Source organism: Xanthomonas arboricola pv. juglandis (assembly GCF_905367715.1).
Classification (GTDB): Bacteria; Pseudomonadota; Gammaproteobacteria; order Xanthomonadales; family Xanthomonadaceae; genus Xanthomonas; species Xanthomonas arboricola.
Genome location: NZ_HG999362.1, coordinates 2689720 through 2920405, shown reverse-complemented (window position 1 = coordinate 2920405; position 230686 = coordinate 2689720). Strand labels below are relative to the sequence as shown.

The 230686-nt window shown below is 66.5% G+C and carries 184 protein-coding genes, 2 tRNA genes, 1 other RNA gene and 1 pseudogene (2 of these 188 running past the window's edge); 103 read left to right on the top strand and 85 right to left on the bottom strand.

The window, feature by feature from the left end; translation table 11 throughout:
• The 4 genes from KHN93_RS12650 to KHN93_RS12635 all read left to right on the top strand — a co-directional run.
• A protein-coding gene (locus KHN93_RS12650; RefSeq protein WP_047128891.1) for an APC family permease crosses the window boundary here: on the top strand, positions 1–839 show its 3' portion. The gene continues 748 nt to the left of window position 1, outside the view; 839 of the gene's 1587 nt are visible here — the last part of the coding sequence; the start codon falls outside the window, past its left edge; its stop codon occupies positions 837–839.
• Positions 829–3177, top strand: coding sequence for a S9 family peptidase (locus KHN93_RS12645; RefSeq protein ID WP_211920270.1), 2349 nt, complete (start codon positions 829–831; stop codon positions 3175–3177). The genes KHN93_RS12650 and KHN93_RS12645 overlap by 11 nt, the downstream gene beginning before the upstream one ends.
• Positions 3174–4814, top strand: coding sequence for a DUF5597 domain-containing protein (locus tag KHN93_RS12640; RefSeq protein ID WP_211920268.1), 1641 nt, complete (start codon positions 3174–3176; stop codon positions 4812–4814). The genes KHN93_RS12645 and KHN93_RS12640 overlap by 4 nt, the downstream gene beginning before the upstream one ends.
• A 229-nt stretch (positions 4815–5043) precedes the next feature.
• Entirely contained in the window at positions 5044–5340 is a 297-nt protein-coding gene (locus KHN93_RS12635) for a flagellar basal body rod protein FlgC (protein WP_104533668.1), read from the top strand.
• 646 nt (positions 5341–5986) lie between these two features.
• Here the strand turns inward: KHN93_RS12635 and KHN93_RS12630 are convergent.
• Positions 5987–7153, bottom strand: a complete 1167-nt coding sequence (locus tag KHN93_RS12630) for a DUF5694 domain-containing protein (protein WP_244812115.1) — start codon at positions 7151–7153, stop codon at positions 5987–5989.
• A gap of 277 nt (positions 7154–7430) precedes the next feature.
• On the opposite strand from KHN93_RS12630, the gene KHN93_RS12625 reads away from it, so the two are divergent.
• From KHN93_RS12625 to KHN93_RS12610, 4 genes are all read left to right on the top strand, one after another.
• Entirely contained in the window at positions 7431–9788 is a 2358-nt protein-coding gene (locus tag KHN93_RS12625) for a glucosidase family protein (RefSeq protein WP_104559516.1), read from the top strand.
• Positions 9789–9847: 59 nt separating this feature from the next.
• Positions 9848–12217, top strand: coding sequence for a S9 family peptidase (locus KHN93_RS12620; protein WP_104559754.1), 2370 nt, complete (start codon positions 9848–9850; stop codon positions 12215–12217).
• A 585-nt stretch (positions 12218–12802) separates the two neighbouring features.
• Positions 12803–15700, top strand: coding sequence for a TonB-dependent receptor domain-containing protein (locus KHN93_RS12615; protein WP_211920266.1), 2898 nt, complete (start codon positions 12803–12805; stop codon positions 15698–15700).
• A gap of 148 nt (positions 15701–15848) precedes the next feature.
• Positions 15849–18224 carry a glycoside hydrolase family 127 protein gene (locus KHN93_RS12610; RefSeq protein WP_211920264.1) on the top strand — a complete coding sequence of 792 codons (2376 nt, stop codon included), beginning with the start codon at positions 15849–15851 and terminating at the stop codon, positions 18222–18224.
• Between the two features lie 154 nt (positions 18225–18378).
• Here the strand turns inward: KHN93_RS12610 and htpG are convergent, their stop codons facing one another.
• Positions 18379–20283, bottom strand: a complete 1905-nt coding sequence (gene htpG / locus KHN93_RS12605) for a molecular chaperone HtpG (RefSeq protein ID WP_211920262.1) — start codon at positions 20281–20283, stop codon at positions 18379–18381.
• 171 nt (positions 20284–20454) lie between these two features.
• Here htpG and rsmD point away from each other — a divergent pair, with 171 nt between their 5' ends.
• The 7 genes from rsmD to KHN93_RS12570 all read left to right on the top strand — a co-directional run bounded on the left by rsmD (position 20455) and on the right by KHN93_RS12570 (position 26476).
• Complete coding sequence (gene rsmD / locus KHN93_RS12600) at positions 20455–21144, top strand: 16S rRNA (guanine(966)-N(2))-methyltransferase RsmD (RefSeq protein ID WP_211920261.1); 690 nt, start codon at positions 20455–20457, stop codon at positions 21142–21144.
• Positions 21141–21647: a pantetheine-phosphate adenylyltransferase gene (gene coaD / locus KHN93_RS12595; RefSeq protein WP_016903280.1), complete on the top strand. Its 507-nt coding sequence runs from the start codon at positions 21141–21143 to the stop codon at positions 21645–21647. The genes rsmD and coaD overlap by 4 nt, the downstream gene beginning before the upstream one ends.
• Positions 21648–21694: 47 nt before the next feature.
• The gene (locus KHN93_RS12590) at positions 21695–22192 is read left to right on the top strand and encodes a hypothetical protein (RefSeq protein ID WP_039516474.1); all 498 of its coding nucleotides are present in this window, start codon (positions 21695–21697) and stop codon (positions 22190–22192) included.
• A gap of 58 nt (positions 22193–22250) precedes the next feature.
• The gene (locus KHN93_RS12585) at positions 22251–22433 is read left to right on the top strand and encodes a hypothetical protein (protein ID WP_102584908.1); all 183 of its coding nucleotides are present in this window, start codon (positions 22251–22253) and stop codon (positions 22431–22433) included.
• Positions 22424–22708 carry a YfhL family 4Fe-4S dicluster ferredoxin gene (locus KHN93_RS12580; protein WP_003489796.1) on the top strand — a complete coding sequence of 95 codons (285 nt, stop codon included), beginning with the start codon at positions 22424–22426 and terminating at the stop codon, positions 22706–22708. The genes KHN93_RS12585 and KHN93_RS12580 overlap by 10 nt, the downstream gene beginning before the upstream one ends.
• Positions 22705–24483, top strand: coding sequence for a gamma-glutamyltransferase (gene ggt / locus KHN93_RS12575; RefSeq protein ID WP_211920259.1), 1779 nt, complete (start codon positions 22705–22707; stop codon positions 24481–24483). Before KHN93_RS12580 ends, ggt begins: the two co-directional genes overlap by 4 nt.
• A gap of 235 nt (positions 24484–24718) precedes the next feature.
• On the top strand, positions 24719–26476 hold the full coding sequence (locus KHN93_RS12570; RefSeq protein ID WP_211920256.1) for a glycoside hydrolase family 9 protein: 1758 nt from the start codon (positions 24719–24721) through the stop codon (positions 26474–26476).
• Between the two features lie 307 nt (positions 26477–26783).
• Here KHN93_RS12570 and upp read toward each other — a convergent pair whose 3' ends face one another.
• Positions 26784–27416, bottom strand: a complete 633-nt coding sequence (upp, locus tag KHN93_RS12565; RefSeq protein WP_024940024.1) for a uracil phosphoribosyltransferase — start codon at positions 27414–27416, stop codon at positions 26784–26786.
• 151 nt (positions 27417–27567) lie between these two features.
• Here upp and KHN93_RS12560 point away from each other — a divergent pair, with 151 nt between their 5' ends.
• The 4 genes from KHN93_RS12560 (at position 27568) to KHN93_RS12545 (ending at position 33572) form a co-directional block, all read left to right on the top strand.
• A complete protein-coding gene (locus KHN93_RS12560) occupies positions 27568–30129 on the top strand; it encodes a TonB-dependent receptor (RefSeq protein ID WP_167705519.1) in 2562 nt (853 codons plus the stop codon).
• Positions 30126–31247, top strand: coding sequence for a phytase (locus KHN93_RS12555; protein ID WP_181141814.1), 1122 nt, complete (start codon positions 30126–30128; stop codon positions 31245–31247). The genes KHN93_RS12560 and KHN93_RS12555 overlap by 4 nt, the downstream gene beginning before the upstream one ends.
• Positions 31244–32629, top strand: coding sequence for a purple acid phosphatase family protein (locus tag KHN93_RS12550; RefSeq protein WP_104559522.1), 1386 nt, complete (start codon positions 31244–31246; stop codon positions 32627–32629). Before KHN93_RS12555 ends, KHN93_RS12550 begins: the two co-directional genes overlap by 4 nt.
• 235 nt (positions 32630–32864) lie before the next feature.
• Positions 32865–33572, top strand: coding sequence for a glycosyltransferase family 32 protein (locus KHN93_RS12545; protein WP_047125170.1), 708 nt, complete (start codon positions 32865–32867; stop codon positions 33570–33572).
• A gap of 253 nt (positions 33573–33825) precedes the next feature.
• Here KHN93_RS12545 and KHN93_RS12540 read toward each other — a convergent pair whose 3' ends face one another.
• On the bottom strand, positions 33826–35322 hold the full coding sequence (locus KHN93_RS12540) for an aminotransferase class III-fold pyridoxal phosphate-dependent enzyme (RefSeq protein WP_211920254.1): 1497 nt from the start codon (positions 35320–35322) through the stop codon (positions 33826–33828).
• Between the two features lie 121 nt (positions 35323–35443).
• Here KHN93_RS12540 and KHN93_RS12535 point away from each other — a divergent pair, with 121 nt between their 5' ends.
• The 8 genes from KHN93_RS12535 to KHN93_RS12500 all read left to right on the top strand — a co-directional run bounded on the left by KHN93_RS12535 (position 35444) and on the right by KHN93_RS12500 (position 43749).
• Positions 35444–35875, top strand: coding sequence for an Lrp/AsnC family transcriptional regulator (locus tag KHN93_RS12535; protein WP_016903291.1), 432 nt, complete (start codon positions 35444–35446; stop codon positions 35873–35875).
• 217 nt (positions 35876–36092) lie between these two features.
• On the top strand, positions 36093–37163 hold the full coding sequence (gene queA, locus KHN93_RS12530; RefSeq protein ID WP_211920252.1) for a tRNA preQ1(34) S-adenosylmethionine ribosyltransferase-isomerase QueA: 1071 nt from the start codon (positions 36093–36095) through the stop codon (positions 37161–37163).
• A 69-nt stretch (positions 37164–37232) separates the two neighbouring features.
• Positions 37233–38378 carry a tRNA guanosine(34) transglycosylase Tgt gene (gene tgt, locus KHN93_RS12525; protein WP_016903293.1) on the top strand — a complete coding sequence of 382 codons (1146 nt, stop codon included), beginning with the start codon at positions 37233–37235 and terminating at the stop codon, positions 38376–38378.
• A 131-nt stretch (positions 38379–38509) separates the two neighbouring features.
• Positions 38510–38863: a preprotein translocase subunit YajC gene (yajC, locus tag KHN93_RS12520; RefSeq protein WP_016903294.1), complete on the top strand. Its 354-nt coding sequence runs from the start codon at positions 38510–38512 to the stop codon at positions 38861–38863.
• Between the two features lie 168 nt (positions 38864–39031).
• Positions 39032–40876 carry a protein translocase subunit SecD gene (gene secD, locus KHN93_RS12515; protein WP_026064509.1) on the top strand — a complete coding sequence of 615 codons (1845 nt, stop codon included), beginning with the start codon at positions 39032–39034 and terminating at the stop codon, positions 40874–40876.
• 113 nt (positions 40877–40989) lie between these two features.
• The gene (gene secF / locus KHN93_RS12510) at positions 40990–41958 is read left to right on the top strand and encodes a protein translocase subunit SecF (protein ID WP_016903296.1); all 969 of its coding nucleotides are present in this window, start codon (positions 40990–40992) and stop codon (positions 41956–41958) included.
• A gap of 495 nt (positions 41959–42453) precedes the next feature.
• A complete protein-coding gene (locus KHN93_RS12505; RefSeq protein ID WP_146092511.1) occupies positions 42454–43020 on the top strand; it encodes a hypothetical protein in 567 nt (188 codons plus the stop codon).
• Positions 43021–43146: 126 nt separating this feature from the next.
• Positions 43147–43749, top strand: a complete 603-nt coding sequence (locus KHN93_RS12500) for a hypothetical protein (RefSeq protein ID WP_146092512.1) — start codon at positions 43147–43149, stop codon at positions 43747–43749.
• Between the two features lie 336 nt (positions 43750–44085).
• On the opposite strand, the gene KHN93_RS12495 is transcribed toward KHN93_RS12500, so the two are convergent.
• The 4 genes from KHN93_RS12495 to ptsP all read right to left on the bottom strand — a co-directional run bounded on the left by KHN93_RS12495 (position 44086) and on the right by ptsP (position 50871).
• Positions 44086–45363, bottom strand: coding sequence for a carbohydrate porin (locus KHN93_RS12495; protein WP_181141815.1), 1278 nt, complete (start codon positions 45361–45363; stop codon positions 44086–44088).
• A gap of 186 nt (positions 45364–45549) precedes the next feature.
• A complete protein-coding gene (locus KHN93_RS12490) occupies positions 45550–47286 on the bottom strand; it encodes a PTS fructose transporter subunit IIC (protein ID WP_104559525.1) in 1737 nt (578 codons plus the stop codon).
• A gap of 112 nt (positions 47287–47398) precedes the next feature.
• Positions 47399–48355, bottom strand: coding sequence for a 1-phosphofructokinase (pfkB, locus tag KHN93_RS12485; protein WP_104559526.1), 957 nt, complete (start codon positions 48353–48355; stop codon positions 47399–47401).
• Positions 48352–50871 (bottom strand): phosphoenolpyruvate--protein phosphotransferase, encoded by a 2520-nt coding sequence (gene ptsP / locus KHN93_RS12480; RefSeq protein WP_211920250.1) that lies wholly within the window; start codon positions 50869–50871, stop codon positions 48352–48354. Before ptsP ends, pfkB begins: the two co-directional genes overlap by 4 nt.
• A gap of 161 nt (positions 50872–51032) precedes the next feature.
• Here ptsP and KHN93_RS12475 point away from each other — a divergent pair, with 161 nt between their 5' ends.
• The gene (locus KHN93_RS12475; RefSeq protein ID WP_065050189.1) at positions 51033–52022 is read left to right on the top strand and encodes a LacI family DNA-binding transcriptional regulator; all 990 of its coding nucleotides are present in this window, start codon (positions 51033–51035) and stop codon (positions 52020–52022) included.
• 433 nt (positions 52023–52455) lie between these two features.
• Here KHN93_RS12475 and KHN93_RS12470 read toward each other — a convergent pair whose 3' ends face one another.
• Genes KHN93_RS12470 through KHN93_RS12460 form a run of 3 tightly spaced genes read right to left on the bottom strand, consistent with a single transcriptional unit; the run spans position 52456 to position 57620 of the window.
• Complete coding sequence (locus tag KHN93_RS12470) at positions 52456–55626, bottom strand: multidrug efflux RND transporter permease subunit (protein ID WP_016904419.1); 3171 nt, start codon at positions 55624–55626, stop codon at positions 52456–52458.
• Between the two features lie 12 nt (positions 55627–55638).
• Entirely contained in the window at positions 55639–56946 is a 1308-nt protein-coding gene (locus KHN93_RS12465) for an efflux RND transporter periplasmic adaptor subunit (RefSeq protein WP_039522021.1), read from the bottom strand.
• A gap of 14 nt (positions 56947–56960) precedes the next feature.
• Positions 56961–57620, bottom strand: a complete 660-nt coding sequence (locus KHN93_RS12460) for a TetR/AcrR family transcriptional regulator (protein ID WP_039526767.1) — start codon at positions 57618–57620, stop codon at positions 56961–56963.
• Between the two features lie 288 nt (positions 57621–57908).
• On the opposite strand from KHN93_RS12460, the gene KHN93_RS12455 reads away from it, so the two are divergent.
• A complete protein-coding gene (locus tag KHN93_RS12455; protein ID WP_047130326.1) occupies positions 57909–62918 on the top strand; it encodes an NAD-glutamate dehydrogenase in 5010 nt (1669 codons plus the stop codon).
• A 581-nt stretch (positions 62919–63499) separates the two neighbouring features.
• Here KHN93_RS12455 and KHN93_RS12450 read toward each other — a convergent pair.
• From KHN93_RS12450 to KHN93_RS12440, 3 genes are all read right to left on the bottom strand, one after another.
• Positions 63500–64627 (bottom strand): NADP-dependent oxidoreductase, encoded by a 1128-nt coding sequence (locus KHN93_RS12450; protein ID WP_230673826.1) that lies wholly within the window; start codon positions 64625–64627, stop codon positions 63500–63502.
• A 98-nt stretch (positions 64628–64725) separates the two neighbouring features.
• Positions 64726–65514, bottom strand: coding sequence for an SDR family NAD(P)-dependent oxidoreductase (locus tag KHN93_RS12445; RefSeq protein WP_047130328.1), 789 nt, complete (start codon positions 65512–65514; stop codon positions 64726–64728).
• A gap of 48 nt (positions 65515–65562) precedes the next feature.
• Positions 65563–66645 (bottom strand): alkene reductase, encoded by a 1083-nt coding sequence (locus KHN93_RS12440; RefSeq protein WP_047128870.1) that lies wholly within the window; start codon positions 66643–66645, stop codon positions 65563–65565.
• Between the two features lie 131 nt (positions 66646–66776).
• On the opposite strand from KHN93_RS12440, the gene KHN93_RS12435 reads away from it, so the two are divergent.
• From KHN93_RS12435 to KHN93_RS12420, 4 genes are all read left to right on the top strand, one after another.
• Positions 66777–67352, top strand: a complete 576-nt coding sequence (locus KHN93_RS12435) for a TetR/AcrR family transcriptional regulator (RefSeq protein ID WP_016904436.1) — start codon at positions 66777–66779, stop codon at positions 67350–67352.
• Between the two features lie 140 nt (positions 67353–67492).
• On the top strand, positions 67493–68347 hold the full coding sequence (locus KHN93_RS12430; protein ID WP_211920248.1) for an oxidoreductase: 855 nt from the start codon (positions 67493–67495) through the stop codon (positions 68345–68347).
• 180 nt (positions 68348–68527) lie between these two features.
• Positions 68528–68872 (top strand): alcohol dehydrogenase catalytic domain-containing protein, encoded by a 345-nt coding sequence (locus KHN93_RS12425; RefSeq protein ID WP_047130329.1) that lies wholly within the window; start codon positions 68528–68530, stop codon positions 68870–68872.
• A complete protein-coding gene (locus KHN93_RS12420) occupies positions 68869–69291 on the top strand; it encodes a hypothetical protein (RefSeq protein ID WP_047130330.1) in 423 nt (140 codons plus the stop codon). Before KHN93_RS12425 ends, KHN93_RS12420 begins: the two co-directional genes overlap by 4 nt.
• A gap of 203 nt (positions 69292–69494) precedes the next feature.
• On the opposite strand, the gene KHN93_RS12415 is transcribed toward KHN93_RS12420, so the two are convergent.
• The 6 genes from KHN93_RS12415 to aptA form a co-directional block, all read right to left on the bottom strand.
• A complete protein-coding gene (locus tag KHN93_RS12415; RefSeq protein WP_211920246.1) occupies positions 69495–70922 on the bottom strand; it encodes a DHA2 family efflux MFS transporter permease subunit in 1428 nt (475 codons plus the stop codon).
• A gap of 311 nt (positions 70923–71233) precedes the next feature.
• Positions 71234–72226, bottom strand: coding sequence for an HD-GYP domain-containing protein (locus KHN93_RS12410; RefSeq protein ID WP_104554169.1), 993 nt, complete (start codon positions 72224–72226; stop codon positions 71234–71236).
• 31 nt (positions 72227–72257) lie between these two features.
• Positions 72258–76352: a CHASE domain-containing hybrid sensor histidine kinase/response regulator gene (locus KHN93_RS12405; protein WP_211920244.1), complete on the bottom strand. Its 4095-nt coding sequence runs from the start codon at positions 76350–76352 to the stop codon at positions 72258–72260.
• A gap of 152 nt (positions 76353–76504) precedes the next feature.
• The gene (locus KHN93_RS12400; protein WP_039526797.1) at positions 76505–77809 is read right to left on the bottom strand and encodes a DUF445 domain-containing protein; all 1305 of its coding nucleotides are present in this window, start codon (positions 77807–77809) and stop codon (positions 76505–76507) included.
• A 377-nt stretch (positions 77810–78186) separates the two neighbouring features.
• Positions 78187–79044 (bottom strand): plasmid replication/partition related protein, encoded by an 858-nt coding sequence (locus KHN93_RS12395; RefSeq protein WP_104559535.1) that lies wholly within the window; start codon positions 79042–79044, stop codon positions 78187–78189.
• A 111-nt stretch (positions 79045–79155) separates the two neighbouring features.
• Complete coding sequence (gene aptA / locus KHN93_RS12390; RefSeq protein ID WP_104554172.1) at positions 79156–80508, bottom strand: omega-aminotransferase AptA; 1353 nt, start codon at positions 80506–80508, stop codon at positions 79156–79158.
• 410 nt (positions 80509–80918) lie between these two features.
• Here aptA and KHN93_RS12385 point away from each other — a divergent pair, with 410 nt between their 5' ends.
• The 5 genes from KHN93_RS12385 to KHN93_RS12365 all read left to right on the top strand — a co-directional run bounded on the left by KHN93_RS12385 (position 80919) and on the right by KHN93_RS12365 (position 88334).
• Positions 80919–82598, top strand: coding sequence for an OFA family MFS transporter (locus KHN93_RS12385; protein WP_211920242.1), 1680 nt, complete (start codon positions 80919–80921; stop codon positions 82596–82598).
• A 6-nt stretch (positions 82599–82604) separates the two neighbouring features.
• The gene (gene fdhD, locus KHN93_RS12380) at positions 82605–83450 is read left to right on the top strand and encodes a formate dehydrogenase accessory sulfurtransferase FdhD (RefSeq protein WP_047128861.1); all 846 of its coding nucleotides are present in this window, start codon (positions 82605–82607) and stop codon (positions 83448–83450) included.
• The gene (locus tag KHN93_RS12375) at positions 83447–85795 is read left to right on the top strand and encodes an FdhF/YdeP family oxidoreductase (RefSeq protein ID WP_104567410.1); all 2349 of its coding nucleotides are present in this window, start codon (positions 83447–83449) and stop codon (positions 85793–85795) included. Before fdhD ends, KHN93_RS12375 begins: the two co-directional genes overlap by 4 nt.
• Complete coding sequence (locus KHN93_RS12370) at positions 85785–86060, top strand: hypothetical protein (protein WP_211920240.1); 276 nt, start codon at positions 85785–85787, stop codon at positions 86058–86060. The genes KHN93_RS12375 and KHN93_RS12370 overlap by 11 nt, the downstream gene beginning before the upstream one ends.
• Before the next feature lie 981 nt (positions 86061–87041).
• Entirely contained in the window at positions 87042–88334 is a 1293-nt protein-coding gene (locus KHN93_RS12365; RefSeq protein ID WP_104589838.1) for an MFS transporter, read from the top strand.
• 58 nt (positions 88335–88392) lie between these two features.
• Here the strand turns inward: KHN93_RS12365 and KHN93_RS12360 are convergent, their stop codons facing one another.
• From KHN93_RS12360 to KHN93_RS12345, 4 genes are all read right to left on the bottom strand, one after another.
• Positions 88393–88854: a bacteriohemerythrin gene (locus KHN93_RS12360; RefSeq protein WP_039526813.1), complete on the bottom strand. Its 462-nt coding sequence runs from the start codon at positions 88852–88854 to the stop codon at positions 88393–88395.
• 183 nt (positions 88855–89037) lie between these two features.
• Positions 89038–90336, bottom strand: a complete 1299-nt coding sequence (locus tag KHN93_RS12355) for a diguanylate cyclase (protein WP_039512053.1) — start codon at positions 90334–90336, stop codon at positions 89038–89040.
• Positions 90337–90432: 96 nt separating this feature from the next.
• A complete protein-coding gene (locus KHN93_RS12350; protein WP_211920238.1) occupies positions 90433–91749 on the bottom strand; it encodes an NAD(P)/FAD-dependent oxidoreductase in 1317 nt (438 codons plus the stop codon).
• The gene (locus KHN93_RS12345; protein WP_211920236.1) at positions 91749–93128 is read right to left on the bottom strand and encodes a glutamine synthetase family protein; all 1380 of its coding nucleotides are present in this window, start codon (positions 93126–93128) and stop codon (positions 91749–91751) included. The genes KHN93_RS12350 and KHN93_RS12345 overlap by 1 nt, the downstream gene beginning before the upstream one ends.
• 288 nt (positions 93129–93416) lie before the next feature.
• On the opposite strand from KHN93_RS12345, the gene KHN93_RS12340 reads away from it, so the two are divergent.
• The 10 genes from KHN93_RS12340 (at position 93417) to KHN93_RS12295 (ending at position 106070) form a co-directional block, all read left to right on the top strand.
• A complete protein-coding gene (locus KHN93_RS12340) occupies positions 93417–94172 on the top strand; it encodes a gamma-glutamyl-gamma-aminobutyrate hydrolase family protein (RefSeq protein ID WP_211920234.1) in 756 nt (251 codons plus the stop codon).
• Positions 94173–94178: 6 nt separating this feature from the next.
• Entirely contained in the window at positions 94179–95564 is a 1386-nt protein-coding gene (locus tag KHN93_RS12335; protein ID WP_211920232.1) for a glutamine synthetase family protein, read from the top strand.
• A 201-nt stretch (positions 95565–95765) separates the two neighbouring features.
• On the top strand, positions 95766–97142 hold the full coding sequence (locus tag KHN93_RS12330) for an aspartate aminotransferase family protein (protein WP_211920230.1): 1377 nt from the start codon (positions 95766–95768) through the stop codon (positions 97140–97142).
• A gap of 207 nt (positions 97143–97349) precedes the next feature.
• Positions 97350–98465 carry a polyamine ABC transporter substrate-binding protein gene (locus KHN93_RS12325; protein WP_047130335.1) on the top strand — a complete coding sequence of 372 codons (1116 nt, stop codon included), beginning with the start codon at positions 97350–97352 and terminating at the stop codon, positions 98463–98465.
• A gap of 195 nt (positions 98466–98660) precedes the next feature.
• Positions 98661–99863 carry an HlyD family secretion protein gene (locus KHN93_RS12320; protein ID WP_102584755.1) on the top strand — a complete coding sequence of 401 codons (1203 nt, stop codon included), beginning with the start codon at positions 98661–98663 and terminating at the stop codon, positions 99861–99863.
• Positions 99860–101446: an MDR family MFS transporter gene (locus tag KHN93_RS12315; protein WP_211920228.1), complete on the top strand. Its 1587-nt coding sequence runs from the start codon at positions 99860–99862 to the stop codon at positions 101444–101446. Before KHN93_RS12320 ends, KHN93_RS12315 begins: the two co-directional genes overlap by 4 nt.
• Before the next feature lie 4 nt (positions 101447–101450).
• Positions 101451–102941 carry an efflux transporter outer membrane subunit gene (locus KHN93_RS12310; RefSeq protein ID WP_166764475.1) on the top strand — a complete coding sequence of 497 codons (1491 nt, stop codon included), beginning with the start codon at positions 101451–101453 and terminating at the stop codon, positions 102939–102941.
• Positions 102942–103189: 248 nt separating this feature from the next.
• Complete coding sequence (locus KHN93_RS12305; protein ID WP_211920226.1) at positions 103190–104320, top strand: ABC transporter ATP-binding protein; 1131 nt, start codon at positions 103190–103192, stop codon at positions 104318–104320.
• The gene (locus KHN93_RS12300; protein ID WP_211920223.1) at positions 104317–105225 is read left to right on the top strand and encodes an ABC transporter permease subunit; all 909 of its coding nucleotides are present in this window, start codon (positions 104317–104319) and stop codon (positions 105223–105225) included. The genes KHN93_RS12305 and KHN93_RS12300 overlap by 4 nt, the downstream gene beginning before the upstream one ends.
• Positions 105222–106070 carry an ABC transporter permease subunit gene (locus tag KHN93_RS12295; RefSeq protein WP_211920221.1) on the top strand — a complete coding sequence of 283 codons (849 nt, stop codon included), beginning with the start codon at positions 105222–105224 and terminating at the stop codon, positions 106068–106070. Before KHN93_RS12300 ends, KHN93_RS12295 begins: the two co-directional genes overlap by 4 nt.
• 156 nt (positions 106071–106226) lie before the next feature.
• On the opposite strand, the gene KHN93_RS12290 is transcribed toward KHN93_RS12295, so the two are convergent.
• Positions 106227–106649: a hypothetical protein gene (locus tag KHN93_RS12290; RefSeq protein WP_211920219.1), complete on the bottom strand. Its 423-nt coding sequence runs from the start codon at positions 106647–106649 to the stop codon at positions 106227–106229.
• Between the two features lie 271 nt (positions 106650–106920).
• Here KHN93_RS12290 and KHN93_RS12285 point away from each other — a divergent pair, with 271 nt between their 5' ends.
• A complete protein-coding gene (locus KHN93_RS12285; RefSeq protein ID WP_211920217.1) occupies positions 106921–108285 on the top strand; it encodes an NAD-dependent succinate-semialdehyde dehydrogenase in 1365 nt (454 codons plus the stop codon).
• A gap of 178 nt (positions 108286–108463) precedes the next feature.
• On the opposite strand, the gene KHN93_RS12280 is transcribed toward KHN93_RS12285, so the two are convergent.
• From KHN93_RS12280 to KHN93_RS12240, 9 genes and pseudogenes are all read right to left on the bottom strand, one after another.
• Positions 108464–109465, bottom strand: coding sequence for a magnesium and cobalt transport protein CorA (locus KHN93_RS12280; RefSeq protein WP_016901627.1), 1002 nt, complete (start codon positions 109463–109465; stop codon positions 108464–108466).
• Positions 109466–109479: 14 nt separating this feature from the next.
• The gene (locus KHN93_RS12275) at positions 109480–110751 is read right to left on the bottom strand and encodes a lipoprotein N-acyltransferase Lnb domain-containing protein (protein WP_080960646.1); all 1272 of its coding nucleotides are present in this window, start codon (positions 110749–110751) and stop codon (positions 109480–109482) included.
• Positions 110748–111626, bottom strand: a complete 879-nt coding sequence (locus KHN93_RS12270) for a CorC family transporter (RefSeq protein WP_024939270.1) — start codon at positions 111624–111626, stop codon at positions 110748–110750. The genes KHN93_RS12275 and KHN93_RS12270 overlap by 4 nt, the downstream gene beginning before the upstream one ends.
• A gap of 97 nt (positions 111627–111723) precedes the next feature.
• Positions 111724–112242, bottom strand: a complete 519-nt coding sequence (locus KHN93_RS12265; protein ID WP_211920215.1) for a hypothetical protein — start codon at positions 112240–112242, stop codon at positions 111724–111726.
• Entirely contained in the window at positions 112242–112727 is a 486-nt protein-coding gene (ybeY, locus tag KHN93_RS12260; RefSeq protein ID WP_039512024.1) for an rRNA maturation RNase YbeY, read from the bottom strand. Before ybeY ends, KHN93_RS12265 begins: the two co-directional genes overlap by 1 nt.
• Positions 112728–112751: 24 nt before the next feature.
• Positions 112752–113162, bottom strand: a complete 411-nt coding sequence (locus KHN93_RS12255; protein ID WP_244812114.1) for a hypothetical protein — start codon at positions 113160–113162, stop codon at positions 112752–112754.
• Between the two features lie 140 nt (positions 113163–113302).
• Positions 113303–114292 carry a PhoH family protein gene (locus tag KHN93_RS12250; RefSeq protein WP_127159049.1) on the bottom strand — a complete coding sequence of 330 codons (990 nt, stop codon included), beginning with the start codon at positions 114290–114292 and terminating at the stop codon, positions 113303–113305.
• A 756-nt stretch (positions 114293–115048) separates the two neighbouring features.
• On the bottom strand, positions 115049–116503 hold the full coding sequence (miaB, locus tag KHN93_RS12245; protein ID WP_102581543.1) for a tRNA (N6-isopentenyl adenosine(37)-C2)-methylthiotransferase MiaB: 1455 nt from the start codon (positions 116501–116503) through the stop codon (positions 115049–115051).
• A gap of 38 nt (positions 116504–116541) precedes the next feature.
• Positions 116542–117130: pseudogene (locus KHN93_RS12240) on the bottom strand (glutathione S-transferase family protein).
• Positions 117131–117283: 153 nt separating this feature from the next.
• Between KHN93_RS12240 and KHN93_RS12235 the strand changes: the two are divergent.
• The 7 genes from KHN93_RS12235 to KHN93_RS12205 all read left to right on the top strand — a co-directional run bounded on the left by KHN93_RS12235 (position 117284) and on the right by KHN93_RS12205 (position 123860).
• The gene (locus tag KHN93_RS12235; RefSeq protein WP_102584747.1) at positions 117284–118252 is read left to right on the top strand and encodes a helix-turn-helix transcriptional regulator; all 969 of its coding nucleotides are present in this window, start codon (positions 117284–117286) and stop codon (positions 118250–118252) included.
• A 49-nt stretch (positions 118253–118301) separates the two neighbouring features.
• The gene (locus KHN93_RS12230; RefSeq protein ID WP_211920211.1) at positions 118302–119288 is read left to right on the top strand and encodes a lytic transglycosylase domain-containing protein; all 987 of its coding nucleotides are present in this window, start codon (positions 118302–118304) and stop codon (positions 119286–119288) included.
• Between the two features lie 375 nt (positions 119289–119663).
• Complete coding sequence (petA, locus tag KHN93_RS12225) at positions 119664–120308, top strand: ubiquinol-cytochrome c reductase iron-sulfur subunit (RefSeq protein WP_026064126.1); 645 nt, start codon at positions 119664–119666, stop codon at positions 120306–120308.
• The gene (locus tag KHN93_RS12220) at positions 120308–121567 is read left to right on the top strand and encodes a cytochrome b (RefSeq protein WP_024939276.1); all 1260 of its coding nucleotides are present in this window, start codon (positions 120308–120310) and stop codon (positions 121565–121567) included. The genes petA and KHN93_RS12220 overlap by 1 nt, the downstream gene beginning before the upstream one ends.
• Positions 121560–122318, top strand: coding sequence for a cytochrome c1 (locus tag KHN93_RS12215; RefSeq protein WP_166773436.1), 759 nt, complete (start codon positions 121560–121562; stop codon positions 122316–122318). The genes KHN93_RS12220 and KHN93_RS12215 overlap by 8 nt, the downstream gene beginning before the upstream one ends.
• A 387-nt stretch (positions 122319–122705) precedes the next feature.
• The gene (locus tag KHN93_RS12210; protein WP_024939278.1) at positions 122706–123341 is read left to right on the top strand and encodes a glutathione S-transferase N-terminal domain-containing protein; all 636 of its coding nucleotides are present in this window, start codon (positions 122706–122708) and stop codon (positions 123339–123341) included.
• 78 nt (positions 123342–123419) lie between these two features.
• Positions 123420–123860, top strand: coding sequence for a ClpXP protease specificity-enhancing factor (locus KHN93_RS12205; RefSeq protein ID WP_016901612.1), 441 nt, complete (start codon positions 123420–123422; stop codon positions 123858–123860).
• A 214-nt stretch (positions 123861–124074) separates the two neighbouring features.
• On the opposite strand, the gene KHN93_RS12200 is transcribed toward KHN93_RS12205, so the two are convergent.
• Positions 124075–124455 carry a DUF3301 domain-containing protein gene (locus KHN93_RS12200; RefSeq protein ID WP_164739484.1) on the bottom strand — a complete coding sequence of 127 codons (381 nt, stop codon included), beginning with the start codon at positions 124453–124455 and terminating at the stop codon, positions 124075–124077.
• Between the two features lie 359 nt (positions 124456–124814).
• Here KHN93_RS12200 and KHN93_RS12195 point away from each other — a divergent pair, with 359 nt between their 5' ends.
• Positions 124815–129209, top strand: coding sequence for a DEAD/DEAH box helicase (locus KHN93_RS12195; protein ID WP_211920209.1), 4395 nt, complete (start codon positions 124815–124817; stop codon positions 129207–129209).
• Here KHN93_RS12195 and KHN93_RS12190 read toward each other — a convergent pair.
• Entirely contained in the window at positions 129149–129769 is a 621-nt protein-coding gene (locus tag KHN93_RS12190; RefSeq protein WP_104559555.1) for a DNA-3-methyladenine glycosylase, read from the bottom strand. The two genes, KHN93_RS12195 and KHN93_RS12190, sit on opposite strands and share 61 nt — an antisense overlap.
• Positions 129770–130069: 300 nt before the next feature.
• Here KHN93_RS12190 and KHN93_RS12185 point away from each other — a divergent pair, with 300 nt between their 5' ends.
• Both KHN93_RS12185 and KHN93_RS12180 read left to right on the top strand, forming a co-directional pair.
• Positions 130070–131728, top strand: a complete 1659-nt coding sequence (locus KHN93_RS12185) for a methyl-accepting chemotaxis protein (RefSeq protein WP_039813729.1) — start codon at positions 130070–130072, stop codon at positions 131726–131728.
• Between the two features lie 11 nt (positions 131729–131739).
• Entirely contained in the window at positions 131740–132249 is a 510-nt protein-coding gene (locus tag KHN93_RS12180; protein WP_016901606.1) for a chemotaxis protein CheW, read from the top strand.
• A 222-nt stretch (positions 132250–132471) separates the two neighbouring features.
• On the opposite strand, the gene KHN93_RS12175 is transcribed toward KHN93_RS12180, so the two are convergent.
• The 5 genes from KHN93_RS12175 to rnd form a co-directional block, all read right to left on the bottom strand.
• On the bottom strand, positions 132472–133557 hold the full coding sequence (locus KHN93_RS12175; RefSeq protein ID WP_211920207.1) for a sensor domain-containing diguanylate cyclase: 1086 nt from the start codon (positions 133555–133557) through the stop codon (positions 132472–132474).
• A gap of 203 nt (positions 133558–133760) precedes the next feature.
• Positions 133761–133937, bottom strand: a complete 177-nt coding sequence (locus KHN93_RS12170; RefSeq protein WP_162839012.1) for a hypothetical protein — start codon at positions 133935–133937, stop codon at positions 133761–133763.
• Positions 133938–134109: 172 nt separating this feature from the next.
• A tRNA-Ala gene (locus KHN93_RS12165) sits at positions 134110–134185 on the bottom strand.
• Positions 134186–134273: 88 nt separating this feature from the next.
• Positions 134274–134675, bottom strand: coding sequence for an H-NS histone family protein (locus KHN93_RS12160; RefSeq protein ID WP_039516171.1), 402 nt, complete (start codon positions 134673–134675; stop codon positions 134274–134276).
• Positions 134676–135148: 473 nt separating this feature from the next.
• Positions 135149–136243: a ribonuclease D gene (gene rnd, locus KHN93_RS12155; protein ID WP_167705476.1), complete on the bottom strand. Its 1095-nt coding sequence runs from the start codon at positions 136241–136243 to the stop codon at positions 135149–135151.
• Positions 136244–136340: 97 nt separating this feature from the next.
• Here rnd and KHN93_RS12150 point away from each other — a divergent pair, with 97 nt between their 5' ends.
• Positions 136341–138206, top strand: coding sequence for a formylglycine-generating enzyme family protein (locus KHN93_RS12150; RefSeq protein WP_211920205.1), 1866 nt, complete (start codon positions 136341–136343; stop codon positions 138204–138206).
• A 251-nt stretch (positions 138207–138457) separates the two neighbouring features.
• Positions 138458–139705, top strand: a complete 1248-nt coding sequence (locus KHN93_RS12145; RefSeq protein WP_167705475.1) for a virulence factor — start codon at positions 138458–138460, stop codon at positions 139703–139705.
• 234 nt (positions 139706–139939) lie between these two features.
• Here KHN93_RS12145 and xseA read toward each other — a convergent pair whose 3' ends face one another.
• Both xseA and queG read right to left on the bottom strand, forming a co-directional pair.
• Positions 139940–141280 carry an exodeoxyribonuclease VII large subunit gene (gene xseA / locus KHN93_RS12140; RefSeq protein WP_039521945.1) on the bottom strand — a complete coding sequence of 447 codons (1341 nt, stop codon included), beginning with the start codon at positions 141278–141280 and terminating at the stop codon, positions 139940–139942.
• Positions 141281–141334: 54 nt separating this feature from the next.
• Entirely contained in the window at positions 141335–142402 is a 1068-nt protein-coding gene (queG, locus tag KHN93_RS12135) for a tRNA epoxyqueuosine(34) reductase QueG (protein ID WP_102254311.1), read from the bottom strand.
• Between the two features lie 24 nt (positions 142403–142426).
• Between queG and KHN93_RS12130 the strand changes: the two genes are divergently transcribed.
• From KHN93_RS12130 to KHN93_RS12105, 6 genes are all read left to right on the top strand, one after another.
• A complete protein-coding gene (locus KHN93_RS12130) occupies positions 142427–143914 on the top strand; it encodes an NAD(P)H-hydrate dehydratase (protein ID WP_211920203.1) in 1488 nt (495 codons plus the stop codon).
• Positions 143911–144411, top strand: a complete 501-nt coding sequence (gene tsaE / locus KHN93_RS12125; RefSeq protein WP_211920201.1) for a tRNA (adenosine(37)-N6)-threonylcarbamoyltransferase complex ATPase subunit type 1 TsaE — start codon at positions 143911–143913, stop codon at positions 144409–144411. The genes KHN93_RS12130 and tsaE overlap by 4 nt, the downstream gene beginning before the upstream one ends.
• Before the next feature lie 70 nt (positions 144412–144481).
• Entirely contained in the window at positions 144482–146176 is a 1695-nt protein-coding gene (locus tag KHN93_RS12120) for an N-acetylmuramoyl-L-alanine amidase (RefSeq protein WP_211920198.1), read from the top strand.
• Between the two features lie 137 nt (positions 146177–146313).
• A complete protein-coding gene (gene mutL, locus KHN93_RS12115; protein WP_211920196.1) occupies positions 146314–148173 on the top strand; it encodes a DNA mismatch repair endonuclease MutL in 1860 nt (619 codons plus the stop codon).
• Complete coding sequence (locus KHN93_RS12110) at positions 148173–149111, top strand: DUF1684 domain-containing protein (protein ID WP_211920194.1); 939 nt, start codon at positions 148173–148175, stop codon at positions 149109–149111. Before mutL ends, KHN93_RS12110 begins: the two co-directional genes overlap by 1 nt.
• Positions 149112–149139: 28 nt before the next feature.
• A complete protein-coding gene (locus KHN93_RS12105) occupies positions 149140–150090 on the top strand; it encodes a TraB/GumN family protein (protein WP_211920192.1) in 951 nt (316 codons plus the stop codon).
• 46 nt (positions 150091–150136) lie between these two features.
• On the opposite strand, the gene phaR is transcribed toward KHN93_RS12105, so the two are convergent.
• From phaR to gluQRS, 3 genes are all read right to left on the bottom strand, one after another.
• Positions 150137–150706 carry a polyhydroxyalkanoate synthesis repressor PhaR gene (phaR, locus tag KHN93_RS12100; protein ID WP_039521933.1) on the bottom strand — a complete coding sequence of 190 codons (570 nt, stop codon included), beginning with the start codon at positions 150704–150706 and terminating at the stop codon, positions 150137–150139.
• A 158-nt stretch (positions 150707–150864) separates the two neighbouring features.
• A complete protein-coding gene (gene phbB, locus KHN93_RS12095; protein WP_024939297.1) occupies positions 150865–151605 on the bottom strand; it encodes a beta-ketoacyl-ACP reductase in 741 nt (246 codons plus the stop codon).
• Between the two features lie 84 nt (positions 151606–151689).
• Positions 151690–152589, bottom strand: a complete 900-nt coding sequence (gene gluQRS, locus KHN93_RS12090) for a tRNA glutamyl-Q(34) synthetase GluQRS (RefSeq protein ID WP_211920190.1) — start codon at positions 152587–152589, stop codon at positions 151690–151692.
• A gap of 97 nt (positions 152590–152686) precedes the next feature.
• Between gluQRS and htpX the strand changes: the two genes are divergently transcribed.
• Positions 152687–153565, top strand: coding sequence for a protease HtpX (gene htpX / locus KHN93_RS12085; RefSeq protein WP_039516150.1), 879 nt, complete (start codon positions 152687–152689; stop codon positions 153563–153565).
• Between the two features lie 104 nt (positions 153566–153669).
• Here the strand turns inward: htpX and KHN93_RS12080 are convergent, their stop codons facing one another.
• The 4 genes from KHN93_RS12080 to KHN93_RS12065 all read right to left on the bottom strand — a co-directional run bounded on the left by KHN93_RS12080 (position 153670) and on the right by KHN93_RS12065 (position 158126).
• A complete protein-coding gene (locus KHN93_RS12080; RefSeq protein WP_211920188.1) occupies positions 153670–155739 on the bottom strand; it encodes a GGDEF/EAL domain-containing response regulator in 2070 nt (689 codons plus the stop codon).
• Between the two features lie 118 nt (positions 155740–155857).
• Entirely contained in the window at positions 155858–157039 is a 1182-nt protein-coding gene (locus KHN93_RS12075) for a BaiN/RdsA family NAD(P)/FAD-dependent oxidoreductase (RefSeq protein WP_211920186.1), read from the bottom strand.
• Entirely contained in the window at positions 157036–157584 is a 549-nt protein-coding gene (locus KHN93_RS12070) for a YaeQ family protein (protein WP_024939301.1), read from the bottom strand. The genes KHN93_RS12075 and KHN93_RS12070 overlap by 4 nt, the downstream gene beginning before the upstream one ends.
• Positions 157585–157646: 62 nt before the next feature.
• Positions 157647–158126: a YaiI/YqxD family protein gene (locus tag KHN93_RS12065; protein ID WP_047125231.1), complete on the bottom strand. Its 480-nt coding sequence runs from the start codon at positions 158124–158126 to the stop codon at positions 157647–157649.
• A 267-nt stretch (positions 158127–158393) separates the two neighbouring features.
• Here KHN93_RS12065 and KHN93_RS12060 point away from each other — a divergent pair, with 267 nt between their 5' ends.
• Both KHN93_RS12060 and KHN93_RS12055 read left to right on the top strand, forming a co-directional pair.
• Positions 158394–158603: a cold-shock protein gene (locus KHN93_RS12060; RefSeq protein WP_006451993.1), complete on the top strand. Its 210-nt coding sequence runs from the start codon at positions 158394–158396 to the stop codon at positions 158601–158603.
• A 175-nt stretch (positions 158604–158778) separates the two neighbouring features.
• The gene (locus KHN93_RS12055) at positions 158779–159477 is read left to right on the top strand and encodes a glutathione S-transferase (protein ID WP_211920184.1); all 699 of its coding nucleotides are present in this window, start codon (positions 158779–158781) and stop codon (positions 159475–159477) included.
• A gap of 106 nt (positions 159478–159583) precedes the next feature.
• Here KHN93_RS12055 and KHN93_RS12050 read toward each other — a convergent pair whose 3' ends face one another.
• Positions 159584–160459, bottom strand: a complete 876-nt coding sequence (locus KHN93_RS12050; RefSeq protein ID WP_211920182.1) for an alpha/beta hydrolase — start codon at positions 160457–160459, stop codon at positions 159584–159586.
• 169 nt (positions 160460–160628) lie between these two features.
• Here KHN93_RS12050 and KHN93_RS12045 point away from each other — a divergent pair, with 169 nt between their 5' ends.
• A complete protein-coding gene (locus KHN93_RS12045; RefSeq protein WP_211920180.1) occupies positions 160629–162185 on the top strand; it encodes a protein adenylyltransferase SelO in 1557 nt (518 codons plus the stop codon).
• 94 nt (positions 162186–162279) lie between these two features.
• A complete protein-coding gene (locus tag KHN93_RS12040) occupies positions 162280–162840 on the top strand; it encodes an adenine phosphoribosyltransferase (RefSeq protein WP_024939306.1) in 561 nt (186 codons plus the stop codon).
• Positions 162841–162986: 146 nt separating this feature from the next.
• Here the strand turns inward: KHN93_RS12040 and dbpA are convergent, their stop codons facing one another.
• On the bottom strand, positions 162987–164363 hold the full coding sequence (gene dbpA, locus KHN93_RS12035) for an ATP-dependent RNA helicase DbpA (RefSeq protein ID WP_039521915.1): 1377 nt from the start codon (positions 164361–164363) through the stop codon (positions 162987–162989).
• Positions 164364–164451: 88 nt separating this feature from the next.
• Between dbpA and KHN93_RS12030 the strand changes: the two genes are divergently transcribed.
• Positions 164452–166344: an ATP-binding cassette domain-containing protein gene (locus KHN93_RS12030; RefSeq protein WP_039813680.1), complete on the top strand. Its 1893-nt coding sequence runs from the start codon at positions 164452–164454 to the stop codon at positions 166342–166344.
• A 206-nt stretch (positions 166345–166550) separates the two neighbouring features.
• Here the strand turns inward: KHN93_RS12030 and KHN93_RS12025 are convergent, their stop codons facing one another.
• Together KHN93_RS12025 and KHN93_RS12020 are read right to left on the bottom strand one after the other, a co-directional pair.
• On the bottom strand, positions 166551–166976 hold the full coding sequence (locus tag KHN93_RS12025; protein ID WP_047125236.1) for a barstar family protein: 426 nt from the start codon (positions 166974–166976) through the stop codon (positions 166551–166553).
• Positions 166973–167422: a guanyl-specific ribonuclease gene (locus KHN93_RS12020; protein ID WP_016904848.1), complete on the bottom strand. Its 450-nt coding sequence runs from the start codon at positions 167420–167422 to the stop codon at positions 166973–166975. Before KHN93_RS12020 ends, KHN93_RS12025 begins: the two co-directional genes overlap by 4 nt.
• A 257-nt stretch (positions 167423–167679) precedes the next feature.
• Between KHN93_RS12020 and KHN93_RS12015 the strand changes: the two genes are divergently transcribed.
• Positions 167680–168291 (top strand): superoxide dismutase, encoded by a 612-nt coding sequence (locus KHN93_RS12015; protein ID WP_016904847.1) that lies wholly within the window; start codon positions 167680–167682, stop codon positions 168289–168291.
• A 207-nt stretch (positions 168292–168498) separates the two neighbouring features.
• Here KHN93_RS12015 and KHN93_RS12010 read toward each other — a convergent pair whose 3' ends face one another.
• Positions 168499–169332 carry an inositol monophosphatase family protein gene (locus KHN93_RS12010; RefSeq protein ID WP_039521909.1) on the bottom strand — a complete coding sequence of 278 codons (834 nt, stop codon included), beginning with the start codon at positions 169330–169332 and terminating at the stop codon, positions 168499–168501.
• Between the two features lie 116 nt (positions 169333–169448).
• Between KHN93_RS12010 and KHN93_RS12005 the strand changes: the two genes are divergently transcribed.
• Genes KHN93_RS12005 through KHN93_RS11995 form a run of 3 tightly spaced genes read left to right on the top strand, consistent with a single transcriptional unit; the run spans position 169449 to position 173311 of the window.
• Entirely contained in the window at positions 169449–170216 is a 768-nt protein-coding gene (locus KHN93_RS12005; RefSeq protein WP_016905057.1) for an RNA methyltransferase, read from the top strand.
• 51 nt (positions 170217–170267) lie between these two features.
• The gene (locus KHN93_RS12000; RefSeq protein ID WP_039526931.1) at positions 170268–171197 is read left to right on the top strand and encodes a phosphate/phosphite/phosphonate ABC transporter substrate-binding protein; all 930 of its coding nucleotides are present in this window, start codon (positions 170268–170270) and stop codon (positions 171195–171197) included.
• Positions 171194–173311 carry a putative bifunctional diguanylate cyclase/phosphodiesterase gene (locus tag KHN93_RS11995; RefSeq protein ID WP_104622771.1) on the top strand — a complete coding sequence of 706 codons (2118 nt, stop codon included), beginning with the start codon at positions 171194–171196 and terminating at the stop codon, positions 173309–173311. The genes KHN93_RS12000 and KHN93_RS11995 overlap by 4 nt, the downstream gene beginning before the upstream one ends.
• Before the next feature lie 98 nt (positions 173312–173409).
• On the opposite strand, the gene epmB is transcribed toward KHN93_RS11995, so the two are convergent.
• Positions 173410–174438, bottom strand: a complete 1029-nt coding sequence (epmB, locus tag KHN93_RS11990; RefSeq protein WP_047128831.1) for an EF-P beta-lysylation protein EpmB — start codon at positions 174436–174438, stop codon at positions 173410–173412.
• Positions 174439–174541: 103 nt separating this feature from the next.
• Here epmB and efp point away from each other — a divergent pair, with 103 nt between their 5' ends.
• Genes efp through KHN93_RS11960 form a run of 6 tightly spaced genes read left to right on the top strand, consistent with a single transcriptional unit; the run spans position 174542 to position 179562 of the window.
• Positions 174542–175108: an elongation factor P gene (gene efp / locus KHN93_RS11985; protein ID WP_007962665.1), complete on the top strand. Its 567-nt coding sequence runs from the start codon at positions 174542–174544 to the stop codon at positions 175106–175108.
• A 52-nt stretch (positions 175109–175160) separates the two neighbouring features.
• A complete protein-coding gene (locus KHN93_RS11980; protein WP_486684693.1) occupies positions 175161–175961 on the top strand; it encodes a PA3715 family protein in 801 nt (266 codons plus the stop codon).
• 18 nt (positions 175962–175979) lie between these two features.
• Entirely contained in the window at positions 175980–177317 is a 1338-nt protein-coding gene (locus KHN93_RS11975) for a TRZ/ATZ family hydrolase (protein WP_024940415.1), read from the top strand.
• A 29-nt stretch (positions 177318–177346) separates the two neighbouring features.
• A complete protein-coding gene (gene ubiG, locus KHN93_RS11970) occupies positions 177347–178066 on the top strand; it encodes a bifunctional 2-polyprenyl-6-hydroxyphenol methylase/3-demethylubiquinol 3-O-methyltransferase UbiG (RefSeq protein ID WP_102251887.1) in 720 nt (239 codons plus the stop codon).
• Between the two features lie 52 nt (positions 178067–178118).
• Positions 178119–178844 carry a phosphoglycolate phosphatase gene (locus tag KHN93_RS11965; protein ID WP_211920178.1) on the top strand — a complete coding sequence of 242 codons (726 nt, stop codon included), beginning with the start codon at positions 178119–178121 and terminating at the stop codon, positions 178842–178844.
• A gap of 28 nt (positions 178845–178872) precedes the next feature.
• Entirely contained in the window at positions 178873–179562 is a 690-nt protein-coding gene (locus KHN93_RS11960) for a squalene/phytoene synthase family protein (protein WP_024940412.1), read from the top strand.
• 4 nt (positions 179563–179566) lie between these two features.
• Here KHN93_RS11960 and KHN93_RS11955 read toward each other — a convergent pair.
• From KHN93_RS11955 to KHN93_RS11945, 3 genes are all read right to left on the bottom strand, one after another.
• Positions 179567–179642: non-coding RNA, sX9 sRNA (locus KHN93_RS11955), on the bottom strand.
• 1203 nt (positions 179643–180845) lie between these two features.
• A complete protein-coding gene (locus tag KHN93_RS11950) occupies positions 180846–182516 on the bottom strand; it encodes a glycoside hydrolase family 28 protein (RefSeq protein ID WP_211920176.1) in 1671 nt (556 codons plus the stop codon).
• Between the two features lie 358 nt (positions 182517–182874).
• Positions 182875–184014, bottom strand: a complete 1140-nt coding sequence (locus tag KHN93_RS11945; RefSeq protein WP_244812250.1) for a putative acyl-CoA thioester hydrolase — start codon at positions 184012–184014, stop codon at positions 182875–182877.
• A 455-nt stretch (positions 184015–184469) separates the two neighbouring features.
• Between KHN93_RS11945 and KHN93_RS11940 the strand changes: the two genes are divergently transcribed.
• On the top strand, positions 184470–184958 hold the full coding sequence (locus KHN93_RS11940) for a pyridoxamine 5'-phosphate oxidase family protein (protein ID WP_024940409.1): 489 nt from the start codon (positions 184470–184472) through the stop codon (positions 184956–184958).
• A gap of 177 nt (positions 184959–185135) precedes the next feature.
• Complete coding sequence (locus KHN93_RS11935; RefSeq protein WP_104626441.1) at positions 185136–185426, top strand: hypothetical protein; 291 nt, start codon at positions 185136–185138, stop codon at positions 185424–185426.
• 22 nt (positions 185427–185448) lie between these two features.
• Here KHN93_RS11935 and eutC read toward each other — a convergent pair whose 3' ends face one another.
• From eutC to yidD, 6 genes are all read right to left on the bottom strand, one after another.
• Positions 185449–186285: an ethanolamine ammonia-lyase subunit EutC gene (gene eutC / locus KHN93_RS11930; protein WP_211920172.1), complete on the bottom strand. Its 837-nt coding sequence runs from the start codon at positions 186283–186285 to the stop codon at positions 185449–185451.
• The gene (locus KHN93_RS11925; RefSeq protein ID WP_211920170.1) at positions 186282–187691 is read right to left on the bottom strand and encodes an ethanolamine ammonia-lyase subunit EutB; all 1410 of its coding nucleotides are present in this window, start codon (positions 187689–187691) and stop codon (positions 186282–186284) included. The genes eutC and KHN93_RS11925 overlap by 4 nt, the downstream gene beginning before the upstream one ends.
• Complete coding sequence (gene eat / locus KHN93_RS11920; protein WP_211920168.1) at positions 187688–189052, bottom strand: ethanolamine permease; 1365 nt, start codon at positions 189050–189052, stop codon at positions 187688–187690. The genes KHN93_RS11925 and eat overlap by 4 nt, the downstream gene beginning before the upstream one ends.
• Before the next feature lie 209 nt (positions 189053–189261).
• Positions 189262–190101 (bottom strand): M23 family metallopeptidase, encoded by an 840-nt coding sequence (locus KHN93_RS11915; protein ID WP_161961451.1) that lies wholly within the window; start codon positions 190099–190101, stop codon positions 189262–189264.
• A complete protein-coding gene (locus KHN93_RS11910; protein WP_065047289.1) occupies positions 190101–191450 on the bottom strand; it encodes a dihydroorotase in 1350 nt (449 codons plus the stop codon). Before KHN93_RS11910 ends, KHN93_RS11915 begins: the two co-directional genes overlap by 1 nt.
• A complete protein-coding gene (gene yidD, locus KHN93_RS11905; RefSeq protein ID WP_039521874.1) occupies positions 191447–191740 on the bottom strand; it encodes a membrane protein insertion efficiency factor YidD in 294 nt (97 codons plus the stop codon). Before yidD ends, KHN93_RS11910 begins: the two co-directional genes overlap by 4 nt.
• Positions 191741–191830: 90 nt before the next feature.
• Between yidD and dksA the strand changes: the two genes are divergently transcribed.
• On the top strand, positions 191831–192874 hold the full coding sequence (dksA, locus tag KHN93_RS11900; protein ID WP_065047287.1) for an RNA polymerase-binding protein DksA: 1044 nt from the start codon (positions 191831–191833) through the stop codon (positions 192872–192874).
• A gap of 194 nt (positions 192875–193068) precedes the next feature.
• Here dksA and KHN93_RS11895 read toward each other — a convergent pair whose 3' ends face one another.
• From KHN93_RS11895 to cysS, 3 genes are all read right to left on the bottom strand, one after another.
• The gene (locus tag KHN93_RS11895; protein WP_039521872.1) at positions 193069–194319 is read right to left on the bottom strand and encodes an MFS transporter; all 1251 of its coding nucleotides are present in this window, start codon (positions 194317–194319) and stop codon (positions 193069–193071) included.
• Positions 194316–194753 (bottom strand): SufE family protein, encoded by a 438-nt coding sequence (locus tag KHN93_RS11890; RefSeq protein ID WP_016903219.1) that lies wholly within the window; start codon positions 194751–194753, stop codon positions 194316–194318. The genes KHN93_RS11895 and KHN93_RS11890 overlap by 4 nt, the downstream gene beginning before the upstream one ends.
• A 297-nt stretch (positions 194754–195050) precedes the next feature.
• Positions 195051–196478, bottom strand: coding sequence for a cysteine--tRNA ligase (gene cysS, locus KHN93_RS11885; RefSeq protein WP_065047285.1), 1428 nt, complete (start codon positions 196476–196478; stop codon positions 195051–195053).
• A gap of 186 nt (positions 196479–196664) precedes the next feature.
• On the opposite strand from cysS, the gene KHN93_RS11880 reads away from it, so the two are divergent.
• The 13 genes from KHN93_RS11880 (at position 196665) to KHN93_RS11820 (ending at position 210805) form a co-directional block, all read left to right on the top strand.
• The gene (locus tag KHN93_RS11880; RefSeq protein WP_039529889.1) at positions 196665–197162 is read left to right on the top strand and encodes a glycine zipper 2TM domain-containing protein; all 498 of its coding nucleotides are present in this window, start codon (positions 196665–196667) and stop codon (positions 197160–197162) included.
• A gap of 312 nt (positions 197163–197474) precedes the next feature.
• Positions 197475–198506, top strand: coding sequence for an N-acetylornithine carbamoyltransferase (locus KHN93_RS11875; RefSeq protein WP_104622760.1), 1032 nt, complete (start codon positions 197475–197477; stop codon positions 198504–198506).
• A 52-nt stretch (positions 198507–198558) separates the two neighbouring features.
• Positions 198559–199800 carry an argininosuccinate synthase gene (locus tag KHN93_RS11870; RefSeq protein WP_181118564.1) on the top strand — a complete coding sequence of 414 codons (1242 nt, stop codon included), beginning with the start codon at positions 198559–198561 and terminating at the stop codon, positions 199798–199800.
• A 345-nt stretch (positions 199801–200145) separates the two neighbouring features.
• Positions 200146–201246: an acetylornithine deacetylase gene (locus KHN93_RS11865; protein ID WP_211920166.1), complete on the top strand. Its 1101-nt coding sequence runs from the start codon at positions 200146–200148 to the stop codon at positions 201244–201246.
• Between the two features lie 49 nt (positions 201247–201295).
• Positions 201296–202639 (top strand): acetylglutamate kinase, encoded by a 1344-nt coding sequence (locus KHN93_RS11860; protein WP_046343012.1) that lies wholly within the window; start codon positions 201296–201298, stop codon positions 202637–202639.
• A 5-nt stretch (positions 202640–202644) separates the two neighbouring features.
• Positions 202645–203256 (top strand): GNAT family N-acetyltransferase, encoded by a 612-nt coding sequence (locus tag KHN93_RS11855; RefSeq protein WP_211920164.1) that lies wholly within the window; start codon positions 202645–202647, stop codon positions 203254–203256.
• Positions 203253–204203, top strand: a complete 951-nt coding sequence (gene argC, locus KHN93_RS11850) for an N-acetyl-gamma-glutamyl-phosphate reductase (RefSeq protein WP_211920162.1) — start codon at positions 203253–203255, stop codon at positions 204201–204203. Before KHN93_RS11855 ends, argC begins: the two co-directional genes overlap by 4 nt.
• Positions 204204–204330: 127 nt before the next feature.
• Positions 204331–205626, top strand: a complete 1296-nt coding sequence (locus tag KHN93_RS11845; RefSeq protein ID WP_102254280.1) for an argininosuccinate lyase — start codon at positions 204331–204333, stop codon at positions 205624–205626.
• Positions 205626–205979, top strand: a complete 354-nt coding sequence (locus tag KHN93_RS11840; RefSeq protein WP_039521854.1) for a cupin domain-containing protein — start codon at positions 205626–205628, stop codon at positions 205977–205979. The genes KHN93_RS11845 and KHN93_RS11840 overlap by 1 nt, the downstream gene beginning before the upstream one ends.
• Positions 205979–206239 carry a YciI family protein gene (locus KHN93_RS11835; protein ID WP_043087828.1) on the top strand — a complete coding sequence of 87 codons (261 nt, stop codon included), beginning with the start codon at positions 205979–205981 and terminating at the stop codon, positions 206237–206239. The genes KHN93_RS11840 and KHN93_RS11835 overlap by 1 nt, the downstream gene beginning before the upstream one ends.
• Before the next feature lie 13 nt (positions 206240–206252).
• Positions 206253–207407 (top strand): glutamate 5-kinase, encoded by a 1155-nt coding sequence (gene proB / locus KHN93_RS11830; protein ID WP_166768585.1) that lies wholly within the window; start codon positions 206253–206255, stop codon positions 207405–207407.
• 130 nt (positions 207408–207537) lie between these two features.
• On the top strand, positions 207538–208782 hold the full coding sequence (locus KHN93_RS11825) for a glutamate-5-semialdehyde dehydrogenase (RefSeq protein ID WP_211920160.1): 1245 nt from the start codon (positions 207538–207540) through the stop codon (positions 208780–208782).
• A 109-nt stretch (positions 208783–208891) separates the two neighbouring features.
• Positions 208892–210805, top strand: coding sequence for a CocE/NonD family hydrolase (locus KHN93_RS11820; protein WP_211920158.1), 1914 nt, complete (start codon positions 208892–208894; stop codon positions 210803–210805).
• Here KHN93_RS11820 and KHN93_RS11815 read toward each other — a convergent pair.
• The 5 genes from KHN93_RS11815 to KHN93_RS11795 form a co-directional block, all read right to left on the bottom strand.
• Positions 210786–212012, bottom strand: coding sequence for a CynX/NimT family MFS transporter (locus KHN93_RS11815; RefSeq protein WP_184352752.1), 1227 nt, complete (start codon positions 212010–212012; stop codon positions 210786–210788). The two genes, KHN93_RS11820 and KHN93_RS11815, sit on opposite strands and share 20 nt — an antisense overlap.
• Before the next feature lie 123 nt (positions 212013–212135).
• A tRNA-Pro gene (locus KHN93_RS11810) sits at positions 212136–212212 on the bottom strand.
• 60 nt (positions 212213–212272) lie between these two features.
• Entirely contained in the window at positions 212273–212383 is a 111-nt protein-coding gene (gene cydX, locus KHN93_RS11805) for a cytochrome bd-I oxidase subunit CydX (protein ID WP_024939993.1), read from the bottom strand.
• Positions 212384–212475: 92 nt separating this feature from the next.
• Positions 212476–213627: a cytochrome d ubiquinol oxidase subunit II gene (gene cydB / locus KHN93_RS11800; protein WP_184352473.1), complete on the bottom strand. Its 1152-nt coding sequence runs from the start codon at positions 213625–213627 to the stop codon at positions 212476–212478.
• A gap of 16 nt (positions 213628–213643) precedes the next feature.
• On the bottom strand, positions 213644–215266 hold the full coding sequence (locus KHN93_RS11795) for a cytochrome ubiquinol oxidase subunit I (RefSeq protein ID WP_184229284.1): 1623 nt from the start codon (positions 215264–215266) through the stop codon (positions 213644–213646).
• Positions 215267–215414: 148 nt separating this feature from the next.
• Here KHN93_RS11795 and cydD point away from each other — a divergent pair, with 148 nt between their 5' ends.
• Positions 215415–217160 (top strand): thiol reductant ABC exporter subunit CydD, encoded by a 1746-nt coding sequence (cydD, locus tag KHN93_RS11790; protein ID WP_211920156.1) that lies wholly within the window; start codon positions 215415–215417, stop codon positions 217158–217160.
• A complete protein-coding gene (gene cydC, locus KHN93_RS11785) occupies positions 217157–218833 on the top strand; it encodes a thiol reductant ABC exporter subunit CydC (RefSeq protein WP_104559588.1) in 1677 nt (558 codons plus the stop codon). The genes cydD and cydC overlap by 4 nt, the downstream gene beginning before the upstream one ends.
• Positions 218834–218890: 57 nt before the next feature.
• Here cydC and KHN93_RS11780 read toward each other — a convergent pair whose 3' ends face one another.
• The 11 genes from KHN93_RS11780 to ccmA all read right to left on the bottom strand — a co-directional run bounded on the left by KHN93_RS11780 (position 218891) and on the right by ccmA (position 227822).
• Positions 218891–219220, bottom strand: a complete 330-nt coding sequence (locus tag KHN93_RS11780) for a DUF1294 domain-containing protein (RefSeq protein ID WP_244812113.1) — start codon at positions 219218–219220, stop codon at positions 218891–218893.
• Between the two features lie 86 nt (positions 219221–219306).
• Positions 219307–220509 (bottom strand): homoserine O-acetyltransferase MetX, encoded by a 1203-nt coding sequence (metX, locus tag KHN93_RS11775; protein ID WP_104559590.1) that lies wholly within the window; start codon positions 220507–220509, stop codon positions 219307–219309.
• Between the two features lie 347 nt (positions 220510–220856).
• Positions 220857–221870: a tetratricopeptide repeat protein gene (locus KHN93_RS11770; RefSeq protein WP_167705448.1), complete on the bottom strand. Its 1014-nt coding sequence runs from the start codon at positions 221868–221870 to the stop codon at positions 220857–220859.
• A complete protein-coding gene (locus tag KHN93_RS11765) occupies positions 221870–222304 on the bottom strand; it encodes a cytochrome c-type biogenesis protein (protein ID WP_167705447.1) in 435 nt (144 codons plus the stop codon). Before KHN93_RS11765 ends, KHN93_RS11770 begins: the two co-directional genes overlap by 1 nt.
• Entirely contained in the window at positions 222301–222903 is a 603-nt protein-coding gene (locus tag KHN93_RS11760) for a DsbE family thiol:disulfide interchange protein (protein ID WP_024939984.1), read from the bottom strand. The genes KHN93_RS11765 and KHN93_RS11760 overlap by 4 nt, the downstream gene beginning before the upstream one ends.
• Positions 222896–224833: a heme lyase CcmF/NrfE family subunit gene (locus KHN93_RS11755; RefSeq protein ID WP_104559592.1), complete on the bottom strand. Its 1938-nt coding sequence runs from the start codon at positions 224831–224833 to the stop codon at positions 222896–222898. Before KHN93_RS11755 ends, KHN93_RS11760 begins: the two co-directional genes overlap by 8 nt.
• 171 nt (positions 224834–225004) lie before the next feature.
• Entirely contained in the window at positions 225005–225475 is a 471-nt protein-coding gene (gene ccmE, locus KHN93_RS11750) for a cytochrome c maturation protein CcmE (protein WP_039515161.1), read from the bottom strand.
• Positions 225472–225642: a heme exporter protein CcmD gene (locus KHN93_RS11745; RefSeq protein ID WP_024939981.1), complete on the bottom strand. Its 171-nt coding sequence runs from the start codon at positions 225640–225642 to the stop codon at positions 225472–225474. Before KHN93_RS11745 ends, ccmE begins: the two co-directional genes overlap by 4 nt.
• The gene (gene ccmC / locus KHN93_RS11740) at positions 225639–226391 is read right to left on the bottom strand and encodes a heme ABC transporter permease CcmC (protein ID WP_039521825.1); all 753 of its coding nucleotides are present in this window, start codon (positions 226389–226391) and stop codon (positions 225639–225641) included. The genes KHN93_RS11745 and ccmC overlap by 4 nt, the downstream gene beginning before the upstream one ends.
• A gap of 94 nt (positions 226392–226485) precedes the next feature.
• On the bottom strand, positions 226486–227181 hold the full coding sequence (gene ccmB, locus KHN93_RS11735; RefSeq protein WP_006452115.1) for a heme exporter protein CcmB: 696 nt from the start codon (positions 227179–227181) through the stop codon (positions 226486–226488).
• Positions 227178–227822: a heme ABC exporter ATP-binding protein CcmA gene (gene ccmA / locus KHN93_RS11730; protein ID WP_104559593.1), complete on the bottom strand. Its 645-nt coding sequence runs from the start codon at positions 227820–227822 to the stop codon at positions 227178–227180. The genes ccmB and ccmA overlap by 4 nt, the downstream gene beginning before the upstream one ends.
• Before the next feature lie 247 nt (positions 227823–228069).
• Between ccmA and KHN93_RS11725 the strand changes: the two genes are divergently transcribed.
• Together KHN93_RS11725 and KHN93_RS11720 are read left to right on the top strand one after the other, a co-directional pair.
• On the top strand, positions 228070–229218 hold the full coding sequence (locus KHN93_RS11725) for a pyridoxal phosphate-dependent aminotransferase (protein ID WP_104559594.1): 1149 nt from the start codon (positions 228070–228072) through the stop codon (positions 229216–229218).
• 148 nt (positions 229219–229366) lie between these two features.
• The gene (locus tag KHN93_RS11720; RefSeq protein WP_104559595.1) at positions 229367–230167 is read left to right on the top strand and encodes an amidohydrolase; all 801 of its coding nucleotides are present in this window, start codon (positions 229367–229369) and stop codon (positions 230165–230167) included.
• 86 nt (positions 230168–230253) lie between these two features.
• Here the strand turns inward: KHN93_RS11720 and KHN93_RS11715 are convergent, their stop codons facing one another.
• Positions 230254–230686 carry the 3' portion of a glutaminyl-peptide cyclotransferase gene (locus KHN93_RS11715; RefSeq protein ID WP_104559596.1) on the bottom strand. 338 nt of this gene lie beyond the right edge of the window, so only the last 433 of its 771 coding nucleotides appear in the window; its start codon lies beyond the right edge, outside the window; the stop codon is at positions 230254–230256.

Sequence of the window (230686 nt, the reverse complement as noted above, 5' to 3'; positions counted from 1 at the left end):
TGATCTACGTGCTGCTGCAGCTGGCATTCCTTGGCAGCATTCCGGCCGCGCAACTGGCGCCTGGCTGGAGCGGCATCGACAAAGTGTTTGCGCTGCCGTACCACGACATCGCGCTGGCGTTGGGGATGGCGTGGCTGGCTGCGCTGGTGATCTGCGATGCGATGGTCTCGCCCAGCGGTACCGGCAACATCTACATGAATGCCACCCCGCGCGTGGTGTACGGCTGGGCGCGCAGCGGCGGGTTCTTGCCGGTGCTGACGCGGGTGGATCCGCAATCGGGCATCCCGCGTCCAGCATTGTGGTTGAGCCTGGGCTTGTCGATCTTCTGGACGCTGCCGTTCCCCTCGTGGGAGACCCTGATTGGCGTGGTGTCGGCGGCCCTGGTGCTTAGCTATGCGGTGGCGCCGGTCACCGTAGCCGCATTGCGCCGCAGCGCGCCGGACTTGCCGCGGCCGTTCCGCGTCCGTGGCCTTGCCGTGCTGGGGCCGCTGTCGTTCATCGTCGCCGCCTTGATCGTCTACTGGTCGACCTGGCCCACCTTGTCGTGGTTGCTCGGCCTGCAGGTGGTCGCGTTCGTGCTGTATGTGCTGTATCGCCTGCCATCGCGCCAGGGCAGGGCACGCCTGCTGCGCCAGGTGCGCGCATCGCTGTGGTTGATCGTGTTCTTCGTGCTGGTGATGGCGGTGTCCTGGGCCGGCACGTTCGGCGGTCACGGCTGGATCGCGCATCCGTTCGACACCTTGAGCGTGGCGGTGATTGCATTCTTCATCTATCACTGGGGCGCGCGCAGCGGCTTGCGCAGCGATGAGCTGGCGTTGGAGGAGGACGATGGCGAGTGAGTTGCGCCACGGCGTGGGTGCATCGCGCTGGTTGCGTGGCTGCTTGAATGGGGTGGCTGCGTGCATCGTGTTGCTGTCGGCTGCGGCACAGGCCGCGCCCAGTGTGGCCGACTACCAACGCGCGCTGGGCTTGCGCGCGCAATGGAGCACGCTGACCGAGAACGTGGCCTGGCCGGCGCAATGGCAAACCGCCGGCAGCTTCCATTACCGCAAGACGGTGCCGGGCGGATTCGCCTTCGTCCGTATGGATGTCACCACGCTGCAGAAAACGCCGGCGTTCGACCAGCTGCGCGTGGCGCAGGCATTGAGTGCCGCGACCGGCACACCCTACACCGCGTTGCAGTTGCCATTCGAGCGCTTTGCCTATGCGCCGGACGGCGAGCGCAGCGACGGGGCGATTCGCTTCGCGCTTGGCGAAGCGCCCTGGCGTTGCAGCCTGACGGACGACCGCTGCGCCCGCGATGACGCCGCTGCACAGCAGCGTCCACGCGGCTTCGGTGTGGTGCGCGACCCTGCGGTGCCAGCCGACACCACGCCGCGCCGTTCGCCCGATGGCCGCTGGGAAGCGCTCGCCGATGGCTGGAACCTGCTGCTGCGTCGCGTTGCCGATGGCCAGCTGACCCGGCTCAGCGACGATGGCCGCGCAGACGATTACTTCGACCCGGAGAGCATCGCCTGGTCGCCGGATTCGCAGCGACTGGCGGTGTATCGCGTGCGTCCCGGGTTGGCCCGCCGCGTCACCCGTGTGGAAGCGGCGCCTGTAGGCGGCGGCCAGCCGCGCGTGCGCACCCAGCTGTACCCCAAGCCCGGCGATGCGGTGGATGTGGAGCGGCCGGTGTTGTTTGCCGTGGACGGCACACGCCGCGAGGTGGACACCGCCTTGTTCGCCAATCCGTATGCGCTGTCGCCGCTGCAGTGGCGCAGCGATGGCCGCAGCGTGAGCTTCGATTACGTGCAACGCGGCTTTCAGCGCATGCGGGTGATCGCGGTGGATGCGCAGAGCGGTCGTGCGCACGTGGCGGTTGGCGAAAATGCGCGCACCTTCGTCTACGCCGACCGCAGCTTTCGCCATGACGTGGATGGGCGCGGCGACGCGTTGCTGTGGATCTCCGAGCGCGACGGCTGGCGGCACCTGTACCTGGTCGATGGCCGCAGCGGCAGCTTCAAGCGGCAGCTCACGCGCGGGCCGTGGATCGTGCGCGATGTGCTGCGCGTGGACGACGCGCAGCGGCGCATCTGGTTCACCGCCAGCGGCATGGATGCGGGCAAGGACCCGTACTACCGGCAGCTGTACAGCGTGGATTTCGACGGCCGCCGGTTGACCCGGCTGACCCACAGCGATGCCGATCACGATGTGGCGATCGCAGACGACGGCCGGCATTACGTCGATGTCTATTCGCGCCCGGATCTGCCGCCGGTGATGGAACTGCACAGCATCGATGGCCGGCTGCTGCAGCAAGTGGAACAGGGCAAGATCGACAGATTGCTGGCCGCCGGCTGGCGTGCGCCGGAGACCTTCGTGGCCAAGGGCCGCGATGGCCGCACCGACATCTGGGGCATGGTGATGCGCCCGCGTGATTACGACCCGCACAAGAAGTATCCGGTAATCGAGAACATCTACGCCGGCCCGCACGACTCCTTCGTGCCGAAGACGTTCTGGCCGTTTGGCTATCACTCCGGTGGCGACAAGCAGATCGGCATGCAGGCGCAGGCGGATCTGGGCTTTATCGTGGTGATGATCGACGGCATGGGTACCGCCAACCGCTCCAAGGCCTTTCATGATGTGGCGTGGAAGAACCTGGGCGATTCCGGCTTTGCCGATCGCATTGCCTGGCACCGTGCGTTGGCGGCCAGGGACCCTTCCTACGACATCGGCCGGGTCGGCATCTATGGCGCCTCGGCCGGCGGGCAGAGCACGCTGGGCGCGCTCGAACGGCATCCGGACTTCTACAAAGTGGGCGTGGCGTTTGCCGGTTGCTACGACAACCGCATGGACAAGATCAGCTGGAACGAGCAGTGGATGGGCTGGCCGGTGGATGCCGGTTATGCGCAGGCCTCGGGTGTGGTCAATGCGGCCAAGTTGCAGGGCGACCTGCTGCTGATCGTTGGCGAGCAGGACAGCAATGTGGACCCGGCCTCCACCGCGCAGGTGGTCGATGCGCTGATCAAGGCCGGCAAGGACTTCGAGCTGCTCAACGTGCCTGGTGGCGAGCATTCGGTAGGCCGCTCCAGCGGGCCGATCGACTATGTGCAGCGTCGCCAGTACGACTTCTTCGTGCGCCATCTGCGCGACGAACCCACGCCGCATTGGAATTCACTACCGTCGGAGGCGCGATGACGCGTTTGCTTGCCCTGAAGATGCCGCGACCGCGCGGCTGCATCGCAGCCCTGCTGTGGTCGCTGGCGATGTTGGCCGGTTGCGTGCCGGTGCTGGCCAGCGCGGAAGAACTGCCGCGCTTCGTTACCCAGAATGGCCGCCATGCGCTGTTCGTCGATGGCGCGCCGTACACCGTGCTGGCCGCGCAGCTGCACAATTCCAGCGCCTGGCCGGCGGTGCTGCCCAAGGCGCTGGACGAGGTGGTCGCGCTGCACGCCAACACGGTGGAGGCGCCGGTGTACTGGGAGCAGTTCGAGCCGGCGCCCGGGCGCTTCGATACCACCAACGTGGATGCCTTGATTGCCGGCGCGCGCAAGCGCGGCCTGCGCGTGGCCCTGCTGTGGTTCGGCAGCTGGAAGAACGGCCAGATGCATTACGTGCCGGAGTGGATCAAGCGCGACGACGCCACCTACCCGCGCATGCGCGACGCCAATGGCGAGCCGGTGGATGTGCTGTCGCCGCATGTGGCCGCCAACGTGCAGGCCGATGTGCGTGCGTTCACCGCATTAATGCAGCACCTGCACAAGGTCGATGGCGACCGCCACACGGTGATCCTGGTACAGGTGGAAAACGAGCCCGGCGCGATCGGCACGGTGCGCGACCATGGCCCGGCCGGCGAGGCGGCGTTCGCGCAACCGGTGCCCGCAGCGATCGCGCAAAAACTCGGCAAACCGCAGGGCAGCTGGCAGCAGCTGTTCGGTGCCGAAGCGGCCGAAGCCTTCAATGCACATGCGACGGCGGCGTATATCGAACAGGTGGCCGCTGCCGGCAAGCGTGCCTATCCGCTGCCGCTCTACGTCAACACCTGGCTGCGCTACAAGGGCAAGCGTTACCCGGGCATGGATTATCCGTCCGGCGGTGCGACGGTGAATGTGTTCGCGCTGTGGCGCGCGGCCACGCCGTCGGTCGACTTCATCGGCACCGATATCTATACCAACGACTACAACGAGTACACCAAGGTCATCGGCCAGTATGCGCGGCCGGACAACCCGGCCTGGGTTTCGGAGACCGGCTTCGAGGCGGCCACCGCGCCGTATCTGTTCCATGTGCTGGGGCAGGGCGGGATCGGCTTTTCGGTGTTCGGCATGGATGGCAACCAGGACAGCCAGGCCAACCGCGACGCGATCGCTGCGCACGCCGCCAACTTCAAGCTGCTGGCGCCGCTGCAGCGCGTGATCGCCCAGGCCGCCTTCGACGGCCGGCTGCAGGCGTTGGCCGAACAGCCCGGCGCGCCGCAACGCACGCTACGCTTTGGCGACTGGCAGGCCAAGGTGTCGTTCGGTGCGCCGGTGTGGGGCGATGCGCCGGCAATCCTGCCCGGCAACGACGACCACGCCGGCCGGCTGCTGGTGGCGCAGTTGGGTCCGGAGGAGTTCCTGGTCACCGGCATGGCCGCGCGGATTGAATTTTTCCGCGAGGCGGCCGATACCCGTCATGGACAACTGTTGCGGGTGGAGCAGGGGCGGTACGTGGACGGGCGCTGGCAGGTCGAAAGACAGCTCAACGGCGACCAGACCGACTACGGGCTCAACTTCGGACGGGTGGATGCGGCGGGCGAGGTGCCGGTGGTGTTGCGTGTGCGGGTAGGCACCTATTGAGCCGGCGTGAGGCGACTGCGCAGCCGTGAGGTGGGCGTGATCGGAATCGGTGGGTGGGACACGTCATTGCGGCTCCTGTCAGCTGGTTCCACCTCGTGAGACACGCTCGCCACGCGCCTCGGGGGCGTGGGAACGACAGCAGCGCGGCGCAATTGCCGGCAACGATTGTGTTGATTGGTTGGTAAACAAACGTCATTGGTTATTTCTCAGTTTCTGCACCGGAGCCACCATGAGCATCAGCAGTATCGCCAGTTCCGGAATGCAGGTCGCCGCGCTGCGCCAGCAGGTGGCCGCCAGCAACGTGGCGCGTCAGCCGGTGGACGGCAGTCCACGTCAGGCCGTTGCAGCCAGCACGCAGCTCAATGGTGGAGTAGCAGCCAGCGTGGTCGACGCCAACGCCGATCCATCGGCACCGGCCAGCGATCTGGTCGAAGGCCTCTCGGCACGCAACGACTTCCAGGCCAACGCCACTGCGCTGCGGCGCTCCGACGAGATGCTGGGCAGCTTGCTGGATGTGCTGACCTGAGAGCCTGGATTGACGAAGGCCGGTTGTCGATCTAGTGCATTAGGTGCACGGCCTTCGCTTTGATGCCGCATCTGGCTGCACCTGAAACCGGATTTACGTTCTGCATTTTGTGGAGTCAGCGAATTGATGGCTGCTGCTTATGCCGGTATCGATAACTGCAGTTGTCTTGTCTGCGGGTGTTAGGACCGTGCGGGCAGCTCGCAAGCGTAGAGCGGCTGATCTGTTACCTGGCTGCCGGGCCCTTGCCCGCCCACCATCGCGGGACACGCCGTGAATCCGTCCATGGAGGCTCTGACGCGGCATCCATGCCGCGTAAGATCCCGCGACGGTAGGCAGGCAAGGACCAGTCGAGATGGTCGGCGCGCAAGGTCGCGAGCAAAACATGACGTGTGGTGTTTGGATAGCGTCGCTTCCGATCAGCCTTCCAATGCACCCCGAGCAACAAGCAGGTTTTTGCCAAATCACCGACCAACTCTCTGATGCGGTGTCCTCGCCGGTTGCGGGACCGTATGGCGGCATGGATGCCGACACCGATCCCCAGGGAAGGGCTTACGGCGTGTCCGACGAGCGGCGAGGGCACCGCGCCCTCGGCCAATCAGGCTTTTGACTTAGAGCGTCACGCTGAAGCCGTTGTACTCACTGTCGCTCACTTTCCGTCAGCACCCAGCACCTGCGCCGCATCCACGATATCCACGCCCTGCAGCTGTCTCAGCCAGTTGTCGAACCAGGGCTTGTGCATCGCGCCCACCACCGCCAGCACACGTGCACCGGGTTGGTCGGCAAAGCTGGCACGCACGTTGGACACCATGCGCAGGTTGCGGATCTCCCAGCCGGATACGTAGCGATAGCCGTAGTGTTGCGGCGAGCCCTCGCTCAGTGCGGCGCGAAAATCCACCGCGATGGCCAGCTGCTGGCTGGCCGGCAGGTTGATCGCGCGATAGAGCTCCAGCAACTTGCCTTGACTTGCCAGCTGGTCCTCGCGCTCACGCATGGTGCTTGCCCGCGGTGCGGCCTTGTCCCAGGCGGCCTGGATCGCCTTGCCATACGCCGCCGGGTCGCCCAGGTCAATGTTGTCGCCGGTGTGATCGTCGGCCGGGTGGAGGCGTTGCAGGCCAAGGCGTGCCGCCAGTCGCGCGGCGATCTGGTAACTCTCATTGGGGCGCTGTTCCATGCTGCGCAGTCGCGCGACCAGCGCCGCATCCAGGCCATCGCCGCTGCGCTGTTCGGCTGGCGCAAGCTGCAGCCACTGCACCAGCGCAGATGGTGGCTCGCCCGAGGCCAGAAACAGCGCAGCCAAGTGCCGACGCTGTGCCGGTGTGGGCGCACTGGGCAAGCTGCGGAGCGCTGCACGGACCTGGCCGAGAGCGGTGGGAACGTCCAGCCCGGTGGCACGCGCCGCCTCGCTGGTGTCGGGGCAGTAGGTCGTGGTGTCCTCGGGCAGATACACCGCCGGATGGCGCCGCATCAGGTCGCAGGTTTCGCCCGACAGGTTCTCTGTGGTGATGATGGTCGGCGCGTACGCGGCCAGCCGGTCCATCAACGGTTGCAGCCGTGCTGCACCGATATCGCTGCCCTTGGGCAACTGCGACAGGTGCACGCTGCCGAGCACCAGCACCTGGGTGCGTGGGGCGGTCATCTCGGCATCCAGTTGCGACAGATCCACCTGCGCCTGCGCGATGCAGGGCGCGATCAAGGCCAGCCACAGCCAGCGATGCGCCGGACGTTGCAACCGCTTGGCGGACGCGCTGCCGGCATCGAAAAATCGCCCTGCGGCACGGGCATTGTGCGCAATGCGGGGTAGGGATGGCTGCATGACGGTCCTTGTGGGTGGGCTTGGGTTGCGTGGGGCTCTGGCGACGATGTCGCCTGCGTCTGTGCAGCCAGTGTGGCTGCCACCGCAGGTACCGGCGTGGCCAGAAAGTCACGTGGCTAAATGGCAGGGGGGCGGCAACTGGGCGCTGCGCCGTTGCTGCGATGGCAGCGCAGCAACAGCTTGTGTGCGGATTTCCGCATACGTGCCAGACAGCTGCCACAAGACGCAAGCCGCGCCGTCGCGCAGGATGTGGATGAGATCAACCGAGGGCGCGACGATGGACCGCAGGAGCTTTTTGCGTCAGGGCATGGCGGCAACCGCGGCGGTGGGCGCGGGTGCCGCGCTCGCGCTGCCGGGCACGCCGCACACGCCGGCGACGTTGCCGCCACCGGCGTTGCCGCGTCTTGAGGCGCTGCCGTCGGCCGCGCATGTGGGCAGCAAGCTGTGCAGTTTTGAACACCTGCAGCAGCAGTGGACCGTCTACGAGCATCTCGACAACCCGCAGGGCAAGCTGACGCTATGGACCGACAGCGGCATGCTGCGCCTGGACAAACGCACCGAGCCGGCCTATCCGGCCGAGGGCAAGCCGTACTTCGGGATGTCGCTGGCCGAGGTGGCGATGGCCGAGGCAGATCTGCTCGCCGACCGCCTGCTGCGCGATGGCGACCCGGACGAGGCGCAGGTGCGCGATGTCGCGCCGCCGCCTGCCTCGCTGCTCGACCCCAAGGACAATGGCGGGCGCTGGCCGTGGACCACCTTCGTCGGCACGCGCGAAAGCCTGGATACCATGCCGATCCTGCCCAACGGCCGCAGTCGCACCTCGCGGCCGGAACACGCCTTCGCCGAGTTGGGCGAAGAGGCGTTGATCAAACGGCGCGAGGAAGGCCTACTGGGTGGCTGGATGCCGGCGGTACGCAAGGTGATGCGGCGCGAGGGCGAGGCCGATAGCTGGTACGACGTGCTGGTGTTCGCCGATGTGCGTGCCAGTGATCGCTTCGTGGTGCAGACCTGGCATCGCACGATGCAGGTGCGCGGCGGCGAGATCGTCGGCGTGCATTACACCCACAGCTATCCCGCGTTTGCACCGTCGCGCAAGCCGGCCACCGCTGAGCAGTTCTACGCGGGGTTGATCGATTTCGCCGCGTACTGGCAGCAGGCCCTGGATGGCACGGTGCAGGCGCAGCTGCCCGATGCCAGCTGGAACGACATGGCGCAGTTCGCCTTCGCACGCGAGCTGGTGGTGCGCCCCGGTGGCGATTATCCGAAGTACGGCGCGGTGGAGCGCGACTACTACGGCAACGAGTACGACGGTTTCCAGGACACTTTCACCAGCTCGTTCTACGCCAATCTGGAATGGGGTCGCTTTGCGCAGGCCGCTGCGGTACTGGACAACTACTTCGACGACTTCGTGCAGGACGATGGCCTGCCGAACATGCGCGGACCGGAGGTCGGGCAGTTCGGGCTGACCCTGTCGCTGCTGGCGCGCTATCTGCGCTACACCGGCGATGCGGCCCGGCTGCGCCGCCTGCTGCCCAAGATCGCCGCCACCGCCCAGCTGCTGTGCGAGCTGCACGACCAGGCGCTGGCATTACCGGGCAACGCGCATGGCCATGGCCTGCTGCACGGCTGGAACGAATCAGATGCCTGCCTGTTCCCCGACCCGTCGCTGTGGTGGAAACCGTATTACGCCAACAGCGCGCTGACGATACGCGGCTGGGAAGACATCGCCCAGGTCTGGAGCACGCTTGGTGGCGATGCCGGTCTGGCCACGCAATGGCAGCATCGCGCCAGGCAGTTGCGCGCGAGGCTGGAGGCCAGCCTGCGTGCCAACGTGCGCCGCGATCTGTCGCCGCCGTATATCGGCCCGCTGCCGGGCACCAAACTCACGTTTCGCCAGTCGCTGCTGCAGGAAAAGCCCAGCGAGCAGCAATGGCCGCACCGCGCGTATGCGGAATTGCTGCAGGCCGATGTGCTGCCCGACGACTTGGCCAACCTGGTGATCGATTGCCTGCGCGGCCATGGCGGCACCAGCATCGGCGTGGTGGCCAACATCGCGCCGCCGGAGCCGGGCAGCCGCGATCTGCTCGGCTTCATTTCCTACGGCTATGCGCAACAGTTGCTGCGGCTGGACCGCATCGAAGAGTATCTGTTGTTCGTCTATGCGCACCGCTACCAGGTGCATACCCGCGGCAGCTGGACCGCCGGCGAGGTCAGCGGCATCACCGGTGGCATGCCGCTGTTCTGCATCCCCGCGCAGATGACCATCCCGTTGCTGCTGCGCTGGATGCTGGTCAGCGACGACAGCGCAGGCGAGCAGTTGTTCCTTGCGCGTGCGCTGCCGCGCGCATGGCTGGGCAGTGGCGCCGCGATCGGCATCACCGCAGCGCCCACACGCTGGGGCAAGCTCACGCTGACACTGCGCACCGACGTGGCGGCAGGCCGCATCGATGCCGAGGTGCAACTGCCGGAACGGTCACCCAGGCACACCTGGCTGAGCTTGCGCGTGCCCAAGGGCACAACGCTCACCCGCGTGCTCGTCGACGGCAAGCCGGCGCGTGCGCAGGGCCCGCATGCCGATCGTGTGGCATTGCCCGCCAGCACAGCGGCGGTGAAGGTGCAGGCCTGGTACGGGTGATGGCCCATTGGCGCGATGACCGTGCCAGCCATGACCACACCATCTCCGCGGATAAACGCATGAAGCCACTGCTGCATCACACCCAGAACTCCAGGCGGCGTAGCGTCGCAGCATGGTGCCTGAGCATCGCACTCTGGACGCTCTCGGCAAGCGCAGCGGCTGCATCAGCTGTGTCCGTAGCAACCACGCCTGTGCCCACGCCCACACCGGCGCAGTACGCGCAGGCGATCGGTCTGGCCGATCACTATGCGTCGCTGGTCGACAGGCAACCGACGGCGCCGGTATGGATCGATGCAGGGCATTTCCTGTATCGGCGTGCCGTGGCACGTGCCGATCAGGCGCCGGCCATCGAGTACCGCCTGGTGGATGCGGCCAGCGGCCGCAACACGCTGGCCTTCGATCATGCGCGGCTGGCGGCGGCCCTGACGCAGGCCGGTGCGCAAGCCATCGACGCCACGCAACTGCAGCTGGAGGAACCCACCCTGGAGCAGCAGCGCCTGGGCTTTCAGCTGGCGAAGCTGGGCTGGCAGTGCGATCTGGCCCGCTATCGCTGCGCGCATGTGCCCGAACGCGACGTGCAGGCCGAGTCGATGGACATGCGCCTGCCGCTGAAGCAAGGCGAGCGGCAGGCCAAGCTATCGCCGGATGGCCGCTGGCGCGCCTGGGTGGAGCAGGCCAATCTGGTGATCGCGCCGGTCGATGGTGGCGAGCGCAGCGTGCTCAGCCGCGATGGCAGTGCCGACGATTACTACGCACTCGACAGCGTGGTGTGGTCGCCGGACTCGCAGCATCTGGCCGCGTATCGGGTCAAGGCGCCGCCGCCGCGCATGGTCTATTACATCGAGTCGGCGCCGGCCGATCAGCTGCAGCCGAAGTTGCACCAGCAGGTCTATCCCAAGCCCGGCGATGCCTTGCCGGTGATGCAGCCGGTGTTGTTCGACATCGCCACGCGCGCCGCGCATCCGGTGGCGATGACACTGCTGCCCAATGCCTTCAGCTTGAGCGAGATGGTCTGGTGGAAGGACAGTCGCGGGCTCACCTTCGAATACAACGCGCGCGGGCACCAGCTGTATCGGGTCATCGAAGTGGACGCACGCACGGCTGACGCGCGCACCCTGATCGAAGAGACCTCGCCCACCTTCATCGAATACTCCGAACTCAGCGGAACGCACGAGGACGGCGGCAAGCATGCGCGGCGCGATCTGGCCGACGGCGCGCAGATCCTGTGGGCCTCCGAACGCGATGGCTGGGAGCACGTGTATCTGTACGACGGCCACAGCGGTGCGGTGATCCGCCAGGTTACGCAGGGCGACTGGGTGGTGCGCAAGCTCGACTACATCGACGAAGCCGCAGGCCAGCTGTATTTCACCGCCTCCGGCATGCAGCCCGGCGAGGACCCGTATTACCGCCATGCCTATCGCATCGGTCTGGACGGCACCGGGCTCACTGCATTGACGCCGGCGGCCGCCGATCACCAGGTGAGTTATTCGCCGGATGGCAAATGGTATCTGGACCTGTACTCGCGCGTGGACCTGGGGCCGGTGCTGGAGCTGCGGCGCACTGCCGATGGCAGCCTGGCACGCACGGTGGAGCGCACCGACCTGGGCCGTCTGCAGGCTGCCGGCTGGCAGCCACCGTTGCCGTTCCACACCACCGGCCGCGACGGCAAGACCGAGATCTGGGGCGTGATCCAGCGCCCCATGCAGATGCAGCCACAGCAGCGTTATCGCGTGATCGAATACATCTACGCTGGGCCGCAGGGGTCCTTCGTGCCCAAGACGTTCACCACCCGCACATCGGCGCTGACCGCACTGGGATTTGCGGTCGCGCAGATCGATGGCATGGGCACCAACAATCGCTCGCGCGCGTTCCACGATGTGGCCTGGCGCAACCTCAAGGATGCGGGCCTGCCGGATCGCATCGCCTGGCACAAGGCTGCTGCCGCACGGTACCCGTGGTACGCCATCGACGGCGGCGTCGGTGTATACGGCACCTCGGCCGGTGGCCAGAACGCATTGGGTGCGCTGCTGTTCCATCCGGAATTCTATGTGGCAGGCGTGGCCAATTCCGGTTGCCACGACAACCGCATGGACAAGATCTGGTGGAACGAGCAATGGATGGGCTGGCCGGTCGGGCCGTGGTACGCCGAATCCTCGAACGTGGAAAACGCCGCGCGCCTGCAAGGGCATCTGCTGCTGGTCACCGGCGACATGGACATGAATGTCGATCCGGCCAGCACCTTCCAGGTGGCCGATCGGCTGATCAAGGCGGGTAAGGATTTCGACCTGCTGGTGGTTCCCGGCGGCGATCACGGCGCCGGTGGCGATTACGGCAAGCGCCGCCTGCTGGATTTCTTCCTGCGCTGGATGCAGCAAGCGCCAACACCGGACTGGAACCACGACCAGGCCGCGACGACGCAGGCACCGTGATCCGTGTGGCCGGGTCTGCCGGCCGACCATTTGACTGCAGTGCCTAGACCACGGCCGCTGAAACAGGGCGGGCAGGGCAGTGCACGCTGATTGCCGTCATCGCGCTGCTGCATGCATGCGCAGTGCTCGATTTCTAGATCGACTGTCATCGCACATGGTTGCAGGCGATACATCGCCTCGGGTGTATCGCCCATCGTCTTGCGCATCGTGTCCAGCTGGGAACACCGCTGCGCAGCGCAACACCAAGGCAGGCTGGTTCATTTGCGAACCATGCTGTTTTCCGCACGCGCTGTCGCCAAATGCGACAAGACGTAGTGCGTGCGCACAGGCACATTGTGACCAGCTGATGAAGCTGGAGCGCATGGGCGCCTCCGGTGCGGAACCAACACCCTTTTTGACAACACGCGCTGCTGCGTGACCCTGCGTGGTCGTGCGCGTCGCAGGTTGTCTGCGTGTCTGCAGCACAGCGCTGGCGAGAAGTTTCGCTGCGTGCGCGTCTGCCATCCATCTTGCCCTGCGCTGGCGTCCGCCGGCACGGGTGTGTGTTGCCCATCGTTTGTCTGCCATACGAATCAGGAGCCTTGCATGCCGATGCCGCTGTTGCCTTTCTCCCGGACCTCCGGCACACCCACGCGCCCGGTGCCGAGCATGCTCAGCGCCGCGTTGCTGCTGGCGCTGTCTGCAGGCGTCAGCGCACCGGTGTCTGCGCAGCAGGCCGGCAGCAGCGGTGATGCGCCGCAAACGCTGGACAGCGTGGTCGTCACCGGCTCGCGTCTGCGCCGCGTGGATACCGAAACCGCCAACCCGGTGGTCACGGTCAGCCAGGAACAGATTGCCGCGACCGGCAAGGCCACGGTCGGCGATCTGCTGCAGGAGCTGCCATCGATCGCCGGCAACGCCACCAATCCGTATACCAACAACGGCGGTGGCACCGGTGCGTCGGCCATTTCGCTGCGTGGTCTGGGCGACAAGCGCACCTTGGTGCTGGTCAATGGTATTCGTCTGGCCTACAACGACGTCAACGCCATTCCGTCCAGCATGATCGAGCGCATCGAAGTGCTCAGCGACGGTGCCTCTGCGGTGTATGGCTCCGACGCTATCGGCGGCGTGGTCAATTTCATCCTGCGCAGCCAGTTCGATGGCGTGCAGTTCAGCAGCGACTTCGGCACCAGCAGCGAAGGCGACGGCAACCGGCGCAACTTCACCCTGACCACCGGCAAGACCTGGGAGCGTGGCAGCCTGATCGGCGGCCTGTCGTACCACAACATCGATCCAGTCTCGGCAGCGGCGCGCGACTATTCCAAAGACGCGCTTGCGTTGACCAACGGGCAACCGGTGAAGCAGGGCTCGTCCGCAACGCCCACCGGCACCGTGAATTTCAACGATGGCTCGGATCAGTCCACGCAGCTTGCGCAGGCCAACGGCTGCGGGCGTGTCACCCTCAACAGCGGCGTCAGCGGTCGCGCCGGCCCGGGCGATTTCCACTGTTACAACGCCAGCGCCGACTCCTACAACTACCAGCCGTTCAACCTGTTGCAGACCCCACAGAAGCGCACTAACGCGTTTTTGCTGGGCACCTATCGCTTCACCGACAACGTCGAGGGCTACGTCAACACCTGGTTCAGTAAAACCGAATCCGCCTCGATCATTGCGCCGATCCCAATCTTCTCCAACGGCGACAACATCCTGGTGTCGTCGCAGAGTTACTACAACCCATTCGGTGTGAACTTCGGCACCGATCGCAGCACCGGCACCTCGTACAACGACCTCAACACGCGCGCCACCGTGCTGGGCAATCGCAGCTATCAATACAACACCTACAACTTCCAGATCAGCCCCGGCTTGCGCGGCCGCTTCGGCGACAGTTCCTGGCAGTGGGATGCCACCTTCAACTACGGCAAGGTCAAACAGAAGTCGATCAACAACGGCTTTCTCGACTATGCCGCGTTCAATCAGGCCATTGGCCCCTCGTTCCTGGACGGCGATGGCGTGGTCAAGTGCGGCAGTGCAGGCGCGGCGATCGCCGGCTGCACACCGCTGAACTTCTTCAACCTCAACGACAGCGCCAACCTGTCCACCTTGCAGGGCATGGTGGTCAACCCCATCGTGACCAGCGTCTACACGGTCAAGCAATTCGAGGCCAATGCCAACGGCTCGCTGTTTGAACTGCCGGCCGGCACGGTCAGCCTGGCGACCGGCGTCTCCTATCGCAAGGAGCGCTCCACCACCGCCTCCGACCCGCTATGGACCGGCGATGAAGACGGCCTGTGCGGAGTGATCGAATTCTGTTCGTCCACGTTGGCCGGCAGTTTCGACGTCAAGGAGGCCTATGCCGAAGCGTTGTTTCCGCTGCTGAAGGATCTGCCCGGCATCAACGCCTTGAACATCACGCTGGGCACGCGCTTTTCCGACTTCAGCTCGGTCGGCAGCAAGACCAACAGCAAGGTGTCGCTGGAATATCGCCCGATCGAGAACCTGCTGATCCGCGGCACGGTGTCGGAGGTGTTCCGCGCGCCCAACATCAATGAGCTGTACGCCGGCGTGGCCGGCGATGCGGCCACCGTCAACGACCCATGCAATGGCTACACCGGTGGCAATAGCGTGGCCTGCGCCAATGTGCCCACCGATGGCAGCTACCAGCAATCCGATGGCCAGGTGTCGGGCAAGGTGTCCGGCGCAGCAGTGGCCGGGTACCAGCTCAAGCCGGAAACCGGCAAGTCCTACGACGTGGGGCTGGTGTACGACCCGCAGTGGATCGATGGGCTGTCGCTGAGCGCGGACTGGTGGCGCATCGATCTGGAAGACACCATCACCACGGTGTCGGCGCAGACCGTGCTCAATCAATGCTTCGCCAACCCGGCCAGCTCCTTCTGCGCGTTGATCCATCGCAACGGCAACGGCACCATCAATTACATTGCCGAACCCACCGTCAACCTGGGCAAGCTGTGGGCCAAGGGCATGGACTTCAACCTGACCTACCGCGCGCCGCCCACCGCATGGGGCAATCTCAGCGCCGGGCTCAACGGCACCTATCTCACCCGTTACGACGTGCTGCCAGATACCACCGACCCCAGCTCGGTCACCATCCACAACGTCGGCCGCTACACCCAGGCCTACGGCAATTTCCCGCGCTGGCGTGCGCTGGGCACGGTGAACTGGGCGTTGGACGACTGGAGCGCCACCTGGCGCATCCGTTATGTGGGCCATACCGCTATCGGCAATTCGGATCCGGACCAGAGCCTGTCGGCCGATTCCAGCGAGCCGATGGTGGTGCGTAAGATCGGCGCCTACGTCTACAACAACCTGCAGCTCGGCTACAACGTCGAACCGTGGCACACGCGCTTCGAAGTAGGCGTGGACAATATCGCCAACAAGCAGCCGCCGTTGTATTACTCCAACAACGTCGGCAACGCCAATACCGATGTGGCCACCTACGATCTGCTGGGTCGGTTCTATTGGGCGCGTGCCACGGTGAAGTTCTGATCGGGCCGGTGTATCGCGGTGGCGTGCGGCCAGATGCCATCGGTCGCGGGCGTTATGGGTGTGCACGCGCGTGTTGGTGCGACTGCGCAGGCGGTTGTTGCAATGGCGCGCGCGGTCTGTGCGCGCCGACAGGAGTTAAGCTGAGCCCATGATCGAGACGTATTCGAGCGAGTTGCCCAACGACCACACGCCGAGCCTGTCGCGGCGGCGCTTTCTGGCCTGGAGCAGCCTGGCGGTTGCCGCAGGTTTGCTGCGCTTTCCGGCGCAGGCCAGCGCGGCACAACCCGGCAGCGTGCGCGCCGTGCCACTGGCGCAGGTGCGGCTCACGCCGTCGTTGTTCCTGGACGCGCTGCACACCAATCGACGTTATCTGATGCGGCTCGAGCCCGACCGGCTGTTGCACAACTTCGTGCTGTACGCCGGTCTCGATCCCAAGGCGCCTGCATACGGCGGCTGGGAGGCGGACACCATCGCCGGGCATACGCTCGGTCACTATCTCAGCGCGCTGGCACTGATGCATGCGCAGACCGGCGATGCGCAATGCCGCACGCGCGCCGGGTACCTGGTCGCAGAGCTGGCACGCTGCCAGGCGCACGCGGGTGATGGCTACGTCGCCGGGTTCACCCGCAAGACCGCCGCTGGCCAGATCGAAAGCGGCCGCGCGGTGTTCGATGAACTCAGGCGCGGCAAGATCGACCCGGCGCCGTTCTACCTCAACGGTAGCTGGGCACCGCTGTACACCTGGCACAAGTTGTTTGCCGGCCTGCTCGACGTGCACGCGCATTGCGATAACGCGCAGGCGTTGCAGGTGGCGGTGGGCCTGGCCGGCTATCTGCAAGGCATCTTCGCCGCACTCGACGATGCGCAGCTGCAGAAGGTGTTGTCGTGTGAATTCGGTGGCCTCAACGAATCCTTCGTCGAGCTGCATGTGCGGACCGGTGATGCGCAATGGCTGGCACTGGCGCAGCGCCTGCACCATCACGCCGTGCTCGATCCACTGATCGCCCAACGCGACGAGCTGGTGCACCAGCATTCCAATACCAACATCCCCAAGCTGATCGGCCTGGCACGCGAGTACGAGGTCACCGGCGATGCCGCCTCGGGCGCGGCGGCGCGCTTCTTCTGGCACACCGTCACCGACCACCACACCTACGTGATCGGCGGCAATGGCGACCGCGAGTACTTCCAGCAGCCGGACAGCATTTCGAAGTTTGTCACCGAGCAGACCTGCGAGCACTGCGCCAGCTGCAACATGCTCAAGCTCACCCGACATCTGTACCAGTGGGGCCCGCAGGCCGAGTTCTTCGATTACTACGAGCGCACGCTGCTCAACCACGTGATGGCGCAGCAGCATCCGCGCACCGGCATGTTCACCTACATGACACCGATGCTGGCCGGCGAAGCGCGCGCCTGGTCGTCCCCGTTCGACGATTTCTGGTGCTGCGTCGGCAGCGGCATGGAGGCGCATGCCCAGTTCGGCGATTCCATTTACTGGCAGGACGGGCAGGGCGTCTACGTCAATCTGTATGTGCCCTCCAGCGTGCGCGATGCTGCCGGGCTGGACATGACCCTGCGCAGCACGATGCCGGAGCAGGGCAGCGCCTCGCTACGCATCGACGCCGCGCCGGCCGAGCAACGCACGCTCGCACTGCGCGTGCCCGGTTGGGCGCAGTCGCCGAGGCTGCAGCTCAATGGCCAACCGGTCGATGCCACCGTCAACGAGGGCTACCTGCGCCTCGCCCGCGTCTGGCGCGCCGGCGACACGCTCACGCTGTCGTTCGAGATGCCGCTGCGCCTGGAAGCCACGCCGGACGACCCGGCCTGGGTCTCGGTGCTGCGCGGGCCGCTGGTGCTGGCGGCCGACCTGGGCGATGCGGCAAAACCCTGGTCGGGCAAGACCCCGGCATTGATCGGCGGCGTTGAGGTCTTGCAGCGCCTGCAGCCGGTGGCGGGCCAGACCGCGTTCGACTACAGCGACGGCAGCCAGCACTGGCGCTTCTCGCCGTTCTATGCACAGTTCGATCGCCGCAGCGCGCCCTATCTGGAGCATCGCGACGCCGCTGCATGGCAGCAGCATCAAGCCGAGCAGGCCGCAGCAGACGCGAAACAACAGGCGCTGGACACGCGCGCGTTGGACCGGGTCGCCCTGGGTGATGAAGCATCCGAAAAGGCTCATGGCCTGCAAAGCGAAAGCTCCTATGCACTGAGCTACCGCCGCCGCGCCGGTCGTGACGCCCGCACTGGCGGTTTCATCGCCTTCACCCTGCGCAACACCACCCAGGCCAGGATCCTGCGCCTACGCTACTGGGGCGACGAAACCCGCCGCCGCTTCCGCATCCTGGCCGACGGCGAACTCATCGCCAACGAACGCCTGGACGGCAACCGCGGCCTGGACTTCGTCGACGTGGATTACGCCTTGCCTGCAGCAGTGGCAGGCCGCGCCACCTTGCAGATCCGCATCGAGCCGGAGACGGGCTACTCGGCAGGGCCGGCGTTCGGTTGCTGGGTGTTGGAGTCGGCGTGAATGCTGTCGCAGTAGATCGTCGATGACGTTGCCCGCGCCCTGATCGCAGCGCATACGATGCGCGCAGGCACCTGGCGTGCCCGACAGGAGAGAGACGCAAAAAAAGACCGGCGCATGCGCCGGTCTTGGTATGTCACGAAAGGTGTCGCACGGCTTACGCCGACAACTCCAACAACAACTTGTTCAACCGCTTCACATAGCCGGCCGGGTCCTTGAGGCTGTCGCCCGCCGCGAGCGCGGCCTGGTCGAACAGCACCCGGCTCAGATCGCCGAAGCGATCCATGTCGGCTTCCGCATCCAGCTTTTCGATCAGCGGATGGGCCGGGTTGAATTCGAACACCGGCTTGGACTCCGGCACGGCCTGGCCGCTGGCTTCCAGCAGCTGACGCATCTGCAGGCCCAGGTCGCCCTGGCCGATGGCCAGGATTGCCGGGGAATCGGTCAGGCGGTGCGAGACGCGCACTTCGGCCACGTCGTCGCCCAGGGCGTCCTTGATGCGCGAGGCCAGGCCTTCCTTGGATTTGGCGACTTCTTCCTGCGCCTTCTTGTCTTCTTCCGAATCCAGCTTGCCCAGGTCCAGGTCGCCGCGTGCCACATCCACGAACGATTTGCCGTCGAACTCGGTGAGGTAGCTCATCAGCCATTCGTCGATGCGGTCGGTGAGCAGCAGCACTTCGATGCCTTTCTTGCGGAAGACTTCCAGGTGCGGGCTGTCCTTGATCTGCGCGTAGCTCTCGCCGGTGAGGTAGTACAGCTTGTCCTGGCCCTCGGCCAGACGACTCACGTAATCGGCCAGGCCCACGCTCTGCGCGCCGGTGGTGTCATACGTGGAGGAGAAGCGCAGCAGGCCGGCGATCTTTTCGCGGTTGGCATAATCCTCAGCCGGGCCTTCCTTCAGCGCCTGGCCGAAGTTGCGCCAGAACGTTGCATAGTCGTCCGGCTTGTCCTTGGCCAGTTTCTCCAGCATGTCCAGCGAGCGCTTGGTCAGCGCCGACTTCATCGAGTCGACCACCGGGCCGGACTGCAGGATCTCGCGCGAGACATTGAGCGACAGGTCGGACGAATCCACCACGCCCTTGATGAAACGCAGGTACAGCGGCAGGAACTGCTCGGCCTGGTCCATGATGAAAACGCGCTGCACGTACAGCTTCAGGCCCTTGGCCGAATCGCGGTGATACAGGTCGAACGGGGCGCGGCCGGGCACGAACAGCAGCGAGGTGTATTCCAGCTTGCCTTCGACCTTGTTGTGGCTCCACGCCAGCGGGTTGCCGGCATCGTGCGCGACGTGCTTGTAGAACTCCTGATATTCCTCGTCCTTGATCTCGGACTTGGGCCGCGTCCACAGCGCGCTGGCGCGGTTGACCGCTTCCCACTCCGGCTCGGCGGGCGCGTCGGCCTGTTCGCCGTGGTGCTCCTTGCGCATCTCGATCGGCAGGCCGATGTGGTCGGAGTATTTCTTGAGGATGCCACGCAGGGTCCAGCCGTCGGCAAAGCTGTCTTCGCCGTCCTTCAGGTGCAGCACGATGCGGGTGCCGCGCTCGGGCTTGTCGACGCTGGCGACCTCGAACTCGCCTTCGCCACGCGAAGACCAGTGCACGCCCTCGTTGGCGGGCAGGCCGGCGCGACGCGAGTACACGTCGACCTGGTCGGCGACGATGAAGGCGCTGTAGAAGCCCACGCCGAACTGGCCGATCAGGTTGGCGTCCTTCTTCTGGTCGCCGCTGAGGTGCTTGAGGAAGTCGGCAGTGCCGGACTTGGCGATGGTGCCCAGATGCGAGACCGCATCCTCGCGGCTCATGCCGATGCCGTTGTCGTCGATGGTGACGGTGCGCGCGTCCTTGTCGTAGTCCACGCGGATGCGCAGCTCGCCGCCGCCTTCCAGCAGCTCCGGCTTCACCAGTGCCTCGAAACGCAGCTTGTCGGCGGCGTCAGCGGCATTGGAGACCAGCTCGCGCAGGAAGATTTCCTTGTTCGAGTACAACGAGTGGATCATCAGCTGCAGCAGCTGCTTGACCTCGGTCTGGAAGCCAAGCGTCTGCTTGTCGGTATCAACGGTCATTGGGGTCGTGCTCCATGGTGGCCCAGGCCGCAACGCGGCCGATGGCCTGGGGGATGAGGCCGTGTGGGGATTTTTCAAGGCGGGCGTGCGCCAGATCGTCTGCGTCCATGGCGATCGAGGAGGGCGGTTGCGGCGATCGCGGCGGTATCATGACCGGCCAACCCGTCTGCCTTGAGCCATGTCGCCATTTGCGCTGCCGCCGTCCTGCACCCGTTCGTTCGCACCCGGCGCGTGGCGATGAGCCGCCCGGCACGGCCGGCGCCACGCGGCGCGGAAGGCCAGGTGCGCATCGTCGGCGGGCGCTGGCGCAATACCAAGCTGGCGGTGCCGGACCTGCCCGGCCTGCGCCCGAGCAGTGACCGCGTCCGCGAGACGGTGTTCAACTGGCTGATGCCGCGCCTGCCCGGCGCGCGCGTGCTGGACCTGTTCGCCGGGTCGGGCGCGCTGGGCCTGGAGGCGGTGTCGCGCGGCGCCGCGCACGCGACCCTGATCGAACGCGACCCTGGCCTGGTGCAGCGCTTGCGCGCGCATGTGACCAAGCTGGGCGCGGCCGATCAGGTGCAGGTGCTGCAGGAGGATGCGCTGCGCTGGCTGGAGCGTGCGCCGGTGGCGCAGGCCAGCATCGCCTTCGTCGACCCGCCGTTTGCCGCCGGGCTGTGGCCCAGCGTGCTGGAACGCCTGCCCGCGCATCTGAGCGCCGATGCCTGGCTGTACCTGGAAGGCCCGGCCGAGGTCCCGCCGCAGGTGCCGGCCGGCTGGCATCTGCACCGCGAAGGCGCCACCCAGCAGGTGCGCTATGCGCTGTACCGCCGGGCCGCTGCTACACTGAACGGCGATCCGACCCCGGTAGTTTCCGTATGAGCGTGGCCAATAGCCGCACCGCCGTCTATCCCGGTACCTTCGACCCGATCACCAACGGGCATATCGATCTGGTGAACCGCGCCGCGCCGTTGTTCGAGCGCGTGGTGGTCGGTGTGGCCTACAGCCCCTCCAAGGGCCCGGCCTTGCCGCTGGAGCGCCGCGTGGAGCTGGCCCAGGAAGCATTGGCCGCGCACGCCAATGTGGAAGTGCGCGGCTTCGACACGCTGCTGGCCCACTTCGTGCGCGACATGGGCGCCGGGGTGCTGTTGCGCGGCCTGCGCGCGGTATCCGACTTCGAATACGAATTCCAGATGGCCAGCATGAACCGCCATCTGATCCCGGAGGTGGAGACGCTGTTCCTCACCCCGGCCGAGCAGTACAGCTTCATCTCGTCCTCGCTGGTGCGCGAAATCGCGCGGCTGGGCGGGGACGTGTCCGGTTTCGTTCCGGCTTCGGTCGTCGAAGCCTTGCGGCAGGTGCGCGAGTCCCGCGCGCAGGCCTGATTCTCTAGCAGTCACATCACCACATGCTTTTCAAAGGGAGGAGTTTCATGAAACACACAATGCGCGCGCTGGTGCTCGCTTCGGTCGCTGCTCTGGCCGTCACCGCCTGCAAGAAGGAAGAGCCGGCACCGACCGCCGCCGCCGCTCCGGCCGCGCTGACCGCGCCGGCCAAGGACGACAACGCCGGCTGGAAGAAGTACCTGCAGGAAGTGGTCGGCCAGAACCTGGGCACCACCACCAACAGCCCGTTCCTGTATTACTTGCCGCCGGAGTCCGATGCCGAGTTCGCCGGCAGCTACGAGCGTCAGCTGGAAAGCGTCAAGACCGCACTCGCGCGCGGCGTGCAGCCGGGCAACATGCTGGCCTTCGGGTCGTCTGCCTCGACCAAGATGGCCGACCTGATCGACGCCGCGTTCAAGGACGTGCCGGCCGATTCGATGAAGGGCGTGCGCGTGCTGTTCATCGGCAATGCGGCCGAGAATGCGCGGGTGCAGGGCATCGTCCAGCCCAAGGGCGTGGAATACACCTTCGTTGAAGCCAAGTAATGCCGTACCAGGCCGGAGGCGCGGGAGGGCGCGTCCGGCCGCCGTGCGGGATCGCAGCATGCTGCTGATCCCGCATGCCGTCGGCGCCGGTCCGCTCGGACCGGTTGCCGGCCACACGCATGGCGTTGTCCGTGCATCGCGCTACGCCCCGTGCATCCGCTTCCGGCAGTACGTTGCGTTCCAGCGCCTGGCGTTGCATCGCGCCGCGCCGCATCGCATGGTGGTGCCGATATGTCGCTGAAAATCAACGAGCTCTGCGTCAACTGCGATGTCTGCGAGCCGGCGTGCCCGAACCAGGCCATCTCGATGGGCGAAACCATCTACGTGATCGACCCGGCACGTTGCACCGAGTGCGTGGGCCATTTTGACGAAGCGCAATGCGTGGTGGTGTGCCCGGTCGAATGCATCGACCCGGATCCGGCGATACCGGAAACCCACGATCAACTGCTCGCCAAGCTCATGCAGCTGCAGCGCGACCACCCCGAACTGTACGAACAGGAGCCTCCCGCCCCGTGAGCATCTTTTACCGACGTTTCTCTTCGCGCGGCCTGTTGCTGCTGGCCCTGGTGCTGGCACCGCCGGCCTGGGCTGCCGATGGCGCCAAGCCTGCAGCAGCCACGACCTCGCCGGTGGCGGGGCACCCGCCCGGTGCGGCGATTGCCAGCGGTCATGCACTGGCCACCGACGCTGGCCTGCAGATCCTGCGCGAGGGCGGTAATGCGTTCGATGCGGCGATTGCGGTGTCGTCCACGCTGGCGGTGGTCGAGCCGATCAGCTCGGGGCTGGGTGGCGGCGGCTTCTTCCTGCTGCACGATTCCAAGACCGGCAAGGACGTGATGCTGGATGCGCGCGAGACCGCGCCCGAGTCGGCCAGCGAGGCGCAGTTCCTGGACAAACAGGGCGCGCTGGACCGCGACCGCTCGGTCAACGGCCCTTGGTCGGCCGGTATTCCCGGGCTGCCTGCAGCGCTGGTGGAACTGGCCACCAAGCACGGCCGGCTGCCGTTGAAGCAGTCGCTGGCGCCGTCGATCCGCATCGCCAGCGAAGGCTTCCCGGTGTACGCGCGCATGGCCAAGGGCTATGCCTCGCGGCGCGAGGTGATGGAGCGTTACCCCGGGACGCGTGAGGTGTATCTGCGCGGCGGCAAGCCGATTGCCGAAGGCGACATCTTCAAGCAGCCCGAGCTGGCGCATACCCTGCAGCTGCTCGGCGACAAGGGCTTCGATGGCTTCTACAAGGGCGAAACCGCCAAGAAGCTGCTGGCCGGCGTCAAGCAGGCCGGCGGGCAGTGGAAGGCCGCCGAGCTGTCCGGGTATCGGGTCAAGCAGCGCACGCCGATCCAGTTCGATTACCGCGGCTGGAAGATCACCACCGCGCCGCCACCATCCTCCGGCGGGATCGCACTCGCCGCCATGCTGCAGATCCTGGAAGGCTGGGAACTGGACAAGCTCGACGATGCGCACCGCACCCATCTGGTGGTGGAAGCAATGCGCCGCGCCTACCGCGACCGCACCTTCTTCCTGGGCGACCCGGACTTTGTCGCCGTGCCGCAGCGCGTGCTGACCAGCAAGGATTACGCACAAGGCCTGCGTGCCACGATCAACCCGGACAAGGCCACCCCCAGCGATCTGCTGTCGGGCAACCCGACCCCGCTGGAAGACGACGAGACCACGCACTTTTCCATCATCGACGGCGAAGGCAACCGCGTCGGCGCCACCCAGACCGTCAACCTGCTATACGGCTCGGGCCTGATCCCCAAGGGCACCGGCGTGCTGCTCAACGACGAGATGGACGACTTCGCGCTCAAGCCGGGCACGCCCAACGCCTTCGGCGTGATGGGCTACGCGGCCAACGCACCCAAGCCGGGCAAGCGCATGCTCAGCTCGATGACGCCGACCTTCATGGAATCGGCCGACAAGGTCGCGGTGATCGGCACCCCGGGTGGCAGCCGCATCATCACCATGGTGCTGCTCGGCATCCTGGGCTACGACGCCGGCCTGGACGCGCAGCAGGTCAGCGCCTTGCCGCGCTATCACCACCAGTGGCTGCCGGACGTGATCGAGGCCGAGAGCAATGCGTTCTCGCCGCAGACCGCCACGGCGCTGCAGGCGATGGGCCACGCGCTCAAGCTGCCGGGCGATACCGCCGAGGGCGGTCGCGGTTCCAGCCACGTCTGGGGCAACCTGCAGACGGTGGAATGGGACAAGCGCAGCAACGTGCTCACCGGCGGGAGCGACCCGCGCAACCCGGTGGGCAAGGCGCAGGTGCAGCTGGATGCGGCGGCGCGCTGATCGCTGATTGATCGAGATATGCCTGTCCTCGTAGGCGAGGGCAGGCGTGGCCGGATGGCAGCGGGTGTTGCCGATTGCATCTGCCGTGCCATGGCATGGCCTGCGCGATGACCGATTGGCCGCAGGTGCTCGCCACCATCGATGCAGGCACGCGACCGCAGCGATGCATTTCCACGCGGTTGGCTATGCCTGGATTGGACTTGTCGCCCTGCGCCAATGCAGCGACCATCGCGGCATGAACATTTTCCAGACTCTGCTCACCGGCATGGTGATCGCATCGCCCATCGCCGCCTGCGCGGCCGACACCACCGGCAACCAGACCGTAGCGGCAACGGGCGCTGCCGTCCACGTCAATCAGCTCGGCTATCTGCCCGGCTCTGCCAAGCTTGCAGTGCTCGGATTGCCGCAAGGCGCGGCGCCCACCGCGGACCGTTTCACGGTTGAGGATGCGCAGGGCCGCCAGGTACTGGAGGGCAGGCTGCAGGCCGCCGCGCTGTGGACGCCGGCCGGGCAGCAGGCGCGGGTGGCGGATTTTTCCAGCCTGCGCGCGCCGGGCACCTACCGGTTGAAGATCGACGGGCAGCCGGCGTCCGATCCGTTCCCGATCGCGGCCAGCGCGTATCGGCCCGTACTCGACGCATCGCTCAAGGCGTTCTATTTCAATCGCGCCAGCACCGCGCTGCCGGCGCAGTTCGCCGGGCCGTATGCGCGTGCGGCCGGGCATCCGGATACGCAGGTGCGCATCCATCCTTCGGCGGCCTCGGCCACGCGCCCGGCCGACAGCGTGATCAGTGCGCCCAAGGGCTGGTACGACGCCGGCGACTACAACAAGTACATCGTCAATTCCGGCATCAGCACCTACACCTTGCTGGCCGCCTATGAGCAGTACCCGGCGCTGTTCAAGGCGCAGGCCCTGACCATCCCCGACGACGCGCCCGGCGTGCCCGGCATCCTGCAGGAGACCTGGTGGAATCTGGAATGGATGCTGGCCATGCAGGACCCGGCCGATGGCGGCGTGTACCACAAGCTCACCGAGAAGCAGTTCGATGGGTTGGTGATGCCGGACCAGGCTAAACAGCAACGCTACGTGGTGATGAAGGCCACCGCGGCTACGCTGGATTTCGCTGCGGTGATGGCGGCAGCCAGCCGCGTCTATGCGCCGTTCGACAAGCAGTACCCGGGCGCATCGGCGCGCATGTTGAACGCCGCGCGCAGTGCCTGGGCGTGGGCGCAGCAACACCCGGATGTGATCTATCGCCAGCCCGATGACGTGCGCACCGGCGGCTATGACGATGCGCAGGTAGACGACGAATTCGCCTGGGCTGCGGCCGAGCTGTACGTGAGCACGCGCGAGGACGGCTTCTACGACGCAATGATTGCGCGCAACGTACCGGCGAGCGTGCCGGGCTGGAGCAACGTCGGCGGCCTGGCCTGGATGTCGCTGGCCGAACATCGCGACACGCTCACCCCGCATGCCGATCGCGCACGCATTACGCGTGAGATCAGCGGCCTGGCACAGCGTCTTGCCGATGAGTGGCAGGCCTCGCCCTGGCGTCTGGCGATGACCGACACCGACTTCGTGTGGGGCAGCAATGCGGTGGTGCTCAACCGCGCGATGATGTTGATGCAGGGCTATCGGCTGACCCGGCAGCGGCCGTATCTGGATGCCGCGCAGTCGCAGCTGGATTACATCCTGGGGCGCAATCCGTTGGGCTTGTCGTTCGTCACCGGCGTCGGGCTGCGCAGCCCGATGCATATCCACCATCGCCCCTCCGAGGCCGACGGCATCGACGCACCTGTGCCGGGCTGGCTGGCCGGCGGTCCGCAACCGGGCCAGCAGGACGCCAAGGACTGCAAGGTGGCGTATCCCTCCAGGCTGCCGGCACTGTCGTACCTGGACAACACCTGCAGTTATGCCAGCAACGAGGTGGCCATCAACTGGAATGCGCCGCTGGTGTATGTGAGTGCGGCGATCCAGGCGTCGACGCGCTGAGGCGGGCGTTTTTCAATGCGACGCCCGATGCCGCCGCTGTTCCTTCTCCCACCGGGAGAAGGTGGCGCGCAGCGCCGGATGAGGGTGCGCCTCAGGGGGAGCTACCAATGCCGGCAACGACAAACGCGTCGCCACGCGCCGTCAGAAGTGAATCACCGACTGCTTCGCTCGACGGACCTTCACCCCAATCCCCACTGCGCGCCCCCGGCCCGCGCTTGCGGCGCGGGCGCTTGAAGGCACGCGCGCCAATGGCGCGCAAGCGGTGTCTTTTCGCCCCGCAGGCAGAGGGGCTTCAAGCCACCGCAGCTCACTCCACCCGCGTTCCGAAGATCCGGTCGCCTGCATCGCCCAGGCCGGGCAGGATGTAGCCCTTGTCGTTGAGGTGGTCGTCGATCGCGGCGGTGTAGACCTCCACGTCCGGATGCACGGCTTCCAGTGCCTTGAGGCCTTCCGGTGCGGCGACCAGGAAGATGCCCTTGATCCGCCGCGCGCCGGCGCGCTTGAGCATGTCGATGGTGGCGATCAGCGTGCCGCCGGTGGCCAGCATCGGGTCCAGGATCAGTGCATCGCGCTCTTCCAGGCGGCCGGTGAGGCGTTCGAAGTAGGGCACCGGCTGCAAGGTTTCTTCGTCGCGCTGCAGGCCGACCACGCTCACGCGCGCGGCCGGGATCAGCGCCAGTACGCCGGGCAGCATGCCCAACCCGGCGCGCAGGATCGGTACCAGGGTGATTTTTGCGCCGGCAATCCGCTGCACGGTCACCGGGCCGGCCCAGCCGGGTTGCACGTGCGATTCGGTGTCCAGATTGGCGGTGGCCTCGTAGGCCAGCAGGGTGCCCAGCTCGGTGACCAGTTCGCGGAAGCCCTTGGTGCTCAAGGCGGCATCGCGCAGCAGACCGATCTTGTGCTGGACGAGGGGGTGACGCACTTCGACGATTTTCATGGGCAGCGACAGGCGGGAGAGACCCACAGTGTGCCGCAGCCAGCGGCAGCGTCGCCACACATTGCGCGTGATCGCGCTTGCATATGTCATGTCAGTGAAACGTCGTAGACATAGTGTGCCCACCCATTCTTAACCGATTGGGGAAGCACCCGTGTTGAACAAGACTCCGCTGTGCCTGGCGATCACGCTGACGTTGGCGGCGGCCGCGTGGAGCCCGCTTGCGCAGGCGGCCGAGGGTGCGGCAGCTGCAACCGGTGCGTCCGGCGCGGCGGCCATCGATCTGGAGCGCCTGGAAGTGCGCCCGCAGGTGGAATCGCAGGTGCGCGCAGTCGATCTCAAGCGTGGCTCCGATGCGATCCAGGATGCCGTGGCCTCCGATGCGATGGGCCGCTACCCCGACAAGAATGTTGCAGAATCCTTGCAGCGCCTGCCCGGCGTCAGCGTCACCCGCGATCAGGGCGAAGGCCGCTTCGTGGTGATCCGCGGCCTGGATTCGGCGCTCAACAGCGTCACCATCGACGGCATGACCATGGGCACGCCGGAAGACGGCACGCGCTCGGCACCGCTGGACGTGATTCCGTCCGACTCGACCGAACGCCTGAAGGTGGTCAAGTCGCCGACCCCGGACATGCCGGGCGATTCCATCGGCGGTGCGATCCAGGTCGAGTCCACCTCCGCGTTCGATCGCGATGGCCGCACGCTACGCGGCTCGATCGAAGGCAGCCACCAGTCGCTGTCGGGCAAGACCAGCCCCAAGGGCGCGTTCAACTACAGCGATATCTTCGACGGCACCTTCGGCGTCGCAGTGGGTGTGAACTACCAGGACCGCGAATTCGAATCCGACAATACCGAGGTGGCCTACGACAGCTTCGACGGCGGTGCGGCCGACGATCTGTTCGCCGGCGAGGTGCAGCGTCGCAAGTACTTCATCGAGCGCACCCGCATGGGCGCCAACCTCAATCTGGACTGGCGCCCGGACGCGGACAACCGCTATTACCTGCGCACGCTGTACAGCCGCTTCGACGATGCCGAAACGCGCCAGCGCACCATCTTCGGCCTGGCCGATGGGCAGGTCAGCGCCAATGGCGACGGCACCTACGAGGTGGCCGACCTGCCGGCCGATTCCATCTCCAAGCGCGTGCGCTATCGCACCAAGAAGGAAGACACCATGGCCTTGAGCGTGGGCGGTGAAAACCGTCTGAGCGCGGCCACGGTGGATTACAAGCTGGGCTACACCAAGACCACCGAGCGCGTGAACGACGAGATGGAGGCGCGCTTCAACTATGACGGCGACGATCTGTCGGCCACGGTCGACCAGAACAGCGGCATTCCGCGCCTGGGCTTTTCCGACAACGGCTGGCAGAGCAATGACGATTTCGTGTTCGACCGCTTCGTGCTTGCGCCCAAGCGGGTGGACGACAGCGAGCGCAGCGCGCAGATCAACGTGCGCTTCGACGGCGAGCATTCCAGCCTGAAGATGGGGGTACTCGGCCGCTGGCGCGAGCGCGATGTCAATGTGGACGAAAGCGAGCTGCGTCGCGGGCCGGCGATCGATCTGAGCGACTGGACCACCGCCGCGCCGGAACACCGCGGCGGCACCCTGGGCGAAAGCATCGGCTCGGACGGCATGCGCCGTTACTGGAACACCTCCGGCAATCTGTACAGCGCACGCCCGCAGGATGTCGGCGGCAATCTGCAGACCTCGCTGCAGGACGACTACAAGGCCACCGAAGATGTGTTCGCCACCTATGTGATGGGCACCTGGGACATCGGCGCGCTGCGCGCGATTGCCGGTGTACGTGTGGAAAACACCCAGTTCGACGCCACCGGCAACCAGGTCGACGTGGCCGAGAACGGCCGCACCGCCACGGTGACGCCGCGCGAAGCGTCCAGCAGCTACACCAACGTGCTGCCTGGCCTGCATCTGCGCTACGACACCGGCAACGACTGGGTGCTGCGGTTTGCCGCCAACAAGACCTTGTCGCGGCCTGCGTTCGGCGATGTCTCCCCGCGCGTGAGCATCAATCGCGGCGACAACGAGGTGAACGTCGGCAACCCCGATCTCGATCCGTATCGCTCCACCAACCTGGACCTGTCGTTCGAAAAATACATCGGCAGCACCGGCCTGATCTCGCTGGGCGTGTTCAACAAGTCGATCGACGACTACATCGTGCAGACCATCAGCACCAACGATGCCGAGTTCCCCGACCTGCAGGTCACGCGCTCGATCAACGGCGACACCGCCAAGGTGCGCGGCGCCGAATTCAACTGGCAGCAGGCGCTGGACTTCCTGCCCGAAGGCTGGAACGGCCTGCTGGTCGGCGCCAGCGCCACCGTGCTGGACAGCGACTTCGATCCCGGCCTGAGCGATCGCGCCGGCGAGGACTTCACCTTGCCGCGCTCGTCCAAGCGCATCTACAGCGGCCACCTGGGCTACGAAAAATACGGCTTCAGTGCGCGGGTTGCGGCGGTGTACCGCAGCGAGTACCTGGACACCATCGGCGAAAGCCGCGCCTACGATATCTATGTCGCCCCGCATACCCAGCTGGATTTCAGCATGAACTACCAATTCAACAGCCACGTCAGCCTGTATCTGGAAGCGCAGAACCTGCTGGACGAACCGCTGGAGCTGTACCAGGGCGTGCCCTCGCGCACGCTGCAGAACGAAGAATACGGCCGCACCTATGCGCTCGGCCTGAAGGTGGCACTGTGATCGCAACACGCACGCGGCTGCATACCACGCTGCTCGCCAGCGCGCTGGCGCTGACCGCCTGCGCCAGCGCACCGATCGATCGCGAAGCCGACGAAGCATTGCTGAAAGACCCCTTGCTCAGCGAGGCCAAGGTGGCGCACCAGGTGGTGCCGGAGGCCTTCATCACCGCGCTGACCCCGGCCGACAATCTGGATTCGCCGGCCAGCTGGAGTGCGCCCGATGGCAGCCGCTGGTTGATCGCCACCGCCAAGGCCACGCATGCGCTGGTGGTGTTCGATGGCGATAGCGGCAAGCGCCTGCGCGTGGTCGGCGGCAAGGGCAAGGCGCTGGGCAAGCTGGATCGCCCGAACGGGATTTCGGTGGTCGACGATCTGGTGTTCGTGGTCGAGCGCGACAACCGCCGCGTGCAGGTGTTCTCGTTGCCCGACTTCAAGCCGTTGACCAGCTTCGGCCAGGACGAATTGCGCGAACCCTACGGCCTGTGGGTGCGCAAGCACGACGGCGGCTACGAGGTGGTGGTCAGCGACAACTACATGTCGCCGGCCAACAAGGATGTGCCGCCGCCGGTGGCCGAACTCGGTCAACGCTTTCGTCGCTATCAATTGAGCGCTGCGGGGCAGGGCTGGCAGGCGCGCTTGACCCAGAGCTTCGGCGATACCAGCGACGCGGGCGCGATCCGGATCGCCGAGTCGGTGTTCGGCGATGAAGCGCATGCGCGCCTGATGATTGCCGAAGAAGATGTCGCCGTGGGTACGCAGTTGCGCGAATACGGCACGGACGGACGCTACCGCGGCCGCAATGTCGGCAGCGGCCTGTTCAAGGCGCAGGCCGAAGGCATGACGCTGTTTGCGTGCAAGGACGGCAGCGGCTACTGGATCGCCACCGATCAGTTCAAGGACCGCAGCGTGTTCCAGGTATTCGATCGCCAGAGCCTGGCGCATGTCGGTGCCTTCGCTGGCCGGGTGACCGCCAATACCGACGGCGTGTGGCTGGATCAACGCGGCGATGCGCGCTTTCCGGGCGGGGTGTTCTACGCACTGCACGACGACCAGGCGGTGGCGGCATTCGACTGGCGCGATATCGCGCGCACGCTGCGCCTGAAAGAGTGCGCGCCATGAGCGCGGCACGTGCGGCGCTGTCTGCAGCGCTGTTGCTGGTGGCGATGGCGGGCGGTCGATCGCTCGCCGCCGAGAAAGCCCAAACCGCCGAACCCAACACCCAGGTGCCGGCGGGCTCCACCCAATATGTTGCCGATGGCTTCCCGGACCGCATCGTCGCCACGCCCGCGCAGGCGGCGGCGACCGGTTTCGCGGTGGCCTGGCGTACCGATGCCAGCGTCGACCAGCCGTGGCTGGAACTGGTGGTTGCCGGCGACTCGCCCGACGTGGGTACGCCGCGCCGTATCCGTGCCAGCACCGCCACGCTGGCCAGCGAAAACGGCAGCTCGCACCACCACCGCGCCGATATCGACGGGCTGAAGCCGGACACGCTGTACGCCTACCGCGTGCAGGGCAACCGTACCTGGGGCGCGTGGAATCATTTCCGCACCGCCGCCAGCCCCGACACGCCGCTGACGCTGCTGTACTTCGGCGACACCCAGAACAAGAACCTCAGCCTGGTCTCGCGGGTGATCCGCCAGGCCTGGCGCTCGGCACCGGACGCCAGGCTGGCCCTGTTCGCCGGCGATCTGGTCAGCGGCAAGGACGGCCAGGACGACAACGAATGGGCCGAATGGTTCGAAGCCGGGCGCTGGTTGCTGGAAGGCACCGCAGTGGCGCCGGCGCCGGGCAATCACGAATATCACGAGGAGGGCGAAGATACCCCGCAGGCCACGCGCACGCTCGGCAACCACTGGCCGGTGACCTTCGCCCTGCCGCGCAACGGGCCGTCGGCCACGGCGCGCACCAGCTACTGGTTCGACTATCAGGGCGTGCGCATCGCCGTGCTGGACGGCACCTCGGTGCTGGATCTGGGCACCGGCCCGGCACAGGCGCAGTGGCTGGACAAGGTACTGGCCGACAACCCGCACCCGTGGTCGATCGTGCTGATCCACCAGCCGTTCTTTTCCCCGCGCGCCGATCGCGAGAACCAGAAGCTGGTCGAGCAGGTGTTGCCGGTGATCCGCCGCCACAAGGTCGATCTGGTGCTGCAGGGCCACGACCACACCTACGGCCGGCGCGGCGATGACGCAGGGCAGGCGACGCCGGTGTTTGTGGTCTCGGTGGCCGGGCCCAAGCAGTACCGGCTCTCGGACATGGCGCGCAAGACCATGCGTCCGGTCGGCGAAGACACCCAGCTCTATCAAGTGCTTCGCATCGACAACCAGAAGTTGCGTTACGAGTCGCGCACCGCCACCGGACGTCTCTACGATGCGTTCGAGCTGGAGCGCGGCAGCGATGGCGGCAAGCGGTTGGTGGAGCAGGAAGCCGGGCGCATCGCACCGCGCGATTGCCCGCGCAGCGCAACCCTGAAGGGACGCGCGGACCGGTGCTGGGAGTGAAGTGAGACGACAGCAGCGTGGCGAGGCCAGCCGTGCGGGATGAGGAGGCTGTGAGCGAACTTCGGTTCTGGATTGATTCTGCGAATCGGCGGTAGGCGTAACCATTTAAAATTGTGAATTACGTCACACTAATAATGGGACTACTGTTACGGCTGACCGGAGCTCCATCCGGGTAGCCGGCTTCGGTGCGGTGCTTCGGTGGAGGTCTGGTTCCCCCAGCCCCCGAGAGCCCCCCATGATTCCCCACGTGTTCCATCTCACTGCGCCGACCAAGCACCTGCTCTGGGAAGAGCGCAAGATCCGGGCCCGCCTGCAGCGGCTGTTGCCGGGCTGGACCTGCCATGTCTGGGACGACGCCGACAACTCCGCACTGATGCGTCGCGCGTTCCCGGAATTCGCCGACCGCTACGAGGCGATACGCTTCGGTGTGATGAAGGCCGATATCGCGCGCTGCGCCTATATGCACAGCTACGGCGGGTTCTATTTCGACACCGACTACAAGCTGCTGCGCACGCTTGGCGCGGACGTACTGGCACAGCAATGCGTGCTGCCGATCGAAGAGGGCGCGCCCGGCAACGAGCAGTTCAAGATCGGCAATGCCGTGTTCGGCTCGGAGGCAGGGCATCCGTTCTGGCGCGCCTTCATCGAGCACATCTTCACCACGCATGCGCCTGAGACGCTGGAAGACCACCGGCAGATTCCGATGATCTCCGGCCCGCGCGGCTTGACGCGTTTCTACAACGCGCACGCCGGCGAGTTTGCCGGCATCGTGTTCCCGGCGCGCGATGCGTTCCATCCGGATCGCACCTGGTTCGGGCTCGGTCACCGTGGCGGCACCGTCGCGGTGGGCTCGCACCTGTGCTGGGCGTCCTGGCGCGGCAAGTCGCCACGCCGGGCCGTGACCAATTACCTGCGCCGCAAGCTGAGCGCCGTGCCGATCTGACCCGGCCCGGCAGTACATCGCCGCGCGCGACGGCAAGGGCGCGCGGTGAGCTTCGGGGCGGCCGCGCACCTGTCCGAGGCGCGCAAGTACTGCCTGCGCCGCCTTGACTTCAAGCGGCTCACAAAACCGCGGCGCTCACCGATCAGTGAGCGCAGCCGGTACTCGGAATCGGCGTGCACCACTCGGATACCGAAGTTCCTACGCGCCGTCCGCTACAACCTGAGGACGGCTCGCCACGTCCTGTCGCTGGCTCTCAGGCCGCCTCGGCCTGGGCCTGGCGCGTACCTTCCTTCAGTGCACGCGCGATCAACCCGACCAGCAGATCGAGTTCGTCTTCGTCCATCGCAAAGTGCGGGGTGAAGCGCAGCGAATTCTCGCCGCCATGGATGACGTTGACGCCGCGATGGCGCAGCCACTCTTCGGTAGAACCGGCGCCATAGCACTTGAACTGCGGCGCCAGCTCGCAGGAAAACAGCAAGCCGGTGCCCTGCACCTTGGTGATCAAACCGCCCAGCTCGGACTGCAGTGCCTGCAGCTTGGCGATCGCCTGCGCGCCGCGGCTGCGGATGTTCTCGCGCACCTGCGGGGTGAACAACGCCAGCGTGGCGCAGGCGACATCCAGCGCACGCGGATTGGTGGTCATGGTGTTGCCGTAGGTGCCCTTGCGGTACACCTGCGCGGCGTGTTCGGTCACTGCCAGTACCGACAGCGGGTACTGCGCAGCGTTGAGCGCCTTGGAATAGGTCTCCAGGTCCGGCGGGTCGAGCTGCTCGAAGCCGGGGTAATCCACCACCGACAGCACGCCATGCGCGCGCAGGCCGGCCTGGATCGAATCCACCAGCAGCAGGCTGCCATGCAGGCGGGTCAGTTCGCGCGCCGCGGCATAGAACGCGGCCGGCAATGCGCGGCCCGGGTCGCCTTCGCCCATCACCGGCTCCAGGAACACCGCCTCGATGAACCAGTGATTGCGCGCGGCCTCGTCGAAGGCGCGTTGCAGCGCCGCCACGTCGTACGGCGCGATCGCGATCACCGAGTCTTCGTCGCGGTAGCTGGCAAGGTACTTGGTGTAGGTCTTGCGGCTGGAATCGGAATACAGGCCGGGGCGGTCGGTACGGCCATGGAAGCTGCCCTTGACCACCACGCGCTTGATGCTGGCACCGGCGTGACGCGCGCCCGGGTCGGTGTGCAGCTTGGCGTTGGTGTCGACGATGCGCGCGGCCAGGCCGACCGCTTCGGAGCCGGAGTTGAGACACATGAAGCGTGCGAATGGACAGCCGCCGCGGGTATGGCCGATCTCGGCGCGCAGGGCGCGGTCGAGCCGGCGCTGCGCCAGGCTGGGGGTCATCACGTTGGCCATCACCTGCGGACGCGCCATCGCCTCGAGCACCGGCGCGGGGGTATGGCCGAAGCCGAGCATGCCGTAGCCGCCGGCGTCGTACAGCACCGCGCCCTTGAGCGTGATCACCCAGGGGCCGCGCGCGGCCAGCGCCACGTACGGGGTCACCGCATCGTCGGCATAGAAATTGATGAAGCCGTCCTGCACCGCACTGATCTGGGCGTCTTCGTCCAGGTCCAGCAGGTCGGCGGCCTCCGCGCGCACCTGCGCGTACTCGGCGGCCGCCGCGTCGATGGCGCGTGCCAGATCCGGGTGGTTGGCGGCCAGACGCACGATGCTGGCATCGTCCAGGCCATCGGTCAGGCGGCGGCCTGCGTGGGCACGCAGCGGGGCGAGCGGGGCGAGGACGGACATGGCGCATCTCCTGCAAGGTGGCGTTCCCTTCCTATTATCGGCAGAAGATCGGCGTTTGGCAGCGTGAATCCGGGCAGGAAGTCGAGTATTTTCGTCGAATCGACGAACCAATTGGGCAAAAGTGAAAATCACTCCCTCCGACGAACGCCTGCTGTCGCTGCTGCGCGAGGACGCGCGCGCCTCCACCGCGCAGATTGCGCGCCGGCTCGGGCTGTCGCGCACCACCGTGCAGAGCCGGATCGAAAAACTCGAACGCGACGGCGTGATCAGCGGCTACACCGTGCGCACCCACGACGCCTACGAACAGGGCCGTATCCGCGCGCATATCCTGATCACCGTGCTGCCCAAGAAGATGCCGGCCGTGGTCAAGGCGCTGCGCGATATCCCGCAGGTGCGCCTGCTGCACTCGGTCAGTGGCGCCTACGACCTGATCGCCCTGGGCGTGGTCGGCGGCGTCAACGAGATGGACGTTCTCACCGACGCCATCGGCGCGATCGACGGCGTCGAGCGCACGACGACGTCGATCATTTTGTCAACGAAGTTTGAGCGGTGAGGGGCGGGGATTGGGAATTGGGGATTGGGGATTGGGGATTCGTAAAAGCGGGCCGCTTGCGTCCTAAACGTTCCGGTCCGCGGATCCTGCTCTTACGAATCCCCAATCCCGAATCTCCAATCCCCGCCTCACCGCGAATCCCCAATCCCGAATCCCGAATCTCCATTCCCGGCCGCAGTTACACTATCCGGCTCCTCAGCCAACACATCCTGCGGCCTTGAAGAAGTCCGATTTCAACTATTCGCTGCCCGACGAGCTGATTGCCCAGGCGCCGTTGGCCGAGCGGACGGCCAGCCGCTTGCTGGTGGTGCCGCCGTCGCCGCAGGCGCTGGTCGACCGGCAGGTGCGGGATCTGCCCGAGCTGCTGCAGCCGGGCGATCTGCTGATCTTCAACGATACCCGGGTGATCCCGGCGCGGCTGTTCGGGCAGAAGGCCAGCGGCGGGCGGGTGGAAATCCTGATCGAGCGCCTGCTCGGCGAGCGCGAGGCGCGGGTACAGATCGGCGCCAGCAAGTCGCCCAAGGCCGGCAGTTGGATCGCGCTGGATGCCGGCGGCCAGGCCGAGGTGCTGGGCCGCGACGGCGAGTTCTATCTGCTGCGCTTCGAGATCCCCACGCCGCTGGAGCACTGGCTGCTGGAAGCCGGGCGCCTGCCGCTGCCGCCGTACATCCGCCGCGAGCCGGGGGTGGAAGACCGCGAGCGCTACCAGACCGTGTTCGCGCGCGAAGTCGGCGCGGTCGCCGCGCCGACCGCCGGCCTGCATTTCGACGAGGCGTTGCTGGCGCGCCTGCGCGAGCGCGGGGTGGAGTTCGGCCATGTCACCTTGCATGTGGGCGCCGGCACCTTCCAGCCGGTACGCGTGGATGCGCTCGACCAGCACGTGATGCACACCGAGTGGCTCAACGTCGGCGCCGCGCTGGTCGAGCAGGTGCGCCGTACCCGGGCACGCGGCGGCCGGGTGATTGCGGTGGGAACCACCGTGGTGCGCTCGCTGGAAAGCGCCTGGCGCACCACCGATGCCGCGCCCGAGGGCGAACTGCTGCCGTTTGCCGGCGAAACCCAGATCTTCATCCTACCCGGCTACCGCATCCGCAGCGTCGACGCGATGGTCACCAACTTCCATCTGCCCGAAAGCACGCTGCTGATGATGGTCTCGGCCTTCGCCGGCCGCGAGCGCATCTTCGCCGCCTATCAACACGCCATCGAACAGCGCTATCGCTTCTTTTCCTACGGCGATGCGATGTTGCTGTGGAGCAGGGATTGGGGAGTCGGGAGTGGGGATTCGTAACAGCACTCCGCTCGCCGCCTTCTCGCTTTTGCCAATCCCGAATCCCCAATTTCAAATCCCGGCCCCTCAATGTCCCGACTCCAGTTCCAGCTTCAAGCCACCGACGGCCATGCCCGGCGTGGGCGTCTGACCTTTCCGCGTGGCACCGTCGAGACGCCGGCATTCATGCCGGTGGGCACCTATGGCTCGGTCAAAGGCATCCTGCCCGAGCAGATCCGCGCGCTGGGGGCGGAGATCATCCTGGGCAATACCTTCCACCTGTATCTGCGCCCGGGCCTGGATGTGATCGGCGATCACGGCGGCTTGCACGGGTTTGCGCGCTGGGACGGGCCGATCCTCACCGATTCGGGCGGGTTCCAGGTGTTTTCGCTGGCGCATCGCCGCAAGATCACCGAGCAGGGCGTGACCTTCGCCTCGCCCACCGATGGCGCGCGGGTGTTCCTGGGCCCGGAAGAGAGCATGCAGATCCAGAAGGTGCTCGATTCAGACATCGTGATGATCTTCGACGAATGCACGCCATACCCGGCCACCGAAGAGGTGGCGCGGCGCTCGATGGAGCTGAGCCTGCGCTGGGCGCAGCGCTCGCGGCAGGCGCATGACGGGCTGGGCAACGACGCGGCGCTGTTCGGCATCGTGCAGGGCGGGGTGCATCCGGACCTGCGCAGCCGCTCGCTGGACGGGCTGCAGGGCATCGGGTTCGACGGCTACGCCATCGGCGGGCTGGCGGTGGGCGAGCCGGAGCATGAGCGCAACGCGATGCTGGAACACCTGCATCCGCGCCTGCCGGCCGACCGCCCGCGCTATCTGATGGGGGTGGGCCGGCCGGAGGACCTGGTCGAAGGCGTGGCGCGTGGCGTGGACATGTTCGACTGCGTGATGCCCACCCGCAATGCGCGCAACGGGCATTACTTCACCTCCTTCGGCACCGTGCGCATCCGCAACGCCAAGTACGAGCGCGACCTGGACACCATCGAGCCGGGCTGCGGCTGCCATGCCTGCAGCAGCGGCTACACACGTTCCTACCTGCGCCACCTGGACCGTTGCAACGAGATGCTGGCGCCGATGCTGGGCACCCTGCACAACCTCTGGTACTACGAGAAGTTGATGGCCGACCTGCGCGCGGCGATCGCCTCGGGAACCTTTGCCGAGTTCCGGCGGTCCTTCTATGCGGCACGCGGCGCCATCACGCCGCCGTTGCCGGGGGAAACCAGCTGAGACCGGCCGTCCGCGCCTTTGCGCGGACGGTTTGGAACCTGCATGGCATAATTCCCGGCTGTTCCGCTCCGGCGGTACCTGAATAGCGAGCGGCCGGTTGGCGCGCTGGCACCCAAACTAGGATGCACTGAATGAATCTGCTCGATTTCCTGATCCCCGTCGCCCAGGCGCAGGCCACTGGCGGCGCGCCGGCGCCCGGCCCGATGGGAGGCCTGTCCACCTTCGCGTTGCCGATCATCCTGATCGCGGTCATGTACTTCCTGATGATCCGCCCGCAGATGAAGCGCCAGAAGGAGCACAAGTCGCTGCTGGACAAGCTGGCGCGTGGCGACGAAGTCATCACCTCCGGCGGCGTGGCGGGCGTGATCACCGATATCGGCGACAACTTCATCACCGTAGAAGTGGCCGATAACGTGCGCATCCGGGTGCAGAAGAGTGCCGTGGGCCACGTGCTGCCCAAGGGCACGCTGAAGTCTGCCAACTAAGCGGCAACCAACCCGCTGCGCCCACTGTCAGGTGGGCGCAGTTGGTGCCGCGAACCGGCGTTGACCGCCGCATCCACCTGACGACCGCTGGCGCCGTTGTGTTGGCCGCTTGAAGTCGTTCTCACTGCTAGGCGCGCCGCCGGGATGGTGTCGCGCGGGACTGTCGCAATGCTCGAATTTCCTCGCTGGAAGTATTTCCTGATCCTGCTGGTGCTGGCGGTCAGCGCGTTGTACGCGTTGCCCAACATCTACCAGAAGGACCCGTCCGTGCAGATCACCGCCAGCCGCGGTGCCCAGCTCGACGACGCCTTGCGCAGCCGCATCGACGCCGACCTCAAGGCCGCCGGCATCACGCCGAAGGCCGTCACCCGCGAAGGCGACAGCCTGATGGTGCGCCTGCCCAACCTGCAGGCACAGACCCGCGCCAACGACGTGCTGCGCCAGCAACTGGGCGAGAACTACACGGTGGCGCTGAATCTGGCCTCGACCGTGCCGGACTGGCTGGCCAAGCTGGGCGGCCGGCCGATGGTGCTGGGCCTTGACCTGGTCGGCGGCGTGCACTTCGCCATGCAGGTGGACCAGAAGGCTGCGCTGGAAAAGCGCCTGGACGGCTTTGCCGAAGACATCCGCACCACGCTGCGCGATGGCCGTATCGCCTACCGCTCGGTCGAGCGCCGCGGCGACAACAGCATCCAGGTCAGCCTGAGCGAAGGCGCCAGCGTCGACGCCGCGCGCACCGCGCTGGCCAAGTCGCAGCCGACCCTGACCTACGACGTCAGCGGCCAGAACATCTCGGTCAAGGTGCCGGAGGCCGAACTCAAGCAGATCGCCAGCGGCGCGATCGAGCAGAACCTCACCACCTTGCGTAACCGCGTCAACGCGCTGGGCGTGTCCGAACCGACCATCCAGCGCCAGGGCGAGGACCGCATCGTAGTCGAACTGCCCGGCCTGCAGGACACCGCCGAGGCCAAGCGCCTGATCGGCGCCACCGCCTCGCTGGAATTCCGCGCGGTGGTCGAAGGCAATGCCGAAGACGCCGTGCGCAGCGGCAGCATCCCGCCCGAAGCCAAGGTCTACCGCGTGCGCGATACCGGCGCGCCGGTGCTGCTCAACAAGCGCGCGCTGGTGACCGGCGACCAGATGGTCAGCGCCAGCGTCAGCACCGACCAGAACGGCATGCCGGCGGTGGCGGTGACGCTCAACAACGTCGCCGGCCAGCGCATGCTCGACTACACCAGCGCCAACGTCGGCAAGCTGATGTCGGTGGTCTACATCGAGCGCATTCCCACCGTCAGCATGGTCGACGGCAAGGAAGTGCGCAGCGTGCGGGTCAAGGAAGAGGCGCTGTCGCCGACCCGTATCGCCGGCGTGTTCGGCAAGAACTTCCAGACCACCGGTCTGGAAAAGACCGAAGCGGAGAACCTGGCCAAGTTGTTGAAATCCGGCTCGCTGGCCGCACCGATGGATTTCGTCGAGGAATACGTGATCGGCCCGAGCCTGGGCGCGGAGAACGTGGAGCGCGGCGTCACTGCGGTGATCTACTCGTTCCTGTTCACGCTGGTGTTCTTCACCGTCTACTACCGCGTGTTCGGCGCGATCACCTCGGTGGCGCTGCTGTTCAACCTGCTGATCGTGGTGGCGGTGATGTCGCTGTTCGGCGCCACCATGACGCTGCCCGGGTTTGCCGGCCTGGCCTTGTCGGTGGGCCTGTCGGTGGACGCCAACGTGCTGATCAACGAGCGTATCCGCGAGGAACTGCGACTGGGCGTGCCGGCCAAATCGGCGATTGCCGCCGGGTATGAAAAGGCCGGCGGCACCATCCTGGACGCCAACCTCACCGGTCTGATCGTAGCGGTGGCCTTGTACGCGTTCGGCACCGGCCCGCTGAAGGGCTTCGCGCTGACCATGATGATCGGTATCTTCGCCTCGATGTTCACCGCGATCACCGTGTCGCGTGCGCTGGCGGTGCTGATCTACGGCCGCCGCAAGAAGCTGAAGACCGTCGCCATCTGAGATGCGAGTCCGGCCTTGCCCCCTGCAGCGCGCTGCTGGGGGCGGGGGATGAATCCCTTCGCAAGCGTTGCGCATCCTGACGGTGCGCAACGTCTAAACGGAAGATCTTTTCCATGAAATTGTTCCCGCTCCATCTCATTCCCAACGACACCAAGATCGACTTCATGCGCCTGCGCAAGCCGGTGCTGATCCTGATGCTGGTGATCGCGGTGGCCTCGGTCGGCGTCATCGTCGGCAAGGGCTTCAACTACGCACTGGAATTCACCGGCGGCACGCTGGTGCAGACCTCGTTCCAGAAGACCGTGGACGTGGACCAGGTGCGCGAGCAGCTGGCCAAGGCCGGCTTCGAGAACGCCCAGGTGCAGAACGCGCGTGGCGGCAACGAAGTGATGATCCGCCTGCAGGCGCGCGAGCAGCACAACAACCGCGACGATGCCGCAACCACCGTCGCCGAAGAAGTGCGCAAGGCGGTCAGCACCGCGCAGAATCCCGCCACCGTGCAGCCGGGCGAGTTCGTCGGCCCGCAGGTCGGCAAGGACTTGGCCTTGAACGGCGTGTACGCCACCGTGTTCATGCTGGTGGGTTTTCTGATCTACATCGCCTTCCGCTTCGAGTGGAAGTTCGCGGTGGTTGCCAGCCTGACCGCCTTGTTCGACCTGCTGGTCACCGTGGCCTTCGTGTCGCTGACCGGCCGCGAGTTCGACCTGACCGTGCTGGCCGGCCTGTTGTCGGTGATGGGCTTTGCGATCAACGACATCATCGTGGTGTTCGACCGCGTGCGCGAAAACTTCCGCGCATTGCGGGTGGAGCCGCTGGAAGTGCTGAACCGCTCGATCAACCAGACGCTGTCGCGCACGGTGATCACCGCGGTGATGTTCTTCCTGTCGGCGCTGGCCCTATACATCTACGGCGGTGAGTCGATGGAAGGCCTGGCCGAGACGCACATGATCGGCGCGGTGATCGTGGTGATCTCCTCGGTGATCGTGGCAGTGCCGATGCTGAGCATCGGGCCGTTCGCCGTCACCAAGCAGGATCTGCTGCCCAAGGCCAAGGACGTGGAGGCGCTGGCGCGTCGTCCTTGATCGGTTGGCAAAAGGTGTGACGAAAAAACCGCGCATTGCGCGGTTTTTTCGTTTCTGGCGTTGGACGCTTAGTTCACGGTTGTGCACTGTGACGCCATTACTCAAGATCGCGAACGCTAGGGATTTCGTCAGACACGTGATGCTGATCGATACGCAGTACTTTGCGGTAGAGAGCCGCTGGCCAGGATGAAGCGCCGTATCCAGCTGAGATACGCCTGCTCGGTGCGCAGGCTTTAGTGCCGAGCGCGCAAGCGGTCGCGCATTCCATCGAGCAACAGCGTCGGCGGACGTGCTGTTACGCCATTGTTTTTGGGGATGTATTTCATACGCCTGCGTCCTTGCTGGATAAAACTAGAAATCGCGCAAAGGTGGAGTCCGCTTGCCGTCGCGTAATCCCGTGATCGCGGCTAGGATTTCCCCATACACAAAGCGCCAGCGATCGAAGATACTCCGTGCAACACCGCATTTCGGCGGTCCAATAGTAGTTAGGGCGCTATGACATCAAACTCGCCATTCATTGGTGCCACTGCAACGATAATTGCAGCCTTGGTCGCGGGCAGCGTCACGTATCTAGTCGCTGTCTTTACAAAGGAGAGCAAAGTTTCCGACTTCCGCCAGGGCTGGATCGACAACCTTCGTGAGGACACAGCGAAGTTCATCGGGATTTGGTACTACGTCGCCGCGGAACTAGAGCTAGTTCCTTCTCAAGACTTCACAACTAGAGATTTCTGGCGCAGCATGAAGAGCGAGTTCATGGAGCTAGAAATCCTTCAAGCAAAGATTGAGCTTCGTCTAAATCCAAACGAGCATGCCAGTGTCATCGAGCAGCTTAAATCCCTTGCGCAAGGCGAGTCTTTTACCGGACTTACACACGCACAGCGGAAGCAAGAGATCGAATCATTTTCTAATGACGTGCAGGGCATACTTAAGAGCGAGTGGAGACGGGTAAAACGCGGGGAACCAACGTACCGTGCAATCAAATTAGCATCCAAGTTGGCGCTAGCGAGTGGCCTCATTCTCCTACTTATAGTTGGTGCTATTCGTCTTGGAGCATTCGGATAGCGCCCTAACCATTCATTCAAGCCGGCCCACATCAGGGCGGCGCCTAAGTGCGCGCCTTCGGCTATATTTGCACTCAGTCGCCGCCCTGATGTGGGCCGGCTTAATTCAGGCGTTAAGGCTCACATCATGCGATTCACCGTCGAAAACATCTTCACAACACTTCTTTTGATGCTGGCCGAGGCATGGTTTCTGCATGGCCTCTTTGCGGGTCAGCCTAGTTGGGATTCTTCACTCGCTTTGCTTGCTGCGTTGGCCGCATTTTTTGGCAAAGACTACGTGAAGGAAAAACTCAACATCGCACAACCGGCGCGTGAGCATGATAGAGCGCTATATTTGCAGTTTTTAGCAGAGCTTCCGGTTGAGCCCGCTATAACCATGTTGAAAGACTACGACTTCGGGAACGCGTTCAAATACACACACATGAGATCTCTTTTTAACTTCTCAGAGACTTGGGACACTGTTGAAAAAGAATTTCTGGACAAGAAGCTAGAGGAACAACGCAAATCTCTTGTTACTGCAGCTCAAGAACTTAGTATCGAGTTCGCAAAACTTACAGTTCCTGTCGGGAATGGAGATTTTTCATCGGTTTTTCCAGATCGACTCAGAGCAGAGGGTCCACGGCCGGAGTTTGTAATAGAAGATGCAAGACAGCTAAATCGCGCAGCACGCTCCTTCGTTCCGCTATATGAGTCTTTTGTCAGAGCTTGCCGCCAAAAGCTAATGGCGTGAGCCCTAACAATTCATTCAAGCCGAACGCGCTTCGCGCGTCGGCTTAATTCAGGCGTTAGGCTGTGGTGGTTCATTACAGCTTCGGTATCCGCTGTCGCGTGATCTAGCGTGTCCGGCGACTGGCTTGCGCGCGACCAAGTGGGCCGATAACGCCTCATTACGTGCGATTGCGTACCGACGCGGCTCATCAAACTCGTCGGCCACATCCGGCAAATGCCCAGGCCAACCGAGTCGACGCAATGCGTTGCACTGCAGTCAGATGCAACGCACCCGCCACTCACTTCAGGCAGTGGTGCCCGCCAATGATGCGCGCAACGCGCGCAGCTTCTCTACGGGTCACAGATTCCAATCGATCCGCATGCCTGCAATCAGCGCGTTCTTCAGATCGTTGGTGCGGGTCGGTTCGTTGAACTGGTCGGGGTTGATCACGTAATGCAGGTTCGGCGCGATGCGCAGGCGCTTGGTGACCTGGATGCCGTAGCTCAGCTCCATCATGATCTGGTTGTCGGCCGGGGCGCCGGTGCCGCCGGCCGAGGCGCGCGCCAGGCGCAGGTTTTCGATCGCCTCGTCGCTGTACTTCTGCTGGGTGATCACAAACGCAATGTTGTCCTGCGGGCGGCTGGCGAAGGTGCCTTTCTGCACCAGGCCCAGTTGCACGAAATGGTCCTCGATCGCCTGGCCGCCGGTGCTCTTGAGGATGGCGCCGAACACGGTCAGGCCGCGGGCGCCGGACGGATCCGGGTTGGTGACCTGTTGTTCGAAGCGGGCGAACATGCCCGAGCGGCCCTGCTTGTTTTCGTAGCCCAGGCCGCTGAGCACGGCCGGGTTGCCGTTGCGGTCGCGCAGCGGGTCGGTGTAGTCGGAGTTGTCCTGCCAGCCGCCCAGTTCGTACATCGCGGCCATGCTGCCGTCGCCGCCCTTGTTCTTGTAGCCGACCGCGTAAGGCACCACCACGCCGGTGGTGTCGTCGGTGCTCCACTTCAGGCCGTGCTGGCCGTCCTGGGCCTGCACCGGGTTCACCTCGTACGCGCCCACATGCACATAGACCTTGGGCGTGACCCAGGCGGTGGCATGCGCGGCCCAGCTGGACACCGGCCAGTAGGTGAAGTTGCTGGTGCGGAACACGAAGGTGGGGTTGCCGCAGGCCGAGTTGCCCTGGAAGTACTGGCACAGGTCCGAGCCGAGGAAATGGATGTTGGCCACGCTGCGGCCGGCTTCCAGTTCCAGGCGGTCGTCGAACAGTTTCTGCAGCAGGGTGAAGTTGGCCAGCCGCGTGCCCTGGCCGCCGTAGATTTCCTGCACCGAGGTGCTGTTGCCGATGCTGCTGTTGGCCAGGTTGGTGCCGTGGCGGTTGGTGACGTACAGCTTGACCGTGGCGCCGCCCCAGCCGAACAGGCGGTCCATGTCGACATCGGTGCCGACCATCAGCTGGCCGGCATAGGCATCGCCGTTCTTGCGGCCGCCATCGATCATCGAGGCGGCTTCGCCGGTGTAACCCAGCTTGAGCTTGAAAGCATCGGCGGCATCCTGCGCGTGGGCGAGCGGCGTCAGCGCCAGTGCCAGCGACAGGCACAGCAGGCGGGGACGGGCATGGCGGGGGGCGAGGACGGTCATGGCAGGACTCCGAACGAAGGAAGGCGTGGCCGAGGTGGCGAACGCGACAGCTAGGGGATGGGCAAGCCGCCGGCCGCGCACGAAGGTGCGCAGCGCAGCGGTGAAACCAGTCAGGGGTGGAGCGGGGCGGCGATCAGGCGTGGTGCATGCGCGGGCGGCAAGCGCCAGTGGCGGGGTGGCCGAAGGTCAGGCGACCACGTCGGCCACCGGCTTCTTGAGCAGGCGCAGTGCCACGGCGGTGACCACCACGCCGACCACCAGGGCCAGCACGTAATTGAGCAGGTGGGTCACTGCGTTCGGGATCAGCAGCACGAAGATGCCGCCGTGCGGTGCCTTCAACTCGGCACCGGCGGTCATCGAGATCGCACCGGCCACGGCCGAGCCGATCACCAGTGCCGGGATGGTGCGCAGCGGGTCGCGCGCGGCATAAGGAATCGCCCCTTCGGTGACGAAGGCCAGCCCGAGCACGCCGGCGGCCGTGGCCGAGCCGCGCTCTTCCACGGTGAAACGGTTGCGGAACACCCAGGTGGCCAGCGCGATGCCCAGCGGCGGGGTCATGCCGGCCACCATGGCGGCCGCCATCGGGGTGTAGACCTGGCTGGCGATCAGGCCGGTGGAGAACGCATAGGCGGCCTTGTTGACCGGCCCGCCCATGTCGAAGGCCATCATGCCGCCAAGCAACAGGCCCAGCAGTAGCGCGCTGCTGCCCTGCATGCCGCGCAGCCAGGCGGTGAGCCAGGCCAGCAGGTCGGCCACCGGCTGACCGAACACGTACATCATCGCCAGGCCGACCAGCAGCGTGCCCAGCACCGGCAGGATCAGCACCGGCTTGAGCCCTTCCAGGTTGCGCGGCAGGCGGATGTAGCGGTTGAACGCGGCCACGCCATAGCCGGCGATGAAGCCGGCAATGATGCCGCCGAGGAAGCCGGCATTGAGGTTGGCCGCGACCAGGCCGCCGATCATGCCGGGCGCGATGCCGGGGCGGTCGGCGATGGAGTAGGCGATATAGCCGGCCAGCGCGGGCACCATCAGGGTAAAGCCGGCCTTGGCGCCGATCTGGAACAGCGACCAGGCCAGCGTGCCCTGGTGGGCATCGTCGCCGGCATAGATGCCGCCGAGCGCGAATGCCAGCGCGATCAACAAGCCGCCAGCGGTGACGAAAGGCAGCATGAACGACACGCCGGTCATCAGGTGCTTGTAGGCGCCGGTGCGGCCGTTGCCGGTGTTTTCGGCCTTGGCGGCGCCTGCGAGCGGCGCCGCGCCGCCGTGCACGCCGGCTTCGGCCAGCGCTTTCTGGATCAAGGCCGGGCCATCGTTGATGGCCGGCTTGGTGCCACTCTTGAACAGGCGCTTGCCGCCGAAACGGGCCAGGTCGACCTCGCGATCGGCGGCGATCAGCACCAGGTCGGCATCGCGGATTTCCGCGTCGGTCAGGGCGTCCTGTGCGCCGACCGAGCCCTGGGTTTCCACGCGGATCTGGTAGCCGAGTTTCTTCGCGGCCTGCTGCAGGCCTTCGGCGGCCATGAAGGTGTGCGCGATGCCGGTGGGGCAGGAGGTGATCGCAACGATGCGCTTGCTGCCGGTGCCCGCGCTTGCTGCGGCAGCCGATGCATTGGCGGCAGCCGGTGCGGCGAGCTGGTTCACCGCGGCGGCCGGGTCGTCCAGCACCGCGCCCAGGCTCAGGCGCAGCAGCTGCGCGTCGCCGAAGCGGGCGGTGTCGGCATCGGCGTCGCCGATCACCAGCACCTGGCTGGCGGCGCTGACCAGTTCACCCGGCAATGCGCCGAGCACGCCCTGGTCGCTGCGGATTTCGATCGTCACGCTGCGCCCGGCGGCGGTGGCCGCGCGGCGCAGCGCTTCGGCCGCCAGGACGGCTTCGGTGCTGCGGTCGCCAGCGGCGATGACCACGATGGAAGAGGACATGCAAATCTCCTGCGTTGTTCGGTCGCCGGCAAGCGCCGGCGGGATACGTGGTGTCTTGCGCAAACATCGGCGCGCTGCGCTAGCGCGGCCAGCGTTCGCGCCGGCGGTGGTGCTACGAGAGCGGGTCGATGACGATCTCGCCGGCGAGCTTGCGTACCTGCTGCGGGTTCAGCCGGCGCGCATCGCCGCTTTCCAGCCGGCTGAGCGAGAACGCAGTCGCCAGCCGTGCGCAACTTTCCAGATCGGTGGAATCGCCGAGCAGCGCGGCGGCCAGGCCGGCCACCATCGCGTCACCGGCGCCCACGCTGCTGCCCTGCGCCAGACGCGGCGGACGCGCGATCAGGCGCTGGTCGCGCTGCACGAACAGCGCGCCCTCGGTACCCATCGAAATGACCACCAACTGGATACCGCGCGCGATCAGTTCGTGCGCGGCGGCGCTGAGGGCGGCACGGTCGCTCAGCGGGCGACCGGTCCAGGCTTCCAGCTCGTGGCGGTTCGGCTTGACCACGTACGGCAGCGCCTGGCGTTCGGCACCAAGCGCGGCCACCAGCGGCGCGCCGCTGGTGTCCAGCAGCACGCGCGCACCGGCGGCGCTGGCCTGGGCCTGCAACTGCGCCCAGCTGTCGTCCGGCAGGCCGGCCGGCAGGCTGCCCGACAGCACCACCGGCAGGCCGGGGCGCAGCAGCGGGGCGAGGTGATCGGCCACGCCCTGCAGGTGCGGCTGGCCCAGGCGCAGCCCGGGCAGGTTGATGTCGGTGGTGTCGTTGCTGCGCGCTTCGACCAGCTTGAGGTTGGTGCGGGTCTCGCCGGCCACGCGCTGGCAGTGATCGGCAATGCCGCGCTCGCGGAACAGCGCCTCGAACACGCCGGCATTGCCGACCCCGAGCACGCCGAGCGCGGCGACCTGGCTGCCCCAGTCGGCCAGACAGGCGGCCACGTTGATGCCCTTGCCGCCGGCATCGTTGCGCACGCTGCTGGCGCGATGCACCGCGCCCGGCTGCAGGCTGTCGAGCTGGATGGTCTGGTCGATCGCCGGGTTCAGCGTCACCGTGATGGCGTGCAGGTTCATGCCTGGCCCTCGCGCTGCGCTTCCAGTGCGCGCACCTGCTCTGCGGTTTCGCAGTTCAGCGCCTGCTCGGCGAGCTGCTGCAGCGTGCTCAGCGCGGTGCCGCGCAGGCGTGCCTTGACCGCCGGGATGTCGTTGGGCGTCATCGACAGTTCCTGCACGCCCAGGCCGGCCAGCAGGCTGGCGCCGAACGGATCGCCGGCCAGGCCGCCGCATACGCCGACCCAGCGGTCGTGTTTGCGCGCACCTTCAATCGTGCTGCGGATCATGCGCAGCACCGCCGGGTGCAGGCTGTCGGCTTCGGCGGCCAGCTCCGGGTTCTGGCGGTCGATCGCCAGCACGTACTGGGTCAGGTCGTTGGTGCCGATCGAGAAGAAGTCCGCATGGCGCGCCAGCACGTCGGCCTGTGCGGCCGCGGCGGGCACCTCGATCATGATGCCGATCGGCACCTCGGGCGCGTCGAGTTCGGCGCGGATGCGCGCGCAGATGGTGCGCAGGATGATCAGCTCCGGCACCGAGGTGATCATCGGGAACATGATCGACAGCCGCGCGCCGTCCTTGGCGGCGCGGTACAGCGCGCGCAGCTGCGGTTCGAGCAGATCGGGGCGACGCAGCAGCAGACGCGCGCCGCGGACGCCCAGGAACGGGTTTTCCTCGTGCGGTAGCTCCAGATGCGCCACCTGCTTGTCGCCGCCGATGTCCAGTGCGCGCACGATCAGCGGGCGGCCGTCCAGCGCCTGCGCCATCGCCAGGTAGGTTGCGTGCTGCTCGTCCTCGCTGGGCGTGCTGCCGCTTTCCAGGAACAGGAATTCGGTCCGCATCAGGCCGACGCCTTCGGCGCCCTGGGTCAGCGCCATTGCGACCTGGTCGGGCAGGTTGACGTTGGCGCCGATGTCGATGTGGTGGCCGTCGCTGGTTTCGGCTGGCAATGCGCGCTGCGCGGCTTCGCGCTCGCGGATCGCCTGCTGCTCGGCGATATGCGTGCGCGCCGCATCCAGATCCAGCTCGGACGGGTTGATGTACAGCCGCCCGCTGCTGCCGTCGATGATGGCGGTGACGCCGTCTTCGATATCCATGAGTTGGCCGCCGGCCGCGACCAGCGCCGGCAGGCCGAGCGTGCGCGACAGGATCGCGGTATGCGAGGTCGGCCCGCCTTGCGCGGTGGCCAGGCCGAGCACGCGTGCGGTGTCCAGGTTGGCGGTGTCCGACGGCGACAGATCGCCGGCCAGCAGGATGCAGGGCTGCTCGGGCAGGTCGGTCAGGCCGGCGCCGGCGGCAGCCGGGTCGAGCTGTGCCAGCACGCGGCGGCCGACGTCGCGCAGGTCGGCGGCGCGGCCGGCCAGCACCGGGTTGCCGAGTGCGGCGAGTCCCGAGGCGATCTGTTCCACCGCCTGGTGCCACGACCACGCCACGCCGTGGCCTTCGACCATCAGCTGGCAGGTGCGGGTGATCAGGTCGGTGTCGTTGAGCAGCTCGGCCTGGGCCTTGAAGATCGCCGCGTCCGAGGCGCCGAGCCGGCGCTGGGTATCGTCCTGGATCGCCGCCAGCTGCTGGCGGGTGCGGGTCAGCGCGTCGTGCAGCAACGCGCCGCCATCGCCCAGGCCGACCGGTTGATCGGCCACCTCGGTCTGTGCCGCACGCAGCCGGTGCACGATGCCGATCGCCACGCCCGGGCTGGCGCCGATGCCGACGATGGCCGGTTGCGCCTGTGGCGGCGTCCAGCCGACCACCGGGGCGGCGCGGCGTTGCGCGGCACGCTCGGCATCGGCCTTTTCCTGAGCGGTCAGGCTGTCCATTACTGCGCGCAGGCGCTTGAGCAGCGCACCCGCATCAGTGCCTTCAGCCGAAACGGTGATGCTGTCGCCGGCACGCAGGCCCAGCTGTAGCAGGCCGACCAGGCTCTTGGCATCGGCGGCCTGGTCGCCGGCGCGCACCTGGGCGCGCGCCGAGAAACCGCGTGCCGTCTCGGCCCAGCGCGTGGCCGGGCGAGCGTGCAGGCCGCTGGGGTAGGCAATGGTCCACTCGAAGGATTCGGCCAGATCGGTGGCCGGCGCGGCGCTGGTGTCGGGTGCGCGGTCGCCGGTCAAGGCCGCCACGATCACGCCGGGGTCATCGGTGGTGAACAGCGCTTCCAGCTGGGCCGGGTCCTGGATCAGGCGGGTCAGCCGGCGCAGCAGGGTGATGTGGGTGTCTGACTGGGCGGCGATGCCGACCACCAGCCGGGTGGTCTGGCCCGGGTTCCATTCCACACCCTCGGGCAACTGCAGCACCGCGATGCCGTCGCGGCGCACCAGGTGGCGGTCTTCGCCGACGCCGTGCGGGATCGCCAGGCCGTGGCCGAGGAAGGTGTTCGCCAGGCCTTCGCGGCGCCGCATGCTGGCGTCGTAGCCCGGCGCCACGCAGCCGGCGGCGACCAGCAACTGGGCGGCCTGCGCGATGGCGTCGTCCTTGTCGCGGGCATGCGCACGCAGGCGCACGAGTTCGGGAGTGACGGGGGCGGCTGGCGACGGAGAGGACAAGACGGACTCCGGGGTAGGAACGGGCTGGGCAGTATAGTGGGAACGTTCCCATGTTCTAGGTCAATGTGCGCTGCACAAAAACGTTGTAGTGCTTTCGGGTTAGCATCGAAGCAGACACGGCGCCTGGCCCCAGGTGCGCAAATGGAGCGGGAACGGTCCCAGTGAGTATCAGCATCAATGACGTGGCCCGGGTGGCCGGGGTTTCCAAATCGACGGTCTCGCGCGCGCTGGGCACCGGCCCGGTCAGCGAGGAGGTGCGGGCCAAGGTCGAGGCGGCGGTGCGCCAGACCGGCTACCGGCCTAACCTGATGGCGCGGCGCCTGCGATCCCAGCAGTCCGGCATATTGGGGGTGATCGTCGCCGACATCCGCAACCCGTACTTCACCGCGCTGATCCGCGCGGTGGAGGAGGTGGCCTACCGCGCCGGCATGCGCGTGACCCTGTGCAATACAGACGAAGACCCCGAGCGCGAGGCGCTGTACCTGCAGTTGATGCAGGAAGAACGCATTACCGGGCTGATCTTTGCGCCGACCCGCAGCACGGTCGGGCGCATGCACGAGCTGGTGCTGGATTATCCGACCGTGTTGGTGGACCGCGCCGGCCCCGGCAGCCGCTACGACAGCGTGGTGCTGGATAACGCCGCGGCCATGGGCGAGCTGGTCGCACATCTGCAGGCGCAGGGGTATCGGCGCATCGGCGGGCTGTTCGGCACCAGTACCACCGCGACCGAGCGCCGCAACGGCTATCTGGCCGCGATGGCGGCGCCGGGGCTGACGCCGGCCTACCGCGAAGTGGCGCCCACCGCCGAAGCGGCGATCGCCGAAGTCGGTCAATGGCTGGCCGGCGCAGACCGCCCCGACGCCATCGTGACCAGTAACAGCCTGCTGTTGATGGGCGCGCTCAAGGCCGCCCGCACCGCCGGTCTGCGCATCCCCGACGACCTGGCCCTGGCCGGCTTCGACAACGAGCGCTGGACCGACCTGGTCGAGCCGGGCATCACCGTGGTCGAGCAACCGGTCGAGGACATGGGCCGCGCGGCGATGTCGCTGCTGCTGGAACGCCTGAGCAATCCGCAGCTGCCGATCCGCCGCATGGTGATGACCGGCCGCTGCGTGGTCCGCGGCTCCACCGGCACCCGCCCGCGCACCTAGCCGCCCTCGTCGTAGGAGCGCACCCGGGCGCGACGGGCGTTACCGGTACAGCCCATCGCGCCCAGGTGCGCTCCTACAACGGCATGGCGTTTGTCGTGGATCGCGCTGTGCGGGTCTTTTCCAAGCACGCCATGTCACCAATTCCCGCCACCCCGTAGGAGCGCACCCGGGCGCGACGGGCGTTACCGGTAACGCCGGTCGCTCCCAGGTGCGCTCCTACGCCGGCGGGGCGGTTGTCGCGGATCGCGCTGTGCGGGTCTTGCCCAAGCACGCCATGTCACCAATCCCTGCCACCCCGTAGGAGCGCACCCGGGCGCGACGGGCGTTCCCGGTAAGGCCTATCGCGCCCAGATGCGCTCCTACGGGACATCACGGGCGCGCAAAAAAAAGCCCCGGCACTGCCGGGGCTTTTCGTTCTACGCTATGTCCGGGATCAGCGATCCGGACGATGCGGGCCCGAGTCGTTCTGCGCGAGCAGGTATTCCTTTGACTGTTCGTCCAGCTTGTCGCCCAGCATGCGGCGCACCACCACGAAGAACAGCGGGATGAAGATCACGCCGAGCACGGTGGCGAACACCATGCCGCCGATCACGCCGGTACCGATGGAGTGACGCGAGTTGGCGCCGGCACCGGTGGAGATGGCCAGCGGCAGCACGCCCAGGATGAAGGCGAACGAGGTCATCAGGATCGGGCGGAAGCGCAGATGTGCCGCCTCCAGCGTCGCCTCGCGCAGCGTCTTGCCTGCCGCACGCTGCTCCACTGCGAACTCCACGATCAGGATCGCGTTCTTGGCCGCCAGGCCGATCACCGTAATCATGCCGATCTTGAAGTACAGATCGTTCGGCAGGCCGCGCAGCATCGAGAAGGTGATCGCACCCAGCACGCCGATCGGCACCACCATCAGCACCGCCACCGGAATCGACCAGCTCTCGTAGAGGGCGGCCAGGCACAGGAACACCACCACCACAGACAACGCCAGCAACAGCGTGGCTGCATTACCGGCGATGATTTCCTGGTACGACATGCCGCTCCAGTCGAAGCCGAAGCCCGGCGGCAGATCGTTGTTGACGATCTCCTCCATCGCGGTCATCGCCTGGCCGGAGCTGCCGCCCGGGGCCGGGTTGCCGACGATGTTCACCGCCGAATAGCCGTTGTAGCGGTTCAGTGCCGGCGAGGCGTAGGTCCAGTCGGCCTTGACCACATTGCTCAGCGGAATCATCCCCGGCTGACCATCGGCACCGGTGGCCGTGGCGCTGGGGCTGAAGAAGCTGCGCAGCGACTCGGGGCCGGTACGGAACTGGTCGTCGGCACGGATGTTGACGCGCTTGATGCGGCCTTCGGAGAAGTAGTCGTTGACGTAGACAGGCGCCAGCATCAGCTGGATCGAGCTGTAGATGTCGCTGACGTCCAGGCCCATCGACTGCGCCTGCACACGGTCCACGTGCAGCTGCAGCTGCGGCGCGTCTTCCAGCCCGTTCGGGCGCACGCCCACCATGGTGTCCTGCTTTTCCGCCGCCTTGCCCAGCACGATGTTGCGCGCCTGGGTCAAAGCTTGCTGGCCTGCGCCGGAGCGGTCCTGCAGCCACATGTCGAAGCCGCCGAACTGGCCCAGGCCCTGCACGGTGGGCAGGTTGACCACGAAGATCTGCGCGCCCTTGATGCCGTAGAAGGCACCGTTGAGCTGCTGGATCAACTGCTCGGCAGTGACGTCACGCTCTTCCCACGGCTTGAGGCGGATGAAGCCCATGCCGACGTTTTCGCCCGAACCCAGGAAGCTGAAGCCGGCGATCTGCAGCATGCCTTCCACGGCCGGCTGCTTCTCCAGCACCGCACGCATCTGCGCGAACGCCTCGTTGGTGCGGATCTTGGTCGCGCCCGGCGGCAGCTGCACGATGGCCACCGCAAAGCCCTGGTCCTCTTCCGGCAGGAAGCTGCCCGGCATGCGGGTGAACAGGAAGCCGCACAGCACCACCAGCACCACGAACACGATCATCCACGGCGGCGAGCGCTTGAGAGTGTGGCCGACCACGCCGACATAGCGATGCGCCAGCTTGTCGTAGTACTTGTCGAAGGTGCGGTAGACCCAGTTCTTCTTGGTCGAATGGGTCGACTTGAGGAACGCGCCGCACAGCGCCGGGGTGAAGCTCAACGCCAGGAACGCCGAGAACCCCATCGACATGGCGATGGTCAGTGCGAACTGCTTGTAGATCGCGCCCGAAGCGCCCGGTTGCAGCGAGGAGGGGATGAACACCGCCGCCAGCACCACGGTGATGGCTACCACCGCGCCGGTGATCTGGGTCATCGCCTTCTGGGTTGCCGCCTTCGGCTCCAGGTGTTCCTCGCTCATGATGCGTTCGACGTTCTCGATCACCACGATCGCGTCGTCGACCACGATGCCGATCGCCAGCACCATCGCAAACAGCGTCAGCTGGTTGATGGTGAAGCCGATCATGTACATGCCGAAGAACGTGCCCAGCAGCGCGACCGGAATCACCAGCGTGGGAATCACGGTGGCGCGGAAGTTCTGCAGGAACAGCAGCATCACCAGGAACACCAGCACTATGGCTTCCACCAGCGTGTGGATCACTTCCTCGATGGAGATGCGCACGAAGGTGGTCGATTCGTACGGCGCAAACCAGGTCACGCCCTGCGGGAAGGTCGGCTGCAGCTCGTCGAGCTTGGCACCGACCGCCTCGGACACGTTCAGGGCGTTGGCGCCCGGCAGCAACTGGATACCGAAGGCGCCGGTGGGCTTGCCGTTGTACTGGGTGTCGAAGCCGTAGTTGCTCGGCCCCACGGTGACCCGCGCGACATCCTTCAACCGCACCGTGGCACCGTTGTTGTCGGTGCGCAGGATGATGTTCTCGAACTGGTCCGGCGAGCTGAAGCGGCCCTCGGCCGAGACCGTGGCGGTGAAGCTGATGCCTTCCGGGGTCGGGTCGGCGCCCACCGAACCGGCCGCGAACTGCACGTTCTGGTTACGCACCGCGGTCAGCACCTGGGTTGCCGACAGGTTGTAGCCCTGCAGCTTCTCCGGGTTCAACCAGATGTTCATCGCGTACTCGGCGCCGAACTGGTTGGTGCTGCCCACGCCGGGCACGCGCGAGATCTGCTCGAGCACACGCGAGCCGACGATGTCGTTGAGCGCGTCGCGGTTGATCGACGGGTTGTCAGAGCGCAACGCGGCCACCATCAGGAAGCCGGCGTTGGCCTTGGCCACCACCACACCCTGCTGGGTGACTTCCGAGGGCAGGCGCGGCGTGGCCAGCGACACCTTGTTCTGCACCTGCACCTGCGCGATATCCGCGTCGGTGCCGGTTTCGAAGGTCAGCGTGATGGTCACGCGGCCGTTGGCGGCTGAGGACGAATTGAAGTACAGCAGATGGTCGATACCGGTGAGCTGCTGCTCGATGACCTGGGTCACCGCTTTTTCGGCGGTATCGGCGCTGGCGCCGGGGAAGTTGGCGGTAACGGTGACCTGCGGCGGGGCGATCGTGGGGTACGACTCGATACCCAGATTCAGGATCGAGATCACGCCCGCAAGCGAGATCAGGATCGCCACCACCCAGGCAAAGATCGGGTGTTCGATGAAAAACTTAGGCATGTCCGGGTTCCGTTACTGCTGCTTGGACTGGGAGTCGGCCGGCTGCGCCGCAGCGTCCGGCTTGGACTGTTCCTGCGCGGCCGGTGCCGCTGCATCGGCCTTGTCGGCTGCCGGTGCGGCCTGCGCGCCGCCACCCTGGGCGGCGGCCGGAGCCGCGCCCGGTGCGCCCGGCTGGCCGCCCTGCGCCGGCTTGTTAGGATCCCACGGCACGCCCTTGGCCGGCTGGCCTTCCTTCGCCTTCTGCACTCCGTCGACGATCACCTGGTCGCCCGGGGTCATGCCCGCGGTGACGATCCACTGGCCCTTCTGCTGGCCATCGACGGTGAGATTCTTGCGTGCCACCTTGCCGTCCTTGCCCAGCACCAGCGCATAGGCGCCTGTGGCATCGCGCTGCACGGCCTGCTGCGGCAGCAGATAGGCGTTGTTGCGCTGGCCAAGGCTGGCCTTGAAGGTCACGAACGCGCCCGGCAGCAGCGCCTGCTCCGGATTGGGCAGGGTTGCGCGCAGCGACACCGCACCGGTGCTCGGGTCCACCGTCACCGCCGACACATCCAGCGTACCCGGGTGCGGGTACTGCGTGCCGTTGCCCAGTTCCACGTTGATGGTGGACTTGCCGTCGCCGCTGAGCTGCACGTTGCCGCTGCTCTGGGCCTGGCGCAGGGCGGCGAGCTCTTCGCTGCTCATCGCAAAGTTCACATACAGCGGGTCGATCTGGTCGACCGTGGTCAGCAGGGTCGCTTCACCCGAGCCCACCAACGCACCCTCGGTCACGCGCTGGATGCCGGCGCGGCCGGTGATCGGCGAGGTGACGCTGGCAAAGCCGAGCTGGATGCGGGCGGACTGGACCTGGCCGCGTGCCTGCTGCACGTTGGCGCTGGAGGAGCGCTCGGTGGCTTCGGCGTTGTCGATGTCGGCACGCGACACGTACTGCTGCGGGGCCAGGCTGCGCGCGCGCTTGGCGGCGACCTGGGCATTGGCATAGGTCGCCTCGGCGGCGGCCAGCTGGCCTTGCGCCTGCAGCAGCGTGGCCTTCAGCGGCGCCGGGTCGATCTCGAACAGCGGCTGGCCTTCCTTGACGTCGGTGCCTTCGGTGTACAGGCGCTTGAGCAGTACGCCGTCCACGCGCGCGCGCACGTCGGCCGAGCGGAATGCCGACAGCCGGCCGACCAGGTCGCGTTCCAGCGGCAGGGTCTGCGGCTTCATTTCCAGCACCGACACTTCCGGCGGCGGCGGCGCCTGCTGTTGTTCGGGCTTGCTGCAGGCAGCCAGCGCCAGGGTGATGGCACAGGCCAGGCCGAATGTGCGGAGCGGGGCGATCATCAGGAGGAACTCCGTTAGGGTCTTGAAGTGAGAAAGGAAAGCGGGGACAGCGAAGGCGTGGCAGCGACCGCGGCAAATGCGCGCAGGAAGGTGTCGACAGCGAATTGCGCCCACTGCTGCCTGGCGGGAAGGCCGGCGCGGTGGGGAACCTGAAAGCGTTGCCGGTCGAAATCCAGACCGACGATCATGCTCAACAGCAGTTCGGCCATACAGTGCGGATCGTCATGGCGCAGCTGGCCGGCCTGCATCGCCTGCTCAAAGCGCTGCGCCAGGCGCTGCTGCATGCCGACGACCCCGTCCTGGAAGATCTGCTGCGACTGATCGGGGAACCGGTGCGATTCGGCTTCCACCAACCGGCAGGTCTGTAACACATCCGGGCTGTTCAGGCGGTCAAGGTGGGCCAGCGCGAAGGCCAGCAGATCCTCGCGCAACTCGCCCGAGGCGGTGCCCAGCGGCACCGTGGCCAGATGCACATGGTCCTGAAGCACATCGCGCAGCAGGTTTTCTTTACAACCGTAATAACTGTAGAGCGTCTGCTTGGAACAGCCGGCACGCTCGGCCACCGCGTCCATGCTCAGCCGCATGCCGCGCTCGGCAAGCAGCGTATGCACAGCCGCATGGATGCGGCGATCGCAGTCCGAGCGCCGGGCAGCACGGTGGGAACGGGGGGTCATGGCGGTAGACTATACCGTCCAGTTTAGTTTTTAAACAGGCTTGACGGTCGCAGTTCTGTCTGCGCCACGCCTTGTGGCCCAAGCGCCCGGCCGGACTTTGCCGGTTGTGGCGGTCTGGCGGGTGGCCATGCAGGCGGCAATTCGGCGCCGCTGCAGGAATTACAGTCGAGTAGTGCTTCGCGCCGCGCCGGGGGCGGGCGCCCGACCAGGATTTTGCGCTATGCAGCAAGGCGTCTTCATGCGGCGCCGGTACAATTCAGGTTTTCCACCGAGCATCCCAGCGCTCTCATGACAGCCAAGAAAGCTGCTTCGAAATCGTCCACGACGTCGGTCAAACCGGTCGCCGACCATGCCGTCCCCGTGCTTGCCACTGCGCCGCAGGCGGTCACCCTGGAGCCGGTGTTTGCCGCGTTGCGCAAGCGCTACCCGGCCGCCCGCCAGTCCGAGGTGCAGCTGTTCGCAGCCGACTTCTACCGGCGCATGGAAGAGGACGAGTTCCCCAACCACCCGCCCGAGCAGTGGGCGGCCCTGGCGGCGGACATGCTGGAATTTGCGCGTACGCGCAAGGCCGGCACGGTCAATGTGCGGGTGTTCAACCCGACCCTGAAGAGCCACGGCTACGAGTCGCCGCACACGCTGCTGCAGATCGTCAACGACGACATGCCGTTCCTGGTGGACTCGGTGAGCATGACGCTGTCGGACCTGGGCATCGGCGTGCACGTGCTCGGCCACCCGGTGCTGCGCATCGCGCGCGACAAGGCCGGCAAGCTGACCGCGGTGGGCGAGGGCAAGAGCGAGTCGCTGATGGTGCTGGAGATCGACCGCCAGCCCGCCGAGGACATGCCCAAGGTGGAAGCGGCGGTGCGCAAGGTGCTGGGCGAGGTGCGCGCGATCGTGCACGACTGGGCGTCGATGCGCGAAAAGATGGTGATGCTGGCCGACGACCTGGCCACCCGCCGCCTGCCGATGGACGACATCAGTCGCCACGAGGCGCAGGAATTCCTGCGCTGGGCGGCGGCCGATCACTTCACCTTCTTCGGCTATCGCGAGTACCGCGTGGAGAAGCAGGACGGCCAGGACGTGCTGGCGCCGGTGGAAGAAACCGGCCTGGGCCTGATGCGCGGCCGCGATACTTCGCCGGCGCGCCCGGTGACCACGCTGGCGGCGCACGGCCTGAACACTTCGGCCAAGCTCAAGGATGCGCTGATCCTGACCAAGACCAATGCGCGCTCGCGCGTGCATCGGGTCGGCTACATGGATTACATCGGCATCCTGGAATTCGATGCCAAGGGCCGCATCGTCGGCGAGCAGCGTTTCCTGGGCCTGTTCACTTCCAGCGCCTACAACCGCCGCCCGTGGGAAATCCCGCTGGTGCGCCAGCGCCACGAATACGTGATGAGCAAGTCCGGGCTGACCCCGAGCAGCCACAGCGGCAAGGCGTTGCGGCACATTCTCGAGACGCTGCCGCGCGAGGAGCTGTTCCAGTCCAACGAGGAAGAGCTGTATCGCACCGCGATCGGCATCCTCGGCCTGCAGGAGCGCGTGCGCAGCCGCATGTTCCTGCGCCGCGACAAGTACAGCCGCTTCATCTCCGCGCTGGTGTACATCCCGCGCGAGCGCTTCAACACCGATGTGCGGCTGCGCATCGAGGCCTTGCTCAAGGATGCGCTGCACGGCGAATACATCGATTCCAGCGTGGTGCTGGGTGAGTCGCCGCTGGCGCAGCTGCACCTGATCGTGCGGCCCAAGAGTGGCGAGGCGCTGGAATTCAACACCACCGAACTCGAGTCGCGGCTGGCGCATCTGCTGCGCAACTGGCGCGATGCCCTGCGCGAGGCGCTGGTGGCGCGGCATGGCGAGGTCAATGGCCTGCGCATGGCTGCCAACTTCGGGCGTGCGCTGCCGGCCGGCTATATCGAGGACTCGTCGATCGAATCGGCGGTGTCCGACGTCGAGCATCTGGCCGCACTGGACGGCCCGGACGACCTGCACCTGAGCCTGCAGGAGATCCGTCGCGACGACGGCGTGCGGCTGGACGCTGGCGAAGGCCTGCGCCTGAAGCTGTATCGCCAGCTCGACGACATTCCGTTGTCCGATGCGATGCCGATGATGGAGAACATGGGCCTGCGGGTGATCTCCGAGCGGCCGTACCGGCTGCAGGTCGGCGAGACGCCGGTCTACATCCAGGATTTCGAGGTCGAATCGACCTCCGGCAAGATCAACGCAGCCAATGCTGACGCCGGTTTCGGCGAAGCCTTCGAGCGGATCTGGAGCGGCGATGCCGAAAACGACGGCTTCAACCGCCTGATCCTGGCCGCCGGCCTGCACTGGCGGCAGGTCGCGCTGCTGCGCGGCTACTGCAAGTATCTGCTGCAGACCGCGGTGCCGTTCTCGCAGGCCTACGTCGAGACGACGTTTACCCGTTACCCGCTGCTGGCGCGCCTGTTGGTGGAACTGTTCGAAGCGCGCTTCGATCCGGCCACCGGCAGCGAGACCAAGGCGCAGATCTTCGCCGGGCAGGAACGCCTGCGCGAGGAACTGTCGGTGCTGGCCGGTGACGACGAGGCCACGCTCAAGGCGCTGGAGCCGGTACTGCAGGCGCGCGGCAGCGACCGCGATGCGCAGCAGGAAGCCACGCGCGCGACGCTGCTGAAGCTGATGGATCGCGTCTCCAGCCTGGACGAGGACCGCATCCTGCGCAGCTTCATCGGTGTGATCGACGCCACGCTGCGCACCAACTATTACCAGACCGACAAGAGCGGCAAGCACGGCCACTGCATCAGCTTCAAGCTGGATTCTTCGATCGTGCCGGACCTGCCCAAGCCGCGTCCGTACCGCGAGATCTTCGTCTACAGCCCGCGGGTGGAAGGCGTGCACCTGCGCTTCGGCGCGGTGGCGCGCGGCGGCCTGCGCTGGTCGGACCGGCGCGAGGATTTCCGCACCGAGGTGCTGGGCCTGGTCAAGGCGCAGATGGTCAAGAACACCGTCATCGTGCCGGTCGGTGCCAAGGGCGGTTTCTACGTCAAGCGCTCGCCGGTCGGCGGCGATCGTGATGCGATCCAGGCCGAAGGCATCGCCTGCTACAAGCTGTTCATCCAGAGCCTGCTCGACATTACCGACAACATCGTCGGCGGCAAGATCGTGCCGCCGCCGCAGGTGGTGCGTCACGACCAGGATGATCCGTACCTGGTGGTCGCGGCCGACAAGGGCACCGCCACGTTCTCCGACATCGCCAACGGGCTGGCGCTGGACCACGGCTTCTGGCTGGGCGATGCGTTCGCTTCCGGCGGTTCGGTCGGTTACGACCACAAGGGCATGGGCATCACTGCGCGCGGTGCGTGGGAGTCGGTCAAGCGCCATTTCCGCGCGATGGGGCGCGACTGCCAGAGCCAGGATTTCAGCGTGGTCGGCATCGGCGACATGTCCGGCGACGTGTTCGGCAACGGCATGCTGTTGTCGCGGCATATCCGCCTGCTGGCCGCATTCGATCACCGGCATATCTTCCTGGATCCCAATCCGGATGCCGCTGCCTCGTTCGCCGAGCGCGAGCGCCTGTTCAAGCTGCCGCGTTCCAGCTGGGCCGACTACGAGGCCAAGCTGATCAGCGCCGGCGGTGGCATCTATCCGCGCACGCTTAAGTCCATCGACATCAGCGCGCCGGTGCGCGAGGTCCTGGGCTTGGAATCCAGCGTCAAGCAGCTCTCGCCCAACGAGCTGATGAACGCCATCCTCAAGGCCCCGGTGGACCTGTTCTGGAATGGCGGCATCGGCACCTACGTCAAGGCGTCCAGCGAGTCGCACGCCGATGTGGGCGACCGCGCCAACAACGGCCTGCGCGTCAACGGCGGCGAGCTGCGCTGCAAGGTGGTGGGCGAGGGCGGCAACCTGGGCCTGACCCAGCTCGGCCGCATCGAGGCCGCGCAGGCCGGGGTGCTGCTCAACACCGACTTCATCGACAACTCGGCCGGCGTGGACACCTCCGATCACGAGGTGAATATCAAGATCCTGCTCAACGACATGGTGCAGGCCAAGAAGCTCACCTACGACGCGCGCAACACATTGCTCGCCTCGATGACCGACGAAGTGGCCGACCTGGTGTTGTGGGACAACTACCGCCAGAACCAGGCGATCAGCCTGATGGAGCGGATGAGCGTCAAGCGTCTCGGCTCCAAGCAGCACTTCATCCGCACGCTGGAATTGCAGGGCCTGCTCGATCGCCAGATCGAGTTCCTGCCGTCCGATGCCGAACTGTCCGCACGCAAGGCGCGCGGGCAGGGCTTGTCGCGCCCGGAGCTGTCGGTGCTGTTGTCGTACTCCAAGCTGGTGGCGTTCCAGCAGCTGCTGGAATCGGATATTCCCGAAGACCCGTATCTGTCCAAGGAATTGCAGCGCTACTTCCCGCAGCCGCTGCAGAAAAAGTACGCCGATGCGATGGAGCGTCACCGCCTCAAGCGCGAGATCATCGCCACCGCGGTGACCAACACCACCATCAACCGCATGGGCGCCACCTTCCTGATGCGCATGCAGGAAGACACCGGCCGCAGCATCGCCGAGGTCGCCAAGGCCTACACCATCAGCCGCGAAACGCTGGATGCACGCGCGCTGTGGACGCAGATCGACGCGTTGGACGGCAAGGTGCCCGAGTCGGTGCAGATCGACGCGCTGGAAGTGATCTGGCGCCTGCAGCGTTCGTTCGTGCGTTGGCTGCTGTTGCGTCCGGGCCAGATGCCGGGCATCACTGCGGCGGTGGAGCGTTACCACGGCCCATTCAACGACATCCGTATCGCTTCCGGCGTGCTGTCGGATGCGCAGCGCCCGCAGTACGAAGCCAGCGTACAGGAATGGCAGGACAAGGGCCTGCCGCCGCAACTGGCGCAGCAGCTGTGCGAGCTGCGTTACCTGGAACCGGCCTTCGACATCATCGAAACCGCGCGCACCCGCAAGCTCAAGCCGGTGGACGTGTCCAAGGTGCATTTCCGCCTGGGCGAAGCGCTGCGCCTGCCATGGTTGTTCGAGCAGATCGACGCGCTGGAGGTCAACGGCCGCTGGCATGCAGTGGCACGTGGCGTGCTGCGCGACGAGCTGGCCGCACATCAGCGCGCACTGGTGGCGCAGGTGCTGACCCTGCCCGGCAGCAGTGCCGAGGACAAGGTGGCCAACTGGCTGGCACGCGACGATTCCAGCCTGCGCTTCACCCTGGCGATGCTGGCTGATGTGGCCGAGCAGAAGACGCTGGACTACCCGACCGTGTCGGTCGCGGTGCAGCGACTTGGGCAGTTGGCTGCGCACGGGATGTAAGCGTGTGCAGCGAGGTGATGGCGGAGCGTGTGCTTCGTCATCATCCTCGCGGTAGTCGGACGGCAACCTCGTTGTCTTGCATCAAAGTGCCGCCGTTGGGCTTGCTGCTGTGCGCCTCAAACGACGCTTGCTGGTGAGTCGAGCGTGCGGTGCCCTCACCGCACGCGGGACACGTCGTGAATCCGTTTGTGGAGGCTGCGTGGCGGCACCCATGCCGCCACGGGTCACGCAATCGGCGATGACATCGCACCAGATGGTTGATTTGTTGCCTTGTTTAAAACTACGCAAACCTACCATTCTGACGCGTCCTTGCCCGCCCACCGTCGCGGGACCTTACGCGGCATGGATGCCGCGTAAGAGCCTGCATGGACGTACATGCGGCGTGTCCCGCGACGGTGGGCGGGCAAGGGCCTCCAGATAAGCCGCAGATTGGGTGCCCTGCAACCGGATTGCACATTTCCAGTCCGCATCTACAACCATGTACATGTGTTGCGCACTATCGTTGAAACAGTACGACGGCATGGTTCGCGCTGTCGGGCTTCTTGTATCGCAGCCTGGCCCACGGATCTGTATCCGGCTTCTTACTTGATCTTGACGACCACCTTGCCCTTGGCGCGGCCTTGCGCCAGATGCTCCAGCGCCTGCTTTGCCTGGTCGAACGCAAACACCTTGTCGATGACCGGGCGGAGGCGTTCGGCTTCGAGCAATTCGCCGATTTTGGCCAGCTGCGTGCCATTGGGGCGTACGAACAGGAACGAGTAGGCGACGTTGTGCTTGTTCGCTAGACGGATGATCTTGCGGCTCATCATGGCGAAGACGAATTGCAGCACGACATTCAACCGGCGTGCGCGGGCAAAGGCTGCATCCAGCGGCCCGACCAGTGACACGATCCTGCCGCCGGGCTTGAGGATGGCGAGCGATTTTTCGATCGTATCGCCCCGCATCGTGCCAAGCGCGATGTCGTAGCCGCGCAGCACGGTCTCGAAGTCCTGTTGCTTGTAGTCGACTACCTCGTCTGCGCCAAGGCTATTCACCAGCGCGACATTGCCGGTGCTGGTGGTGGTGCCGACGGTGGCGCCGAGATGTTTTGCCAACTGGATCGCGATGGTGCCGATACCGCCGGAACCGGCAGGGATGAACACCTTCTGGCCGGGCTGCAGGTCGGCACGTTCCGTCAGAGCCTGCCAGGACGTGAGCGCGACCATCGGCAGCGATGCCGCCTGCACAAAATCCAGATTGGCCGGCTTCAACGCTGCGGCGCTTTCCGGTACCGCGACATACTCGGCGATGGTGCCGCGGCCAAGATCGAACACGCTGGCAAAAATCGCATCGCCCCGCTTGAAGCGGGTGACGCGGCTGCCGACATCGATGACGATTCCGGCCACGTCGCTGCCCAGCGTGGCGGGCAGCTCGAACTTCACCACGGGTTTGAAGATGCCGGTGGGAATCATGTTGTCGATCGGGTTTACGCCAGCGGCGTGCACCTCGACCAGCAGTTCGTCGGGCTGCAGCGTCGGGCGGGCGCGCTCGCTTAAGCCGATGTCGGGAGATTTGCCATAGCGTTTGAAGGTGAGTGCTTTCATCTGGTTCGGGTCCAATGCTGTCGTTGTCTGGATGCGTGGCCGGGCGCGATGCGATCCCCGGCCGCCTTCACCTGTGCGCTGGCAACTGCTTGCCTGCAGCCTGATCGCCATGTGGGCGGTTTGCATCGACGCATCCATGCAGCAGGGCGAGTGCGCGACGCATCACCCCAGGTCCGCAGCGCTCACCAGGGCAAGCGCTGCGGGCGGTTGCGACGCCGGGCCGGTCAGGCCGCCGGCTGATAGCGCTCGGCGGCGGTGGCCTGGCGGATGTCAGACAGCAGCCCCTGGCGCGCGCCATCCAGTGCGTCCCAACGTTCGGCTACGTGCAGCGGCGGGATGGTGACCAGTTCGCGGCGATCGAAACCAACCAGTGCCGCATCGACCAGTTCGCCCACGTCCATCAGATCGCTGAGCGTGTTGACGTCGATACCGGCACGCCCCCAGATCTCGGTGCGCGTACCGGCCGGCAACACGGCTTGCACATAGACGCCCTTGGCTCCCAGCTCCAGGTGCAGCCCCTGCGACAGGAACAGCACAAAGGCCTTGGTGGCGCCATAGACGCTCATGCCGAATTCGGGAGCGAAGCCCACCACCGAACCAAGATTGACGATCGCGCCGGTGCCGGACTGCGCAAAGCGCGGCGCAACCGCGGCAGACAGGCGCGTCAACGCGGTGACATTGAGCGCGAGCAGGCGGTCGATCGCCTCGGCGTTCTGCTGCAGGATGCCGCCGGACTGCGCCATGCCCGCGTTGTTGATCAGGATGCCGATCTGCGCGTCGTCGCGCAGGCGGGCTTCTACTGCGGTCAGGTCGGCGGGCTGGGTCAGGTCGGCCTGCAGCACGTCGACGCTGACGCCATGTGCAGCGTGCAGACGCGCCGCCAGCGCATCCAGGCGGGCCTTGTCGCGTGCCACCAGCACCAGGTTGTGGCCGCGTTGCGCAAAGCGCTCGGCGTAGACGGCGCCGATACCGGTGGAGGCGCCAGTGATGAGGACAGCGGGAAGTGTGGACATGCAGAGTTCCTTGATGACAGTGGATGAAAGACGCCAGGCGAGACAGCCTCAGCCGGCGAGGGACGGGTAGTCGATATAACCTTCGGCGCCACCGCCGTAGAGCGTGGCCGGATTCAACGGCGCGAGCGCTGCGCCGGTGTGCAGACGTTCGACAAGATCGGGGTTGCTGATGAACGGGCGGCCGAAGGCCACCAGGTCGACGTTGCCTGCGCGCAACTGGGCGTTGGCCAGTTCCAGGTCGTAGCCGTTGTTGGCCAGATAGGTACGGGTGAACTTGCTGCGCAGCGCGGCATAGTCGAACGGGGCCGCGTCGCGCGGGCCGCCGGTCGCACCTTCGACCACGTGCAGGTAGACGATGCCCAGCGCATCGAGCTGTTCGGCGATGTAGTCGTATTGCGGCTGCGGATCGCTGCCGGAAATGCCGCTTGCCGGCGACACCGGCGAGATGCGCACGCCGGTGCGATCGGCGCCGATCTGCTTGCTCACTGCAGCGACCACCTCCAGCAACAGGCGTGCGCGGTTCTCGATCGAGCCGCCGTAGGCATCGGTGCGCTGGTTGGCGCCGTCCTTGATGAACTGCTCCAGCAGGTAGCCGTTGGCGCCGTGGATTTCGACACCATCGAAGCCGGCGGCAATCGCATTGGCCGCTGCCTGGCGGAAGTCGTCGACGATGCCCGGCAGTTCGTGCAGCTCAAGCGCGCGTGGTTCGGAGACATCGGCAAAGCCGTTGTTGACGAACACCTTGGTCGCCGCGCGGATCGCCGACGGCGCGACCGGTGCGGCGCCGCCCGGCTGCAGGTCGACATGCGACACCCGGCCCACATGCCACAACTGCACGAAGATGCGCCCGCCCTTGGCATGCACGGCGTCGGTGACCGCACGCCAGCCGGCGATCTGCTCGGGCGTGTACAGGCCAGGGGTGTCCTGATAGCCCTGGGCCTGCGGCGAGATCTGGGTGGCCTCGGTGATCAGCAGGCCGGCCGAGGCGCGCTGGGCGTAATAGGTGGCCGCCAGTGCGCTCGGCACCAGGCCGGCGCCCGCACGGTTGCGGGTCAGCGGGGCCATCACGATGCGGTTGGCCAGGGTCAGCGCGCCCAGTGCATAGGGTTCGAACAGCGAAGGGTGGGTCATTGGCGGTGCTCGGAATCAGTGGTTGACAAAGATTACGATCAAAATCTAAAGTGTCAACACTTTGATGACGAATGACATCAAAGTAAGCTGCTGCTCTCCCCAGTCCCGCACAAGCACGGAGTGTCCCAACGATGAAAGTGACCAAGGCACAGGCGCAGGCAAACCGGGCGCACGTCGTCGAGACCGCCTCGGTGCTGTTTCGCGAGCGCGGTTACGAAGGGATCGGCATCGCCGATCTGATGGCCGCTGCAGGGTTCACCCACGGCGGCTTCTACAAGCAGTTCCGCTCCAAGGCGGATCTGATGGCCGAATCGGCGGCCTGTGGCCTGGCCAACATCGCCGCGCAGACCGAGCACGTGGACAAGGCAGATTTCGTGAACTTCTATCTGTCGCGCGGACATCGCGACAGCCTTGCCACCGGCTGCACGATGGCTGCGCTGGGCGCCGATGCCGCGCGCCAGCCGGAGGAAGTGCGCGAGGCGTTCGCCGCCGGGGTCGAAAACCTGTTGGCCTCGCTCGACCGCAGCGGCGCTGCGCCCGGCACCGCCGAGGCAGCAGCGGAGCGCGCCAGCAACCTTGACATGATGGCGCATGCCATCGGCGCCATCGTGCTGTCGCGGTCGTGCCCGAACGATTCGCCACTGGCCGACGAAATCATCGCGGTGTGTCGCGACCAGATCCTGTCGTCGTTGCAGGCATCCAACTAATCGACAGGCGTGCATCCGCCACACACGTGGCCGAGGTTTCACCGATAGAACTGCGTTTTTAGCCAAGCCATCGCATCCCAGTCGCGGCGTGATCGTCAATCGGCTGCCGCCCTGTCACTCACTGCACTCAAGGAATTCCAATGACAAGCAAACCCCCTGTTGCGCTGGTGACCGGCGCCTCCTCCGGCATCGGCGAAGCAACTGCCAACGCGTTGGCTGCCGCCGGTTATACGGTGTACGGCACCAGCCGTCGCGGCGCGCAGTCCGGGCAGCGCGCCTTCACGCTGCTGGCGCTGGATGTGACCAGCAACGAATCGGTCGACGCTGCGATCCAGGAGCTGCTGCGACGCGAAGGGCGCATCGACCTGCTGGTCAATAACGCCGGTTTCGGTGTGTCTCCCGCCGCTGCGGAGGAAAGCTCGATCGAACAGGCCAAGGCCATCCTCGACACCAACTTCCTCGGTGTCGTGCGCATGACGCGCGCAGTGGTGCCGCACATGCGGCGCCAGGGTAGTGGCCGCATCATCAACATCGGCTCGATCATCGGGCTGGTGCCCACGCCGTATGCGGCGCTGTACGCGGCCAGCAAGCACGCGGTGGAGGGTTACTCCGAAGCGGTGGACCACGAACTGCGCAGCTACGGAATCCGGGTCACGGTAATCGAGCCGGCCTATACCAGGACCCAATTCGAAGCGAACACTCTCGCCCCGGATGCGCCGCTGGAAAACTACCGGCAGGTGCGTACCCAGGTCGGCCAAGTGGTGGCGCAGGCAATGGCAAGCGCTGACGAGCCCTCCGTCGTGGCCGACGTGGTGGTGAAGGCGGCGCGCGCCCAGCAGCCCAAGGTGCGCTACACCGCGGGCAAGATCGCCGGACAGCTGCAGTTCTTGCGGCGGTTTGCGCCGGCAGGCGTGTTTCAGGCGCTGATTCGCAAGAACCTGCAGCTCGATGCGAAGACGCCGTCCGAGACGACGACGCCATCCCACGCCGGATAAGCAAGGCCGACAAACCACTGCAAGTGCCGGCCCTGGCGGTGAGCGCAACAGGTTTCAGCTGCGCCACGCCGGGTTGCACCGCTGCACAAACGAGCTGCAGCGACTGCAGTGTGCATGCCGTTATCGATGCGTCGGTGGTGACGCGGTCGCGCGCGGCCTTGACCCCAACAGGAGAAGGCAATGACCTTCAATGCAGTGCTTAGCGTTCAGACCCGCGAGCCGGTGGTTACCAGGCTGGCCCAGTTCAACGAAGACGCGTTGATGCCGGGCGAGGTGAGGGTTGCTGTCCAGTATTCGACCGGCAACGACCACCACGCGATGATGGTGAGCGGAGGTGGCCCGATCATTCGCCATCTTCCGCTGATTCCTGGCGTCGATCTTGCCGGTGTGGTCCAAGCGTCCCGCGATGCCGGAATTGTGGTTGCAGACCGGGTGCTGACCAGCGGCCGGGGATTGCATCAGCCCCACTCTGGTGGCGAGGCGCGGAAGGTGCAGGGGCGCACGGTTGTGGAGGTGAACGCATGAGCGCGCCGATTGCATCGCGCGCATTTCGCTACCTGGCCACGCTGTCGGCGTTGTCATTCTTCGCGTTGGGCGCTGCCTGGCTGCTGGCGCCTGCGGCCATGCTGGCCAACTGGGGCGTGGCCTTCGACAGCGACGCGCTGGGCGTGCTCGGCCGACGCGCCGCACCGCTGTATGCGGCCATCGGCGTCATGCTGCTGCTGGTGCGAACGGCGCCACCGTCGCCAGGGCGCCGTGCCGTGATTGCGGGCTTCGTCACCGCGTGTTTGTTGCTGGCAGTGCTGGGCGTGGCGGAGTGGGTGGCCGGGCATGTCAACGCCGGCATCTTCGCGGCAGTCGCGATCGAGATCGGCTTTCCGCTGGCGTTCCTGCTGGTGACGCGTGCCGAGGCCGGGTCGCGGCAAAACGACAAGGCGCGATGATGGCAGGCATGGCGGCGCCTGTGGGGTGCCGTCATGCGAGTTGGCGGACATGACACGCTGCAAGACTGGCCAACCAAGCGGTGCGAGCAGTTGGCAACTGGATGTGGATGTCGCATGGAAACCGCAGTTGCCGGGGCGATGCACGCCGATTCCAGTAACAGCTGTGTAGCTGCTCCGGCTACGCAGCCCTGCTGTCAGCCGCTCTAAGCCCGGTGCCCGCTCATTTCCTGCCCGGCATCCTTGTCGAAACGCACATGCCACCAGGTGGCGCTGAGCGAAATCAGGCTGACCACGCAGAACGCCAGCGAAAAATCGCGTTGCGCCGGTTGGGTGTGATCGCCGGCCAGCATCGCCAGCTTGAGGATCATTGCGCCGGCGCATACGCCCACCGAGAGCATCAGTTGCTGCAAGGTGGTGTACAGGCTGCTGGCGCGGCTCATGCGCGATGCGGGCACGTTTTCGTAGGCGATGGTGTTGTAGGCAGCGAACTGGAACGACATGAAGGCGCCGCAGCACAGCAGCAGGCCGAACATCAGCGCCGGCGGCCAGTCGGGCCGGAACAACGCGCAGACCATGTAGCCCAGGCTGGCGAGCACGCCGTTGCCGATCAGGCTGTTGCGATAGCCGAAGCGGCGCAGCAACTGCGGGGTGATGCTGCGCATCAGCAGTGCGCCGAGCGCGGTGGCCAGGATCAGGCGCCCGCTGTGCGCGGCGCTCATGCCGAAGCCGATCTGGAACAGCAGCGGCAGCAGGAATGGATGCGCGCCCTGGGTGATGCGCATCAGCGCACCGCCGATTACCGACAAGCGGAACGAATCGATCCGCAGCAGGCTCAGGTCCAGCAGCGGAGCGGGGTGGTGGCGTGCATGCCATAGATACCCCAGCGCAGCGCTGCCGCCGATGGCCAGCAGCCAGCTCGCGGTGCCGATGCCGTCCTGCTGGCTGACCATTTCCAGGCCGAACAACAGGCAGCCCAACGCGGTGCCGCACAGCACAAAACCGCGCAGGTCGAAACGTGCCGGTGTGGTTTCGGTGGGAATTTCCGGGATGAAACGGCGTACCAGCAAAAAGCCGGCAATGCCGATCGGCACGTTGATGTAGAAGATCCAGCGCCAGTCCAGATACGAGACGAAAAATCCGCCCAGCGGCGGGCCCAGCATCGGGCCGATGAAGGCCGGCACCAGCGTCCAGGCCATGGCCGACACCAGATGACGGCGCTCCACCGTGCGCAGCAGGATCAGCCGGCCGAGCGGGGCCATCATCGCGCCGCCGGCGCCTTGCAGCACACGCGCGGCGACCATGGTGGGCAGGCTGTCGGCCAGCGAACACAGGATCGAGCCGCCGACGAATACCCAGATCGATGCGCCGAACACCCGGCGCAGGCCGAAGCGGTCTGCGATCGCGCCGCTGGCCGGGATCAGCACCGCCAGCGCCAGCAGATAGCTGGTCATGGCGATGCTCATCGCCGGCGCGGCAACGCCGAAATCGCGCGCCAGGGTCGGCAGCGCGGTCGCCAGCACGGTGGCATCCATCTGCTCCATGAAGATGGCGCAGGCCAGGATCAGCGAGATGATGCGGTAATCGGGATAACGCGGCGGCGTGACGCCGGCCTCGGACACGCTGGAGGACATCGGACTCTCGGTTGCGGGGCCGCATCGGTGGCGCACAGATGGCGATCGGACCGGCCCGCGTCGCACGGTGTTGTGCGGCGCAACATGGCTATTGTCCGCCCGCACGAAGCGGTGTTCAAGCACGCGCCAGGCAACACTGCGTACGCATCACAGAGCCGATAACACTACCAGACCACGTGAGAGAGCCCTACGACCCGCAAGACGGGTGCGAATGCCTCGTGCCAACTCGCCCGATCGGCCCGCAACTGATCAGCCCGCCCCGCGCTCCCCGCTCTTCGATTCCCGATTCCCGATTCCCCAATCCCCGCTCTTCAGGGCCCCGGAGCCGCGCTATCCCAGGCATCCATGATCTGCAGGACCTGCGGCAACGCCTCGCGAAATTGCTGCACCAGGCGTGGCTCCAGTTGCTTGCCGGCCATGCTGTCGAGCTTGCGCATGGCATCGTCAACCGTCCACGGCGCCTTGTAGGCGCGCCGCCCGCACAGCGCATCGAACACGTCGGCCACCGCCACGATGCGCGCCGATTCGGGAATGGCCTCGCCGGCCAGGCCGTTGGGATAGCCGCTGCCGTCCCAGCATTCGTGGTGATGCAGCGCGATTTCCGCAGCCAGCTGAAACACCGGCCCGCGCCCGTGCCGCAGCAGGTCGTGGCCGACCTGCGGGTGCTGGCGCACCACCGAGCGTTCGTGTTCGTCCAGCGCATCGGGCTTGTGCAGGATGTTGCCGGGCACCGCGATCTTGCCGGCGTCGTGCAGGGGCGCGGCATCCTGCAGCAGCTGCGCCCGTTGCGCCGACCAGCCGACCTGCTCGGCCAGCACCTGCGCATAGGCGGCCATGCGCCAGATATGCGCGCCGGTGTCGGCGTCCTGGCCTTGCCCGGCGGTCCCGAGCAGATGGATCGCATCGCGGTAGTGCTGCGCCAGGCGCGCGTTTTCGGCCAGCTTCAACTGGGTGGCGATGCGCGCCTTGAGCAGGGCGGGCGAGTAGGGCTTGCTGACGTAGTCGGCCGCGCCCGCTTCCAGACCGGTGCGTTCGTCGTGCTCGCTGCTGCGCGAGGTCACGAACAGGATCGGGATGGCCGTGCTGGCGGGCTGCTGCTTGAGCGTGCGCGCCACTGCATAGCCGTCCATGTCGGGCAGCTCGACATCCAGCAGGATCAACGCCGGCGTGTGGCGGAGCACCGCCTCCAGTGCTTCGCCGCCGGATTTGGCGAATACCAGCGGGAAATCGTCGCGCAGCAGCTGGCGCAGGGTGGCCAGGTTGCTGGATTCGTCGTCGACACACAGCAGGGGACGATGCGGCATGGAGGCTCCTTGCCACCGGCGTGGTGAGCGGTCAGCGCAGGTGAGTGGCTTGCCAGTCGCGCAAGGTCGCCTCGGCGCGACGGAAATCGAAATCTTCCACCGCACGCTGCAGTGCTTCCTGCAGGTTGCGCGGCAGACGCGGCGCGCAGATCAGCAGCGCGTGGTCGATCTTGTCGGCATCGTCGCTGCCCAGGGCCGCTTCCAGGATCTGCACGCTATCCGCGTCCAGCGCGACATCGTCATCGCCTGCTTCGGCGTCGCTGCCGCCGTGTTGCAGGAAGGCGTGGATCGCCGCGGCGGTGCGCTGCATGGTGTCCTTGAGTGCGAGCAGTGCCGAGGTGATGTCGTGGCCCTGCTCGATGCGGGTTTCCAGGTCGCTGGCGGCGCCGGCCAGGGCCGGCAGCGCCAGCGACCCGGCCGCACCACGCAGCTTGTGCGCAAGTGCGCCGATCGCCGGCAGCTCGTTGCGGCGCAGGTGCTCGGCTGCGGTCTCGGCCGGGTCGGGGTTGTCGCGCAGCAGTTTAAGCAGATAGCGCTCGTACGGTTCGCGCTCTCGCCAAAGGCTGCGTGCACGCGCCGCATCCAGCACTTCCGGGTCGGCGTGTTCCCACTCGGGGCCGCCCTGCACATCGGCCTCGTGCGGCAGCGACGGGATGCGCCGTACACCCGGCTGCAGGAAGTGGCGGATGGCGGTGACCAGTTCCTCCACATTGAATGGCTTGGCGATGAAACCGTTCATGCCCGCTTCCAGCGCTTTCTCCTGTTGCGGGCGAAAAGCGCCGGCAGTCAGCGCGATCACCGGCAGGCTGGCCAGTGCCGGGATCTGCCGCAGCCGCCGCGTGGCTTCATAGCCGTCGACCACCGGCATCTGCACGTCCATCAACACCAGCTGGAACAGCTCCGGCGCGCGCCGGAGCGTGTTGATGGCCTGCTCGCCGTCGTGGGCGACCGTGACCATGGCGCCTTCGCCTTCGAGAATGCGCTGCGCCACTTCGCAATTGATTTCGCTGTCGTCCACCAGCAGCAGATGCGCGCCTTCCAGCCGACGCGCCACGAAGGTGGGCGCCACCGGCCGCGCGCCGGGGCGTTCGTCCACCAGTTGCTCCACCAGCCGGTGCAGCGCCGCGCTGGTGACCGGCTTGGTCATCACCGCATCCAGGTCCTGTTGCTCGGGATGCTGTTCCAGCAGGCGACGCTCGTAGGCGGTGACCATGACGATCACCGGATGCGGGCCGGGCACGGCGCGTGCGCGGATCTGCCGCGCGATCGCCACGCCGTCGATATCGGGCATGCGCCAGTCGAGCAGGAAGATGTCGTAGGGCTCGCTGGCCTGTTCGATCGCCTGCAGGGCGGACTGGCCGCTGGCGACCGCATCCACGCGCCAGCCGAGTTCGGTGGCGATGCGCACCAGGTTGTTGAGCGCCGCATCGTGGTCGTCGGCGATCAACACCCGCGGCATCGCTTCCGGCGGCAGCGCCGGCAGGTCGCGCTGTGCCAGCGGCGGGGCGGATTTTTCCAGCGTCACCACGAAATAGAACTCGCTGCCGCGGCCGGGCACGCTTTCCACCTCCAGCTCGCCGCCCATCAATTCGATCAGGCGCCGGCTGATGGTCAGGCCCAGGCCGCTGCCGCCGTAGCGCCGGCTGGTGGAGGTGTCGGCCTGCAGGAACGGCGAGAAGATCAGGCTCTGCTTTTCCTTGGAAATGCCGATGCCGGTGTCGCGCACCGAGAACAGCAGCTTGAGCTTGTTCGGATCGCCGCTGGGGAAGCGCCGCACCGACAGCACCACTTCGCCCTGCTCGGTGAACTTGATCGCGTTGCCGACCAGGTTGACCAGCACCTGGTTGATGCGCAGGGCATCGCCGAGCAACCAGCGGCAATCGCGCGGCAGCGGTTCGACGATCATTTCCACCGGTTTGGTGCTGAGCGAGGAACGCATCAGGTCGGCGATGTTGTCGAACAGTTGGTTGAGGTCGAACGGTGCGCGTTCCAGATCGATGCGCCCGGCCTCGATCTTGGAGAAGTCCAGGATGTCGTTGATGATCTCCAGCAGCGAGCGCGCGGAGCGGTCGATCTTGGTCACCATGTCCTGCGCCGCACCGGGCAGTTCGCTGCGCTGGAGCAGGTACAGCATGCCCAGGATCGCGTTCATCGGCGTGCGGATCTCGTGGCTCATGTTGGCCAGGAAATCGGACTTGGACTGGTTGGCGCTCTTGGCCGCATCCATCGCCAGGCGCAGTTGTTTCTCGTGCAGTTTCTGCTCGGTCAGGTCCACCGCCATGCCCAGGTAACCGATCACCTGATCGTTATCGTCGCGCAGGGTGCTCAGGGTCAGCAGCACCGGCAGGCGGCGGCCTTCGTGGCTGACGTAGGTCCATTCGCTGGTGTCGCTGCGGCCCAGGCTGGTCAGCGCGGCGATCGCCTCCAGCGTATGCGCAACCGGCGCGCCGGTCTGCTCGGAGAGCAGGTGCGCGCGCTCCTGCAGTTCCTCCTGCTCGATGAACTGGCCGGCCTTGCGGCGGCCGATCACCTCGTCGGCGTTGTAGCCCAGCAGTTTTTCCGCGGCGCGATTGAACAGCGTGACAAAGCCGCTCGAGTCGGTGGCGATGATGGCAAAGCCGGCGTGCGCCAGGATCGCGCGGTGCAACGCGGAGAACTTCATCAGCTCGCTGGTGCGTTCGGCGACCTGATGTTCGAGCGATGCATTCAGCGCGACGATGCGCTGGTGCGCACGCACCCGCTCGGAGATGTCGCGGAAGAAATGCGAGTGTCCGCTCAGGGTGGCATCGCGTTCGATGATCGGGGCCTTGCTGGCCAGCACATGCACCAGATGCCCATCGCGATGGCGCATGCTCAGCGCCGCCGAGGTATCGACCGAATGGCGTTCGTCGGCATGCTCGATGTCGGGGATCGCATACGGCTGCGGCGACAGCAGCATCGTCAGGTTCTGGCCGATCGCCTCGTCCGCGCTGTAGCCGAACATCGCTTCAGCAGCGGGATTCCAGTGGGTGATGTGTCCGTCCGGGGTTTCGGCAACGATGGCTTCGCTGGAATGGCTGACCAGTGCCGCCAATTCCATCTGTTTGCGCAGCACTTCCTCGCGCCGTAGGCCGTTGCTGAAATACAACACCAGCAATGCCGCCAGCAGCACCGACACGCCCAGCACCAGGCCGCCGATCAGCCACGGCGAGGTCTGGTTGAGCGAGGCCAGGAAGCTGTCGGTGGGGTGGGCGGTGATGATCCAGGTGCGCCCGTAGATCTGCAACTGTTGCACCACCGGCGGGCGACGCGCGCTGTCGCTGGATGGCGTGCCGCTGCGGAAGAAGTTGTGGGTCGGCTCGTTCCGGTCGGACAGATCCAGCGCCACGTCGTCGCGCTCGCCCAGGGTGCTTTGCACCATCTGCTCGACGCTGAAGGGCGCATACACCCAGCCACTGGTCGCGGCCATGCGCTGTTGCGGCGTCTGCAGCGGCATGCCTTCGCGATACACCGCCAGCAGCACCAGGAATCCGCTCTCGCTGGGAATGCGATAACCGGACAGCGAGATCGGCGAGGTCATGATCGGCACGCCGCTGCGTGCGGCCTGCAGTGCCGCTGCGCGGCGACGCGGCTCGGAGGCGATGTCCAGGCCGATCGGACGGTTGCCCGAGGACTCCGGTTCGAAATACAGCACGATGTAACGCTCGCCGTCCCAGGGCTCCAGCGGCCGGCGCTTGATGTCCGGTGCGCCGTCGGCGCGCGCGGCCTGCAGGAAGGCATGCTCGTCGGCCGGCGCGACGCGATGGATGTAGCCGTAGCCCAGCACGCCGGGAAACTCGCGCGCGTAATCGCGCGAGCGGCTGTACAAGGTGAAGCGGTCGCGACCGATGACATCCTTGCCGGCGCCGATCACCGCGCCACGCGCGCCGCGCAGCCCGTGTTCGAAGGTATACATGCGCTCGCTGATGTTGCGTGTCAGCGTGCGCACCACATAGTTGAAACGCTGCTCGCGCTCGAGCTCGTTATGTCGCTGTAGCGACAGGCCGGCAGAAATGGCGGCGATCAGACCTGCGGCGAGAATCAGCAGGGCCCCGATCGATGCACGGCGCCCGTATTTTCTGCGCAGATCCCAGCGGCCATTCGGCATTTCTGTTCCCTTGCCTTGCCTGTTGCGTGCCCAGTGTGCTGGCCGACAGCGAAGTCGGTCTCGTGGTGGCGCCTGACGATCATCAGACTACGTGCAGTCTCCCCGGCGTCCGCACGTGCGTCCGGTGGGCGATCAACGTCATTGCCAATGCATCAGAACGCCAGCCAGATCGATAATGCGTGAAGAGCAAGGCCGATCAGTCCGCCCACCAACGTTCCATTGAACCGAATGTATTGCAGATCGCGTCCGACGCCCAATTCCAATTGTTCGACGAGGTGACGTTCGTCCCAACTTTTCATCGTCGACGCGATATGGTCGGTCACTGATGCGCGCAAGCGCGTGGTGAGTTTGTCGGCAGCCTGCAACATGTGCTGGTTAAGCGCTTCCCGCAGCGAGGGATCCTGCGACAAGGCCTGGCCGAGCGATTGCATGGAGCGCTCCATGTGCGCGGCCATCGAAGATTCCTCACGCGCCAGGTCGTTGCGCAGTGCATCGCGAATCTCGCCCCACAGACCTTGCACGTAGTCCTGCAAGGCCGGATGTTCGATCGCGCGCTGCTTGAGTTCTTCCACGCGCTCGGCCATTGCCGGCTCGTCGCGCAGGCGCGCGATGTAGCGTTGCAGCCAGGCTTCATAGTCGAGCCTGATTGGATGCTCGGGCGTCTTGAGGATGTCCTGCAACTCCTCGATCGCCGCGCGCGCCATGCGGTCGGCCAGGCTGTCGCCGATCTCCTCGATCGGCTTGACCCAGTTCACCGTGCCGACCAGCTTGGGCCACTCGCGCCGCGCGTAACGCACGATCAAGGCCGAGGCGCGCGTCTTGACCTGCTCCTGATCCAGCCACTCGCCCAGGCGCAGCAGCACCTCGTCCAGCAATTTCTGATGCCGGCCATCGGTGGTGAGCAGCGCCATCACATCGCCGACGGTGGCGGCGGCATTCCATTTGCGCAGACGGTCGACCACGAAGCGCTGGATCGCGCGGCGCACCGCGGCCTCGTCCAGCAGCTCCAGCGCCTGCAGCATCCAGCTGCGCGCCATCTGCGCGAGCATGCGCGCCTGTTCGGGTTTGGCTAGCCATTCGCCGAGGCGGCTGGCCGGGTCGAACACGCGCAGTTTGTCCATCAACGCCTCGGGGGCGAGGAACTGGTCGCGCACGAACACCGCCAGACCATCGGCCAGACGGTCCTTGCCGCGCGGCAGGATGGCGGTGTGCGGAATCGGCAGGCCCATCGGGCGGCGGAACAAGGCCACCACCGCGAACCAGTCGGCCAGTGCGCCGACCGTGGCCGCTTCGCAGAAGGCCGAGACCCAGGCCCAGACGCCTTGTTCGCCCATCAGGTGGCTGACGACGAAGCCGGCGAACATGGCCAGCAGCAGGGCCACCGCCAACAGCTTCATGCGCTGCAGCTGGGCACGACGGGGATCAACGGGGCGGGGAGTGCTAACGCTTGGTTCCATCTGCGCAGTGTACCCAGTCGCCGGAGCAGGGCATGTCCACGGCCGGGCGTAATGGCCCGGTAGGAGCGCGCCTGAGCGCGCCTGAGCGCGACGGGTCACCGGGAAAGCCACGTCGCGCCCGGGTGCGCTCCTACGGGTGTTTGCGGCGATCGCGGTTGCCGTTCGCGATCGCGTCCGATCGATTCTGTAGGAGCGCGCCTGAGCGCGACGGCGTTACCGGGAAAGCCGCGTCGCGCCCGGGTGCGCTCCTACGGGTGGTTGTAGCGATCGCGGTAGCAGCTGACCGGTTCTGTAGGAGCGCGCCTGAGCGCGATGGCATTACCGGGAACGCCAGGTCGCGCCCGGGTGCGCTCCTACGGTGATGCACCGTCTGGCACTCAGCCGCGCAGGCGCTCCAGCTGCGATTGCAGCGCGGCCACCTTGGCCTGCAGCGCGGCGTTTTCGTTTTCCAGTTCGGTGACGCGGCGTTGCAGGGCTTTCATGTCGCGGCGTTCGGCTTCGCCGCCTTCGGCCTCGTCGGGCTTGGGTTTGCGCTTGGCGTCGCGTACGCGCTTGGCAGCCTGTTTGAGCTCCGCCTTGCCGGCCTGCGCGGCGGCGCGTTGCTCGTCCTCGGACAAGGTGGCCACGGCAGCGGCGGCGCTGATCGAAATCTCGCCGGCCTTGACCGCCTGCACCACTTCCGGGGCGGCCTGCTTGTGGATGCGCTCGATCATCACCACCTGGTTGTTGCTCAGGCGGGCCTCGCGCGCCAGCTCGGCGCGGCTGACCGGGGTGGAGGTTTCTTCCCACGGCGGGCTGTCGCTGGCCGCGGCCGCCGGCATGGCAGCGTGATCGATGCCGGTGGCCGGCTGCTCAGGGTCGGCAACCGCCGGCGCTTCGGCAGCGGCGTCGGCGTCGCGCTGGCTGCGCTGACGCGCGGCCAGGATCTCGCGCTTGCGCAGCGCCAGCACGCCACGCTGGAAGTCCGACACGCTGCGCCGGCCCAGGTGCTGCTCGATCATCCACAGCTGCACATCCTGCATCGACTGGAAGCGCGGGTTCTGCACGGTCTGGAACGGCAGGTCGTGCTTCTGGCAGATGCCGTAGCGGTTGTGGCCATCCACCAGCACGTCACCCCACAGCACCAGCGCATCGCGGCAGCCTTCGGCCAGCAGGCTGCGCTCCAGCGCCTCGTGCTCGTCGGGCGTCAGCGGGTCGATGTAGGCCTTGAGTTCTTCTTTGACAACGATGTTCATGCGGCAACTGCGGGGAAGTGCGGGGCCGGCATTGTAGTGAGCCTGCCCCGGCTTTGCGCGCTTGACCGCGCCGCGTGCCGGCGTTACGCGCGGGCGCCTGTGTCCTGGTCGTCAGGCGGTGCTGCGCAGGATCTTCGCCAGCGTTTCAACCATCTGCCCGATCTGTTCGGGGGTGACGATCAGCGGTGGTGACAGCGCGATGACATCGCCGGTGACGCGCACCAGCAGGCCGCCGTCGTGGAAGCAACGCTCGAACACCTCGTAGCCGCGTGCGCCGGGCGCGCCGTCGCGTGGCGCCAGTTCGATCGCGCCGATCAGGCCGATGTTGCGGATGTCGATGACGTGCGGCAGCCCGCGCAGGCTGTGCAGCGCGTCTTCCCATTGCGGGCCAAGCGTGATCGCGCGGTCGAACAGGTGTTCTTCTGCGTAGGTGTCCAGCGTGGCGATCGCCGCGGCGCAGGCCAGCGGATGGCCGGAATAGGTGTAGCCGTGGAAGAGCTCGATCGCGTTCTGCGGCCCCTGCATGAAGGCCGCGTGGATCGCATCGGCCACCAGGACCGCGCCCATCGGCACGCTGCCGCTGGTCAGCCCCTTGGCGGCGGTGATCAGGTCGGGCGTGACGCCGAAGCGTTGCGCTGCGAATGCCTCGCCGACCCGGCCGAAGCCGGTGATGACCTCGTCGAACACCAGCACGATGCCGTGGCGGTCGCAGATGGCGCGCAGCCGCTGCAGATAGCCTTCCGGCGGCAGGATCACCCCGGCCGAGCCGGATACCGGCTCGACGAAGACCGCCGCAATGGTCGAGGCGTCGTGCAGGGTGATCAGGCGTTCCAGATCGTCGGCCAGCTCGGCGCCGTGCGCCGGCAGCCCGCGCGTGTAGGCATTGCGTTGCAGATCCAGCGTATGCCGAAGATGGTCGGTGCCGGCCAGCAGGGGGCCGAACCATTTGCGGTTGTTGGGCAGCCCGCCGATCGACATGCCGCCGAAGCCGACCCCGTGATAGGCCTTCTCGCGCCCGATGAAGCGGGTGCGCTGGCCCTCGCCGCGCAGGCGGTGGTAGGCCAGCACGATCTTCATCGCGCTATCGACCGCCTCCGAGCCGGAGTTGGTGAAGAACACATGGCCCAGGCCCGGCGGTGCGATCGCGGCCAGCCGCTGCGCCAGCACGAACGGCAGCGGTGAACCCATCTGGAAGGTCGGCGCGAAATCCAGCGTGCCGGCCTGCTCACGGATCGCCGCCACGATGCGTTCGCGGGCGTGGCCGGCATTGCAGCACCACAGCCCGGCGGTGCCGTCCAAAATCTGGCGGCCGTCGACATCGCGGTAGTACATGCCGGCAGCGGAGGCCAGCAGGCGCGGGCGCGCCTTGAACTGGCGGTTGGCGGTGAATGGCATCCAGAACGCGTCCAGGTGCGCCGGTGCCTGCAGCGCGTGCGCGCCATCGCGCGGAGGGTGGTCGTGCATGGCGGACTCCGTCGCTGGGGGAGCGTCCGACTGTACGGCCACCGCGCGTCGGCCGTCACCCTGGCCGAGCGCGACGGCGAGCACGATTTGCGGACCCGCATGCGCCGATCCGCATGGACTAGTCAATTAGTCGCAACGTCGGCCGCTAAGCTGTGGGAACGCCTTGTGGCGCAGGCCATGACGGGTTTTTGACCGGCTACGAGGCGCGCCGAAGCATTGCAAAGATTCAACGATCGCCGATGATGCGCCAGACGAGTGCCAGTTGGGCCTGGTAGTCGCCGCTGCCCTTATCGCAACACGTCAATTGATCGCAGCCATCAATCGTTTTCGGAGCCACTGACACCGCCTGCGCGCAGCCGTCCTGTCGGGCGCTCCGAACACACTTCATCGCACTTTTTAGGGGAACGGGAATGACACAAGGGTCCACCGTGGCGAGCGCCAACGGCGCAGACGCCGGCCTGCTGTCCAAGGAGCGCATCGTCGCGCGTCCGGGCTTCAATCGTTGGTTGGTACCGCCGGCGGCACTGGCGATCCACCTGTGTATCGGCATGGCCTATGGCTTCAGCGTGTTCTGGTTGCCGCTGTCCAAGGCGCTGGGCATCACCGAGGCGATCGCGTGCCCGGCCGACATGGGCCTGTTCGCGCGCATGGTCGCCACCACCTGCGACTGGAAGATCAGCGAGCTGCAGTGGATGTACACGCTGTTCTTCGTGCTGCTGGGCTGCTCGGCGGCGATCTGGGGCGGCTGGCTGGAACGTGCCGGCCCGCGCAAGGCCGGTGTGGTCTCGGCGCTGTGCTGGTGCGGCGGCCTGGTGATTTCGGCGGCCGGCATCCACCTCCATCAGATCTGGATGCTGTGGCTGGGCTCGGGCGTGATCGGCGGCATTGGTCTGGGCCTGGGCTACATCTCGCCGGTGTCGACGCTGATCAAGTGGTTCCCGGACCGTCGCGGCATGGCGACCGGCATGGCGATCATGGGCTTCGGTGGCGGCGCGATGATCGGCAGCCCGCTGGCCGATGCGCTGATGCGCCACTTCGCCACGCCGACCTCGGTGGGCGTGATGGAGACCTTCCTGGTGATGGCAGCGCTGTACTTCGTCTTCATGATGGCCGGCGCGTTCGGCTATCGCGTGCCGCCGAGCGGCTGGACCCCCGCTGGCTGGACCGCGCCGGTGGCCAGCAACAACGCCATGATCACCGCCAACCACGTGCACGTGAGCAAGGTCTGGGGCATCCCGCAGTTCTGGCTGCTGTGGGGCGTGCTGTGCCTGAACGTGTCGGCCGGCATCGGCGTGATCGGCATGTCCTCGCCGATGCTGCAGGAAGTGTTCGGCGGCCGGTTGATCGGGGTGGACGTCGGCTTCGGCAGCCTGGATACGGCGCAGCTGGCCAGCATTGCGGCCATCGCGGCCGGCTTCACCGGCCTGCTCAGCCTGTTCAACATCGGCGGGCGCTTCTTCTGGGCCAGCATGTCCGACAAGCTCGGCCGCAAGAACACCTACACGCTGTTCTTCGTGCTGGGCATCTGCCTGTACGCGGCTGCGCCGTCGGCCGGCGGTGTGGGCGGCATCGCGCTGTTTGCGGGCATCTTCTGCATCATCCTGTCGATGTACGGCGGTGGCTTCGCCACCATCCCGGCATACCTGGCCGACCTGTTCGGCACCCAGATGGTGGGCGCCATCCACGGCCGCCTGCTGACCGCCTGGGCCACCGCCGGCATCCTCGGTCCGGTGGTGGTCGGCTACATGCGCGAGTACCAGCTGGCCCACGGCAGCCCGCCGTCACAGGTCTACAACACCACCATGTACATCCTCGCCGGCATGTTGGTGCTCGGTCTGATCTGCAACCTGTTGGTGCGCCCGGTGGCCGCACGTCATTTCATGACGCCCGAAGAACTGGCGCGCGAGAAGCAGCTGGCGCACGAGAAGGTGGACCGCAGCGGCAAGGCGGTGCTGCCGCCGGAGCAGATGGCGCGCATCGGGCATGGCGGCAACCCCGCCTTGGTCGCGCTGGCCTGGCTGGCGGTGGGCGTGCCGATGTCCTGGGGCATCTGGGTCACGCTGCAGAAAGCCTTCGTGCTGTTTCATTGAGATGAGATGACACTTCCGTCTTCCCGTTCCGTGCGCGCCGGCAGTGTGGTGCGCACGGTTGTCCGCCACCGCGGCGGCCGCAACGCCACGGTGCAGGACATGGTGGCGGCCGAAATGCCGGTTGCCTTCCACTACAACGGCGTGCCGTTCGCGGTGATGATGGCCACGCCGGAAGACCTGGAGGATTTTGCATTCGGGTTCTCGCTGAGCGAGGGCATCGTCGACCAGCCGCAGGATCTGCGGGTGGTGGCGGTGGAGACGTTTCTGGAAGGCGCCTCGCTGCAGATCGAGATCCCGCCCGAACGTGCCGCCGCGCTGGACCGGCGGCGGCGCAATCTGGATGGCCGCAGCGGTTGCGGGGTGTGCGGCAACGAATCGATCGAGGCGGTGCTGCGTGTGCCGCCGGCCCTGCAGTCGGCGTTGCAGATCGATGCGCAGGCATTGGCGCGTGCGCTGGAGGCGCTGCATGCGCAGCAGCCGATCGCCGCGCAGACCGGCGCGGTACATGCCGCCGGTTGGGCCGATGCACACGGTGTGGTGCGCTACGTGCGCGAAGACGTCGGCCGGCATAACGCGCTCGACAAGTTGATCGGTGCCCTGGCGCGAGAACGCGTCGATGCATCGCAAGGGTTTGCGGTGGTGACCAGCCGCGCCAGTTATGAAATGGCCATGAAAGCCGCGCAGGCCCGGATCCCGCTGCTCGCAGCGATTTCGGCACCGACCGCGCTGGCGATCAGCCTGGCCGACAGTGCGGGACTGACCCTCATCGGGTTTGCCCGCGATCACGATTGTGTCGTTTACAGCCATCCGCAGCGCCTGAATCTGGGCGTTGGCGTGGGAGAGCCCGCATGAGCAAGAAGACCATCCAGCAATACGACAATCCCGCCGGCGGCTGGGGCGCATTGCGCTCGGTTGCCAAGCACCTGATGGAACAGGACATCGCGGTGCAGGGCGCCAAGACGCTGTTGCACGCCAACCAGCCGGACGGTTTCGACTGCCCCGGCTGCGCCTGGCCCGACCGCGATCACACCTCCACCTTCGAGTTCTGCGAGAACGGCGCCAAGGCCGTCGCGGCCGAGTCCACGGCGCGCCGCGCCGGACCGGAGCTGTTCGCCTCGCACAGCGTCAGCCTGCTGTCGCAGTACAGCGACTACTGGCTGGAAGGGCAGGGCCGGCTGACCCAGCCGATGCGTTACGACGCGGCCACCGATCACTACGTGCCGGTGAGCTGGGACGAGGCCTTCGCGCAGATCGCCGGGCATCTCAACGGGCTGGCATCGCCGGACGAGGCGATCTTCTACACCTCCGGGCGCACCAGCAACGAGGCGGCCTTCCTGTATCAGTTGTTCGTGCGCGAGTTCGGCACCAACAACTTCCCCGACTGCTCCAACATGTGCCACGAGCCCTCCGGCACCGCGCTGCGTTCGCAGATCGGCGTGGGCAAGGGCACGGTGTCGCTGCACGATTTCGAACTGGCCGATGCGATCTTCATCTTCGGCCAGAACCCGGGCACCAATCACCCGCGCATGCTTGGCGAGTTGCGTCAGGCCTCCAAGCGCGGCGCGGCCATTGCGGCATTCAATCCGCTGCGCGAGCGCGGGCTGGAGAAGTTCGCCGACCCGCAGGACAAGCTGGAGATGCTGCACAACGGCTCCACCCGCATCGCCTCGGATTATTTCCAGCTCAAGATCGGCGGCGATCTGGCCGCGGTCAAGGGCATCATCAAGCACGTGCTCGAGCGCGACGCACAGGCCCAGCGCGAGGGCACGCCACGCCTGCTGGATCTGGAATTCATCGAGGCCCATACCGCCAACTTCGACGCCTTCGCTGCCGAGGTGCATGGCGAATCCTGGGACACCATCGTCGAAGAGTCCGGGCTGGACGAAGCGGCACTGCGCAAGGCCGGTGAAATCTATCTCAATTCCGAGCGCGTGATCGCCTGCTGGGGCATGGGCATCACCCAGCACAAGCATTCGGTGGCCACCATCCACATGATCACCAACCTGCTGTTGCTGCGTGGCCATTTGGGCCGGCCGGGCGCGGGCGTGTGCCCGGTGCGCGGACACAGCAACGTGCAGGGCGACCGCACGATGATGATCTACGAAAAACCGCCGGCCGCGTTCCTGGACAAGTTGCAGACGCTGTTCGGGTTTGCGCCGCCGCGCGAAGACGGTTTCGACACCGTCGGTGCGATCGAGGCGATGCTGGACGGGCGCGGCAAGGTGTTCTTCGCGATGGGCGGCAACTTCGCTGCCGCCACGCCGGATACCGACGCCACGCATCGCGCGCTGCGCAATTGCGAATTGACCGTGCATGTCACCACCAAGCTCAATCGCAGCCACCTGGTGCATGGGCGCGATGCGCTGATCCTGCCATGCCTGGGCCGTACTGAAATCGACATTCAGGACGCCGGCTCGCAGGGCGTGACGGTGGAAGATTCGATGAGCATGGTGCACCTGTCGGCCGGCATCAATCCGCCGGCCTCGCCGGAGCTGTTGTCCGAGCCGGCGATCGTGGCGCGGCTGGCCGAGGCGACGCTGGGTGCGCGCAGCGCGATACGCTGGCGTTGGCTGGTGGGCGACTACGACCGCATTCGCGACCTGATTGCCCAGGTGTTCCCCGATTTTGCCGACTTCAACCAGCGTGTGCGGGTGCCGGGCGGCTTCCGCCTGTCCAACACCGCGCGCGATCGCCAGTGGGTGACACCCGAGAAGCGTGCGGTGTTCAAGCCGCACGCTGTGCCGACCGACAACCCGATCCATCGCGCACGCCGTAGCCACACCGAGCAGATGGTGTTTACGCTGGCCACCACGCGCTCGCACGATCAATACAACACCACCATCTACGGACTGGACGATCGCTACCGTGGCGTGTTCGGCGAGCGCCGCGTGCTCTTCATCAATGGCGCGGATATCGCCGCGTTGAACATGAAGGCCGGCGACTGGGTAGACCTGGAGAGCCTGTGCGAGGACGGCGTGCATCGCGAGGCGCGCCGCTTTCTGCTGGTGGACTACAACATTCCGCGCGGCTGCCTGGCGGCGTACTACCCGGAAACCAACGCGCTGGTGCCGCTGTCGAGCTTCGCCGACGAAGCGCGTACGCCCACCTCCAAGTCGATTCCGGTGATCGTGCTGCCGCATCGCGCCGAAACCGCCGATGCGGCGCCGCGCGACATCGGAGCGGTGCTTGTCCGCTGATCCGCAGCTCACCGCGCTGCTGCTTGCCGCGTTGGCCGACACGCCCGAGGGCGTGTCGCTGGCGCGCCTGTGCAAGCAACTGGGTGTACGCATGAGCGTGCTGCTGCGCACCCTGGCGTGGTTGGGCACTGCCAGCCTGGATGGTCAACCCGGTCCGGGCTGGATCCAGGTAGAAGACCGCGGCGAGCGCCAGTTCGCAGTGCTGACGGATCTCGGGCTGGCGCATGCGCAGCGTGCAATGACGCAAACACAGCAGGGCGACTGAGCAACTTGCTGGTGCTTCCCGGCTGCTTCACTCGCACCTGAAGCTGGTCGGACGCACCGTGATCCAAACAACGCAGGCCATGCTTTGCTTGCAACCAAACACACCGACCACCTCGACAGGTCCTTGTCCGCTCACCGTCGCGGGACCTTACGCGGCATGGATGCCGCGTAAGAGCCTACACGGACGTACTTGCGGCGTGTCCCGCGATGGTGGGCGGGCAAGGGCCCTGCAGCAAAGTCGCAGACCCGACGCTCTGCAAGCGATCTATCAGCACTATCCGACCACTCCAAGACCCACCGAGCTCTTCAATCGTGGCGCCGTTATGGATGCAGTCGAAGACTTGAGTCAAAAGCCTGGTTGATCGAGCGCGCGGTGCCCTCACCGCTTGCGGGACACGCCGTGAATCCGTCCGTGGAGGCTCCTCGGCGGCATCCATGCCGCCGAGGGTCCCGCAACCGGCAAGGACACCGCACCAGAGAGTTGGTTGGCTGCTTTCCTCAAAGCTTATTTCTCGGCTTGCGGTGGGAAGATGAGACGTTTGTAAGTCGCGTGTTGAAAGCCTGTTGCTCGGCCTGCATCGGGAGCTGATCGGGTGCAACGCGATCCGAACAACGCGCATCAAGCACTGCTCTTACCGCGCACACCGACCATCTGGACAGGTCATTGCCCGCCCACCGTCGCTGGACCTTACGCGGCATGGATGCCGCGTAAGAGCCTACAAGGACGTACTTGCGGCGTGTCCTGCGATGGTGGGCGGGCAAGGGCCCTGCAACAAGGCCACAGAGCAGTCGCTCTAACAAGCATCTATCAACACTGCCCGGCGACTCCAACGCAACCGAGATTCCGAAAGACATCAGGCTGCCACTGCCCGAAAGGCAGGCAGTCACGGCTGTAACTTTTTGCACGCAGGTTGGTCTGCGCAAACCGATGCTGCAATCTGCCAGAATCGGCTGACTTGTCTTATCTGGATGCCGATCAACGATGACTGCTGCTGCGCCGCTTGCTGCTCCCATCAATTCGCCTGCGCGCGTGCTGTTCGCCAGTCTGATCGGCACCACCATCGAGTTCTTCGATTTCTATATCTACGCCACCGCCGCGGTGCTGGTGTTCCCGACACTGTTTTTTCCGGCGGGCGATGGCAGTGCGGCGATGCTGCAGTCGCTGGCGACGTTTGCGGTGGCCTTTATCGCGCGGCCGGTGGGCTCGGCGGTGTTCGGCCATTTCGGCGACCGGATCGGTCGCAAGGCTACCCTGGTTGCGGCGCTGCTGACGATGGGCCTGTCCACCGTGGCGATCGGTTTGCTGCCCAGCTATGCCCAGATCGGCGTGTTCGCACCTGCGTTGCTGGCACTGTGCCGCTTTGGCCAGGGCCTGGGTCTGGGCGGCGAGTGGGGCGGGGCCGTGCTGCTTGCCACCGAAAATGCACCGCCCGGCAAGCGCGTGTGGTACGGCATGTTTCCGCAGCTGGGTGCGCCGCTCGGCTTTCTGCTGTCTACCGGCACCTTTCTCGGCATGGGCGCGGTGCTCGACGATGCGCAGTTCATGCAATGGGGCTGGCGGGTGCCGTTTCTGGCCAGCGCATTGCTGGTGCTGACCGGCCTGTGGGTGCGCCTGAGCATTACCGAGACGCCGGACTTCCAGAAGACCCTGGAGCACAAGACGCGCGTGCGCCTGCCCTTGGGGACGGTGATCTCGCAGCACTGGCCGGCCCTGATCATCGGCACGCTGGGCGCATTCGCCACCTTCGTGCTGTTCTATCTGATGACCGTGTTCGCGCTGGGCTACGGGACCAAGACCCTGGGCTACGACAAGGAGCAATTCCTGCTGTTGCAGATGGCCGGGATCGTGTTTTTCGCGATCGGCATCCCGCTGTCGGCCAGGTTCGGCGACCGGCATGGCGCGCCGTTGGCGATGATGCTGGCCAGTGTGGCGATCATCGCGTTCGGGTTGGCGTTTGCGCCACTGTTCCAGGCCAATCACCCGTTGCAGGTACTCGCATTTCTGGCACTGGGATTCTTCTTCATGGGCCTGACCTACGGCCCCTGCGGCACGCTGCTGGCCGAGCTGTATCCCACTGAGGTGCGCTACACCGGAGCCTCGCTGTCGTTCAACCTGGCCAGCATTCTGGGGGCAGCACCGGCGCCGTACGTGGCCACGCAACTGGCCGCACGCTATGGCGTGCAGGCGGTCGGGCAGTACCTGGGCGCGGCGGCGGTGTTGAGCCTGCTGGCGTTGGTCGTGGCCCGCAGATCGCGTCGGCGGGTTGACGTTTGAAGGCGTGCACGGGGCGGGGCATCGCTGAGGCAGATCACGCCCAGATGCAGAGCGGTCGCTAGCGGAACAGGCGCTTGAGTGTGCGTCCCAGCCAGTTGCCGTGCTGGTGGCTGCGCGCGAACTGGTCCAGATGTGCGATCACCTGCGGCGCATAGGCCTGGTCGTCGCCGCGGATATGGTTGAACAACCAGCGCGAGAGCATGCTGCGGAGTTCGTCGCAGACGTCTTCGCCGGCCTGGAACCGCAGCCGGTACTCGCCGACACGTTTGCCGAAGACCTCGTGCACGCGCTTGTGCGCCAGGCTGAAGGGGTAGCCCGCTTCCTCCATCAGTTCTTCCTCAAAGGCAAAATGCGACAGCGTGTAGTCGATCAATTCGTCGATCACCTCGGCCACTGCCAGGCGTTGCAGGCTGGCGTGCGCGGCATGCAGCTGATTGATCATTTCCACGATGCGCCGGTGTTGGTGATCGATGACCTCGATCCCGGTGTTGAGGTCGTCCTGCCAGACCAGCAAAGCCATCATTCGCCCTTGTTCCATACAATGAGGGCACGATAGGCGCGCGTGATTGCCAACGCGTTGATCTGGATCAAATCCGGCTACGGCAAGCGGGCGGCGTGCGTGCTGCGTAGCGATTCTGTGTCGCCGGCGATACCGCCGGATCGGGCGCGCCGCCGGCCGCGCAGCGCAGGAGCCTGCCCCCGCTCAGCTGGCCAGACGCACCTGGTTGCGGCCGCCGGCCTTGGCCAGGTACAGGTACTTGTCCGCCTCGCCCAGCAGATGGTGCAGCGACTGGCCGTCTTCGGTGGCGATGCATACGCCGATGCTCACCGTCATGCTGAGGGTTTCGTCGCCGATCCGCACGCGCAGTGCGCTGATGCGTTCGCGCAGGGTTTCGAAGTAGCTGGTGGCGTTGGCGGCATCCAGCCCCGGGACCAGCAGGCAGAATTCTTCGCCGCCAAAACGCGCTACCAGATCCTGCGGCCGCGCATGACTGGAGACCGATGCGGCCACCGCGCGTAGCGCCTGGTCACCGGCTTCGTGGCCCCAGGTGTCGTTGATGTGCTTGAAGTGGTCGATGTCCAGCATCGCCGCGGTGACCGTCTGCTCCTGCGACAGCAGGGTGGGGATCACCCGCTGACTTTGTTCCAGGAAATAGCGCCGGTTGGGCAGGCCGGTGAGGAAGTCGCGGGTGGCCAGGTCCTGCAGCGTGCCGATCAGTTCCAACTGGTCCACGTTCTGCGACACACGGCAGAAGAACTCTTCGCGCGAGAACGGCTTGCGCAGGAAATCGTTGGCACCGTTCTTGAGGAAACGCGGGATCAGCGACGAGTCGCTGTTGCCGGAGATGCCGATCACCGCAACCTTGTCGCGTGAACGGATCGCGCGCAGCCGGCGGGTGAATTCCACCCCTTCCATGCCGGGCATTTCCTGGTCGACGATGGTCAGGCGGATGCCGGGATCGCGCTCGATCGCCTGCAGGCCGGCCGCACCGTCGGCCGCCAGCACCACGCGGTAGCCGTACATCGACAGCAACGCGGCCGCATAGGTCCGTGCGGACAGGGAATCGTCCACCACCAGCGCGGCGATGCGGCGATTGCGCTCCAGGCGTTGCACCAGCCAGGCCAGATATTCGATGCTGCCGGGCGCGTTCTTGAGCACGTAATCGATGATCTGCTGCTGCAGCACACGCTGGCGCAGATCCTCGTCGTAGACGCCGCTGACCACCACGGTGGGCAGCTTGCGCGAGAGGAAGAATTCCACGACCTTGTCGCGGTCGCCGTCCACCAACACCAGGCCGGTCAGGACCAGAAACCAGCCGTCTTCTTCGTCCAGTACACGGGCGGCTTCCGCCAGCGTCGATACGACCGTGACCGGCAGCTCCACACGTTGCTCGATGGCCTCGCGCAGCATGCTGGTGAAAGTGCGCGAGTTCTCCACCAGCAACACGCGTTGCGGCAGGACTGCGCTTTCACTATTGCGATGTAGGGTACCTGGGGACATCGGCTGGCCGTGCGGATCGAACCGTCATACCAGCTAACGGCCCTGCTCGCCGAAACTTGAGCGCCGCGTCTCAAAGTGCTCAAGACGGCGCCCTATTCACCACAACGCATCGCGTAGCCGGTACCAACTCATCGCCGCCACCAGCAGCGGCGTACGTAGCAGGCGCCCCCCGGGGAAGGGCCGATGCGGAATGCGCGCAAACACATCCAGCCGTCGGCTCTGGCCGGCGATGGCCTCGGCGATGACCTGGCCGGCCAGGCCGGTGGCGGCGACGCCATGCCCGGAGAATCCCTGCGCAAAATACACGTTGGGCCCCAGCCGTCCCCAGTGCGGGGCGCGATTGCGCGAGATGTCCACGTAGCCGCCCCAAAGGGTTTGCAGCGGCACGTCGTGCAGCTGCGGGAAGACCGTGTGCATGCGCCGTGTCATCAGCCGATCCAGGCCGTGCGGCGGGCGCGAGGAGTAGCTGGCGCGTCCGCCGAACAGCAGCCGGTGGTCGGCGCTGAGCCGGTAGTAGTCCAGCGCCCAGTTGGTATCGGCGACCGCCATGTCGTTGGCGATCAACGCGCGCGCGCGGGCCTGGCCCAGCGGCGGCGTCGCACCGACATAGGTGCCCACCGGCATGATGTGGCGCTCCAGCGCTGTGGAAATGCCCTGCAGCAGGGCATTGCCGGCGATCACGCCGAACTCGGCGCTGACGCTGCCCTGGTCGGTATGCATGGTCACGCGCGTGCCGTGCTCCAGCCGGGAGACCGGCGAAGCCTCGTGGATGCGCACGCCGGCCGCCAGCGCCGCGCGCGCCAGGCCCAGCGCATAGGCCAGCGGATGCAGATGGCCGCTGGCCGGGTCGAACATCGCGCCCAGGTAGAGCGGACTGTCCAGCACCTGCCGCGTACGCGCGCGGTCCCACCATTCCAGCGGGTAGTCGTAGCGTTCGGCCATGCGCATGATGCCGTGCTGCAAGGCCTGCACCTGGCGCGGCTTCAGCGGCACGTGGGCGTGGCCGTCGCGCCAGTCGCAGGCGATGGCGTGGCGTTCGATGCGCGCGCGCAGCAGGCGCATGCCGTCGCGCGAGAAGTCGAACAGCAGCCGCGCGTCGGCATCGCCGACCAGCGCTTCCAGGGTTTCCTGCTCGCAGCCGTAGCCGACGATGGCCTGGCCGCCGTTGCGCCCGGAGGCGCCCCAGCCGATGCGCCTGGCTTCCAGCACGATGACCTTGTAGCCGGCCTCGGCCAGGGCGAGCGCGGCGGTGAGGCCGGTGTAGCCGGCGCCGAGGATGCAGACATCGGCACGTTGCACGCCCTGCAGGCATGGTTGCTCCGGCAAGACCGGCGTGCTGCGGGCGTACCAGCTGTCGGGATAGCCGTTACCCGACGGATCGGCAGGCGGCAGCGATGTGGCCGGGCCGTCCATCAGACGATCCGCAGGTACCGGGCGTAATCCAGATCCGGCACCTGCGCCTGGTAGTCGAGCAGCTCGCGCTGTTTCTGCTGGCCGAACACGTGCTGGAACTGGCTGCCGAACTGCGCGCCGACAAAGTCGCTGGCGCCGAATGCATCCACCGCGGCTTGCCAGGTGCGCGGCCGAAAGACCGCTTGCGCATAGGCATTGCCGGTGACTGGCGCGCTGGGCTCGCCGGGATGTTGCAGGCCGTCAAGCACGGCCGCCAGCACGGCGGCGGCGGCCAGGTACGGATTGGCATCGGCGCCGGCGATGCGATGCTCGATGCGGGTGTTGCGTGCATCGCTATGCGGGATGCGCAGCGCCACGGTGCGGTTGTTGAAGCCCCAGCTCGCATCCAGCGGCACGAAGGCATTGCTGACGAACCTGCGGTAGCTATTGGCGTGCGGCGCGAACATCAGCAGCGAGGCATCGGCGTGCCGCTGCAGGCCGGCGATGGCATGGCGCAGGCGGTCGGCGGGTACATCGACGCTGCCGGCAAACACGTTGTGCCCGTCGACGTCGAGCAGGCTCACGTGCAGGTGCAGGCCGCTGCCGGCCTGGCCAGGAAACGGCTTGGCCATGAAGCTGGCGAGCTTGCCCTGCTGTTGCGCAATCGCCTTGATGGTGCGCTTGAGCAGGATCGCCTCGTCGCAGGCGGCCACCGCATCGGCGCGATGCTGCAGGTTGATTTCGAACTGGCCGGGTGCGTATTCGGCCACGGCGGTGTCGGCCGGGATGCCTTGCTGCCGGCAGGCGGCAGTCACCGCGTCGGTGAAGGTGCGCTGGTCGTCCAGGTCCTGCAAGGAATACACCTGGGTGCTGTCGCTGCGCGCACCGGTCTGCGGGTCGCGTGGCGTCTGCGGGCGTCCCTGCGCATCGGGCACCGCATCGAACAGGTAGAACTCCAGTTCCACCGCAATGACCGGGGTCAGGCCGAGCGCAGCAAAACCGTGCAGCACGCGCTGCAAGACCGCGCGCGGCGCGACCTCGAACACGCTGCCGTCCGGCTGATGCATCGCCAGCAGCAGCTGCGCCATCGGCCGCGGTGCCCACGGCACCGGGCGCAGCGAGCCGGCGATGGGCCGGCAGATGCGATCAGCATCGCCGATGGCGTAGCCCAGCCCGGTTTCCTCGACGGTATTGCCGGTGATGTCGGTGGCGATCAGCGACATCGGCAGGCACACGCCATCGCGATAGACCTTGTCCAGGACTTCGGCTGTCACACGTTTGCCACGCAGCACGCCATTGGTGTCGGGCAACAGCAGATCGACCGCTTCGCAGCCATCGATCCGCGCCAGCGTGGCGGCATCGGCGGCGGGCACGCACGCGACGGAGTTCTCGGAAACCATGGGCACCACCTGCAAGGTCGCCGCTCAGACTAGCAAAGCACATGTGATCGTTAGCAACAGTGCGCGTGTGGACCCTGGCAATGCAGGTGGCCGCACGGTAAGTTCGCGGGCATCGGCAACGCATCCCATCAACCCGTGACGAGCATTCGCTGACAAGTCGTCGCGGTCGGAGGGATGCAGGTGATGCGCAAGCCGACAGCTGCGCGCCACATCTGCCCTGTACAGTGCCAGCGCCTGCCTGGTGGCGCGCGCAGACGCGATGCAGCCTCGTTCAACCGGGAGATCCGCATGGCTGTCGTTCCACTGGTCGGGTTGCCGACCGATCGCATCCAGCAAGGGCCGCATCCGTTTCTGGCCACCGGCGAAAAGTACATCCGCGCGGTGGTGGACGCAGCCGGAGCCATGCCGGTGCTGTTGCCGAGCCTGCAGCCCACGCTGGATGCGCGCGCGTGGCTGGATCGCCTGGATGGCCTGTTGCTGACCGGTGCGGTGAGCAATGTCGAGCCGCATCACTACAGCGACGAGCCGAGCTGGGAGGGCAATCCGCACGACCCGGCGCGCGATGCCACCAGCCTGGGGCTGATCCCGCAGGCACTGGCGCGTGGCCTGCCGGTGCTGGCGATCTGCCGCGGGCTGCAGGAGGTCAACGTGGCGCTGGGCGGGCGCCTGCATCAACGCGTGCATGACGTGCCCGGTCTGGCCGATCACCGAGAGGACCGCGCCATGCCGCTGGACACGCAGTACGGTCCGGCGCATCCGGTGCAGCTGCACCCCGGCGGCCTGCTGGCCGGCATGAGCGACAGCGCGCAGGTCACGGTGAACTCGCTGCACGGGCAGGGCATTGCACGCCTGGCCGATGGCCTGCTGATCGAGGCAACCGCGCCGGATGGCCTGATCGAAGCCTTTCGCGGCCCCGGGCCGGGCTTTCTGCTCGCGGTGCAGTGGCATCCGGAGTGGCGTGTCACACAGCATCCGTTCTACCGTGCCATCTTCCAGGCCTTCGGCGAGGCCTGTCGCCAATACGCCGCTCGACGCGGTCAGTGAGGTTGCATGTCGATCCGCACCCGTTCGCGCACATCCACGCCCAAGCAGCCCGAGAGCGCGCTGCGCCGCTGGCTCAAGGACCGTCACATCACCGAGGTCGAGTGCCTGGTGCCGGATATCACCGGCAACGCACGCGGCAAGATCATTCCGGCGGACAAGTTTTCGCACGACTACGGCACCCGGCTGCCGGAAGGCATCTTCGCCACCACCGTCACCGGCGATTTCCCGGACGATTACTACGAGCTGACCTCGCCATCGGATTCGGACATGCATCTGCGCCCGGACGCGTCCACCGTGCGCATGGTGCCGTGGGCGGCCGACCCCACCGCGCAGGTCATCCACGATTGCTACACCAAGGACGGCCAGCCGCATGAGCTTGCCCCGCGCAATGTGCTGCGGCGCGTGCTCGACGCCTATGCCGAAGCCAAGCTGCAACCGATGGTGGCGCCGGAGCTGGAATTCTTCCTGGTGCAGAAGAACACCGACCCGGACTTCCCGTTGTTGCCGCCGGCCGGGCGCTCGGGTCGGCCGGAGACTGCGCGGCAGTCGTATTCGATCGATGCGGTCAACGAGTTCGACCCGATCCTGGACCTGATGTACGACTACTGCGATGCGATGGAACTGGACGTGGATACGCTGATCCACGAATCCGGCGCCGCGCAGCTGGAGGTCAACTTCACCCACGCCGATGCGCTCTCGCGCGCCGATCAGGTGTTCCTGTTCAAGCGCACCATGCGCGAGGCCGCGCTGCGGCATGGCGTGTATGCGACGTTTCTGGCCAAGCCGATGGAGACCGAGCCGGGCAGTGCGATGCATATCCATCAGAGCCTGCTGCATGCCGGCACCGGCAAGAACGTGTTCAGCGGCAAACGCGACGGCGGCTTCAGCGACACCTTTGCGCACTATCTCGGTGGCCTGCAGAAATACATTCCGATGGCGATGGGGCTGCTGGCGCCCAACGTCAATTCCTACCGGCGGCTGATGTTCGGCGAGGTGTCGCCGAGCAATGTGCTGTGGGGTTTCGACAATCGCACCTGCGGGCTGCGGGTGCCGATCGATGTGCCGCAGAACATGCGGGTGGAAAGCCGCTTTGCGGGCTCCGACGCCAATCCGTACCTGGCGATGGCGGCGACCCTGGCCTGCGGGTTGCTCGGCATCCGCGAGAAGCTCGAGCCGACCGCGCCGATCAGCAGCAACGGCAAGGAGCAGGGCTACGATCTGCCGCGCTCGTTGGGCGAGGCGCTGGATGGGCTGGAGGGCTGCGAGGCCTTGCAGGAAATGCTGGGGCGGCGCTTCGTGCGCGCCTACATCTCGGTCAAGCGCAAGGAGTACGAGACGTTCTTCCGCGTGATCAGTTCGTGGGAGCGGGAGTTCCTGTTGTTGAATGTGTGAGGCGTCTGCGCTCGGCACAGCGTGCCGCGCCGCTTCTTTCTCCCCTCGGGAGAAGCTGCCCAAAGGGCGGATGAGGGCAGGTCGTCTGGCCATGGTCCAGGCCCACGTGCATTGCTGGCGTCCCATGCGTTTTGCGCCAGTTGCTTTTTATAACGCCACTGCATTCGCGCCACTGGCGTGAGCCACCTTCCGGAGCAAGCCGTGCACCCCACTGTGTTGGAAACCTTGCAGCAGCTCGATGCCGCCCATCACCTGCATCCGTTCAACGATAACGCGGCATTGGCCGAAAAGGGCACGCGCATCCTGACCCGTGGCGAGGGCGTGTATGTCTGGGACGCGCAGGGCAACAAGTTGCTGGATGCGTTCGGCGGCTTGTGGTGCGTGAATGTCGGCTACGGGCGCAAGGAGCTGGCACAGGCGGCGGCGCGCCAGATGGAACAGCTGGCGTACTACAACAGCTTCTTCCAGTGCACCACCGAGCCCACCATCCATCTGGCCGCCAAGCTGGCGGAGCTGACGCCGGGCGATCTGAACCATGCGTTCTTCGCCAACTCCGGGTCGGAGGCCAACGACACCATCCTGCGGCTGGTGCGGCATTTCTGGGCGGTGCAGGGGCAGCCGGAAAAACGCATCTTCATCGGCCGTCATGATGGTTACCACGGCACCACCATGGCCGGTGCCAGCCTGGGCGGCATGCGCGGCATGCACAGGCAGGGTGGCCTGCCGATTCCGGATATCCACCACATCGCGCCGCCGTATCACTTCGGCGATGGCGGGGAGATGGATCCAGAGGAGTATGGCTTGCTGGCGGCCAAGCGTCTGGAAGCCAAGATTCTGCAACTCGGCGCAGAGAACGTGGCGGCCTTCATCGGCGAGCCGATCATGGGTGCGATCGGTGTATACATCCCGCCGCGCAGCTACTGGCCGGAAATCGAGCGCATCTGCCGGCGCTACGACGTGCTGCTGGTGGCCGACGAGGTGATCTGCGGGTTCGGGCGTACCGGTGCCTGGTTCGGTGCGGATTATTTCGGCTTCCAGCCCGACGTGATGACGCTGGCCAAGGGCATCACCTCCGGCTATATCCCGTTGGCGGCGGCGATGTTCAACGATCGCGTGGCCGGGGTGCTCAAGGCGCAGGGTGGCGAGCTCGCGCACGGCGGCACCTATGCGGGGCATCCGGTCTGCGCGGCGGTGGCGCTGGAGAACCTGCGCCTGCTACAGGACGAAGGCATCGTGGACACCGCGCGTACCCGGATCGCGCCGTACCTGGCGCAACGCTGGGCCGAGCTGGGCGAGCACCGGCTGGTCGGCGAGGCGCGTATCGCCGGCCTGGTCGGGGCACTGGAACTGGTGCCGGACAAACGCCGGCGCGGGGTCTATTCTCCCGAACGCGGTCGGGTCGGTGCGCTGTGCCGCGATTTCGCGCTGCGGCGCGGGCTGATCCTGCGTGCCACCTACGACGCGATGCTGCTGTCGCCGCCATTGATCATCACCCACGAACAGGTGGATGAGCTGTTCGACAAGGCCTGGGCGGCGCTGGACGATACTGCGCAGGCGCTGGGCATCGGTGCGGCGTAAGCCCGCCGGCGCACGTCAAGCTTTGCCGGTCGCGTACCCGCGAGGGCGGCCGGCAGAGGCGGTCGCGGCAACTGCCGCGCCGGCCAGTGGGTGCATACGGTTGGTTTCCGCCACGCCGCGCTGTGCAAACACAACCACCATGGGTAGGCTGGCCCTTCGACCGGCCGCATCCCGGCCCGCCCTGATCGCGCTGCCCTGGAGACCCGCATGACGCTGCGACTGCTCGCCCTGACGCTGTCCACCACCTTGCTGGCCGCCTGCGGTGGCAGCAATGCACCCGGCGGTGCCGAGGCGCAGGCCAAGGTGCTCAATGTCTACAACTATTCGGACTACATCGCCGAAGACACCATTCCCGCGTTCGAGAAGAGCACCGGCATCAAGGTCACCTACGACGTCTTCGACAGCGACGAGATGGTGGAAACCAAGCTGCTTGCCGGTGGCAGCGATTACGACGTGGTAGTGCCCACGCTGAACTTCTTCGGCCGGCAGATCCAGGCCGGCGTGTTCCTGCCGCTGGACAAAGCCAAGATCCCCAATCTGGCCAATCTGGACCCGGACATCATGCGGCGCATTGCCGCGCAGGACCCGGGCAACGCCTATGGCGTGCCGTACATGATCGGCACCACCGGCATCGGCTACAACGTGGACAAGCTCAAGGCGATCTTCGGCAACACCGAGGTTGCCAACAGCTGGGACCTGGTGTTCAAGCCGGAAAACCTGTCCAGGTTGAAGGACTGCGGCGTGACCCTGCTGGACACGCCCTCGGACCTGATTCCGATCGCGCTCAATTACCTGGGCCTGGATCCGCACAGCAGCGTGCCGGCCGAAATCGAGCAGGCCGCCGCGCTGATCAAGACGATCCGCCCGTACGTACAGAACTTTCATTCCAGCCAGTACGTGACCTCGCTGGCCAATGGCAACACTTGCCTGGCGGTGGGCTGGTCGGGTGACATCATCCAGGCGCGCGACCGTGCGGTGGAAGCCGGCAACGGCATCAAGGTGGCCTATGCGATCCCCAGGGAAGGTGCGCCGCAGTGGTTCGACATGCTGGCCATTCCCAAGGACGCCAAGCACCCCGACAACGCCTACGCCTTCATCAATTATCTGTTGAAGCCGGACGTGGCCGCGGCCAACAGCAACTTCATCCACTACGCCAACCCGGTGCGCACCGCCACGCCACTGGTGGACGCGGCGATCCGCAACGACCCCACCATCTATCCGCCGCCGGAGGTGACCGCCAAGATGTTCACCTATGCGATCAATCCGCCGGAGGTGGACCGGCTGTACACGCGGCTGTGGACCGAGATCAAGACCGGTCGCTGACGACGCAGGCATTCCTCCATTCCTGTAACAACGCCTGCCATTCGCGCGTTTGGAAGTCCGAGCGCGCGCTGACTGCGGTCATCACGCAATCTGTACCGGGCGGTTCAAATAATTGTATGGTTGCGCCGCCTTCGCCGGACCGCTGATGCGGCACGTCGTTGCGCGCGCCTCGCCCACGACACAGGACGCCTCATTTTGAGCAACCACGACCAGCAGTCCAACGACGGCCAGCCTTCGGGCACGGATGCGCAAGGCACCGGCGCGCACAACGAGCAGGAGCCGCCCAAGCCCTCGCCGTTGAAGAATCCCAAGGTCAAATGGACGCTGATCGTGGTCGGCGTGCTGGTGGTGGTGCTGCTGGTTATCTGGCTGGCCTATTACCTGATCAAGGGCCGCTACATGCAGGACACCAACAATGCCTACCTGCAGGCCGACTCGGTGGCCGTGGCGCCGCGGGTCAGCGGCTACGTGACCAAGGTGATGGTGGGCGACAACCAGATCGTGGAAGCCGGCCAGCCGCTGTTGCAGATCGACGACCGCACCTACCAGGCGACCCTGCAGCAGGCCGAAGCCGCGATCGCCGCGCGCCAGGCTGATATCGCCGCGGCCACCGCCAATGTGTCCGGGCAGGAGTCGGCGCTGGTGCAGGCGCGTAGCCAGGTGACCTCGGCAGCGGCAAGCCTGACCTTTGCCCAGGCCGAAGTGAAGCGCTTCGCCCCGCTGGCCGCCTCCGGCGCCGACACTCACGAACATCAGGAAAGCCTGCAGCACGAACTGCAACGCGCACGCGCCCAGTACGAGGCCGCGCAGGCGCAGGCCAAGGGCGCGCAGAGCCAGATCCTGGCCAGCAACGCGCAGTTGGAGCAGGCCCAGGCCGGCCTCAAGCAGGCCAGCGCCGATGCCGACCAGGCCCGCGTGGCGGTGGAAGACACCTTGCTGACCAGCCGCATCCACGGCCGAGTCGGCGACAAGACCGTGCAGGTCGGCCAGTTCCTCGGGGCCGGCACCCGCACCATGACCATCGTGCCGCAGGAATCGCTGTACCTGATCGCCAATTTCAAGGAAACCCAGGTCGGCCTGATGCGTCCCGGCCAGCCCGCCGAGATCGAGGTCGATGCCTTGTCGGGCGTCAAGCTGCACGGCAAGGTCGAGAGCCTGTCGCCGGGCACCGGCTCGCAGTTCGCGTTGCTGCCGCCGGAAAACGCCACCGGCAACTTCACCAAGGTGGTGCAGCGCGTGCCGGTGCGCATCCGCGTGCTGGCCGGCGACGAGGCGCGCAAGGTACTGGTGCCGGGCATGTCGGTCGAGGTCACCGTGGACACGCGCTCGGCCAAGGACGCCAAGCAACGGGCCGAGGAGGAATCCGATCGCGTGCAGGCGCAGGAGCGCGCGCGATGAATGCAACGGCAGCCACCGGCCCGCGTGCCGGCGGCAGCGCGCAACGCGAGAAGGCCGAGCCGGGCGCCTGGCTGGCGGTGCTGGCCGGCACCATCGGCTCGTTCATGGCGACGCTGGACATCTCCATCGTCAACGCGGCGCTGCCCACCATCCAGGGCGAGGTCGGCGCCAGCGGCACCGAAGGCACCTGGATCTCCACCGCGTATCTGGTTGCCGAGATCATCATGATCCCGCTGACCGGCTGGTTCGTGCGCACGCTGGGCCTGCGCAACTTCCTGCTGATCTGCGCGGTGATGTTCACCGCGTTTTCGGTGGTGTGCGGGCTGTCGACCTCGTTGACGATGATGATCATCGGCCGTGTGGGGCAGGGCCTGGCCGGTGGTGCGCTGATTCCGACCGCGCTGACCATCGTCGCCACCCGGCTGCCGCCGAGCCAGCAGACCATGGGCACCGCGCTGTTCGGCATGACCGTGATCATGGGCCCGGTGATTGGCCCGCTGCTGGGCGGCTGGCTCACCGAGAACGTCAGCTGGCACTACGCCTTCTTCATCAACGTGCCGATCTGCGTCGGCCTGGTGGCCTTGCTGCTGCTTGGCCTCAAGCATGAAAAAGGCGACTGGGCCGGCCTGCTCAATGCCGACTGGCTGGGCATCTACGGCCTGACCGCCGGCCTGGGCGGGCTCACCGTGGTGCTGGAAGAGGGCCAGCGCGAGCGCTGGTTCGAATCCAGCGAGATCAATACGCTGAGCGTGATCGCGCTGAGCGGGTTCATCGCATTGGTGATTTCGCAATTTCGCCGGCGCGCGCCGGTAATCCGGCTGTCGCTGCTGCTGCATCGCAGTTTCGGTGCGGTGTTCGTCATGATCATGGCGGTGGGCATGATCCTGTTCGGCGTCATGTACATGATTCCGCAGTTCCTGGCGGTGATCTCCGGCTACAACACCGAGCAGGCCGGCTACGTGCTGCTGCTGTCAGGCCTGCCGACCGTGCTGCTGATGCCGATGATGCCCAAGCTGCTGGAGGTGGTGGACGTGCGCATCCTGGTGATCGCCGGGCTGATCTGCTTTGCCGCAGCCTGCTTCGCCAATCTGTCGCTGACCGCCGACACCGTGGGCATGCATTTTGTCGCCGGCCAGTTGTTGCAGGGTTGCGGCCTGGCGCTGGCGATGATGTCGTTGAACCAGGCGGCCATCTCCTCGGTGCCGCCCGAACTGGCCGGCGATGCGTCCGGCCTGTTCAACGCCGGCCGCAACCTGGGCGGCTCGGTGGGGCTTGCGCTGATCTCCACCTTCCAGGAGCGCCGCATGACCTTCCATACCGAAACCATCGGCAGCGCGATCACCGCCAATTCCTCGCGCGCGCAGGATTTTCTTTCCAGGTTGACTGCGCAGATGCAGGGCAGCGCCGGCGGCGAGGCGGCCATTCGCTCGATCGCGCAGCTGGCGCGCCTGGTGCAGCAGCAGGCCCTGGTGATGACCTATAGCGATCTGTTCTGGATCTTCGGCGTGATCGTGGTCTGCACGATTCCGCTGGCCTTTTTGCTCAAGCCGTTACCCAAGGGGGCGCACCTTGCAATGCACTGATTCCATGCGCCTGATCCGCATGCCCCTGGCGGCGGCGTTGAGCGTGGTTTTGCTCGGCGGCTGCATGCTTGGCCCCAACTACACCAAGCCCCCGGCGGTGGCCGACACGGCGGTGCAGGCGCCGGCCCTGCATCGCGCCGCTGGCGCCGACGTGGTCGCTGCCGCGCCGTTGAATCATTGGTGGGAGGAGCTGCAGGACCCGACGCTCACCCAGCTGGTCACCCAGGCCCTGGCCGACAGCCCCAACCTGCGTGCGGCGCAGGCGCGGCTGCGCGCCAACCGCGCACTGGCCAGCCAGCGCCGTGCCGAGCGCCTGCCCAAGCTCAACGCCAGCGCGGTGTATGCGTATGCCGAGCCGCCGCAGACCATCGTCGATACCTTGGGCGGCTTGCAGAATGGCCAGAACGGCCAGCCACCGGCACAGGGCAGCGAGGCGCTGGATCTTGAAAAGACCCAGATCTACAGCGCCGGTTTCGATGCCAGCTGGGAGCTGGATTTCTTCGGCCGCCGCCGTCGCGCCGCCGAAGGCGCGCTGGCACAGGCGCAGGCCTCGGAAGCCGAGCTGGCCGATGCGCAGGTGCAGCTGGCAGCCGAAGTGGGGCAGGTATACCTCAACTACCGCGGCTTGCAGGCGCGGCTGGCGATCGCCGATGCAAACCTGGACAAGATCGGGCAGACCCTGCGCCTGACCCAGCAGCGCCGCGAGCGTGGCGCTGCGTCGGACCTGCAGGTCGAACAGATCGCCACGCAAGTGCAGCAGCAACAGGCGCAGCGCCTGCCGCTGGAGATGCAGTCGCAGGAAGCGCTGGACCAGCTGGCGCTGATGGTGGGGCGCGAGCCCGGCGCGCTGGACGCGCAGTTGAGCGCGCCGCAGCCGTTGCCGATGCTGCCCACGCAGGTGCGCGTGGACGATGCCGGGGCCCTGATCCGTCGCCGCCCCGACGTGCGCAAGGCCGAGCGCGAACTGGCTGCCTCCAGCGCGCAGATCGGCGAGGCCTTGAACGGGTATTTTCCGCAGGTGAGCCTGCTGGGCGGCCTGAGCTGGGTCGCTGGCTCGCCCAGCGATTTCAATTCCGACGCCTTGACCACGCTGGCGGTGCCGATGCTGCGCTGGTCGATCTTCGACTTCGGCCGCACCAAGGCACAGGTGGAGCAGGCACGTGCCGGCAACGCCGGCCGCGAGGCGGCGTACGAGGGCGCGGTGCTGGCTGCGTTGCAGGATGCCAATTCGGCATTGGCGCGCTTCGGCTCGGCACGCAAGCAGCTGGTGGTGGCGCGGCAGGCCGAAGCCTCGGCCACGCGTTCGGCCGGCTTGATGCAGCAACGGCGCGATGCCGGTGCCACCTCGTCGATCGATCTGCTCGACGTGCAGCGCCAGCAGCTGTCCGCGCAGGACGCCGCCGCACAGGCACAGGTGCAGTTGCTGGTGAACTACGTCGCGCTGCAGAAGAGCCTGGGTCTGGGCTGGAGCGCGCCGGTGCCGGAGCCACGCTGATTGATGCCCGTTGCGGCGGGCGTCGGCGCTCCGTTCGCGGTAGGGTGTCGCTCTGGCGCACACGCTGCGCTGCTGCAGCGCCCGCGCCGGCAGGCGGTCACCCGATGTAGCAAGTCGTCGTTGGCTCGCTGCAGACAAGACGCCTGGGCGCAAACGGAAGAGTACCGATGTCGCACCAAGCACTGGCGGCGCCCGCGTCCTGAGGTGCACAGTCGTTGCCGGGCCACGCTTCGCAATCGAGAGGGTTCATGGCAGTTACCGAGGCCGCAGCGGCGCCGCTTTCCCCTGGCGAGAACGCCTATCTGAGCATCAGCGAGGTCCGCAAGGAGTTCGATGGCGTCGTGGCGGTCGACGAGGTCAGCCTGCAGATCCGCAAGGGCGAGATCTTCGCGCTGCTGGGCGGCTCGGGCAGCGGCAAGTCCACCCTGCTGCGCTGCCTGGCCGGCTTCGAGCGGCCGACCAAAGGCCGCATCGTGCTCGATGGCCAGCCGATCGACGCGTTGCCGCCGTACGAGCGGCCGATCAACATGATGTTCCAGTCGTATGCGCTGTTCCCGCACATGAGCGTGGAGCAGAACATCGCCTTTGGACTGAAGCAGGAAGCGCTGTCCAAGCCGGCGATCGCGGCGCGCGTGGGCGAGATGCTGGAGCTGGTGCAGCTTGGCAGCCTGGCCAGGCGCAAGCCGCATCAATTGTCCGGCGGGCAGCAGCAACGCGTGGCGCTGGCGCGCTCGCTGGCCAAGCGGCCCAAGCTGCTGCTGCTGGACGAACCGATGGGCGCACTGGACAAGAAGCTGCGCGCGCAGATGCAGCTGGAGCTGGTCAACATCATCGAGACCTCCGGCGTCACCTGCGTCATGGTCACCCATGATCAGGAAGAGGCCATGAGCATGGCCACCCGCATCGCGTTGATGGACCAGGGCTGGATCCAGCAGGTCGGCACCCCGGACGAAATCTACGAGCAACCGGCCAACCGGTTCGCTGCTGAATTCATCGGCTCGGTCAATTTGATCGACGCGGTGATCGTCGAGGACAAACCGGATTACGTCGGCCTGAAGGCGTCGGCCTTCGACGCCAATATCCGGATTGGCCACGGCATCACCGGTTTCGAAGGGCAGGCGGTGGCGTTCGCGCTGCGCCCGGAAAAACTGGTCATCGGCAAGGACGAACCGGCCCAGGCTTGCAACAAGGCGCAGGGCGTGATCGAGGACATCGGCTATTTCGGTAGCCATTCGGTCTATCACGTGCGCCTGCCCGGCGGTTTCAAGCTGATGGCCAACTTCGCCAACCGTCAGCGTTGGGCCAGCGAAGCGCTGACCTGGGGCGACGCCGTCTGGCTGAGCTGGGGCGAGGACGACGGCGTGGTGCTCACCGCATGAGGCGCCTGATCCGCGCATTGCCGGGCGCGCGCTGGGGCGTGATCGCCGCACCGTATCTGTGGCTGCTGGTGTTCTTCGCCATCCCGTTCCTGATCGTGCTGAAGATCTCCTTCGCCGAGCGCGCCACCGCGATGCCGCCGTACACGCCGTTGTTTGCCGTTGCGGCCGATGGGGCGCTGAGCCTCAAGCTGCATCTGGGCAATTATCTGGTCATGCTGCGCGACAGCCAGTACCTGGCGGCGTATGCGAGTTCGATCAGGATCGCCGCACTGTCGACCGTGTTTGCGCTGTTGATCGGCTACCCGATGGCCTATGTCATTGCGCGTCTGCCGCTGGCCACGCGCAATATGGCGATGATGCTGGTGGTGCTGCCGTCATGGACCTCGTTCCTGATCCGCGTCTACGCCTGGATCGGCATCCTCGACGGCAACGGCCTGCTCAATCAGGCGCTGCTGGCGCTGGGGGTGATCCGGCAGCCCTTGCAGTTGCTGTACACGCCGCTGGCCGCCTACATCGGCATCGTGTACTGCTATCTGCCGTTCATGGTGCTGCCGTTGTACGCCAATCTGGTCAAGCACAACCAGCGATTGCTCGAAGCCGCCTACGACTTGGGCGCACGGCCGTGGCAGGCCTTCGTGCGCATCACCTTGCCGCTGTCGCGCAACGGGATCGTGGCCGGCTGCATGCTGGTGATGATCCCGGCGGTGGGCGAGTTCGTGATTCCGGAAATGCTGGGCGGGCCGGACACCTTGATGATCGGCCGCGTGCTGTGGGGCGAGTTCTTCAATAATCGCGACTGGCCGGTGGCCGCTGCGGTGGCCACGGTGATGTTGCTGCTGTTGCTGGTGCCGATCGTGCTGTTCCACCGTTATCAGCAGCGTGAGCTGGAAGGGCGGCTGACATGATGCGCGCCTCTCCCGGCACGCGCCTGCTGGGCGCTGGCGTGCTCGCGCTGGGGTTCGGCTTTCTGTATCTGCCGATCCTGTTGCTGATGGTCTACTCGTTTAACGCCTCGCGGCTGGCGATGGTGTGGGGCGGCTTTTCCACGCGTTGGTACGGCGAATTGCTGCGCGATCGGCAGTTGCTGGAGGCGGCCTGGGTCAGTCTGCAAGTCGCGTTCTGGACCGCCTGTGCATCGACGGTGCTGGGGACGATGGCGGCGCTGGCAATGGTGCGCATGCGGCGTTTTCCCGGCAAGACCCTGTTCGGTGCATTGATCACCGCACCGCTGGTGATGCCGGAAGTGATCATCGGCCTGTCGATCCTGTTGTTGCTGGTCTCGATGGGCGGTGTCCTCGGGATCGCACCGCGCGGCGCGGTGGCGATCTGGGCGGCGCATGTCACCTTCACCGTCTCGTTCGTGACGGTGGTGATTTCCTCGCGCCTGCAGGAACTGGATCGCTCGCTGGAAGAGGCGGCGATGGATCTGGGCGCGACGCCGCTGAAGGTGTTCTTCCTGATCACCTTGCCGATCATTGCCCCGGCACTCGCATCGGGTTGGCTGCTTGCCTTTACGCTGTCGCTGGACGATGTGGTGATCGCCAGCTTTCTGGCGGGGCCCAGTTCGACCACCTTGCCGATCAAGGTGTTTGCGTCGGTGCGGCTGGGCATCAGCCCCAAGATCAACGCACTTGCCACGCTGATGGTGCTGGCGGTGTCGATCGCCGCAGTGATCGGCTGGTGGCTGCTGGCGCGCGGCGAAAAACGTCGTCAGCGCGATGCGCAACTGGCGCTGCAAGCTGCTTCCTGAGCAGGCACCAACATGGGGGTGGCGAATGCATCGCAACAAGCGGCGGCCAGACGGCTGCGAACGCCGACGCCACCGACATCCACGATGGCTGCAAGCCGATTGCGGACGCCTGCGGCGGCTAGCGGACGCCGGGCACGGCAGTTGGTTGGGCCGCTGTTACCTGGCCGGAGGCGTGTACCCGCTATCCCAGGGCTGCGGCTTGGTCAGGTAGCACTGATACTCGGCGCTGATGTCGTAGCCCTGTTGCTCGACTCTGGGTTGTTCGTCGGCGCGATCCTTGTCCCTGTTCTTGCCGTTCTGGTCGCCGTCGTCCTTGGATTTCTGCTTGCTCGGATAGATCGTGACCATGTTCGGCGACGAGTGCGCGGTGACGAATTGGCGGATGGCAGTGTCCGAGCAGGCACGCAGTGCCTCTTCCTCGCAGGGTTGGCTGGGATTGGGCAGCGTGTTATTGCAGCTCACTGTGACAAATCCGTTCGGGCCGGGTCGCGGGCCGTGCAGCATGTCCTGCAGGACGGCGCATCCCGGCAGGCAGGCGCCGATGCCAAGTACAACTATAACAATCAGATCCCTGCGCATCGTGGTGGTCTTCCGTGAATGGATAAAGCTGCCAAGTGCCGAATGCTAGAGCATTTTTGTGCGGTGGGACGGTCGGGACAGGGTAGGGCCGCTTTCGTTCGCGTGGCTGGGAGCGTTGTTCCGGTTGCCAGTGATCCGCGAGCCGTGCGATGCAGGGTGCGGCATTGCGTCGCGGCGTGGGTAAACACAGCGTTGCAGCGATTTGCTGCGGTTGTGACGCGGCTGCAACTTGCCGGCGACTAGCATGGCGGGCCTGTAACAGGAGACCGTCATGTCCTACGACACCGTCAACCCGGCCAATGGCCAGGTCGAACATACCCAGCACACCCTGGACGCCGCCGCCATCGAGGCGCGTCTGGCTGCTTCCGCCAAGGCATTTCCGCAATGGGCGGCGCTGCCGTTGGCCGAGCGCGGCGCATTGCTGCGCAGGGTCGGCGAAGAGCTGACCCGGCGGCGCGACGACCTGCAGCGCATCATGACTGCCGAAATGGGCAAGCTGCGCCACGAGGCGCTGGCCGAGGTGGACAAGTGCGCGCAGGGCTGCGCCTATTACGCCGAACATGCAGCTGACTACCTGGCACCGCGCGATATCCCGACCGAGGCGCAGTCCAGCTATGTGCGCTACGAGCCACTGGGCTGCGTGTTTGCGGTGATGCCGTGGAATTTTCCGTTGTGGCAGGCGTTCCGTTTCCTCGCCCCGGGTCTGATGGCCGGCAATGTCGCGCTGCTCAAGCACGCCAGCAATGTGCCGCGCTGCGCCGATGCGATGAAGGAGGTGCTGGATGCCGCCGGTATTCCGCCCGGCGTGTTCGATGTGCTGCATATCGACAATGACCAGGCTGCAGACGTGTTGCGTGACGATCGCATTGCCGCAGTGACGCTGACCGGCAGCGAGCGCGCCGGACGTTCGCTGGCTGCAAATGCGGGCGATCAGTTGAAGAAGTGCGTGATGGAACTCGGCGGCAGCGATGCGTTCGTGGTGCTGGAAGACGCCGACCTGGAGCACACCGTCGCCTCCGCCGTGCAGTCGCGGTTCGACAACAGCGGGCAGACCTGCATCGCCGCCAAGCGCTTCATCGTGGTGGACGCCATCGCCGATCAGTTCATTGAACGCTTCGTTGCCGCCGCCTCCCAGCGCGTGCTCGGCGACCCGCAGCAGGAGGGCACCACACTGGCGCCCATGGCCCGCGCGGATCTGCGCGACGAGCTGCACAAGCAGGTGCAACACAGCGTGGAAAAGGGCGCCAAGGTGCTGCTGGGCGGCGAACCGGTACGCGGTTCGCATGCAGGCTATCCGGCCACCATCCTTGATCATGTCGCCCCGGGCATGCCGGCCTACGAGGAGGAGTTTTTCGGCCCGGTCGCGTCGGTCATTCGCGTGCGGGATGAAGCCGAGGCGGTACGCGTGGCCAACGACACCAGCTTCGGCCTGGGCGGCAGTGTGTGGACCTCTGATGCCAAGCGCGGCGAGCGCGTCGCGCAGCAATTGCAGTGCGGTGCGGCGTTCGTCAATTCGGTGGTCAAGAGCGACGTGCGGCTACCGTTCGGTGGCATCAAGCGCTCGGGCTTCGGCCGCGAGTTGGCCGAGCACGGCATCCACGAGTTCATGAACATCAAGACGATCTATGTGGCTTGAGTTCGGGGATTGGGGATTCGGGATTGGGGATTCGTAAAAGCAGGCAGCCTTCCTTTTCCCCCTCGGGAGAAGGTGCCCAAAGGGCAGATGGGGGTAAATGCAACACGCGCGCCACAGTCACGCGTCCAGCTCCAACCAATCCCCACTCCCCACTCCCAAATCCCAGCCGCAAAGCGGCCTAAAGCCACCGCGCTCGCTTGAACAGGCGATACAACACCAGGCACGAGGCGACCACGCCGGCTACCAGCAGCGGGTAGGCGTAAGGTTTGTCCAGTTCGGGCATGTGGGTGAAATTCATGCCGTACCAGCTGGTGATCAGGGTGGGCGCGGCCAGCAGGGCGGCCCAGGCGCCCAGGCGCTTGACGGTTTCGCCCTGGGCCAGGGTCACCATCGACAGGTTGACGCTCAGCGCGGTACCCAGCATTTCGCGCAAGGTGTCGATAGCGTCGTTGATGCGCACGGCATGGTCGAGCACGTCGCGCAGATAGATGCCGACCTCGTCGTGGATCAGCGAGCCAGGGTTGCGCTTGAGGTGCGAGAGCACGTCCTGCAATGGCGCCACGACCAACCGCATCTTGTTGAGTTCGCGCTTGAGCTCGTACAGGCGCACCACGGTTTCGCGCTTGTAGTTGTCGGCGAAGATGTCCTTTTCCAGGCCTTCCAGCGTGTCGCGGAACTCGTCCATGATCGGAAGGTAGTTGTCGACCACGAAGTCGAGCACGCCATACAGGCAGAACGAGGCGCCCATGCGCAGCATCGCCGGTTCGCGTTCGACCCGGTGCCGCACCGGCGTGTACGACAGCGATGCGCCATGGCGCACCGTCAACAGAAAGCGCGCGCCCAGAAACGCGTGCGTCTCGCCGTAGCGGATGCGCTCGTTGACCAGTTGTGCGGTGTTGACCACCACGAACAAGGAGTTGCCGTAGCTCTCGGCCTTGGGCCGTTGGTGCGCCTTGAGCGCATCCTCGATGGCCAGATCGTGCAGGCCGAACTCATCCTGTAGCTTGTGCAGCACCGATTCCTGCGGCTCGTACAGGCCGACCCAGACAAAGCCATCCGGGCGCTGCAGCACGTCGCTGATCTGCTCCAGGCTGATGTCGTGGCGCTCGCCCTGGCCGTCGTAATAGGCGCAGGTGATGACGCAGGAGGGGTTGTCCGGATGGCGGCCGTGGTGGTTCATGGGCGCATCCTGGATCAGCGCGTGCGGACGGACAAGTCACGCCGCCGCAACGCGATGGCGAGCGCGGCATGGATCGGCAACAGCAGCAGCACCCACTGCAGGTTGTCCTGCGCCTGGAACGACAGCCAGTGGATCAGCAGCGCCAGCAGTGCCGCGGCGGCGACCACCCAGCGCAGCACATCGAACCAGCGCCCGGGCCGGCGCCCGCGCAGCACGGCGATGCCGCCGATCAACAGCAGCACGCACAGCGGGTTGACCAGCAACAGGTTGCGATTGGCCCAGGCCGACTGATGCGCGGTGAAGCCCCACAGATATACCAGCAAGCCGCCGCCGATCGCGCACAGCAGCCAGTACGGCATGGCCAGGGCGGCCAGCACGCGTTGCCGGCGACCGAGTGCCAGCACGCCGGCAGCGACGATCAGCCCGGTCAGCAGCCATGGCCACCAGTGGCGCTGCTGTTCGGCCGGCTCCGGTGCGATGCGATGCGGCAGCAGGACCTGGGTGGACTGCACCAACGGGCGGCCGGCGCCGTTGTGCACCTGGGTCAGGCTGTCGGCCAGGCGCATCGGCACGAAGGCTTCTTCCCAGCGCGACAGCGGGCGGTCCGCATACGGCCCCAGGCCCAGGTCGAAGCCCAGCCACATCCACGGGGCAGGGGAGGCCAGGCGCACCGCTTCGCTGCGGAAGGTGTTGCCGCGCGAGCGCCCGGCCAGTTGCGATTTCAAAGCGCCACCCATGGCCCGGTCCAGCGTGTCGCGGACCATGGTGGCGCAGTTGGCCACGAAGTAATCGTAGTGGTAGCGCGCGTTCTCGGGCTGGCTGCGGATGGCCAGCCCGTCAGCCAACGCGCGCGCCTGGTCCGGTGGCAGGTCCAGCCATTGGATGCTGACGCCGCGGCCGACCGCACGGTATTGCTGCAGGTCTTCTTCCAGCGGCAACGCGACCAGGTAATACATCATCTCGCCGCGCGCAAAGCGCGGGACGAAATCCGGCTCGCCGGGGTCGAAGAAGCCGAAGTTGTACGAGGTGGCCTGCCCGGTGACGGGATCGACCACCACGATGGCATCGTGGCCGAAGCGCTCGAAGAACACTTCGCCCGGCTGCATGGTGACCACGCCGACCCGCGGTGCCGGCACATTGGGCTGGGCAGGCGGCGGCTCGGTGGCCTGGGCCATGGCGGCAGGTGCCACCAACCACGCCAGCAACAGCAGCACACACGCTGCCGCCCGGCGCCGGATGCTGCCGCGGCCTGGCGCTGCAGCAGTCACGCGATACCAACGGTTCAAGCGTCGTCCTGCGGGTCTGGCGGCAGAATGGTCACGTGGAAGGCGTGCACGCGCCGCGCATCGGCCTTGGCCACACGGAAGGCAAAGCGCCCCAGCGTCAGCTCTTCGCCGGTTTCCGGCAGGTGGCCGATCGCATCGGTAACCAGGCCGCCGACGGTGTCGTACTCGTCGTCGGGGAAGTCGGCACCAAAGCGCTCGTTGAAGTCTTCGATCGGCGTCAGCGCATCGACCACATAGCGGCCGTCGGCCTGGATCGCGATCAGAGAATTCTCGTCTTCGGCATCGTCGTGCTCGTCGTCGATCTGGCCGACGATCTGCTCCAACACGTCTTCGATGGTGACCAGCCCGGCGACGCCGCCGTACTCGTCCACCACGATCGCCATGTGGTTGCGCGACAGCCGGAACTCCTTCAGCAGCACGTTGAGCTTCTTGGACTCGGGGATCAGCACCGCCGGGCGCAGCAGTTCGCGCACGTTGCCGGGGCCGTTGTCGGCGACCACGCCGCGCAACAAGTCCTTGGCCAGCAGGATGCCGAGCACTTCGTCCTTGTTCTCGCCGTGCACCGGGAAGCGCGAATGGCCTGATTCCACCACCTGCTTCATCAGGTCGATGAAGCGCGCCTCCACCGGCAGCGAGACCATCTGCGAGCGCGAGATCATCACATCGCCCACGGTGAGCTCGGACACGGAGATTGCGCCTTCCATCATGCGCAAGGTGTCTGCAGCGATGAGACCGTCCTGTTCGGCGGTCCGCAGCAGCGCGACCAGTTCGTCGCGGGTATGGGGTTCGCCAGAGAAGGCAGCGCTCAGGCGCTCGAGCCAGCTACGGCGTTTTTCGGGTGTTTCTTGGGATTGGCTACTGTCGTCTTCGGACATCGTGACGTGGGACGGCACCCGGCATACCAGGCGATAGCCGTCAGTCTAACAGGAAGCCGCTAAGGCGCTGTGGACGGGGTGGGGCGGGCGCTACGCTTCAGGGCAGGTCCAGGCTGTAGCCGCAGCCGACTACGGTCTTGCCCGGATGCGACTTCACGTTGGAGACGCTGAGCACGACCGATTCGATCATCGCCTCGCCGGTCTTGGGGTTGGTGGTGTCTTCGCTGACCAGCTCGCGGCCGTACATGACCTTGTCGGCGTTATCCACGCCCAGTTCCAGGTTCAGCTGTTTGGCCAGCGGGCGCGGGTCGGGCAGGTCCAGCAGCGCCATGACGCTGGCCCCGGAGAACGCGATGTGGGTGGTGCTGTGGCCGAACACGCTGATCGGCGTGTTGAGCGTGTACTCGGTCATGAACAGGTTGGCCTGGTCCAGCGGCGTCCAGCCCAGCGCCACCGCCTTGAGCGGGTCGGCCAGCACCGGTGCCAGCGCGTTGAAGTCGCCGATGCGCTGGCGGCATTCGATCAGGGCCGGCAGGTCGGGGCGTGCCGGCGCGGCCTGCGCCCAGGCACTGGAGCAGGCCAGCAACAGCAACGCGGTGGCGAGGCAGGCCCGCATCAGCGCTCTCCCGCGTACGGGTCGTCGATGCCGAGATCGGCCAGGATCTCGCGTTCGAGTTGCTCCATCGCATCGGCTTCCTTGTCGTCTTCGTGGTCCCAGCCGAGCAGATGCAGCGTGCCGTGCACGGTCAGATGGGCGTAATGCGCGGCCAGCGACTTGCCTTGTTCGGCCGCCTCGCGCGCCACCACCGGCGCGCAGATCACCAGATCGCCGAGCAGCGGCATCTTGATGCCCTTGGGCAGTCCTTCGGGTAAATCGGCCGGAAAGCTCAGCACATTGGTGGCGTAATCCTTGCCCCGGTAATGATGGTTGAGCGAGCAGCCTTCCTTCTCGTCGACAATCCGCACCGCCAGGTCGGCCTCGCGGATGCGTCCCTTCAGTGCAGCGGCCACCCACTTGCGAAAACTCACCGCCGATGGCAGACCGGCGCGCGGCAGCGCATAACTGACAGCGACGTCGAGGCGGACAGGTCCACGGGTCATGGCGAGAGTTTCCTGGGCAGAGGGTCAGCGCGTGCAGGTGATCAGTAGTATCACCACAGGCCCGTTGGCCACGCGGTAGCTCGAACTGCCGATCGGGCCGCGCCCGCAGCCCAGATTGTAATCCCGCACCCGCAAGCTTGAAACGAATCCTGGCTGGTCATGCAGCCAGACCGCAGCGATACCGCTTTCCAGGAGTCCGCCGACCAGCGACTGGCTTGAGCGATGCGCGTGCTGGATCGGTGAGCTTTCGCAGCCGCGTGCATCCGTGACCGTTCCCGGTAGATCGAGCAGCCAGCGCGCGCTGCGACCTTGCTGCCAAGCACTGAGTCGTACCCGATCGTTCCCTGCCGGCATATCGCCGCGCCCCTGTTCCGCCAGCCTCTCCAAGTGCGCTGTTGGGATGCTGATGCTGGTTTGTTCGGCGGCCAGCGACACACAGGGGGGCGCCACATGTGTCGCCGTGATCACATCGCGATCTGCGATCGGGATTCCCGGAGGCAGCGGCGCTTCGGTGGCCCCGAGCGATGCCGCCGCGACCAATCCGCTTGCCAACGTCAAGCTGGCAAGGAATAGCCTCACTCAGCGTTGTTCTTGATCGCAGCGTCCTGCTGATCGCGCTTTTCATAGGCCGTGACGATGCGCTGCACCAGCGGGTGGCGCACCACGTCGCGCGCTTCGAAGAAGGTGAAGCTGGCGCCGTCCACATCGCGCAGCACCTCGATCGCGTCGCGCAGGCCAGACTTAACGTGCTTGGGCAGGTCGATCTGGGTCAGGTCGCCGGTGACCACCGCAGTGGAGCCGAAGCCCAGCCGGGTCAGGAACATCTTCATCTGCTCGATGGTGGTGTTCTGTGCCTCGTCCAGGATCACGTAGGCATCGTTGAGCGTGCGGCCGCGCATATAGGCCAGCGGCGCGATCTCGATGACGTTCTTTTCCAGCAGCTTGACCACTTTTTCCACGCCCAGCATTTCGTAGAGCGCGTCGTAGAGCGGGCGCAGATACGGGTCCACCTTCTGGCTGAGATCGCCGGGCAGGAAGCCCAGCTTCTCGCCGGCTTCCACCGCCGGGCGCACCAGGATCAGCCGCTGTACGCGCGACTCGTTCAGCGCCTCGACCGCGCTGGCCACGGCCAGGAAGGTCTTGCCGGTACCGGCGGGGCCGATGCCGAAATTGATGTCGTGCGTGGCGATCGCATGCAGGTACTTGGCCTGGTTGGCACCGCGGCCACGCACGGTGCCGCGTTTGACCTTGATCGCCACGTCCTGGGCCACGTAGGAACGATCGACCACCTGCTCGACGTTGGCATCGTTCAAGCGCAGGTGGATGGCGTGGTTGTCGAAGGTGGTGGAGGCGGCTTCATCGTACAGGGCGGTCAGCAGCGTCTGCGCGGCGGTGATCGCCGGCTCCGGGCCGGTGACGCGGAAGACGTTGCCGCGGTTGGCGATCTCCACGCCGAGCTTGAGCTCGATCTGGCGCAGGTGCGCGTCGAACGGGCCGGCCAGGTTGGCCAGGCGCTCGGTGTCGTCGGGTTCCAGGGTGAAGTCGCGATGTGCAGGTGAATTCATGATCGGATCGGACCGCGCACGCATGCGCTGGTCGGTTGGGCGGCAGACGAGGGTAGCGCGCAGCGCGTGATCCCACCAACACGCCCGGCTGCCGCAAGCGCATGGTCATGGCCGGTCCCCGGTGGTGTGCGCGGGTTTTCCACAATCGCTGTGGAGTCACGCATCACTAACCTGTGGATAAAAATCGTGGCGCCTACTCGCACAAGGTCCGGCAGGGGCGTGGCGAAAAAATCACCACTACGATGGCGGTTGTCCACAAGCGGTGTGGATCGAATCCGGCAAAGCCTGTGGGTAAGTGCTCGCATGCCTTATGCCGCAAGGTGTTGCAGACAGGTGGTGAAATTTTGATCACTTACCTTGTGTGCCGTGTGACCAGGGAGGTCGGTGTCGTTGTTGTGCGCGATCACGACCATGCCCGGCGTATGCGAGCAGTGCGCGCTGTTGTTGACCTAGACCAACCACGGCTTAGTAGCGCGCAGATGCTGGAGCGCCGATCGGCGAATGCAGTGCGGCAAGCAATCAGCTGCGTGCTTGCCGACGATCGAGGTGCGAGGCAGGACGCGCGTGACCTCAACGCAATTGCCAGCGTGTTGCACGCACGCAGCTACGCAAAGCAACGCAACAACGATAGCAGGCAGACGCAGCATCGCGTGTCCGGCCGCTGGATACGAGACCAGTGACCAACCAGCGCGTACCTTCCAGTCAGCACGACGCGATGCATGCCGTGGCGCCCCGCGCCCCGGCACCTATGCGGCATCAGCTTTCGCTGTCGTCCACCTGGATAAGACCGCGCAGCGAATTGCTCATCGCCTCGGTGATCAGCACATCGACGAACTGCCCGATCAGGCGCGGGTTACCGGGGAAATTCACCGGGCGCATGTTCTCGCTCTTGCCGGTCAATTCGTTCGGATCGCGCCGCGACGGGCCTTCCACCAGTACCCGTTGCACGCTGCCGACCATGGACTGCGAAATGCGCGTGGCGTGCGTGTTGATCTGCGCCTGCAAACGCGCAAGCCGTGCCTGTTTGACCGCTTCCGGCGTGTCGTCCTGCAGGTCCGAGGCCGGCGTGCCGGGACGCCGCGAATACACGAACGAGAAACTCTGGTCGAAGCCCACGTCCTCGATCAGCTTCATGGTCTTTTCGAAATCCGCTTCGGTCTCGCCGGGAAAACCGACGATGAAGTCCGAGCTGATCGAAATATCCGGACGCACCGCGCGCAGCTTGCGGATCTTGGACTTGAATTCCAGCGCGGTATAGCCACGCTTCATCGCCGACAGGATGCGGTCGCTGCCGGCCTGCACCGGCAGATGCAGGTAATTGGCCAGCTGCGGCACATCGCGGTACGCATCCACCAGTGAGTCGGAAAATTCCAGCGGATGCGAGGTGGTGAAACGGATACGGCCGATGCCCTCGATCTGCGCGATGGTGCGGATCAACAAGCCCAGATCGGCGTATTGCGCCGCGTCGCCGGCATCGGCGCCGTACGCGCCGCGATACGCATTGACGTTCTGGCCGAGCAGATTGATCTCGCGCACGCCTTGCGCGGCCAGTTGCGCCACCTCCACCAGCACGTCCTCGAACGGCCGGCTGACTTCTTCGCCACGGGTGTAGGGCACCACGCAGAACGAGCAGTACTTGGAGCAGCCTTCCATGATCGACACGAACGCCGACGGGCCCTCGGCGCGCGGCTCGGGCAGGCGATCGAACTTCTCGATTTCCGGAAAGCTGATGTCCACCTGCGACTTGCCCGATTCGCGCCGTGCGCGGATCAGCTCCGGCAGGCGATGCAGGGTCTGCGGGCCGAACACCAGATCCACGTAGGGCGCGCGCTTGACGATGGCCTCGCCTTCCTGCGAGGCCACGCAGCCGCCCACGCCGATGATTACCGGCTTGCCGCCGGCTTTCAGCGCCTTCCAGCGGCCCAGCTGGCTGAACACCTTTTCCTGCGCCTTCTCACGGATGGAGCAGGTGTTGACCAGCACCACGTCGGCGTCTTCGGGGTTGTCGGTCAGCTCCAGGCCTTCGGACGCGGCGAGCACGTCGGCCATCTTGGCCGAGTCGTACTCGTTCATCTGGCACCCGTGGGTCTTGATGTAGAGCTTGCCGCGCACCACGGCAGGCGCCGACGGGCGGGCCACCGGCAGCGGCAACAGGGCGGGTGCGTCCACGGCGGTGGCCGCGGACAGGTCGGAAACGGATGTCCCGGGCATGGCGCTTATTCCAGGCGGGTAGAAGATAGCCGCACAGTTTACCCGCTTGCGCCGGGCCCGTCCGCTTGGTCAGGCCTTGGCGTTGGTGGCCTCGGCACGCGCGAACGCCGGCCTGTCGGCCATGCGGGCGATGTAGGCGCGGGTGCTGGCAGGTGGGTCGATCAGGCCGAAATCGACCATCCAGCCCAGTGCGCCGCCCCACAGCACATCGGCTGCGCTGCAGCGCTGGCCCAATAGATAGTCGCCCTTGGCCAGCTGCGCATCGATCACCTGCAGCACCGTGGCGCAGTCGGCGTAGGGCGAGATCGAGCGCGGCGGCGCATCGCGCTTCATCGCGCGGTCGATGATCGCCGGCTCGAACGCCGAGCCGTAGAAGGCCAGCCAGCGCAGGTAGGCGCCGCGATCGGCATCGCCCGGCGCCGGCGACAGACCGGCTTCCGGATACAGCTCGGCCAGATACTGGTAGATCGCGCCCTGTTCGGTGACCACGCTGTCGCCATGCCGGATCGCCGGAATCTTGCCCATGGGGTTGATCGCCAGGTACGCGGGCGCGAGTTGCTCGCCTTTTTCCAGGTTGACGATCTGCAGGTCGTAACTGGCGCCGAGTTCTTCCAGCAGCACCAGCACGCCGCGCGAACGCGAGCGGGGATTGTGGAACAGGGTGATGTGGCGCTGGTCGGACATTGCGGTTTCCTTGGTGGATGCGGAAGGCAGGGACGAGGTGTCATCACAATCTACGCAGCTATTGCGGACAGTTTCCGTCCGCAATACGGTAATGCAATGGCCTCGACCGCTGCCCGCTTGTTGCGTCTGCTTGCGCTGCTGCAGGGCGGCCGCAGTTGGTCGGGCGTGGCGCTGGCCGAGCGGCTGGAACTGCATCCGCGCAGCGTGCGGCGCGCGATCGAGCGCCTGCGCGAGCTGGGTTACCCGGTGCATGCCGTGCCCGGCGCCGGTGGCGGCTATCGGCTGGGGCAGGGTGCGGCCGCCCTGCCGCTGTTGTTCGAAGAGGACGAGGCGCTGACGGTGGCGATCGCGCTGCGCGCAGCGGCTCCGGCGATACGCGGCATGGATGCGGCGGCGGCGCGGGTGCTGCGCAAGCTCGATCCGCTGTTGCCGCGGCGCAGCGGCCAGCGTGTCAGTGCCGCGCACGCGGCCACCGCCAGTCTGCCGGTCACCGGGGAGGCGGGCGCCCTGGTGGATGCGGCGCTGCTGGCGCAACTGGCCAGCGCCTGCCGCGACCGGGTCACGCTGCGGCTGGACTATCGCCGCCACTCCGGTGCCCCGATCACGCGTTGCGTCGAGCCGGCCCTGCTGGTGAATTACGGGCGGCGCTGGTATCTGCTGGCCTGGGACTGCGAGCGCCAGGACTGGCGCACCTTGCGCGCCGACCGCATTGACCGGGCCGCGACGACCGGTGCGCAATTCGCCGCTCGCGCACTGCCGGAGGAGCCACTGCAACTCCTGCGCAAGGCGATCGGCGAGTCGCCGTTCCCGTGCCGGGCCCGGGTACGCCTGCACGGCACGCTGGAGGTACTCGCCGCGCGCATCCCGCCCTGGCTGGGCGCGCTGGAAGCCGATGGGCCGGCGCATTGCTGGCTGGGCCTGGGCGCGCCGAGCATGCCGGCGCTGGCGGCCAACCTGCTGCTGCTCGACCTGCCGTTCGATGCGATCTGCCCGGACGCCGTGCGCGTGCCCCTGGCCGAGGCGCTGAACGCGTTGCGGACGCGGCTGGAGCCACTGCCCGGATAACCGTGGCGGCCACTTGGCAAGCCCGGGCCAAGCTGGGACACTCCGCCGCATGAAGGGGATGTCAAGATTGCTGGGGCTGTTACTCGTCACGTTGCCGGCAGCGCCGGTCTGCGCCGGCACCTTGTACAAGTGTGTCAGCGGCGACGGAATCACCAGCTACCTGAGCAAGCGCCAGAGCGGCGCGACCTGCAGCGTCATCAGCAGCTACACCCCGGAGCGATCCGCGCGCCGCGCGCCGCCGGCCATGGCTCGCCCGGCGCAGGGCATGGCCGGCGGCCCGGCGCGCGCCAGTACCTCGATTGACAGCGGCGCGCCGGCCACCATCAACAGTCAGCCGGTTGGCCAGGCGCCACGCCGCGCTGCCGAGGTCGCCTCGGCGGTGATGCCGCGCGCGCTGCCGGTGGCGGAGACCTCGGTCGTGCAGGCACCCGCCGCCGCGGTCAATCCGCGCCGGGTGGTCAGCGGGCAGGTCTATTCGTATATGAAGGACGGCGTGCGTCACTACACCAGTGCGCGCCCGCGTCAGGTCGCCAGCATCGAAGGCCTGCGCACCATCCATTACAGCTTCATCGAAACCTGTTACGCCTGCGCGGCCAAGCCCGGCGTCAATTTCGGTGCGATCCGGCTCAACACCAATGCCTATCAGCAGGAAATCACCGCGGCCGCGCGCGAGTTCGGGGTCGAGGAAGCGATCGTGCGCGCGATCATCCACGCCGAGTCGGCCTACAACCCGCTGGCACTGAGTCGGGCCGGCGCGCAGGGGCTGATGCAGTTGATGCCCGGCACCGCGCGCCGCTTCGGCGTCAGCGATGCCTATGATGCAACGCAAAATATTCGCGGTGGCGTGCAATATCTTTCGTGGTTGCTGAAGCGCTTCAACGGCGATCTCACGCTTGCCGCTGCCGGCTACAACGCCGGCGAGGGCGCGGTGGATCGCTATGGCGGCGTGCCGCCTTACAGCGAGACCCAGCGCTACGTCCAACGCGTCGGCGTGCTGGCCGGACGCTATCGTGGGCAGACCACGGCGGCCAACTGAGCCATGTGCTTTGCACGCAGCTGCGCGCGCTGCGGCCTGCTTTGACCGTCACCAGCCGAGACAGATGTCATGCGGCCATCAGGCCGCGCAGGCCGCCATCGCACCGGCGCGATAGTGCAGCCAACGCGCAGCATGTCTGCAGCTGGCGCGGTCTTTTTGTCAGCACTGGGTCACAGCTGTCTGCCTTGTGCAGGGCTGGCGCGTGATGCGATCGACGCGCGCCTGCATCCAGTGTTTGCACTGCGCCGGTTCGACTGCGTACATTGCGTTGTCTGTGCATTAAGCGTTCCGCTACACTGCGGTCGATTCATCGCGGCTGGACCCCCCGCCAGCCGTTGGCAGCCTCACGCTACCTAATCAAGATCGGAGAGCCGGATGGCCAACGATGGGGTTAACGCACCTGCTGATATCGGGCGTCGTCGGTTCTTGACCGCGACAACGGCCGTGGTCGGTGCGGTCGGAGCAGGATTTGTCGCGGTTCCGTTCGTGAAGTCGTGGAATCCCAGCGCACGTGCCAAGTTGGCCGGTGCCCCGGTGACCGCCGACATCAGCGCCTTGCAGGAAGGGCAACGGCTGGTTCTGGAATGGCGCGGTCAGCCCATCTGGATCGTCAAGCGCTCCAAGGCGATGCTCGACGCACTGCCATCGCTGGATGACCGGCTCAAGGATCCCAAGTCCGAGAACAAGGACCAGCAGCCCGACTACGTGCTGAAGAACCCCGAGTACCGCTCGATCAAGTCCGATATCTCGGTGCTGGTCGGGCTGTGCACGCATCTGGGCTGCTCGCCAGAAATGGTCGCCGAGATCCGCCCCGAGCCCTACGACCCGCAGTGGAAGGGCGGCTACTTCTGCCCCTGCCACAAGTCGCGCTTCGACATGTCCGGCCGCGTCTTCGACGGCGTGCCGGCACCGATCAATCTGCTGGTGCCCCCACACCACTATGTGGACGACAACACCCTGGTGATCGGCGTCGATCCCGACGGTGCCGGTACGTCGGCCAACAGCACGGGGGCTGCCTGATGAGCAATATCCTGGTCCGTACCGCCAACGGTGTGTTCGATTGGGTCAACGAACGCGCGCCCGGGCTGATGCCCATGTACCGCAAGCACGTCAGCGAGTACTACGCGCCGAAGAACTTCAACCTCTGGTACTACTTCGGCTCGCTGGCCATCGTGGTGTTGGTTAACCAGATCGTCACCGGCATCTTCCTGACGATGCACTACAAGACCAGCGCCGCCGATGCGTTCGCCTCGATCGAATACATCATGCGCGACGTGGAGTGGGGCTGGCTGATCCGCTACATGCACAGTACCGGCGCCTCGCTGTTCTTCATCGTGGTGTATCTGCACATGTTCCGCGGGCTGATGTACGGCAGCTACCAGAAGCCGCGCGAGCTGGTGTGGATTCTCGGCATGCTGATCTACCTGGTGCTGATGGCCGAAGCCTTCATGGGCTACGTGCTGCCGTGGGGGCAGATGTCGTTCTGGGGCGCGAAGGTGATCATCTCGCTGTTCGGTGCCATCCCGGTGATCGGCAACGGGCTGACCGAATGGATCATGGGCGACTACCTGCCTGGCGATGCCACGCTCAACCGCTTCTTCGCGCTGCACGTGATCGCACTGCCGCTGGTGCTGTTGCTGCTGATCGTGCTGCACATCGGCGCACTGCACGAAGTGGGCTCCAACAATCCCGACGGCGTGGAGATCAAGAAGGGGCCCAAGGGCAACCGCTGGGACGCGCACAAGCCGGCCGACGGCATCCCGTTCCATCCGTATTACACGGTCAAGGACCTGGTCGGGGTCGGCTTCTTGCTGCTGATCGCGGCCTTCATCATCTTCTTCGCGCCGGCGTTCGGCGGCCTGTTCCTGGAGCACGACAATTTCACCGAGGCCAATCGCCTGGTGACCCCGGAGCACATCAAGCCGGTCTGGTACTACACGCCGTACTACGCAATGTTGCGCGTGGTCCCCAACAAGCTCGGTGGTGTGCTGGTGATGTTCTCGGCGATCGCGATCCTGTTCCTGGTGCCGTGGCTGGATCGGGCCAAGGTGCGCTCGATCCGCTACCGCGGCTGGATCTCCAAGGTCGCGCTCGGCGTGCTGGTGGTGTGCTTCGTGTGGCTGGGCGTGATCGGCTCCGGTCCTGGCACCGACGCACACGAAACCTATGTCGGGCGCGTGCTGACCTTCCTGTACTTTGCCTTCTTCATCACCATGCCGGTGTGGACGCGGCTGGACAAGACCAAGCCGGTGCCGGAGCGGGTGACCACCCATGACTAATTCCAACGTGAGGTCATGGACGTCGCGTGTGGTCGCCCTGCTGTGCGGGCTGACCCTGGCCGCAGGGGCGGTTGCAGCCGAAGGCGGGAAGGTGCAGCAGGCCGGCAACGACCTGAGCGACCGTGCCTCGCTGCAGCGTGGCGCGCAGTTGTTCATGAACTACTGCTCCGGCTGCCACTCGCTGAAGTACCTGCGCTATTCGCGCATGGGCAGCGATCTGGGACTGAGCGAGGAAGAGGTCATGACCAACCTCAACTTCACCGGCGCCAAGATCGGCGAACACATCGAAGGCACCATGCCGCACGATGCGGCCACCAAGTGGTTCGGCAAGGCGCCGCCGGATCTGACCTTGATCGCCCGCGTGCGTGGCACCGACTGGGTCTATACCTACCTCAAGTCGTTCTACCTGGATCAGACCCGCCCGCTGGGCTGGAACAACCAGCTGTTTCCGAATGCCTCCATGCCCAACCCGCTGTGGGAGCTGCAGGGCCTGCAGCAGGCGCAGTTCGGCCCGCCCGACAAGGCGACCGGCGACAAGCCGGTGCAGGCGCTCAAACTCGGTCAGCCAGGGCGACAGACGCCGGTCGAGTTTGATCAGACCGTGCGCGATATCGCCAACTTCCTCGAATACGCCGGTGAACCGGCGGCCCTGAAGCGGCAGAGCATGGGCGTGTGGGTGATCCTGTTCCTGGCCTTGCTCACCTTCATTGCCTACCTGCTGAAGAAGGAATACTGGAAGGACGTGCACTGACCGGTTTGCAGGCCGGTCATCGGCTGCAGAGCGCATCGGCCATGCTTGCGCAGACCATGCAACGGCTGCAGCAAACCGACCGCTGAGCCCCTCTCGCCGCGGGAGAGGGCTTGCGGTGAGGGTCGGCAAGCAATCAACGCGTCGGTTGACGACGAATCACCTCTGCCGCATCCGGTGTCGTGCACCGGCAGTCGCGCCGTCGCCATGCGCACACGTGACCGGAAGCTGCATCTCGGCGCAACAAGCGGCCTGTCCGGGCATTAATCGGCCCTATCACTCTTGGCTTTTGCGTGACGTGATTGCACACTCGAAGGACCGTGGTGACGGTCGGCGTTGGGCCGGCCGCGCCGATGCGGCCGGCGGATTCCGGTCGTCGGAGAGCCTTGAATGGCGACGAGTGTGCGTATGCGGAATACCTTGACTTTGTTTTCGTCCAACGACGACGTGTTGTGCCACCGGGTCCGTCTGGTCCTGGCGGCGAAAGGGGTGACCTACGATCTGGTGCCGGTCGACCCGCAAAATCCCCCGGAAGATCTAATCGATCTCAATCCCTACCATTCGGTCCCGACCCTGGTCGAACGCGACCTGGTGCTGTACGCGGCATCGGTGGTCAGCGAATACCTGGACGAGCGCTACCCGCATCCGCCGTTGATGCCGGTCGATCCGCTCTCGCGCGCCCGTCTGCGTCTGGCGATGCTGCGGATCGAGCACGACTGGGTGCCGCAGGTACAGGCCATCCAGCTCGGCAACAAGACCCAGGCCGAGGCCGGCCGCAAGCGCCTGAAGGAACTGCTCACCGCGTCGGTGCCGCTGTTCAAGGCCAGCAAGTTCTTCCTCAATCCGGAAATGAGTCTGGCCGATTGCGCGATGGCGCCGATCATCTGGCGACTGGACGCGTTGGAGATCGGCCTGCCCAAGGACGGCAAGGCGATCGAAGACTACGGCAACCGGATCTTCCGCAATCCCGGCTTCATCCGCAGCCTGACCGATCAGGAAAAGAAACTGCGCGACCTGCCGGGCTGATGCGACGGCTGTATGCCAACAGACCGACGCCCCATCGTGCAGCCGCCGCTGCGGGCCGTGTGCGGGTAAAATGACGCCATGAGCGAAGATTTCCCCCGCATGACCAGCCATCGCCCGTACCTGCTGCGGGCCTTGGTCGAATGGATCAACGACAACGGCATGACCCCGCACGTCCTGGTGGACGCCGGGCTGCCCGGTGTGCAGGTGCCTGCCAGTGCCGTCAAGGACGGCCGTGTGGTGCTGAACATCGCCGAGCGCGCCGTGGTCGGGCTGCAGGTCGACAATGAAAGCGTGCAGTTCACCGCGCGCTTTGGCGGCGTCAGTTATCCGGTGATGGTGCCGATGGCCGCGGTCCTTGCGGTGTATGCACGCGAGACCGGGCAGGGCATGGCCTTGCCGGACGACATCCCCGGCACCAGTACCGAGCCGCCGGATCCGGGTGCACCGCCGCCAAGCGCGCCCACGCCGGACGAGCCGCCGAGCGCGGGCAAGCGTCCGCATCTGCGCGTGGTCAAGTAACTGCACGCACGGACGCGCATCGCGCGTTCGTGCGTTGTTGCGCCATGTACGCGTGCGGTTTGCATCACCCGCGCATTTTTCCAACAAAACCCAGAGCACGCCGTTGCATGTGTGCATCGGCGTTGCGGATAGGCAGCAGCGACACGGATCTTCGGTCGTACGGCGCTGCATGCAGGCCAGGTGCCTGCAGACGCATACATCGACCCAATCGCGGTCAGTTCAGGCGCTGATGGTCCGGGCTCAGCGGCGTCACCGTGGCCACCTGCGGTCCGGTGAAGGCGATCAATTGGTCGCCGCGCAGCACCAGGCGGCCGCTATGACGGTCGATGCCATCGGAGGAATACTCGAACCGGAACGTCCGCTCGAAGCCCAGCCAGCCATTGGGCTTGCGGCAGATGCGGATGTTGGTGGAATGCACGCTCTGGTCCAGCCATTGCACATCGGCGGCGCGGCAGGCATTGCGGCCGAGGATATCGGCACGTTCGGCCGCCGCACGCGAGGAGTTCCAGAACGCGTACAGCGCGGCGCCGGCAATCATGAAGAGAATAAGGCTGGGCATGGCGTCAATGTGCCATGGCCTGCGCCCGATCGACAATCATCGCGCCGGGCCGCAGCGTTGCGTTGATGGCTGGTGACCTGATGCGCCGGCCGGCATACGCCGCTTGTACTGGCATCCCTTCGCTGCACCAGCAACGGCTGTCGTCACGTCGCGCGAATGCTCGGCATCGCGCCCGGTCGAACTGGAGTTGACGGGAAGGCTGCAGCAGGTCGAATCGGTGCAGCGGACGCACCGGGCTTGGCCGCTGCGCAGTCAGGTCGACAGCCGCTTTAACCATTCACCGCCATTCCCGTGGTCGGCTTGTGTCGGGCGCAGCGCAACCCCATCCATTGGACTTCGCCCCGTTGAATCCACACGCCGCTCCTGGCCTGGCATCGCGGCCTGCGGCATCGCCTATGCATCCTGTCCTGCAGCAGTTCCATCCTGTCGTGGCTGCGTGGTTCGCGCAGACCTTCGCTGCGCCCACGCCGGCGCAGATTGCCGCGTGGCCGGCGATCCAGGCCGGACGCCACACGCTGGTGGCCGCGTCGACCGGCTCGGGCAAGACGCTGACCGCGTTCTTCGCGGCCATCGATTCCTTGATCCGCGACGGCCTGGCCAATGGCGGCGCGCTGCCGGACGAAACCCGGGTGGTCTACGTCTCACCGCTGAAGGCGTTGTCCAACGACATCCACCTCAATCTGGATGCGCCGTTACAGGGCATCCGCACGGCGCTGGTCGCGAGCGGCTTGCCGGACGTGGCGGTGCGCACAGCGGTGCGTACCGGCGACACCCCGCAACGCGAGCGCGCACAGGCGCGCCGCACGCCGCCGCATATCCTGGTCACCACGCCGGAGTCGCTGTATGTGCTGTTGGGCTCGGCCTCCGGGCGCACTGCGTTGCGGCATGTGCGCACCGTCATCGTCGATGAGATCCATGCGGTGGCGGCGGACAAGCGCGGCAGTCATCTGGCGCTGACCCTGGAGCGATTGCAGCGGCTGGCCGAGCGCCCGATCACCCGCGTCGGGCTGTCGGCCACGCAGAAGCCAATCGAGACCGTGGCGCAGTTCCTGGTCGGGGCGGGCGATGCCGGCCAGCCGCCGCAGTGCGAGATCGTCGATATCGGCTACACCCGCAGGCGCGATCTGGCCCTGGCCCTGCCGCCGACGCCGCTGAGCGTGGTGATGTCCAACGATCAGTGGCTGCAGGTGTATGCCGATGTCGCCACGCTCGCGCAGCAGCATCGCACCACGCTGGTGTTCGTGAACACGCGGCGCATGGCCGAGCGCGCTGCGCGCCATCTTGGCGATCTGCTCGGCAAGCAGCGCGTCGCCGCGCACCACGGCAGCCTGTCGCGCGAAACGCGTCTGCTGGCAGAGCAGCGACTCAAGGCCGGCGACCTTACCGTGCTGGTGGCCACCGCATCGCTGGAACTCGGCTTGGATATCGGCGATGTGGACCTGGTCTGCCAGCTCGGTTCGCCGCGCTCGATCGCCACCTTCCTGCAGCGTGCCGGACGCTCCGGGCATGCGGTTGGCGGCACGCCGAAGGCGCGCCTGTTTCCGCAGACCCGCGACGAGTTGGTCGAATGCGCCGCGTTGCTGGACAGCGTGCGCCGCGGTGAGCTGGACGCCTTGCGCATTCCGCTGGCGCCGATCGATGTGCTTGCACAACAGATCGTGGCCGAGGCCGCGTGCGAGGACTGGGACGAAGATGCGCTGTTCGCCTTGGTGCGCCGCGCCTGGCCGTTCGCGCAGCTGAGCCGCGCGAGCTTCGATGACGTGGTGCGCATGTTGTGCGACGGCTTCAGTACACGGCTCGGGCCGCGTGCAGGCTACCTGCATCGCGATGCGGTACATCGGCGCCTGCATGCGCGCCGCGGCGCACGCATGACTGCGCTGACCTCCGGCGGCACGATCCCAGAAACCGGCGACTACAGTGTGGTGCTGGAGCCGCAGGCCGAAAAGATCGGCACGGTGAACGAGGATTTCGCGGTCGAAAGTCTTACCGGCGACGTGTTCCAGCTCGGCAATGCCAGCTACCGCATCCTGCGCGTGGATGCCGGGCGCGTCCGGGTGGAAGACGCCAAGGGCGCGCCACCGAATATTCCGTTCTGGCTGGGCGAGGCGCCCGGCCGCAGCGACGAATTGTCGGCGGCGGTGTCGCGTCTGCGCGGTGAGATTGCGCTGCGGCTGGATAGCCCGCCACATCAGGCGGCCTGCGACTGGCTGCACACCGCACTGGATCTCTCGGTGGAAGCGGCACGTCAGCTGGTCGACTATCTCGCCCATGCCTGCACCGCGCTGGGCGCGATGCCCACCCAGCAGTGCCTGGTGATGGAGCGCTTCTTCGATGCCAGCGGCGGCACCCAGCTGGTGATCCACTCGCCGTACGGCAGCCGCATCAATCGTGCCTGGGGGCTGGCGTTGCGCAAGCGCTTCTGCCGCACTTTCAACTTCGAACTACAGGCCGCCGCGACCGAGGATGCGATCGTGTTGTCGCTGTCCACCAGCCATAGTTTTGCCCTGGAGGAGGTGGCGCGCTACCTGCATTCGTCATCGGCCGAGCATGTGTTGATCCAGGCCTTGCTGGATGCGCCGCTGTTCGGCGTGCGCTGGCGCTGGAATGCGACCAATGCGATGGCGCTGCCGCGCTTTGCCGGTGGCAACAAGGTCGCGCCGCAACTGCAACGGATGAAGTCGGAAGATCTGCTGGCGACGGTGTTCCCCGATCAGGTCGCCTGCGCGGAGAATCTGGTCGGCGAGCGCGAGGTGCCGGATCATCCGTTGGTGGCGCAGACACTGGAAGACTGCCTGCATCAGTCCATGGACAGCGAGGGCTGGTTGCAGGTGCTGCGCGGGCTGGAGTCGGGGGCGATCGCGTTGGTGGCGCGCGATCTGGCGGCACCGTCGCCGCTGGCGGCTGAAGCCTTGAATGCGCGGCCGTACGCATTCCTGGATGATGCACCGCTGGAAGAACGCCGCACCCAGGCCGTGCAAAGCCGTCGCTATACCCCGCAGAGCAGCGACGACCTCGGGCAGCTCGATCCCGAGGCGATTGCCTCGGTGCGCGAACAGGCCTGGCCGCAACCGCGCGATGCCGAAGAAATGCACGAAGCATTGGTCGGGCTGGGCGTGCTTCCGGTCGATGAAGCGTGCGATGCGCACTGGCAGGCCTGGCTGGCTGCACTTGCAGGCGATGGGCGTGCCAGCTGTCTTGCGTTCGACGGTGTGCCCGCGCTGTGGATCAGTGCCGAGCGCATCGACTGGTTTGCGCCGCTGTATGCGCACGCCGTTGCGCTACCGCCGCTACAGGCGCCGGCAGATTGTCGCGTTGCCGACTGGCAGCACGACTGGGCGGTGCGCGAGCTGCTGCGCGGCCGCCTGTCTGCGGTCGGCCCGGCGCAGGTGTCGGCCCTGGCCGGCGCATTGCGTTTGCCCGAGTCCGAGATCGTGATTGCCCTGGCCGCCCTGCAGCGCGAGGGCTATGTCATGGCCGGCCACTTCAGCGCGCAGGCGCAGGCGGAAGAATGGTGCGAACGTCATCTGCTGGCGCGCATCCATCGCTATACCCTGGGACGGTTGCGTCGCGAGATCGAGCCGGTGGCGCAACGCGATTACGCGCGGTTCCTGTTCGAGTGGCAGCACCTCGACAGTGCCAGCCGGGTGGCGGGGCCGGACGCATTGGCTGGCGTGGTCGGGCAGCTGGAAGGCTTCGAGGCGCCTGCGGTGCTGTGGGAGAGCGAGCTGCTGCCGGCACGCGTGCGCGACTATCAACCGGCCTGGCTGGACGAGCTGTGCACCGCCGGGCGCACCGTGTGGGCGCGGCTGCGGCCCGGTGGTGGCCGCAGCGGTGCCGCGCTGCGCAGCACGCCGATCGTGTTGCTGCCGCGTCGCGAGGCGCAACGTTGGAGCGGCCTGGCACGCGATGCCGACGACGCGCCGCTGGGCTCGCGCGCGCAACGGGTGGCGGAGGTGCTGCAGCAGCAGGGCGCCTTGTTCTTCGACGAGATTGCCGATGCGGCCCGCCTGATGAGCACCGAGCTGGAAGATGCCCTGAGCGAACTGGTGATGCGCGGGCGTGCGCATTGCGACAGCTATGCCGGGCTGCGCGCGCTGCTGGTGCCGGCCTCCAAGCGGCCCTCGGCGCTGTCGCGCCACCGGCGCCGCGCCAGCGCGCTGGGCATCCGCGATGCCGGCCGCTGGGCGCCGGTACGCGCGTTGCCGGAGCTGCCGCTGGCCGAAGCCGGCGAGCGCCACCAGGACATGCTCGAACATGTGGCGCATACCTTGTTGCGGCGCTACGGCGTGGTCTGCTGGCGGCTGCTGGAGCGCGAGGCGGCGTGGTTGCCGCCGTGGCGCGAGTTGCTGCGCATGTATCAACGGCTGGAAGCGCGTGGCGAAATCCGTGGCGGGCGTTTCATCGCCGGGCTGTCCGGCGAGCAGTTTGCGTTGCCGGATGCGATCGCGGCGCTGCGCCGCGTGCGTGCGCAAGCCTTGCCGCAGCAGTGGGTGTGCGTCAGTGCGAGCGACCCGAGCAATCTGTTGGGCAGCGTCCTGCCGGGCGAGCGCGTGGCGCGCGTGCCGGGCAACCGTGTGGCGTATCTCGATGGCCTGCCGATGGCGGTGTGGGCGGCAGATCGCTTCCAGCCGCTGCAGGACCTAAGCGACGAACAGGCCGAGCAGGCCCTGCGCCTGCTGCAGCGTGGACCGGGTGCCGCCGAGCAGACGCCGATGGAGCAATGGCTGGCTCAGTCGCCCGGCAGCACCGCGCGTGCGCCGGTCGCACGCGGCAGCGGACGCGACAGATAGGGATTGTTTGGGACCACCCAGCGCCACGGCGCATCCATCGCCTTGCGGATGCCGATGCGCGGCGTCGCCAGTGCTGCAGAGGGCGGCGGCAGGCCATCGTCCTCGATCCACAGACGTGCGCCTGCGTCGGTCAGGTCCAGCCCGTTGTCCGTCGCGCTCACCCCAAACGCCTGGGCCAGGCGACCGGGACCGGTGGTCAAGGTCTTGAGCGGGGCGGCGTTGCGCGCGGCCTGCATGGTGGCGATTCCGGCCAGCGGTTCGAGCGCGCGGATCAGCACCGCATGCCCGGGCGCGCCACCGCACACCGCGTTGATCGCCCAGTGCATACCGTAGATGAAATACACATACAGATGCCCCGGTGCGCCGAACATCACCTGCGTGCGCGGGGTCATGCCGCGAAACGAATGCGCGGCCGGATCTTCGCTGCCGCAATACGCCTCGACCTCGGTGATGCGGCCGCGGCGTCCGTCCGCGCTGACCAATACCTTGTTGAGCAAGCGCGGCGCGACCTGGCGGGCATCGTGCGCATAGAAGCTGCGTGGAAGTGCTTGCAATGACATGCGCCAAGCCTAACCGCGCAGTCGTGATGTCCCAGCGGACTGTTCCGGACACGGCAGGAACCAGGGGTAGGAATTTTCCGAACGCGGACCGTACGAGCGCGTGACCGGTCACAAAAGCGCATATCCGATGGTGTGAATACGCGGTTAAGTGCCGTTTGCGTCTCAAGCGCGTTTTGGCCTCGCCGATAGCCATTAGCGATTGGTTAGACAAGCTGCACACAGTGAGCGGCACCCGCGCCAGGCCACCGGGCGACCCTGCAACGCAGGTCGCGCATGCACCACCTTCAAGAGAACTCCCCAATGTTAGGCAACTTCAGAATCGGAACCAGGCTGATCGTGGCGTTCCTGATCGTCTCGGCGATCGGCGCATGCATCGGGTGGGTGGGTTATTCCAACTCCGGTCGGATCAGCGACCTGTCGACCTCGCTTTACGAGCGCGAGCTGCTTGGCTTGTCGAACGTCAAGGAGGCCAATATCAACCTGATCTACGCCGGCCGCGCACGCGCCAACCTGTTGCTGGCCAGCAGCGCCGAAGAGCGCCAGTCGCACGTGCAGAACATCGACAAGTACACCGCCAAGGTGGTCGATTACATGACGCGCGCGCGTTCCAGCTTCCAGACCGAGGAAGGCAGGAACAAGCTGGCGCAGTTCGACCGCGCCTGGCAGAAATACCTGGAAGAGCGCGGCCGCTTCATCGACGCCGCCAACCGCGAGGCCTTGCGCGACGCCAACCCGGAACTTGCCGAACTCTCGCGTGCGGTGCGTGCCAGCTCGGATGAAGTTGATACCTTGATGACCGATCTGAGCGGGCTGCGCGAGCGCAGCGCTGCCTCGGCCAATGCGGAAGCCGGCAGCATCCATGCGCGCAGCTCCAAGCTGCTGATGGCCATCATCTGCGGCGGCGTGCTGCTCGGCGCGGTTCTCGGCGTGGTGATCAGCCGCAGCGTCACCGGCCCGATCCGCCGCGCGGTGACGGTGGCCAACGGGCTGTCCGAAGGCGATCTGACCATGCGCATCGACGTGCATGGCCGCGACGAAACCGCGCAGCTGCTTGAAGCGATGCGCACGATGGTGCAGAAGCTGTCGCAGGTGGTCGGCGAGGTCAACACCAGTGCCGAAACCCTGGCCAGCGCGTCGGAGGAAGTCAGCGCCACCGCGCAGTCGTTGTCGCAGGCCGCCAGCGAACAGGCCGCCGGTGTGGAAGAGACCAGTGCCTCGCTGGAGCAGATGACCGCATCGATCAGCCAGAACACCGAAAACGCCCGCATCACCGATGGCATGGCCACGCAGGCCGCGAAGGAGACCATCGAAGGCGGCGAAGCGGTGGTCGCCACCACCCAGGCGATGAAGCAGATCGCGCAGAAGATCGGCATCATCGACGACATCGCGTATCAGACCAATCTGCTCGCGCTCAATGCCGCGATCGAAGCGGCGCGCGCCGGCGAACACGGCAAGGGCTTTGCCGTGGTGGCCGCCGAGGTGCGCAAGCTGGCCGAACGCAGCCAGGTGGCCGCGCAGGAGATCGGCGAGGTGGCCAGTTCCAGCGTCGAACTGGCCGATCGCGCCGGCCGTCTGCTCGACACCATCGTGCCCAGCATCAAGCGCACCTCGGACCTGGTGCAGGAGATTTCCGCGGCCTCCGAAGAGCAATCCTCCGGCGTCAGCCAGATCAATTCGGCGGTGGTGCAGCTGAGCCAGACCACCCAGCAGAACGCCAGTGCGTCGGAAGAACTGGCCGCCACTGCCGAGGAAATGAGCGCACAGGCCGAGCAGTTGCAGCAGAGCATGGCGTTCTTCCGCCTGGGCGGGCAGGGGCCGGCGAGCACGCCGCCCAAGCGCGGCAAGGTGGCGGCCGCACGCCCGGCACGTGCGCCCGGTGCGCGCGGCTGGCGCAGTGCCGCGGCACCGGCCTATGCGATGTCCGAGGGCCCGGACGAAGGCCAGTTCGCCCGCTTCTGAGAGATCGATCGATGACTGCACAGACCCCCGATGTGATGCCTGGCGACGCCGATGCGGCGGCCCAGTACCTGACCTTCCAGCTGGATGGCGAAACCTTCGCCATCAGCATTCTTGGCATTCGCGAAATCATCCAGTACCGCGCACCCACGCCGGTGCCGTCGATGCCGGCCTGTGTGCGCGGGGTGATCAACCTGCGCGGTGCGGTGGTGCCGGTGGTGGATCTGCAATCGCGGCTGGGGCGTGCCGACAGCGCGATCGGCAAGCGCAGCTGCATCGTGATCCTGGCCACCGAGCAGGCGCAGGGACCGCAGGTGATCGGGGTGCTGGTCGATGCGGTCAACGCGGTGATCGAACTGGCCGATCAGGACATCGAAGCGGCGCCGTCGTTCGGCACGCATATCCGCCGCGACCTGCTGCGCGGCATGGGCAAGGTGGGCGAGCGCTTCGTGGTGCTGCTGGAGATGGAGCAGGTGCTGCAGGTGGACGAAATCGCCGGCAACACCGATGCGCTGGCAGCCTGAGTCTGGCCAAGCGCAGCTGGCGATACGGCTGCCGCCTGGCAGCTGATCGCTACACGCGTTAGCCACGCAAGACAGGCGCGCTGGCGGGTGTGTGTGCACTGCGGTCGTAAGTGGAAAGACTGCAGCCGTACACAGGCATCGACCTAGCGATTCAAGGTTGCGCAGTCGTGTCGATCAGCGCCCTGCTGGCCTACCTCGCCGAGCCCACGCGCGGTCTGCCGCTCAGTCCTGCAGATGCCAGCCATTGAAGCGCTGCACGCGGTTGCGTCCATTGCCGATCGCGCCCTGCAGGGCGTGCCGCGCGCGCGCCAGCAAGGCATTGCTGTCGAGCGAGGCACCCGCTGCCACCTCGACCAGCCCTGCGCTGATCGTCAGTGCGCCGGCTGGCCAGCTGGCCGCTTCGATCGCCTTGCGCACAGCCTCGATCAGCTCCATTGCCTTGGTTGCCGCTGTTTCCGGCAAGGCAATACAGAGTTGATCCCGGCTCAATCGTGCCACCGTGGCGGCATCCGGCAACTGCGCTTCGATCACCCTGGCAGCCTGGATCAGCGTTGCATCCGCCGCCGCGGCGCCCGCCTGCAATCGCAGCCGTTTGAAGCCATCCAGCTCGATCAGCGCCAGCGCCAGCGCGAGCGATGGCGTGGCGGCAGTGGGCGAGCCCTGTGCGTGTGTCTGCAGCGCATGCTCCAGACCGGCGCGGTTCCACATACCGGTGAGTTCGTCGCGCAGCGCGTCCAGCTCGACCAGCTTGGCCGCACGGCGCAGCTCGATGGTGTCGACGACCTGCCGTGCCAGCGCCTGCAGTGCGTCGCGCTCGGCCGCCGACAGGCGCCGGGGTGTGCGATCCAGCACGCACAGCGTGCCCAGCGCGATCCCATCGGAGGTCAGCAGCGGGGCGCCGGCATAGAAGCGGATCTGCGGCTCGCCGGTGACCAGCGCATTGCCCACGAAGCGCGCATCCTGGTGGGTGTCGCCAACCTCCATCACCTGATCGGGTTCGAGGATCGCGTGCGCACAGAACGACAGTTCGCGCGGGGTTTCGCGTGGCGCCATGCCCAGTTTCGACTTGAACCACTGGCGCTGCGTGTCGATCAACGAAATCAGGGCCATAGGCGTCCCGCAGACCTCGGCCGCGCTCGAGGTGAAGGCGTCGTAGACCGGCTCCGGTGCAGTGTCCAGCAGCTGGTAGTCCTGCAATGCGGCCAGACGTTCGTCTTCGTTCGCCGGCAGCTGCGCTGCAACGGCGGCGTTGCGCGGCAGCAGCGTCGCGTGGAAGAGGTGCAACGCGGACGCGTCAGGAATCTGCATGGATAGACCACCGGAACAAGGCGCCGTCAGGCGATGGATGTGCGCATGGCGATACCGTGTCTTGGACCATCGCACGCGTTGGTTGGCGCAGACCTCATCCACCCCAGCGGATGACGCCCGTCACCGATCTTGCCACATCGGGCAGGACAGGGCGGGGCAGCGACGTTACGCTGGCGCGCTGCAGGGCCGCCTTGCCGGGCGCCTCATTCGCCCTGGCCGTCGTTGCCCTTGGGGCGGCGGGTTTGTTCGTCATGGATCTGCATGTCCTTCTGCCCGGGGCGCTGCTTGGCGGCCTCATCCTGTTTGCGATCCTGCTGGCTCTCCGAAACACCGTGCTGATTGTCGGCGGCCTTGTCGGGCTGGCTCTGCTTGTTGCTCATGGCTTGCGTCCGGGATGGTGATGAAACGGACGTTAGCGCGCGCGATGTGATCCTGGCGACATGGCCGTACCGGGGCCTGGCATGCACCAGGCCGACACGCTGCCGGTGCAGGGGCCCAGAACGGAAAAGCCCCGGAAACATGACGTTTCCGAGGCCTTTACGATTGAAGCAATGGTGGAGCGGAAGGGGATCGAACCCTCGACCTTCGCGATGCGAACGCGACGCTCTCCCAGCTGAGCTACCGCCCCACGTGCTTGGATTCTAACCACATGTCGCGCGATTCGCCAAGCAGGCCGGCGGCCCGGATCGCCGCCCGGGGGCGCGATCCTGCGGCAATCACTCGCGAACCAGCGGGAACTTGAGGTCCGGGTTCTTGGCCTTCCATTCCTTGTACGACACCGAGCCTTCCCAGGCGGCAAAGGCCTTGGGCGTGCGGCCGCGGCCGGACCAGGTCTCGCCGGTGTGCGGCAGTTCGTACTTCGGCTTGACTTCGCTGCGGCCGCTCTTGACCACTTCCTTGCGTGCAGCGGTGGTGCCCAGGTAAGCGGCAATATCGTTGCGCTGCTTGGTGTTGAAGTGGCCGGCAAACTGCTCAAGCAGCGAGACGATGGTGGCATGTGCAGAGGATGCCTCACTCGCGCGCTCGGTCTTTTCCTGTTCTTCCAGCTTCTGCAGCTCGTCCAGCAGCTTGGCTTTGGCTTGTGCGATGGAATCCAGTTTGGAAGTGGTATTGCTCACAGAGGTATGGCCTCGGAATAAGGGGGTGGAGACGTTGCCCGATGGGCACGCGTCATTATGGCATGTGGCCCGGGGGCGGCCGTTGCGTGTGCCTGCACCTGCACATGACGCGAGCAGGCTATTCACAGGGTCTGGTCGCGGGTTCGCAGTGTCCTGGCGAGGTCGCCGAGCATGCTTGCGCAGGCTGCGACCCCGGCCGTAACGATACAGCAGCAGGCCAGGCGGGATGACATCTCCGTGCGGCGCCGGCCAGAGATTGACTGCATGATGGCCAACCCTGTCCTGATCGACTGCGCCGGTTTCGATAGCGCGCTGTGCAAGGGCAGATGCGGCAATGAAAGAGGATGCTGCTCGAATTTCTGATCTGATCCACGGCCGGCGATGTGCAGACGCAGCCGGCGTACGGCCGTCTGCGCCTTGCCCGCATCACCACGGCCGCGTGGGATGCGTGGCCTAGCGACCACTACATCACCTCACTGCGCTGCAGCGTCTTCCAGCAACGGCGTCAGCTGCGCTTCCAGCGCGTTGCGGCGCCATTGCCCCAGCGGTGCGGGCCAGCTGCGCTGTTCGATCAGGGTTTCCAGATGCCGGCGCGAGGCCAGGATGCCGTCGGGCAATCCCAGCTCGCGGCTACGCTGGGCCACCGCATCCTGCAGGCGCTTGAGCACGGCCTTGTTACCGTCGGTGGCGGCCTGCGCCAGCGGTGCATGGTCCTCGTCGGGCAGCGGCGTGTTGAGCGCTTCCCACACTGCGGCGGCGAGCTTGCGCGGCGCCTTGGGAAACTTGTCGAACTGGCGCAGCAAGGCATCCAGATCGGCAGGCGGAAACCGCGCCAGCTGGCTGGCCAGTTCGTTGTCCAGGATCCAGCTGCGCGGGCGATCGCTCTGGCGCGCCTGCAGGTCGCGCCAGCGCAGCAGGCGCAGCAGGCGGCGCTGCGCTGCAGGCTCGAGGAACTGCGCGGTGCGCAGGCTCACATGCGGCCAGCGCTCGCCATCGTCATGCTCCACCGTGGCGAGCAGGCGCTCGGCGTCTTCGGCCAGCCAGCCCAGGCGATCCTGCTCGGTCAGGCGGCGGGTGAGTTCGTCGTGGATGGCGAACAGGTAACGCACATCGTCGGCAGCGTATTCCAGCTGCGCCGGCGACAGCGGGCGACGCATCCAGTCCGAGCGTGTCTCGCCCTTGGTCAGCAAGGTGCCGGTCACTTCCTGCACCAGTTTCTGATAGCCCATGCCACCACCCACACCTGCCAGCGCGGCGGCGATCTGGGTATCGAACAATGGCCGCGGCAACACCCCGCACGCACATTTGAAGGTGACCAGATCCTCGCTGGCGCTATGCATCACCTTGACGATGTCGGTGGCGGTCAACCATTCCCTGAGCGCCTCGTTCATGCCCGGGATCAGCGGGTCGATCAGCAGGATCTCCTCGCCGATGGCCATCTGCACCAGCGCCAGTTGCGGCCAGTAGGTGCGTTCGCGAATGAATTCGGTATCCAGGCCAATGCGGGACGGACGCGATGCCTGCAGGCGTTCGCTCAGCTCGGAGGGGTGGGTGATCCAATGGGGCACGTGATTTCCGTCGACAGCAAGGGTTTGCGCAGAACGCGCAGAATAGCCTAACGTCGCGATCGCCTGTCGTGCGGCAGAGCACTGGAAGGAGCAGGTGGTGGGTAAGTGCGGTAACCGGATCGCAGCGTGGGCATTGGTTGCGCTAAGCGTGTGCGCCTGTTCGCGGACACCGACGCCGGCGCCTGCCGCTGCGCCGCAACCTGCCGCCGCCACCGCGGTGCCGAGCAAGCCGAATGTGTCCATCGGTGGCGAAGAATCCGCCGAAACCGTGACGCAATGGCAGCCGCCGCCAGTGGACCTGGGCGATGAGCCGCTGGCGCAGGTGCGCAAGCGCGCCGACCAGGCATTGAAGGACGATCGGCTCTATCGCGACGCCGACGATGCGATTCCGCTGTATCTGGCAATCCAGCAACGCGCCGACGGCAAGGACGCGGCCAGCCGGCGCGGGCTGGAGCAGGCGCGGCGCCGGTTGATCGAGCGCGGCCAGGCGCTGATCGCGCAGACCGACCGTCAGGACAGCGCGCTGGAACAGGCGCGTGAGCTGGCCATCGTGGCGCTGGCGCTCGCTCCGCAGGACCCGAAGGTGCGCGCACTGCAGCGCGCAGTGGAAACCGCACAGCGGGTGCTGAGCTTCAACCGTGCCGGCGAGGAGGATCTGCGTGGCGGCCGCCTGGGCGAAGACGGCAACGGGGCGCTGGTGAACTTTCGCGATGCGGCGCAGCTGGATCCGGACAACCCGCGCACGCGCCAGGGGCTGGCTGCAGTGGAAAGCGGCCTGCTGGCACGCGCCGAGCAGGCGGCCGAGGCGAGCGACTTCATCGGCGCACGCTACTGGTTGCAGATGGCCGGGCAGGTGCGTGAGCGCGCACCGACCATTGCCGATGCACGTGCGCGCATCGAGCGCATGCGTCGTGCCCAGATCGCCGCCCTGCACGACGCCGGCCTGCACGATCTCACCTCGCCCCGCGGCCTCAAGGCGGCTGGCGAAACACTGGCCGAGGTGCTGCGCATCGCCGACCCGGGCGATGCGGTGGCCGGCGATCTGCGGCGGCGGCTGGAACTGGCCACCCATTACGGCAGCTTTCGCCCCGGGCAGGTGTTCACCGACGGGCTCAAGGTTGGCGGGCGCGGTCCGCAGATGATCGTGGTGCCGCATGGCGCATTCCAGATGGGCGCCGGCGATGCCGAGCCCGGCGCCTCCGACAACGAGCGCCCGGCGCATTACGTGCGTTTTGCGCGCGGGTTTGCGTTGTCGATTACCGAAGTGACGGTTGCCGAGTTCCGCCAGTTCGTCGAGGCGACCGGTGCGCGCCCGCGTGCCACCCGGCGCGGGCATTCGGTGGTGTACGACGAGCGCAGCGGCAACTTCATCCGCCGCAGCGGGGTGGATTGGCAGTCCGACTACAACGGCGCGCAGGCTGCGCCCAACAGCCCGGTGATGCACGTCAGCATCCGCGACGCCGAGGCGTATGCGAGCTGGCTGTCGGAACAGACCGGCCGCCACTACCACGTGCCCAGCGAGGCCGAGTTCGAATACGCGGTGCGTGCCGGCACCACCGGGCGCTATCCCTGGGGCAATGCCGGCTCGCCGCCGCTGGATGCGGGCAACTTCACCGGCGGCAACGATGTCTCGCGCAGCGGCCGGCACTGGAACAACGGCTTTGTCGGCTACGGCGACGGTTTCTGGGGCCCGGCGCCGGTCGGCAGCTTTCGCGCCAATGCCTGGGGGCTGCACGACATGGGCGGCAACCTGAGCGAGTGGGTGGCCGACTGCTGGCATGCCAGCTACCGTCGCGCGCCGGCCGACGGTGCCGCCTGGTTCAATCCCGGCTGCCGGCAGCGCATGATCCGCGGCGGCAGCTGGGCCAACTCGCCGCAGCAGACGCGTGCGGCCTGGCGGCAGTCGCAGGATTCGGACAGCACCAGCGCACGGATCGGCTTCCGGGTGGCGCGCGGGATCTAGGGCGCAGCTGCAAGTCAGTGCGCGTGCGTGGTTTGCGGTTGCACGGTGATCGATCGCCGATCGCCATGTTGTCCGGATGCAATGCTCATGTCGAAGTGCTTGTCGTTCCCGATGACCCGAGCAGTTTCTCGGTTGGTCCCGCCGCAAGACCGAGTACGCAGGCTTAACCGCAGCGAACACTGCCCGCAATCGCGGTGGAACCGGTCGGCTTGGCCGCGGTCCAAGCGCCAGCGCTTGCGAGGATTGCGGTGATGGGCTGGGGAATCAAGGTGTTTCGTTGGGTCATCGCGGTACTGCTGATTGGCGGTAGCGGCTACGCCGTGGCGCGTCATCTGCAGGACGGAAATACCGCCGGGCATTACCGCTCGGTGGAGGTGCTGCGTCCGGAAGGCACGCCGAAGGCCATGGTGGTGCTGTTGCCCGACAGCGGCCATGCGCAGGACGGCCAGCGGCTTGCGGAGATGCTGAGCAACGACGGCGCGCTGGTCGCGGTGGTCGATACCGCCAGCTATCGCGAACGGGTGCGCTCACATCACGCAGCCTGCAGTTCCCTGGCCGACGATGCCGAGCGATTGGGCAAGAAGTTGCTGCGCGCCGAGCATGTCGACGCGTTCCTGCCGCCGGTCCTGGTGGGGCAGGGCGATGGCGCGGTGCTGGCGCGGCAGGCGCTGGCCTCGGCCGCGCCCGACGTGCTGGGCGGCGCGGTTGTGGCCGATGGCGACGCCAGCGATGGCGGCCTGGCCTGCTCGCGCGACGTGCCCGATGCCAACCAAGGCTTCCTCGACGACCTGGTCGACGCTGCCAGCCCCCTGCAGATCGCTGCGGCCACCCGGGGCCATTTTCTGACGGCTCAGGCGCAGGGCGTGGGCGATCTGCCGCTGGTCGAACTGCATGCGCCGGGCAGCGACCGCATGGTGGTCATGCTGTCCGGCGACGGCGGCTGGCGCGAACTGGATAAGGGCATTGCCGCGCAATTGCAGCAGCAAGGCGTTTCGGTGGTGGGCTGGAACAGCCTGCGCTACTTCTGGGCCAGCCGCACGCCGCAGCAGGTCGGGGCGGACCTGGATCGGGTGATTGCGACCTATCAGCAGCGTTGGCATATCCACCATGTCGCGCTGGTGGGCTACTCGTTCGGCGCCGATGTGCTGCCGTTTGCCTATCCCGAGCTGTCGCCGCAGCAGCGCGCATCGGTGCAGTTTGTCAGCCTGCTCGGCCTTGCCCACCAAGCCGATTTCAAGGTGCGTGTCGGTGGCTGGCTGGGCTGGCATAACGATGCCGAGCGCGATGTGGAACCGGCGATCCAGTCGCTGGACGCGCATCGCCTGCAATGCATCTATGGCGATCAGGAAAAGGACACGCTGTGCCCGGAGTTGCGCGCGCGTGGCGTGCAGGTGGTGGCGCGTCCGGGCGGGCATCACTTCGACCATGATCCGGTGGTGCTGGCCGGGCTGCTGCTGCAGGGCTGGCAGCAGGCGACGCAGACGCCCAGTCACGGTTAGAGAGCCGTTGACGCCCTCTGATCTGCACGCGGAGCTGTCTGCGTCGGGTTGAAGGGTTGATCCAGGCTTGGTTCGCCGGGGCGAAGCGGATAGCGCCGCCCAGGCGCGCCCTCTGTGCCAATCCACGGCGCTGCTTGGGCGACCGCCCTGGAACTCATCGTCATCGCGGCACTGCGATGCGTGTGCGCTTGCTGATCGCCCGCGGCAACCAGGCAGCAAGCGTGGTTGCCGCCGTCAGTCGTCGTTGCCTGGTTCGACCCGCACTTCGATGCTGCCATCGGCCAACTGCGCACGCAGGCGCTCGCCGGCACTGACCTCGGCGGCGCTGCGCACCACGCTGCCATCGGCGGGGCGGGTCACGATGGCATAGCCACGCGCGACGGTGGCGAGCGGGCTGACCGCTTCCAGCGAGCGTGCCAGGCTGCGCAGCCGCAGTTGGTCATGCTGCAGGCGCCGCTGCATCGCTGCCTGCGGATGCAGTGCGCGCAGTCGTTGCTGCAGCGTGGCCAGATCGCGTTGCGGGTTATGCGCGTGCAGGCGCGCCTGCGTCCGTTGCAGGCGTGCCTGCAGACGCTCCAGCACCTGGGTCATGCGCGCGCGCAGCTGGCGGCCGGCGTCCTGCTGCCGGCGCTGTAGCAATTGCAGCCGCGCCTGCGGGCTGTGCGCACGCAGGCGCAGGGCGAGCCGGTCGGCACGCTGCATCGCATTGCCCAGCGCGTGCTGTTGCAGCTGGGCCATGCGGGCATGCGCACGCCGCACGCGCGCGACCAGCTCGCGCTGATCGGGCACCAGCAGTTCTGCCGCCACCGAGGGCGTGGGCGCGCGCACGTCGGCCACGAAATCGCTGAGGCTGAAGTCGGTCTCGTGCCCGACCGCCGACACCACGGGCGTGTGCGCGGCGGCAATCGCGCGGGCCAGGCGTTCGTCGTTGAAGGCCCACAGGTCTTCCAGCGAGCCGCCGCCGCGGGTGATCAGGATGACGTCATAGCGCCCGGAGGCATCGGCGCGCTGCAGCAACGAGGTGATCTGCGCCGCGGCGCTGTCGCCCTGCACCAGCGAGGGCAGCAGGTCCACTTCCAGCAACGGAAAGCGGCGCGCCAGGACGCTGAGCACGTCGCGCACCGCCGCACCGCTGGGCGAGGTGATCACTGCCAGCCGCCGCACATGCGCCGGCAACGGCTGCTTGCGCTCGGCATCGAACAGGCCCTCGGCGGCCAGGCGCGCACGCAGTTCGTCGAAGGCCCGGCGCAGGGCGCCTTCGCCGGCCTCTTCCATGTGGTCGAGTACCAGCTGGTAGTCGCCGCGCGCTTCGTACAGCGTGAGACGTCCGCGCGCGAGCACGCGCAGCCCTTCGCGCGGCTGGAACTTCAGCCAGGTGCTCTTGGGCTTGAACATCGCGCAACGGATCTGCGCGCGCGCGTCCTTGAGCGTGAAGTACAGATGGCCCGAGGACGGGCGCGTGACGCTGCTCAGCTCTGCCTCCACCCAGACCAGCGGAAAGCTGCCTTCCAGCAGGTCGCGTGCCAGCGTATTGAGCTGGCTGGGGGTGAGGATCTGTTCGTTGCGGTCGGCCATCGCCGCATTATCCCGCAGCGGCGATGCGCATGCGTGAGCGCATCGGGCGGGACCTCACAAGCCGTGTTGCGCCAGCGCCCAACCCACGTGTTCGCGCACCAGCTCCGAGGCGTCGTGGCGGCGCGCCTCCAGCGCCGCCAACACCTCCGGCGTGCCGGGCGCATTGCCCAGGCCGACCGCGATGTTGCGCAGCCAGCGTTGATGGCCGCTGCGACGGATCGGGCTGCCTTCGGTGCGGCGCAGGAACTCGTCTTCGTCCCAGGCAAACAGCCGCGGCAGCGTCGCCACATCCAGCTCGTTGCGGGCGCGGAAATCGGCTTCGTCGGTGCGCTGGGCGAACTTGTTCCAGGGGCAGACCAGCTGGCAGTCGTCGCAACCGAAGATGCGGTTGCCGATCGGCTTGCGCATCTGCTCGGGAATCGCGCCCTCGTGCTCGATGGTGAGATAGGCGATGCAGCGGCGCGCATCCAGCCGGTACGGGGCGATGATGGCCTGGGTCGGGCAGACGTCGATGCAGCGCGTGCAGGTGCCGCAATGCGCGGTGGCCGGGGTGTCGATGGGCAAGGGCAGGTCGAGGTAGATCTCGCCCAGGAAGAACCACGAGCCGCCATTGCGATCGATCAGGCAGGTGTGTTTGCCGATCCAGCCCAGCCCGGCATTGCGCGCCAGTGCGCGCTCCAGCACCGGTGCCGAATCCACGAAGACCCGATAGCCGAACGCGCCGACTTCGCCCTGGATGCGTTCGGCCAGTTTCTGCAGCCGGTTGCGCATCAGCTTGTGGTAATCACGCCCCAGAGCGTAGCGCGCCACGTAGGCGCGGCGGCCGTCGTGCAAGGTGTTCCAGGCCTCAGTGTCGTCCTTGCGGCCGTAGTCCATGCCCACTGACAGCACGCGCAAGGTGCCCGGCACCAGCTCCTGCGGGCGCGAACGCTTGTCGCCGTGCTGGGCCATCCAGTGCATGGTCCCGTACAGGCCTTCTTCCAGCCAGCTGCGCAGATGCGCCTCGTCTTCGCCGAGCTCGATGCCGGTGATGCCGCAGCGCTGGAAGCCGGCCTCGCGTGCGAGCGCACGGATGCGCGCGGCAGCGTCGGTGGGGTCAGGGCGGGCAAGGACGGCAGACATGGCGACAAGTATAGAATTCCCGGCATGTACGCACCGCTCGATCTTTACGACACCGCTGCCGCGCGCAGGCTGGACACGCAGGCCACCACGCTGCTCGGCGGCGACGGCTACATCTTGATGCAGCGCGCCGGGCAGGCCGCCTGGCAGCATCTGCTGGAACGCTGGCCGCAGGCGCGCCGCATCGTGGTGGTCTGCGGCACCGGCAACAACGGCGGCGACGGCTATGTGCTGGCACGCCTGGCGCAGCGGGCCGGGCGCCAGGTGCAGGTGGTGCATCTCCCCGAGCACGGCCCGGCATCGCCGCTGGCGCAACGTGCTTGTACCGACTATCTGGGCGTGGGCGGTGCGATCGAGCTGTTTCCCTCGCCGCTGGCCCAGGCCGATGTGATCGTCGATGCGCTGTTCGGCATCGGCCTCAACCGCGCGCCCGACGCCGAGACCGCCGCCTTGATCGACGCCATCAACGCCGCCGGTGTGCCGGTGCTTGCGCTGGATGTGCCCAGCGGCATCGATGCCGATCATGGCGTGGCCTTCGGTGCCGCGGTGCGCGCAGAGGCTACTTTGCAGTTCATCGTGCCGCACCTGGGGCTCTATACCGGTGATGCGCTGGAACATGCCGGCACGCGTGCAACCGCGTCGCTGGACGTGCCAGATGCCGCATTCGACGGCCTGGCACCGGCCGCGCACAGCTGGGACATCGACGCCCTGGCCGCGCAGTTGCGCCCGCGGCGACGCAATACGCACAAGGGTGAGTCCGGCCGCGTGCTGTGCGTCGGCGGCAACCTCGGCAGCGGCGGCGCGATCATGCTCACCGCCGAAGCGGCCTTGCGCAGCGGGGCAGGGTTGGTGCAGGTCGCCACCCGCGCCGAGCACGTCGCGCCGCTGCTGGCGCGCTGCCCGGAAGCGATGGTGCGTTCTGTGCAGGCTGACGAGGACATCGCCGCATTGGCCGACGCCGCCGACGTGGTCGCGCTGGGTCCGGGCCTGGGGCAGGACGCCTGGGCGCAGCGGTTGTGGCGCGCGGTGCTGGCCTCGGACAGCGCTCTCGTCATCGATGCAGATGGCCTGAATCTGCTGGCCGCCAACCCGGTGCCGGCGCGCGGCCCGCGCGTGTTGACCCCGCATCCCGGCGAAGCCGGACGTCTGCTGGGGATGCCGACCAGGCAGGTTCAGCAGGATCGGCTGGCTGCCGCAGACGCATTGGCCAAACGTTTCGATGCAGTGGTGGTGCTCAAGGGCGCCGGCAGCGTGATCGCCGCGCCGCACGCAGTGCCGCGCATCATCGATGCCGGTAATCCGGGCATGGCGGTCGGCGGCATGGGCGACCTGCTGACTGGCGTGATCGCAGCCTTGCTGGCCCAGGGCTGGTCGCCGTTCGATGCGGCAAGCCTGGGCGCCTTGTTGCATGCCTGTGCCGGCGATGCAGCGGCGCGCGCGGGCGAGCGCGGCCTGCTGCCGACCGATCTGCTGCCCGAACTGCGCCGCCTCGCCAATGCCGGAGCCATTGCATGAGCCAACTCAGCGCACAGCTGGTCGATGCGCAGGCCACCGAAACCCTGGGACAGGCCATGGCCGCGGTGCGGCCCACCCGCGCGATGGTGCAACTGCACGGCGATCTCGGCGCAGGCAAATCCACATTGGCGCGCGCCTTGTTGCGCGCGCTCGGCGTCACCGGGCCGATTCGCAGCCCCACCTACACGCTGGTCGAGCGCTATCCACTCGGCAGTGGCGACGAGGCCTGGCACCTGGATCTGTACCGCATCGGGCAGGCCGGGGAACTGGATTTCCTCGGGCTCGACGAGGGCAGCGCCAGCCTGTGGCTGGTCGAATGGCCGGAACGTGGCGCAGGCGCATTGCCGCCGGTGGATCTGGACGTGGAACTGGCAGTCGACGGCGAGGGGCGCAACGTGACGTTGCTGGGCCGCAGCGAAACCGGCCGCGACTGGCTGAGGCGGCTGTCGGACTTGCCTCAGTTGCAGGCCCTTTGTGCCAGCTCACAGGAAGAATGAACGCCAGGTTGTGGATTATTAAGGGAAATCACCTTGCAATTCCCACGTTTGGGTGATTGAATCCAGCGCCATGACACCGGGGTTCCGCCAGTTCTGTGTTTCCACCGTGACCGCCAGCCTCAGCCTGGCGGTTTTTGCTGCGTGGGCCGGCGAAATCAAGGGCGTGGGCGTCAGCACCGGTGCCACCGGCACGCGTGCGGAGATCCAGCTCGCCGGTAGTGGCGGATTCAAGACGCTGTCGCTGGCCAACCCCAATCGGCTGGTGGTGGACTTTCCCGATTCCTCGGGTGTGCGCGGCCTCAAGCTGCCGCCGGCTGCCGGCCTGGTGACGTCGGTGCGCACCGGTCAACCGGTGCCCGGCACTTTCCGGGTGGTATTCGAGCTGGCAACGCCGGTGACGCCGTTGAAGCCGCAGATGCAGACGCTGGGCAGCGCATCGACGTTGGTGATCGAGTGGCCGGGCGATCCGCCGGCTGCCGGCACGGTGGCCACCACCACAGCACCTGCCGCGCTGCCGCCGCCGCGCCCGGCCAATGCACAATCCGAAGCCGCCCGCGCAACCGCTGCGTTGGCGGCGTCTGCGCAGCGCGCGTCGGTGGTGCCGCCTGCTCCGGCGCCCGCACCGTATGTGCCTGCGTCGGCCATGCCCAGCGTGACTCCGGCACCGGTACCGACCACGGTCGCCACCGGCGTGCCGACACCGCGTCCAGGCACTGCCACGACCGCGGTGACGAGCAGCACGGCCGCGCCAGCCAGCACCGCCAGCACTACCCCGAACCGCGTCGCCGGTGCCTCGCCGGCCTCGGCGCTGCCAGGCAACGCCGCATCGCCGGCTGCGATCTTGAATGGCGGCAACGCGCCGCTGGGTGCTGCTGCCGGTAATGCCATGACCGCTTCGCCGAATGCGACTGCCGGCAGTGTCGTCGCGGCGGACAGCGATGACTTGCCGCCGCGTCCGGTGCTGCCCAGCGAGGCCTCGCGGATCAAGATGGCACCGGGCATGCGGCCGCTGATCGTCGCCATCGATCCGGGGCACGGCGGCCAGGATCCCGGCGCGATGGGCCCGACCGGCAAGCGCGAAAAGGACGTCACCCTGGCGGTCGGCCGCGAACTGGCACGCCAGATCAATGCCACGCCCGGCATGAAGGCCTACCTGACGCGCGATACCGACGTGTTCATTCCGCTGCCGATGCGCGCGCAGAAGGCCCGTGCCGCCAAGGCCGACATCTTCATCTCCATCCATGCCGACGCTGCCGAGAATCGCAGTGCGACCGGCTCGTCGGTCTATGTGCTGTCGACCAAGGGCGCCTCCTCGCAACGCGCGCGCTGGCTGGCCGACAAGGAAAATGCCGCCGACCTGGTCGGCGGCGTGCGTCTGCAGCAGACCGAAAGCACGCTGGCCAATGTGCTGCTGGACCTGGCGCAGAGCGGCCACATGAAGGCCTCCGAAGATGCGGCAGGGCACGTGCTCGGCGGCCTCAAGCGGATCGGCAACAATCACAAGCCGCAGCTGGAACGCGCCAACTTTGCGGTGCTGCGCACCTCCGACATGCCGGCGATGCTGGTGGAAACCGCCTTCATTTCCAATCCGGACGAAGAGCGCCGGCTGATCGACCCGGCCTACCAGCGCAAGATCGCCTCGGCCGTGCTGGATGGCATCGATACCTTCTTCACCCGCCAGCCGCCGCCGGGCACCCTGTTTGCCGCGCGCGCACAGGCCGAAGCCGATGCCAGCGCTGGCACAGTGGCCGGCGGCAGCCGCTGAGCCGCTCGGCTATCATTCCGCACTGATTCCTTGATGACGGCGCCTGCGCGCCGCCGGATTGCCGTGCCGACGTCTGTCTTGCCTGTTACACCCCCGATGCGCTCCGCAGTCTGCGTCCAGCGCGAGCGCCTGTGCTGATGGCGATCCGTCAGCTCCCCGAGATCCTGATCAACCAGATTGCCGCCGGCGAAGTCGTCGAGCGGCCTGCGTCCGTGGTCAAGGAACTGGTCGAAAACGCCCTCGATGCCGGTGCCACCCGCGTGGATATCGAGCTGGAAGAGGGCGGCGTGCGGCTGATCCGTATCCGCGACAACGGTGGCGGCATCACCCCCGACGAACTGCCGCTGGCGGTGTCGCGGCATGCCACCAGCAAGATCGCATCGCTGGACGATCTGGAAACCGTGGCCACGCTCGGATTCCGCGGCGAAGCCCTGCCGTCGATTGCCTCGGTCAGCCGTTTCACGCTGATCTCGCGCCGCCACGATGCCGAACACGGCTCCGCACTGGAGATCGATGGCGGGCGCCTGAGCGAGGTGGTGCCACGCGCCCACGCGCCCGGCACCACGGTCGAAGTACGCGAGCTGTTCTTCAACGTGCCGGCGCGGCGTAAGTTCCTGCGTGCCGAGCGCACCGAGCTGGGGCATATCGAAGAGTGGCTGCGCTCACTCGCGCTGGCGCGCCCGGATGTGGAATTGCGGGTCTCGCACAACGGCAAACCGTCGCGTCGCTACAAGCCGGGCGATCTATATTCGGATGCGCGGCTGGGCGAAACCCTGGGTGAGGATTTTGCGCGGCAGGCCTTGCGCGTCGATCACAGTGGCGCCGGCCTGCGTCTGCATGGCTGGGTCGCACAGCCGCATTACTCGCGCGCCAGTACCGACCAGCAGTATCTCTACGTCAATGGCCGCTCGGTGCGCGATCGCAGCGTCGCGCATGCGGTCAAGATGGCCTATGGCGATGTGCTGTTCCATGGTCGCCAGCCGGCCTACGTGCTGTTCCTGGAACTGGATCCGGCGCGCGTGGACGTCAACGTGCATCCGGCCAAGCACGAGGTGCGTTTCCGTGAGGCGCGGCTGATCCACGACTTCGTCTACCGTACCTTGCAGGACGCGCTGGCGCATACGCGCGCCGGTACGATGCCCAACAGCCTCGGCACGGACGGCGCCAGCGACACGGTTGCGGCGCCAGGCGGCATGCTCGACCGTCCAAGCTACGGTGGCGGAAGCCGTGGCGGCGGTGCCGGCTACGGTCAGTGGACGCCATCGCAGACTCCGCTGGGCCTGCGCGTGGACGAGGCGCGTGCGGCCTACAGCGCGCTGTATGCGCCGCCGTCCAGTGGCGCGCAGCAGCAGTCTGCCGCCTTGCCGGAGGGCGCCGGGATGGGCTTGCCGGCGACTGCCGCAGACAGTGGCGTGCCGCCGCTGGGGTATGCCGTCGCGCAGTTGCACGGCATCTACATCCTGGCCGAGAACGCCGAAGGCCTGATCGTGGTGGACATGCACGCCGCGCACGAACGCATCGGCTACGAGCGGCTCAAGAACGCGCACGACAGCATCGGCCTGCACGCACAACCGCTGCTGGTGCCGATGACGCTGGCGGTGGGCGAGCGCGAGGCCGACACCGCCGAGCGCGAAGCCGACACGCTGGCCAGCCTGGGCTTCGAGATCACCCGCGCCGGCCCGCAGTCGCTGCATGTGCGCAGCATTCCCGCGCTGCTTGCCAATGCCGAACCGGAGGCGTTGCTGCGCGATGTGCTCGGCGATCTGCGCGAGCATGGCCAGAGCCGGCGCATTGCCAGTGCGCGCGACGAACTGCTCTCCACGATGGCGTGCCATGGCGCGGTGCGCGCGAACCGGCGCCTGACCGTGCCGGAAATGAACGCACTGCTGCGCGATATGGAAATCACCGAGCGCTCGGGCCAATGCAACCATGGCCGACCGACCTGGGCACGGTTTACGCTGGGCGAAATCGATCGCTGGTTCCTGAGGGGGCGCTGATGGCTGTATTGCACAAGGGGAACCACTGGCTGCTCGGCATGCTGGTGTGTGCGGCACTGGCCGGCTGCGGCAAAGATGCACCGCCCTCGGCAGCACCGGCCGCACTCGACAAGGCCTTTCTGGCCGACAGCGCGGCCTGGCGCGAAGCGCGCCTGACCGAGTTGCGCGCGCCCGATGGCTGGACCAGCCTGGTCGGCCTGCACTGGCTGTCGCTGAAGGCGCATTACATCGGCAGCAGCGCCGACAGCGGCATCAGGCTGGCGGTCGGGCCGCCCAAGATGGGCATGGTCGCGACCGAGGCCGACACGGTTTGGTTCGTGCCCGAGCGCGGCGCAGCATTGACCGTCGACGGAAAGCCGCTGACCGGCAGGATCCGCTTCCAGTCCGATCGCGACCCGCAGCCGACCTTTATCCATTTCGATGACGGCAAGGGCGTGTTGAGCCTGATCCATCGCGGCGACCGCAACGCGCTGCGGGTCAAGCATGCCGACGCGCCATCGCGCAGCCACTTCGCCGGGCTGGATTACTGGCCGGTCGATCCGTCCTGGCGCATCAGCGCGCGTTATGTGCCCAACGATGTCGGCAAGACCATTCCGATCGTGGACATCGTCGGCATCAGCAGCGAACAGCCCAACGCCGGGGCAATCACCTTCGAGCGCGATGGCAAGGCGTACCGGCTGGAGACCATCGGCGAACCCGGGCGGCCGATGTTCGTGGTGTTCGCCGATCGCACCAGTGGGCACGGCAGCTATCCGGCCGGGCGCTTTCTCGACCTGGACGTGCCCGACGCCTCCGGGCATGTGGTCGTCGATTTCAACCGTGCCTACAACCCGCCGTGCGCGTTCACCCCCTTTGCGACCTGTCCGCTGCCGCCGCCGGAAAACCGCATCGACCTGGCGGTGTCGGCCGGCGAGAAGACCTACAAGGTGCCGCACTGACGTGGAGACCAACGTGGTGAAGGCAAATATGCGCACCCGGCTCGCAGCCTGGAGCAGCAGCGCGGTGATCGCTCTGGCGTTATGGAGCGGGGCGGTCGCGCCGACCTGGGCGCGTGCCGGCAACGAGGCGCCGGCCGGTCCGCCGGTGCCGCTGTTGTGGAAGGTGGATGGCAAGGGCGGCACGCTGTATCTGCTGGGTTCGTTCCATGTGCTCAAGCCCAGTGATTACCCGTTGTCGCCGGATGTGATGCAGGCCTTCGCCAAGGCCGACCGGCTGGTGTTCGAACTGCCGCCCTCCGATGCGCAGTCGCCCGAACTGGCCGGCCGCATGCTGCAGGCGGCGCGGCGCAGCGACGGGCGTCGCCTGCAGGACGCACTGGATCCGAAGACCTGGCAGGCGCTGACCACCTACGCCCGCAAACACGGGATGCCGGTGGACAGCCTGCAGACCCTGGAACCCTGGTTCGTGGCGCTGACGATCAGTCTGGCGGAGATGAGCCGGCAAGGCATGGACCCGAACGCCGGGCTGGACCATTACCTGATGGCGCAGGCACAGGCGAGCGGCAAACCGGCCGATGGGCTGGAGCGGGCCGAAGAGCAGATTGCCTTGCTCGATGGCATGTCGCCGACCGAACAGCATCAGCTGCTGGAGGAATCGCTGGACGATGCCGGCGCCAACGATCAGCTGCGTCAGCTGCACGCGGCCTGGCGCAGTGGCGATGTGCGCACCCTGTCCACGCAGATGGCCGAAGAAATGCGGCAGCACTACCCGGCGCTGTATCAGGACATCAATGTCGAGCGTAATGCGCGCTGGGTGCCGCGGCTGGAGCAGCGGCTGGGCAAGGGCAGCGGGACCACGCTGGTGGTGGTCGGTGCGTTGCACCTGCTGGGAAGCGATGGCGTGGTGGAGCGCTTGCGCGCGCGTGGCTACCACGTGGAGCGGATCTGCTCGGCCTGCGCGGAGCAGGTCGGCCGCTGATTGGCTGCGCCGTGGAGCGGCTCACGCTCCAGGCGCCGCTCCTGTCTTACCCGCGGTTACGGGCCTTGCCGGTGGTGCCGGCGCTACCGGCCGTGCCGTGCGTGCCGGTGCCCATCGGGCCGCTGCCCATGCCGCTGGCACCCGGCGGCGGCGGCGTACCAGGGCCGCCCGGACGGCCGAAGCCGGCGCCGAAGTTGCGCTGGAATTCCTGCCACAACTCCAGGTTGCGCTCGGTCAGCTGGTTCATCATCGCCCACGGGGTCTGCCCGAGCAGGTTGCCCATCTGTTGGCGGAACTGCTGCTGCTGATCCAGGAACACCTGCATGCTGCGCTCCAGGTAGTTGCCCATGAAGCCCTGCAGCGAGTCGCCGTAGAAACGGATGATCTGACTCAGCAACTGGGTCGACAGCATTGGCTCGCCGTCCTGTTCGCGGTCGGCAATGATCTGCAGCAAGACCGCGCGGCTGAGGTCTTCGCCACTCTTGGCGTCGCGTACCTCGAATTCTTCGCCGTCGATGATGAGCTGACGCACATCCTCGATGGTGATGTAGCTGGAAATTTCCGTGTCGTAGAGACGGCGATTGGGATACTTCTTGATGATGCGAAGTCCGGCCATGGAACGTTCACTCACAACGATAGTGCGCGCAGGATGGCGCACCGCAGCAGCCCTTGCAACCGCCACAAGGCCTTATTTTCTTAAGTAGACACCTAAAAAATGTTGCGCAGCATGATTTTCAAGGGTTTTTATGCTGCATCGCAAAGTTGCAGCAAACTTCACCAGCCCATATGGTGGCCGCCGTTGATATCCAGATTGGAGCCGGTGATCCAGGCGGCCTCTTCCGCAACCAGGAATGCCACCGCATAGGCGATTTCTTCCGGCCGGCCCAGGCGGCCGGTGGGGATGTCGGCAACGATCTTGGCGCGCACCTCTTCCGGGACCGCCATCACCATGTCGGTGGCCACATACCCCGGCGACACGGTATTGACGGTCACCCCGAACGCGGCATTTTCCCGCGCCAGCGAGATGGTGAAGCCGTGCATGCCGGCCTTGGCGGCCGCGTAATTGGCCTGCCCGTACTGGCCCTTCAGGCCATTGATCGAACTGATCTGGATCACCCGTCCCCAGCCGCGCTGGCGCATGCCTTCGATCACCGGGCGGGTGACGTTGAACACCGAGTTGAGATTGGTGTTGATGACGTCGTGCCATTGTTCGGCGGTCATGCGATGGAAGGTGGTGTCGCGGGTGATGCCGGCGTTGTTGACCAGTATTTCGATCGGTCCCAGCGCTGCCTGGACATCCTCGACCAGGCTGCGCGCATGTTCGGAGGACGCCACATCGCCGCGGAACAGCGCGATGTCGTAGCCCTGGGTCTGCATGCGTTGCTGCCACGCCTGGGCCTTTTCGGCGTTGCGGAAGTTGCTGGCCACCCGGTGGCCCTGGTCGGCCAGGCGCTTGCAGATGGCGGTGCCGATACCGCCGGTGCCGCCGGTGACCAATACGACGCGAGATGTCATGACGACTCCAATGGACAGGTAAGGCTGAGGGCGGGCGGGGCACAGGCGCGCTGCTTGGCCCGACGCCGGTGCCAGGGCGCAATTCTAGTCACGCCGGGGCTGCGATGCGCGTCCGTTCGCGTCCAGATGCAGGTGCCGGGGCAAGCGCTGTGGCGAAAAATGCTGCACCGCATGTTGCAGCAAGGTGTCCAGCGCCGCCCGGCGCGGCAAGGCTGCCGGCTGCTGTCCCAGCACGGCCCAGGCGGCGTGCAGGGCCGGTTGCGGATCGGCATCGTCCAGCGCAGGCGCAGCGTGCGACTTGGACAGCTTGCGGCCGGTGTGATCCAGGATCAGCGGCAGGTGCAGGTAGCGCGGTTGCGGCAGGCCCAGCGCGCGCTGCAGCAGCAACTGGCGCGGGGTGGAGTCGAGCAGGTCGGCGCCGCGCACGACATCGGTGATGGCCTGCGCAGCGTCGTCGACCACCACGGCCAGCTGGTACGCCCAGTAGCCATCGGCGCGGCGCAGCACCACGTCGCCGACCTCGGCATGCACGTCCTGCACCACATGGCCCTGCAGCGCGTCGTCGAAGCCGACCGGCGGCTGTGGCGGCACCCGCAAGCGCACCGCGCGGCGGGCGCCCAGCGGCGCCACGCAGGCGTGGTGGATGCCGCCCATGCCGGCAAGGTCGGCCCTGCTGCAGCTGCATTCGAACGCCAATCCCGCCTCCAGCAAGGTGGTGACGGCAGCGGCGTACTGCGCGTGGCGATCGGATTGATACAGCACCGGCAGGTCCGAGCGCAGGCCGAAGGCAGCCAACGTGCGCAACTGGCGCGCGGAGGCGCCGGGTTCGGCACGCGGCGGATCGATGTCTTCGATGCGCACGCACCACTGCCCGTCGGCGTGCCGCGCGAGCAGCCAGCTGCCGAACGCCGCCAGCAGGGAGCCGAAGTGCAACGGGCCGGTCGGGGAGGGTGCGAAGCGGCCGCGGTAGGGGAGAGCTGGCATGATCGGCTGAATCGTCGGTCAGGTGATCGCTTGATTTCAAGCGCTGACGGCCGCAGATCCGCTGCAGTTCATCCTGCTCGCGTGGAGTCGTCGCACCATGTTCAACCGCATTTTCCTGTTCCTGCTGACCAATTTTGCGGTGCTGATGCTGGCCGGCATCGTGATGTCGGTGCTGGGCGTCAATCCCGCGCAAATGAGCGGCCTGCTGGTGATGGCGGCCGTGTTCGGGTTCGGTGGCTCGTTCATCTCGTTGCTGCTGTCCAAGTTCATGGCCAAGCGCAGCACCGGCGCGCAGGTGATCAGCGAGCCGCGCACGCCGACCGAGCGCTGGCTGCTGGCGACGGTGCGGCGCCAGGCCGAGGCGGCCGGCATCGGCATGCCGGAAGTGGCGGTCTACGACGGCCCGGAGATCAATGCCTTCGCCACCGGCGCCAACCGCAACAACGCGCTGGTGGCGGTGTCCACCGGGCTGCTGCAGAACATGAGCCAGGACGAGGCCGAGGCGGTGCTGGGCCATGAAATCGCGCATGTCGCCAATGGCGACATGGTCACCATGGCCTTGCTGCAGGGCGTGCTCAATACCTTCGTGATCGTGCTGGCGCGCGTGGTCGGCGGCGTCATCGACAGCGCCATGTCGGGTAATCGCGACGGTGGCCGCGGCTTTGCCTACTACATCATCGTGTTCGTGCTGGAGATGGTGTTCGGCCTGTTCGCGACGATGATCGCGATGTGGTTCTCGCGGCGCCGCGAATTCCGTGCCGATGCCGGTGGCGCGCAACTGGCGGGCCGCGGCAAGATGATCGCCGCGTTGGAGCGCCTGTCGCTCAACCATGGCCAGAACAGCCTGCCTTCGCAGGTGCAGGCTTTCGGCATTTCCGGCGGTGGTGGCGATGGGTTGCGCCGGTTGTTCCTGAGCCACCCGCCGCTGTCCGAGCGCATCGCCGCGCTGCGCGCCGCCAACGGTGCGGCGATGTAAGACGGTAGCGCCAACCGATGCGTGCCGCCAAACAAAAAACCCGCGTCCTGCGGGTTTTTTGTTGGGTGGAGAGAGGCGGCGGTGATGCGGTGTAGCTGCAGGTCTCAGCCGAACTCGTAGTTCATCAACGGCCCGGTCGGGGCGACGAAATCGCCTTGCACATAGTCCACCCCGGCGCTGAAGAAGGTGCTCATCGACTGCGCATCGGCCACGAACTCGGCCACGGTGAGGATGCCGGCCGGCTGCGCGCGCGAGGTGATCTCGCGGATCTTCTCCTGGCTTTCGCGCGCCGAGGCCACCTCGCCGGTGATGCCGCGATCGAGCTTGAGGAAGGCCGGCTGGAAATGCGCCAGCAGCTGGAACGAATCCAGGCCCGAGCCGAACTGTTCCAGCCCGACCTTGCAGCCCATCGCCGACACCGCCGCCAGGAACTGCTGGGCATTGCGCAGATGGGTGAACACCTTCGATTCCGGCGTCTGCAGCCACAGCCGTTCACCCGGCACGCCGTACACGGCCAGCTGCTCGCGGATGATGTCGATCATCTGCGGATCGGAGAACGAGTTGGGCCCGATGCGTACCAGCAGGTGCGTCCTGTGTCCTGCACGTTGCCGCTCGCCGAGCTGGCGGATCGCGCGCGCCACCACCCAGCGGTCGATCTCGGTGATCAGATCGTGTTCTTCGGCGATCGCCATGAAGGCGTTCGGCGACATCATCTCGCCGTTGCGCTCCAGCCGCAGGAAGGCCTGGTACAGCTCCAGCGGCTCGCCCTGCAGGTTGAGCACCGGCTGGTAATGCAGCAGGAAGCCGTCGCCGACCAGCGCCTCGCGCAGTTGCTGCACCCAGCGCTCGATGCGTTCCTCTTCGGCCCGGTCGGCTGCTGCCGGGTCGTAGATGCTGACCGCATTGCCGCCGAGCTCGGCGGTGGTGCGCACCGCCTCGGTGCCGCGGTTGAGCACCTGGCCGATGCTGGCGATCTTCTCGCCGATCTGCACCCCGCCGATGCTCACCGTCACCGTGGCCGAACGCGCGCCGATGCTGAAGACGTGCTGCGCAAAGGTGTCACGTACCAGCTCCGCCAGTGCATGCGTGCGCGCGTAATTGCCGTCCATCAACAATGCAAAGCTGTGCTCGCCGAAACGCGCGGCGACCACGCTGTCGTCGCTCACGCTGGCCACATGTGCGGCCAGCGCGGCGATCAGCGCGTCGGCCGAATCCAGGCCGATCTCGGGCAGCAGGCGCGCGTAGTGGTCGGGCTCGATCAGCAGGAAGCCGGACTGGCCTTCGCTGCGGCCGGCGCGCGCCACCGCCTGTTCCAGCGCCACCATGAAGGTGGGGCGGTTGAGCAGGCCGGTGACCTGGTCGCGCTGGCGCAGGTCCTCGACCTCGCGCGCCAGCTCCGGGTCGAATTCCTCGCGACGGCGGAACACCACCTGGATGCACGGCTCGCCTTCGTAGGTCGCGGTGGCGAACTCCATCGTCGCCGGGAAGGTGTCGCCTTCGAGCCGGCGCGCGTCGACCTTGTACTGCGCCGGCGGCGGCTCGCCCTTGGACATCGCCTTGAGCAGCTGCTTGAAGTCGTCGACGTACTGGGCGGCGATCATGTCCAGCAGCGACACGCCCTCGACATCGTCGAACGACTCGAAGCCGAACATATCCAGATACGCCTCGTTGGCGCGGATGTGCATGCCTTCGTGCACGTAGGCGATCGGGTCGCGCGAGGAGGCGATCAGGGCATCGCAGCGCCGTTCGGTCTCGCGCATCTGTGCCTCGATGCGGCGCAGGCCACGGCGTGCCTGCAGGTCGGCCCATTCCGAGCGCACCAGCGCCAGCAGGTGTTCGGGGCGATGACGCAGCACGATGGCGCGAATGCCATGTGCCGCGGCCTCGACCAGCGCGTTTTCCTCGATCCGCTCGGCCAGCAGGATGATCGGAATATCCTTGCCGCTGCCGGCGATCTGCTGCTGCAACGCGCTCATCGGGATCTGCAGCGCCTGCCCGTGCAGGGCCAGGTCGATCTGCCCCGACAGCATGCTGGCGAGCTCTTCCGGTGTCTGCGGTCGCGACGGACGCACTGCGATGCCGCCGTTGCGCAGCGCGGTCACGATCGCCTCCGCGCTTTCGACGCTGTCGTCGACGATCATCAGGCGGAGGGTGAGATCTTTGCCTTTTTGCATGCGCGTTTCCCTAGCGACGGGCTTTAATACACGAAGGAACTCGGCTGCGTCCATGTCTGTGGACAAGGCCGCATCCGGGGTGAGACTCAGGCCACGTTTCCATGTGTTGGAGCTGACATCAGGCGACGCTTCCGGCGGCATGGCCGGACGCCCACGCCCACTGAAAGTTGTAGCCGCCCAACCAGCCGGTCACGTCCAGCACCTCGCCGACGAAGTACAGGCCGGCCACCAGGCGCGACTCCATGCTCGCACTGGAGACCTGGTTGGTATCGACACCTCCCAGCGTTACTTCAGCGGTGCGATAGCCTTCGGTTCCACTGGCGATCAGCGGGAAGGCGGTCAGCAGGTCGGCTGCGGCCTGCAGCTGCGGTGGGTCGAGCTGGCGGACCGGCTTGTCCGGCAACCACACCTCGCACAGGCGCTGGGCGAACCGCCGCGGCAGCACGTCGGCCAGCACGTTGCGCAGTTCGGTGGCGCCACGCTGATTTTTCTGGTCGCGCAGCCACGCCGCCGCATCCTGGCCGGGCAGCAGGTCCAGGTGCAGGTCGTCGCCGGGCTGCCAGTACGAGGAGATCTGCAGGATGGCCGGGCCGCTGACGCCGCGGTGAGTGACCAGCATGAAGTTGCGGAAGCTGACCCCGTTGCACTGCGCCTGGACCGGTAGCGCCAGCCCGGACAGGTCCTGCAGCCGTTCCTGGTGCTTGCCGCTCAGGGTCAGCGGCACCAGCCCGGCACGCGTCGGCAACAGCGTGTGGCCGAACTGCTGGGCCAGCGCATAGCCGAAGCCGCTGGCGCCCATGCTCGGAATCGACAGCCCGCCGGTCGCCACGATCAGCGACTGCGCCTGCACGCGTCCCTGGCTGGTCTCCACGCTGAAGCCGTCGCTGCCGCGCTGCACCGATTGCACCTTGCAGTCGGTACGCACCTGCACGCCCGCCGCGTCGCACTCGTCCAGCAGCATGCGCACGATCTGCTTGGACGAGATGTCGCAGAACAGCTGGCCCAGTTCTTTCTCGTGATAGGCGATGCCGTGGCGCTCGACCATCTCCACGAAATCCAGCGGGCTGTAGCGGGCGAGGGCGGACTTGCAGAAGTGGCGGTTGGCCGAGAGGAAGTTGCCCGGCGTGGTGCCGGTATTGGTGAAGTTGCAGCGGCCGCCACCGGACATCAGGATCTTCTTGCCGACCTTGTTGGCATGGTCGATCACCAGCACCTGACGGCCGCGCCGGCCTGCAGTGAAGGCGCTCATCAGTCCGGCCGCGCCGGCACCGATGACCAGCACGTCGCAACGCATGTTCATTCGGCCGGAGCTTGCCGCACCATCGGGGTCAGGGTGACGCTGCCGTGGTCGGCAAGCATCTGCACCTCGCCGTCCTGGATGATCACGTCGAAGCGCATGCCGCGCTGGATCAGCGCGCCCAGCGCTTCGGTGGCCTGCGAGTCCAGCTCGATCACGCGCAGGTTGCGCTGGCGGCTAAGCGCGTTGGCCTGCTTCTTCCACCAGGTTTCGGTGGCCTGGCCGCCATAGCCGATCACCACCGCCTCGCGCGACCGATTGCAGGCCTTGCGCACCCGGCTTTCGTCCGGCTGGCCGAGGTCGATCCACAGGTCCGGGTCGCCGGTGTAGTCGCGCCGCCACAGGTCGGGTTCGTCCTCGTTGCTGAGGCCGCGGCCGAATTCCAGGCGGTCGTCGGCGAACAGCGCGAACGCCAGCAGCCGCACCATCAGGCGCTCGTCGGTTTCGGAGGGGTGCTGGGCCAGGGTCAACGAATGGTTGGCGTAGTAGCCACGGTCCATGTCGCTGATCTGGAGTTCCGCCCTGCGGACGGTGGCGGTAAGGGCCATCAGGATGCCGGTTGCAAAGGGCACTTATGATACGCCCCCGTTGCAATGCCGGCGTGTTGCGGTCAGCGCCGCGCCATCTCGGCCAGCCAGCGGTCCAGCTGGGCGGCAAATGCCTGGCGGTCGCGCGGGTGCAGGGCCGCCGGCCCACCGGTGACCACGCCGGCGCCGCGCAGTTCCTCCAGAAAGCCGCGGACCGACAGGCGCTCGTTGATGCTGTCGCGGGTAAACGGCTCGCCACGCGGGCTGACGGCGGCCGCTCCCGCCTCCAGTATGCGAGCGGCCAGCGGAATGTCCTGGGTGACGACCAGGTCGCCTGCGGCCACCCGTGCGGCGATGGCGTCGTCTGCCGCGTCCGCGCCTCCAGGTACCTGCAGCGCACGCACGTGGGCCAGGCGAGGGGTGGGCAGGAAATGATTGGCGACCAGCGTCACCGCGGTGCCGGTACGTGCGGCGGCGCGGAAAAGGATGTCGCGGATGACTGCCGGGCAGGCATCGGCATCGACCCAGATATGCGGGCGGGACGGCAGGGGAGGCGTATTCATGTGTTGAAATCGAGAGGGAAGGGGCCTGACAGGTGGTCGGATTCGGCCTGACAGTAAAAAATTTGACGCAAGGTGTCGCTTTTTGCTGGGAACGCGAGTACTGTGCACGCACTGTGTTTGCAAGGGTCACCGTGAATCGTGGCCTGATGCAGCCGGATCGTTACAGATCTCGCTTCATCGTTCCGCTTTACCAACGCCTGCAACTCAGTCTCAGCTCCGGCTTTTCGGACGCTGCGATTTATCCATCTATAGTTCAGGAGTTTGTAAATGTCAGATCGTCAGAGCGGTACCGTGAAGTGGTTCAACGATGCCAAGGGCTTCGGCTTCATCACCCCGGAAAGCGGCCCGGACCTGTTCGTGCACTTCCGTGCCATCCAGGGCACCGGCTTCAAGTCGCTGCAGGAAGGCCAGAAAGTGACCTTCGTCGCCGTGCAGGGCCAGAAGGGCATGCAGGCTGACCAGGTGCAGGCGGTCTAATCCGTCTGCAACCGTAAGGTTGCCAAAAACGCCGGTCGCGCAAGCGACCGGCGTTTTTTATTGGGCGCGGTTTGATCAGTGCAATAGAGAGTGCGGGCGGTTCGGCCCGCTCAGGTGAGCGCAGCGACGACACGCCAATCGGTAGCATGTGCGCTTTCCGCGTGCAGCCTCTTCCATGATCACTGTCCAGCATCTCAACAATTCCCGTTCCCAGCGCGTGCTGTGGCTGCTGGAGGAACTGGCGCTGCCATACCAGATCGTGCGGCACGAGCGCGATCCCAAGACCATGCTGGCGCCGGCGGCATTGCGTGCCATCCATCCGCTCGGCAAGTCGCCGGTGGTTGTCGACGGCGAGCTGACCGTGGCCGAGTCCGGCGCGATCCTGGAGTTCCTGACCGAACGCTACGACACCGAATGCGCGCTGTCGCCGCCGCCGCGTCCGCTGGAGTCGCCGGAGCGTCTGAAGTTCCGTTACTGGATGCATTACGCCGAAGGCTCGGCAATGCCGCCGCTGCTGATGACGCTGATCTTCGGGCGGATTCGCAGTGCGCCGATGCCGTTCTTCGCCAAGCCGATCGCACGTGCCATCGTGGACAAGGCCATGTCCGGCTTCGTCGGTCCGCAGCTCAAACTGCATCTGGACTGGATGGAGCAGTCGCTGCAGGCAAGCGAATGGTTTGCCGGTGAGCGTTTCACTGCAGCCGACATCCAGATGAGCTTCCCGGTACAGGCCGCCGCCGCACGCGGCGGCGGGCTGGAGAGCTATCCGCGCCTGCGCGCGTTTCTCGCGCGCATTGAGGCGCGTCCGGCATACCAGGCCGCGCTGAAGAAGGGCGGCCCGTTCGAGCTGATGGGACGCAAGCCCGCCGAGTGACGTTGCGGTATGCGCCCAGGAAGCTACAGGCCACCGTGCTTCGACGGTGTCCTGCCAGGGTTTGGCGACTCCCCAATCCCGTACCGCCCAATCCCGTACCGCCCAATCAAGGCGCCCGACATTGCCGCAGGAACTGCAGCGTGTCGCGCAGCACGGGCGAGCGCTCGGGCGGTTTGCGCAGCGCCAGCACGATGCCGAGATGGCCCATGCTCGGGTAGACCTTCAACTCGGCCGTGCCGCCCTTACGTTGCAGGGCGTGCTGCAACGAGGTGCTGTTCTGCAGCTCGACCACGCGATCGGCATCGCCGTGCAGCAGCAGCATCGGCGGTTCGTCGCCGCCGACATAGCGCACCGGCTGCGATTGCTGTTGCGCGGCCGGTGCCTCGCCGAAGATCTCGATCAGCTCCGGGTCGGTCAGCGGCAGGAAGTCGTAGGGCCCGGCCAGACCCACCACCCCGCACAGTTGTCGGGGTTGCAGGCCTTGCACCTGCAGCCAGCGCGCGTCGGTACCCAGCAGCGCGGCCATATGCGCGCCTGCAGAGTGGCCCATCACCGCCAGGCGCGTCGGGTCGCCACCGTAGTCATGCGCATGCCGATAGCCCCAGGCGGTGGCGCCGGCAGCGTCGGACATGAAGCCCTGCAGGCCGACCTGCGGATACTTGCGATAGTCGGCCACCATCGCCACCACGCCCTGGCGCGCGAGCGCGCGTCCGACCCAGCGATAGTTGGCGCGCGTCCCGCGCTTCCAGGTGCCGCCATAGAAGAACACCACCACCGGTGCATCCACCGCGCCGCGCGGCTGGTAGACGTCCAGGGCCAGACCATGCGCCGGATCGAACACCTGGTCGCGGTGCTCGACAATGCCCTCGCGGCTGGAGGCGGCGTTGATGCCGCCAAAGAACACGCTGCTGCAGGCAGTCAGTGTCAGCGAGCCGAGCAGCAGCAGGGCGGGGCGAAACCAGCGGGAAGTGCGCGAGGGCATGGGCGATGTCGTTTGAGGGGCGGGGAGGAATAACGCGGCGGATGTTGCCTGCGTGTGCAGGACGAGCCCGTTTGCTGGCGGCCAGCTGCTCCAAGATACGGTACGTGCGCAACGCCGGATGCGTGGTTGCCCATGCGAAGTTCACTGTCGTTGGCCTACGCTGGCATGCATGACGACTCTGCAGTTTGACAACCGCCTGCGCCAGCAGCTGCCCGGTGATTCCGAACAAGGTCCACGCCGCCGCGAGGTACGCGCTGCATGGTCGACGGTGATGCCGACGCCGGTGGCCGCGCCGCGCCTGCTGGCGTATTCGGCCGATGTCGCCCAACGGCTGGGGCTGGATGAGGCCGAGATCAACAGCGCGCAGTTTGCCGAGGTATTCGCCGGCAATGCGCTGTACCCGGGCATGCAGCCGTGGGCGGTCAATTATGGCGGGCACCAGTTCGGACATTGGGCCGGCCAGTTGGGTGACGGCCGGGCGATTTCGCTGGGCGAGGCAATCGGGGTCGATGGCGGTCGCTACGAGTTGCAGCTCAAGGGTGCCGGCCCGACACCTTATTCACGCGGTGCTGATGGCCGGGCGGTATTGCGCTCGTCCATCCGCGAATTCCTGTGCAGTGAAGCGATGCATCACCTGGGCGTGCCGACCACGCGCGCGCTGAGCCTGGTCACCACCGGCGATGCGGTGGTGCGCGACATGTTCTACGACGGCCGGCCGCAGCGCGAGCCGGGCGCGATCGTATGCCGGGTGGCGCCCTCGTTCATCCGCTTCGGCAACTTCGAGTTGCCCAGTGCGCGCGGCGATCTGGCGCTGCTGCGGCAATGGGTGGACTTCACCATCGCGCGCGATTTCCCGCAGCTGCAAGGTGCTGGCGAGGAGCTGTACGCAGCCTGGTTCGCGCAGGTCTGCGAGCGCACCGCGGTGATGGTGGCGCACTGGATGCGGGTGGGCTTCGTGCATGGGGTGATGAACACCGACAACATGTCGATCCTGGGCCTGACCATCGATTACGGCCCCTACGGATGGGTAGACGACTACGACCCGGACTGGACGCCGAACACCACCGATGCGCAGGGCCGTCGCTACCGCTTCGGCACCCAGCCCCAGGTCGCCTATTGGAACCTGGGGCGCCTGGCGCAGGCGCTGGCACCGCTGTTCGCCGACCAGGCGCAGCTGCAGCTGGGGCTGGACCGCTTCCGCGATACCTACCTGGCCTGCGACCGCCGCGACACTGCCGCCAAGTTGGGTCTGGCCGACTGCCGCGACGAGGATCTGCAGCTGATCGATGCGCTGCGCGCGCTGATGCACAACGCGGAAATGGACATGACGCTGACCTTCCGCGGCCTGATCGCGTTGGTGCCGGAGCATCCGGATCCCGATCTGTTGCGTGAGGCGTTCTATGACGAGGACAAGCGCCTCGCGCATGTCGCGCAGCTGCAGGAATGGTTGCAGCGCTACGCTGAGCGGCTGCAGCAGGACACGCTGTCGCCGCAGGCGCGGCGCGAACGCATGCGCCTGGCCAACCCGCGTTACGTGCTGCGCAATTATCTGGCGCAGCAGGCGATCGACCTGGCCGAGCAGGGCGATCCATCCGGCGTGCAGGAGTTGCTGGAGGTCATGCGTCACCCATACGACGAGCAGCCGGGCCGCGAGGCGTTTGCCGCACGGCGACCGAACTGGGCGCGCGACCGCGCCGGCTGCTCGATGCTGTCCTGCAGTTCCTGACGCGCTCAGATGCAGGTATGTCGTAAACGCGGCGTCGTGAGCGCGCGCAGCCTAGAATAGGGTGGTCCCCACCGGCCTAGACGCCACCACCACCATGACTGACTGCACCCGCTGCGCCGGCACCAATTCTTCCGGACCCAATCAATGGTCCGAACGGATCCGCGACATCGCCGATTTTCCCAAGCCGGGCATCGTCTTCAAGGACATCACGCCGCTGCTGTCGGATGGCCCGGACTTCGCCTCGGCGCTGGATGAAATGGCGCAGCCTTGGCGCACCACGCCGCTGGATGCGGTGCTGGGCATCGAGGCGCGCGGTTTCATCCTGGGGTCGGCGCTGGCGCGCGAACTACGTACCGGCTTTGTGCCGGTGCGCAAGCCCGGCAAACTGCCCGGGCGTACGCTGGTCCAGGAATACGCGCTGGAATACGGTACCGACCGCATCGAAATGCACGAGGACGCGTTGCCACGCGGCGCGCGCGTGTTGATTGTCGACGACGTGCTTGCCACCGGCGGTACGCTGCGCGCGGCCCTGAGTCTGGCTGCACAGCTGGAGCTGGAAGTGGTCGGCGCGGCGGTGCTGGTCGAACTACTGGCGCTGCAGGGCCGCGAGAAGTGGGCCAATGACGTGCCGTTGCTGGCTACCTTGAGCTATTGATCCAGGCAGCTTGCTGATCGAGCAGCTTGCCGATCAGGCTTTCTGAAAACAGGAATGCGCAAGCATGCCCATCCCTGTGGATCGAGCGGCAGACGCTATCGCCGCCGCCCGAGCGGTTGGTCGGCAGGGCCGCTGCCGCGCGTTGATTACAGCTTGCTGACCCGGAACCGGCGTCCCTTGATCTTGCCTGCATGCAGATGCGCCAGCGCCTTGGCGACCTGCGCGCGGGCGATGGCGACGTAGGAGCGGGTGGGGTAGATCGCGATCTTGCCGATCGCCGCGCCCGATAGTCCGGCTTCGCCGGTCAATGCGCCGAGGATGTCGCCGGCACGCAGCTTGTCGGTCTTGCCGCCGTCGATGCGCAGCGTGGTCATGGCCGCCTGCGGCAGCTGCGCCGGGCGGGCGGTGGCCAGGGGCGCGCGCGACCACTTCAGCGGCTGGCCCTGTTCGGCTTCCAGCGCCTGCGCGCGGCCGCTCTCGCGCGGGGCCACCAGGCTGAGCGCCAATCCGCGCTTGCCGGCGCGCGCGGTGCGGCCGATGCGGTGGCGGTAGGTTTCGGTATCGGTGGGCAGCTCGTAATTGACCACTGCCGACAGGTCTTCCACGTCCAGCCCGCGTGCGGCCACATCGCTGGCCACCAGCACGTTGCAGCTGCGGTTGACGAAGCGCACCAACACTTCGTCGCGGTCGCGCTGTTCCATGTCGCCGTGCAGGGCGAGCGCGGAGAAGCCGAACTCCTGCAGCGAGCCGGCCACCTCGTCCACTTCCTTGCGGGTATTGCAGAACACCACGCTGGATTCGGGATTGAAGCGCAGCAGCAGGCCGGCGACGGCCTTTTGCCGGTAGGTCGGGTCGACCTCGAAGAATTGCTGGTCGATTTCCGGCGCGTTGTCGGCGCCCTCAACGGTGATTTCGACCGGGTCCTTGAGGATCTCGCGCGCCAGTGTGCGGATGATGTCCGGGAAGGTGGCCGAGAACAGCAGGCTCTGGCGGTGCTTGTCGCAGCGGCTGGCGATCTCGCGGATGGGTTCTTCGAAGCCCATGTCGAGCATGCGGTCGGCCTCGTCCAGCACCAGCGTGCGCACCCCGCCCAGATGCAGGGCGCGCTTGCGGGCCAGTTCCTGGATGCGGCCGGGTGTGCCGACCACCACTTGCGGGTCGTGCGCCTCCAGCGAGGCCAGTTGCGGGCCGAGCGGCATGCCGCCGGTGAGCACCACCAGCTTCATGTTGGGGATGCCGGTGGCCAGCTTGCGGAGCTGCTTGCCGACCTGATCGGCCAGTTCGCGGGTGGGGCACAGCACCAGCGCCTGCGCGCGGGTCAGCGCCGGGTCGAGCTTCTGCAGCAGGCCCAGCCCGAAGGCGGCGGTCTTGCCGCTGCCGGTCGGCGCCTGGGCGATGACGTCCAGCCCCTGCAGGATCGGCGGCAGGCTCTGCGCCTGGATGGGGGTAAGGACGGTGTAGCCAAGGGCGTCGATGCCGGGGGCCAGGGCCGGCGACAGCGGCAGCGCGGAGAATTCGTTCATGGCGCATTTTAGCCGGGATTGGGCAGTGGGGATTGGGGATTCGCGACGGCGAGGCTTTTTCCATTCCCGATTCCCGTACAATCAGCCGATGCCTTTAATCACTCTGCAAAGCGTCGACTACAGCGTCGGCGGCCCCTTGTTGCTGGAAAAAACCGACCTCACGATCGAGCCGGGCGAGCGTATCGCCCTGATCGGCCGCAACGGCGCCGGCAAATCGACCTTGATGAAACTGATTGCCGGCGAGCTCAAGCCCGACGATGGCGAAGTGCGCGTGCAACAGGGCGTGCGCATCGCGCGGCTGGAGCAGGAAGTGCCGCAGGGCACCGGCGGCAGCGTGTTCGATGTGGTGGCCGACGGCCTGGGCGAGCTGGGTCACTGGCTGGCCGAGTTCCATCAGCTCAGCCATGCCGAGGTGTTCGATGCCGACGCGTTTGGCAAGGTGCAGGCCAAGATCGACGCGGCCGACGGCTGGGCGCTGGATCAGCGCGTCAGCGAGACGCTGACCAAGCTGGAACTGGACGGCGATGCGGAGTTTGCGCGGTTGTCCGGCGGCATGAAGCGGCGCGTGCTGCTGGCGCGCTCGCTGGTGTCCTCGCCGGATGTGCTGCTGCTGGACGAGCCGACCAACCATCTGGACATCGAAGCCATCGACTGGCTGGAGTCGTTCCTGAAGAACTGGAACGGCAGCGTGTTGTTCGTCACCCATGACCGGCGCTTCCTGCGTGCGTTGGCCACCCGCATCGTCGAGATCGATCGTGGCCAGGTCACCAGCTGGCCGGGCGACTGGGCCAATTACGAGCGGCGCCGCGAAGAGCGGCTCAATGCGCAGGCGCAGGAAAACGCGCGTTTCGACAAGATGCTGGCGCAGGAAGAAATCTGGATCCGTCAGGGCATCAAGGCGCGGCGTACCCGCGACGAAGGCCGTGTGCGGCGCCTGGAATCGATGCGCAACGAGCGCGTGCAGCGTCGCGACCTGACCGGCAACGTGCGCATGGAAGTCTCGCAGGGCGAGTCCTCCGGCAAGAAGGTGATCGAGGCCAAGGAAGTCGGCTTTGCGTTCGGCGCACGCACGATGGTCAAGGACTTCTCGACCATCATCCAGCGCGGCGACCGCATCGGGCTCATCGGCCCCAACGGCAGCGGCAAGACCACCTTGCTGAAGTTGCTGCTGGGCGATTTGCAGGCGCAGCAGGGCGAAATCCGCATCGGCACCAATCTGCAGATCGCCTACTTCGATCAGTACCGTTCCACGCTGCGCGAGGACTGGAGCGCGATCGAGAACGTGGCCGAAGGCCGCGACTTCATCGAGATCAACGGCAAGCGCAAGCATGTGCATGCGTATCTGCAGGACTTTTTGTTCACCCCCGAGCGCGCACGTGCGCCGATCACCCGGCTGTCCGGTGGCGAGCGCAATCGGCTGCTGCTGGCCCGCCTGTTCGCGCAGCCGTCCAACCTGCTGGTGATGGACGAACCGACCAACGATCTGGACGTGGAAACGCTGGAGCTGCTGGAAGAGCTGCTGGGCGAGTACACCGGCACCTTGTTGCTGGTCAGCCATGACCGCGACTTCCTCGACAACGTGGTGACCTCCACCCTGGTGATGGAGGGCGAGGGCCTGATCGGCGATTACGTCGGCGGGTACAGCGATTCGTTGCGTCAGCGTCGCACCCCGGCGCCCAACGCGATGGCGGTCGCCAAGGCATCGGCAACGGCGGCGGCGACCACGCCGGTGGCGGCTGCGCTGCCGGCCGATGCCACGCCCAAGCGCAAGCTCAGCTACAAGGACGCGCGTGAGCTGGAGCAATTGCCGGCCTTGATCGAAACCCTGGAGCAGCAGGTCGCGGCACTGACCGAGGCGATGAACGACCCGGCTTTCTATCAGCGCGACAGTGCGGCGATGGCCGCGCATACGGCCGCATTGGGCGATGCGCAGGCTCGGCTGGATGCGGCGTTCGCGCGCTGGAGCGAACTGGATAGCTGATGATCGAGCCGGTGCGCGACTGCGTGCCGGCCTGTTGAGGTGTGGTGCGAATAACTGGCACCACACCTTCACTACAAGATGGCAACTGTGGGGCAGTGCGTCGCGTAAAACGCGCGCTGGATACGCACCAGTGAACACCGATCACCAATACGCTGTGTTGATCGTGCTGTGTCCCGTGATTGCGGGATGCGTCTGGCAGGCAGCGCCTAGTCGCAGGCACTCGCAGGCGCCACGAATGCCGCAAACGTGAGCCCGCGTGCGGCCCAGGCGGTAGCCGCTTCGTCGAGGATGTCCAGCAAGGTGTCGCGGTCGTTCGGCGCAGTGCGGGCCAGCGCATCGGCGCCGTCAATCAGCAACGCATAGCCATGCGACGCCGGCAGCCATGCCAGATCGCGCAAGGCATCGGAGAGCGCGTCCCAGTTGCGGCCGAAGCCGGCCGGGAAGTCCAGTTGGGTGGCCAGACGCATCAGCAACCTGTGCTTGTCGTCGCAGCTGGCCAGGTCCACGCGCAGGATGTGCAGGCCTGCATCGCGTGCGAGGGCGGCCATGGTGTCCAGGTCGTCGGTCTCGGCCTGGTAGACGCCTGATTGCTGCGGGTCGGACAGGTCCAGTGCGAAGTCGCCTGCGCTCATGGTGCCTGCTCCGGGGCCGGGCCCTGGAACGATCTGAAACTCTGGTAATGATCGTCGCTGTAATACCACGCCTGCGGCGGGGTACCGCCGGTGACAATGCGGCGCGCACCGCGATCGGGACTGCCTGGGGTTTCCACGGTGTATTCGTGGTAGTAGCCGCGCGGACGCTCGGGCAGGCGCTGCTCACGATTGCCGAACACGCTGCCGTCCTGCGGATGCGGGAATGGCCCGCCGCGCTGGATCAGCACGATCGTGGCCATGGCCTCAGTCGGCAGAAACCCCGGCAACGCTTGCTGCTGCGGTGAGCGTTCGACCGGTGCTGCCGCGGCGATCGGCGCGCTGAGCTGCGGCGCGAAGTGCGGCTTGGGTGTCTGCATCGCGCGCATGCCCCACAACCCGGCGACGAGCAGCACGATGGCGACGATCAGCAAAGCGGGCTTGCGCATGACGGTTCCAGAAACAGGGGGGTGGGACGGCAGAGCAAGTATGCCGCTGCGCGACTGTGTCGACTTTGAACGCGCCGGGCGGTGGGACGGTTCACGCCAAAGTAACCGGGGCATGGTGCAAGGTGTGCAGCGAACACGACGCGGCATGCGATGGGATGAAGTTTCCCTGCCAATACCCTTGGTAAGCGTCGCCGCCGTCCTTACCATCTACCCCGCAACGCCCGGTCTTCGCCGGGCGGCAAGTCCAGGAGACACGCATGGCCTACACCCTCCCGCAGTTGCCCTACGCCTACGACGCGCTGGAACCCAACATCGATGCGCAGACGATGGAAATCCATCACACCAAGCATCACCAGACCTATATCAACAACGTCAACGCGGCGTTGGAAGGGACTGAGTACGCTGACCTGCCGGTGGAAGAGCTGGTGTCCAAGCTGAAGAGCCTGCCGGAAAACCTGCAGGGCCCGGTGCGCAACAACGGTGGTGGCCACGCCAACCATTCGCTGTTCTGGACCGTGCTGTCGCCCAATGGCGGTGGTGAGCCCAAGGGCGAGGTCGCCAAGGCGATCGACAAGGACATCGGTGGTTTCGAGAAGTTCAAGGAAGCCTTCACGAAGGCCGCCGTCAGCCGTTTCGGCTCGGGCTGGGCCTGGTTGAGCGTGACCCCGGACAAGAAGCTGGTGGTGGAAAGCACCGCCAACCAGGATAGCCCGCTGTTCGAAGGCAACACCCCGATCCTGGGTCTGGACGTGTGGGAACACGCGTACTACCTGAAGTACCAGAACCGTCGCCCGGAATACATCGGCGCGTTTTACAACGCAGTGAACTGGGAAGAAGTCGAGCGCCGCTACCACGCTGCGATCGCCTGAAGTCCTGCATCAGCGCTAGGGTCCACGTAGCGCTGTGACAGCGTCACCCAACACAAAAGGCCGGGAGCGATCCCGGCCTTTTGTGTTTGCTCCGCGCTGTTGTAGGAGCGACCCTGGTCGCGAGGGGCTTTGCTGGGAAAGCCCCGTCGCGCTCTGGCGCGCTCCTACGATGTGCGGGCGTCGACCAGAACTTGGGTCGGGCAGCGATCAGAACTTGGCGTCGAACTCGCGGGCGTAGCCGGTGTTGACGATGACCTTCTGCAGCGCGTCGCTGATCTTGATGTTGCCGGCCACGATCTGCTGCGTTTCCGGGCCCATGTTGTCCATGCGCGGCGGGGTGGCACCCTTGTAGTCGCAGACGCGGCCACCGGCTTCGCGCACCAGCAGCACGCCGGCCGCGATGTCCCAGGCTTTGACGCCGGCTTCGAAATACGCATCGGCGCGGCCGCAGGCCACATAGGCCAGGTCCAGCGCGGCAGAACCGGTACGACGCACATCCTCGGCCTGCACCAGCAACGCATCGACGCACTTCAGCTGCGCACTGGTGCGTGCGCGCTCGCGCGGCGGAAAGCCGGTGTGGACCATCGCGCCTTCCAGGTCCTTGCGTTCGGCGATGCGGATGCGGCGGTCGTTGAGCACCGCACCGGCGCCGCGGCTGGCGGTGAACAGCTCGTTGCGCAGCGGGTCGAAGATCACCGCATCGGTGGGTTCGCCGTTTTCCACCAGCGCGATCGACACGCAGTAATGCGGAAAGCCGCGCAGATAGTTGCTGGTGCCGTCCAGCGGGTCGATGACCCAGGTATAGCGGCCACTCTTGCCACCTTGCACGCCGCCTTCTTCGCCGAACACGGCGTACTCGGGGTAGCCGCGCTTGAGTTCCTTGATGATGACCTTCTCGGCATCGGCATCGACTTCGCTGGCGTAGTCCATGCGGCCTTTCTGCACCACGTTGAGCGCATCGAGCTTGTTGATACCGCGCAACAGCACATTGCCGGCGAGGCGGGCGGCTTTGACCATGACGGTGACGGCGGGTTTCTGCATGGTTAAAGCTCCCGTGAAGGCAGAATCGAAAATGGCGAAGGTAAAAGAGCGGTCCGGCACCAAAGCCGGCCGCGCAGTTTACCATCTACGACCGAATCGCTCCCCAATCTCCGTTCATGTCCGTCAGCCAGCGCATCCGTTTTGTTCTTGTCGGCACCCAGCATCCAGGCAACATCGGCGCCGCCGCGCGCGCGATGAAGACGATGGGGGTGTCGCGCCTGGTGCTGGTGGCGCCGGAGCGTGCGCTCGACGAAGACGCCTATCGGCGTTCGGCCGGTGCCGAGGACGTGCTCGGCGAGGCGCCGATCTTCGCCACCCTGGCCGAGGCGGTGGCCGATTGCACCCTGGTGATCGGCTGCACCGCGCGTGCGCGCCGGGTCGCGCTGGAAGAGCTGCCGCCGGACGAGGGCGCGCGCCGTGCCTGGGCCAAGGCCGGCGAACCGGCCGAGGTGGCGATCGTGTTCGGCCGCGAGCGTACCGGCCTGACCAACGACGAGCTGCAGCTCTGCCATGCGGCGCTGCATATCCCGTCCGACCCGGCGTTCAGCTCGCTCAACCTGGCGGCGGCGGTACAGGTCGTGGCGTACGAGGTGCGGCTGGCGCAGCTGGCGGCCGGCGAAGCGGAGGCTGCGCCCGCCGCGGCGGCCGGCGCGCTGCGCGAGGGCCCGGCCAGCCATGCCCAACTGGAAGGCATGTTCGGCCAGTTGGGCCAGACCCTGGACGAGATCGACTTCCACAAGGGGCGGGCGCCGGAATCGGCGATGCGCAAGCTGCGGCGGCTGCTGTTGCGCGCGGACATGAGCGAGCAGGAAGTGCGTTTGCTGCGCGGCATTCTGTCTGATGCGCAGCGCATGGCCATGCTGGCAAAGCGCAACGGAAACTGACGTCTGTCACATCTCGAAAGATTCGGCTAGGCTGTCGGCGGCTCTAGGGGAGTGTCCGTTTTGCGCGGTCTACGATGGTGTCTGATTGCCTGCGGGCTGTTGGCCGGGGCAGGCTTTGCCGCGACGGCGACAGCGGCGCCTTCCCCGGTATTGGTGCTTGGACGGATCAGCGACGATCCCGCCACGCATTACGCGCAACTCAAGCCCCTGCTGGACTACGTGGTGCCCCGCATGCACGAGGTCGGTATCCGCCGTGGCGAAATCCTGATGGCGCCGGACGCACGGCAGATGTCCAGTTACCTGCGGCGTGGCCGCGTCGACTGGGTCAGTGAAACCACCGGTGCGGCAATGCTGCTGGAACAGCGCGGCAGTGCGCACCCGCTGGTGATGACCGAGCGCGCCGGCCTGCGCGAGTTCCATACGGTGTTCTTCGTCCGCCGCGACAGCCCGATCCAGTCGCTCAAGCAGTTGCGCGGCCACACCCTGGCGTTGCAGAACGCCTCTTCCACCAGCGGCTATCTGCTGCCGATGCTGGAGCTGGTGCGCAACGGCATCGCCTGCGATGTGCTGCTGTCGCCGGATGACAGCCAGGTGCCGGGCTCGGTGGGTTACCTGATGGTCGGCTCGAAATTGAATATCTCCGCCTTCGTGCATCAGCACCTGATCGATGCGGGCGCTTTCAGCAACGCCGACTGGGACGACGAGCGTCATCTGCCGCAGGTGTTCAAGCGCGATTTCCGTATCGTGCATCGCAGTGCGCCGGTGCCGCGCGCGGTGGAGATGGTGCGCACCGGCATGGATCCGGCGGTGGAGCGGCGGCTGCGCGTGGTGCTGCTGCAGGCGGCCTCCGACCCCAAGGCCGGGCCGGCCCTGAAGCGCTTCTTCGGCACCACCGCCTTCCACCCGCTGGATGCTGCCAGCCGCCGCCGCCTGGATGCGCTGAGCGCCGGCTTGCACCGTGTCAGGGACCAAGTGGAATGACTCAGGTGCGCTTCGGGCTGCAGGCACGCTTTCTATTGGTGATGGCGCTGACGCTGCTGCTGGTCGGTGCGATCCTGGCGTCGCTGCTGCAGCGCCAGAGCGCGATGCAGCGCGAGGTGCGCGGGCTCAGCGCGCAGATCCTGCACGAGCTGTTCGATCGCAGCCTGCGCACGCGTGGCGAGACCCTGGCCACCGAGCTGGCGAACGGCCTGGCCAATCCGTTGTACTACTCCGACCTCGGCGCGGTGGGCGCACTGGTGCGCAATGCCTCGCGGCAGCAGGTGGTGAGCTACGTGCTGGTGTTCGATCGACGCGGCCGGCTGGTGCACGACGGCTCGCCCAATCTGCAGCGTTACGGCCAGGCCATGACCGACCCGCTCGCAGCCAGGGCGGTGACCGCGCGGGCCATGCTGTTGCAATCCACGCCGGAAGTGCTGGACGTGACGGTGCCGATCAAGATCGGCGACCAGCGCATCGGCGGGGTGCGGGTGGGCATGTCGCGCGAGCGGGTGCGCAGGATCGAATCCGGCGCCAACCTGACCCTGGTGCAGAACCTCAACGCGATCGGCAAGCGCGATCTGGGCTGGCTGCTGGTGCTGCTGGCCGCGCTGGTGGCGCTGGGGGTGCTGTTGGCCATCTACGTGCAGCGCACCCTGGTGGCGCCGGTGCGGCTGCTGGCGGCGGCCGCGCGCCAGATCGAGCGTGGCGACTATGCGGTGCAGTTGCCGCCGCATCCGCGCAACGACGAGATCGGCGAGTTGATTTCCGCCTTCGGCCGCATGAGCGAGAGCATCGCCCGGCACGATCGCGAGGTGCGCCACATGGCCTACACCGATGCGCTGACCGGGCTGACCAACCGGCTGGGGTTCCGCGAGGGCCTGGACCATCTGCTCAACACCGCCCGCAGCACCGACAGCAAGCTGGCGCTGCTGTTCGCCGATATCGACGACTTCAAGCGCGTCAACGACACGCTGGGCCACGAGGCCGGCGACGAGGCGCTGCTGCAGTTCGCCAGCCGCATCAGCCGCGCGGTCGGTACGTTGGGCGGCGACGATGCGATCCTGGCGCGCTTTGGCGGCGACGAGTTCGTGATCCTGCTGCAAAACGGCGATGTCAGCCTGCTTGCCGCCCAGCTGGCGGACCGGCTGGTGCACGAATTGAGCCGCCCCTTGAACGTGCAGGGCCGGGAGGTGTTCCTGGGCACCTCGATCGGCATCACGCTGTTCCCGGACGATGCCAGCAATGCCACTGCGTTGCTGAAGAACGGCGACATCGCGATGTACCAGGCCAAGGTCGCCGGCAAGAACTGCCATCGCTTCTACAGCCGTGCCGCCGATCATGCGGTGGAGCGGCGCGTGCACATGGAGCACGAGCTGCGCGGGGCCTGGGATCGCGATGAGTTGCGGCTGGTCTATCAGCCGATCTACCGCACCAGCGACCGGGTGCTGGTGGGGGTGGAAGTGCTGCTGCGCTGGCAGCACCCGGCGCTGGGCACGATTGCGCCATCCACCTTTATCGATATCGCCGAGCAGAGCGGCCTGATCGAGGTGATCGGCCCCAAGGTGCTGCGCGCGGCCTGCCTGGAAGCGGCGCAATGGCCGGTGGTGGGCGAGGGCTTGTTCATCTCGGTCAACGTCTCCCCGCGTCAGCTGCGCAGTGGCGACCTGATCGACACCGTGGCCGAGTGCCTGGCCGAGTCCGGCCTGCCGGCCGCGCGATTGCACTTGGAGCTGACCGAAACGGCGGTGATCGGCGACGAAATGATGGCTGCCAGCCTGCTCGATCAATTGCACCGCACCGGCGTGAAGGTGTGGCTGGACGACTTCGGCACCGGTTTCTCCGGCTTGAGCCATCTGCGCCAGGTGCCGGTGGACGGGGTCAAGATCGACAAGAGTTTCATCGCCGACCTGCAGCGCGACCCGGACGATCTGGCGCTGACCACAGCCATCATCGGCATGGCGCATTCGCTGGGCATCACGGTGGTGGCCGAGGGGATCGAGCAGGAAGCGCAGTTCAACCTGCTGCGCGAGCGCGGCTGCGACCTGGGCCAGGGCTACTGGTTCAGCCGCCCGCTGAGCCCGGCTGACATGGTCAAGCTGATCGCCGCAGGCTGAGCAGCGTAGGAGCGCACCCGGGCGCGACGGGCGTTACCGGTCATGCTTCGTCGCGCCCGGGTGCGCTCCTACGATCCGATGTGTTTGAGAGCTGGTGGTTACAGCGGCCGTTTGCCGGTGTCGCCGGGGATTTCGCGCACCAGGCGCGGCACCAGGTAGCCGGACAGGCGCGTGGCCAGTTCGGTGTGCAGGGCGCGCGCGCGCGCATCGTCCACTTCGAAATGTGCCACCCCGGCCACCCGGTCGAGCTGGTGCAGGTAATACGGCAGCACGCCGGCGGCGAAGCTGCGTTCGCTCAGGGCCGCCAGCGCGTCCACGCTGTCGTTGACCCCGCGCAGCAGCACGGCCTGGTTGAGCAACTGCGCGCCGGCCTCGCGCAGGGCGCGCATGGCGGTGTCGACGGCGGTATCGAATTCGTTGGCGTGGTTGGCATGCACCACGAAGGCCACCGGCCACGGCAGGCTGCGCAGCCAGGCCAGCAGCGGCGCGTCAACGCGCTCGGGCAGCACGATCGGCAGCCGGCTGTGGATGCGCAGGCGCTTGATGTGGCCGATGGCGGCCAGCGCATCGGTGAGTTCGGCCAGCTTGCCGGTCGCCAGCGACAGTGGGTCGCCGCCGGACAGCAGCACTTCGTCGATGCCGGGGTCGGCCGCGATCGTGGCGACCGCGTCGCGCCAGCCGTCGCGCGCGGCGGTTTCCTCGGCATACGGGAAGTGGCGGCGGAAGCAGTAGCGGCAGTGCACCGCGCAGCTGCCGGTGGCGATCAGCAGCGCGCGGCCGCGGTATTTCTGGATCACCCCGTCGGCGGTCTTGGCGGCGCCATCGCCGACCGCATCCAGGCCGAAGCCGGGCACCGGCCGCATTTCATCGTCCAGCGGCAGCACCTGGCGCAGCAGCGGGTCGTGCAGGTCGCCACGGCGCATGCGCGCCACGAATGCCTGCGGCACCCGCAGCGGGAACTGGGCGGCAGCCGCGTCGCTGATCCCGGCCGCCTGCGCCTCCAGGCCCAGCAGCGCCAGCAGCGCGCGCGGGTCGCGCACGGCGTCGCGCCACTGCTGCTGCCAGCGCGGCGGTTGCAGGGTGGGCGGCGGAGATGGCTGCAAGGCGAGGGGGGCTGCGGGTATCATGTGCGGTCACAAAACCAATGCCCGCCGGTTGCGGCGGGCGCCCCATTCTAATCCGACCTGCCACGGCCTGTGGCAGGTCGTGGTCTTATCGAGGAGCTGCACCATGGCCACTGTTGGCATGAACGACGTCAAGAACGGCATGAAGATCCTGGTCAACAACGAGCCGGCGGTCATCACCGAGACCGAATACGTCAAGCCGGGCAAGGGCCAGGCCTTCACCCGCATGAAGTACCGCTTCATCAAGTCCGGCCGCGTGGTCGAAATGACCATGAAGGCAACCGACGACGTGGAAGTGGCCGACGTGGTCGATACCGACATGCGCTACCTGTACAGCGATGGCGAGTACTGGCACTTCATGGACCCGGAAACCTTCGAGCAGGTGCAGACCGACAAGGCCGGCATGGGTGGCGCCGACAAGTGGCTCAAGGGCGAGGAAGACTGCATCGTGACGCTGTGGAACGGCACGCCGATCTGGGTGCAGCCGCCGAACTTCGTCGAGCTGAAGATCACCGAGACCGACCCGGGCGTGCGCGGCGATACCTCCGGCGGCGGCGGCAAGCCGGCGACGCTGGAAACCGGTGCGGTGGTGCGCGTGCCGCTGTTCGTCAACCAGGACGAAATCATCAAGGTTGACACCCGCTCGGGCGAATACTCGGCGCGCGTCAAGTAAGACGATGCGTCCGGGACACTGGCCTGATCGAGCGGGACGCAGTGCCAGTGTCGTGTTGGGGCTGTGGGGTGCGCTGCTCGCGTGCCCGGCGTTTGCGCAATCGGCTGCCGCAACCTGCGATGCCCATGACGTGGCCGCCGTTGCGGCCATTGCAACGTCCGGCGTCGTGGGCGGCGCTGCCGCCGCGGTGCCGGTCGACCGTCTGGTGGCCCAGAGCTGCAAGCCGTGGCCGAACGATGCGGCGATCCGGCTGGCGGCAATCGCATTTGCTGGCGATGCGGAGAGCGTGCCTGGCGAGCGCGACCTCGAGTTGCGCGTGGCCATGCTCGATGCCGCCAGCGGCAAGGTGCTGGCGTTCTACGCGCAGGCAATGGGCGAGGACGCCGCCTTTGAACTGGCTGCCGACAGCCTGCGCCTGGACACCGCGCGCTACGACCTGGCCAAGGGCGTGCGTGCGATCGGCGTGGTGGTGCACAGCGCCGCGCGCGGGCCCAGCTGCCCGGATTTTTACAGCAATCAGGCATTGACCCTGCTGGTGCGCGAGGGGCGTAGCCTGCGCCCGGTGCTGCAACGCGATCTCTATGCGTGGCAACGTGTGAAAGGCGAGCCGTGCAGTCTGGGCAAGGGCGACGTGATCACCGAAGTGGCCGATCTGAGCGTGAGCATGGCGCCGCAGGTACATGCCGGCTATGCGGACATCGTGCTGACAGCCAACGTGTCTACCGTGGAGAGCGCCGCTGGCAGCGACACCGATACCGAACGCACCCGTCGCGTGCGCCAGGTGCTGCGCTACAACGGCCAGCGCTATGTGCCTGTGGCCGGTGGCGATCCCAGCTGGCCGTTCGACAACTAACCTTTTATGGATCCGCTCATGACCAATGCCCCTCCCGAAGTCTGCGACCTGTTGATCGAAGCCGGCTACGTCGTGCCGATCGAGCCGCATGCGGTGGTGCTCGACGATCACGCGGTAGCGGTGCACAACGGCGTCATCGTGGCGATCCTGCCCACCGCCGAGGCGCGCCTGCGGTTTGCGCCGACGCAGACCGTCTCGCGCCCGGAGGCGGCCCTGATCCCGGGCCTGGTCAATGCGCACACGCATAACCCGATGACGCTGCTGCGTGGCGTTGCCGACGATCTGCCGCTGATGGTGTGGCTGCAGCAGCACATCTGGCCGGTGGAAGCGGCGGTGATCGGGCCGGAATTCGTCGCCGACGGCACCACGCTGGCGATCGCCGAAATGCTGCGTGGCGGCACCACCTGCGTCAACGAGAACTACTTCTTCGCCGATGTGCAGGCGGCCGTGTACAAGCAGCACGGTTTCCGTGCGCTGGTCGGCGCGGTGATCATTGATTTCCCCACCGCCTGGGCATCGTCGGACGACGAATACTTCGCACGGGCCGGCGAGCTGCACGACCAGTGGCGCGACGATCCGCTGATCAGCACCGCCTTCGCCCCACATGCGCCGTACACGGTCAACGACGCCAACTTCGAACGCGTGCGCATGCTGGCCGACCAGCTGGATCTGCCGGTGCATCTGCACACGCACGAAACCGCGCAGGAAGTGGCCGATTCGGTTGCCCAGTACGGGCAGCGCCCGCTGGCGCGGCTGGATCGCCTGGGGCTGGTCAACGACCGCCTGATCGCCGTGCACATGACCCAGCTCACCGAGGCGGAAATCCACCTGTGTGCCGAGCGCGGCGTCAGCGTGGTGCATTGCCCGGAGTCCAACCTCAAGCTCGCTTCGGGTTTTTGCCCGGCCTGCGCGCTGCAACGTGCCGGCGTGAACCTGGCGATCGGCACCGATGGCTGCGCCAGCAACAACGACCTGGACATGTTCAGCGAGAACCGCACGGCGGCGATCCTGGCCAAGGCAGTGGCTAACGATGCCACTGCACTGGACGCGGCCACCACGCTGCGTGCGGCCACACTGGGCGGCGCGCGCGCGTTGGGCTTTGGCGACAGGATCGGCTCGATCGAAATCGGCAAGCAGGCCGATCTGGTCTGCGTGGATCTGTCCGCACTGGAGACCCAGCCGCTGCATCATGTGCTGTCGCAACTGATCTACGCTGCCGGCCGTCATCAGGTCACCGATGTGTGGATCGCCGGCAAGCCCAAACTGGTGCAGCGCGAGCTCATCGACATGGACACCGCTGCCCTGGTCGCCAATGCGCGGCAGTGGCGCGAGCGCATCCGCACCGTCCGCGCCTGAGCGCGCGTCACCCCATCACGGAGCTCCGCATGAATCCGAATCCCCAACCCAATTCCAGCAACTTCCATCAGAGCGAGCTGGACAAGTTCGCGGCGCTGGCCAACCGCTGGTGGGATGCCGACGGCCCGCAGAAGCCGCTGCATGCGCTCAATCCGGTGCGCCTGGACTATGTGTCCGCGCGGCTGGGCCTGGCCGGCGCGCGCGTGCTCGATGTCGGCTGCGGCGGCGGTCTGCTCAGCGAGTCGATGGCGCGTCTGGGCGCGCAGGTCACCGCGATCGATCTGGCGCCGGAGCTGGTCAAGGTGGCGCGCCTGCACAGCCTGGAATCGGGCGTGCAGGTGGATTACCGCGTGCAGTCGGTGGAAGACCTGGCCGCCGAACAGCCGGGCAGCTTCGATGCGGTGACCTGCATGGAAATGCTCGAACACGTGCCGGACCCGACCGCGATCATCCGCGCCTGCGCCAGCCTGCTCAAGCCGGGCGGCAAGCTGTTTTTGTCCACGCTCAACCGCACCCCGGCCGCGTTTGCGCTGGCGGTGGTCGGCGCCGAATACATCGCGCGGCTACTGCCCAGGGGCACGCATCACTACAAGGATTTCATCAAGCCGGCAGAGCTTGCGGCGTGGTTGCGCAGTGCCGAACTGCAGCTGGAAGACGTCAGCGGCATGGTGTATGAGCCGTGGCGCAATCGTGCGCGCCTGTCGTCGCGGACCGAGGTCAATTACCTGGCTTATGCGGTGAAGCCGTGACGAATCGGGAATCGGGATTCGGGAATCGCAACAACAGAGACCGGCGCTGGTGATGTCCGAGCCATTCCGAGTTCAAGATGACGCCGCTCAGCGGAAAGACACCGTTGCATCGTCGAAGTTTCCGCGTGCGGTGTTGTTCGATCTGGATGGCACCTTGCTCGATAGCGCGCCGGACATGCTGGCGACTGTCAACGCGATGCTGGATGCGCGTGGGCGTGCGCCAATCGCCTTGGCGCAGTTGCGTCCGGTAGTGTCCAAGGGCACGCGCGCGATGCTGGCGGTGGCGTTTGCCGACCTCGATGCGGTCGAGCGCGATGCCTTGGTGCCGGAATTCCTGCGTCGTTACGAGGCCTTGATCGGCACGCAGTCGCAGCTGTTCGACGGTGTCGAAGAACTGCTGCTGCGGATGGAGCGTGCCGGTTGCATCTGGGGCGTGGTCACCAACAAGCCCGAATATCTGGCCCGGCTGATCCTGCCGCAACTGGGGTGGGAGCAACGCTGCGCGGTGCTGATCGGCGGCGATACGCTGGCCGAGCGCAAGCCGCATCCGTTGCCCTTGCTGACCGCGGCCGAGCGCATCGGCGTTGCGCCGGCGCAGTGTGTCTACGTCGGCGACGACGAGCGCGACATCCTGGCCGCGCGCGCGGCGGCGATGCCGTCGGTGGCGGTGTTGTGGGGCTATCGCCTGCATGACGATGAGCCGTCGCGCTGGCAGGCCGACGTCCTCGTCGCGCAGCCGCAGACACTGTGGGATGCCGTGGCGTGGCCGCAGACCTGATCTTCTTTCGCTTTTTTCTGGACCCGCCATGAGCCAATCCAGCGCTCTCGACAGTTTTCTCGACAAGTGGCGCACGCGCTGGCCGGAATGGTCGGTTGCCGAGCCCTTCATTCCCGAGCCGCAGCGACGCCTCACGGCGGCCTGGTTTGCGCTGCTGCAGGAATGGGAAGACATCATGAACATCGCCGGCGACCCGTTGCCGGCCGACGCCAAGCTGGCATGGTGGCAGCAGGAGCTGCGCGACTGGTCGCAGCAGCGTTCGCGCCATCCGCTGGGGCGCGTGCTGGAGCCGGTGCCTGCGCCATGGGCGCAGCTGGCCGACACCTTGCCGGCCATGCAGGACGCCCGTGCGCAGCCGCAATCGTTGCAGCAGGCGTTGGCGAGATTGCGTGCCTTCGCCGAGGCCGTGGTCGGCGTGGAAGCCGCGCTGTTTGCGCGCACCCAGCCTGGCGATGCCACCGCGGTGGCGCTGCAATGGCTGGACGCACGCCAGCGTGTGGCCGGCGACAGCGCCGCACCCGGCGACATGACGCTTGCCGCATGGCGCACGCAATTGCTGCGCGCCTGGCCGCGCAAACCGGCGTTGGCGCGCCCGCACCGGGTATGGTCGCGGCTGGCGCGCCTGCGCCTGCAGCGCGAGCTTGCCGGCAAGGCAGCGTATCCACCGCCCGTGCAGCAGTTGTGGCATAGCTGGCGTGCTGCCAGCGGCGCGGACTAGGAGCGGCTAACAAAACGTCGCGAGCGGTCGTCAGGTGAGTGCGGGTGGCGCGCGGTGAGCGGAGTGTACGGGTGGTACATGCTGATACCGAGCATTGGCTGCGCGGCCTGAAGCTAGCGCGGTAGTTTTGTTGGCGGTTCCAAGTCTCGATTGCTCGACGCGTTGTGCATCAGGGCTTGTGAGGTGCGGTAGATCAGCGGTGGAGCGGTCGATCTGCGGCTTGGCTGCGAGGCCCTTGCCCGCCCACCGTCGCGGGACACGCCGCAAGTACATCCGTGTAGGCTCTTCTGCGGCATCCATGCCGCATAAGGTTCCGCGACGGTAGGCAGGCAAGGACCAGTCGAGAGGGTCGGTGTGCATGGCAAGAGCAGGAACGGCGGCCGGCGGGTCAGATGCAGCGGTGGTTGCATGGGCCTTGTGCGATCTGGCCGACGTGGTCTGATTTCCGAACAACACGTTCCGTCGAAGGCGGGCAGCAAGTTGGTTGGGTTTGCTCCTATCGCTAAATAGCCATGCACCCATGCATGCAAGCGACCAAGCCGCTGCGTAAGTCACCTCGCATAGGTCATCTCGGTTTTGCGGTTGCATAAGCGCACGACCAACTTAGGAGGCGTGATGTCCTTACCGGTTCCGGGACCCTTGGCGGCATGGATGCCGCCACCGAGTCCCCAGGGATGGGTTCACGGCGTGTCCCGGAAGTGGTGAGGGCATCGCGTCCTCGACCCACCGAGCTTTTGATTCAAGCCTCTGATCGAGGCTAAACGACGTCACCGCTCTAAGTCTCGATTGCTTGCTGCGTTGTGTATTGGGGCTTGTAAGGTGCGATAGATCAGCGGTAGAGCGGTATATCTGCTGCTTGGCTGCAGGGCCCTTGCCCGCCCACCGTCGCGGGACACGCCGCAAGTACGTCCATGTAGGCTCTTACGCGGCATCCATGCCGCGTAAGGTCCCACGACGGTAGGCGGGCAAGGACCAGTCCAGATGGTCGGTGTGCAAAGCTTAAGAGCAGTGCGTTGCGCGTTGTCCGAGCATGACGCGCCTTTTCGAGGTCTAACGGACACCGCTACTAGCGGCTTTTTTTTTGCGGCCACCGACCAACTCCCTGGTGCGGTGTCCTTGCCGCTTGCGGGACCGTGTGGCGGCATGGATGCCGCCACCGAGCCCCTAGGGATGGGTTCACGGCGTGTCCCGCAAGCGGTGGGGGCGCCGCGCCCTCGATCAGCCGAGTTTTGATGCATGCTTGAATCGTCTGATCGCAGCATCGCTGCCACTCAAGCGCAAGATCAGATCGGCGAATCGGGCAATACCGAGTGGTAGGCAATGAACGCGTCATTGCACTGCAGTGGTGTGCCCGGTCCGGGCTTGCCTTGCAGTTGCACATCGTTGGGCACCGATTCGGATAGCTGATCGAAGAAGCTCACCGGGCCGCCCTTGAAGCTGAAGTGCGTCGCGCCCGGATTGCTGGCCGGCCCACCGAAGTGCGGTTGCGCGAACGAGATCGGCCCGCCCTCCAGTACCACGTTGTCCAGCGACAGGGTGATGGGCAAGGTCGTGGTCGCATCGCGATACCCGTAGAAGCTCAGCTCGCCGCCGCCAAACGCCTTGGAACCCAGCGAGTGCACATTGGTCAGCGCAATGCCGTTGAAACTCGGCAGTTTGCTGCGCACCGCCGCGTTGGCATAGTTGGCGTCGAACACCAGCGGCCGGGCAACCCCGCGCATGCAGACGTTTTCGAAGCTGATGTCGTAGACCTGGCCGCCGCGCGTGCCATCGGATTTGATGCGCAAGCCGTTGGCCGAATACGGGTCTCTCGCGACATCATTCGCGTCGAAGCCATCGATGCTCAAGCCGCGCACGGCGATGTGGCGCATGCCCGCATCGGTTTCGCTGCCCAGCGAAAAACCATGCGTGTAGTAGAACTGGTTGTATGCGAACAGCATGTTTTCCGAGGCGATGCTGCGCTTGCTGCTGGCATGCGCCTTGATCGCCACGCCGTCATCGCCGGTGCCAATGTAGGAGTACGCCAGCAACACCTTCTTCGACTGGCCCGGATCGAAGCCGTCGGTGTTCTTGGCCGTTTCGGGCGTGAAGCAACTGGCGTGCGCAGTGACGTCGGGCGTTGTGCCGGCCGGGCAGCGATAATCGGGGCGCGAGTAGACCAGGCTGGGTGCAAGAATCTTGATGCCCCACGCGGTCAGGCCGACCACGTTGTCGGTGGTGACATGGAAGTTGGGCGAGTTTTCCAGGGTGATGTCGTACAGGGTGAAGTCGCTGCTGTCGTCGATCTGCAGCAGCCGCGGTACGTGCTGGCTCAGTCCTTTGCTGACATTGAGATAGGCCAGATCCCACCAGCTGGCGGTGCCTGCATTGGGGCCGGCGGTGAGCGTGCTGCCGCCGCGGCCGTCGATCTTGCCGGCACCCACGATCCCGCTGTTGGCGGTATCGGCGACGTGGATCAGCGGGTTGCAGGATTTGGCCTTGTCGCTGGTCGCGGTGCCGCAGGTGCCAAGACCATTGTCGTAATCCTGCGGATTGCGCGAGCCGAACAAGGTGACGCCGCGGTCGATCCACAGCGTGACCTTGCTCTTGATCGTCAGCGGGCCACTCAAGAAGCCGGACTCGCCGGCATCGCCGGGCACCAGGCGCACCGCGCTGCCGGCCGGGCAATCATCGATGGCCGCCTGCAAACGCGCGGTGTCGCGCTTGGACTGCGCGGGATCTGCATCGAGCGCGTCCAGCGAACCGGCAACCGGCGTCAACGCGGCCTTGAGCGTTGCGCAGACCTGCGTCGGCAGTGTCGGTTGCTGGATCACGCCCCAACTGGTGGAAATGCTGTGCGCGGTATCGGGCGCGCCCGCTGTATGCGGCCGCGCGGCGCTGGCCTGGAATGTCGTCAGACCAAGCAGCGCGAGCGTCAACGGCGCAAGCGCTGGAAAGGGGCAATCGGACTGCATGGGATGCTCCGGGAGTGGGATGCGAAAGTCGTTGTCGATCAGTCAAAGGTGCGCCGCCTGGGTGTTGCAGTCGCATGACAGCGATCATCAACACACGTCGTCAGCGCGCCAGCCATCTCGCTTGCCACCGCACTTGGCTGGCGGCGAGCGACGAGCAAGGTTGGCCTCTTGCGTCCAGGTACGCTGCCGGCTGGGCGAATTCAGCACCGCATTGCCGAAGGCGCTGCAGCATTGCCGCAATCGGAGGCAACAAAAACGCCTGCCGGCTCACCGCATCACACGGCGTGCCGACAGGCGAGGGTGGCAACGTCAACGCGTTGCGACGTGGTGCCTCAGGGCAACCTGGCGTGGCGAACCATCAGTCCGCGCTGCCGGCACCGCTATTGCCGTATTCGTAGAACCGGTTGGCCGAATTGGCGCAGTTGCTGCTGCAGTACGGGCGGCTGACGGTGGAGGCATTCCACGGTGCGGTCTTGCGGATGTGGCTGCCCAGGCTGGAATTGCGCACCGTGACCTGGCCATTGGGTGAGGTGCCGTTGACGTAGGCGGACAGGCTGCTGATGCCTTCGTCCCAGGCACGCCCGAGGTAGGTCTGGTTGTCGGGTGATCCGGAGCCGGCGACGAAGCGGCTATTGATCGCCAGGAACCCGTGGGCGCTGCCCGGGCGTGTGCTCGGCGCAAAGATGTAGCCGCCACGGCTGCTGCCCAGGCGCGCGCCGGCCGAGCGGATGGTGGCGTTGTCGAACACGCCCACACCCGAGCCGAAGATGAAGTCGACATCGCCTTCGATCGTGCTGTTCTTGAAATAGGCGCGGATCACATTGGCGGCATTGGTCGCACTGATCAGCAAGGTGTCCTGATTGCCGGTCACCAGCACGTCTTCGAAGCTGGCCTGGTCGCCACGCACCGCCAGCGCGACTGCCGACTGGTTGTTGTCCTGGTAGGTGCCTTCGACGTAGTTGTTGTCCACGCGCAGGTGACGCGCCTGGAAGCCGGCGGCGCGCACGGTCAGTGTCGCGCTGTTGGAGGTGCCCACCGTGGTTGCCGCTGCATTGCTGGCACAGGGGTGACTTGCGGTGCCGGCCGGCTTGGGCGTCGGGTTGGCGTTGTTGAAGCGGATGACGGTGTCGGTGGTGTTGGTGCCCAGGCCGAACACGGTCAGCGGCGGCGCGTTGGTCGGCACGCAAACAAGTTCGGTATAGGTGCCGGCCTTGATGCTGATGTAGCGACGGGTGCTGCCGCCGGCAGCGACAGCGGCATCGATTGCCGACTGCACGGTGCGATAGCGCGTGGAGCCATCGGCGGCGACGGCGAAGTCTGCACTGAGCAGCGCGACCCCTGCAGTGGGATTCCAGTTGTCGGTGACCAGGGCGGTGATCGGGCCGGCCTTGGCCAGGGCCTTGGAGATGGTGTACGTGCTCGCCTCGCTACTGGAGAGTTGTGGGCGGCTGGCCGTGCCGGTCAAGGCGGTGGCATCGGCACTGACAAGGCTCAGCAGGACGGCGGCGATACAGGTCGTGCGCAAGGGCGATGCAGACATGAGTGGCGCTCTCTCGGAAGGGACGCAGACGATTGATGGATACGCTTCAACCGCCGGACGTCGCGTGCATGTGCCGCAACCATGGCGCAGCATGCGATCGGCGGATGCCGGTCACCGCGTCTGGGTGTTCCTGGATGGCGGAGCAATCGGCGGGGCGATCTTACTGACGTGGTCGCTACAGCGGCGCGGCGTTCAGATGCAATGTTCAAGAGCTTTAGTGGCATCACGCTCTACAACGTGACTGCGTCGCAAACAGGCACTTGGGCTGTCGTGATTTATGCAGGTGCACCATTTCACCGGAGGCGATCGCGTTGCCGCCATGTGCAGGCAGGAGTGCGCATCGTCACATGCCGTGGGCGGGGAGACTTCCAGACTGAGTCACCCGCGTAGACACGCGCATGTGAGACATCGAGATGGCAGATCCCAAAGAGCTGCAGGAAAAATTCTGGAAAGCCCTGAAGTCCGATCGCACCGTGATGCTGGGCCTGGATGGCGTGGAAGACGGGCATGCCCGCCCGATGACCGCGCAGATCGAAGGCGACAGCGGTGGTCCGATCTGGTTCTTCACCTCCAAGGACAATGCGCTGATTGCCATGCTGGGGCAGGGCCGCCGCGTCATCGGCGCCTTCAGCAGCAAGGGGCATGACCTGTTCGCCAGCATCAGCGGCTCGTTGCGCGAAGACACTGACCCGGCCGTGGTCGAGCGCCTGTGGAACCCGCATGTGGCTGCCTGGTACGAAGGCGGCAAGGACGATCCCAAGCTGGCGCTGCTGCGTCTGGATACCGATCACGCGCAGATCTGGCTCAACGGTTCCAGTCTGCTGGCCGGTATCAAGGTGTTGTTCGGCGTTGACCCGAAAAAGGATTATCAGGACAAGGTGGCGGACGTTCCGCTGCGCTGAGGCCTGCTGCACGCCTGCACGATCTTCGCGATGGTGCAGGCGTTCTCATTTCACTGCTTTCGCTTGCGCAAGCGCCGATCCAGTTGTGATGCTGGATCGGCGCTGTCAGCCTGGATTGCACACAAGAACGGTCATGGCACTGCGCGTTCACGCGCTGCCTGACAGAGGAGAAACAAGATGCAACAGATCGAAATCGGCCAGATGGTATTTCTGCGCGATGGCGAAGTCGGCGTCGGTGCCGTCCGCGAGGTGCGCAAGGATGGCGCCGAGCTGGTCATCAATATCGAGAACGGGGGCGACTTCGTGCTGCCTGCGTCGGTCGTGCGTGATGTGCATTCCGGCAAGGTGATGCTGGATGTCGAGCAACTGCCGGAAGAGGTACGCAATGCCCTGCGCCATCCGCACGACAACGAGTTGCCGACCAGCACCTATGCGGCCAGCGATCCGCAGGATGGCGCGCTCAGGTAAGTCGGCTAACTACGAACTAGGTTCAAAAGTCAGGCCGCATCCCATCGGGAAGTAAGAATGTCCGCGGCGCAGCATCGGACGGGCCCGCTGACGGCAGCGCCGGTTGCTCGGCCTCGTCCTTGAGCTGCACGCCGGACAGCTTGCGCCGGAACGATTCGCGCAGCAGGTACGCAAGTTTGTGCGTGGCTTCGGCGTAACTCAGTCCTTCGGCGCGGATATTGGAGATGCAATTGCGCGCGGCGTCGGCGAGGCCGACGCGCGGGGTATAGGTCAGATATAGGCCCAGGCTGTCGGGCGAGCTCAGCCCTGGCCGCTCGCCGATCAACACGATCACCAGACGCGCCTTGAGCAGTTCGCCGACCTCGTCGCCGATGGCGACGCGGCCTTGCGCGATCAACGCCACCGGCGCCAATGACCAGCCTTCGTGCGCAGCCAGCGCGTCGATATGCTCCAGCATCTGCGCCGCATGCCGATGCACCGCCAATGCGGAGAGTCCGTCGGCGACCACCACGGCGACATCGTGCCCGCCGCCATGGACCGCGGTCAGGCCACGCAGATGCGCGGCCGCATTCTCGCCCAGGCGCCGGCCCAGATCCGGACGTTGCAGATAGGTGTGCCGGTCCACCGCTGCGCTGTGCAGCAGAATGCTGTTCCGCCCGCGCTGTTGCAGCGCTGCCTGCAGCGGCTGTGGATCGAATGCCAGATGCACTGCATCGCGTGCCTGCGCGTGCGCAAGCTGGAAATCCAGATGCGCTGCGGTCGGCAGGCTGGTGCCGACGCGCCCCAGCGCGACGCGCGCCGGTGTGAGCTGACGCAGCTGCGCCCAGGCATCGCGCGGAGGAGTGGTCGGGCTGCTCATTGCACGCTGCCGGCGTTCAATTGCTCCAGCGCACGCCGGAACGGTGCGGGAAGCTCGCTGCCGAGTTCAAAGCGGCCATCGCGCAGGCGCAGGATGCCTTGCTGTTCCAGCCAGTGTTCGAACTCGGGCGCAGCGCGCAGGCCGAGCGCCTGGCGCGCATACAGCGCATCGTGAAACGAGGTGGTCTGGTAGTTGAGCATCACATCGTCGGAGCCGGGAATGCCCATGATGAAGTTGATGCCGGCGGTGCCGAGCAGGGTCAGCAGCACGTCCATGTCGTCCTGGTCGGCTTCGGCATGATTGGTGTAGCAGATGTCGCAGCCCATCGGCACGCCCAGCAGCTTGCCGCAGAAGTGATCCTCCAGCCCGGCACGGATGATCTGCTTGCCGTCGTAGAGATATTCCGGGCCGATGAAGCCCACCACGGTGTTCACCAGCAGCGGCTTGAACTGCCGCGCCACGGCATAGGCGCGCACCTCGCAGGTCTGCTGATCGACGCCATGATGCGCATTGGCCGACAACGCGCTGCCCTGGCCGGTCTCGAAATACATCACGTTGTCGCCGACGCTGCCGCGTCGCAGCGACACCCCGGCGTCATGGCCTTCCTGCAGCAGCGCCAGATTGATGCCGAAGCTGGCATTGGCCGCTTCGGTGCCGGCGATCGACTGGAACACCAGGTCCACCGGCACACCGCGGTTGATCGCGTCGATGGTGGTGGTGATGTGCGCCAGCACGCAGGACTGCGTGGGGATCTGGTAGCCGGCGATCACCGCATCGAGCATGCGCAGCAACGCGGTGGTGGCGGCCAGGCTGTCGCTGGCAGGATTGATGCCGATCACCGCATCGCCATTGCCGTACAACAGGCCATCGAGCACGCTGGCGGCGATGCCGGTGGCATCGTCAGTAGGGTGGTTGGGCTGTAGGCGCGTGGACAGACGACCACGCAAGCCCAGCGTGTTGCGAAAGCGCGTGACCACCCGCGTCTTCTGCGCGACCAGGATCAGGTCCTGCACGCGCATCAACTTCGAGACTGCTGCCACCATCTCCGGCGTCAGTCCGGGCGCCAACGCGGCCAGTGCCGCTTCGTCGGCCTGCGCACTCAACAGCCAGTCGCGAAAGCCACCGACGGTGAGATGCGCCACCGCGGCAAATGCGGCAGCATCGTGCTGGTCGACGATCAGGCGGGTGACCTCGTCCGATTCGTACGGCACCACCGCTTCATCGAGGAAGTGACGCAGCGGCAGGTCCGCCAGCGCCATCTGCGCAGCCACCCGTTGCAGCCCGGAGTCGGCGGCGAGCCCGGCCAGTTGGTCGCCCGAGCGCGGCGGCGTGGCCTTGGCCAGCAAGGTCTTGAGATCGGCAAACTGGAAGCGCTCGCCGCCGGCGGTAAACGCGAACCCGCTCATCTGGCACTGGCCGCAGGCGTGGCCTGGCTGCGCAAGCTCAGCACGCAACACAGCGCACCGAACAGCAGCAGGCCCACGAAGATCAGCGCCACGATCGGGTTGAACCAGACCATCGCCACCAGACACACCAGCGCCAGCAGCAGCGCGATTGCCGGGACCACCGGATAACCCGGCGCGCGAAAGCTGCGCTCCAGCTTGGGTTCGGCGCGGCGCAGCTTGAACAGGCTGAGCATGCTCATCACATACATCACGATTGCGCCGAACACCGACATGGTGATCATCGCCGCGGTCAGCGACATGCCCTGGATCTTGACCACGCTGTCGCTGCAGATCGCCGCGATGCCGATCGCGCCGCCGGCAAGAATCGCGCGATGCGGCGTACGAAAGCGCGACAGCCTGGCCAGCCCGTGCGGCAGGAACCCGGCACGCGCCAACGCAAAGAACTGCCGCGAATAGCCCAGGATGATGCCGTGGAAGCTGGCCACCAGGCCGAACAGGCCGATCCACACCAGCATATGCAGCCAGGTCGAGCTGTTGCCGACCACCGCCTTCATTGCCTGCGGCAACGGGTCGTTGATGTTGGAGAGCTGACGCCAGTCGCCGACCCCGCCCGCAAACACCATCACGCCCAGCGCCAGCACCACCAGGGTGAGGATGCCGGCGATGTAGGCACGTGGAATCGTGCGCTTGGGGTCCTTGGCCTCTTCGGCCGCCATCGCCGCGCCCTCGATTGCCAGAAAGAACCAGATCGCAAACGGAATCGCGGCAAAGATGCCGGAAATGGCGGCCGGGCCGAATACATCGCTACCGGCCCAGCCATTGGCGGCAAAGCGCGCAACGCTGAAGCCCGGCGCCACTACGCCCATGAACACCAGCAGCTCGATCACCGCCAGCAAGGTCACGATCAGCTCGAAGGTGGCGGCGATCGCCACGCCGACGATGTTCAAGCCCATGAAGATTGCATACGCGCCGATCGCGGCGATGCGCGGGTCCAGGGTCGGGAACTGCACATTGAGATAGGCGCCGATTGCCATCGCGATGGCCGGCGGCGCGAACACGAATTCGATCAGCGTGGCCAGGCCCGCCAGCATGCCGCCGTAGGTCCCGAACGCGCGCAGGCTATAGGCGAACGGCCCGCCCGCATTGGGGATGGCGGTGGTCAGCTCGGTAAAGCTGAAGATGAAGCAGGTGTACATCACCGCGACCAGCAGCGTGGTCACCAGAAAACCCAGCGTGCCGGCGGTGCCCCAGCCGTAGCTCCAGCCGAAATATTCGCCGGAAATCACCAGACCCACGGCGATCCCCCACAGTTGCCAGGTGCCCAGGGTGGGTTTGAGTTGCTCGTTGCGCATGTCGCACATCTCCTGCGGTCGGGGGAGGGGAGATGACGCAGGTCCGGCGGCTAGGCACCGGACCGACGGCCAGTGACCGATCGTCCACCGATGCCTGGCGAGGATCGACGGTCGTTCCGGTTATACCCCAAAGCCCTGCGGCGAACACAAGCGCAACGGGTGGGTCGCAGACACCATGCCGTCGTCCGCCGGCCCTGCCGACACACCGCGCGCGCTAGCTATTCGCTGCGCTCAAGCACCAGCAGCGGATCGATGCGCACATCGAACCAGTTCATCCCCCAATGCAGATGCGGCCCGGTCGCGCGCCCGGTGGCACCGACTGCGGCAATCACCTGGCCTTGCTCCACCCGGTCGCCCACCTTCACGTCGATGCGCGACAGGTGCAGAAAATTCGAGCTCACCCCGAAGCCATGGTCCAGCAGCACGGTGCCGCCGGTCAGATACAGGTCCGGCGCGGCAAAGGTCACCACGCCGGCAGCCGGCGCCTTGACCGGCGTGCCGGTGGGCACGGCGATATCCATGCCCGAGTGGCCGGCACCGGGCTGGCCGTTGTAGACCCGCGCATTGCCGAAGCGCCCGCTGATGCGGCCCTGCACCGGCCAGACGAAGGGCTGGGCGAAATCGGTGCGGGCATCGTCGCGGTCGCGCGCGGCGGTGACCTGCGCCTGCTCGCGCTTGATCCGCTCGGCGATCGCCGCAGGCGGATTGACCGTCTTGGGCGGCACGCCGTTGACGCGCTCCACCGGCCAGTCGCGTGGCGTCACCGCAATGCTGGCGGTCTGTTTGCTGCCATCGGGCCGGGTGATCTGCACCTGCAACGGGCCGCTGGCGTCGCGGCCGATGCCGAACACCACGCTGCCATAGCCACTGACCCGCAAGCTGCGGCCGGCGTACTGCACCTGGCTGCCCGCCGGCACCTTGCCGATCACCAACGCGCCCTGCGAAGCGCTTTGCGGAAATACCACCTCCGTAGCGTCGGCAGACTGCGCAGCGACGCTGCCGACAGCGAGCGAGAGCGGCGCCAGCGCAAGCCAGGCGCCAAACAGAGCTGCGCGCATCAGCGGTCGAAGGTCAGGCGTTGACCGGCGGCACTGCCAATCAATTGTTCGCCATCCCACACCTGCTGGCCGTTGACCCAGGTCGCGGCGATGCGCGAGCGGAACGTGGTGCCCTCGAACGGCGACCAGCCGCACTTGGACAGCACCTGCTCGCGCTTCACGGTGAACGGAGTGTTGTCGATCATCACCAGGTCGGCGAAATAGCCTTCGCGCAGGAAGCCGCGTTCTTCCACATCGAACAGCTGCGCCGGCGCATGCGCGAACTTCTGCACGATGCGGGTGATCGGCAGCTTGCCCTCATGCACCAGCTCCAGCGCGGCGACCAGCGCGTACTGCACCAGCGGCAGGCCGGAGGGCGCCTGTGCGTAGGGCTTCTGCTTTTCTTCCCAGGTATGCGGCGCGTGGTCGGTGGCGAGCACGTCGATGACATCCTCGGCCAGCGCCTGGATCAGTGCCAGGCGGTCGTCGGCGTCCTTGATTGCGGGGTTGCACTTGATCAGGTTGCCCAGCCGCGCGTAATCGCTGCGGTCGAAGCGCAGGAAGTGGATGCAGGTCTCGGCGGTGATGCGCTTGCGCAGCTTGCCCTCGGCATCGACCAGCGGGCCGGCCTCGAACAGCGCCAGCTCGTCGGCGGTGGAGATATGCAGCACGTGCAGGCGGGTGTTGTGCTTGCGCGCCAGCGACACCGCCAGCAGCGAGGACTTCAGGCAGGCCTCGCGCGAGCGGATGTCCGGATGCATCTCCGGGGTCAACGCGTCGCCGTACTTCTCTTTGTACTGCGCCAGCGTCGCATCGATGGTGGGGGTGTCTTCGCAGTGGGTGATGATCGGCGTCGGCGCGTCGCGGAAGATCGCGTCCAGCGTCTCGGGGTTGTCGACCAGCATGTTGCCGGTGGAGGCGCCCATGAACACCTTGATGCCCGGGGCGGTCTTCGGGTCCAGTGTCTGGATCGCGGCCAGATTGTCGTTGCTGGCGCCCATGTAGAAGCCGTAGTTGGCCCAGGCGCGCCCGGCCGCCGCGTCGTACTTGGCCTGCAGTGCGGCCGCGTCCAGGGTCGGCGGATTGGTGTTGGGCATGTCCATGAAGCTGGTCAGGCCACCGGCCACCGCGGCGCCGGATTCGGTCGCGATATCGCCCTTGTGGGTCAGGCCCGGCTCGCGGAAGTGCACCTGGTCGTCGATCATGCCCGGCAGCACCCAGCGTCCGGCCGCGTCCACCACGGTATCGCCTGCGGCTGGGGCGATCTTGCTGGCGATCTTGGCGATGCGGCCGGCTTCGATCAGCAGATCGGCGTCGAATTCCTTGCCTTCATTGACCAGGCGGGCGTTGACGATGAGGGTTCGGCTCATGGATGAGGTCCTTTGCAACTGCAGGAAGGGGAAACGGGCGAGGACCCGGACGCGGGCGCGTCGGGGACGGGATCGAACCCGCCCGGATGAAAGGGATGGCAGCGGCCGAGCCGGCGTGCGGCCAGCCAGCAACCGCGCAGCGGGCCGAAGCGGCCGATCGCGGTCATCGCATATTCCGAGCAACTGGGCGCAAAACGGCAGCGCGGCCCCAGCAGGGGGCTGATGAACCGCTTGTAGAAGCGCAGCAGCGCGATGAGCAGGCGTGAGATCACTTGCCAATGATATGCCACTTGGATTAATACGTGGTTGCCGGGGGTCCGTGGGGTAAGCTATAAAGGCCCGCTTTCCCGGGCCCCGGGGGAACCAAGGATGAGCGTTTCGTGGCTGCTAAAAAACCTGCAAAAAAGGCCGTAGAGGCCGCCAAGAAGTCCGCCAAACCCGTTGCGAAGAAGGCAGCGGCGCCTGCCGCTGCAAAACCGGCCGCCAAGCAGGTCAAGCCGGCTGCCAAGCAAGCGGTTGCCAAGAAGGCAGCTGCGAGCAAGACCGCGGCCAAGCCGGCGCCGGTCGCCAAGACCGCAGCGTCCAAACCCGCGGCCGCCAAACCTGTAAAATCTCCTGTCGCCAAGAGTGCTGCCAAGCCGGCGGCGAACAAGGCAGCTCCGGCTGCCGCCAAACCGGCCGCCAAGCCGGTGGCGCCCAAGTCCGTACCGAAGCCGGCTACCAAGTCGACTCCGGCCAAGTCAGTCCCGGTCAAGGCTGAAAAGTCCGCGCCCGCACCGGCCTCCAAGGCCGTCCCTGCGAAGCCGGCAAAGCCTGCGACCCCGCCACTTAAGAATCCCGTGCCCGTTTCGAAATCTTCAGCAAAAACGCCAACCAAAACCGAAGCCCCCGCCAAGCCCGCCGCGACCCGTCCGGTCGGCAAGGTGGCCGTGGCCGTGACCTCCAAGCCGGCCAGCCCGACTCCCAAGACCAAGTACAAGGTGGTCGAGTACAAGACCGATGAAGCCACCGGTCGTCCGATCCTGCCGCAGGGCTACAAGCCTGCAGCCGATGAGGAGTACATGAGCAAGCTGCAGCAGGAGTACTTCCGTCAGCGTCTGCAGAGCTGGCGCAACGACCTGGTCGAAGAGTCCAAGCAGACCATCGAAAACCTGCGCGAAGAAGTGCGCGACATCGGCGACGAAGCCGAGCGTGCCACGCGCGAGACCGAGAACTCGCTGGAGCTGCGCACCCGCGACCGTCATCGCAAGCTGATCGGCAAGATCGACAGCACGCTCAAGCGTCTGGAAGACGGCGACTACGGCTACTGCGTGGACACCGGCGAAGAGATCGGCATCGACCGTCTGGAAGCGCGTCTGACCGCCGAGCGCACCATCGACGCCCAGGAGCGTTGGGAGCACCTGCAGAAGCAGCAGGGCGACTGATCGTTCGACAGGGTCAGGCCTTGTCCGTCGACTGAAAGACCCCGCCATGTGCGGGGTTTTTTATGCGCATCGCGCGAGCGCAACGGGCGTTGCAGCCATCGACACGCCTGGCGCGTGTCGTGCGGCCAGGCGTGTCGATTGGGTGATGTCGATCAGACCGGCGGGCACCGTCGCAGACCTCACTGCCGCAGACCTCACTGCAGGTCGCGCAGATCCAGCTTGCGCAGCTTCGGCGCCTTCCACGCGGTGGTGGCGACCACGCCCAGGGTCACGCAGCCGCCGATCACCACCGCCGGCACCAGGCCGACCAGGCGTGCCATCACGCCGTCGTAGAACGCACCCAGCTCGTTGGACGAGCCGATGAAGATGCCGTTGATCGACGACACCCTGCCGCGCATCGCATCGGGCGTGGCCAGCTGCAGGATGGTCTGGCGCACCACCACCGACACCCCGTCGCACATGCCGTAGACCAGCAGGATCGCCGCCGACAGCCAGAAGTGCCGCGACAGGCCGAAGGCGATCGTGCACAGCCCGAAGCCGGCCACCGACAGCATCAGGATGCGCCCGGCATTGCGCTGCAGCGGGTGCCGCGCCAGCCACACCCCGACCACGATCGAGCCCAGCGCCGGGGCGCCGCGCAGGATGCCCAGGCCTTCCGGGCCGTAATGCAGGATGTCGTGGATGAAGGCGGGCAGCATCGACACCGCGCCGCCCAGCAACACCGAGAACATGTCCAGCGCCATCGCGCCCAGCATGATCTGGTTGGACAGCACGAACTGCGCGCCTTCGGCGATGCTGCGGAAGATCGGCGCACGCGGGCCTGCGTTGACCGGCTCGCTGACACGCAGCAGCGCCAGCGCCAGGATCGCCACCAGCGCTACGCCGGCGGCCACGCCATAGGCCAGGCCCTTGCCGCCCCAGCCGACCAGTACGCCGCCCAGCGCCGGGCCGATCACCATGCCGGCCTGGAAGGTGACGCTGCCGATGCTGGCGCCGCGGGCGAACGCCTCGCGCGGCAGCGCACGTGCGAACAGCGCGTTATAGACCGGCGACAGGAACGAGCGCGCTGCACCGGTCAGTGCGATGGCCGCGTAGATCGGCCATACGCCCTGCACCGGCAGCCAGCCATGGGTGATGGCCAGCAGCAGCAGTGCGGTGGCGACCAGGCCCAGCACCGCGACCATGCCGAGGCGTCGGCGCGGCAGATGATCGACCAGATAGCCGGCAAACGGCGCGATGCAGAAGAACGGCAGGATCTCCGCCAGGCCGATCAGCCCGAGCGAGAGCGGATTGCGGGTGATCTCGTAGATATGCCAGCCGACCGTGACCGCGACGATCTGGTACGACAGCATCGCTGCCACGCGATACAGCAGCACCAGGCCGAAGCCGGGGTGGGCCAGCAGCGTACGCAGCGAGGCGGCGGGCGAGGGCGTTGGCGTGCTCACTGCTGGGCGCGGGCGGTGTCGCGGATGAAGGCCAGCATTGCCGCCACGCCATTGCTGCGGGTCGGCGACAGGTGCTTGGCCAGCCCGATGCCGGCGATGTAGTCCGGCTCGGTGGCCAGGATCTCCTGCGCGCTACGCCCGGAGTACACGCGCAAGGCCAGATAGATCAGCCCGGAGACGATCGCCGAGTCGCTGACGGCGTGGAAGTCCAGCCGCTCGGCATTGCCCTCGGGCACGATCCACACCATCGACTGGCAGCCATGCAGGCGGTGTTCTTCGGTCTTCCACTGTTCGGGGAAGCTGGGCAGCTTGCGGCCCAGGTCGATCAGGTACTGGTAGCGCTCGGACCAGTCGCCGAAGAAGGAGAACTCCTCGGCAATGGCGGCCTGTGCGTCGACGGCGGTGGGTTCAAGCGGGAAGGGGGTGGTGGTCATCAAACATCCAGAATCGGTCGGTGATAGCGCTGCCCGGCGACACCGCAATGGTGCCCCTCTCCCGCCGGGGCGAGAAGGCGCTGTTTGCGCGCCATGGGCGCGCGTGCCTTGGAGCGCCCGCGCCGCCAGCGCGGGCCGGGGCGCGGAGCAGGGGTTGGGATGAGGGTACGGGCGAAGCCTCGCTGGAATTCGATGCGGGTGGCTTCGCTCTTACCGCAAGGAAGGTGCATGTGGCTGCGCTCGCACCCTGATCCGCCCCTGCGGGGCACCTTCCCCCAAAGGGAGAAGGGAGGAGGGTCATGCGCGCTTCCAGCGCACGCCTTGCGGTGTGTCTTCCAGCACGATGCCTTCGTCGGCCAGCTGCGTGCGGATGGCGTCGGCGCGGGCGAAATCCCTGGTTTTCTTGGCGGCATTGCGTTCTTCGACCAGCGCAGTGATGCGCGCATCGTCGCCGGCGTCGGTGCCGCGCGAGAACCAGGCGGCCGGATCCTGCTGCAGCAATCCCAGTGCCTGGCCTGCGCCGAGTAGCCGCGACTTCAGGCTGGACAGCTCGGCGGTGCCTACCGATGCGTCGTCGCTGCCCTGTGCGAGTTGGGTGCGCAGCGCGCGGGCCTCGGAGGCGATGCTGGCGATGACCGACAGCGCAAGCGGAGTGTTGAGGTCGTCGTCGAGCGCGGCTTCCACCTCGTCAGGAATCGTGGCCGGCTGTGCGGGGGCGATCCCGGCAGCGTGTTCGGCCGCGGCCAGGTCGCGCAAGGTGCCGTAGAGCCGGTCCAGCGTGTTCTTGGCCTGTTCGATCAGGCCATCGGACCAGTCCAGCGGCTGCCGGTAATGCGCGCTCAGTAGCGCGTAACGCAACGCCTCGGGCGGGTGCCGGGCGATCAGGTCGTGCACGGTCTCGATGTTGCCCAGCGACTTGCTCATCTTGGCGCCGCTGAAGTTGAGCATGCCGTTGTGCAGCCAGAACCGCGCGAACGTGGCGCCGCCATGCGCGCATTCGCTCTGCGCGATCTCGTTCTCGTGATGCGGGAACTGCAGGTCCACGCCGCCGGCATGGATGTCGATGGTCGGGCCCAGGTGCGCGGCAGCCATCGCCGAGCATTCGATATGCCAGCCCGGGCGGCCGCGGCCCCAGGGCGAGTCCCAGCCGGGCAACTCGTCGCTGGAGGGCTTCCACAGCACGAAGTCGCCTGGGTCGCGCTTGTACGGCGCCACGTCCACGCGCGCGCCGGCCAGCATCTCGTCCGGATCGCGGCGCGAGAGCTTGCCGTAATGCTCGAAGCTGGCCACCGCGAACAGCACATGGCCTTCGGCGGCATAGGCATGCCCGTTGGCAATCAGCTGCTCGATCATCGCCACGATCTGCGGGATATGCGCGGTCGCTTCCGGTTCGATGTCCGGCGGCTGCACGCCGAGCGCGGCCATGTCCTGGCGGTAGATCGCGGCGAAGCGGTCGGTGATGGTCGAGATCGGCACGCCCTGCGCCTGCGCGGCGGCGTTGATCTTGTCGTCCACGTCGGTGATGTTGCGCGCGTAGCGCAGCGCGCCATAGCGCCGGCGCAGCAGGGCGGCCAGCACATCGAACACGACCGGGCCACGGGCGTTGCCGATATGCGCGTAGTTGTAGACGGTGGGGCCGCACACATACAGGGTGGGGCTGGACGGATCGAGCGGTGCGAACGGCTCGACCCGCCGCGTCAGGTTGTTGTGCAGGCGCAGGCTCATCGGCATCTGAAAAAGGATAACCGGGCGATTCTAGCCGGTCGCGGCGGTGTGGCGAACCAACCGCACGCGCGCAGCAGCACCGGTGACCGGATGGGCTGCGTTCAGCCCAAGGGATCGCAAGCTCCATACACTTACGTATTGCCTGGCTGCGCCCTCCTGGTACTGATGCGACCTTCCCCGTTCTTCCTGCTGCTAAGTGTGTTCGCCTGGCAGGCATCGTCAGCGCACGCGGCAGAAACCGATCCCAAGAACCGGGTGGTGGTGATCGAGAACGTGAAGCTGGATTACGCGCAGGTGCTCAATGTCGAGCCGGTCTACCAGACCCTGCGTGCCACCCGCATGGAAGAACAGTGCGAGGCCGAGCAGGTCGCACCGGTGGTCGTGACACCCGCCGAGGACGAGGGCCGCATCAACCGGATGGTGGATTCGGTCAAGGAGATGTTCTCCCGTCGCCCCGAGCCGGCGTCCGTGCCGATGGCGGTGCCGCCGACCAGCACGCGACGCAACTGCCGGGTGGTGGAGGTACCGCGCGAGTTCCGGCGGCCGATCGCCTTCGACGTGGATTACGTCTACAAGGGCACCAAGTACCGTTCGCGACTGCCGGAAGACCCGGGTAACCGGCTGCGCATCCGCGTCTCGGTCACCCCCTACATCCCCGACGCCATCGTCGCGCCGCCGCGCTGAGCCGCGCGGCGGTTGCGCCGTACCCGCATGCATGCGAGGATTCGCGCCCTATGTACGCAAACGCCTTTCAGCACGACACCAGCGCCGCCCGGATGGCCTCCGGCATGACCTCGCGTGCCCGCCGACCGGAATCCCACATTTTCGCTGGGTGACCGGAGCGTTTTGCTGTTCCGCCGTTGAAAACCCAGCCCGCAGGCTGGGTTTTTTCGTTTTGACGTCACAAAAGTTTCAACCGCAAGAAACGCGCATGTCGCGCACCCCGTCGCTCCTGGCGGACCACGCAGCAGAAGCACGCAGCACAAGGATCGATCGATGTCACTGAAGCACTTCTTGAACACCCAGGACTGGAGCCGCGCCGAACTGGACGCGCTGTTGACCCAGGCCGCGTTGTTCAAACGCAACAAGCTGGGAAGCGAGCTGAAGGGCAAGTCGATCGCGCTGGTGTTCTTCAACCCGTCCATGCGTACCCGCACCAGCTTCGAGCTGGGCGCGTTCCAGCTGGGCGGGCACGCGGTGGTGCTGCAGCCGGGCAAGGACGCCTGGCCGATCGAGTTCAATCTGGGCACGGTGATGGATGGCGACACCGAGGAGCACATCGCCGAAGTGGCGCGGGTGCTGGGCCGCTATGTCGACCTGATCGGCGTGCGCGCGTTCCCGAAGTTCGTCGACTGGTCCAAGGACCGCGAGGACCAGGTGCTCAGGAGCTTTGCCAAGTATTCGCCGGTGCCGGTGATCAACATGGAGACCATCACCCACCCGTGCCAGGAGCTGGCGCACGCGATGGCGTTGCAGGAACACTTCGGCACCCAGGATCTGCGCGGCAAGAAGTACGTGCTGACCTGGACCTATCACCCCAAGCCGTTGAACACCGCGGTGGCCAATTCCGCGCTGACGATCGCCACCCGCATGGGCATGGACGTGACCCTGCTGTGCCCGACGCCGGACTACATCCTGGACCCGCGCTACATGGACTGGGCAGCGCAGAACGTGGCCGAAAGCGGCGGCTCGCTGCAGGTCAGCCACGACATCGACAGTGCCTACGCCGGTGCCGACGTGGTGTATGCCAAGAGCTGGGGCGCTTTGCCGTTCTTCGGCAACTGGGGGCCGGAAAAGCCGATCCGCGACCAGTACCAGCACTTCATCGTCGACGAACGCAAGATGGCGCTGACCAACAACGGCGTGTTCTCGCACTGCCTGCCGCTGCGTCGCAACGTCAAGGCCACCGACGCGGTGATGGATTCGCCCAACTGCATCGCCATCGATGAAGCCGAGAATCGCCTGCATGTGCAGAAGGCGATCATGGCTGCCCTCGCTTCACAAGCGGGAATCGGTAATCGGGAATAGAGAATCGCAACAGCAAGAACGTTGATCCCCACTTTTACGTACCAAGGAAACAATGATGAGCACTGCTTCCACCATTCCCGATTCCCAACTCCCGATTTCCGGCAGCAAGAAGGACATCGTCCTGGCGTTCTCCGGTGGCCTGGATACCAGCTTCTGCATTCCGTATCTGCAGGCGCAGGGCTATGCGGTGCACACCGTGTTTGCCGATACCGGCGGGGTGGATGCCGAGGAGCGTGATTTCATCGAAAAGCGCGCGGCCGAACTCGGTGCCGCCAGCCATGTCACCGTCGATGGCGGTCCGGCCATCTGGCAGGGCTTCGTCAAGCCGTTCGTGTGGGCGGGCGAGGGCTATCAGGGCCAGTACCCGTTGCTGGTGTCCGACCGTTACCTGATCGTCGACGCCGCGCTCAAGCGCGCCGAGGAACTGGGCACGCGCAGCATCGCCCACGGTTGCACCGGCATGGGCAACGACCAGGTGCGTTTCGACCTGGCAGTGAAGGCACTGGGCGATTACCAGATCGTGGCGCCGATCCGCGAGATCCAGAAAGAACACACCCAGACCCGCGCCTACGAGCAGAAGTACCTGGAAGAGCGCGGCTTCGGCGTGCGCGCCAAGCAGCAGGCCTACACCATCAACGAGAACCTGCTCGGGCTGACCATGTCCGGCGGCGAGATCGACCGTTGGGAAGCGCCGGGCGAGGGTGCGCGTGGCTGGTGTGCGCCGCGCAGCGAGTGGCCGGCCGAGCCGCTGACCGTCACCCTGAAGTTCGTCGAAGGCGAGGCCGTTGAACTCAATGGCAAGGCGCTGCCTGGCGAGCAGATCCTGGCCCAGCTCAACAAGTTGTTCGCGCCCTACGGCGTGGGCCGTGGCGTCTACACCGGCGATACCGTGATCGGGTTGAAGGGCCGCATCGTGTTCGAAGCGCCGGGCCTGATCTCGCTGCTGACCGCGCACCGCGCGCTGGAAGATGCGGTGCTGACCAAGCAGCAGAACCGCTTCAAGCCGGATGTGGCGCGCAAGTGGGTGGAGCTGGTGTACGAAGGCTTCTATCACGACCCGCTCAAGACCGACATCGAGGCATTCCTGAAGTCGTCGCAGGCCAAGGTCAATGGCGAGGTCACGCTGGAAACCCGCGGTGGTCGCGTCGATGCGGTGGCGGTGCGTTCGCCGCACCTGCTCAACACCAAGGGCGCGACCTATGCGCAGTCGGCCGACTGGGGCGTGGAGGAAGCGGAAGGCTTCATCAAGCTGTTCGGGATGAGCTCGACGCTGTACGCCCAGGTGAATCGCTGAGGATCTAAAGCCCCTCTCCCCGGGGCGAGAAGGCCCGGCTTGTGCGCCACTGGCGCGCGTGCCTTGGAGCGCCCGCGCCGCAAGCGCGGGCCGGGGCGCGGAGCGGGGGTTGGGGTGAGGGTAGGAGCGAAGCCTCGTGCAGTTAAACAGTGCGAGAGCTTCGCCCGCATTCGCCCGCTGAGATTTTTGGCTTCACCAGGCTTCGCCCGTACCCTCATCCGCCCCTTCGGGGCACCTTCTCCCGAAGGGCGAAGGGGAGCTTGGATGTGTTGTTTGCGCAACCTCGCACCACGGTGCAGTTGTGACCTTTGTTAGCCGCCACTTCGGACCATTGATCAAACCGACATGACCGATCTACTTGCCTCCACCCTCGAACACCTGGAACAGCTGGTGTTCTTCGACACCCGCAATCCGCCGCGGGCGATCGCTGCCGAGGGTGGCATCTTCGATTATCTGCGCGCGCAGCTGCCCGGTTTCCAGGTCGAGGTGATCGACCACGGTGCCGGTGCGGTGAGCCTGTATGCGGTGCGCGGAACGCCGAAGTATCTGTTCAACGTGCATCTGGACACGGTGCCGGATTCGCCGCACTGGAGTGCCGATCCGCACGTGATGCGGCGTACCGACGATCGCGTGATCGGCCTGGGCGTCTGCGACATCAAGGGTGCGGCAGCGGCGCTGGTGGCGGCGGCCAATGCCGGGCAGGGCGATGCGGCCTTCCTGTTTTCTTCCGACGAGGAAGCCAACGACCCGCGCTGCATCGCCGCGTTCCTGGCGCGCGGTGTGCCGTACGAGGCGGTGCTGGTTGCCGAGCCGACCATGAGCGAGGCAGTGCTGGCGCATCGCGGCATCAGCTCGGTGCTGATGCGGTTTGCCGGGCGTGCCGGGCACGCCTCGGGCAAGCAGGATCCATCCGCCAGTGCGCTGCACCAGGCGATGCGCTGGGGCGGCAGGGCGCTGGACCATGTCGAGTCGCTGGCGCATGCGCGCTTCGGCGGCCTGACCGGCCTGCGCTTCAACATCGGTCGGGTCGAGGGCGGCATCAAGGCCAACATGATCGCGCCGGCGGCCGAGCTGCGTTTCGGCTTTCGTCCGCTGCCGTCGATGGACGTGGACGGTTTGCTGGCGACGTTTGCCGGATTTGCCGATCCACACGCGGCGCATTTCGAAGAAACCTTCCGTGGGCCGAGCCTGCCGTCCGGCGATATCGCGCGGGCTGAAGAACGCCGCCTGGCCGCCCGCGATGTGGCCGATGCGCTGGACCTGCCGATCGGCAATGCAGTGGATTTCTGGACCGAGGCCTCGCTGTTTTCGGCCGGCGGTTACACCGCCCTGGTCTATGGCCCCGGCGACATCGCCCAGGCGCACACCGCCGACGAGTTCGTGACGCTTGCGCAGCTGCAGCGTTACGCCGAGTCGGTACATCGCATCATCAACGGCTCAAACTGAAGCCGCGTTCCGCGCCCAGGCGCGGCCATTCCTCTCTTCGATCACGGCAATGTCCCTCTCCGCACAGCCCCACAAACAGACCCGCCAGACCATCGTGCGCCTGCTTTCGAGCATGGCCAGCGCCAAGGAAATCAGCCAGTACCTCAAGCGTTTTTCGCAGCTGGATGCCAAACGCTTTGCGGTGGTCAAGGTGGGCGGCGCGGTGCTGCGCGACGACCTGGACGCGCTGACCTCGTCGCTGTCGTTCCTGCAGGAAGTGGGGCTCACCCCGATCGTGCTGCATGGCGCCGGCCCGCAGCTGGATGCCGAACTGTCGGCGGCCGGTATCGAGAAGCGCACCGTCAACGGCCTGCGGGTGACCTCGCCGGAAGCGCTGGCGATCGTGCGCAAGGTGTTCCAGGCCTCCAACCTCAAGCTGGTCGAGGCGCTGCAGCAGAACGGCGCGCGTGCGACCTCGATCACCGGCGGCGTGTTCGAAGCGCAGTATCTGGACCGCGACACTTACGGCCTGGTCGGTGAGGTCAAGGCGGTCAACCTGGCGCCGATCGAAGCCAGCCTGCAGGCCGGCTCGATCCCGGTGATCACCAGCCTGGGCGAGACGCCGAGCGGGCAGATCCTCAACGTCAACGCGGATTTTGCCGCCAACGAGCTGGTGCAGGAGCTGCAGCCGTACAAGATCATCTTCCTCACCGGCACCGGCGGTCTGCTGGATGCCGATGGCAAGGTCATCGACTCGATCAACCTGTCCACCGAGTTCGACCATCTGATGCAGCAGCCGTGGATCAACGGCGGCATGCGGGTGAAGATCGAACAGATCAAGGATCTGCTCGATCGCCTGCCGCTGGAGTCGTCGGTGTCGATCACCCGGCCTGCCGATCTGGCCAAGGAACTGTTCACCCACAAGGGCTCGGGCACGCTGGTGCGGCGCGGCGAGCGCGTGCTGCGCGCGACCTCCTGGGACGAACTGGACCTGCCGCGGCTCAGGACCCTGATCGAATCCAGCTTCGGCCGCACGCTGGTGCCCGATTACTTCAGCAACACCAAGTTGCTGCGCGCCTATGTCAGCGAGAACTACCGCGCCGCGGTGATCCTCACCGACGAGGGCATGCTGGGTGCAAGCGCGCTGATCTACCTGGACAAGTTCGCCGTGCTCGACGACGCCCAGGGCGAAGGCCTGGGCCGTGCGGTGTGGAACGTGATGCGCGAGGAAACCCCGCAGCTGTTCTGGCGCTCGCGCCACAACAACCAGGTCAACATTTTCTACTACGCCGAGTCCGACGGCTGCATCAAGCAGGAGAAGTGGAAGGTGTTCTGGTACGGGCTGGAGAACTTCGAGCAGATCCAGCACTGCGTGGCGCATTGCGCGACGCGCCAGCCGACGCTGCTAGGCTGAGTACGATGGCGCCCGTCGCATTGCCATCGCTTTGGCGCGAGCTGCCCACGCTACGCGGGCAACACGCAACACTGGAACCGTTGCAGGCTGCGCATGCCGATGGTCTGCGCGCTGCGCTGGGCGATGGGGCCTTGTCGCGGCTGTGGTACACCGGCGTGCCGGCACCGGCGCAGGTGGACGACTACGTGGGCGCGGCCCTGGATGCGCAAGCCGACGGGCGGGTGCTGCCTTACGTGGTGCGCGATGCGGCCGGCGAGGTCGTCGGCTGCACACGCTATTACGGGCTGGATGCGACAGTGCCCAAGCTGTCGATCGGCTACACCTGGTACGCGCCGCGCGTGCAGCGCAGCGGCGTCAATACCGACACCAAGCGGATGCTGCTGCAGTACGCCTTCGAGACGCTGGGCTGCCTGAGCGTGGTGTTCGAGACCAGTTGGTTCAATCACACCTCGCGCGCGGCGATTGCGCGGCTTGGTGCAAAGCAGGACGGCGTGCTGCGCAATTACACCCGTCACCCTGACGGCACGCCGCGCGACACCGTGGTGTTCTCCATCATCGATACGGAATGGGCCGGGGTCAAACGCCACCTGCAGTTCCGCCTGGAAGCAAACGCATGACTGTTCAAACAACGACCATCGGCATCGTCGGGGCCCGCGGGCATACCGGATCGGAATTGATCAAGCTGGTGGTGGCACACCCGCATCTGCAGCTGCTGTTCGTGTCCTCGCGCGAGCTGGCCGGGCAGCCGGTGGCTGAGCACAACGCGGCGTATCGCGGTGAGCTGCGCTACGAGAGCCTGGATGCCGATGCGGTGGCCGCCAAGGCCGCCGACGTGGTGATCCTGGCATTGCCCAACGGCAAGGCCGAGCCCTTCGTCGCGGCGATCGATGCGGCCAGGCCGCAGACGCTGCTGATCGATCTGTCGGCCGATTACCGCTTCGATCCGGCCTGGTATTACGGGCTGCCCGAGCTGACGCGCGGCAGCTACGCCGGGCAGCGACGCATCAGCAATCCGGGCTGCTATGCCACCGCAATGCAGCTGACGATCGCGCCCTTGCTCGACCAACTGGCCGGCCCGCCGCAGTGTTTCGGCGTGTCCGGGTATTCCGGCGCGGGCACCACGCCGTCGGACAAGAACAACCCCGAGTTGCTGGCCGATAACCTGATGCCGTATGCGCTGACCAATCACATGCACGAACGCGAAGTCTCTGCACAGCTCGGCGTGCCGGTAGAGTTCATGCCGCATGTGGCGCCGCATTTCCGTGGCATCACCATGACCGTCAACCTGTGGCTGCAGCAAGCGCTGACGCGCGAGCAGGTCCAGGCGCGCTACACGCAGCGTTACGCCGACGAACCGTTGATCGAGATCGTCGATGAAGCGCCGTGGGTCAGCCGCATCGCCGGCAGGCATGGCGTGCAGATCGGCGGCGTGACGCCGGCGCCGGGCAACAAGCGCGTGGTGGTGGTGGCAACGCTGGACAATCTGCTCAAGGGCGCGGCGACGCAGGCGATGCAGAATCTCAACCTGGCGTTGGGCTGGGACGAATTGACTGCGATTGGCTGATGAGGCGAGTCCCTCGCAAGAGCCCGCACTTCCTTGTGCGGGGATTCAAAGATGCGAGTCCCTAGCAACAGCCCGCACCTCCATGTGCGGGGATTTAAGCTGACAATTTACTTCGAGACGCTTTCCGATGACCAATCTGTTGTGGCAAAAACCCGGCGTGGCGGTGGACGCCAAGATCCAGAGCTTCCTGGCCGGCGACGACGTCATCCTGGACCGCGAGTTCTTCCTGTACGACATTGCTGCCAGCAAGGCGCATGCGCAGGGACTGCAGCACATTGGCATCCTGTCGCTGCAGGAGCTGGGCGGACTGAGCGAGCAGCTCGACCTGCTGGCGGCCGATTTCCGCAGTGGCGCGTTCGTGCTGGACGAGCGCTACGAGGATTGCCACTCGGCGATCGAGGCACGCCTGACCGAACGGCTGGGCGATGCCGGCCGCAAGATCCACACCGGGCGCAGCCGTAACGACCAGATCCTGGTCGCCACCCGTCTGTGGTTGAAGGACAAGCTGCAACGCGTGGCCGAGCTTGGCGCGGAGATCGCCAAGGTGGCGCTGGACCGCGCGCAGGCAGAGGCTGCGCTGCCGGTGCCGGGCTATACGCATATCCAGCGTGCGGTGGTGTCCTCGGCCGGCATGTGGTGGGCGGGCTGGGCCGAGGCCTTCATCGACGACGCGGTGCGTGCGGCCGATACCTTGCGCCTGGTGGACAGCAATCCGCTCGGTACCGCCGCCGGCTACGGCGTCAACCTGCCGCTGGACCGTGCACACACCACTGCCGAGCTGGGCTTTGCACGCCTGCAGGTGTCGCCGATCTATGCCCAGCTCTCGCGTGGCAAGTACGAACTGGCCGCGCTCGAGGCGCTTGGCAGCGCAACACTGGACCTGCGCCGGATTGCCTGGGATCTGTCGTTGTTCACCAGTGGCGAGTTCGCCTTCGTCGCGTTGCCGGCGCAATACACCACCGGCAGCTCGATCATGCCGAACAAGCGCAACCCCGACGTGATCGAACTGATGCGCGCCACCCACGCCAGCGTGGCCGCGGCGCGGACCGAGATCGAACAGCTGCTGTCGCTGCCGTCGGGCTATCACCGCGATCTGCAGAGCAGCAAGGGCGCCATCGTGCACGGCTTCGGGCGCGGCTTGGCGGCACTGGAACTGCTGCCTGCCCTGCTGGCCAATCTGGAATGGCGCCCGGACAAGCTGCGTGCGGCGATCGATTCGGGCATGTACGCCACCGACGTGGCGGTGGAAGCGGCGGTTGCCGGCGTGCCGTTCCGCGAGGCTTACAAGGCGGCCGCGGAATCGGCCGACACCGCAGGGCAGGGGCGCACGCCGGAAGGCAGCCTGGCCGCCCGCGTCTCGCCAGGCGCCGCCGCAGATCTGCAGCTGGACGTCCTGCGTGCCCGCTGGCAGGCGCTGGTCTGATGGCCGTGATCAGCACCGACACCGCCGAGCATTACCCCTGGGGCGAAGCCAGCGACGGCTGGCACCTGTTGCGCGACCCCAACCTGAGCGTGCTCGAAGAGCACATGCCGCCCGGCGCGGCCGAGCTGCGTCACCGGCATAGCCGCGCACGGCATTTTTTCTATGTGCTGGCCGGCGAGGTGATGCTGCAGCTGGATGGCGAGCAGCATGTGCTCGGCGTCGGGCAGGGCCTGCATGTGCCGCCCGGTTCCACCCATCAGATGCACAACCTGTCCGAGATGGAAGCGCGCTTTCTGGTGATTTCCACGCCGTTCGGCCGTAGCGAGGCAACACCCGACAAGGAGGCAGGCTGATGGCCACGCGCTATCTGGTAGTGGCGATGCGCAAGCCGGATTTTCCGGCCGATGTGGTGCAGCCGCATCGCGCATTTCTCGACACGCTGCGGGCGGCCGGGCAGCTGGAACTGACCGGCGGCTTCAGCGATGGCAGCGGTGGCGCGTATGTATTGATCAACGTCGCCAGCCTGGAGGACGCGCAGCAGATCGTCGCGCGCGATCCATTGGCGCTGCGCGATGCCTCCACGCTGACCGTCCATGAGTGGAACACGCACTGAGCAGGTTGTCGCCATGAGCACGCCCATCGCCACTGCTGCGTCATTTACCGAGCAGGCGCTGCCGCCGTGGCGACGCGCGGTGCTCAAGGTCGGCAGCAGCCTGCTCGCCGCCGATGGCGGCGGCCTGTCGCCGCGCTTTGCGCTGGGGCTGGCGCAGTTCGTCTCGGCCAACCTGATGGCCGGGCGCGAGCTGGTGATCGTGTCGTCGGGCGCGGTGGCGGCCGGCCGCGCGATCCTGCCGAAGGCTGCCGAGGCCGGTGCGCCGATCGCCGCGCGCCAGGCGCTGGCTGCGCTGGGGCAGGCACAGTTGATCGCGCTCTGGCAGCGCTTTTTCGAGCGCCCGGTGGCGCAGGTGTTGCTCACCCACGACGACCTGCGTAACCGCCGCCGCTATCTCAACGCACGCGCCACCCTGGGCGAGTTGTTGCGGCTGGGCGCGTTGCCGGTGATCAACGAAAACGACACCGTGTCGGTGGACGAGCTCAAGCTGGGCGACAACGACAACCTGGCCGCGATCGTCGCCGCCCTGGTCGATGCCGATGCCTTGTTCATCGCCACCGATATCGATGGGTTGTACAGCGCCGACCCGCGCAGCAATCCGCTGGCGCGGCCGCTCGACGAGGTGGCCGAACTCACCGCCGAGGTGCTGGCGATGGCCGGCGGCAGCGGCAGCAGCGTGGGCACCGGCGGCATGCGCACCAAGCTGGAAGCCGCCGCAAAGGCCGGCGCGGCCGGCATCGAAACCTATCTGTTCAACGGCCGCAATGGCGATGTGGTGCGGGCACTGGCGCAGGATCGCCTGCACGGCACGCGTATCCACGCCGCACGCACGCGCATCGCCGCCCGCAAGTACTGGCTGCGGCACGCGCCGGTGGAAGCGGGCGCGATCCTGATCGATGCCGGTGCCGCCGCCGCACTGACCGACAAGGGCGCCTCGCTGCTACCGGGCGGCGTGGCCGGTGCGCAGGGCGATTTCCGGCGTGGCGACATGGTGGAGATCTACCTGCGCGATGACGCCGGCGAGCGCTGCCTGGCACGTGGCGTCAGCCAGTACTCGGCGCTGGATATCCGCCGCATCGCCCGCCGCCACTCCCGCGAGATCGAGCCCGTGCTCGGTTACAGCTACGGCGAGAATGTGGTGCATCGCGATGATTTGGTGCTTTTGTAGCGGGGAATCGAGAATCGGGAATGGGGAATCGCAAGAGCGTTTCCAGCCAACTTTCCCGCTGCCGATTCCGTCGCAGTAAAGTGATGGCGCGCGCTTTTACCATTCCCGATTCCCCACTCCCGATTCCACAATGACCATCAAAACCCTAGCCCTGCAATGCCGTGATGCCGCGCAAGTGCTGTCGCAACTGTCCGCGTCTGCCAAGCAGGCCTTGCTGGAGGCGATGGCGGCCGCGCTGGAACAGGATGCGGCGATGATCCTGGCGGCGAATGCGCGCGATCTGGAGGCGGCGCGCGCGAAGGGCGTGGGGACGGCGATGCTGGATCGTCTGGCACTGGACGACAGGCGCCTGGCCGGCATCGCCGCCGCACTGCGCGAGGTGGCGCAACTGCCCGATCCGGTCGGCCAGGTCACGCGCGAGGACGTTCGCCCCAATGGCATTGTCGTGCAGAAGGTGCGCGTGCCGCTGGGGGTGATCGCGATGATCTATGAGGCGCGCCCGAATGTGACCGCCGATGCGGCAGCGCTGTGCATCAAGGCCGGCAATGGCGTGATCCTGCGTGGCGGCTCGGAAGCAATCCATTCCAACACCGCGATTGCGCGCGCCCTGCAGCGCGCCTTGCGCGAGGCCGGCGTGCCGGAAGCGGCGTTGACCCTGGTCGAGGATCTGCGCCGCGAGACCATGCTGGAGCTGCTGCAACTCAGCGACATCGTCGATCTGGCGATTCCGCGTGGCGGCGAAGGGCTGATCCGCTTCGTCGCCGAGCATGCGCGCGTGCCGGTGATCAAGCATTACAAGGGCGTGTGCCATCTGTTCGTGGATGCATCGGCGGACGTGGACCTGGCGGTGCGTCTATTGGTCGATGGCAAGGCCAGCCGGCCCTCGGCCTGCAATGCGCTGGAGACCTTGCTGGTGCATGCCGACATCGCTGCGCGCTTCCTGCCGCTGGCCGCGCAAGCCCTGCGCGAACGTAGCGTGGAGCTGCGTGGCGATGCGGCAACGCGCGCACTGTTGCCCGACGTCGCAGCTGCCAGCGACGACGACTACGCCGCCGAATTCCTCGACCTGATCCTGGCGATCCGCGTGGTGCCGGATCTGGACACCGCGCTGGTGCATATCCGCCAGTACGGCTCGGACCACACCGAAGTGATCGCCACGCAGGATGCCGCCAATGCCGAGCGGTTCGTGCAGTCGCTGCGCTCGGCGGTGGTGATGGTCAACGCCTCCTCGCGTTTCTCCGACGGCGGCGAGCTCGGCCTGGGTGCGGAGATCGGCATCTCCACCACGCGCCTGCATTCCTACGGCCCGATGGGTCTGGAGGCGCTGACCGTGGAGCGCTTCGTGGTGCGGGGCCAGGGCCAGATACGGCACTGATCGGCGATACGCAGGCCAGCCACCCGGCAACCACGACCTTTGACACTCCCCCGGCAGTCCGCGCTCTGCCTACAGTCGACGACTGCCCCCGCACGTTCCGGAGTCGTCGATGCGCCGTTTTGCCGCCTGCCTGCTCGCCACCGCCATTGCCGCCGCCACCGGCAGCGCGCTGGCGCAAACCTCGCCGATGACGCCGGACATCACCGGCAAGCCGTTCGTGGCAGGGGATGCCGCCAACGACTACATCAAGCGCGAGGTGATGATTCCGATGCGCGACGGGGTCAAGCTGCATACGGTGATCGTGCTGCCCAAGGGCGCGCGTAATGCGCCGATGGTGCTGACGCGCACGCCGTACAACGCCAGCGGCCGCACCGAGCGCATGGCCTCGCCGCATATGAAGGACCTGCTCGCGCAGGGCGACGACGTGTTCGTGGAAGGCGGCTATATCCGCGTGATCCAGGACGTGCGCGGCAAGTACGGCTCCGAAGGCGATTACGTGATGACCCGGCCGCTGCGTGGTGCGCTCAATCCCAGCGAGGTCGACCATGCCACCGATGCCTGGGACACCATCGACTGGCTGGTGAAAAACGTCAAGGAATCCAACGGCAAGGTCGGCATGATCGGCTCGTCATACGAAGGCTTCACCGTGGTGATGGCGCTGACCAACCCGCATCCCGCGCTCAAGGTCGCGGTGCCGGAAAGCCCGATGATCGACGGCTGGATGGGCGACGACTGGTTCAACTACGGTGCGTTCCGCCAGGTCAACTTCGACTATTTCACCGGCCAGCTCACCCAGCGCGGCAAGGGCAGCGGCATCGCGCGCCAGGGCCATGACGACTACAGCAACCTGCTGCGCGCCGGCTCGGCCGGCGATTTCGCCAGGGCTGCCGGCCTGGAGCAGCTGCCGTGGTGGCACAAGCTCACCGAACACGCCGCCTACGATGCGTTCTGGCAGGAGCAGGCGCTGGACAAGGTGATGGCGCGCACCCCGCTCAAGGTGCCGACCATGTGGTTGCAGGGGCTATGGGACCAGGAGGACATGTGGGGTGCCATCCATAGCTATGCGGCGATGGAGCCGCGCGACCGCAGCAATACGCTCAACTACCTGGTGATGGGGCCGTGGCGGCACAGCCAGGTCAACTACGACGGCAGCGCGCTGGGCGCATTGAATTTCGACGGCGATACCGCGCGCCAGTTCCGCCACGACGTGCTGCGCCCGTTCTTCGATCAATACCTGGTCGATGGCGCGCCCAAGGCGAGCACGCCGCCGGTGTTCATCTACAACACCGGAGAGAATCACTGGGACCGCCTGCAGGCCTGGCCGCGCAGCTGCGCCAAGGGCTGTGCGTCGGGCAGCAAACCGCTGTACCTGCAGGCCGGCGGCAAGCTGTCGTTCCAGCAGCCGGCGGCGGGGCAGCCGGGTTTCGAGGAATACGTGGCCGACCCGGCCAAGCCGGTACCGTTCGTGCCGCGCCCGGTGGACTTCGGCGATCGCAGCATGTGGACCACCTGGCTGGTGCAGGACCAGCGCTTCGTCGACGGCCGCCCGGACGTGCTGACCTTCGTCACCGAGCCGCTGACCGAACCCCTGCAGATCGCCGGCGCACCGGAAGTGCATCTGCAGGCCTCCACCAGCGGCAGCGACAGCGACTGGGTGGTGAAACTGATCGACGTGTATCCGGACGAGATGGCGTCCAGTCCCAAGATGGGCGGCTATGAGCTGCCGGTGTCGCTGGCGATCTTCCGCGGCCGTTATCGAGAGAGTTTCAGCACGCCCAAGCCGCTGGCGTCCAATCAGCCGCTGGCGTTCCAGTTCGGCCTGCCGACCGCCAACCACACCTTCCAGCCGGGCCACCGGGTGATGGTGCAGGTGCAGTCCAGCCTGTTTCCGCTGTACGACCGCAATCCGCAGACCTACGTGGACAACATCTTCTTCGCCAAGCCCGGCGATTATCGAAAGGCCACCCAGCGCGTCTATGTGAGCCCCGAGCAGCCCAGCTACATCAGTCTGCCGGTACGTTGACCGCGCGGGCGCCGCGTGGCGGCGGCGCCCAGACGTCTTCCAGCAACTGTGGGCGGCAGGCCACCCAGGCGGCGGCCAGCTGCACCAGGATGCAGATCACCAGGAAGACGAACGGCGAGGTCCAGCCGCCGTGGTGTGCGTGCAGCCAGCCGAACAGGAACGGCCCCAGGCAGCTCACCGCATAGCCCATGCCCTGCGAGAACCCGGACAGGGCCGCCGAGCCGGCCGCAGTGCGGCTGCGTTGATTGACCAGCACCAATGCCAGCGGGAACGTGCTCGGCCCCAGGCCGAGCAGGGTCACCCACAGGATCGGCGCGGCCAGCGGCGCCCACCATAGCCCGGCAAACGCGACCAAGTGGCAGGCCGCGCACAGCAGCACGATCGGAAACGGGTTGCGCATGCGGACCGCCAGCGCCGGCATGGTCAAGGCGCCGACCATGCCCAGTGCCGCGAACAGCGCCACCATGGTGCCGCCGAACGCGGGCGAGGCGCCGGCTTCGCGCAGCAGCGTTGGCAACCAGGTGAACATCGAATAGGTGACCAGCGAGGTCATGCCGAAGGTCACCGCCATGCTCCAGCCCAGGGCGGTGCGTGCCACGCGGCCCTCGGCCTCGGGCGTGGGCGTGACCGGTGCCGGCCCGGTCGCGCGGATGCGGCGGTGGCTGGCATGCACCATGGCCCAAGCCGCCAATGCCAGCAGTGCCGGCAACACCCACACCACCATCGAGCTACGCCAGCCCAGCGCATCGGCCACCGGTACCGCTAGCAACGCCGGCAGCAGGGTGCCGACCTGCAGCACGGTGATGTAGAGCGTGCTGACGCCGCCGACGCGATCGCCGAAATAGCGCTTCACCAGCGGCGGCAACACCACGTTGCCCATGCCCATGCCGGCCAGCGCCACCAGCGAACCGATCAGCAGTCCGGCAGTGCCCGGCAGCAGCGGGCGCAACACCAGGCCGACAGTGGCTAATGCCATCGACAGCAGCGCCGTGCGCAGCAGGCCGAAGCGGCGCAGCAAGGCCGGCGTGGCCACACCGGTCAGTGCGAATGCAGCCGTCGGCAACATGCCGAGCGCACCCATGGTGGGCGCGCCGAATGCGTACTCGTCGGCAATGCGTTCCAGCAGCGGCGTCAACGAAGTCACCGCGGTACGCAAGTTGAAGGCGGACAACAAAATGGCAGCCAGCACCAAGCCGCGACCACGCAACCGGGCGGACGGGGAGGCAGCGGCAATGACAACAGACATGACAGACCATCCGCACTGCGCGCATGCATGCGCCAGCGCCTGAAAACACAAAACCGGCACGAGGCCGGTTTTGTGTTTTGAAACTGGTCGGGGAGACAGGATTCGAACCTGCGACCTCTACGTCCCGAACGTAGCGCTCTACCAGACTGAGCTACACCCCGAAGGAGCCGCGTATGTTACATAGGGAATGCGGAATCGGCAAGCATCTAGCGAAAATAATTTTACTGATGCGGTTGGCCACGCTCCGGCTCGCGTGCTTCGAACCACATGCCGTTGAGCACGGCTGCCAGTGCGGCCAGACCGGTGCCGAGGATCCAGGCGAAGTACCACATTGTCGTTCTCCTTGAGTCGTTGAAGCAGGTGCGAGGTTGAGGCCTGCTGCGAGCGCGATGCAGCTGTGCATCGCAACGCGCAACGCGCATGCTCAGTAGGCGTTTGGATTGGCCGCGAGTTCGTCGGCGGTGACCTTGCCCTTGAGCACGCGATAGACCCAGCTTGTGTAGGCCAGCACGATCGGCATGAACAACGTGGTTGCCAGCAGCATGATCCACAGCGTCAGGCGGCTGCTGGAGGCATCCCACAGCGTCAGGCTTGCGCTCGGTGCGGTGGACGAGGGCAACAGGAACGGGAACAACGCAAAGCCGACGGTAAAGACGATGCCGACGATGGCGCAACCCGAGGCGATGAACGCCAGGCCGCCGCGACGCACACGCAACAGCAGCGCATTCATGGCCAGCCCGACCAGGCCAACCAGCGGTGCCATCAGTGTGGCCGGCATGCTGCTGTAGTTGTGCAGCCAGCCGCCGGCTGCGGTGAGTGCGGCGGTCTTGCCGAGCGGATTGGTCGGCGCATCGGTGGCCAGGAGCGAAGTCACTGCATAGCCCGGCAGACCCAGCGCCACCCATGCACCGGCGGCGGCAAACAGCGCCACCGCGCAGAGCGCGGCGATGCTGCCGAAACGCGCCGCACGCTCGGCCACCGGTCCGTCGGTCTTCAGTACCAGCATCGCCGCGCCGTGCGCCATCAACATCGCCACGCTGAGCAGGCCGGCGAGCAGCGCGAACGGCGTCAGCAGCCCGAACAGGTTGCCGGTATAGAACGTGCGCATGCTGGCGTCGAAGTGGAACGGCACGCCGAGCAGCACATTACCGACCGCCACGCCCATGATCAGCGCCGGAATGCAGCCGCCGACGAACAACGCCCAGTCCCAGTTGCTGCGCCAGCGCTGGTCGGCCAGCTTGCCGCGGAACTTGAACCCGACCGGGCGCAGGATCAGTGCGAACAGGATCAGGAACATCGCCAGATAGAACCCGGAAAAACTCACCGCATATAACGGCGGGAATGCGGCGAAGATCGCGCCGCCGCCCAGGATCAACCAGACCTGGCTGCCTTCCCAGACCGGGCCGATGGTGTTGATCACCAGCCGGCGTTCTGCATCGTTGCGAGCAACCAGCGGCAGCAGGGTGCTGACGCCCAGATCGAAGCCGCCCATCACCGCGTAGCCGGACAGCAATACGCCGAGCAACAGCCACCAGATCAAGCGCAATGTGGTGTAGTCGAGCAAGATGAAATCCATGGTTGTGTCTCCTTGCTTACGGTGCGCCGCCGGCCAGTGCGCCGGTGCTCAGTGGGGCGTCGGGTGAGGACGCGTGGGGCGAGCTGCTGTGTGGCGACGGGGTGCGTTGGCTCGGTGGAAACAGCGCATCCGGGCCCTTGCGGATGGTCTTCAGCGACAGCTTGATCGCGATCACCAGCAGCGTGGTGTACAGCGCGGTGAAGCCGACCAGGGTCAACACGATTTCGTACAGATCCAGTCCCGATGCGGCATAGAAGGTCGGCAACACGCCTTCCACCGCCCACGGCTGGCGGCCGTATTCGGCCACGAACCAACCGCATTCGATCGCGATCCACGGCAGCGGCAGGCTCCACAGCGCCAGGGTCAGGAACCAGCGCTTTTCCTGGAAGTTGTGCTTGCAGGCGAACCAGAACGCGATGGCGAAGAAGGCGATCAGGTAGATGCCGATGGCCGCCATGATGCGGAAGGTCCAGAACAGCGGCAGCACCCGCGGCACGGTGTCCATCGCGGCCTGGGCGATCTGCTGCGGCGTGGCATTGCCGATATCGTCGCGATAGCGCTTGAGCAGCAGGCCATGGCCCAGATCCTGCCAATGCGCATCGAAGACCTTGCGCGCTTCGGCATCGTCCTTGTTGGCGCGGATGCGTTCCAGCGCGCCGTAGGCGATCTGGCCGCCGCGGATGCGATGCTCGGCACGGCCGACCAGTTCCAGGATGCCGGGGATCGGCTGGTCCAGCGAACGTGTGGCGATCAAGCCCATCAGGTACGGGATCTTGACCGCGTAGTCGTTGCGATGGGTCTGCTGGTTGGGAATGCCGAACGCGGTGAAGTCGGCCGGCGCGGCTTCGGTCTCCCACATCGCCTCGATCGCCGCCAGCTTCATCTTCTGGTGCTCATTGGCGGCATAGCCGCTCTCGTCGCCGAGCACCACCACCGACAGCGAGGACAACAGGCCGAACGCGGCAGCCACCGCGAACGAGCGCCGCGCCATTTCCACATGGGTGCCGCGCAGCAGATAGAGCGCGCTGATCGCCATCACGAACACCGCGCCGAGCACGTAGCCGGCGCTGACGGTGTGCACGAACTTGGCCTGTGCCACCGGGTTGAACAGCACCGCCATGAAATCGACCACTTCCATGCGCATGGTGTCCGGGTTGAACACCGCGCCGGTCGGGTTCTGCATCCAGCCGTTGGCGATCAGGATCCACAGTGCCGAGAAGTTGCTGCCCAGCGCCACCAGCCAGGTGGTGGCCAGATGCTGCACCTTGCTCAGCCGGTTCCAGCCGAGAAAGAACAGGCCCAGGAAGGTCGCTTCCAGAAAGAACGCCATCAGGCCTTCGATCGCCAGCGGCGCACCGAAGATGTCGCCGACGTAATGGCTGTAGTACGACCAGTTCATGCCGAACTCGAATTCCATCACGATGCCGGTGCCCACGCCCATGGCGAAGTTGATGCCGAACAGCACGCCCCAGAACATGGTCATGCGCCGCCAGATGTCCTTGCCGGTCATCACATAGACGCTCTCCATGATGCCGAGCAGGAACGACAGGCCCATGGTCAGCGGCGGAAAGATGAAGTGGTACATCGCGGTGACTGCGAACTGCAGCCGCGACAGTTCAACAACTGTCGAGTCGATCATGGCGGGTGGGCCTGGTTGGGTGTCGATGAAGGAATGCAGCCGATCATCTGCGCTTGCCGCGACACGCGCGTTGATCCAGATCAATGCCGCGGCGGGCGGGTGCGGCACAATGCGCAGCCCGTAGCGGGAAGTGGCGACTTACAATCGCTTGCAACACGATGTCTTTCTTGAGAGCGATGTGAGCCAGCCCAGCGTGCGAGCCAGCGAAACGCCAGCCCAGCGCCGTCAACGCGGCCAATGGCTGGATGCACTGGCGGCCCCGGCCACGCGTGCGCGGCGCCTGGCCGGCGTGGCGGTGGCGGTGTCGGGCGTGCTGCTGCTGGCGCAGGCGGCGGCGATCGCGTGGTTGCTGCAGGCGGTGCTGGTGCAGCATCTGGCGCTGGCGCAATTGCGCGACGTGGGGGCGGGGCTGGTCTGTGCGCTGGTAGGGCGCGCGCTGCTCAATGCCTGGGCGCAGTCGCTGACCGGCGAGGTGGCCGATGTGGCCAGGCGCGAACTGCGTGCCCGCATCGCGCGCCGCCTGGTGCAGCATGGGCCGGTGTGGCTGCGCCGGCAGCGCAGCGGCGAACTGGGCGAATTGAGCCTGGCGCACACCGATGCGCTGGAGGGCTACTTCGTCGGCTACCAGCTCGCACGCACCGAGATGCTGCTGGTGCCGCCGCTGATCCTGGTCGCGGTGTTTTCGGTCGACTGGGTGGTGGGCCTGGTGCTGCTGCTGACCGCACCGTTGATTCCGTTCTTCATGATGCTGGTGGGCTGGGGCGCCGAAGCCGCCGGGCGCGACCAGCTGAGCGAACTGGCACGCATGGGCGGGCACTTTGCCGATCGCCTCAAGGGCCTGGGCCTGCTGCGTGTGTATGGCCGCGGCGAGGCCGAGTTGAGCGGCATTGCCGCCGCGGCCGAAGGCGTGCGCGAGCGTTCGCTCAAGGTGCTGCGCATCGCCTTCCTGTCGTCCACGGTGCTGGAATTCTTCGCCTCGGTGAGCGTGGCGATCGTGGCGCTGTACTTCGGCCTGACCTATCTGGGCATGCTCGATCTGCACGGCTTGCCGACGCTGGGCGCGGGCATGTTCTGCCTGCTGCTGGCGCCGGAATTCTTTGCGCCGTTGCGGCGGCTGGCGGCGCATTACCACGACCGTGCCAATGCGCTGGCGGCGGTGGCCGAAGCCGAGCGCCTGCTGGAAGGATTCGCGCCGCCATCGGCAACGCCACCGGTGACGGTTCCGCCCTTGCGCGCACTGGAACCGGCCCAGGCACACGCCCCGCTGCTGCAGGCGCGCGATCTCGCGCTACGGCCGCCGGGCGCACCGCACACGGTGGTCGCGCATTTTTCGCTGACCTTGCAGCCCGGGCAGCGCGTGGCGGTGATCGGTGCCAGCGGCAGCGGCAAGAGCACCTTGCTGGAGGGCCTGGCCGGCTGGCTGGCGCCGGAGGCCGGCAGCGTGGTGCTGCGGCCGGGGACTCGCATCGGCTATGCCACGCAGCGGCCGTATCTGTTTCACGGCAGCATCGCCGACAACCTGCGCCTGGCCGATCCGCAAGCCGGCGCTGCGCGCCTGCACGCGGTGGCCGACGCCGCGCAGGTGCTGCGCTTTGCCGCGCAGCTGCCTGCGGGCCTGGACACGCAGATCGGCGAGCGCGGCTTCGGGTTGTCCGGTGGCGAGGCACGGCGCGTGGCCCTGGCGCGGCTGTTGCTGCGCGAGCCGGACCTGTTGCTGCTGGACGAACCCACTGCCTTCCTCGATCCGGACACCGAAGCGGAGTTGCTGCGCACCCTGGGTGTGTTCGCACGCGGTCGCGCGGTGGTGCTGGCCACGCACAGCGCGGCGGTGATGCGCTGGGCCGATACGGTGATCGACCTGCGCGGCGCCACCGTCGCAGCGGAGCTGCCATGAACGGCACCCAGCCCGACTGTCTGCGCGATGTGTTTCGCCGGCATGCCTGGCGCCTGCTGTTGTCGGCGCTGTTGGTCCTTGTCACCATGCTGGCCGGCGTGGGCTTGCTCGGCGTGTCCGGCAGTTTCCTGACCGCCGCCGCCTTGGCCGGTGTCGCCGGCATGGGCAGCGGCTTCAATTTCTTTTCGCCCTCGGCCGGCATTCGCGCGCTGACCTTTGCGCGCATCGTTTCGCGTTATGGCGAAAAATTGATCGGCCACGACGCCACGCTGCGCATCGCCCGCGACCTGCGCGTGTGGTTCTTCCGCCGCGCGTTGCCGCTGGCGCCGGGCCGCCTGTCGGCCACGCGCACCGGCGATCTGCTGGCGCGGTTGATGTCCGACATCGGCGAGGTCGATGGCGTGAGCGTGCGCGCGCTGGCGCCGTTGAGCGCATTGCTCGGCATCTGGGTGGCCGGCGTGGTGGCAGCGGCGCTGATCTATCCGCCGGCTGGCGTGTTGCTGGTGGTGTTGGGCGTGGTCATCGGCGGTGTGGTGCCGTGGCAGGTGGCGCGCGGCGGTGCGCAGCGCGAACAGCTGCGCGCCCGGCAACGCACCGCCTTGCGCACGCAGGCGTTCGAGGGGCTGGAAGGTGCGGCCGATCTCGCTGCGGTGGATGCGCAAGGTGCCTGGCTGCATCAGGTCGATGCAACAGCGGCGGCGGTGGTCGATGGCGATCGCCTGCAACGCCGTCGCCTGATCGGCGGCAATCTGCTGCATGCGGTCTGCGGCGGTATCGGTCTGGCCGGCATGTTGTGGCTTGGGTTGAGCGCGGCAGAACGCGGATTGATTGCTGCGGAAATGGCGGCCGGGCTGGTGTTCCTGACCATGGCACTGCTGGAGGTCTGGGCTGGCGCCGGGCTCGCCTTGCAGGCGCTGCAGAGCGCGCGCGTTGCGGCCAGGCGCTTGCAGTCCATCGTCGACCAGGCGCCGTCGGTCGTCGATCCGTCGCAGCCAGTGGATGCGCCACGCAGCGGCACGCTGCGCCTGCAACATGTCAGTTTTGCGTGGCCGGGCAGCGGACGCCCGCTGCTGCAGGCGCTCGATCTGAGCCTGGCGCCTGGCGAGCGCATCGCTATCAGTGGCGACAGCGGCAGCGGCAAGAGCAGCTTGTCCGCAGTGCTGTTGCGGCTGTGGGACCCGCAGGCCGGGCAGGTGAGCTACGCCGATATCGACCTGCGCCACTTCGCGCAGGCGCAATGGCATCAACGCATCGCCTGGCTGCCGCAGAATGCCCCGGTGTTTGCCGGCACGGTGCGCGACAACCTGCTCATCGGCGATGCCGGCGCAGGCGATGCGGCCATGTGGAACGCGCTGGACCAGGTGCGTCTGCGCGCCTGGGCCAGCGCGCAGAACGGCCTGGACACCTGGGTCGGCGAAAACGGCGCCACGCTCTCGGCCGGCCAAGCGCGCCGGCTGGCGCTGGCGCGCGCCTTGCTGCGCGAGGCGCCGATCCTGCTGCTGGACGAACCCACCGACGGCCTGGACGTGGATACAGCACACGCCTTGCTGCTGGATCTATCGGCCGCGCTGGGCGAACGCAGCCTGGTGATGATCACCCACGACAGCATCCCCGATGGCGTGGTGCAGCGGCGTTATCGCCTGCGGGCCGGTGCGCTGGAGCCGTTGGCCTGAGGATGCTGTTGCCGGTTTGCACTGACCGGTTGTGCGCATGTATCACGCAGGCGCCGCTCACCCCAGCAATGCGTGGAGTGCTGGCATCAGCGCAGGTTGGCGGCATGCCCAATACAAGGCAATGATATTTACCACGACAGTGATCCAGAACCGCGGCTGGAAGGCTGCCTTGCTGGATTTATGCCGGAACAGCGCCTGCGCCAGCAACGCGCCCGGCCAGCCGCCGAGCAGTGCGATGAGGTGCAGGGTGGCTTCTGGTGTGCGTTGCCGGCCGCGTTGGGCCGCGCTCTTGTCGAGCCGGTAGACCAGCATCGCCAGCATGCTTGCAGCCGCGTACCACAGCGCTAGCAGCGCCGGCAGGCGACCTGCAACCACCATCGCGGTCATTCCGATCAGGAACAGCAGCGCCAGCGTCTTGCGCGGCAGGCTCTGCTGCTGGGACGTGCCACGCCGCCGTTGCGCAGGTCTGGAAATCAGCAAGCGTCCAGGAAGTTGCGTACCGCCGGCCCGAAGCGTGCGAAATCGACCAGGAAGGCATCGTGACCTTGTGGCGAATCCAGCCCGATAAAGTGTGCCTCGGCACCGCCAGCGCGCAGGCCTTCGGCGATCTGTTCCTGTTGCTGCACGGGGAACAGGATGTCGGTGTTGGCGCCGATCGCCAGCGCCCGCGCGATGCGGATCTGCGCCAGGCCGGCCAGGACCGTGGCGTCGGTCGAGATGCCTGTATTCGGCCTGGCGGCGACAGCAGTGTCGTCGGCTTGCGTGCCATCGACAGGCGCGTCGATGGCCGGGCTGTTGTCGACATACTCGGCCAGATCGAACCAATCCATCGAGCGGCTCAGATACAGATAGCAGTTGGGATCGAAGAAGCGCACGAAGCGGCGCGCATGGCCTTCCAGATAACTTTCGACCTGGAATTCCAGGCCGAACGGATCGTCGGCGGCCTGTTCGGAATCCAGCCGCACGCGGCCGAAGCGGCCATCCCATTCCAGTGCCGAGCGGTAAGTGATCACGCCGAGCTTGCGCGCCATGCGCATGCCCGATTCCGGGTAACGCGTGTCGTCGTAATGGCCGCCGTTCCAGTGCGGGTCCAGGCGGATGGCTTCGCGCTGCAGCGAGCGGATCGCGATCGAGAACGGCAGCGCCTGCGCACTGCCGGAGATATTGATATGGCTGCGCGCGATGCCGGGGTGGCGCAGCAACAAGGCCAGTGCGGTCATGCCGCCCATCGAGTTGCCGATCAGGCAGGCCAGTTGTTCGATGCCCAACGCGCGCACCACGTCGGCTGCGGCATCGGCCACATCTTCGATCGACAGTTCCGGGAAACCCAGGCGATACAGCGTGCCGGTGGCAGGGTCGATTGACGCCGGGCCGGTCGAGCCCTTGCAGCTGCCCAACGAATTGACGCAGACCACGAACCAGCGTTCGGTATCGATTGGCTTGCCAGCCCCGACCATCGCTTCCCACCAGCCCGGCTCGGGATTGGCCTGATTTGCCGCGGCATGCGCATTCGGCGACAGGCCGGTGACGATCAACACCGCATTGCTGTGATCGGCTGCCAGCGTGCCCCAGGTTTCGTAGGCGACACGCGCCTGCATCAGCACGCCACCGCGCTTCATCGGAAACGGCGAGGGCAGCGCGTGGAACAGCGTGCCGGGAGGAATGAATTCAGTCATGCGGCAATTCTATCTGCCATGGCAGGTGCCGGGGTGCAGGATGGGATTCGGGAATGGGGATTCGGGAATTGGGAATCGGTTTGAGTCGTTGCTCTGTGTGATGCCACTCTGCAGAGCGGCGGATCTGTGGTTTGGTTGCAGGGCCCTTGCCCGCCCACCATCGCAGGACACGCCGCAAGTACGTCCGTGTAGGCTCTTACGCGGCATCCATGCCGCGTAAGGTCCCGCGACGGTAGGCGGACAAGGACCAGTGGAGATGGTCGGTGTGCGTGGTTTTCAAAACCACAGCCGACTCACTCTGGTGCGGCGTCATGGTTGATTGCGTCGCGTCGACACGTGGTTGCCAATCAGCGACCGATCACCAGCTCCACCGGCGCGGCAGTGGGCAGTTCCACCATCACCGGCACGCTTTCGAAATCGTCGGCCTGGCGCATTGCGTTGCCGCTGCGCGATAGCCGTGCCAGCACCTGCACGGTGTCCAGCGACGACAGCCGGCGCGTCGGCATCGGGCTGTCGCCGTCGTCCAGGGTGATGGTCAACGGCAGCTCGCTTAGTGCGTGTTTTTCCACCGCCACCGGCATCGGAGTGTCGGCGGCGCGCGCAATCACGAAGACGCTGGTGTCGCCCGGCAATCCGGTGCGTTTGGCGAACTCAGCATCCAGCGTCACGCGTACCTGAATGCGTTTGCCGCTGGCTGCATCGGCGGCAGGCGTAGCCGGCGTCTGGATCGGCGCCATCCTGGCTTCCTGGCGCGCGGCGTTGATCTGTTCCAGCAGGCCGGGGCGGGTAGAGGCATCCACCACGCGCAGCAACGGCTCCCAGGTCTCGCTGGCCTTGGCCGGTTCACCGGCCTGGCGCTGCACCACGCCCAGGAACCAGCGTGCGCGTTGATGGTCCGGTTGCACCGCCAGGGCATGTTCCAGCAGGCGCATGGCCTGCGGATCCGGGCGCCCGCTGTCGTCGGCGAGCATGCGCGACTGTGCGGCAGCTACCAGCACATCCGGCTCGTCCGGACGCAGCGCGACCGCGCGCGCAAATGCATCGCGCGCTTCGGCGAATTTCTGTTGGCTGGACAGCGAGCGTCCCAGCAATACCCAGCCTTCGGCCTGATCGGGATTGCGCGCCAGTGCAGCGCGCAGTTGCACGATGGCTTCATCCAGCGAGCGTGGCGTGGCCGGCCGCTCGGCCGGCGCTTGAATCGCGCTCGGCGTGCCGACCAGCCAGTACAGCGCCGTGCTCGCCGCCAGCAGCAACACCGCGATGCTGGCGGTCAGCCCGCGCGCCTCGCGCCACAGCGGCCGCAGCGCCACGCCGAAGACGAGCAGGGCCAGGACCACCACCGCAATGACGAAGCCGACCATCACCACTCCTGCTCATCGGCGGGCAGGGCGGGCGCAGCCACGCTGCGTCGGCGCACCAGCAACACAATGGCGCCAGCGCCCAGCAGCAACACCAGCAGCGGGCCGAACCACAGCAGCCAGGTGCGCGATTCCACGCGCGGGCGGTACAGCACGAACTCGCCATAACGCGCGACCAGGAACTGGCGGATCTGCGCATCGCTGCGGCCTTTGTGCATCAGCGCCAGTACTTCGCGGCGCAGATCCTGGGCGATCTGCGCATTGGAGTCGGCCAGCGACTGGTTCTGGCACTGCACGCAGCGCAGCTCGGCGGTGAGCGTATGGAAGCGTGCCTCTTCCTCGGCCGAGGCATAGCGCAGCGGCGCCGGGTCGCCGACCGGCTGGGCCAGCGCCAGCCAGGGCAACAGCAGCAGCGTCAGCAGCCAGGCGCGCATCATTGCTTGGCGTGCAGGTCCGGTGCGGCACTGGGCGAGCGCTCGATCTTGCTCAGCACCGGAATCAGCTGCGTGTCAATGATGGATTGGGTGAGCATGCCGCTGTACTTCCAGCGCACCACGCCGCGCCCGTCGACCAGAAAGGTCTCCGGTGCCGCAGCGATGCCGAAGTCGATCGCGGTCCGGCCGTCTTTGTCGGCGACCACCAGCAGATAGGGGTTGCCCAGCTGTTCGAGCCAGCGCAGCGCATCGTTGCGCTCGTCCTTCCAGTTGTAGCCGATCACGCGCACGCGCTTGGTCAGCGCAAAGCGGCTCAGCACCGGGTGCTCCTCGCGGCAGGCCGGGCACCAGCTGCCCCACACGTTGATGATGTACGGCGCGCCGCGCAGTTCGCGCGCATGCACCACGATGCTGGGGTCGTGCAGCAGCGGCAGCGCGAACTCCGGCGCCGGCTTGCCGATCAGCGCAGAGGGCAGGGCATCGCGATCGTCCTGACCGGAGCGCACCACCGCATAGACCAGCAGCGCTGCCAGCGCGAGCAGCAGCACGATGGCACCCACCAGAACCGCAGTGGGCAGGCGGGGTGAACGTGACTCAACCATCTTGGATCTCCGGAGAACGACGAAAACGCCGGTCGGCCGCGGTGACCAGGCCGCCAAGCGCCATCAGCAGCGCCCCCAGCCAGATCCAGCGGACGAACGGTTTGAGGTGGACGCGGACCGCCCAGGCCTGGTTGCCCAGGGGTTCGCCAAGCGCGACATACAGGTCGCCGAACGGGCCGGGACGGATCGCCGCCTCGGTCAAGGTCTGCCCGCCGCTGGCGTAGCGGCGTTTTTCCGCATGCAGCAGGCCGACCGGCGCATCGTCCTTGAACACCTGCAGATTGGCACGGTCGGAGACGTAATTGGGCCCGCGCAGCTCTTCGACATTATCGAAGTGCAGCGCGTAGCGGCCGATCTGCATCTGCTGCCCGGGCGCAAGTGCGGCCTCGCGCTGCAGGCTCAGTGATTCCACCAGCAACGCACCGGCCAGGAACACCGCCACGCCCAGGTGCGCCAGCAGCATGCCCAGCATTTCGGCGGTGAGCTTGCGGCCCTTGGCCGCGCGCCGCGTCCACAGGAAACGCAGCGTGCCCAGCAGCACCCAGGCCGCGCCGGCCACGCCGAGTGCCGCCTTCCACTGGCCCTGCGGCGCGGCGAACCAGGCCAGCACGCCTGCGGCAACCGCCAGGCCTGCCCACGGCGCGAGCATCGCCAGCGGGCGCGAGGCCTGCTCGCGCTGCCAGCGGGTCAGCGGGCCGAACGGCAACAGCGCCACCAACGGCGCCATCAGCACCAGGAACAAGGTGCCGAAGTAGGGCGGCCCCACCGACAGCTTGCCCAGGCCCAAGGCGTCGGCCAGCAGCGGATACAGCGTGCCCAGCAACACCATCGCGCAGGCGCAGGCGAGCAGCAGGTTGTTCAACAGCAGCAAGGTTTCGCGCGAGCTGCCGGCGAACGCGCGGCGCGGGTCATCGACCAGCGACAGGCGCGGCGCACGCAGCGCGTACAGCAGCAGCGAACCACCGACCACCGCCAGCAGGAACACCAGGATGAACAGGCCGCGCGACGGGTCGGCCGCAAACGCATGCACGCTGGTCAGCACGCCCGAGCGCACCAGGAAGGTGCCCAGCAACGACAGCGAAAAGGCGGCGATCGCCAGCAGCAACGTCCAGCTGGCGAAGCTGCCGCGCTTTTCGGTGACCGCCTGCGAATGCAGCAAGGCGGTGCCCACCAGCCACGGCATGAAACTGGCGTTTTCCACCGGGTCCCAGAACCACCAGCCGCCCCAGCCCAGCTCGTAATACGCCCACCAGCTGCCGAGTGCGATGCCGACGGTGAGCATGGCCCAGGCCACGTTGGTCCATGGCCGCGTCCAGCGCAGCCAGCGCGCATCCATGCGGCCTTCCAGCAACGCAGCGATGGCGAAGGCGAACGGCACCGCAAAGCCGACATAGCCGCAATACAGCATCGGCGGATGGATGATCAGCCCCGGGTCCTGCAACAGCGGATTCAGATCGGCGCCTTCCAGCGGCACCGGCAACAAGCGCGCGAACGGATTGGAGGTGAACAGCAAAAACGCCAGGAAGCCGATGCTGACCAGCGCCATCACCCCGAGCACGCGCGCCACCACCTGCGCGGGCAACTGCCGCGACCACAGCGCCACCGCCCCGGTCCACAGCGCCAGCACCAGCGTCCATAGCAGCAATGAGCCCTCGTGCGCACCCCACACCGCCGAATAGCGATACATCACCGGCAGCAAACTGTTGGAATTCTCGGCGACATAGCGCACCGAAAAATCCTGCACCAGAAAGGCATGCGTCAGCAGCGCGAAGGCCGCTGCGATCAGGCCCAGCTGCAGCAACGCGGCCGGCCGCGCGACCGCCATCCAGCTGCTGCGCCCACGCTGCGCACCGGCCAGCGGTAGCGCGGCCTGCACCAGGGCCACCAGCAAGGCCAGAATCAGCAGGAAGGTGCCGAGCTCAGGCAGCATCGGGTTGGCGCGTTGGCGGGCATGCAGTGGTGCGACGCTTGCCGGCGCAATGCAGGGGCGTCATCCGGGCAGCGTCTGCATGCGCCTGCCCAGGCATCGCGACATCGTCGGCCACGCAAGCGAGCTGCAAGCGATCACAGCGCAGCGAGGCGAACGTTTTGACCCCTGCCATCAACGCAGCGCTCCGGCCTGGTCTGCGGCCGCCGGCACGTCGTGCTTGCGGTGCGCGCTGCCCATCTTGTCGGCGACTTCCTTCGGCATGTAGGTCTCGTCGTGCTTGGCCAGCACATCTTCGGCGACGAAGACGCCGTTCTGCATGCGTCCGGTTGCCACCACGGCCTGGCCTTCGCGAAACAGGTCCGGCAGGATGCGGTCGTAACGCACCGGCAACTGTGCATCGCCATCGGTGACGCGGAATTGCGCTTCCAGCGAACCGGACGCACGTTGGAACGAGCCTTTCTCCACCATGCCGCCGAGCCGGAAGCGCGCATGCTCGCCGGCGTCGCCGCGCAGCACTTCCGACGGTGTGTACAGATAGGCCACGTTGCGCTGCAGTGCCATCGCCACCAGCGCGGTCGCCAGGCCGCCGGCCAGCACCAGTGCGATCACCAGCCAGATGCGGCGGCGCCGTTGCGGGTTCACCGGATCAGCTCCGCATCGCTGGGCACCGCGCGCTTGCGCTCGCGCAGACGCCGCGCCTGTGCGATCTTCAACGCGCGGCGCAGCTGCCAGCGGCCGGCGATCAGGTCCCACAGCAGCACCAGCACGAATACCGCATAGGCGGCGATGACGTAGGGCAGGTAGCTCATGCCGCGCCCTCCGGCGCATCGCGCACGATCCAGGCCTTGCCGGCCTCGCGGCGCAGGTTGTCGGCGCGCGCACGCGTCAGCAGCGAGCCGGCGAACCAGAACTTGGTGCCGATCACCATCAGCCACAGCGGCAGCAGCATGCTCGCATCGATGCTGGAGGGGCCGAGCAGGCGGATGCTCTGGCCCTGATGTAGCGAGTTCCACCACACCACCGAATAGCGGATCACCGGCAGCAACGCCACGCCGACGATCGCCAGCAAGGCGGCCGCGCGCGCGGCCTGACGGCGATCGTCGATGGCCTGGTACAGACCGATCACGCCCAGATACAGGAACAGCAGGATCAGCTCGGTGGTCAGGCGCGGGTCCCAATCCCACCAGGCGCCCCACATCGGCTTGCCCCAGATGCTGCCGGTCAGCAGGGTGATCACGGTGAACGCCGCGCCGATCGGCGCGCAGGCCATCGCCAGGATTTCGCAGATCTTGATGCGCCAGATCAGCGCGATCGCCGCGTACACCGCCATCAGCCCGAACACGAACAGGCTCATCCACGCGCTCGGCACATGAATATACAGAATGCGGAAGCTATCGCCTTGCTGGTAGTCGGCCGGCACCGCAAACAAGGCCTGCCAGATGCCCACGCCCAGCAACACCGCGGCCAGCGCGTAGCACCACGGCGCCCAGCGCGCAGTGAAACGGTCGAAGATCGGAGGCGAGGCGAGTTGGTGGAACCAGCGGGCGACGACGTTCATGCGATGGCAGCAGCCTTTGGAATGGCATTGGCTCTCGAAACAGCAACAACGCAATGAGTGGAGCGTCTTGTCGACAGCGCATCGACCGCAGGGCTCAACTCAAGGAAATCCGGATCGCGGCAGCCGCAGCCAGCGGTGCCAGCACCACGCCGATCACCAATCCGGCGCCCAGCAACAACAACGCACCCACCGCATCCTGCCCTTGTCCGCTGGCCGCGACACTGCCGGCACCGAACACCAGCACCGGCACGTACAACGGCAACGCCAGCAACGCCACGAGAATACCAGAGCGTTTCATCGTCACCGTCAGCGCCGCAACCACGGCGCCAAGCAGGCTCAGAAGCGGTGTGCCCAGTGCCAACGATGCCAGCAGCACCGGTAGTTGGTCATGTGGCAGGTGCAGCAATTCGCCCAGCAGCGGCGTCACCGCGATCAACGGCAGCGCGCTGGTCGCCCAGTGCAGCAGCACGCGCACCGCGATCAGCCACGCCAACGGCACCGGCGCCAGCAACCATTGCTCCATCGAGCCGTCTTCCACGTCGCTGCGGAACAACGCATCCAGCGACAGCAGGCCGGCCAGCAGCACCGACAGCCACAGCACCGCCGGTGCGGCCTGCGCCAGCAGGTCCGGGCGACCGCCCAGGCCCAGCGCGAACAACACCACGATCAGCAGGGCGAACAGCGCCGGCTGCAAGGCATCGCTGCGACGGCGCCACAGCAGCTGCAGGTCGCGGCTGAGCAGCGCGCGCGCGGCCTGCCACAGCGAGGGTTGTGGCGAATGCAGGCTCATGCCGCCGCCTCCAGCGTGAGCATGCGCGTGCGCACCGGCGGCGCCGCATAGGCGCCGTGGGTGGTGACCAGCGCCGCGCCACCGCCTCGCAGGTGCGCGGAGATCATCCGGTTGACCAGGGTGATGCCGTCCAGGTCCAGGTTGGCGTAGGGCTCGTCCAGCAGCCACAGCGGGGCCGGCGACAACCACAGCCGCGCCAGCGCCAGACGCTTGCGCTGGCCGGCCGACAGCTGCCGTACCAATGCATCCTCGTAGCCGGCCAGACCGACGATGGCCAGCGCGCTGCCCGGCATCTGCTTGGCGCGGCGGCCATGCAGGCCGCACAGGAAATGCAGGTTCTCCAGCGTGCTGAGATCGGCCTTCAGCCCCGGCAAATGGCCCAGATAGGCCATGAAGCGGCTGCGGTCGCCGCGCCGCGCGGTCTTGCCGTCAATCTGGATCTGCCCACGCTCCACATGCAGCAGCCCGGCCAGCACCCGCAGCAGCGTGGTCTTGCCGGCGCCGTTGCCGCCTTGCACCAGCAGCGCCTCGCCGGCATCGACATGGAAATCCAGCGGGCCGAACACCGGCTCCTCGTTGCGGCTGAAAGCCAGCGCGCGCGCCGCCAGCAGCGGTGGCGCAGTGTGCAGCGGTTCGATCATCGGCGCAGCGGGCTCCCGTCGCAGGACGGCATGGGGTGGAGGCGAGCGGGTGTCATGCCATCGCCATGAGGCAGCCGGCACGACACGCTGTGAGGCAGGGCGCGCATTGTAGCGACGATGGCGCGCTGCCGGGGGCGCGTTCGGCGGGGTGATGTGTCCGGGAACGCTGTTTTGCATCGCCCGGGCGCAACCGCCTGGCGGCTTTGCGTACACTCGCGGTCCCCCGTTTGTTGCCCGGACAGGCCCGATGCCCCTCACGACCAAGCTGCCCAAGGTGGGCACCACCATCTTCACCGTCATGTCGCAGCTGGCGGCCGAACACGGCGCGGTGAATCTGGGCCAGGGTTTTCCCGATTTCTCAGTGCCGCAGCGGCTGGTCGATGAACTGACCAAGGCCATGGCGGCCGGCCACAACCAGTACCCGCCGATGACCGGCGTTGCGGCCCTGCGCCAGGCCATCGCCGGCAAGGCGCAGCGCTGCTACGGCGCGCAGGTCGATGCCGACAGCGAGATCACCGTCACCAGCGGGGCCACCGAGGCGATCTTCAACGCCATCCACGCGGTGGTGCGTGCAGGCGAGGAGGTCATCGTGCTGGACCCGGCCTACGACTGCTACGAGCCGGCGATCGACCTGGCCGGCGCGCGCGCCGTGCACGTGGCGCTGGACCCGCAGACCTTCGCCATCGATTGGCCGGCGCTGCGCGCGGCGATCACGCCGAAGACGCGCCTGCTGATGATCAACTCGCCGCACAATCCGTCCGGCGCGATGCTGTCTGCCGATGACATGCAGCGCTTGACCGAGCTGCTGCGCGGCAGCGACATCTTCCTGCTCTCGGACGAGGTGTACGAACACATCGTGTTCGACGGTCGCCGCCACGAATCGGTGTTGCGCTGGCCGGAACTGCGCGAGCGCGCGTTCGTGATTTCCAGCTTCGGCAAGACCTATCACTGCACCGGCTGGAAGATCGGCTACGCCATCGCGCCGCCGGCACTGAGTGCCGAGTTCCGCAAGGTGCACCAGTACAACACCTTCACCAGCTTCGGCCCGGCCCAGCACGCGTTCGCCGCGATGATCCGCGACGAACCCGAACACGACGAACACCTCGGCGCGTTCTACCAGGCCAAGCGCGACCGTTTCCGCGAACAGTTGCTGACCACGCGCCTGAAGCCGTTGCCGGTGCCCGGCGGCTATTTCCAGTTGGTCGACTATTCGGCGATCAGCGACCTGCCCGACACCGAGTTCGTGAAGTGGCTGACGGTGGAAAAGGGCGTGGCCGCGATTCCGCTGTCGCCGTTCTACGAGACCGCGCCGCAAGGGCAACGACTGGCGCGGCTGTGCTTCGCCAAGAACGATGCGACGCTGGATGCGGCGATCGCGCGGTTGCAGCAGCTCTGAAGAGCTGGGAATCGGGAATCGGGATTCGGGAATCGTAAAAGCGGTTGGTCGCTTTTCGATCTGAATCTGCACTTGGCCCGATGACATAACGCGCTCACCAAACCGCTGTCCGATTCCCCATTCCCCATTCCCCATTCCCGAGCCTCCAATGCCCGACCTGCGCATCTCCCTGATCCAAGGCGACACCCGCTGGCATGACCCGGCCGGCAATCGCGACTATTACGGTGCGTTGCTGGAGCCGTTGGCCGGGCAGACCGATCTGGTGATCCTGCCGGAGACCTTTACCAGCGGGTTCTCCAACGACGCCATCGACAAGGCCGAGGACATGGACGGGCCGACCGTGGCCTGGGTGCGTGCGCAGGCCACGCGGCTGGATGCGGCCGTCACCGGTAGCGTGCAATTGCGCACGCCCGAAGGTGTGTTCAACCGGCTGCTGTGGGCCACGCCGGACGGGGCGCTGCAGTATTACGACAAGCGCCATCTGTTCCGCTTCGGCAACGAGCACCTGCGCTACGCGGCCGGGCGCGATCGCCTGACGGTGGAGTGGAAGGGCTGGCGGATCAATCCGCAGGTCTGCTACGACCTGCGCTTTCCGGTGTTCTGCCGCAATCGCTTCGATGTCGAGCGGCCGGGCCAGCTGGATTTCGATCTGCAACTGTTCGTCGCCAACTGGCCGTCCGCGCGCGCCTATGCATGGAAAACGCTGCTGCGCGCACGCGCGATCGAGAACCTGTGCTTTGTGGCAGCGGTCAACCGCGTCGGCGTCGACGGCAATCAGCTGCACTACGCCGGCGACAGCGCCGTGATCGATTTCCTCGGCCAGCCGCAGGTGGAAATCCGCGAGCAGCCGCAGGTGGTCACCACCACCCTCAGCGCAGCCGCCCTGGCCGAACACCGCGCACGCTTCCCGGCGATGCTGGATGCCGATGAATTTGTGATTCGGGATTAGGGATTGGGGATTGGTGCAAGCAGGCAAGGCACAGCTCTTTGCTTGCCCGCCGTTGCGAATCTCCAATCCCCAATCCCCAATCCCGGCTACTCACCCAACTTGATCTCGTAGATCTTCGGCCACCGCTTGCCGGTGACGAACAGACGATCGTGCTCGGCGTCGTAGGCGATGCCGTTGAGTACATCGTTGCTAGGGTCGCTCAGGGTGTCGGCGTCCGGCACCAGCGCCTTCAAGTCGATCCAGGCGATCACCTTGCCGCTGGCCGGGTCGATACGTGCGATGCGGGTGGTTAACCAGACGTTCGCCAACAACTCGCCGTTGACCCATTCCAGCTCGTTGAGATTGTCCAGCGCCTTGCCGCCGGCAGTGACCTTGATGCCGCCGACCTGCTGCAGCGTCTGCGGATCCAGCCGTCGAATGCGGGCAGTGCCATCGCTCATGTACAGGCTGGCGTCGTCGCGGGTCAGCGCCCAGCCCTCGCCGGAATAACTGAACTGCGTGCGCGGTGTCAGCGTCGCG

Excerpts from the sequence above, each read along its gene's own strand:
- KHN93_RS12315 (WP_211920228.1), top strand. The coding sequence starts at position 99,860 with ATGAATGCAACGGCAGCCACCGGCCCGCGTGCCGGCGGCAGCGCGCAA.
- eat (WP_211920168.1), bottom strand. The coding sequence starts at position 189,052 with ATGTGCGACATGCGCAACGAGCAACTCAAACCCACCCTGGGCACCTGG.
- KHN93_RS12005 (WP_016905057.1), top strand. The coding sequence starts at position 169,449 with ATGTCCGTCAGCCAGCGCATCCGTTTTGTTCTTGTCGGCACCCAGCAT.
- KHN93_RS11825 (WP_211920160.1), top strand. The coding sequence starts at position 207,538 with ATGACCATCAAAACCCTAGCCCTGCAATGCCGTGATGCCGCGCAAGTG.
- coaD (WP_016903280.1), top strand. The coding sequence starts at position 21,141 with ATGAGCGTGGCCAATAGCCGCACCGCCGTCTATCCCGGTACCTTCGAC.
- KHN93_RS12105 (WP_211920192.1), top strand. The coding sequence starts at position 149,140 with ATGCGCACCCGGCTCGCAGCCTGGAGCAGCAGCGCGGTGATCGCTCTG.
- efp (WP_007962665.1), top strand. The coding sequence starts at position 174,542 with ATGGCCACTGTTGGCATGAACGACGTCAAGAACGGCATGAAGATCCTG.
- KHN93_RS11910 (WP_065047289.1), bottom strand. The coding sequence starts at position 191,450 with ATGAGCCGAACCCTCATCGTCAACGCCCGCCTGGTCAATGAAGGCAAG.
- KHN93_RS12495 (WP_181141815.1), bottom strand. The coding sequence starts at position 45,363 with ATGACCGTCCTCGCCCCCCGCCATGCCCGTCCCCGCCTGCTGTGCCTG.
- KHN93_RS12070 (WP_024939301.1), bottom strand. The coding sequence starts at position 157,584 with ATGGCCCTTACCGCCACCGTCCGCAGGGCGGAACTCCAGATCAGCGAC.
- aptA (WP_104554172.1), bottom strand. The coding sequence starts at position 80,508 with ATGCACGACCACCCTCCGCGCGATGGCGCGCACGCGCTGCAGGCACCG.
- KHN93_RS12400 (WP_039526797.1), bottom strand. The coding sequence starts at position 77,809 with ATGGAACCAAGCGTTAGCACTCCCCGCCCCGTTGATCCCCGTCGTGCC.
- KHN93_RS12505 (WP_146092511.1), top strand. The coding sequence starts at position 42,454 with ATGACATCAAACTCGCCATTCATTGGTGCCACTGCAACGATAATTGCA.
- mutL (WP_211920196.1), top strand. The coding sequence starts at position 146,314 with ATGGCGATCCGTCAGCTCCCCGAGATCCTGATCAACCAGATTGCCGCC.
- KHN93_RS12205 (WP_016901612.1), top strand. The coding sequence starts at position 123,420 with ATGAGCGAAGATTTCCCCCGCATGACCAGCCATCGCCCGTACCTGCTG.
- KHN93_RS11725 (WP_104559594.1), top strand. The coding sequence starts at position 228,070 with ATGCCCCTCACGACCAAGCTGCCCAAGGTGGGCACCACCATCTTCACC.
- KHN93_RS12060 (WP_006451993.1), top strand. The coding sequence starts at position 158,394 with ATGTCAGATCGTCAGAGCGGTACCGTGAAGTGGTTCAACGATGCCAAG.
- KHN93_RS12635 (WP_104533668.1), top strand. The coding sequence starts at position 5,044 with ATGAGCATCAGCAGTATCGCCAGTTCCGGAATGCAGGTCGCCGCGCTG.
- pfkB (WP_104559526.1), bottom strand. The coding sequence starts at position 48,355 with ATGAACCTGCACGCCATCACGGTGACGCTGAACCCGGCGATCGACCAG.
- epmB (WP_047128831.1), bottom strand. The coding sequence starts at position 174,438 with ATGATACCCGCAGCCCCCCTCGCCTTGCAGCCATCTCCGCCGCCCACC.
- KHN93_RS12590 (WP_039516474.1), top strand. The coding sequence starts at position 21,695 with ATGAAACACACAATGCGCGCGCTGGTGCTCGCTTCGGTCGCTGCTCTG.
- KHN93_RS12470 (WP_016904419.1), bottom strand. The coding sequence starts at position 55,626 with ATGCCTAAGTTTTTCATCGAACACCCGATCTTTGCCTGGGTGGTGGCG.
- KHN93_RS11855 (WP_211920164.1), top strand. The coding sequence starts at position 202,645 with ATGGCGCCCGTCGCATTGCCATCGCTTTGGCGCGAGCTGCCCACGCTA.
- KHN93_RS12465 (WP_039522021.1), bottom strand. The coding sequence starts at position 56,946 with ATGATCGCCCCGCTCCGCACATTCGGCCTGGCCTGTGCCATCACCCTG.
- KHN93_RS11915 (WP_161961451.1), bottom strand. The coding sequence starts at position 190,101 with ATGCGCGCAGCTCTGTTTGGCGCCTGGCTTGCGCTGGCGCCGCTCTCG.
- KHN93_RS11950 (WP_211920176.1), bottom strand. The coding sequence starts at position 182,516 with ATGCAGTCCGATTGCCCCTTTCCAGCGCTTGCGCCGTTGACGCTCGCG.
- htpG (WP_211920262.1), bottom strand. The coding sequence starts at position 20,283 with ATGACCGTTGATACCGACAAGCAGACGCTTGGCTTCCAGACCGAGGTC.
- KHN93_RS11975 (WP_024940415.1), top strand. The coding sequence starts at position 175,980 with ATGACCAATGCCCCTCCCGAAGTCTGCGACCTGTTGATCGAAGCCGGC.
- metX (WP_104559590.1), bottom strand. The coding sequence starts at position 220,509 with ATGACTGAATTCATTCCTCCCGGCACGCTGTTCCACGCGCTGCCCTCG.
- KHN93_RS12220 (WP_024939276.1), top strand. The coding sequence starts at position 120,308 with ATGAGCAATATCCTGGTCCGTACCGCCAACGGTGTGTTCGATTGGGTC.
- KHN93_RS12335 (WP_211920232.1), top strand. The coding sequence starts at position 94,179 with ATGTCGATCCGCACCCGTTCGCGCACATCCACGCCCAAGCAGCCCGAG.
- cydC (WP_104559588.1), top strand. The coding sequence starts at position 217,157 with ATGAACGGCACCCAGCCCGACTGTCTGCGCGATGTGTTTCGCCGGCAT.
- KHN93_RS12190 (WP_104559555.1), bottom strand. The coding sequence starts at position 129,769 with ATGTCATTGCAAGCACTTCCACGCAGCTTCTATGCGCACGATGCCCGC.
- KHN93_RS12545 (WP_047125170.1), top strand. The coding sequence starts at position 32,865 with ATGATTCCCCACGTGTTCCATCTCACTGCGCCGACCAAGCACCTGCTC.
- KHN93_RS12130 (WP_211920203.1), top strand. The coding sequence starts at position 142,427 with ATGTACGCACCGCTCGATCTTTACGACACCGCTGCCGCGCGCAGGCTG.
- KHN93_RS12230 (WP_211920211.1), top strand. The coding sequence starts at position 118,302 with ATGAAGGGGATGTCAAGATTGCTGGGGCTGTTACTCGTCACGTTGCCG.
- yajC (WP_016903294.1), top strand. The coding sequence starts at position 38,510 with ATGAATCTGCTCGATTTCCTGATCCCCGTCGCCCAGGCGCAGGCCACT.
- xseA (WP_039521945.1), bottom strand. The coding sequence starts at position 141,280 with ATGGCCGACCGCAACGAACAGATCCTCACCCCCAGCCAGCTCAATACG.
- KHN93_RS11960 (WP_024940412.1), top strand. The coding sequence starts at position 178,873 with ATGAGCCAATCCAGCGCTCTCGACAGTTTTCTCGACAAGTGGCGCACG.
- secF (WP_016903296.1), top strand. The coding sequence starts at position 40,990 with ATGAAATTGTTCCCGCTCCATCTCATTCCCAACGACACCAAGATCGAC.
- KHN93_RS11820 (WP_211920158.1), top strand. The coding sequence starts at position 208,892 with ATGCGCCGTTTTGCCGCCTGCCTGCTCGCCACCGCCATTGCCGCCGCC.
- KHN93_RS12290 (WP_211920219.1), bottom strand. The coding sequence starts at position 106,649 with ATGCGCAGGGATCTGATTGTTATAGTTGTACTTGGCATCGGCGCCTGC.
- KHN93_RS12385 (WP_211920242.1), top strand. The coding sequence starts at position 80,919 with ATGACACAAGGGTCCACCGTGGCGAGCGCCAACGGCGCAGACGCCGGC.
- KHN93_RS11840 (WP_039521854.1), top strand. The coding sequence starts at position 205,626 with ATGGCCGTGATCAGCACCGACACCGCCGAGCATTACCCCTGGGGCGAA.
- KHN93_RS12065 (WP_047125231.1), bottom strand. The coding sequence starts at position 158,126 with ATGAATACGCCTCCCCTGCCGTCCCGCCCGCATATCTGGGTCGATGCC.
- ybeY (WP_039512024.1), bottom strand. The coding sequence starts at position 112,727 with ATGACCCGTGGACCTGTCCGCCTCGACGTCGCTGTCAGTTATGCGCTG.
- KHN93_RS11760 (WP_024939984.1), bottom strand. The coding sequence starts at position 222,903 with ATGGTTGAGTCACGTTCACCCCGCCTGCCCACTGCGGTTCTGGTGGGT.
- KHN93_RS12295 (WP_211920221.1), top strand. The coding sequence starts at position 105,222 with ATGATGCGCGCCTCTCCCGGCACGCGCCTGCTGGGCGCTGGCGTGCTC.
- KHN93_RS12580 (WP_003489796.1), top strand. The coding sequence starts at position 22,424 with ATGTCGCTGAAAATCAACGAGCTCTGCGTCAACTGCGATGTCTGCGAG.
- KHN93_RS12050 (WP_211920182.1), bottom strand. The coding sequence starts at position 160,459 with ATGCCCTCGCGCACTTCCCGCTGGTTTCGCCCCGCCCTGCTGCTGCTC.
- secD (WP_026064509.1), top strand. The coding sequence starts at position 39,032 with ATGCTCGAATTTCCTCGCTGGAAGTATTTCCTGATCCTGCTGGTGCTG.
- KHN93_RS12375 (WP_104567410.1), top strand. The coding sequence starts at position 83,447 with ATGAGCAAGAAGACCATCCAGCAATACGACAATCCCGCCGGCGGCTGG.
- KHN93_RS11720 (WP_104559595.1), top strand. The coding sequence starts at position 229,367 with ATGCCCGACCTGCGCATCTCCCTGATCCAAGGCGACACCCGCTGGCAT.
- KHN93_RS12350 (WP_211920238.1), bottom strand. The coding sequence starts at position 91,749 with ATGGACGGCCCGGCCACATCGCTGCCGCCTGCCGATCCGTCGGGTAAC.
- KHN93_RS12075 (WP_211920186.1), bottom strand. The coding sequence starts at position 157,039 with ATGAACATGCGTTGCGACGTGCTGGTCATCGGTGCCGGCGCGGCCGGA.
- KHN93_RS12015 (WP_016904847.1), top strand. The coding sequence starts at position 167,680 with ATGGCCTACACCCTCCCGCAGTTGCCCTACGCCTACGACGCGCTGGAA.
- KHN93_RS12360 (WP_039526813.1), bottom strand. The coding sequence starts at position 88,854 with ATGGCTTTGCTGGTCTGGCAGGACGACCTCAACACCGGGATCGAGGTC.
- tsaE (WP_211920201.1), top strand. The coding sequence starts at position 143,911 with ATGAGCCAACTCAGCGCACAGCTGGTCGATGCGCAGGCCACCGAAACC.
- KHN93_RS12120 (WP_211920198.1), top strand. The coding sequence starts at position 144,482 with ATGACACCGGGGTTCCGCCAGTTCTGTGTTTCCACCGTGACCGCCAGC.
- KHN93_RS11965 (WP_211920178.1), top strand. The coding sequence starts at position 178,119 with ATGTCCGAGCCATTCCGAGTTCAAGATGACGCCGCTCAGCGGAAAGAC.
- KHN93_RS12460 (WP_039526767.1), bottom strand. The coding sequence starts at position 57,620 with ATGACCCCCCGTTCCCACCGTGCTGCCCGGCGCTCGGACTGCGATCGC.
- KHN93_RS12500 (WP_146092512.1), top strand. The coding sequence starts at position 43,147 with ATGCGATTCACCGTCGAAAACATCTTCACAACACTTCTTTTGATGCTG.
- KHN93_RS12080 (WP_211920188.1), bottom strand. The coding sequence starts at position 155,739 with ATGCAAAAAGGCAAAGATCTCACCCTCCGCCTGATGATCGTCGACGAC.
- KHN93_RS12010 (WP_039521909.1), bottom strand. The coding sequence starts at position 169,332 with ATGCAGAAACCCGCCGTCACCGTCATGGTCAAAGCCGCCCGCCTCGCC.
- ccmB (WP_006452115.1), bottom strand. The coding sequence starts at position 227,181 with ATGAGCCTGCATTCGCCACAACCCTCGCTGTGGCAGGCCGCGCGCGCG.
- phaR (WP_039521933.1), bottom strand. The coding sequence starts at position 150,706 with ATGGCCGGACTTCGCATCATCAAGAAGTATCCCAATCGCCGTCTCTAC.
- KHN93_RS12145 (WP_167705475.1), top strand. The coding sequence starts at position 138,458 with ATGGGCTGGGGAATCAAGGTGTTTCGTTGGGTCATCGCGGTACTGCTG.
- KHN93_RS12280 (WP_016901627.1), bottom strand. The coding sequence starts at position 109,465 with ATGAACCACCACGGCCGCCATCCGGACAACCCCTCCTGCGTCATCACC.
- KHN93_RS12620 (WP_104559754.1), top strand. The coding sequence starts at position 9,848 with ATGAAGCCACTGCTGCATCACACCCAGAACTCCAGGCGGCGTAGCGTC.
- KHN93_RS12180 (WP_016901606.1), top strand. The coding sequence starts at position 131,740 with ATGACTGCACAGACCCCCGATGTGATGCCTGGCGACGCCGATGCGGCG.
- KHN93_RS12585 (WP_102584908.1), top strand. The coding sequence starts at position 22,251 with ATGCTGCTGATCCCGCATGCCGTCGGCGCCGGTCCGCTCGGACCGGTT.
- KHN93_RS11780 (WP_244812113.1), bottom strand. The coding sequence starts at position 219,220 with ATGACCGCGATGGTGGTTGCAGGTCGCCTGCCGGCGCTGCTAGCGCTG.
- KHN93_RS12210 (WP_024939278.1), top strand. The coding sequence starts at position 122,706 with ATGGCGACGAGTGTGCGTATGCGGAATACCTTGACTTTGTTTTCGTCC.
- fdhD (WP_047128861.1), top strand. The coding sequence starts at position 82,605 with ATGACACTTCCGTCTTCCCGTTCCGTGCGCGCCGGCAGTGTGGTGCGC.
- KHN93_RS11935 (WP_104626441.1), top strand. The coding sequence starts at position 185,136 with ATGCAACAGATCGAAATCGGCCAGATGGTATTTCTGCGCGATGGCGAA.
- KHN93_RS12440 (WP_047128870.1), bottom strand. The coding sequence starts at position 66,645 with ATGACCCACCCTTCGCTGTTCGAACCCTATGCACTGGGCGCGCTGACC.
- KHN93_RS12020 (WP_016904848.1), bottom strand. The coding sequence starts at position 167,422 with ATGCGCAAGCCCGCTTTGCTGATCGTCGCCATCGTGCTGCTCGTCGCC.
- KHN93_RS11890 (WP_016903219.1), bottom strand. The coding sequence starts at position 194,753 with ATGACCACCACCCCCTTCCCGCTTGAACCCACCGCCGTCGACGCACAG.
- KHN93_RS12265 (WP_211920215.1), bottom strand. The coding sequence starts at position 112,242 with ATGCGGGCCTGCCTCGCCACCGCGTTGCTGTTGCTGGCCTGCTCCAGT.
- KHN93_RS12445 (WP_047130328.1), bottom strand. The coding sequence starts at position 65,514 with ATGTCCACACTTCCCGCTGTCCTCATCACTGGCGCCTCCACCGGTATC.
- KHN93_RS12610 (WP_211920264.1), top strand. The coding sequence starts at position 15,849 with ATGATCGAGACGTATTCGAGCGAGTTGCCCAACGACCACACGCCGAGC.
- KHN93_RS12645 (WP_211920270.1), top strand. The coding sequence starts at position 829 with ATGGCGAGTGAGTTGCGCCACGGCGTGGGTGCATCGCGCTGGTTGCGT.
- KHN93_RS12395 (WP_104559535.1), bottom strand. The coding sequence starts at position 79,044 with ATGAACATCGTTGTCAAAGAAGAACTCAAGGCCTACATCGACCCGCTG.
- proB (WP_166768585.1), top strand. The coding sequence starts at position 206,253 with ATGAGCACGCCCATCGCCACTGCTGCGTCATTTACCGAGCAGGCGCTG.
- KHN93_RS12405 (WP_211920244.1), bottom strand. The coding sequence starts at position 76,352 with ATGCCGAATGGCCGCTGGGATCTGCGCAGAAAATACGGGCGCCGTGCA.
- KHN93_RS12325 (WP_047130335.1), top strand. The coding sequence starts at position 97,350 with ATGACGCTGCGACTGCTCGCCCTGACGCTGTCCACCACCTTGCTGGCC.
- KHN93_RS12195 (WP_211920209.1), top strand. The coding sequence starts at position 124,815 with ATGCATCCTGTCCTGCAGCAGTTCCATCCTGTCGTGGCTGCGTGGTTC.
- KHN93_RS11755 (WP_104559592.1), bottom strand. The coding sequence starts at position 224,833 with ATGCTGCCTGAGCTCGGCACCTTCCTGCTGATTCTGGCCTTGCTGGTG.
- ccmC (WP_039521825.1), bottom strand. The coding sequence starts at position 226,391 with ATGAACGTCGTCGCCCGCTGGTTCCACCAACTCGCCTCGCCTCCGATC.
- cysS (WP_065047285.1), bottom strand. The coding sequence starts at position 196,478 with ATGAGCCTGCGCCTGCACAACAACCTGACGCGGCGGGTCGAGCCGTTC.
- KHN93_RS12300 (WP_211920223.1), top strand. The coding sequence starts at position 104,317 with ATGAGGCGCCTGATCCGCGCATTGCCGGGCGCGCGCTGGGGCGTGATC.
- KHN93_RS12365 (WP_104589838.1), top strand. The coding sequence starts at position 87,042 with ATGACTGCTGCTGCGCCGCTTGCTGCTCCCATCAATTCGCCTGCGCGC.
- KHN93_RS12175 (WP_211920207.1), bottom strand. The coding sequence starts at position 133,557 with ATGCAGATTCCTGACGCGTCCGCGTTGCACCTCTTCCACGCGACGCTG.
- KHN93_RS12450 (WP_230673826.1), bottom strand. The coding sequence starts at position 64,627 with ATGCAAACCGCCCACATGGCGATCAGGCTGCAGGCAAGCAGTTGCCAG.
- KHN93_RS12250 (WP_127159049.1), bottom strand. The coding sequence starts at position 114,292 with ATGAATTCACCTGCACATCGCGACTTCACCCTGGAACCCGACGACACC.
- KHN93_RS11870 (WP_181118564.1), top strand. The coding sequence starts at position 198,559 with ATGATGAGCACTGCTTCCACCATTCCCGATTCCCAACTCCCGATTTCC.
- KHN93_RS11925 (WP_211920170.1), bottom strand. The coding sequence starts at position 187,691 with ATGAGCGGGTTCGCGTTTACCGCCGGCGGCGAGCGCTTCCAGTTTGCC.
- gluQRS (WP_211920190.1), bottom strand. The coding sequence starts at position 152,589 with ATGCCAGCTCTCCCCTACCGCGGCCGCTTCGCACCCTCCCCGACCGGC.
- argC (WP_211920162.1), top strand. The coding sequence starts at position 203,253 with ATGACTGTTCAAACAACGACCATCGGCATCGTCGGGGCCCGCGGGCAT.
- KHN93_RS12435 (WP_016904436.1), top strand. The coding sequence starts at position 66,777 with ATGAAAGTGACCAAGGCACAGGCGCAGGCAAACCGGGCGCACGTCGTC.
- phbB (WP_024939297.1), bottom strand. The coding sequence starts at position 151,605 with ATGACATCTCGCGTCGTATTGGTCACCGGCGGCACCGGCGGTATCGGC.
- KHN93_RS12490 (WP_104559525.1), bottom strand. The coding sequence starts at position 47,286 with ATGTCCTCTTCCATCGTGGTCATCGCCGCTGGCGACCGCAGCACCGAA.
- KHN93_RS11860 (WP_046343012.1), top strand. The coding sequence starts at position 201,296 with ATGTCCCTCTCCGCACAGCCCCACAAACAGACCCGCCAGACCATCGTG.
- upp (WP_024940024.1), bottom strand. The coding sequence starts at position 27,416 with ATGAAAATCGTCGAAGTGCGTCACCCCCTCGTCCAGCACAAGATCGGT.
- KHN93_RS12045 (WP_211920180.1), top strand. The coding sequence starts at position 160,629 with ATGACGACTCTGCAGTTTGACAACCGCCTGCGCCAGCAGCTGCCCGGT.
- KHN93_RS11995 (WP_104622771.1), top strand. The coding sequence starts at position 171,194 with ATGACTCAGGTGCGCTTCGGGCTGCAGGCACGCTTTCTATTGGTGATG.
- KHN93_RS12345 (WP_211920236.1), bottom strand. The coding sequence starts at position 93,128 with ATGGTTTCCGAGAACTCCGTCGCGTGCGTGCCCGCCGCCGATGCCGCC.
- KHN93_RS12055 (WP_211920184.1), top strand. The coding sequence starts at position 158,779 with ATGATCACTGTCCAGCATCTCAACAATTCCCGTTCCCAGCGCGTGCTG.
- KHN93_RS12305 (WP_211920226.1), top strand. The coding sequence starts at position 103,190 with ATGGCAGTTACCGAGGCCGCAGCGGCGCCGCTTTCCCCTGGCGAGAAC.
- KHN93_RS12285 (WP_211920217.1), top strand. The coding sequence starts at position 106,921 with ATGTCCTACGACACCGTCAACCCGGCCAATGGCCAGGTCGAACATACC.
- petA (WP_026064126.1), top strand. The coding sequence starts at position 119,664 with ATGGCCAACGATGGGGTTAACGCACCTGCTGATATCGGGCGTCGTCGG.
- KHN93_RS12430 (WP_211920248.1), top strand. The coding sequence starts at position 67,493 with ATGACAAGCAAACCCCCTGTTGCGCTGGTGACCGGCGCCTCCTCCGGC.
- KHN93_RS12455 (WP_047130326.1), top strand. The coding sequence starts at position 57,909 with ATGACAGCCAAGAAAGCTGCTTCGAAATCGTCCACGACGTCGGTCAAA.
- eutC (WP_211920172.1), bottom strand. The coding sequence starts at position 186,285 with ATGAGCAGCCCGACCACTCCTCCGCGCGATGCCTGGGCGCAGCTGCGT.
- KHN93_RS11795 (WP_184229284.1), bottom strand. The coding sequence starts at position 215,266 with ATGATCGACTCGACAGTTGTTGAACTGTCGCGGCTGCAGTTCGCAGTC.
- KHN93_RS11745 (WP_024939981.1), bottom strand. The coding sequence starts at position 225,642 with ATGAGCTACCTGCCCTACGTCATCGCCGCCTATGCGGTATTCGTGCTG.
- queG (WP_102254311.1), bottom strand. The coding sequence starts at position 142,402 with ATGTCTGCCGTCCTTGCCCGCCCTGACCCCACCGACGCTGCCGCGCGC.
- KHN93_RS12355 (WP_039512053.1), bottom strand. The coding sequence starts at position 90,336 with ATGTCCCCAGGTACCCTACATCGCAATAGTGAAAGCGCAGTCCTGCCG.
- KHN93_RS12410 (WP_104554169.1), bottom strand. The coding sequence starts at position 72,226 with ATGCCGCATCGTCCCCTGCTGTGTGTCGACGACGAATCCAGCAACCTG.
- KHN93_RS12640 (WP_211920268.1), top strand. The coding sequence starts at position 3,174 with ATGACGCGTTTGCTTGCCCTGAAGATGCCGCGACCGCGCGGCTGCATC.
- cydB (WP_184352473.1), bottom strand. The coding sequence starts at position 213,627 with ATGGATTTCATCTTGCTCGACTACACCACATTGCGCTTGATCTGGTGG.
- KHN93_RS11865 (WP_211920166.1), top strand. The coding sequence starts at position 200,146 with ATGACCGATCTACTTGCCTCCACCCTCGAACACCTGGAACAGCTGGTG.
- KHN93_RS11765 (WP_167705447.1), bottom strand. The coding sequence starts at position 222,304 with ATGATGCGCGCCTGGCTGCTGACGCTGCTGCTGTTGCCCTGGCTGGCG.
- dbpA (WP_039521915.1), bottom strand. The coding sequence starts at position 164,363 with ATGAACGAATTCTCCGCGCTGCCGCTGTCGCCGGCCCTGGCCCCCGGC.
- KHN93_RS11940 (WP_024940409.1), top strand. The coding sequence starts at position 184,470 with ATGGCAGATCCCAAAGAGCTGCAGGAAAAATTCTGGAAAGCCCTGAAG.
- KHN93_RS12550 (WP_104559522.1), top strand. The coding sequence starts at position 31,244 with ATGAGCGCGGCACGTGCGGCGCTGTCTGCAGCGCTGTTGCTGGTGGCG.
- KHN93_RS12625 (WP_104559516.1), top strand. The coding sequence starts at position 7,431 with ATGGACCGCAGGAGCTTTTTGCGTCAGGGCATGGCGGCAACCGCGGCG.
- htpX (WP_039516150.1), top strand. The coding sequence starts at position 152,687 with ATGTTCAACCGCATTTTCCTGTTCCTGCTGACCAATTTTGCGGTGCTG.
- KHN93_RS11770 (WP_167705448.1), bottom strand. The coding sequence starts at position 221,870 with ATGGTCGGCTTCGTCATTGCGGTGGTGGTCCTGGCCCTGCTCGTCTTC.
- KHN93_RS12040 (WP_024939306.1), top strand. The coding sequence starts at position 162,280 with ATGACTGACTGCACCCGCTGCGCCGGCACCAATTCTTCCGGACCCAAT.
- KHN93_RS12215 (WP_166773436.1), top strand. The coding sequence starts at position 121,560 with ATGACTAATTCCAACGTGAGGTCATGGACGTCGCGTGTGGTCGCCCTG.
- cydX (WP_024939993.1), bottom strand. The coding sequence starts at position 212,383 with ATGTGGTACTTCGCCTGGATCCTCGGCACCGGTCTGGCCGCACTGGCA.
- KHN93_RS12310 (WP_166764475.1), top strand. The coding sequence starts at position 101,451 with ATGCGCCTGATCCGCATGCCCCTGGCGGCGGCGTTGAGCGTGGTTTTG.
- KHN93_RS12030 (WP_039813680.1), top strand. The coding sequence starts at position 164,452 with ATGCCTTTAATCACTCTGCAAAGCGTCGACTACAGCGTCGGCGGCCCC.
- tgt (WP_016903293.1), top strand. The coding sequence starts at position 37,233 with ATGTCCCGACTCCAGTTCCAGCTTCAAGCCACCGACGGCCATGCCCGG.
- KHN93_RS12270 (WP_024939270.1), bottom strand. The coding sequence starts at position 111,626 with ATGTCCGAAGACGACAGTAGCCAATCCCAAGAAACACCCGAAAAACGC.
- ccmA (WP_104559593.1), bottom strand. The coding sequence starts at position 227,822 with ATGATCGAACCGCTGCACACTGCGCCACCGCTGCTGGCGGCGCGCGCG.
- KHN93_RS12235 (WP_102584747.1), top strand. The coding sequence starts at position 117,284 with ATGGCCTCGACCGCTGCCCGCTTGTTGCGTCTGCTTGCGCTGCTGCAG.
- KHN93_RS11845 (WP_102254280.1), top strand. The coding sequence starts at position 204,331 with ATGACCAATCTGTTGTGGCAAAAACCCGGCGTGGCGGTGGACGCCAAG.
- KHN93_RS12420 (WP_047130330.1), top strand. The coding sequence starts at position 68,869 with ATGAGCGCGCCGATTGCATCGCGCGCATTTCGCTACCTGGCCACGCTG.
- KHN93_RS12540 (WP_211920254.1), bottom strand. The coding sequence starts at position 35,322 with ATGTCCGTCCTCGCCCCGCTCGCCCCGCTGCGTGCCCACGCAGGCCGC.
- KHN93_RS12630 (WP_244812115.1), bottom strand. The coding sequence starts at position 7,153 with ATGCAGCCATCCCTACCCCGCATTGCGCACAATGCCCGTGCCGCAGGG.
- KHN93_RS12425 (WP_047130329.1), top strand. The coding sequence starts at position 68,528 with ATGACCTTCAATGCAGTGCTTAGCGTTCAGACCCGCGAGCCGGTGGTT.
- ubiG (WP_102251887.1), top strand. The coding sequence starts at position 177,347 with ATGAATCCGAATCCCCAACCCAATTCCAGCAACTTCCATCAGAGCGAG.
- KHN93_RS12170 (WP_162839012.1), bottom strand. The coding sequence starts at position 133,937 with ATGAGCAACAAGCAGAGCCAGCCCGACAAGGCCGCCGACAATCAGCAC.
- KHN93_RS12185 (WP_039813729.1), top strand. The coding sequence starts at position 130,070 with ATGTTAGGCAACTTCAGAATCGGAACCAGGCTGATCGTGGCGTTCCTG.
- KHN93_RS12415 (WP_211920246.1), bottom strand. The coding sequence starts at position 70,922 with ATGTCCTCCAGCGTGTCCGAGGCCGGCGTCACGCCGCCGCGTTATCCC.
- KHN93_RS12025 (WP_047125236.1), bottom strand. The coding sequence starts at position 166,976 with ATGAGCGCAGGCGACTTCGCACTGGACCTGTCCGACCCGCAGCAATCA.
- KHN93_RS12615 (WP_211920266.1), top strand. The coding sequence starts at position 12,803 with ATGCCGATGCCGCTGTTGCCTTTCTCCCGGACCTCCGGCACACCCACG.
- miaB (WP_102581543.1), bottom strand. The coding sequence starts at position 116,503 with ATGCCCGGGACATCCGTTTCCGACCTGTCCGCGGCCACCGCCGTGGAC.
- KHN93_RS12570 (WP_211920256.1), top strand. The coding sequence starts at position 24,719 with ATGAACATTTTCCAGACTCTGCTCACCGGCATGGTGATCGCATCGCCC.
- KHN93_RS11875 (WP_104622760.1), top strand. The coding sequence starts at position 197,475 with ATGTCACTGAAGCACTTCTTGAACACCCAGGACTGGAGCCGCGCCGAA.
- KHN93_RS12340 (WP_211920234.1), top strand. The coding sequence starts at position 93,417 with ATGGCTGTCGTTCCACTGGTCGGGTTGCCGACCGATCGCATCCAGCAA.
- KHN93_RS11835 (WP_043087828.1), top strand. The coding sequence starts at position 205,979 with ATGGCCACGCGCTATCTGGTAGTGGCGATGCGCAAGCCGGATTTTCCG.
- KHN93_RS12110 (WP_211920194.1), top strand. The coding sequence starts at position 148,173 with ATGGCTGTATTGCACAAGGGGAACCACTGGCTGCTCGGCATGCTGGTG.